At 30.3% G+C, this 230,686-nt stretch carries 257 protein-coding genes, 4 tRNA genes and 3 pseudogenes (1 of these 264 cut by a window edge); 114 read left to right on the forward strand and 150 right to left on the reverse strand.

Translation table 11 applies throughout. The annotated features are described in order from the left end of the window. The 4 genes and pseudogenes from HA140_RS06025 to HA140_RS06035 form a co-directional block, all read right to left on the reverse strand. Positions 1-433: pseudogene (locus HA140_RS06025) on the reverse strand (porin); the annotation flags it as partial. 200 nt (positions 434-633) lie between these two features. Continuing rightward, positions 634-768, reverse strand: a complete 135-nt coding sequence (locus HA140_RS09435; RefSeq protein WP_257469837.1) for a hypothetical protein — start codon at positions 766-768, stop codon at positions 634-636. A 358-nt stretch (positions 769-1,126) separates the two neighbouring features. Then, positions 1,127-1,837, reverse strand: a complete 711-nt coding sequence (locus HA140_RS06030) for a pectate lyase (RefSeq protein WP_245156235.1) — start codon at positions 1,835-1,837, stop codon at positions 1,127-1,129. Between the two features lie 90 nt (positions 1,838-1,927). Then, positions 1,928-2,440 carry an adenine phosphoribosyltransferase gene (locus tag HA140_RS06035; RefSeq protein ID WP_209040254.1) on the reverse strand — a complete coding sequence of 171 codons (513 nt, stop codon included), beginning with the start codon at positions 2,438-2,440 and terminating at the stop codon, positions 1,928-1,930. Between the two features lie 384 nt (positions 2,441-2,824). On the opposite strand from HA140_RS06035, the gene HA140_RS06040 reads away from it, so the two are divergent. Beyond that, on the forward strand, positions 2,825-3,640 hold the full coding sequence (locus HA140_RS06040; protein ID WP_209040255.1) for a putative sugar O-methyltransferase: 816 nt from the start codon (positions 2,825-2,827) through the stop codon (positions 3,638-3,640). 169 nt (positions 3,641-3,809) lie between these two features. After that, a tRNA-Pro gene (locus tag HA140_RS06045) sits at positions 3,810-3,883 on the forward strand. Positions 3,884-4,049: 166 nt separating this feature from the next. On the opposite strand, the gene HA140_RS06050 is transcribed toward HA140_RS06045, so the two are convergent. From HA140_RS06050 to HA140_RS06065, 4 genes are all read right to left on the reverse strand, one after another. Next, positions 4,050-4,754, reverse strand: a complete 705-nt coding sequence (locus HA140_RS06050; protein WP_209040256.1) for a HupE/UreJ family protein — start codon at positions 4,752-4,754, stop codon at positions 4,050-4,052. Continuing rightward, the gene (locus HA140_RS06055) at positions 4,696-4,833 is read right to left on the reverse strand and encodes a hypothetical protein (protein WP_209040257.1); all 138 of its coding nucleotides are present in this window, start codon (positions 4,831-4,833) and stop codon (positions 4,696-4,698) included. The genes HA140_RS06050 and HA140_RS06055 overlap by 59 nt, the downstream gene beginning before the upstream one ends. A 252-nt stretch (positions 4,834-5,085) precedes the next feature. Continuing rightward, on the reverse strand, positions 5,086-5,541 hold the full coding sequence (locus HA140_RS06060; protein ID WP_209040258.1) for a hypothetical protein: 456 nt from the start codon (positions 5,539-5,541) through the stop codon (positions 5,086-5,088). Between the two features lie 2 nt (positions 5,542-5,543). Beyond that, on the reverse strand, positions 5,544-6,026 hold the full coding sequence (locus tag HA140_RS06065) for a hypothetical protein (RefSeq protein ID WP_209040259.1): 483 nt from the start codon (positions 6,024-6,026) through the stop codon (positions 5,544-5,546). A 640-nt stretch (positions 6,027-6,666) separates the two neighbouring features. Between HA140_RS06065 and HA140_RS06070 the strand changes: the two genes are divergently transcribed. Next, positions 6,667-7,257: a tyrosine-type recombinase/integrase gene (locus HA140_RS06070; RefSeq protein ID WP_209040260.1), complete on the forward strand. Its 591-nt coding sequence runs from the start codon at positions 6,667-6,669 to the stop codon at positions 7,255-7,257. On the opposite strand, the gene HA140_RS06075 is transcribed toward HA140_RS06070, so the two are convergent. From HA140_RS06075 to HA140_RS09485, 13 genes and pseudogenes are all read right to left on the reverse strand, one after another. After that, positions 7,254-7,463, reverse strand: coding sequence for a hypothetical protein (locus tag HA140_RS06075; RefSeq protein ID WP_209040261.1), 210 nt, complete (start codon positions 7,461-7,463; stop codon positions 7,254-7,256). The genes HA140_RS06070 and HA140_RS06075 overlap by 4 nt on opposite strands. 306 nt (positions 7,464-7,769) lie before the next feature. Continuing rightward, positions 7,770-9,845, reverse strand: a complete 2,076-nt coding sequence (locus HA140_RS06080; RefSeq protein ID WP_209040262.1) for an AAA family ATPase — start codon at positions 9,843-9,845, stop codon at positions 7,770-7,772. Between the two features lie 72 nt (positions 9,846-9,917). Further along, positions 9,918-10,136 (reverse strand): hypothetical protein, encoded by a 219-nt coding sequence (locus HA140_RS06085; protein ID WP_209040263.1) that lies wholly within the window; start codon positions 10,134-10,136, stop codon positions 9,918-9,920. Positions 10,137-10,356: 220 nt separating this feature from the next. After that, positions 10,357-10,920, reverse strand: a complete 564-nt coding sequence (locus HA140_RS06090; RefSeq protein WP_209040264.1) for a DUF4326 domain-containing protein — start codon at positions 10,918-10,920, stop codon at positions 10,357-10,359. Then, the gene (locus HA140_RS06095) at positions 10,910-11,182 is read right to left on the reverse strand and encodes a helix-turn-helix transcriptional regulator (protein ID WP_079298865.1); all 273 of its coding nucleotides are present in this window, start codon (positions 11,180-11,182) and stop codon (positions 10,910-10,912) included. Before HA140_RS06095 ends, HA140_RS06090 begins: the two co-directional genes overlap by 11 nt. A gap of 228 nt (positions 11,183-11,410) precedes the next feature. Further along, the gene (locus tag HA140_RS06100; RefSeq protein WP_209040265.1) at positions 11,411-12,775 is read right to left on the reverse strand and encodes a hypothetical protein; all 1,365 of its coding nucleotides are present in this window, start codon (positions 12,773-12,775) and stop codon (positions 11,411-11,413) included. Positions 12,776-13,375: 600 nt separating this feature from the next. After that, positions 13,376-13,543 (reverse strand): hypothetical protein, encoded by a 168-nt coding sequence (locus HA140_RS06105; protein ID WP_209040266.1) that lies wholly within the window; start codon positions 13,541-13,543, stop codon positions 13,376-13,378. Between the two features lie 87 nt (positions 13,544-13,630). Continuing rightward, entirely contained in the window at positions 13,631-13,879 is a 249-nt protein-coding gene (locus HA140_RS06110) for a DUF1651 domain-containing protein (protein ID WP_075449672.1), read from the reverse strand. Positions 13,880-14,014: 135 nt separating this feature from the next. Continuing rightward, the gene (locus HA140_RS06115; protein ID WP_209040267.1) at positions 14,015-14,182 is read right to left on the reverse strand and encodes a hypothetical protein; all 168 of its coding nucleotides are present in this window, start codon (positions 14,180-14,182) and stop codon (positions 14,015-14,017) included. A 43-nt stretch (positions 14,183-14,225) separates the two neighbouring features. Further along, positions 14,226-14,570 (reverse strand): hypothetical protein, encoded by a 345-nt coding sequence (locus tag HA140_RS06120; RefSeq protein ID WP_209040268.1) that lies wholly within the window; start codon positions 14,568-14,570, stop codon positions 14,226-14,228. 202 nt (positions 14,571-14,772) lie between these two features. Further along, complete coding sequence (locus HA140_RS09440; RefSeq protein WP_257469730.1) at positions 14,773-14,901, reverse strand: hypothetical protein; 129 nt, start codon at positions 14,899-14,901, stop codon at positions 14,773-14,775. Positions 14,902-14,934: 33 nt separating this feature from the next. Further along, positions 14,935-15,702 carry a glutathione S-transferase family protein gene (locus tag HA140_RS06125; RefSeq protein ID WP_209040269.1) on the reverse strand — a complete coding sequence of 256 codons (768 nt, stop codon included), beginning with the start codon at positions 15,700-15,702 and terminating at the stop codon, positions 14,935-14,937. Between the two features lie 2 nt (positions 15,703-15,704). Next, positions 15,705-15,806, reverse strand: a pseudogene (locus HA140_RS09485) (PD-(D/E)XK nuclease family protein); the annotation flags it as partial. Positions 15,807-16,085: 279 nt separating this feature from the next. Between HA140_RS09485 and HA140_RS06130 the strand changes: the two are divergent. Both HA140_RS06130 and HA140_RS06135 read left to right on the forward strand, forming a co-directional pair. Beyond that, the gene (locus tag HA140_RS06130; protein ID WP_209040839.1) at positions 16,086-16,268 is read left to right on the forward strand and encodes a hypothetical protein; all 183 of its coding nucleotides are present in this window, start codon (positions 16,086-16,088) and stop codon (positions 16,266-16,268) included. 143 nt (positions 16,269-16,411) lie between these two features. Next, positions 16,412-16,570, forward strand: coding sequence for a hypothetical protein (locus HA140_RS06135; RefSeq protein WP_209040270.1), 159 nt, complete (start codon positions 16,412-16,414; stop codon positions 16,568-16,570). A gap of 11 nt (positions 16,571-16,581) precedes the next feature. Here the strand turns inward: HA140_RS06135 and HA140_RS06140 are convergent, their stop codons facing one another. Then, on the reverse strand, positions 16,582-17,151 hold the full coding sequence (locus tag HA140_RS06140; RefSeq protein WP_245156237.1) for a S41 family peptidase: 570 nt from the start codon (positions 17,149-17,151) through the stop codon (positions 16,582-16,584). A 288-nt stretch (positions 17,152-17,439) separates the two neighbouring features. On the opposite strand from HA140_RS06140, the gene HA140_RS06145 reads away from it, so the two are divergent. Further along, positions 17,440-17,646: a hypothetical protein gene (locus tag HA140_RS06145; protein WP_209040271.1), complete on the forward strand. Its 207-nt coding sequence runs from the start codon at positions 17,440-17,442 to the stop codon at positions 17,644-17,646. An 18-nt stretch (positions 17,647-17,664) separates the two neighbouring features. On the opposite strand, the gene HA140_RS06150 is transcribed toward HA140_RS06145, so the two are convergent. Next, positions 17,665-17,985 carry an ArsR/SmtB family transcription factor gene (locus tag HA140_RS06150; RefSeq protein WP_306822724.1) on the reverse strand — a complete coding sequence of 107 codons (321 nt, stop codon included), beginning with the start codon at positions 17,983-17,985 and terminating at the stop codon, positions 17,665-17,667. Positions 17,986-18,102: 117 nt separating this feature from the next. Here HA140_RS06150 and HA140_RS06155 point away from each other — a divergent pair, with 117 nt between their 5' ends. Genes HA140_RS06155 through chrA form a run of 3 tightly spaced genes read left to right on the forward strand, consistent with a single transcriptional unit; the run spans position 18,103 to position 21,653 of the window. Continuing rightward, positions 18,103-19,125 (forward strand): ArsJ-associated glyceraldehyde-3-phosphate dehydrogenase, encoded by a 1,023-nt coding sequence (locus tag HA140_RS06155; RefSeq protein WP_209040272.1) that lies wholly within the window; start codon positions 18,103-18,105, stop codon positions 19,123-19,125. An 11-nt stretch (positions 19,126-19,136) separates the two neighbouring features. Continuing rightward, positions 19,137-20,396: an organoarsenical effux MFS transporter ArsJ gene (gene arsJ, locus HA140_RS06160; RefSeq protein WP_209040273.1), complete on the forward strand. Its 1,260-nt coding sequence runs from the start codon at positions 19,137-19,139 to the stop codon at positions 20,394-20,396. Between the two features lie 30 nt (positions 20,397-20,426). Then, positions 20,427-21,653 (forward strand): chromate efflux transporter, encoded by a 1,227-nt coding sequence (gene chrA / locus HA140_RS06165; protein WP_209040274.1) that lies wholly within the window; start codon positions 20,427-20,429, stop codon positions 21,651-21,653. Positions 21,654-21,699: 46 nt separating this feature from the next. Here the strand turns inward: chrA and pstS are convergent, their stop codons facing one another. Next, positions 21,700-22,686, reverse strand: coding sequence for a phosphate ABC transporter substrate-binding protein PstS (pstS, locus tag HA140_RS06170; RefSeq protein WP_209040819.1), 987 nt, complete (start codon positions 22,684-22,686; stop codon positions 21,700-21,702). 351 nt (positions 22,687-23,037) lie between these two features. Between pstS and HA140_RS09380 the strand changes: the two genes are divergently transcribed. The 4 genes from HA140_RS09380 to HA140_RS06185 all read left to right on the forward strand — a co-directional run bounded on the left by HA140_RS09380 (position 23,038) and on the right by HA140_RS06185 (position 27,212). Then, positions 23,038-23,223, forward strand: coding sequence for a hypothetical protein (locus HA140_RS09380; RefSeq protein ID WP_245156238.1), 186 nt, complete (start codon positions 23,038-23,040; stop codon positions 23,221-23,223). Next, the gene (locus tag HA140_RS06175; RefSeq protein ID WP_245156239.1) at positions 23,205-24,365 is read left to right on the forward strand and encodes a carbohydrate porin; all 1,161 of its coding nucleotides are present in this window, start codon (positions 23,205-23,207) and stop codon (positions 24,363-24,365) included. Before HA140_RS09380 ends, HA140_RS06175 begins: the two co-directional genes overlap by 19 nt. A gap of 160 nt (positions 24,366-24,525) precedes the next feature. Further along, positions 24,526-26,808 (forward strand): esterase-like activity of phytase family protein, encoded by a 2,283-nt coding sequence (locus HA140_RS06180; RefSeq protein WP_209040275.1) that lies wholly within the window; start codon positions 24,526-24,528, stop codon positions 26,806-26,808. A gap of 77 nt (positions 26,809-26,885) precedes the next feature. Continuing rightward, entirely contained in the window at positions 26,886-27,212 is a 327-nt protein-coding gene (locus HA140_RS06185) for a hypothetical protein (protein ID WP_079331275.1), read from the forward strand. A gap of 7 nt (positions 27,213-27,219) precedes the next feature. On the opposite strand, the gene HA140_RS06190 is transcribed toward HA140_RS06185, so the two are convergent. From HA140_RS06190 to HA140_RS06210, 5 genes are all read right to left on the reverse strand, one after another. Continuing rightward, positions 27,220-28,371 carry a sensor histidine kinase gene (locus HA140_RS06190; protein WP_233125831.1) on the reverse strand — a complete coding sequence of 384 codons (1,152 nt, stop codon included), beginning with the start codon at positions 28,369-28,371 and terminating at the stop codon, positions 27,220-27,222. Between the two features lie 2 nt (positions 28,372-28,373). Next, the gene (locus HA140_RS06195; RefSeq protein ID WP_209040276.1) at positions 28,374-29,102 is read right to left on the reverse strand and encodes a response regulator transcription factor; all 729 of its coding nucleotides are present in this window, start codon (positions 29,100-29,102) and stop codon (positions 28,374-28,376) included. Positions 29,103-29,316: 214 nt separating this feature from the next. Next, a complete protein-coding gene (locus HA140_RS06200; protein WP_157806745.1) occupies positions 29,317-29,484 on the reverse strand; it encodes a hypothetical protein in 168 nt (55 codons plus the stop codon). 97 nt (positions 29,485-29,581) lie between these two features. Continuing rightward, entirely contained in the window at positions 29,582-30,007 is a 426-nt protein-coding gene (locus tag HA140_RS06205) for a hypothetical protein (protein ID WP_348534549.1), read from the reverse strand. Continuing rightward, on the reverse strand, positions 29,991-30,143 hold the full coding sequence (locus HA140_RS06210; RefSeq protein WP_158078493.1) for a hypothetical protein: 153 nt from the start codon (positions 30,141-30,143) through the stop codon (positions 29,991-29,993). The genes HA140_RS06205 and HA140_RS06210 overlap by 17 nt, the downstream gene beginning before the upstream one ends. Positions 30,144-30,363: 220 nt before the next feature. Here HA140_RS06210 and HA140_RS06215 point away from each other — a divergent pair, with 220 nt between their 5' ends. Further along, positions 30,364-30,618: a poly-A polymerase gene (locus tag HA140_RS06215; protein WP_209040277.1), complete on the forward strand. Its 255-nt coding sequence runs from the start codon at positions 30,364-30,366 to the stop codon at positions 30,616-30,618. Positions 30,619-30,716: 98 nt separating this feature from the next. Here the strand turns inward: HA140_RS06215 and HA140_RS06220 are convergent, their stop codons facing one another. Together HA140_RS06220 and HA140_RS06225 are read right to left on the reverse strand one after the other, a co-directional pair. Then, positions 30,717-31,001: a TatA/E family twin arginine-targeting protein translocase gene (locus HA140_RS06220; protein WP_209040278.1), complete on the reverse strand. Its 285-nt coding sequence runs from the start codon at positions 30,999-31,001 to the stop codon at positions 30,717-30,719. A gap of 31 nt (positions 31,002-31,032) precedes the next feature. Next, complete coding sequence (locus HA140_RS06225) at positions 31,033-32,841, reverse strand: PhoX family protein (protein ID WP_025956122.1); 1,809 nt, start codon at positions 32,839-32,841, stop codon at positions 31,033-31,035. 296 nt (positions 32,842-33,137) lie between these two features. On the opposite strand from HA140_RS06225, the gene HA140_RS06230 reads away from it, so the two are divergent. After that, positions 33,138-33,749, forward strand: a complete 612-nt coding sequence (locus HA140_RS06230) for an NAD(P)H-dependent oxidoreductase (RefSeq protein ID WP_209040279.1) — start codon at positions 33,138-33,140, stop codon at positions 33,747-33,749. A 510-nt stretch (positions 33,750-34,259) separates the two neighbouring features. Here HA140_RS06230 and HA140_RS09445 read toward each other — a convergent pair. Both HA140_RS09445 and HA140_RS06235 read right to left on the reverse strand, forming a co-directional pair. Next, on the reverse strand, positions 34,260-34,388 hold the full coding sequence (locus HA140_RS09445) for a hypothetical protein (protein ID WP_257469732.1): 129 nt from the start codon (positions 34,386-34,388) through the stop codon (positions 34,260-34,262). A 451-nt stretch (positions 34,389-34,839) separates the two neighbouring features. Continuing rightward, positions 34,840-35,229 (reverse strand): DUF3804 family protein, encoded by a 390-nt coding sequence (locus HA140_RS06235; RefSeq protein WP_209040280.1) that lies wholly within the window; start codon positions 35,227-35,229, stop codon positions 34,840-34,842. A 432-nt stretch (positions 35,230-35,661) separates the two neighbouring features. Here HA140_RS06235 and HA140_RS06240 point away from each other — a divergent pair, with 432 nt between their 5' ends. After that, positions 35,662-35,925: a hypothetical protein gene (locus tag HA140_RS06240; RefSeq protein ID WP_209040281.1), complete on the forward strand. Its 264-nt coding sequence runs from the start codon at positions 35,662-35,664 to the stop codon at positions 35,923-35,925. Between the two features lie 320 nt (positions 35,926-36,245). On the opposite strand, the gene HA140_RS06245 is transcribed toward HA140_RS06240, so the two are convergent. Next, the gene (locus HA140_RS06245) at positions 36,246-36,386 is read right to left on the reverse strand and encodes a hypothetical protein (protein WP_209040282.1); all 141 of its coding nucleotides are present in this window, start codon (positions 36,384-36,386) and stop codon (positions 36,246-36,248) included. 217 nt (positions 36,387-36,603) lie between these two features. Here HA140_RS06245 and HA140_RS06250 point away from each other — a divergent pair, with 217 nt between their 5' ends. From HA140_RS06250 to HA140_RS06275, 6 genes are all read left to right on the forward strand, one after another. Further along, positions 36,604-36,813, forward strand: a complete 210-nt coding sequence (locus tag HA140_RS06250) for a high light inducible protein (protein WP_209040283.1) — start codon at positions 36,604-36,606, stop codon at positions 36,811-36,813. Further along, positions 36,813-37,073, forward strand: a complete 261-nt coding sequence (locus tag HA140_RS06255) for a high light inducible protein (protein WP_209040284.1) — start codon at positions 36,813-36,815, stop codon at positions 37,071-37,073. Before HA140_RS06250 ends, HA140_RS06255 begins: the two co-directional genes overlap by 1 nt. After that, complete coding sequence (locus tag HA140_RS06260) at positions 37,074-37,304, forward strand: M protein (protein ID WP_209040285.1); 231 nt, start codon at positions 37,074-37,076, stop codon at positions 37,302-37,304. Positions 37,305-38,060: 756 nt separating this feature from the next. Beyond that, the gene (locus HA140_RS06265) at positions 38,061-38,735 is read left to right on the forward strand and encodes an outer membrane protein (RefSeq protein ID WP_209040286.1); all 675 of its coding nucleotides are present in this window, start codon (positions 38,061-38,063) and stop codon (positions 38,733-38,735) included. Between the two features lie 320 nt (positions 38,736-39,055). Beyond that, entirely contained in the window at positions 39,056-40,939 is a 1,884-nt protein-coding gene (locus HA140_RS06270) for an acyltransferase family protein (RefSeq protein ID WP_209040287.1), read from the forward strand. A 518-nt stretch (positions 40,940-41,457) separates the two neighbouring features. Further along, positions 41,458-42,174 carry a hypothetical protein gene (locus tag HA140_RS06275; protein ID WP_209040288.1) on the forward strand — a complete coding sequence of 239 codons (717 nt, stop codon included), beginning with the start codon at positions 41,458-41,460 and terminating at the stop codon, positions 42,172-42,174. A gap of 607 nt (positions 42,175-42,781) precedes the next feature. On the opposite strand, the gene HA140_RS06280 is transcribed toward HA140_RS06275, so the two are convergent. Both HA140_RS06280 and HA140_RS06285 read right to left on the reverse strand, forming a co-directional pair. Continuing rightward, positions 42,782-43,477, reverse strand: coding sequence for a hypothetical protein (locus tag HA140_RS06280; RefSeq protein ID WP_209040289.1), 696 nt, complete (start codon positions 43,475-43,477; stop codon positions 42,782-42,784). A 345-nt stretch (positions 43,478-43,822) separates the two neighbouring features. Then, positions 43,823-43,993 (reverse strand): hypothetical protein, encoded by a 171-nt coding sequence (locus tag HA140_RS06285; RefSeq protein ID WP_209040290.1) that lies wholly within the window; start codon positions 43,991-43,993, stop codon positions 43,823-43,825. A 299-nt stretch (positions 43,994-44,292) separates the two neighbouring features. On the opposite strand from HA140_RS06285, the gene HA140_RS06290 reads away from it, so the two are divergent. Then, positions 44,293-44,463 carry a hypothetical protein gene (locus HA140_RS06290; RefSeq protein ID WP_209040291.1) on the forward strand — a complete coding sequence of 57 codons (171 nt, stop codon included), beginning with the start codon at positions 44,293-44,295 and terminating at the stop codon, positions 44,461-44,463. Positions 44,464-44,495: 32 nt separating this feature from the next. Here HA140_RS06290 and HA140_RS06295 read toward each other — a convergent pair whose 3' ends face one another. From HA140_RS06295 to HA140_RS06305, 3 genes are all read right to left on the reverse strand, one after another. Then, positions 44,496-44,804 carry a hypothetical protein gene (locus HA140_RS06295; RefSeq protein WP_209040292.1) on the reverse strand — a complete coding sequence of 103 codons (309 nt, stop codon included), beginning with the start codon at positions 44,802-44,804 and terminating at the stop codon, positions 44,496-44,498. Positions 44,805-44,889: 85 nt separating this feature from the next. Further along, positions 44,890-45,195, reverse strand: coding sequence for a DUF3764 family protein (locus HA140_RS06300; RefSeq protein WP_209040293.1), 306 nt, complete (start codon positions 45,193-45,195; stop codon positions 44,890-44,892). 323 nt (positions 45,196-45,518) lie between these two features. Further along, positions 45,519-46,190, reverse strand: a complete 672-nt coding sequence (locus HA140_RS06305; RefSeq protein WP_209040294.1) for a hypothetical protein — start codon at positions 46,188-46,190, stop codon at positions 45,519-45,521. A gap of 461 nt (positions 46,191-46,651) precedes the next feature. On the opposite strand from HA140_RS06305, the gene HA140_RS06310 reads away from it, so the two are divergent. Continuing rightward, on the forward strand, positions 46,652-46,837 hold the full coding sequence (locus HA140_RS06310) for a hypothetical protein (protein WP_209040295.1): 186 nt from the start codon (positions 46,652-46,654) through the stop codon (positions 46,835-46,837). A 10-nt stretch (positions 46,838-46,847) separates the two neighbouring features. Then, on the forward strand, positions 46,848-47,012 hold the full coding sequence (locus HA140_RS06315) for a hypothetical protein (RefSeq protein ID WP_209040296.1): 165 nt from the start codon (positions 46,848-46,850) through the stop codon (positions 47,010-47,012). Positions 47,013-47,303: 291 nt separating this feature from the next. Here the strand turns inward: HA140_RS06315 and HA140_RS06320 are convergent, their stop codons facing one another. Next, positions 47,304-47,615, reverse strand: a complete 312-nt coding sequence (locus HA140_RS06320) for a DUF3303 domain-containing protein (protein WP_209040297.1) — start codon at positions 47,613-47,615, stop codon at positions 47,304-47,306. Between the two features lie 742 nt (positions 47,616-48,357). Between HA140_RS06320 and HA140_RS06325 the strand changes: the two genes are divergently transcribed. From HA140_RS06325 to HA140_RS06350, 6 genes are all read left to right on the forward strand, one after another. After that, positions 48,358-48,501 (forward strand): hypothetical protein, encoded by a 144-nt coding sequence (locus HA140_RS06325; RefSeq protein WP_209040298.1) that lies wholly within the window; start codon positions 48,358-48,360, stop codon positions 48,499-48,501. A 112-nt stretch (positions 48,502-48,613) separates the two neighbouring features. Then, positions 48,614-48,844, forward strand: a complete 231-nt coding sequence (locus HA140_RS06330) for a hypothetical protein (protein WP_209040299.1) — start codon at positions 48,614-48,616, stop codon at positions 48,842-48,844. Between the two features lie 2 nt (positions 48,845-48,846). Continuing rightward, entirely contained in the window at positions 48,847-49,299 is a 453-nt protein-coding gene (locus HA140_RS06335; RefSeq protein ID WP_209040300.1) for a MauE/DoxX family redox-associated membrane protein, read from the forward strand. A gap of 61 nt (positions 49,300-49,360) precedes the next feature. After that, positions 49,361-49,879, forward strand: coding sequence for a DUF411 domain-containing protein (locus HA140_RS06340; RefSeq protein ID WP_209040301.1), 519 nt, complete (start codon positions 49,361-49,363; stop codon positions 49,877-49,879). A gap of 106 nt (positions 49,880-49,985) precedes the next feature. After that, positions 49,986-50,123: a DUF3721 domain-containing protein gene (locus HA140_RS06345; RefSeq protein ID WP_025893438.1), complete on the forward strand. Its 138-nt coding sequence runs from the start codon at positions 49,986-49,988 to the stop codon at positions 50,121-50,123. After that, a complete protein-coding gene (locus HA140_RS06350) occupies positions 50,124-50,384 on the forward strand; it encodes a hypothetical protein (protein ID WP_209040302.1) in 261 nt (86 codons plus the stop codon). Between the two features lie 23 nt (positions 50,385-50,407). Here the strand turns inward: HA140_RS06350 and HA140_RS06355 are convergent, their stop codons facing one another. From HA140_RS06355 to HA140_RS06385, 8 genes are all read right to left on the reverse strand, one after another. Next, on the reverse strand, positions 50,408-50,608 hold the full coding sequence (locus HA140_RS06355; RefSeq protein ID WP_209040303.1) for a DUF2839 family protein: 201 nt from the start codon (positions 50,606-50,608) through the stop codon (positions 50,408-50,410). A 103-nt stretch (positions 50,609-50,711) separates the two neighbouring features. Next, positions 50,712-50,858, reverse strand: a complete 147-nt coding sequence (locus tag HA140_RS06360) for a hypothetical protein (protein ID WP_209040304.1) — start codon at positions 50,856-50,858, stop codon at positions 50,712-50,714. A gap of 154 nt (positions 50,859-51,012) precedes the next feature. Further along, the gene (locus HA140_RS06365; protein WP_209040305.1) at positions 51,013-51,303 is read right to left on the reverse strand and encodes a hypothetical protein; all 291 of its coding nucleotides are present in this window, start codon (positions 51,301-51,303) and stop codon (positions 51,013-51,015) included. 197 nt (positions 51,304-51,500) lie between these two features. Next, positions 51,501-51,671, reverse strand: a complete 171-nt coding sequence (locus HA140_RS06370; protein ID WP_209040306.1) for a hypothetical protein — start codon at positions 51,669-51,671, stop codon at positions 51,501-51,503. Between the two features lie 189 nt (positions 51,672-51,860). Beyond that, positions 51,861-52,136: a hypothetical protein gene (locus tag HA140_RS06375; RefSeq protein WP_209040307.1), complete on the reverse strand. Its 276-nt coding sequence runs from the start codon at positions 52,134-52,136 to the stop codon at positions 51,861-51,863. Positions 52,137-52,464: 328 nt separating this feature from the next. Next, positions 52,465-52,599 (reverse strand): hypothetical protein, encoded by a 135-nt coding sequence (locus tag HA140_RS09450; RefSeq protein ID WP_257469733.1) that lies wholly within the window; start codon positions 52,597-52,599, stop codon positions 52,465-52,467. Positions 52,600-52,801: 202 nt separating this feature from the next. Beyond that, positions 52,802-53,017 carry a DUF2839 family protein gene (locus tag HA140_RS06380; protein WP_209040308.1) on the reverse strand — a complete coding sequence of 72 codons (216 nt, stop codon included), beginning with the start codon at positions 53,015-53,017 and terminating at the stop codon, positions 52,802-52,804. A 2-nt stretch (positions 53,018-53,019) separates the two neighbouring features. Then, positions 53,020-53,250 (reverse strand): hypothetical protein, encoded by a 231-nt coding sequence (locus HA140_RS06385; protein ID WP_209040309.1) that lies wholly within the window; start codon positions 53,248-53,250, stop codon positions 53,020-53,022. 82 nt (positions 53,251-53,332) lie between these two features. Between HA140_RS06385 and HA140_RS06390 the strand changes: the two genes are divergently transcribed. Further along, on the forward strand, positions 53,333-53,530 hold the full coding sequence (locus HA140_RS06390; RefSeq protein WP_209040310.1) for a hypothetical protein: 198 nt from the start codon (positions 53,333-53,335) through the stop codon (positions 53,528-53,530). A gap of 286 nt (positions 53,531-53,816) precedes the next feature. Here HA140_RS06390 and HA140_RS06395 read toward each other — a convergent pair whose 3' ends face one another. Continuing rightward, entirely contained in the window at positions 53,817-54,116 is a 300-nt protein-coding gene (locus tag HA140_RS06395) for a hypothetical protein (RefSeq protein WP_209040311.1), read from the reverse strand. Positions 54,117-54,268: 152 nt separating this feature from the next. Between HA140_RS06395 and HA140_RS06400 the strand changes: the two genes are divergently transcribed. Next, complete coding sequence (locus tag HA140_RS06400) at positions 54,269-55,972, forward strand: protein adenylyltransferase SelO family protein (protein ID WP_209040312.1); 1,704 nt, start codon at positions 54,269-54,271, stop codon at positions 55,970-55,972. Positions 55,973-56,367: 395 nt separating this feature from the next. On the opposite strand, the gene HA140_RS06405 is transcribed toward HA140_RS06400, so the two are convergent. Both HA140_RS06405 and HA140_RS06410 read right to left on the reverse strand, forming a co-directional pair. Next, positions 56,368-56,529: a hypothetical protein gene (locus HA140_RS06405; RefSeq protein ID WP_209040313.1), complete on the reverse strand. Its 162-nt coding sequence runs from the start codon at positions 56,527-56,529 to the stop codon at positions 56,368-56,370. 73 nt (positions 56,530-56,602) lie between these two features. Further along, the gene (locus tag HA140_RS06410) at positions 56,603-56,785 is read right to left on the reverse strand and encodes a hypothetical protein (protein ID WP_209040314.1); all 183 of its coding nucleotides are present in this window, start codon (positions 56,783-56,785) and stop codon (positions 56,603-56,605) included. Between the two features lie 149 nt (positions 56,786-56,934). Between HA140_RS06410 and HA140_RS06415 the strand changes: the two genes are divergently transcribed. The 5 genes and pseudogenes from HA140_RS06415 to HA140_RS06435 all read left to right on the forward strand — a co-directional run bounded on the left by HA140_RS06415 (position 56,935) and on the right by HA140_RS06435 (position 58,178). Then, positions 56,935-57,204, forward strand: a complete 270-nt coding sequence (locus HA140_RS06415; RefSeq protein ID WP_209040315.1) for a DUF1651 domain-containing protein — start codon at positions 56,935-56,937, stop codon at positions 57,202-57,204. Positions 57,205-57,366: 162 nt separating this feature from the next. Next, on the forward strand, positions 57,367-57,573 hold the full coding sequence (locus HA140_RS06420) for a high light inducible protein (protein ID WP_025894747.1): 207 nt from the start codon (positions 57,367-57,369) through the stop codon (positions 57,571-57,573). Further along, positions 57,573-57,833 (forward strand): chlorophyll a/b-binding protein, encoded by a 261-nt coding sequence (locus tag HA140_RS06425; protein ID WP_209040316.1) that lies wholly within the window; start codon positions 57,573-57,575, stop codon positions 57,831-57,833. Before HA140_RS06420 ends, HA140_RS06425 begins: the two co-directional genes overlap by 1 nt. Positions 57,834-57,886: 53 nt before the next feature. Further along, a pseudogene (locus HA140_RS06430) lies at positions 57,887-57,997 on the forward strand (chlorophyll a/b-binding protein); the annotation flags it as partial. Position 57,998: 1 nt separating this feature from the next. Continuing rightward, a complete protein-coding gene (locus tag HA140_RS06435; protein ID WP_011818732.1) occupies positions 57,999-58,178 on the forward strand; it encodes a hypothetical protein in 180 nt (59 codons plus the stop codon). A gap of 788 nt (positions 58,179-58,966) precedes the next feature. Here HA140_RS06435 and HA140_RS06440 read toward each other — a convergent pair. Continuing rightward, positions 58,967-59,251 carry a cytochrome B gene (locus tag HA140_RS06440; RefSeq protein WP_209040317.1) on the reverse strand — a complete coding sequence of 95 codons (285 nt, stop codon included), beginning with the start codon at positions 59,249-59,251 and terminating at the stop codon, positions 58,967-58,969. 141 nt (positions 59,252-59,392) lie between these two features. Here HA140_RS06440 and HA140_RS06445 point away from each other — a divergent pair, with 141 nt between their 5' ends. Continuing rightward, complete coding sequence (locus HA140_RS06445) at positions 59,393-59,554, forward strand: hypothetical protein (protein WP_011818736.1); 162 nt, start codon at positions 59,393-59,395, stop codon at positions 59,552-59,554. A gap of 163 nt (positions 59,555-59,717) precedes the next feature. Here HA140_RS06445 and ychF read toward each other — a convergent pair whose 3' ends face one another. Beyond that, complete coding sequence (gene ychF, locus HA140_RS06450) at positions 59,718-60,809, reverse strand: redox-regulated ATPase YchF (RefSeq protein WP_209040318.1); 1,092 nt, start codon at positions 60,807-60,809, stop codon at positions 59,718-59,720. 144 nt (positions 60,810-60,953) lie between these two features. On the opposite strand from ychF, the gene HA140_RS06455 reads away from it, so the two are divergent. The 5 genes from HA140_RS06455 to HA140_RS06475 all read left to right on the forward strand — a co-directional run bounded on the left by HA140_RS06455 (position 60,954) and on the right by HA140_RS06475 (position 68,095). Further along, positions 60,954-62,015, forward strand: coding sequence for an efflux RND transporter periplasmic adaptor subunit (locus HA140_RS06455; RefSeq protein ID WP_209040319.1), 1,062 nt, complete (start codon positions 60,954-60,956; stop codon positions 62,013-62,015). Further along, positions 62,012-64,942, forward strand: a complete 2,931-nt coding sequence (gene polA, locus HA140_RS06460; RefSeq protein ID WP_209040320.1) for a DNA polymerase I — start codon at positions 62,012-62,014, stop codon at positions 64,940-64,942. The genes HA140_RS06455 and polA overlap by 4 nt, the downstream gene beginning before the upstream one ends. A 24-nt stretch (positions 64,943-64,966) precedes the next feature. Continuing rightward, a complete protein-coding gene (gene cysS / locus HA140_RS06465; RefSeq protein ID WP_209040321.1) occupies positions 64,967-66,436 on the forward strand; it encodes a cysteine--tRNA ligase in 1,470 nt (489 codons plus the stop codon). 82 nt (positions 66,437-66,518) lie between these two features. After that, on the forward strand, positions 66,519-67,748 hold the full coding sequence (locus tag HA140_RS06470; RefSeq protein ID WP_209040322.1) for a 1-deoxy-D-xylulose-5-phosphate reductoisomerase: 1,230 nt from the start codon (positions 66,519-66,521) through the stop codon (positions 67,746-67,748). Positions 67,749-67,750: 2 nt separating this feature from the next. Then, complete coding sequence (locus HA140_RS06475; RefSeq protein WP_209040323.1) at positions 67,751-68,095, forward strand: (2Fe-2S) ferredoxin domain-containing protein; 345 nt, start codon at positions 67,751-67,753, stop codon at positions 68,093-68,095. On the opposite strand, the gene HA140_RS06480 is transcribed toward HA140_RS06475, so the two are convergent. The 4 genes from HA140_RS06480 to HA140_RS06495 are packed head-to-tail and all read right to left on the reverse strand — an operon-like array spanning position 68,082 to position 72,035. Then, positions 68,082-69,170, reverse strand: a complete 1,089-nt coding sequence (locus tag HA140_RS06480; RefSeq protein ID WP_209040324.1) for an alpha/beta fold hydrolase — start codon at positions 69,168-69,170, stop codon at positions 68,082-68,084. The genes HA140_RS06475 and HA140_RS06480 overlap by 14 nt on opposite strands. Then, on the reverse strand, positions 69,151-70,590 hold the full coding sequence (locus HA140_RS06485) for an NAD(P)(+) transhydrogenase (Re/Si-specific) subunit beta (RefSeq protein ID WP_209040325.1): 1,440 nt from the start codon (positions 70,588-70,590) through the stop codon (positions 69,151-69,153). Before HA140_RS06485 ends, HA140_RS06480 begins: the two co-directional genes overlap by 20 nt. Before the next feature lie 8 nt (positions 70,591-70,598). Further along, positions 70,599-70,892, reverse strand: a complete 294-nt coding sequence (locus tag HA140_RS06490) for an NAD(P) transhydrogenase subunit alpha (protein ID WP_011863273.1) — start codon at positions 70,890-70,892, stop codon at positions 70,599-70,601. Positions 70,893-70,904: 12 nt separating this feature from the next. Further along, complete coding sequence (locus HA140_RS06495; protein WP_209040326.1) at positions 70,905-72,035, reverse strand: Re/Si-specific NAD(P)(+) transhydrogenase subunit alpha; 1,131 nt, start codon at positions 72,033-72,035, stop codon at positions 70,905-70,907. 128 nt (positions 72,036-72,163) lie between these two features. Here HA140_RS06495 and HA140_RS06500 point away from each other — a divergent pair, with 128 nt between their 5' ends. From HA140_RS06500 to trxB, 3 genes are all read left to right on the forward strand, one after another. Beyond that, entirely contained in the window at positions 72,164-72,742 is a 579-nt protein-coding gene (locus HA140_RS06500) for a hypothetical protein (protein WP_025933776.1), read from the forward strand. A 154-nt stretch (positions 72,743-72,896) separates the two neighbouring features. After that, on the forward strand, positions 72,897-73,121 hold the full coding sequence (locus tag HA140_RS06505) for a hypothetical protein (protein ID WP_209040327.1): 225 nt from the start codon (positions 72,897-72,899) through the stop codon (positions 73,119-73,121). Positions 73,122-73,200: 79 nt separating this feature from the next. Further along, positions 73,201-74,577: a thioredoxin-disulfide reductase gene (trxB, locus tag HA140_RS06510; protein ID WP_209040328.1), complete on the forward strand. Its 1,377-nt coding sequence runs from the start codon at positions 73,201-73,203 to the stop codon at positions 74,575-74,577. 9 nt (positions 74,578-74,586) lie between these two features. On the opposite strand, the gene infA is transcribed toward trxB, so the two are convergent. The 4 genes from infA to petM all read right to left on the reverse strand — a co-directional run bounded on the left by infA (position 74,587) and on the right by petM (position 76,332). After that, positions 74,587-74,853, reverse strand: coding sequence for a translation initiation factor IF-1 (gene infA, locus HA140_RS06515; RefSeq protein ID WP_025906690.1), 267 nt, complete (start codon positions 74,851-74,853; stop codon positions 74,587-74,589). 92 nt (positions 74,854-74,945) lie between these two features. Then, positions 74,946-75,158 (reverse strand): hypothetical protein, encoded by a 213-nt coding sequence (locus HA140_RS06520; protein WP_209040329.1) that lies wholly within the window; start codon positions 75,156-75,158, stop codon positions 74,946-74,948. A 55-nt stretch (positions 75,159-75,213) separates the two neighbouring features. Next, positions 75,214-76,176, reverse strand: a complete 963-nt coding sequence (locus HA140_RS06525; RefSeq protein ID WP_209040330.1) for an NAD(P)H-binding protein — start codon at positions 76,174-76,176, stop codon at positions 75,214-75,216. 57 nt (positions 76,177-76,233) lie between these two features. Beyond that, complete coding sequence (gene petM, locus HA140_RS06530; RefSeq protein WP_011132786.1) at positions 76,234-76,332, reverse strand: cytochrome b6-f complex subunit PetM; 99 nt, start codon at positions 76,330-76,332, stop codon at positions 76,234-76,236. 94 nt (positions 76,333-76,426) lie between these two features. Here petM and HA140_RS06535 point away from each other — a divergent pair, with 94 nt between their 5' ends. Continuing rightward, on the forward strand, positions 76,427-77,368 hold the full coding sequence (locus HA140_RS06535; protein WP_209040331.1) for an alpha/beta fold hydrolase: 942 nt from the start codon (positions 76,427-76,429) through the stop codon (positions 77,366-77,368). Positions 77,369-77,371: 3 nt separating this feature from the next. After that, positions 77,372-77,896 (forward strand): acetolactate synthase small subunit, encoded by a 525-nt coding sequence (gene ilvN, locus HA140_RS06540; protein ID WP_012008031.1) that lies wholly within the window; start codon positions 77,372-77,374, stop codon positions 77,894-77,896. On the opposite strand, the gene HA140_RS06545 is transcribed toward ilvN, so the two are convergent. Then, a complete protein-coding gene (locus HA140_RS06545; protein WP_306822725.1) occupies positions 77,893-78,504 on the reverse strand; it encodes a peptidylprolyl isomerase in 612 nt (203 codons plus the stop codon). The two genes, ilvN and HA140_RS06545, sit on opposite strands and share 4 nt — an antisense overlap. A gap of 41 nt (positions 78,505-78,545) precedes the next feature. Further along, positions 78,546-79,103, reverse strand: coding sequence for a photosystem I assembly protein Ycf4 (locus HA140_RS06550; protein WP_209040332.1), 558 nt, complete (start codon positions 79,101-79,103; stop codon positions 78,546-78,548). Positions 79,104-79,285: 182 nt separating this feature from the next. Here HA140_RS06550 and psbD point away from each other — a divergent pair, with 182 nt between their 5' ends. Both psbD and psbC read left to right on the forward strand, forming a co-directional pair. Beyond that, positions 79,286-80,362, forward strand: a complete 1,077-nt coding sequence (gene psbD, locus HA140_RS06555) for a photosystem II D2 protein (photosystem q(a) protein) (RefSeq protein ID WP_002807316.1) — start codon at positions 79,286-79,288, stop codon at positions 80,360-80,362. Then, complete coding sequence (gene psbC, locus HA140_RS06560) at positions 80,346-81,728, forward strand: photosystem II reaction center protein CP43 (RefSeq protein ID WP_209040333.1); 1,383 nt, start codon at positions 80,346-80,348, stop codon at positions 81,726-81,728. The genes psbD and psbC overlap by 17 nt, the downstream gene beginning before the upstream one ends. A 58-nt stretch (positions 81,729-81,786) precedes the next feature. On the opposite strand, the gene HA140_RS06565 is transcribed toward psbC, so the two are convergent. Further along, positions 81,787-82,398 (reverse strand): nucleoside triphosphate pyrophosphatase, encoded by a 612-nt coding sequence (locus HA140_RS06565; protein ID WP_209040334.1) that lies wholly within the window; start codon positions 82,396-82,398, stop codon positions 81,787-81,789. Between the two features lie 67 nt (positions 82,399-82,465). Here HA140_RS06565 and HA140_RS06570 point away from each other — a divergent pair, with 67 nt between their 5' ends. Both HA140_RS06570 and HA140_RS06575 read left to right on the forward strand, forming a co-directional pair. Then, a complete protein-coding gene (locus tag HA140_RS06570) occupies positions 82,466-83,992 on the forward strand; it encodes a cobyric acid synthase (protein WP_209040335.1) in 1,527 nt (508 codons plus the stop codon). Next, the gene (locus tag HA140_RS06575) at positions 83,989-84,240 is read left to right on the forward strand and encodes a 2Fe-2S iron-sulfur cluster-binding protein (RefSeq protein WP_209040336.1); all 252 of its coding nucleotides are present in this window, start codon (positions 83,989-83,991) and stop codon (positions 84,238-84,240) included. Before HA140_RS06570 ends, HA140_RS06575 begins: the two co-directional genes overlap by 4 nt. A 29-nt stretch (positions 84,241-84,269) precedes the next feature. Here the strand turns inward: HA140_RS06575 and HA140_RS06580 are convergent. Together HA140_RS06580 and HA140_RS06585 are read right to left on the reverse strand one after the other, a co-directional pair. After that, a tRNA-Ser gene (locus tag HA140_RS06580) sits at positions 84,270-84,354 on the reverse strand. Positions 84,355-84,417: 63 nt separating this feature from the next. Then, entirely contained in the window at positions 84,418-85,440 is a 1,023-nt protein-coding gene (locus HA140_RS06585) for an extracellular solute-binding protein (RefSeq protein WP_209040337.1), read from the reverse strand. 102 nt (positions 85,441-85,542) lie between these two features. Between HA140_RS06585 and HA140_RS06590 the strand changes: the two genes are divergently transcribed. Together HA140_RS06590 and HA140_RS06595 are read left to right on the forward strand one after the other, a co-directional pair. Next, a complete protein-coding gene (locus tag HA140_RS06590; RefSeq protein ID WP_209040338.1) occupies positions 85,543-86,208 on the forward strand; it encodes a Fe2+-dependent dioxygenase in 666 nt (221 codons plus the stop codon). 73 nt (positions 86,209-86,281) lie between these two features. Then, positions 86,282-86,509: a hypothetical protein gene (locus HA140_RS06595; protein WP_209040339.1), complete on the forward strand. Its 228-nt coding sequence runs from the start codon at positions 86,282-86,284 to the stop codon at positions 86,507-86,509. Positions 86,510-86,601: 92 nt separating this feature from the next. Here HA140_RS06595 and HA140_RS06600 read toward each other — a convergent pair whose 3' ends face one another. The 5 genes from HA140_RS06600 to HA140_RS06620 form a co-directional block, all read right to left on the reverse strand. Further along, the gene (locus tag HA140_RS06600; RefSeq protein WP_209040340.1) at positions 86,602-87,957 is read right to left on the reverse strand and encodes an iron uptake porin; all 1,356 of its coding nucleotides are present in this window, start codon (positions 87,955-87,957) and stop codon (positions 86,602-86,604) included. Between the two features lie 127 nt (positions 87,958-88,084). Continuing rightward, positions 88,085-88,960: a glycine--tRNA ligase subunit alpha gene (gene glyQ / locus HA140_RS06605; protein WP_209040341.1), complete on the reverse strand. Its 876-nt coding sequence runs from the start codon at positions 88,958-88,960 to the stop codon at positions 88,085-88,087. A 152-nt stretch (positions 88,961-89,112) separates the two neighbouring features. Further along, a complete protein-coding gene (locus tag HA140_RS06610; protein ID WP_209040342.1) occupies positions 89,113-89,502 on the reverse strand; it encodes a DUF1824 family protein in 390 nt (129 codons plus the stop codon). Positions 89,503-89,528: 26 nt separating this feature from the next. Further along, a complete protein-coding gene (locus HA140_RS06615) occupies positions 89,529-89,861 on the reverse strand; it encodes a phenylpyruvate tautomerase MIF-related protein (protein ID WP_209040343.1) in 333 nt (110 codons plus the stop codon). 2 nt (positions 89,862-89,863) lie between these two features. Beyond that, positions 89,864-90,034 (reverse strand): hypothetical protein, encoded by a 171-nt coding sequence (locus tag HA140_RS06620; protein ID WP_209040344.1) that lies wholly within the window; start codon positions 90,032-90,034, stop codon positions 89,864-89,866. A 153-nt stretch (positions 90,035-90,187) separates the two neighbouring features. Here HA140_RS06620 and HA140_RS06625 point away from each other — a divergent pair, with 153 nt between their 5' ends. After that, positions 90,188-90,826: a methyltransferase domain-containing protein gene (locus HA140_RS06625; RefSeq protein WP_209040345.1), complete on the forward strand. Its 639-nt coding sequence runs from the start codon at positions 90,188-90,190 to the stop codon at positions 90,824-90,826. 109 nt (positions 90,827-90,935) lie between these two features. Continuing rightward, positions 90,936-91,181: a hypothetical protein gene (locus HA140_RS06630; protein WP_002807817.1), complete on the forward strand. Its 246-nt coding sequence runs from the start codon at positions 90,936-90,938 to the stop codon at positions 91,179-91,181. A 4-nt stretch (positions 91,182-91,185) separates the two neighbouring features. Here HA140_RS06630 and HA140_RS06635 read toward each other — a convergent pair whose 3' ends face one another. The 3 genes from HA140_RS06635 to fldA all read right to left on the reverse strand — a co-directional run bounded on the left by HA140_RS06635 (position 91,186) and on the right by fldA (position 93,642). Further along, a complete protein-coding gene (locus HA140_RS06635) occupies positions 91,186-91,839 on the reverse strand; it encodes a DUF3386 domain-containing protein (RefSeq protein WP_209040346.1) in 654 nt (217 codons plus the stop codon). A 76-nt stretch (positions 91,840-91,915) separates the two neighbouring features. Further along, positions 91,916-92,974: a chlorophyll a/b binding light-harvesting protein gene (locus HA140_RS06640; RefSeq protein WP_209040347.1), complete on the reverse strand. Its 1,059-nt coding sequence runs from the start codon at positions 92,972-92,974 to the stop codon at positions 91,916-91,918. 143 nt (positions 92,975-93,117) lie between these two features. Beyond that, positions 93,118-93,642: a flavodoxin FldA gene (gene fldA / locus HA140_RS06645; RefSeq protein ID WP_209040348.1), complete on the reverse strand. Its 525-nt coding sequence runs from the start codon at positions 93,640-93,642 to the stop codon at positions 93,118-93,120. A gap of 142 nt (positions 93,643-93,784) precedes the next feature. Between fldA and HA140_RS06650 the strand changes: the two genes are divergently transcribed. The 5 genes from HA140_RS06650 to HA140_RS06670 all read left to right on the forward strand — a co-directional run bounded on the left by HA140_RS06650 (position 93,785) and on the right by HA140_RS06670 (position 96,421). After that, positions 93,785-94,519 (forward strand): AhpC/TSA family protein, encoded by a 735-nt coding sequence (locus tag HA140_RS06650; protein ID WP_209040349.1) that lies wholly within the window; start codon positions 93,785-93,787, stop codon positions 94,517-94,519. A gap of 16 nt (positions 94,520-94,535) precedes the next feature. Further along, entirely contained in the window at positions 94,536-94,793 is a 258-nt protein-coding gene (locus tag HA140_RS06655; protein ID WP_209040350.1) for a SemiSWEET family sugar transporter, read from the forward strand. Positions 94,794-94,877: 84 nt separating this feature from the next. Further along, positions 94,878-95,102: a hypothetical protein gene (locus HA140_RS06660; protein ID WP_209040351.1), complete on the forward strand. Its 225-nt coding sequence runs from the start codon at positions 94,878-94,880 to the stop codon at positions 95,100-95,102. A gap of 201 nt (positions 95,103-95,303) precedes the next feature. Continuing rightward, positions 95,304-96,089 carry an AEC family transporter gene (locus tag HA140_RS06665; RefSeq protein ID WP_209040352.1) on the forward strand — a complete coding sequence of 262 codons (786 nt, stop codon included), beginning with the start codon at positions 95,304-95,306 and terminating at the stop codon, positions 96,087-96,089. Positions 96,090-96,169: 80 nt separating this feature from the next. Next, a complete protein-coding gene (locus tag HA140_RS06670; RefSeq protein WP_209040353.1) occupies positions 96,170-96,421 on the forward strand; it encodes a CopG family transcriptional regulator in 252 nt (83 codons plus the stop codon). On the opposite strand, the gene HA140_RS06675 is transcribed toward HA140_RS06670, so the two are convergent. Genes HA140_RS06675 through HA140_RS06685 form a run of 3 tightly spaced genes read right to left on the reverse strand, consistent with a single transcriptional unit; the run spans position 96,418 to position 100,284 of the window. Further along, the gene (locus tag HA140_RS06675) at positions 96,418-98,223 is read right to left on the reverse strand and encodes an ArnT family glycosyltransferase (RefSeq protein WP_209040354.1); all 1,806 of its coding nucleotides are present in this window, start codon (positions 98,221-98,223) and stop codon (positions 96,418-96,420) included. The genes HA140_RS06670 and HA140_RS06675 overlap by 4 nt on opposite strands. Before the next feature lie 13 nt (positions 98,224-98,236). Then, positions 98,237-99,313 (reverse strand): glycosyltransferase family 4 protein, encoded by a 1,077-nt coding sequence (locus HA140_RS06680; RefSeq protein WP_209040355.1) that lies wholly within the window; start codon positions 99,311-99,313, stop codon positions 98,237-98,239. 29 nt (positions 99,314-99,342) lie between these two features. Beyond that, positions 99,343-100,284, reverse strand: coding sequence for a DMT family transporter (locus tag HA140_RS06685; protein WP_209040356.1), 942 nt, complete (start codon positions 100,282-100,284; stop codon positions 99,343-99,345). Positions 100,285-100,336: 52 nt separating this feature from the next. On the opposite strand from HA140_RS06685, the gene sppA reads away from it, so the two are divergent. The 12 genes from sppA (at position 100,337) to HA140_RS06745 (ending at position 111,054) form a co-directional block, all read left to right on the forward strand. After that, positions 100,337-101,146, forward strand: coding sequence for a signal peptide peptidase SppA (gene sppA, locus HA140_RS06690; RefSeq protein WP_209040357.1), 810 nt, complete (start codon positions 100,337-100,339; stop codon positions 101,144-101,146). A gap of 20 nt (positions 101,147-101,166) precedes the next feature. Further along, on the forward strand, positions 101,167-101,538 hold the full coding sequence (aroH, locus tag HA140_RS06695) for a chorismate mutase (RefSeq protein WP_209040358.1): 372 nt from the start codon (positions 101,167-101,169) through the stop codon (positions 101,536-101,538). Positions 101,539-101,609: 71 nt separating this feature from the next. Then, on the forward strand, positions 101,610-102,188 hold the full coding sequence (locus HA140_RS06700) for a DUF2808 domain-containing protein (RefSeq protein ID WP_209040359.1): 579 nt from the start codon (positions 101,610-101,612) through the stop codon (positions 102,186-102,188). Between the two features lie 30 nt (positions 102,189-102,218). Continuing rightward, positions 102,219-102,356 (forward strand): 50S ribosomal protein L34, encoded by a 138-nt coding sequence (rpmH, locus tag HA140_RS06705; protein WP_002808184.1) that lies wholly within the window; start codon positions 102,219-102,221, stop codon positions 102,354-102,356. An 11-nt stretch (positions 102,357-102,367) separates the two neighbouring features. Next, positions 102,368-102,754, forward strand: a complete 387-nt coding sequence (gene rnpA / locus HA140_RS06710) for a ribonuclease P protein component (RefSeq protein WP_209040360.1) — start codon at positions 102,368-102,370, stop codon at positions 102,752-102,754. After that, positions 102,751-103,164 carry a PH domain-containing protein gene (locus HA140_RS06715; RefSeq protein WP_209040361.1) on the forward strand — a complete coding sequence of 138 codons (414 nt, stop codon included), beginning with the start codon at positions 102,751-102,753 and terminating at the stop codon, positions 103,162-103,164. Before rnpA ends, HA140_RS06715 begins: the two co-directional genes overlap by 4 nt. 71 nt (positions 103,165-103,235) lie before the next feature. After that, positions 103,236-104,378, forward strand: coding sequence for a membrane protein insertase YidC (gene yidC / locus HA140_RS06720; RefSeq protein WP_209040362.1), 1,143 nt, complete (start codon positions 103,236-103,238; stop codon positions 104,376-104,378). Between the two features lie 15 nt (positions 104,379-104,393). Next, complete coding sequence (locus HA140_RS06725) at positions 104,394-105,860, forward strand: AAA family ATPase (protein ID WP_209040363.1); 1,467 nt, start codon at positions 104,394-104,396, stop codon at positions 105,858-105,860. Between the two features lie 122 nt (positions 105,861-105,982). Beyond that, positions 105,983-107,260: a serine--tRNA ligase gene (gene serS / locus HA140_RS06730; protein WP_209040364.1), complete on the forward strand. Its 1,278-nt coding sequence runs from the start codon at positions 105,983-105,985 to the stop codon at positions 107,258-107,260. A gap of 9 nt (positions 107,261-107,269) precedes the next feature. Next, complete coding sequence (rseP, locus tag HA140_RS06735) at positions 107,270-108,349, forward strand: RIP metalloprotease RseP (protein WP_209040365.1); 1,080 nt, start codon at positions 107,270-107,272, stop codon at positions 108,347-108,349. A gap of 61 nt (positions 108,350-108,410) precedes the next feature. Next, entirely contained in the window at positions 108,411-108,713 is a 303-nt protein-coding gene (gene rpsN / locus HA140_RS06740; protein WP_209040366.1) for a 30S ribosomal protein S14, read from the forward strand. A gap of 175 nt (positions 108,714-108,888) precedes the next feature. Beyond that, positions 108,889-111,054 carry a polyribonucleotide nucleotidyltransferase gene (locus tag HA140_RS06745; protein ID WP_209040367.1) on the forward strand — a complete coding sequence of 722 codons (2,166 nt, stop codon included), beginning with the start codon at positions 108,889-108,891 and terminating at the stop codon, positions 111,052-111,054. On the opposite strand, the gene HA140_RS06750 is transcribed toward HA140_RS06745, so the two are convergent. After that, complete coding sequence (locus HA140_RS06750) at positions 111,051-111,962, reverse strand: 3'(2'),5'-bisphosphate nucleotidase CysQ (protein WP_209040368.1); 912 nt, start codon at positions 111,960-111,962, stop codon at positions 111,051-111,053. The genes HA140_RS06745 and HA140_RS06750 overlap by 4 nt on opposite strands. Positions 111,963-111,965: 3 nt before the next feature. On the opposite strand from HA140_RS06750, the gene rsmI reads away from it, so the two are divergent. Then, positions 111,966-112,826 carry a 16S rRNA (cytidine(1402)-2'-O)-methyltransferase gene (gene rsmI, locus HA140_RS06755; protein ID WP_209040369.1) on the forward strand — a complete coding sequence of 287 codons (861 nt, stop codon included), beginning with the start codon at positions 111,966-111,968 and terminating at the stop codon, positions 112,824-112,826. Positions 112,827-113,068: 242 nt separating this feature from the next. Here the strand turns inward: rsmI and HA140_RS06760 are convergent, their stop codons facing one another. Next, positions 113,069-113,761 carry a helix-turn-helix domain-containing protein gene (locus HA140_RS06760; protein WP_209040370.1) on the reverse strand — a complete coding sequence of 231 codons (693 nt, stop codon included), beginning with the start codon at positions 113,759-113,761 and terminating at the stop codon, positions 113,069-113,071. Between the two features lie 123 nt (positions 113,762-113,884). On the opposite strand from HA140_RS06760, the gene HA140_RS06765 reads away from it, so the two are divergent. The 6 genes from HA140_RS06765 to HA140_RS06790 all read left to right on the forward strand — a co-directional run bounded on the left by HA140_RS06765 (position 113,885) and on the right by HA140_RS06790 (position 119,894). After that, positions 113,885-113,958 (forward strand) — tRNA-Arg (locus HA140_RS06765). Positions 113,959-113,974: 16 nt separating this feature from the next. Next, a complete protein-coding gene (locus HA140_RS06770; protein WP_209040371.1) occupies positions 113,975-114,820 on the forward strand; it encodes a glycosyltransferase in 846 nt (281 codons plus the stop codon). 110 nt (positions 114,821-114,930) lie between these two features. Continuing rightward, entirely contained in the window at positions 114,931-116,256 is a 1,326-nt protein-coding gene (locus HA140_RS06775; RefSeq protein WP_209040372.1) for an O-antigen ligase family protein, read from the forward strand. A gap of 111 nt (positions 116,257-116,367) precedes the next feature. Next, positions 116,368-117,495, forward strand: a complete 1,128-nt coding sequence (gene gmd, locus HA140_RS06780) for a GDP-mannose 4,6-dehydratase (protein ID WP_209040373.1) — start codon at positions 116,368-116,370, stop codon at positions 117,493-117,495. A gap of 443 nt (positions 117,496-117,938) precedes the next feature. After that, positions 117,939-118,892: a sugar transferase gene (locus HA140_RS06785; RefSeq protein ID WP_209040374.1), complete on the forward strand. Its 954-nt coding sequence runs from the start codon at positions 117,939-117,941 to the stop codon at positions 118,890-118,892. A 6-nt stretch (positions 118,893-118,898) separates the two neighbouring features. Then, positions 118,899-119,894 (forward strand): GDP-L-fucose synthase family protein, encoded by a 996-nt coding sequence (locus tag HA140_RS06790; protein WP_209040375.1) that lies wholly within the window; start codon positions 118,899-118,901, stop codon positions 119,892-119,894. Between the two features lie 5 nt (positions 119,895-119,899). Here the strand turns inward: HA140_RS06790 and HA140_RS06795 are convergent, their stop codons facing one another. Both HA140_RS06795 and HA140_RS06800 read right to left on the reverse strand, forming a co-directional pair. Beyond that, positions 119,900-120,829 carry a hypothetical protein gene (locus HA140_RS06795; RefSeq protein ID WP_209040376.1) on the reverse strand — a complete coding sequence of 310 codons (930 nt, stop codon included), beginning with the start codon at positions 120,827-120,829 and terminating at the stop codon, positions 119,900-119,902. 32 nt (positions 120,830-120,861) lie between these two features. Next, the gene (locus tag HA140_RS06800; RefSeq protein WP_209040377.1) at positions 120,862-121,836 is read right to left on the reverse strand and encodes a hypothetical protein; all 975 of its coding nucleotides are present in this window, start codon (positions 121,834-121,836) and stop codon (positions 120,862-120,864) included. Positions 121,837-121,893: 57 nt separating this feature from the next. Between HA140_RS06800 and HA140_RS06805 the strand changes: the two genes are divergently transcribed. After that, positions 121,894-122,718 carry a hypothetical protein gene (locus HA140_RS06805; RefSeq protein WP_209040378.1) on the forward strand — a complete coding sequence of 275 codons (825 nt, stop codon included), beginning with the start codon at positions 121,894-121,896 and terminating at the stop codon, positions 122,716-122,718. Between the two features lie 2 nt (positions 122,719-122,720). Here the strand turns inward: HA140_RS06805 and HA140_RS06810 are convergent, their stop codons facing one another. Genes HA140_RS06810 through HA140_RS06830 form a run of 5 tightly spaced genes read right to left on the reverse strand, consistent with a single transcriptional unit; the run spans position 122,721 to position 127,504 of the window. Further along, positions 122,721-123,662, reverse strand: coding sequence for an NAD-dependent epimerase/dehydratase family protein (locus tag HA140_RS06810; RefSeq protein ID WP_209040379.1), 942 nt, complete (start codon positions 123,660-123,662; stop codon positions 122,721-122,723). Continuing rightward, positions 123,659-124,642, reverse strand: coding sequence for a glycosyltransferase (locus HA140_RS06815; RefSeq protein WP_209040380.1), 984 nt, complete (start codon positions 124,640-124,642; stop codon positions 123,659-123,661). The genes HA140_RS06810 and HA140_RS06815 overlap by 4 nt, the downstream gene beginning before the upstream one ends. Next, entirely contained in the window at positions 124,639-125,883 is a 1,245-nt protein-coding gene (locus tag HA140_RS06820; protein WP_209040381.1) for an HAD-IIIA family hydrolase, read from the reverse strand. The genes HA140_RS06815 and HA140_RS06820 overlap by 4 nt, the downstream gene beginning before the upstream one ends. Further along, the gene (locus HA140_RS06825) at positions 125,880-126,872 is read right to left on the reverse strand and encodes a hypothetical protein (RefSeq protein WP_209040382.1); all 993 of its coding nucleotides are present in this window, start codon (positions 126,870-126,872) and stop codon (positions 125,880-125,882) included. Before HA140_RS06825 ends, HA140_RS06820 begins: the two co-directional genes overlap by 4 nt. Continuing rightward, entirely contained in the window at positions 126,869-127,504 is a 636-nt protein-coding gene (locus HA140_RS06830) for an SIS domain-containing protein (RefSeq protein WP_209040383.1), read from the reverse strand. Before HA140_RS06830 ends, HA140_RS06825 begins: the two co-directional genes overlap by 4 nt. 241 nt (positions 127,505-127,745) lie before the next feature. Between HA140_RS06830 and HA140_RS06835 the strand changes: the two genes are divergently transcribed. Both HA140_RS06835 and HA140_RS06840 read left to right on the forward strand, forming a co-directional pair. After that, positions 127,746-128,594 carry a glycosyltransferase family 32 protein gene (locus HA140_RS06835; protein WP_209040384.1) on the forward strand — a complete coding sequence of 283 codons (849 nt, stop codon included), beginning with the start codon at positions 127,746-127,748 and terminating at the stop codon, positions 128,592-128,594. After that, positions 128,591-130,381 carry an ABC transporter ATP-binding protein gene (locus HA140_RS06840; protein ID WP_209040385.1) on the forward strand — a complete coding sequence of 597 codons (1,791 nt, stop codon included), beginning with the start codon at positions 128,591-128,593 and terminating at the stop codon, positions 130,379-130,381. Before HA140_RS06835 ends, HA140_RS06840 begins: the two co-directional genes overlap by 4 nt. Before the next feature lie 13 nt (positions 130,382-130,394). On the opposite strand, the gene HA140_RS06845 is transcribed toward HA140_RS06840, so the two are convergent. Next, entirely contained in the window at positions 130,395-131,330 is a 936-nt protein-coding gene (locus HA140_RS06845; RefSeq protein ID WP_209040386.1) for a hypothetical protein, read from the reverse strand. A gap of 47 nt (positions 131,331-131,377) precedes the next feature. Continuing rightward, positions 131,378-132,220 carry a class I SAM-dependent methyltransferase gene (locus HA140_RS06850; RefSeq protein WP_209040387.1) on the reverse strand — a complete coding sequence of 281 codons (843 nt, stop codon included), beginning with the start codon at positions 132,218-132,220 and terminating at the stop codon, positions 131,378-131,380. A 136-nt stretch (positions 132,221-132,356) separates the two neighbouring features. On the opposite strand from HA140_RS06850, the gene HA140_RS06855 reads away from it, so the two are divergent. Both HA140_RS06855 and HA140_RS06860 read left to right on the forward strand, forming a co-directional pair. Continuing rightward, positions 132,357-133,217: a hypothetical protein gene (locus HA140_RS06855; RefSeq protein ID WP_209040388.1), complete on the forward strand. Its 861-nt coding sequence runs from the start codon at positions 132,357-132,359 to the stop codon at positions 133,215-133,217. A gap of 74 nt (positions 133,218-133,291) precedes the next feature. Then, positions 133,292-134,737, forward strand: a complete 1,446-nt coding sequence (locus HA140_RS06860; RefSeq protein ID WP_209040389.1) for a mannose-1-phosphate guanylyltransferase/mannose-6-phosphate isomerase — start codon at positions 133,292-133,294, stop codon at positions 134,735-134,737. Between the two features lie 51 nt (positions 134,738-134,788). Here the strand turns inward: HA140_RS06860 and galE (HA140_RS06865) are convergent, their stop codons facing one another. After that, a complete protein-coding gene (gene galE / locus HA140_RS06865) occupies positions 134,789-135,832 on the reverse strand; it encodes a UDP-glucose 4-epimerase GalE (RefSeq protein WP_209040390.1) in 1,044 nt (347 codons plus the stop codon). A 311-nt stretch (positions 135,833-136,143) separates the two neighbouring features. Here galE (HA140_RS06865) and rfbF point away from each other — a divergent pair, with 311 nt between their 5' ends. After that, a complete protein-coding gene (gene rfbF, locus HA140_RS06870; protein WP_209040391.1) occupies positions 136,144-136,917 on the forward strand; it encodes a glucose-1-phosphate cytidylyltransferase in 774 nt (257 codons plus the stop codon). Between the two features lie 57 nt (positions 136,918-136,974). On the opposite strand, the gene asnB is transcribed toward rfbF, so the two are convergent. From asnB to HA140_RS06905, 7 genes are all read right to left on the reverse strand, one after another. Further along, a complete protein-coding gene (gene asnB / locus HA140_RS06875) occupies positions 136,975-138,936 on the reverse strand; it encodes an asparagine synthase (glutamine-hydrolyzing) (protein WP_209040392.1) in 1,962 nt (653 codons plus the stop codon). A gap of 69 nt (positions 138,937-139,005) precedes the next feature. Continuing rightward, positions 139,006-140,133 carry a glycosyltransferase family 4 protein gene (locus HA140_RS06880; RefSeq protein WP_209040393.1) on the reverse strand — a complete coding sequence of 376 codons (1,128 nt, stop codon included), beginning with the start codon at positions 140,131-140,133 and terminating at the stop codon, positions 139,006-139,008. A 70-nt stretch (positions 140,134-140,203) separates the two neighbouring features. Then, positions 140,204-141,271: an EpsG family protein gene (locus tag HA140_RS06885; protein ID WP_209040394.1), complete on the reverse strand. Its 1,068-nt coding sequence runs from the start codon at positions 141,269-141,271 to the stop codon at positions 140,204-140,206. Positions 141,272-141,413: 142 nt separating this feature from the next. Beyond that, positions 141,414-143,171, reverse strand: a complete 1,758-nt coding sequence (locus HA140_RS06890) for a carbamoyltransferase C-terminal domain-containing protein (RefSeq protein ID WP_209040395.1) — start codon at positions 143,169-143,171, stop codon at positions 141,414-141,416. A 67-nt stretch (positions 143,172-143,238) separates the two neighbouring features. Continuing rightward, positions 143,239-145,026 carry an ATP-binding cassette domain-containing protein gene (locus HA140_RS06895; RefSeq protein WP_209040396.1) on the reverse strand — a complete coding sequence of 596 codons (1,788 nt, stop codon included), beginning with the start codon at positions 145,024-145,026 and terminating at the stop codon, positions 143,239-143,241. A gap of 14 nt (positions 145,027-145,040) precedes the next feature. Then, positions 145,041-146,384: a nucleotide sugar dehydrogenase gene (locus tag HA140_RS06900; protein ID WP_209040397.1), complete on the reverse strand. Its 1,344-nt coding sequence runs from the start codon at positions 146,382-146,384 to the stop codon at positions 145,041-145,043. 36 nt (positions 146,385-146,420) lie between these two features. After that, entirely contained in the window at positions 146,421-147,485 is a 1,065-nt protein-coding gene (locus tag HA140_RS06905) for an SDR family NAD(P)-dependent oxidoreductase (protein WP_306822726.1), read from the reverse strand. Positions 147,486-147,528: 43 nt separating this feature from the next. On the opposite strand from HA140_RS06905, the gene HA140_RS06910 reads away from it, so the two are divergent. Further along, complete coding sequence (locus HA140_RS06910; RefSeq protein WP_209040398.1) at positions 147,529-148,521, forward strand: glycosyltransferase family 4 protein; 993 nt, start codon at positions 147,529-147,531, stop codon at positions 148,519-148,521. Positions 148,522-148,547: 26 nt separating this feature from the next. Here the strand turns inward: HA140_RS06910 and HA140_RS06915 are convergent, their stop codons facing one another. Both HA140_RS06915 and HA140_RS06920 read right to left on the reverse strand, forming a co-directional pair. After that, complete coding sequence (locus HA140_RS06915; RefSeq protein WP_209040399.1) at positions 148,548-149,573, reverse strand: glycosyltransferase family A protein; 1,026 nt, start codon at positions 149,571-149,573, stop codon at positions 148,548-148,550. Between the two features lie 17 nt (positions 149,574-149,590). After that, positions 149,591-150,664: a polysaccharide biosynthesis/export family protein gene (locus HA140_RS06920; protein WP_209040400.1), complete on the reverse strand. Its 1,074-nt coding sequence runs from the start codon at positions 150,662-150,664 to the stop codon at positions 149,591-149,593. 121 nt (positions 150,665-150,785) lie between these two features. Here HA140_RS06920 and HA140_RS06925 point away from each other — a divergent pair, with 121 nt between their 5' ends. The 4 genes from HA140_RS06925 to HA140_RS06940 are packed head-to-tail and all read left to right on the forward strand — an operon-like array spanning position 150,786 to position 154,953. After that, a complete protein-coding gene (locus HA140_RS06925; protein WP_209040401.1) occupies positions 150,786-153,086 on the forward strand; it encodes a polysaccharide biosynthesis tyrosine autokinase in 2,301 nt (766 codons plus the stop codon). A 7-nt stretch (positions 153,087-153,093) separates the two neighbouring features. After that, positions 153,094-153,543 carry a dual specificity protein phosphatase family protein gene (locus tag HA140_RS06930; protein ID WP_209040402.1) on the forward strand — a complete coding sequence of 150 codons (450 nt, stop codon included), beginning with the start codon at positions 153,094-153,096 and terminating at the stop codon, positions 153,541-153,543. Positions 153,544-153,556: 13 nt separating this feature from the next. Then, positions 153,557-154,306 (forward strand): YdcF family protein, encoded by a 750-nt coding sequence (locus HA140_RS06935; protein WP_245156240.1) that lies wholly within the window; start codon positions 153,557-153,559, stop codon positions 154,304-154,306. A 29-nt stretch (positions 154,307-154,335) separates the two neighbouring features. After that, complete coding sequence (locus tag HA140_RS06940) at positions 154,336-154,953, forward strand: exonuclease domain-containing protein (RefSeq protein ID WP_209040403.1); 618 nt, start codon at positions 154,336-154,338, stop codon at positions 154,951-154,953. A gap of 2 nt (positions 154,954-154,955) precedes the next feature. Here HA140_RS06940 and HA140_RS06945 read toward each other — a convergent pair whose 3' ends face one another. Together HA140_RS06945 and HA140_RS06950 are read right to left on the reverse strand one after the other, a co-directional pair. Continuing rightward, positions 154,956-155,648, reverse strand: a complete 693-nt coding sequence (locus HA140_RS06945) for a holo-ACP synthase (protein ID WP_209040404.1) — start codon at positions 155,646-155,648, stop codon at positions 154,956-154,958. Continuing rightward, on the reverse strand, positions 155,630-158,065 hold the full coding sequence (locus HA140_RS06950) for an acyl-CoA synthetase (protein WP_209040405.1): 2,436 nt from the start codon (positions 158,063-158,065) through the stop codon (positions 155,630-155,632). Before HA140_RS06950 ends, HA140_RS06945 begins: the two co-directional genes overlap by 19 nt. A 58-nt stretch (positions 158,066-158,123) precedes the next feature. Here HA140_RS06950 and HA140_RS06955 point away from each other — a divergent pair, with 58 nt between their 5' ends. Further along, entirely contained in the window at positions 158,124-158,753 is a 630-nt protein-coding gene (locus HA140_RS06955; protein ID WP_209040406.1) for an acyltransferase, read from the forward strand. A 27-nt stretch (positions 158,754-158,780) separates the two neighbouring features. Here the strand turns inward: HA140_RS06955 and HA140_RS06960 are convergent, their stop codons facing one another. The 6 genes from HA140_RS06960 to rfbG form a co-directional block, all read right to left on the reverse strand. Further along, on the reverse strand, positions 158,781-160,052 hold the full coding sequence (locus HA140_RS06960; RefSeq protein WP_209040407.1) for a hypothetical protein: 1,272 nt from the start codon (positions 160,050-160,052) through the stop codon (positions 158,781-158,783). Then, entirely contained in the window at positions 160,049-160,741 is a 693-nt protein-coding gene (locus tag HA140_RS06965; protein WP_209040408.1) for a cytidylyltransferase domain-containing protein, read from the reverse strand. The genes HA140_RS06960 and HA140_RS06965 overlap by 4 nt, the downstream gene beginning before the upstream one ends. 7 nt (positions 160,742-160,748) lie before the next feature. After that, a complete protein-coding gene (gene neuC, locus HA140_RS06970) occupies positions 160,749-161,915 on the reverse strand; it encodes a UDP-N-acetylglucosamine 2-epimerase (protein ID WP_209040409.1) in 1,167 nt (388 codons plus the stop codon). After that, a complete protein-coding gene (locus tag HA140_RS06975) occupies positions 161,912-162,943 on the reverse strand; it encodes an N-acetylneuraminate synthase family protein (RefSeq protein ID WP_209040410.1) in 1,032 nt (343 codons plus the stop codon). Before HA140_RS06975 ends, neuC begins: the two co-directional genes overlap by 4 nt. 316 nt (positions 162,944-163,259) lie before the next feature. Beyond that, on the reverse strand, positions 163,260-163,847 hold the full coding sequence (locus tag HA140_RS06980) for a dTDP-4-dehydrorhamnose 3,5-epimerase family protein (protein WP_209040411.1): 588 nt from the start codon (positions 163,845-163,847) through the stop codon (positions 163,260-163,262). 10 nt (positions 163,848-163,857) lie between these two features. Continuing rightward, positions 163,858-164,976: a CDP-glucose 4,6-dehydratase gene (gene rfbG / locus HA140_RS06985; RefSeq protein ID WP_209040412.1), complete on the reverse strand. Its 1,119-nt coding sequence runs from the start codon at positions 164,974-164,976 to the stop codon at positions 163,858-163,860. Positions 164,977-165,404: 428 nt separating this feature from the next. Here rfbG and HA140_RS06990 point away from each other — a divergent pair, with 428 nt between their 5' ends. Continuing rightward, on the forward strand, positions 165,405-166,256 hold the full coding sequence (locus HA140_RS06990) for a hypothetical protein (RefSeq protein WP_209040413.1): 852 nt from the start codon (positions 165,405-165,407) through the stop codon (positions 166,254-166,256). A gap of 91 nt (positions 166,257-166,347) precedes the next feature. On the opposite strand, the gene HA140_RS06995 is transcribed toward HA140_RS06990, so the two are convergent. The 5 genes from HA140_RS06995 to HA140_RS07015 all read right to left on the reverse strand — a co-directional run bounded on the left by HA140_RS06995 (position 166,348) and on the right by HA140_RS07015 (position 171,170). After that, positions 166,348-167,217, reverse strand: a complete 870-nt coding sequence (locus HA140_RS06995) for a PIG-L family deacetylase (RefSeq protein WP_209040414.1) — start codon at positions 167,215-167,217, stop codon at positions 166,348-166,350. Between the two features lie 24 nt (positions 167,218-167,241). Then, complete coding sequence (locus HA140_RS07000; RefSeq protein ID WP_209040415.1) at positions 167,242-167,829, reverse strand: class I SAM-dependent methyltransferase; 588 nt, start codon at positions 167,827-167,829, stop codon at positions 167,242-167,244. Between the two features lie 298 nt (positions 167,830-168,127). Further along, complete coding sequence (locus HA140_RS07005; protein WP_209040416.1) at positions 168,128-169,060, reverse strand: glycosyltransferase family 2 protein; 933 nt, start codon at positions 169,058-169,060, stop codon at positions 168,128-168,130. An 11-nt stretch (positions 169,061-169,071) separates the two neighbouring features. Further along, positions 169,072-170,013: an NAD-dependent epimerase/dehydratase family protein gene (locus HA140_RS07010; RefSeq protein WP_209040417.1), complete on the reverse strand. Its 942-nt coding sequence runs from the start codon at positions 170,011-170,013 to the stop codon at positions 169,072-169,074. A 68-nt stretch (positions 170,014-170,081) separates the two neighbouring features. Further along, the gene (locus HA140_RS07015; protein WP_209040418.1) at positions 170,082-171,170 is read right to left on the reverse strand and encodes a glycosyltransferase; all 1,089 of its coding nucleotides are present in this window, start codon (positions 171,168-171,170) and stop codon (positions 170,082-170,084) included. A 156-nt stretch (positions 171,171-171,326) separates the two neighbouring features. On the opposite strand from HA140_RS07015, the gene HA140_RS07020 reads away from it, so the two are divergent. Both HA140_RS07020 and HA140_RS07025 read left to right on the forward strand, forming a co-directional pair. Next, on the forward strand, positions 171,327-172,214 hold the full coding sequence (locus tag HA140_RS07020) for a glycosyltransferase family A protein (RefSeq protein ID WP_209040419.1): 888 nt from the start codon (positions 171,327-171,329) through the stop codon (positions 172,212-172,214). Positions 172,215-172,335: 121 nt separating this feature from the next. Beyond that, positions 172,336-173,478 (forward strand): glycosyltransferase, encoded by a 1,143-nt coding sequence (locus HA140_RS07025; RefSeq protein WP_209040420.1) that lies wholly within the window; start codon positions 172,336-172,338, stop codon positions 173,476-173,478. A gap of 250 nt (positions 173,479-173,728) precedes the next feature. Here the strand turns inward: HA140_RS07025 and HA140_RS07030 are convergent, their stop codons facing one another. The 9 genes from HA140_RS07030 to HA140_RS07070 all read right to left on the reverse strand — a co-directional run bounded on the left by HA140_RS07030 (position 173,729) and on the right by HA140_RS07070 (position 182,857). Further along, the gene (locus tag HA140_RS07030) at positions 173,729-174,577 is read right to left on the reverse strand and encodes a hypothetical protein (protein ID WP_209040421.1); all 849 of its coding nucleotides are present in this window, start codon (positions 174,575-174,577) and stop codon (positions 173,729-173,731) included. 149 nt (positions 174,578-174,726) lie between these two features. Further along, complete coding sequence (locus tag HA140_RS07035) at positions 174,727-175,614, reverse strand: hypothetical protein (RefSeq protein WP_209040422.1); 888 nt, start codon at positions 175,612-175,614, stop codon at positions 174,727-174,729. 18 nt (positions 175,615-175,632) lie between these two features. After that, positions 175,633-177,243: an ATP-binding cassette domain-containing protein gene (locus HA140_RS07040; protein ID WP_209040423.1), complete on the reverse strand. Its 1,611-nt coding sequence runs from the start codon at positions 177,241-177,243 to the stop codon at positions 175,633-175,635. A 97-nt stretch (positions 177,244-177,340) separates the two neighbouring features. Then, positions 177,341-178,465 (reverse strand): non-hydrolyzing UDP-N-acetylglucosamine 2-epimerase, encoded by a 1,125-nt coding sequence (gene wecB / locus HA140_RS07045; protein ID WP_209040424.1) that lies wholly within the window; start codon positions 178,463-178,465, stop codon positions 177,341-177,343. Between the two features lie 25 nt (positions 178,466-178,490). Beyond that, positions 178,491-179,549, reverse strand: a complete 1,059-nt coding sequence (locus tag HA140_RS09480) for a glycosyltransferase (RefSeq protein WP_209040425.1) — start codon at positions 179,547-179,549, stop codon at positions 178,491-178,493. Then, positions 179,550-180,656, reverse strand: coding sequence for an NAD-dependent epimerase/dehydratase family protein (locus HA140_RS07055; protein ID WP_209040426.1), 1,107 nt, complete (start codon positions 180,654-180,656; stop codon positions 179,550-179,552). Between the two features lie 215 nt (positions 180,657-180,871). Next, positions 180,872-181,849: a polysaccharide deacetylase family protein gene (locus HA140_RS07060; protein WP_209040427.1), complete on the reverse strand. Its 978-nt coding sequence runs from the start codon at positions 181,847-181,849 to the stop codon at positions 180,872-180,874. Then, on the reverse strand, positions 181,850-182,671 hold the full coding sequence (locus tag HA140_RS07065) for a class I SAM-dependent methyltransferase (RefSeq protein WP_209040428.1): 822 nt from the start codon (positions 182,669-182,671) through the stop codon (positions 181,850-181,852). Between the two features lie 113 nt (positions 182,672-182,784). Continuing rightward, positions 182,785-182,857, reverse strand: a tRNA-Ala gene (locus HA140_RS07070). Positions 182,858-182,964: 107 nt separating this feature from the next. Between HA140_RS07070 and HA140_RS07075 the strand changes: the two genes are divergently transcribed. The 3 genes from HA140_RS07075 (at position 182,965) to HA140_RS07085 (ending at position 187,161) form a co-directional block, all read left to right on the forward strand. Next, positions 182,965-184,557 carry a Rieske 2Fe-2S domain-containing protein gene (locus HA140_RS07075; RefSeq protein WP_209040429.1) on the forward strand — a complete coding sequence of 531 codons (1,593 nt, stop codon included), beginning with the start codon at positions 182,965-182,967 and terminating at the stop codon, positions 184,555-184,557. A gap of 321 nt (positions 184,558-184,878) precedes the next feature. Further along, positions 184,879-185,961, forward strand: a complete 1,083-nt coding sequence (gene wecB, locus HA140_RS07080) for a non-hydrolyzing UDP-N-acetylglucosamine 2-epimerase (RefSeq protein ID WP_209040430.1) — start codon at positions 184,879-184,881, stop codon at positions 185,959-185,961. A 75-nt stretch (positions 185,962-186,036) separates the two neighbouring features. Beyond that, positions 186,037-187,161, forward strand: coding sequence for a hypothetical protein (locus HA140_RS07085; protein ID WP_209040431.1), 1,125 nt, complete (start codon positions 186,037-186,039; stop codon positions 187,159-187,161). A 136-nt stretch (positions 187,162-187,297) separates the two neighbouring features. Here HA140_RS07085 and HA140_RS07090 read toward each other — a convergent pair whose 3' ends face one another. From HA140_RS07090 to HA140_RS07110, 5 genes are all read right to left on the reverse strand, one after another. Then, a complete protein-coding gene (locus HA140_RS07090; RefSeq protein WP_209040432.1) occupies positions 187,298-187,969 on the reverse strand; it encodes a pectate lyase in 672 nt (223 codons plus the stop codon). A gap of 318 nt (positions 187,970-188,287) precedes the next feature. Continuing rightward, positions 188,288-189,850 carry a hypothetical protein gene (locus tag HA140_RS07095; RefSeq protein ID WP_209040433.1) on the reverse strand — a complete coding sequence of 521 codons (1,563 nt, stop codon included), beginning with the start codon at positions 189,848-189,850 and terminating at the stop codon, positions 188,288-188,290. Positions 189,851-190,070: 220 nt separating this feature from the next. After that, on the reverse strand, positions 190,071-191,075 hold the full coding sequence (gene galE, locus HA140_RS07100) for a UDP-glucose 4-epimerase GalE (protein WP_209040434.1): 1,005 nt from the start codon (positions 191,073-191,075) through the stop codon (positions 190,071-190,073). Further along, on the reverse strand, positions 191,076-192,509 hold the full coding sequence (locus tag HA140_RS07105; protein ID WP_209040435.1) for an FAD-dependent oxidoreductase: 1,434 nt from the start codon (positions 192,507-192,509) through the stop codon (positions 191,076-191,078). 614 nt (positions 192,510-193,123) lie between these two features. Next, positions 193,124-194,530 (reverse strand): nucleotide sugar dehydrogenase, encoded by a 1,407-nt coding sequence (locus tag HA140_RS07110; protein ID WP_209040436.1) that lies wholly within the window; start codon positions 194,528-194,530, stop codon positions 193,124-193,126. A gap of 143 nt (positions 194,531-194,673) precedes the next feature. On the opposite strand from HA140_RS07110, the gene HA140_RS07115 reads away from it, so the two are divergent. Next, positions 194,674-195,609, forward strand: coding sequence for a UDP-glucuronic acid decarboxylase family protein (locus HA140_RS07115; RefSeq protein WP_209040437.1), 936 nt, complete (start codon positions 194,674-194,676; stop codon positions 195,607-195,609). A gap of 18 nt (positions 195,610-195,627) precedes the next feature. On the opposite strand, the gene lexA is transcribed toward HA140_RS07115, so the two are convergent. The 6 genes from lexA to HA140_RS07145 all read right to left on the reverse strand — a co-directional run bounded on the left by lexA (position 195,628) and on the right by HA140_RS07145 (position 201,070). After that, positions 195,628-196,245 (reverse strand): transcriptional repressor LexA, encoded by a 618-nt coding sequence (gene lexA / locus HA140_RS07120; protein ID WP_209040438.1) that lies wholly within the window; start codon positions 196,243-196,245, stop codon positions 195,628-195,630. 57 nt (positions 196,246-196,302) lie between these two features. Beyond that, entirely contained in the window at positions 196,303-197,229 is a 927-nt protein-coding gene (gene argF, locus HA140_RS07125) for an ornithine carbamoyltransferase (RefSeq protein WP_209040439.1), read from the reverse strand. A 28-nt stretch (positions 197,230-197,257) separates the two neighbouring features. After that, the gene (ftsH, locus tag HA140_RS07130; protein WP_209040440.1) at positions 197,258-199,120 is read right to left on the reverse strand and encodes an ATP-dependent zinc metalloprotease FtsH; all 1,863 of its coding nucleotides are present in this window, start codon (positions 199,118-199,120) and stop codon (positions 197,258-197,260) included. A gap of 113 nt (positions 199,121-199,233) precedes the next feature. After that, complete coding sequence (gene ribD / locus HA140_RS07135) at positions 199,234-200,328, reverse strand: bifunctional diaminohydroxyphosphoribosylaminopyrimidine deaminase/5-amino-6-(5-phosphoribosylamino)uracil reductase RibD (RefSeq protein ID WP_209040441.1); 1,095 nt, start codon at positions 200,326-200,328, stop codon at positions 199,234-199,236. 15 nt (positions 200,329-200,343) lie between these two features. After that, entirely contained in the window at positions 200,344-200,844 is a 501-nt protein-coding gene (locus HA140_RS07140; RefSeq protein WP_209040442.1) for a DUF3122 domain-containing protein, read from the reverse strand. Next, positions 200,819-201,070, reverse strand: a complete 252-nt coding sequence (locus tag HA140_RS07145; RefSeq protein ID WP_209040443.1) for a hypothetical protein — start codon at positions 201,068-201,070, stop codon at positions 200,819-200,821. The genes HA140_RS07140 and HA140_RS07145 overlap by 26 nt, the downstream gene beginning before the upstream one ends. 83 nt (positions 201,071-201,153) lie before the next feature. On the opposite strand from HA140_RS07145, the gene cbiE reads away from it, so the two are divergent. Further along, the gene (gene cbiE, locus HA140_RS07150) at positions 201,154-202,428 is read left to right on the forward strand and encodes a precorrin-6y C5,15-methyltransferase (decarboxylating) subunit CbiE (protein WP_209040444.1); all 1,275 of its coding nucleotides are present in this window, start codon (positions 201,154-201,156) and stop codon (positions 202,426-202,428) included. Positions 202,429-202,441: 13 nt separating this feature from the next. Here cbiE and HA140_RS07155 read toward each other — a convergent pair whose 3' ends face one another. Further along, positions 202,442-203,350 (reverse strand): NAD(+) kinase, encoded by a 909-nt coding sequence (locus tag HA140_RS07155; RefSeq protein WP_209040445.1) that lies wholly within the window; start codon positions 203,348-203,350, stop codon positions 202,442-202,444. A gap of 70 nt (positions 203,351-203,420) precedes the next feature. Beyond that, positions 203,421-204,428 (reverse strand): phenylalanine--tRNA ligase subunit alpha, encoded by a 1,008-nt coding sequence (pheS, locus tag HA140_RS07160; RefSeq protein WP_209040446.1) that lies wholly within the window; start codon positions 204,426-204,428, stop codon positions 203,421-203,423. Positions 204,429-204,496: 68 nt separating this feature from the next. Here pheS and surE point away from each other — a divergent pair, with 68 nt between their 5' ends. After that, complete coding sequence (surE, locus tag HA140_RS07165; RefSeq protein ID WP_209040447.1) at positions 204,497-205,306, forward strand: 5'/3'-nucleotidase SurE; 810 nt, start codon at positions 204,497-204,499, stop codon at positions 205,304-205,306. Here surE and HA140_RS07170 read toward each other — a convergent pair. After that, positions 205,286-205,819: a DUF3611 family protein gene (locus HA140_RS07170; RefSeq protein WP_209040448.1), complete on the reverse strand. Its 534-nt coding sequence runs from the start codon at positions 205,817-205,819 to the stop codon at positions 205,286-205,288. The two genes, surE and HA140_RS07170, sit on opposite strands and share 21 nt — an antisense overlap. A gap of 68 nt (positions 205,820-205,887) precedes the next feature. Here HA140_RS07170 and HA140_RS07175 point away from each other — a divergent pair, with 68 nt between their 5' ends. From HA140_RS07175 to HA140_RS09455, 5 genes are all read left to right on the forward strand, one after another. After that, positions 205,888-206,811 (forward strand): bifunctional riboflavin kinase/FAD synthetase, encoded by a 924-nt coding sequence (locus HA140_RS07175; RefSeq protein WP_209040449.1) that lies wholly within the window; start codon positions 205,888-205,890, stop codon positions 206,809-206,811. 7 nt (positions 206,812-206,818) lie between these two features. Next, positions 206,819-207,874, forward strand: coding sequence for a thiamine phosphate synthase (locus tag HA140_RS07180; RefSeq protein ID WP_209040450.1), 1,056 nt, complete (start codon positions 206,819-206,821; stop codon positions 207,872-207,874). Further along, complete coding sequence (gene thiS / locus HA140_RS07185; protein WP_209040451.1) at positions 207,864-208,073, forward strand: sulfur carrier protein ThiS; 210 nt, start codon at positions 207,864-207,866, stop codon at positions 208,071-208,073. Before HA140_RS07180 ends, thiS begins: the two co-directional genes overlap by 11 nt. A gap of 112 nt (positions 208,074-208,185) precedes the next feature. After that, positions 208,186-208,353 carry a hypothetical protein gene (locus tag HA140_RS07190; RefSeq protein ID WP_209040452.1) on the forward strand — a complete coding sequence of 56 codons (168 nt, stop codon included), beginning with the start codon at positions 208,186-208,188 and terminating at the stop codon, positions 208,351-208,353. 67 nt (positions 208,354-208,420) lie between these two features. Then, the gene (locus HA140_RS09455; RefSeq protein ID WP_011376917.1) at positions 208,421-208,552 is read left to right on the forward strand and encodes a hypothetical protein; all 132 of its coding nucleotides are present in this window, start codon (positions 208,421-208,423) and stop codon (positions 208,550-208,552) included. Positions 208,553-208,557: 5 nt separating this feature from the next. Here the strand turns inward: HA140_RS09455 and larB are convergent, their stop codons facing one another. Genes larB through era form a run of 4 tightly spaced genes read right to left on the reverse strand, consistent with a single transcriptional unit; the run spans position 208,558 to position 211,786 of the window. Next, positions 208,558-209,214 carry a nickel pincer cofactor biosynthesis protein LarB gene (larB, locus tag HA140_RS07195; RefSeq protein ID WP_209040453.1) on the reverse strand — a complete coding sequence of 219 codons (657 nt, stop codon included), beginning with the start codon at positions 209,212-209,214 and terminating at the stop codon, positions 208,558-208,560. Further along, positions 209,211-209,657, reverse strand: a complete 447-nt coding sequence (locus HA140_RS07200; RefSeq protein WP_209040454.1) for a TIGR03792 family protein — start codon at positions 209,655-209,657, stop codon at positions 209,211-209,213. Before HA140_RS07200 ends, larB begins: the two co-directional genes overlap by 4 nt. Then, complete coding sequence (gene trmD / locus HA140_RS07205) at positions 209,654-210,874, reverse strand: tRNA (guanosine(37)-N1)-methyltransferase TrmD (RefSeq protein ID WP_209040455.1); 1,221 nt, start codon at positions 210,872-210,874, stop codon at positions 209,654-209,656. The genes HA140_RS07200 and trmD overlap by 4 nt, the downstream gene beginning before the upstream one ends. Then, a complete protein-coding gene (era, locus tag HA140_RS07210; protein WP_209040456.1) occupies positions 210,875-211,786 on the reverse strand; it encodes a GTPase Era in 912 nt (303 codons plus the stop codon). It abuts the gene before it with no gap. A 38-nt stretch (positions 211,787-211,824) separates the two neighbouring features. Here era and HA140_RS07215 point away from each other — a divergent pair, with 38 nt between their 5' ends. Then, positions 211,825-212,352: a hypothetical protein gene (locus tag HA140_RS07215; RefSeq protein ID WP_209040457.1), complete on the forward strand. Its 528-nt coding sequence runs from the start codon at positions 211,825-211,827 to the stop codon at positions 212,350-212,352. 49 nt (positions 212,353-212,401) lie between these two features. On the opposite strand, the gene HA140_RS07220 is transcribed toward HA140_RS07215, so the two are convergent. The 5 genes from HA140_RS07220 to HA140_RS07240 all read right to left on the reverse strand — a co-directional run bounded on the left by HA140_RS07220 (position 212,402) and on the right by HA140_RS07240 (position 218,241). Further along, entirely contained in the window at positions 212,402-213,139 is a 738-nt protein-coding gene (locus HA140_RS07220; protein ID WP_209040458.1) for a Bax inhibitor-1/YccA family protein, read from the reverse strand. A gap of 72 nt (positions 213,140-213,211) precedes the next feature. Beyond that, positions 213,212-214,168: a PhoH family protein gene (locus tag HA140_RS07225; protein WP_209040459.1), complete on the reverse strand. Its 957-nt coding sequence runs from the start codon at positions 214,166-214,168 to the stop codon at positions 213,212-213,214. Between the two features lie 36 nt (positions 214,169-214,204). After that, positions 214,205-214,570, reverse strand: a complete 366-nt coding sequence (rpsP, locus tag HA140_RS07230; protein WP_209040460.1) for a 30S ribosomal protein S16 — start codon at positions 214,568-214,570, stop codon at positions 214,205-214,207. Between the two features lie 54 nt (positions 214,571-214,624). Then, complete coding sequence (gene ffh, locus HA140_RS07235) at positions 214,625-216,085, reverse strand: signal recognition particle protein (RefSeq protein WP_209040461.1); 1,461 nt, start codon at positions 216,083-216,085, stop codon at positions 214,625-214,627. A gap of 47 nt (positions 216,086-216,132) precedes the next feature. Continuing rightward, positions 216,133-218,241: an IMS domain-containing protein gene (locus HA140_RS07240; protein WP_209040462.1), complete on the reverse strand. Its 2,109-nt coding sequence runs from the start codon at positions 218,239-218,241 to the stop codon at positions 216,133-216,135. 148 nt (positions 218,242-218,389) lie between these two features. On the opposite strand from HA140_RS07240, the gene pdhA reads away from it, so the two are divergent. Beyond that, on the forward strand, positions 218,390-219,427 hold the full coding sequence (gene pdhA, locus HA140_RS07245) for a pyruvate dehydrogenase (acetyl-transferring) E1 component subunit alpha (protein ID WP_209040463.1): 1,038 nt from the start codon (positions 218,390-218,392) through the stop codon (positions 219,425-219,427). Between the two features lies 1 nt (position 219,428). Here the strand turns inward: pdhA and HA140_RS07250 are convergent, their stop codons facing one another. Next, complete coding sequence (locus HA140_RS07250) at positions 219,429-220,370, reverse strand: RpoD/SigA family RNA polymerase sigma factor (RefSeq protein ID WP_209040464.1); 942 nt, start codon at positions 220,368-220,370, stop codon at positions 219,429-219,431. 141 nt (positions 220,371-220,511) lie between these two features. Further along, positions 220,512-222,077, reverse strand: coding sequence for an NAD(P)H-hydrate dehydratase (locus HA140_RS07255; RefSeq protein WP_209040465.1), 1,566 nt, complete (start codon positions 222,075-222,077; stop codon positions 220,512-220,514). Between the two features lie 46 nt (positions 222,078-222,123). Between HA140_RS07255 and mnmA the strand changes: the two genes are divergently transcribed. Further along, positions 222,124-223,281, forward strand: coding sequence for a tRNA 2-thiouridine(34) synthase MnmA (gene mnmA / locus HA140_RS07260; RefSeq protein ID WP_209040466.1), 1,158 nt, complete (start codon positions 222,124-222,126; stop codon positions 223,279-223,281). Here the strand turns inward: mnmA and HA140_RS07265 are convergent. Then, positions 223,274-224,761, reverse strand: coding sequence for an acyltransferase (locus tag HA140_RS07265; RefSeq protein ID WP_209040467.1), 1,488 nt, complete (start codon positions 224,759-224,761; stop codon positions 223,274-223,276). The two genes, mnmA and HA140_RS07265, sit on opposite strands and share 8 nt — an antisense overlap. 86 nt (positions 224,762-224,847) lie before the next feature. Between HA140_RS07265 and HA140_RS07270 the strand changes: the two genes are divergently transcribed. From HA140_RS07270 to sodX, 3 genes are all read left to right on the forward strand, one after another. Then, entirely contained in the window at positions 224,848-225,420 is a 573-nt protein-coding gene (locus HA140_RS07270) for an FKBP-type peptidyl-prolyl cis-trans isomerase (RefSeq protein ID WP_209040468.1), read from the forward strand. Between the two features lie 78 nt (positions 225,421-225,498). Then, the gene (gene sodN / locus HA140_RS07275) at positions 225,499-225,972 is read left to right on the forward strand and encodes a superoxide dismutase, Ni (protein WP_209040469.1); all 474 of its coding nucleotides are present in this window, start codon (positions 225,499-225,501) and stop codon (positions 225,970-225,972) included. A gap of 8 nt (positions 225,973-225,980) precedes the next feature. Then, entirely contained in the window at positions 225,981-226,373 is a 393-nt protein-coding gene (gene sodX / locus HA140_RS07280) for a nickel-type superoxide dismutase maturation protease (RefSeq protein WP_209040824.1), read from the forward strand. Here the strand turns inward: sodX and HA140_RS07285 are convergent. The 4 genes from HA140_RS07285 to HA140_RS07300 are packed head-to-tail and all read right to left on the reverse strand — an operon-like array spanning position 226,332 to position 230,282. Further along, a complete protein-coding gene (locus HA140_RS07285) occupies positions 226,332-227,003 on the reverse strand; it encodes a hydantoin utilization protein A (RefSeq protein ID WP_209040470.1) in 672 nt (223 codons plus the stop codon). The two genes, sodX and HA140_RS07285, sit on opposite strands and share 42 nt — an antisense overlap. Positions 227,004-227,058: 55 nt before the next feature. After that, positions 227,059-227,946: an indole-3-glycerol phosphate synthase TrpC gene (gene trpC, locus HA140_RS07290; RefSeq protein ID WP_209040471.1), complete on the reverse strand. Its 888-nt coding sequence runs from the start codon at positions 227,944-227,946 to the stop codon at positions 227,059-227,061. Between the two features lie 12 nt (positions 227,947-227,958). Continuing rightward, positions 227,959-229,398, reverse strand: a complete 1,440-nt coding sequence (gene lpdA / locus HA140_RS07295) for a dihydrolipoyl dehydrogenase (RefSeq protein WP_209040472.1) — start codon at positions 229,396-229,398, stop codon at positions 227,959-227,961. An 11-nt stretch (positions 229,399-229,409) separates the two neighbouring features. Then, positions 229,410-230,282, reverse strand: coding sequence for a TrmH family RNA methyltransferase (locus tag HA140_RS07300; RefSeq protein ID WP_374938788.1), 873 nt, complete (start codon positions 230,280-230,282; stop codon positions 229,410-229,412). A gap of 159 nt (positions 230,283-230,441) precedes the next feature. Here HA140_RS07300 and murA point away from each other — a divergent pair, with 159 nt between their 5' ends. Continuing rightward, positions 230,442-230,686, forward strand: the beginning of a protein-coding gene (gene murA, locus HA140_RS07305; RefSeq protein ID WP_209040473.1) for a UDP-N-acetylglucosamine 1-carboxyvinyltransferase. 1,126 nt of this gene lie beyond the right edge of the window; the window shows 245 of its 1,371 coding nt (coding positions 1-245); it begins with the start codon at positions 230,442-230,444; the stop codon falls past the right edge of the window.

Consider the following 230,686-nt stretch of genomic DNA (forward strand, 5'->3'; position numbering starts at 1 on the left):
CACCCCAGTCTAAAATTGTACCGGTAGAGTTGGTCGCACCAGGAGCATTACCTGTTTCGATTCCAATGTTTAAATTGTCTTCACCAGTGAAACTAGTGTCTAAGCTAAATCCAACTTGGTATTCTCCCATAAGAGCTTCTGCACTTCCGTTAGGAGCATCAGCTATACCTAGAAGAAACCCTGCTGAACCACTCATAGTTGTGGTTTCAGAGAAACTACCAGCTTCAACTACGTTAAGTCTTGCTTCTAATCCATCAACACGGCTGTTTGTAACAGCTAGATCTTCTGGATAGAATTCGCTAATGTTTTGGACTTCTTCAGAAGAAGAATAACCAGAAACCTCAGCTAAGTTAAGCTCATTAGCTGTTGCAGACATTGGTGCTAGAAGACCTAATGTTGCAGGAGCAATAAGCAAGCTTTTGAAAAGCTTCATAAATTTCCTCACACGAAATTTAAAGGACACTTCAATATAGAGTGTAATTAACCACAAAATCAAGTATCAACCGATACATTTTTAAAATATTTATGACAGTTTTTAAATTGCTACATTGAAATAATTTCTTGAAAAGTTTTGAAAATTAATAGAACGAAATTAAATGATTAGCTTAAAGGGTTTTTGAATTAAAAATTAATTTAAACTTTTTTTGAAATTTTGAATGAAACCTTTTGAGTTTTATATTTTTTTGTTTTTTTACTTCCTACTGAATCGACGTACCATCCAGAAGCTAATCTGGTATCAATTTCTTCATAACTTTCAACTCGATTCATTTTACTCAGAGATTTCTTCTTATAGTCCATCAGGTCTACATAAATAAAACTATTAAGATGAATATAGCATTAAAAAATACTTTAAACTTTATAAAGTCAGCAAAATATTTGAGCCCAATACAGATTCACGTAAAAAAATAAAATTTAAATTTTTGAATTCTATAGAAAAAAGAAAAATTTAATATATTTAACCTCAACGAAAAAATTTATTAGTTATATTTTTTAAAACTTTATAAACCTGAGGAGCACAAGGTTAAATGACTCAACTAAACCTTATTGTCAATTCTTTACCAAGAGATTTACTTGAATTTACATTTTTTTTAGCAGTTGGATTCACAGCTGGATCAATGGGATTAATTTAATTAAGAAAATTACTAAACTTATTTTTTAAACTAGAAAATTTTTTTCCACAATTATCTACACAATGAAAAAATATTCCTGTTGATAATAGAAATTCAAAAATTTCTTGATCGTTTCTAATTTGCTCTGTTGTTGAAGCCCATGAAATATCAAAATAAAAATAAAAAAGAGCGACAAATAAAAAGTATAGAGATAATTTTTTACTTGGAAAAGCATAAACATTTTTAAATTTTCTCCACCCAAACCAACCTAAAAAGATACAGCTTATTTCGAAAACTGGGTCCAATAAATAATTATGAAAAAAAGGTAAATTGTGAAAATTTGTTTCTCCTTGGACATTCAAGTTAGAAATGGTAGTGATTCCAATCCCAGTTATTCTTTCTCCCCAGCTTATTTCCTCTCCTGCTATTACAAAAGATAAAAGAGCTATGAGAAGCCAAATAAAAGAGTTAATTTCCTTTTTTTTCTTTTGTCTTAAATAAATAAAGGAAGCCAAAAGTCCCGATAAAACATATTCTAAAAACTGAAGCCATTCAAGAGGGCCGTCCTCACTTCTAAGCCAGTCAAACCAACTTACGCCTATCAAACTTTTTCCGTAAGGGAGAATATAAACAAAACCATATATAAAAAGTAAATAATAAATAGGAAATAAACTCACCTCCGGACTAATTATTCCAAAAGGAGTTTTAATATCTTTAGATATTTGCATATGTACAGGATGAATAGTATTTCACTTTTAATTTTAGATTAAGCCTATTATCTAACCAAGTCTATTTTAAAGATTAGACTTTGATTGAATTCAGAATGATATAGATGATTCCACTGGGAAATTAAATTTATTTCTTCCTTTTAGCGTTAATAATTCCACAACAGTCAATAATCCCGAAATTTTTTTTTCGTTTCTTTTAAGTAAATTTGCTACACACTCAACTGTTCCTCCAGTAGCAAGTAAATCATCAACGATTGCAAAGGAATTATATTTTTTTAAAGAACTCTTTTGTATAGAGAGAGAATTTTCTCCGTACTCTAAATTGTATTTTCCTGTTACTATTTCACCCGGTAGCTTTCCTGGCTTTCTGGCAACAATCATTGGTTTAGCGGATTCTAGGGCAATTGCAGAGCCAAAAATAAAACCTCTAGCATCTATTGAAATTATCACTTCAGATCTTTTTATAATCTGACTAGATGACATTTTATGAATCAGTTCACTGAAGACTTCAGGCTCCTGCATTATTTCAAGTACATCTTTGAAATTAATACCTTTTTTAGGAAAATCTTTATAGGTTGAAATCAGTTCTTTTAACTTTTTCATAAGAAATTTATTATATTTAGATAATTACCCTTTATAAACAAATTTAATAGATAAAACAGTATAAGTAAGTTAATTTACGATATCTAAAATATTTTCAGAAATTTATTTAAGTATCTTCGTATAAATGACTATTATTAACTAAGTTCTTTTGAAAGGGAATCGGAGCAGCTTAGTGCTTTGGAAGTATACCTTTTACTAAAAAGACCTATTGAAATAAGAGACTTTCTTACTTTTATAAAAATCTATAGAACTAGAGAAAGTGACAAAACTATATAATTACTCATAACTAATTAATGGTTTTAATAAATGTTTTTAAAGAAAATATTAGCTGGTACTTATACAAGAATTAAATTGCCTTTTTCAATTTTGAAGACCAAATTATTAATGTTCAAAACTAAATCAGTTAATTATAAAGAATGTAAATCAGTCTCTGATAATGGAGAATATCCTGAATTAGCCTTGAAAGCAGCCTTAGATCCTGTGACCTTTTCTGTTTTCAGAAGGCACCACAACTACACAAGGATTCTTGAACATGTTTCAAGGAAAGAAGGTGAACAATATCTCAATATCATTAGGAGAGAATACAAGATGAAAGATGATGAGATATTTCAAATTCTTAAACCTTTAATGAAAGTAGGTAATCCGAAACTTTTGAGGCTTAAAGGCTTATCTAATAAAATTTCAACGACTGGATTAAGGTATCTAAAAATTGCCTTAGATATAAAAAAGATAACAGGAAGAAATATTGGAAATGTTGTTGAGATTGGTTGTGGATATGGAGGGCAAGCTATTATTCTTGATCAACTTATAAAAATAGAAAGTTATACATTTTATGATTTATGGCAAGTCAACCTACTTATTAAAAGATTTATAGAAGATTCAAATTTCAGCACCACATATACTATCTCAACAATAAAAGAAGACTCATTCAAGTGTAGAAATTCATGGGACTTTTGCATTAGTAATTATGCCTTCAGCGAATTACCTAAGGCAATTCAAGAAATCTATATAAATAAAATTTTAAACAAGACAAAAAAAGGGTTCATGTTGATGAATAGCGGAGTAAGTGGAAAATTCGGAAAAATAAAAAATCACAGTCAAAAAGAGCTTTTGAATATTTTAAGAAATGCCTCAATATATAATGAGATTCCGTTAACTCACATAAATAATTATCTTTTAACTTGGGGGGGAGATAATTAGGTATTAAAAAAAAGATTAATATAGTTACTATAATTTGTTTAATACATATCAATATAAAATATAGATAAATTAGCATCAAAAATTATTTTCTAGCCAAAAAAGTGTTTTTATGTACTATTTAGCATTTTAGTCTTTTCTAGATGACTGTTATGAACTAAAATCTTATGAGCGGGGCGTGGCGCAGCTTGGTAGCGCGGGTGCTTTGGGAGCACTAGGTCGCAGGTTCGAATCCTGTCGCCCCGATCAGTCATACCAATAGATTAGAAATAATATAACTTGTCTCATATTGCGAAAAGGTAGCTAGAGGGGTAGCTAGGATACAGTTGTTGCGATCGTCACTTACTTATCTAGTGCCTATTATTGACAATTCCATCAATTAGGTTGATCCCCGAAAATTTTAGAACACTTATTAATCAATAAGTGCAACCCATGAAAAGGCTGCTCCAATACCAATTAAAATTCCCGAAACCAAATTTTTATTCTTTAAAATTTTTCCAATATGCTCTGATAAGTATAGGACTATTAAGAGCAAAGATCCTTGCCCTATAAATATTCCTAAAAAGTAACTTAATAGAGGACTTTGCTCAGCACCAACAATTGCACCTCCTATCAAGTAACCATGCAAAGAGATCATGGGTAAAAGTAATGAGCTAGGTAAATAGCCCAAAATTATCAAACTTTCTAAAACTAAGCTTAAAGATACTAATGCTTCTGCGTAGGGAATCATAAATTCTGGCAATGACAAAATTTGCGCAATAGCACTTCCAATTAAACCAAAACCTAATAAAGGTAATATCCATTTTTTTGGGAATCTCAATCCAATAAGACTTATTGCCAAAATAAAAAGGAGATGGTCTGGACCTAATAAGGGATGACCAATACCACTGATAAATCCCTGCCAGGAAGTTAATGTGGAACTCTCACCCATACCAAATGGATGATGAGCAAATACTGGATTATAGATACTCATAAAAAACAAATATATAGGGAAGATTATTAAAGAGACTTTTAAGTTCTTATGAAAAAAATTTTTAGAATTCATTTTTCTATTTAAATTAATGATCTTTGCATGATGAACATTCTTCACAATCTGTACATTCGCAAGGACAAACACAACCGCAACCTGGACAAACTTCTTTCTCGTTTAAAATCAAAGTATCTGTTAATAAATGTTTTGTAAAAGTAATAACCATAATTTAAAAATTTATTTCTAAATATAAACAATATATGACTAAATAGCAACGCTAGTAATAATTTATACATTTCATAAAATTAAAATAAAAAAACGATTATCATTTTTATTTAATTCAAAAATATATTATTTAACAAAATTTAAAAATGATAATCATGTTCATGAATATTATTTAGCAACACAATAACAAACCTTTTAAATAATATTTTGATAATTAAAATCATATTCATGATTATTATTTAAAAAGATAACTTCACTCAGCTTCTATTTCAATAATTCTTTTACCTTCCAAAGCATTAATTCTTTCTTCTTGGAACTCAATAGCTTCTTTAATATCAACTTCAGATACGCTACTTCTATTTTCCGAAAGAATAGTTCTTGCAGCTTCGATTCTTGTATAAGCTCTATTGCGTGGATCTCTCATAATATCCCGTAAAGTCTTTACAGCTTCGGGTGCACTATCAATCAATAAGTTATCTCTTTCCTCTAGTTTTGTATTTCTAATATCTTTTTGGTACGTCTTACAGTCTGGGTGCTGTTTTACATACTCCCGAAGTCTTTTGTAATTTGTGTTGGCTCGTTCTGCTGATTCTTTCCAGTTGAACCCCTGCCCCCTAAACTTCAACGCAAGAATAATATCTTCGGGAAGTGGTACTTCGGTTATATGTGGTCTACCTTTTTTATCTCTTTTCTTATCTTCTATTAGCAACTTTATGCACCTAACCCGATATCGTCAGATAACCCCCATTGTCTACGAGCTTTTTGTGCTTCAGGAGAATTAAAACTTATATTTTTTGTTGGGTGAAATCCTTGTGGCTTATTTCTAATAGCTTCTTCTCTAGCGTTATTTCTAGCAATCATTTCTTTTAATTTATTCTCTTCTATTTGTCTCCTACCCTCTTCCATTTGCTTTCTTAGATTTGCAGCAGTACCCGTAAATCCTTTTGCTTCTAGTGCTTCAACATCTGTAGTCCAATAGGCTTGTCTATTATGTCGATCCAAAACATCTGCTGGAAGTTCTGTTGGATCAGGTTGGACTAAGTTTTGGTATAGATAAGGATTAAATTCCTTCATTGCCATCTCATAAGCAAGTGGAATATCATCTCCCTTCTTTGGCATCTTATTTATTGGAAGTCCTGCCTTATTGCATACATCAATGTAAGCGGAAGTATTATCAATCATTGGTATATCCATAATTAGTAATAGAAAGGTTTAATTGGTCGTTGTTGATGCAGGGAATTAATATTCGGAGAACGATCCAACATCAACTTATCTGGTGATACTTTGTTGTCTCTACATTTCTCCCAACACCAATCAGTCCAAGTAATTTGATCGTTGGTGTTATACGGAAATAGCTTTTTGGCACATTGCTCGCATCTCCTGTAAAGGATTTGCTCAGGTCGCATAAAGCTATCTTTGTCGTATTCGTATTCCATATCTAAATCTTACACTAAATATTATTTAGTAGGTATACATTTACCCCTTATTTATTACTTTGCGGTCGTATTCGTTGGCAATATTAGTAAATAATGTTATATTATATTTATCAGTAAGTCCCGTGACTAACGAACTGGATTCTGACACTTTCGAATCCTCCCCCTGTGTTACAGATAGGTAATATTAATATCACTATTTATTATTTAATAACGATAATTTATCAGCAATAATAATATCTTTATTTGTTATCTTTTTTGCTTAATTAATAACTAATACTAAACACATATTGTTTGCGGTTGTCTGATATCGTCTGCGTATGTGACGTATAATTGTAGTAAGACGACAAGCGTTGCTACAGCTTGTGTCTGTATTCTCTTTAAAATTACTAACCTTACAAATGTCTAAAACTAATCGTAAGGGTAAGTCGAAGGTATTAGATACGAACCAACTAGATAATCTGATATCAAACTTACCTCAAAAACATCACAAACTAATTGCATCTATCTGTAGAAATACAGCTTGTAGAATCTCCGAAGCCTGTCAACTCAAATGGGAAGATTTAAGACCTGATAATTATTATCCTGCTATTTACTTTCCAAAAGAAATTACAAAAGGAAAGTTGAAGCCAAGAGAAATTCCCGTTTCACGAGACTTAATGAACGAATTAATGCAATATAAAGAAGATTGTTGGTATTTAAAGGCCGAAAGTACCGAGCCTAATTGTTATTTATTCAAGTCTAGAAATCCAAACGAGCATTTTAGTGTTCGAGGTTTTCAACACGCTTTAAAGGCCGCCATTGAACGAACTAACCTTCAGGGTGCTTCTAGTCATTCATTCAGGAGGACGAGCCTTACAAGTGCACATAACGCTGGCGTACCAACAAGACACTTAATGGCGGTAAGTGGTCATGCTTCTATGGATACTCTTGCAGGATATTTAGAAGTTAAGGACGAAGATATGGTCAATGCCACTAATAAATTTGCTTAGTTAACTTCTTCAAGTCCTTCGGGCATCTTCTCTGTTAATAAGTCGGGGTCTTTTTCCTCTACACGAACCACAAGCTCCCATTGATTGAACTCTGGTTGTGGATCATTAGCCCCGATTATCTTCATTGATAGGGTTGGAGGTCGTTGTACGAAAGTAATTGCATCTAGCCTATTTCTCATTCTTTCCATCTTTGTATCGAACTTCATTAAACAATTCCCCAATTATTTTTTTCTATACAATTTTAGCGTACTTTTAAATAACGAAAAATCCGAGAATCGTTCCAAAGACTACCTTTACGGGGGTATATATAAAGTTAATTAAGATTATCATTTCCCTTCTGCTGGAACGTATTACGGAAAAAGGATAGAAAATTAATTCGTTAAGTATACGCTGAGATTGATTGTGCTGGAACGTAATTCGGCAACAACTTCACGAGCATTAAGATGAAGATGATTTGCTAACAATAGTCGTACCAATGGAAGAGCTTATCTTAATTAATTTCCAGAATGAGCCTACTTAGAGTTAATTGACCTCGTGTAGTAAGGATTAATCCTATACATTCCCTTTTTGTTGGGTACTTTTTGAAGTTTTGGCATCTTTCCAGTACTCATTCGGCTTAAATTATTCGAAACAGTACCTTTAGCAGTCCATTTCTTAGTTTGTTTAACCGCTAAGAATATTTCATCAACGCTTACGTTATTTTTATTGTTGCTTTTGCACTCCTGCATAAATTTATAGATAAGTCCCGATACATCATTGATAATTTCTGTCCCATCACAACATTTCAATCGTCCATCTTCTCCAATCTCATAATTCAACCTCCTTTCATCTCCTTTCCTGCTTTTGTGGATAGTTATTATCCTTCTGTCGGATACTTGATTCCCTTCTTCATCTTTAGGCTTAACTATTCCGAGAATAAAACTTGGTATTTCCTCCCACGCTTTCGCACCTCCTGATCTTCCACTAGCTGATCCATCATGTGCACAAACAATAATCGTGCAATATGGTGCAATAACTTCTTTCAAAAAGAGTAGATATTGGGTTACGTCTTTATTGTTGGTGTAATCGAGATTATCTTCTCGGCCAAAGATAGCTTTTGCAGAATCCTGAATAATACAAGCACCCTTATTTTCTTTAGCCCATTCATATAGTTCAATCCTCGATCTAAGATCAACACCCCACGCTTCTTGTTGGCTTTCTGGATCGTGACACCAAAGCTCCCAATTTTCGTGCTCACTAAATTCGGTATGTAATCCAGCAGCTTCCAACTCTTCTTCGATTGGTGCTCTACCACTATCCGAAGCAATGTATAAAACTTTGGTTGGTTCAGGTTTAATATTTCGATCCAAAAAAGAATCTCCTGTCATTAACGAATAAGCAATCTCCAACGCTAATCGTGTCTTTCCTGATCCTCTTTCGCCCCAATGCACATTCACATCATTTGCTATTGCAAAGCCACACAAAGCCCAATCAATACCCGTTCCAGTTAATCGAACATTCCTTCTCTTTCTTGGTTTGGCTGTAATCGTATTACGTCCCAAACATTTACTTTGCAATAGGTCATAACAATGCTTTTCCTGTAAATCTGACTTTGCACCAAACTTCATAAAGCACTCTCTTTTCAACTCCATCTCTCGGTTTATATCGTTGTCGGCAATCGCTTTATATAACTTTTCTATGTATCTTTGATATTCAACTTTATCTACCAATTCTTTATCTGCTGACCAATAACACCTCTTAAGAAAATCAATTTCCTCGATTGATGTTAGAAAATCTTTTTCCTCTGGATTTTCGGGGTCTTTAACTGTTGATCTAATCAATCTTGCACAAATTCCAAATTCTGCGTGGAACTTATCTAGTAATAAACGAGCCTTAAATTCTTCTATTGGTTCTATTTCGTTCTCCCCTGATCTAATACGATTCAACAACTTTGGATTGTTGTACTCTTCCGCTTTATATTCAATCTCCTTATTCCATTCTTCGTTATATGGATCAGCGTGTGCGTCTAAAGCTGTAAGAAGTCCAATAGCTACTTTCCAATACTTATTCCACTTACTATCATTTTTAAAATCTTTCGGGATACGATCAAATTGCCCTTGTAGTGACCAATATTCCTTCATTGCTTCACTATGTTTGTATTTTGGGTCGTTATCCCTTTCCAATAACTCTTCATCTGTAAGAGAATCCAATTCCTCTGCGGTCATAACGCATCTAGTTGCACTTGCTTCCCTATAAGCTGATCTATCCCCGTAATGCTTCATCAATAAATTCTCTGCCCGATAGCACCAATCCTCCACATCTATATCGAAGAGTTCATCATTCCATTCTTTTATCTTGTCCTCGTAATTCCATCTCCTGAAGATGTGATAGGACTTGAAATGTAATTCCTCTAACTTGTCGAATAGTCCCCAATCATCTTCCGTCCAATCGTCCGTCTGTTGGTTCATCTCTAACGAAAGTAAACTCTCAAAGATATCTCCCATTGATTCAAAGAATGTCGAACCAAACTTTCTAAATTCTTCTTTGGTTAATTCGTCTAAAGTTCTTAAAACTTCAATCTCCTTAAATAAATTAGCAGGACGTGTCATAATGTAATTAATAGAAATAGTGAGCAGCTATTTTGATTTACCTGTAGTTGGAGCTACGGGTATTTTTTTGTCTTAAATAGGGTTATCTAAATCCCAACCCAGTTGCTTCGATCCAACTTCTGCAAGAAGTCTCATCATTTCGCTTGGATTAGAATTATGTATCATAGATTTCATTTGTAAGTTGGCTGCAAAAGGTTTAGAAACACGGATTGTAACTACAGTATTAATAGCTAAATGTCTTTCTTTTTCCCTGCGGTCTTGTAGTTCTTTCATAACGAAATGTGTATACATTAATTATACTTAGTAAATGTAATTAGTTCTTAATAAATATTATTTAATAACTGTTTTATACTTAGTTAAAAGTATATGTTTAACGTCTACAATTCCAGCCTTATAGTTATTAGTTTCCCTTTCTAAACACTCTTTGTAAAATCGTTCAGCGTCCCTAATACTACGTCTATAATTTGCAATCATTTCTATACATTGTTTCTTCGATAAATTTTTAAATTGCTTATTTGTCACTATCCTCGTCCCCTAATAGAAATAACTGTTCTAACTTTTCTACGTTCTCCTCTTTTAACCTCTTCTCCTTAGCTTCTTCTATAAACCTTTCCTCGATACTGCCAAAGAAAAGTGCACTATCTACTATTGCATCTTCGTCCGTGCGATCAATCAAAAACCCCTTAGCTTTTCGGTTAGCTAACTCAATGATTAAGTCCTTTAGTATGTCCCCGTGACACGCTTTGGGCTTGCACGAACATTGAAGCTCAATGTCTTTCCCTTCGAGGTATAAATCAACAACCTCCAAAAGCCAAGCCTTAACAGATGGATAGTTATTGCTTATATAGATAAGTTCTAAACCTATCCTCGAATGAGCTAACCAAAAGATATTAACGAAGGCTTCAAACGCTTCAATAACATCTTCTCTGGTTCGACCCTCCGTCATTTCGAAAGGATTACCAACTGGACTTTTCCTGTCGATCTTCTTTCGAATTACGTCTGGGTGCTTCTTCTTGTGCCAACGATTAACAACTCTAATCGTTCCTTTCTTGAACTTCTTTTTCTTATTTCGCACTTTCCTGCACCTGAGCTTGTTTAGCTATTTCTAAAACTTGCTTTGTAGGCTTTTTCCAGAAAGTAAATACTTCTAAAGTTCGGTCGTGATGCCAGCGAAATTGACTTCGTTTTAACGTACCAATCCTTATGTAGTGATACCCTTCAACGAAGTATCCATCTTTACGTCTACGCCATAGCGTATCTTCACTTACTCCAAAGATTTCACAAACCTCGTTTGTGCTCAGGAGCTTCAACCCTTTCGGGGAAGTTGCTGTCTGCATTGTTTTAATTAGTTATTGGACTTGTTCTCAGGTATGGGTGGCCTTGTTGAACGAATGTTTTGTCTTTCTGTGCGTCTTTTGTGCTTTTTACAGCCCCGTGTCTTTTTGTGCCTATTGGGTCGATTGTGACCTGTATTGTCTTGTGGCTCTAACGAGCATTTATTCAATACAGCAATCTGTATTAATAAAGGTATACATCATTTTGGAAAAGTCGACAACCGCAAGAGGTCAAATGCGGTCGCTTTTAATATTTATCGCTTGTTGTTCTGCACGTTCCATAGCATCATCTAATATTTCTTCGGTTATATAGCGAGAGTATTCTTTGATATGTACCTCGACAGAATGACCCATCATTGGAGCAACATCACGAAAGTGCATCTTATAAAATTCATGTGCTCTTAATCCGTAGGAATGTCTAAAACTTTTCGCAACCACTTTCGAGTTGGCTTTCTTCAATTCGTTCCAAACATCATTATTTTTCAAATAACTTCTAAATCCTTCCCCTGCTCCTGAATTACATTCGGGTAATTTATCTCCACGTTTTACCCTCTTAACTAACTCCCACTTCTCTGCCCATTCTCTATGTAGTGGATACAGCTTTCGTCCTTTTGTTGTTGTTACCCCTGCCCTCTTTCCGTAGTTGCAATAAAGACTATCTTTACCATTCTTACGAACTTCTAAATAGAAAATCTCTATTGGCCTTAATCCATAAACTACGCATAACTTTATTGCTAAGTCCCATTCTCTAGCTCTTTCTCTAACATCACTTCTCGTATCATCTATCGGTAGAGAATCAATTAACTTCAACAAATCCTTATCGGATATTCCTGCTGTTGGTTCTGCCGTTTTTGCTTCTAATTCTTCTGACTTTCTGCCCTTATATCTTGTAATTCCTCCTTTAATCGGAGGACTCCAATTCTCACTTTCCAATAAAAAATTAGACTCGGTATTGGTGCAATATTCTAAAAATTCTCTTATTTGAGTTAATCTATTTGCTCTCATTCTTGATCCAGCTTCTCCTGATATCTTGCCCATCTCTATAAACAAATCATTGGAATTACTTGGGGGCTTACATTCGATTACTCCACTTCTAGTTACAAACTTATCTCCAATAACAACAGCTTTTAATCTTGTATAAGTTTTGCCCATAACCCTATCTCTAACCCCTTCTAATATTTCTCCTCCATATTCGTTGTTCCAATTATTGATACTAGATACATCTCCCGTTACTAATCTTTTATATTCTTCAAATTTTGCCCAAGCATCTAAAAGAATCTTTGGATTAGTTTTCTTTCTTGGCTGTTTATCTTTTGGTGCGTTACGTTTGGTTCTCTCAAATGCTTCATCAATATCTATGTTCTTCTTTATGTGTAGATAGTGGATTGCTTCTATAAAATGTTTAATCTCGTTTGCATTACCACGTTGCCATTTGTACGGAAGATATTTGTAGGTTCTCGATCCATCATCAAATCTTATCCCCAACATTACCTTCTCTTTATTCTTCGTTATCTGCCAATTTTTATTCCCAAGAGTATCCCTAATAAATACCCTTAGAGATATAACCCAATCTTCATTTTGTCGTAGGACAGGCATTTGGCACTCGGTTGTTCGTGGGGTAGCTAGAGGGGTAGCTAAGTGACGACCTCATGCTATTGTAAGCGGTCGTAAGATGCAATAGTTAGTCTCAAATACGTTCCAACACAATAGAAAAGTCTAGTTATAATCTATATTCTTATATTTTTCTCAAAGTTACATACAAGTGCTTTGGGAGCACTAGGTCGCAGGTTCGAATCCTGTCGCCCCGATAGTCATAGCAGTCGATCTCAGATATACCAAAATAGAGTCTCAAAAGTATCCGTGGAATTTCCGTGGAATATGTTGGATTTGTAATAAAAAAGCCACGGAACTTCGAAACCATGTGTGCATCTTCAGGTTGAATTAGTTCAGATCTCGGCAATAATAAAGTTGTCAGATATTTGCGACCTTCAAACAGCCCACAGTAGTGACCTTCGACTTTATTTGATGCACCTTCGATAAGTGCGGGGATTATCAACAAACAACTCCATATATATTGAGAACACGCAACAGACCACCAAATCTTCCAGTTCTTTCAGAAAAGATCAAAGCAAATATTCAAGTAAGAAGAAATAATATTATTAGGCGTTCAAAGTAGTAAGCTTTTCATTTATTGGCTTATAAAAATTTCAGAGGATAATCAACATTTTTGGGTTCAAGATGTTTTGTGTAACAAGCTGTTGTGCAATCCACTCCTTCACTATTAATGCTGCAAGAAGTTATGCATTCAAAAAAACTTTCCAAAGCATCTGTATCTTTAATATTTGAATAAATGTCTTTTTTCATTGTTAAACCTCTACTTTGAAGCTTATTTAGCAAATATTTAAATATGAAGTCAAATTTTTGGTAAAGTACCTAGTCCTAATTATTTATTTAAAAATAGCTATTAAATATAGAAGTTTTCTTCCAACCCTCCTGTAGTAACTTCTTATATTCTTCTCTTGCAGCTTCAACAGTTTCTACCCTCGAACCTTTCATAACTGGTTTACTACTCCTTTTATAAACACAACCATAACTAACCATCATTGCATCAATACTCGGAGATGGTTTCGATACATCTTCAAATGGTTCAAAGACTTTTATTCTGTTTCTGTCCTTATTAATAAGAGTAAATTTCTCCACTTACTGATATGTATTGAGTAAGAAAATATAAATCCCCAACAATACTGCGGTTGCTACACCTACACCGATAAATATATTTGGTTGATTATTCCAAAGGTCAGTTAAATACTCCATTTACTGTTTTTGCTGTTGCTCTTACTGGGTTACTGTCTGTTGAAATTCTAGTTTTCTTGCAAGTCTATGTATGGCTGACCAAGTTGCGGTTTTCCGTTTAGATAATAGGACTACTTGCTGTTTGTTCTTAGGGGTTAACTTATATTTATTTAAGACTTTTCCAAGTGCTAAAGGATTTACAAGGGTCATTTATTTAGGATCTCTACTCATTAAAAATTACTCCAACTCAATATTAATCTATTCCCTCAAGATTTCTCATATATTTTATTTCTTTAGGGTCTAAATTTAATTTTTTGACTAATGGATGATTTTCATCAATCAATCTCCAAAAAGGAATCTCTTTCCCATGTTCTTCAATTGCTTTCCTGAGGAAGATTCCTGTTGAGACTGGACAAGAATTATCCGCGCCCATTACTTTTGCTAAATCTAATCTCATTTCTTTTGAAGTCTTATGTATGCCTTCTGGAATATTCTTAATGTATTCAGCTATCTTTTCTGGGGAAGAAATAAGCATTTTCTGCCCAGCTTTTAAGTCTGAAAAGTTTTTTTCAAGAATTTTTATTATATTTCTAGACATTTTTTTTACCTTATTCCTTACATATAGAGTACTTTTTAATTTGCTTCTACATCAATAATTCTTCTAACTTCCAAAGCATTAATTCTCTCTTCTTGAAATTCAATAGCTTCTTTAATATCAACTTCAGATACACTACTTCTATTTTCCGAAAGAATAGTTCTTGCAGATTCGATTCTTGTATAAGCTCTATTCCGTGGATTAATTAATAATGTGGAGGTTCTGATTCTTCTGGAGGAAAATAGGTATCCTCATCATTACCTTTTTTCTTCTTTCTGAAATATTCTTCGGATGGATCTAACCCATCATTATCGTAATTGGTTTCCTTTTCCATTTACTTATTTAAGTTGTCTAAGTATTAAGCGTTTCATTTATTTCCATTTAATACGGATTTGACATCACTTAGAAAGTTTTCTGCATTTTCAATCTCTTGAGATCGTATATCACCCTTCCCAAAAAATGCCCAACGAGGGTGTGGAATTTCAAGTGCTCGTTGCGTATTTTTTCTATTATCTATTCGATCAAACCATGCTTTTAAATTAGGTAGACCATCAATAGGGACATTTGCCCAATAATAAGTTCTTGCCCAAGGATAAGTAGCAATATCAGCAATTGTAAATTCGTTACTGACGATAAATTCATGTGATGCAAGTTGTTTATCAAGCACTTCAAATAAACGACGACTTTCATCTACATAACGCTTTATAGAAAACTGATTATTCTCGCCATTTAAAGCAGCAATCCTTTGAAAATACATCGCTTGACCCATCATTGGACCTATTCCACCAACTTGAAACATCAACCATTGCATTGTTATAGATTTTTCATTGGCATTCCTAGGTAAGAACTTATTATATTTTTCGGCGAGATACCATAAAATTGCTCCACTCTCGAAAACTCGGAAATCATTATTTGAACGATCAATAATAGAAGGGATTCTTCCATTGGGATTTATATTTTTGATGTAATCTTTATCCTTCTGTTCGTTCTTAGAAAAATCAACATACGTAAGATCATATTCAATGCCTGCTTCCTCAAGAAAGATTACTGGTTTCCATCCATTCATAGTTGGAGCAGTATAAAGATGTATATCTTTTTGAGAAGTTTCCTCTACTTTTTTTGCAGGTTCTTTCATTAAAAATCTTCTTTTTGATTAGGAGAATAAGAAGAAGATGCTCTTGTTCTTAATCCAGTTGCTTTAACAGGTTCTTTTTTACTATTTCTCTTTAGATCAATCATGACTTTATTAAATCCAGCAAGAGAGATTCATCATTCATAGATTATCTAGATTAGAAACTATTAACAAAATTTATTTATTAATGATTACTCAAATTAAAAATTAAATAAGAGGGCATTTGTTTGCCCTCTTCGAGTCGTATGCACTTCCTTGTCCACAAAGTCGATGAAGTGCTTTTGACTCCTGAATTATTTCTACTCCTACTGAACGAGAAAAGATAGTCGTGACAACCACAAAGCACTAATACTCGGGTAGAAATACCCTATGAATTTCAAGTAAAAATGGAGGACAATATAAGTGTAGATATAGGAGGTCTTATGAAACTCATCACTCCTTTCACAATTCTCAATCGAAAATTCAATGAAATGGATTTGATTAGAGATGCAATGAAGAAAAGAAAGTTAGCAACTGAAAGATTGCATGACGATTACAGAAAAATGTATAAAAGCCACCAATTTGCTTAACTTTATTGAAGCAGTTAAGGTGTAAAAATTTTTTAGATAATTTAATTAGTTTATTTAAAGATGTGTTTTAAACCGTTATTCTTTCAAAAATAATAATCAAAAAGAATGTATTATTTTTGAGTTTTCTAAAAAATAAATTAAATATGAAAGAAGAGAGAAAAAAGAAACTCCCTAATAAAAAAGCAATCAATTCTGTAAAGTTTGAAGCAAGGGAACAATTCACTAAATCTGCATTAGAAAATTTAAAAAATGAAAATAAAAAAATCATGGACTCACTCAAAGAATCTGGAGAAGTCGCATAAATTTTTAAAATTTAAATTGAGGTTCCTTTTTTTTGATTTGGGTAAAGTTCATTTTCTGGAAAAATTTCTTTTAAATCTTTTGGAAAGAAAAATTCTAATTGCCTTCTCATATCTTCTTCATATAAATATTCTTTGTTGGGGACTTTAAAAGTATCTCTTATTAATCGAACATTTATTTTTTCCTTTTTACCTGCCTCATTTACTCTTAATAAGACTAACTTAATTGGCTTATCTTTTGGTCCTTTTATGAGAGAAACTGCTTCTGTTATACCCATTCCTCTCGTAGATTTCCCATCTATTTTGATAATTACATCATTTGGTTGAATGTCAGCAGAAGCAGCAGGAGAATCATTTATTACAGATTGAATAGTTAATTCAGCAGTATCACTATTAAGAAAAAGCCTTATTCCAATCCCTGAAATTTCCTTATCTTTTTTGTGAGATAGTTTTTTATTAGTTTTCACACAACCTGCATAATCTCGTGCTTCTAAACATTTTTTATGCATTTCATCAGAAACTTCAGCATTAACAAAAGTAGTTAAAGCTAATGCAGCCAGTAGTGGCAGTAGAAACCTTCTCAAAATACAGAGTTAATTAACAAGCATGATAGAAATTATTTCTTGTTAGGACAATAATTTATTAAGGATGCTTTATTCCTTTGCGTCTTTTGTAGTTGGTCTAGTTTTAACTACTCCTCCCTCGATATAAAGCTCAGACTCAAAGCCAGCCCTAAGACCGCTATAGTTTCTTACTTATTGATATTATTATTTTCAATTCGTTCCATAGCCTCTCTTAATTTCTTCAAAAATTTTTTCTTTAACTTTACTTAACCATAGGTGAATATTATTTACTGAATAACAACTGAGGGAATGTTTAAATATAAGGATTTCATTGCTCAAATCAAATATAAAGAAGTAATATCTTCCCCTGTATATTTTATTCCTGTTTTGCTTCTATCCATAATGATTATTATTGAAGGTTTTCACATCTTTAACCACAAACAAAACTGCAAAACTAAAGCTGAGTGGATGGAACAATCAGGAATGACTTATGACAGGGAATCAGAAGTTAATTAATAAAATCTAAAATATAATTTATTCGCAACAACGTTTTCTATTTGAGGAATAATCTGTCAAAGAAGTTATCCATTCCTTTATCAAAAAGAGAGATTCTTTATTTAGGCTGTAATACACCCATCTACCTTCTTGCCTGTCTGCGATAAGACCAGCTTCCTTCAAAATTTTTATGTGATATGAAATTCTTGATTGAGATAAATTAGTTAATTTCATAATATCGCAAACACAAACTTCTCCATCCATCATTAGGTCAATTATTTCTAGCCTAAAAGGATCAGAAAATGAAACCATCAACTTAGATATATTTTCTTTTTTTACTTTGCTAATATCTTCTAACAATTTTAAATTAATTAAATTTTCCTAAATATAGCTTAAATAAAAAAGATTTCATTAATCAAAACATCTTGATGCATCAAATTATTTTGATGTATAATTTATGTAGAAAATTTCAAAGTTATGAAAATTGGAATTAATGGTTTTGGAAGAATTGGCAGATTAGTTTTCAGAGCATTATGGGATAGAGCTGATATAGAAATAACTCACATTAATGAGATAGCAGGAGATTCGAATGCCGCTGCGCATTTACTCGAATTCGATTCAGTCCATGGTAGATGGGTGAAAGATATAAAGGTCAAAGAAGAAGAAATAATAATCGATGGAAAGAAATTAGCCTACACATCTTTTAAAAATTACCTAGATGTTCCTTGGGAAAAATCTTCTGTAGATATTATTTTGGAATGTACAGGAAAGAATAAAAAGCCAGACAAACTAAATCCCTATTTTGATTCTCTAGGGATGAAAAGAGTAATAGTAGCTTGTCCAGTTAAAGGAATTGTTGCAGCAGCTGAATCACTTAATGTTGTTTATGGCATAAATCAAAGTCTTTATGACCCTTCCAAACATAAATTAGTAACTGCAGCATCCTGCACTACAAATTGTTTAGCTCCGATAGTAAAGGTAATTAATGAAAATTTTTCAATTAAACATGGCGCTATTACAACTATTCACGATGTAACGAACACTCAAGTCCCAGTAGATTTTTATAAAAGTGATTTGAGGAGAGCAAGAGGATGTATGCAAAGTTTAATACCTACTACCACTGGATCTGCCAAAGCTATCGCTGAGATCTTTCCAGAATTAAAAGGAAAATTAAATGGCCATGCTGTAAGAGTTCCTCTACTTAATGGTTCTTTAACAGATGCAGTTTTTGAATTAAATAATAAAGTGACAGTTGAACAAGTAAATTTGGCACTTAAAGAAGCTTCAGAAACTTATTTAAAAGGAATTCTTGGCTACGAAAAAAGACCTTTAGTTTCTGCAGATTATGTAAATGACTCTAGAAGTTCAATAGTTGATAGTTTATCGACGATGGTTGTTAATTCAAATTTATTAAAGATATACGCTTGGTATGACAACGAGTGGGGTTACAGCTGCAGACTTGCAGATCTTACTGAATACGTAATCAAAAAAGAAATTTAATTTATGTCTTTATGAAGTTATCTAATATTCAACAATATAGTGTTGTAACAGCTAACTATTGGGCGTTCACGCTTACTGACGGCGCATTAAGATTATTAGTTGTTGGGCACTTTCATGAGCTAGGTTACACAACTCTTCAAATTGCTTTACTTTTCCTTTTTTATGAGTTTTTTGGGATAATAACTAATCTTTATGGTGGTTGGATAGGAGCAAGATATGGATTAAGGCTTACTTTGTGGATTGGGACTATCCTGCAAATCATCGCTCTTTTTATGCTTATTCCAGTTAAGGAAGATTGGCCGTTAATTTTTAGTGTCGCATACGTTATGGTTGCTCAAGCAGTTAGTGGGATAGCAAAAGATTTAAACAAAATGAGTGCTAAAAGTGCTGTTAAGACAGTAGTTCCAGAGACAAATGATGGCAACGATACTGGCCAAAAACAACTTTTTAAATGGGTTGCTATTTTAACTGGATCAAAAAATGCTCTTAAGGGAGTTGGCTTTTTCTTAGGTGGACTTTTATATAAGTTATTTGGATTCAATAATGCTGTAGGAATTATGGGTTTTGGACTCTGCTTAGCCTTTTTATTGACATTAATTTTGCCTGGAGAAATTGGCAAGATGAAAACCAAACCAGCTTTTAATGATCTTTTTTCAAAATCAAATGCAATAAATATTCTTTCAGCAGCAAGATTTTTTCTTTTTGGAGCAAGAGATGTTTGGTTTGTTGTAGCTCTTCCAGTATTCCTAGATATGGCCTTTGGTTGGGACTACATGGAAATAGGATTATTTCTTGGGGCCTGGGTAATAGGTTATGGAATTGTTCAGGCTTCGGCTCCAGCAATTAGAAAGATATGGGGCCAGAAAGAAAGTCCAGATCGTAAAGCTATCCAATTTTGGAGTGCCGTATTAATGGTAATACCATCTTTGATAGGAGTTGCATTATGGAGAGAAAGTTCTCCATCGATAGCAATAATTTTAGGACTTACTATTTTTGGATTTGTTTTTGCAATGAATTCCTCTACACATTCTTATATGATTTTGGCCTACTCTGATAATGAAAAAGTCAGTTTAAATGTTGGCTTCTATTACATGGCAAATGCTGCTGGAAGACTAGTTGGAACATTACTATCTGGCTTACTATTTATGATTGGAAGAAATCCGAGTATTGGTCTTCAATATTGTCTTTATTTTTCATCACTTCTAATATTATTATCTTGGATTTCGAGTCTTAAATTACCATCAATCAAACAAAGCTTATCATCACCATAAAAACTAATTTTTTGAAATTAGAATATTTAAATGGCAAAAATATCCTTAATTGAACTTGCAAAAATTTTCCTAAAAATTGGTATTTTAAGTTTTGGAGGACCGTATGCTCATATTTCCTTATTCGAAGATGAAATTATCAATAATAAAAAATTGATTTCAACTCAATCTTTTGAAAAAGGAATTGGATTATGTCAAATACTTCCAGGTCCAATATCTACTCAATTAGCAATATATATAGGTCTTAAAATTAATGGATATCTTGGTGGATTGGTATCCGGTATAAGTTTCATTATCCCAGGATTCGTTTCGGTATTAGCTCTTAGTTTTTTTTGGCAAATTGGATCAGGATCAAAATTCTTAACAGATTTAATTTATTTCAATCCTCCTATTATTGCAGGAATTATTTTTTCATTCTCTTTAGTTCTATTAAAAAAAAGATTAAAGTTTGATCGAATATTATTCTCTAGCTCAATATTATTTCTACTTATATTTGCCAAATATAATAGTATTCAATTTCCACTCATAACAATTCTTACTATTGCAGGATTGATAAATATATTATTACGGAAATTCAAAGATAATTTTTACAGCTTGATCCCTTTATCTATATTTTCAACAACCTCATTTTTGAGTAGTACACTCTTTTTAGATATTTTTAAATTCTATAATTTTTTGAAGGATTCTTTAAACTCAAAGTTTTTAATAAATTATCTTAATCTGTTTTTTTTCTTCTTCAAATCGGGACTTTTTATTTTTGGAGGGGGACTAGTAATCATTCCTCTAATGAGTGATTATGTTGTCTCACAAGGATGGTTAACAAATAATGAATTTATAGATGGGATAATGATTGGCCAGATAACACCTGGTCCTGTCTTATTAACTACAAGTTTTATTGGATACAAAGCTGGGTTTACGATCGGAGGAATAAATGAAGCTTTAAAGTATTCATTTATATCAACTTTTGCAATTTTTTTACCAAGCTTTTTATTGATTTTTGTTTTTGGGAAAGGCTTCATAAAAAACAGAATTAAATCGATTAATTACTTTATCGAAGGAGTCATCAATACAATTCCTGGAGCAGTTATTTTCTCTGGCTTTAATTTAATTGAAGATAGTTTTTCATCAAAATTCTTTTTAATTAGCTCTATTTTTATAGTTTTAATCTCCACAGTATTATCGTTTTTAAAATTAGTTCCAACATACATACTTATTCTTTTTTCTTTAATATTAGGTTTATCAAAATATTTTTTTGCATAAAAAAAGGAGGAAATAAATTCCCCCTTTTAAATGTTTGTCTTACGATTTATTTACCGATTCTTTTTACTGCAGCTCTTGATTTCTCAAGAATTTCGCCTTTCAAAGGAACAAATCCAAGTGATGGAGCTTTATCTTGATACTCATCACTTAACAATGTATTAAAGGCTTGTTTGATAGCTTTAGTGTTTCTACCATTACCCTCTTCATAAGCAAGTATCCATGTCAATGAAGCTATAGGATATGCTCCTTTTGCTTTTGGATTGGGATTTTTACCAGCAAGATTTTCATCTAAAGTAATACCATTAAGAGCCTTAGCTCCTGCTTCTACAGATGGTTTTAGAAACTCACCTGAAAGATTCTGAAGTGCAGCAGCTTTGACATTACCTTTTATGTAAGACTGGTTAACATAACCAATTGCGCCAGGAGTATTTTGTATAACACCTGCCACACCTGAATTACCTTTTGCTCCAACGCCTGCTGGCCACTTAACTGATTTACCTGTTCCTAGTGTCCAGGTTTTTGAAAAAGCTTCCATAGAGTTAGTAAAAGCTTTGGTTGTGCCTGATCCGTCAGAACGATGTGCCCAAGTTAACTTACCTGATTTACAGCCTAATTCTTTCCAGTTTTTAACCATACCCATAGCAACTCTTACTGCTTGCTCTTGAGTAAGTTTCAAATCGCAATCATAGTTGTAACCGAAAGCAATAGTTCCACCAACCATTGGGATTTGAACTAAACCTCTCGTAACCTTTGCTATATCTTTATCTTTCATAGGATCATCTGATGCACCGAAGTTAACAGTTTGATCAATAAATGCTTTTCTTCCAGAGCCAGAGCCGACAGCTTGATAATTAACTCTTGGACCACCTGAAGAGGCTAAATCTTTGAACCAACGAGTGTAAATTTTGGCAGGGAATGATGCTCCAGCACCACTTAATCTTGTTCTAGCAGAAACACTTGTGCCAGGAACACTTGTACCAGCAGCAATGGCTACTGCAGAAGTGAAAACCAAAGCTTTCTTAGCTATGTTCATGGATGTCATAGTTAAATTAAACACTCCATATATATAGCATTGAATTTATACATAAATATTCTTTAATTGAAAGTTTAGCCTTCTATTAATTATTCCTTAAACTCTTCTTAAATTAATTAACAGCTGTGGCATTATTTCGTTAAGTTTTGAATATATTTAAAAATAAATATGTGTAAATTATTAACTCTGATTTAATAAATTTCTAAAGATTAACAAGATTTTTATATTTAATTTAAGACAAGTTTAAACTCTCTTTAAATTTTTCTTATTTACTTTATTTCTTACCCGTTTCTTAACTTTTATTCGTTCTCATAGATTTGGATATTTATCCATTTTTACGTGTTGAGGTTCATGAAACTTTTTCAAAAATTAATAGCTGCTCCTGCCATCATTTCTATGGCATCAGGTTTTGCAGTAAACGCCGCTGAGATCAATTCAACAGATCTTAGTGACTATTCAAACTCTAGCAATCTAGTATCTTTAGGTGATTTCAAATCCGATACTTTATTCCCAGGAGATTGGCTTACGATTCATTAAAGGATCTTACAAATAGCCCAAAATTTAATGGTAACTCAGTTACTCGTTTAGATGCTGCTGCTGAATTAAACAACTTAATTGCAGGTGGTGAAGGCTTAATGAACGGAGCTGCAATAGATAGGCTAAGTGATGAGCTTGGTTCTGAGTTGGCAATTATTAAAGGAAGAGTTGATGGACTTGAAGCTCGTGTTAATGGACTTGAAGCTAGTAGTTTCTCATCAACAACAACTATGGATGGTGGAGTTGATGTTCTCATAGGAGCAACTGATGGTGGGGCAAGTGAAGCTTTTCAATTCCAATACGTTTGGGATATTGATTTAGATACAAGTTTCACTGGCGAAGATAAACTTGAAGTTGGTATTGCAGCTGGTAATGCTTCAATTGAAACTGGGGGAGTTCTTGATTTTGGTGAACCTACTAGTGATGAACTTAAGGTTATTGATGTAAATTACACATTTCCTTTAGGTGACAACCTTACAATGAAAGTTGGTGATTCCCTAAAAATCAGCAAAAATTTTGATAACGCCTGTGCTTACGATGGACTAACAGATGAATTAGGACATTGCGGAGATCACAAAGCTCATCAAGTTGGAGGAGATGTTTCTTTTGGTGGTCAATATGACTTTGGTAACGGCTTTACATTTGGTGCAGGAATCGCTGGCGCTTCTGATGGACTTTTGACGAAGGAAGACTCTAGTGCGTATGGTTTAAACGCTGCATATTCCGGAGACAATTACGGGATTTCTGTTGCTTATGCAATGGTTGAAGCCGAAACTGCAACAAGCGGTACTAAAAATGATAGTACTTATTGGGGAGTAATTGGTTCGTACTCATTTGATGATGCTCCACTTTCTTCTGTTTCGATAGGATATGGAACTGGAGATACTGAAGGTAGTTCAACCAATAGTTCAAGTTGGTTTGCAGGATTAATGTTTGATGAAGTAGGTCCAGGTAAAGTGGGTCTTGCTGTAGGAACAGATGGTTTACACGCAAGTAATGCTACAGAGGATATGCTTTACGAAGCATATTATTCCTACGATATTAATGATGGCATGTCACAGACATTAGGAGTTTACTACCAAGAGAACAATAGCGGAACTGATGAAACTGGTGTTGTTGCTGTAACATCATTTAGCTTCTAAATCTGAAAGCTAATACTTTTATACACATTAAAAGGACCTCCAAATTAGAAGGTCCTTTTTTTGCTTACCTTTTTTTAAACCTTAAATTGTTCTTAATAAATTAATTTTTTTTTCTTAACTTTTTAAAGGGAATATAAAAGTGTGTCTTCTTACGCACTAAATGAAAAAACCCCTAGCTGCTGCAAGTTTTTCAGCATTACTTGCAATTGTCGCCTCCTCTACAAGTAGCGGATTTGCAAATTGGAATACAAAATATTGGGCAAATGAAAAAAACTTCAACAGAATTTCTTCTTTTAATGTAAGTGATAATTTACCAAAAGGATCAAAATCTACAACCAAAACTTCTTCAGAAGTTGTTACAGCATCAGAAGATGGTAAGACTTTGATGTATACAGATAGCGATCTAGGAGTAGTAGGTTTAGTTGATATCTCAGACCCTGCGAAACCTAAAGCATTGGGAGTTGTTGAACTGGAAGCAGAACCAACTGGAATTGCAGCACTTGGAAACAATGCTTATATAGGTTCGAATACATCTGAAAGTTATACAAATCCTTCAGGAGCATTAGTTCAATATAATTTAGAAACAAGAAAAGCAGTAAAAGAATGTGATTTAGGTGGGCAGCCTGATAGCGTTTTTGTTTCACCAGACGGAACATTTCTAGCTGTCGCTATAGAAAATGAGAGGGATGAAGAATATAAAAATGGATTTATCCCTCAATTAGATGAGGAAGGTAAACAAATTAATCCTCCAGGTTATGTTTCTCTTGTGAAGTTAAACAAAAGAGGAAAAATACAATGCAATTCAATAAAAAAAGTTGATTTATCAGGATTATCTGAAATAGCTCCTAGCGATCCCGAACCAGAATTCGTTGCTATTAATGATCTTGGTGAAACAGTTGTCTCTCTTCAAGAAAACAACCATCTTGCAGTAATTGATAAAGATGGAAATGTAATATCACATTTCTCGGCAGGAGTTGTAAAACAAATGGCAGGAATGGATACAAAGAAAGATGGAGCACATAAATTTAAAAGCAAACTAAAGAATGTAAGAAGAGAACCCGATGGTCTTACTTGGATTGATAATGACCATTTTGCAACAGCAAATGAAGGCGATTACAAGCATATTGATCCAAATCAGGCAAAAAGAGGTGGTTCAAGATCCTGGACTATTTTTAAAAAAGATGGAACAGTAGTTTATGAAGATGCAAATAGACTAGAAAGAGCAATTGCACAAATAGGTCATTTCCAAGATGGGAGAGCAGGTAAAAAGGGAGTAGAACCTGAGTCAGTTACATATTCAAAAATTAATGGAACGCCTTATTTATTTGTTGGTGCTGAACGAGCTGGGATAGTAGCTGTTTACGATATCACAGAACTAAATCAACCTTTGCTTACTCAATTACTTCCATCAGGCATTGGACCAGAGGGATTTGTCGCAATTCCAGAGAGGGGATTAATTGCCTCAGCAAATGAAAAAGACTACAACAAAAAAGAACCTGGTTTATCTTCTCATGTGACTATTTATCAACTACAAGATGCTCCTGCTTCATACCCACATTTAACAAATGAAAATGGCCTTGAATTTGTATCTTGGGGTGCGATAAGTGGAATGGTGGCTGGTGATGACGGTAAAATTTATGCTGTAAATGATGGGACTTTTAAAACTCAGCCAAGAATTTACGTTATTGATCCTTCATCTTCCCCAGCACTATTAGAAAGAGCTATAGATATAAAGCTAGATGGTAAGACCGCATTATTTATGGATCAAGAGGGTATTACTACTGATGGTAATGGTGGATTCTATATTTCTACTGAAGGAATTAAGAAAAAGCTAGATGAACATCCTCCTGCAATCTACCATGTAAGCTCAGATGGTGAAATTTTAGAGAAGATAACTCCACCACCTTCCTATCTTAATTATGCTAAAAACCCTGGTTTTGAAGGTATAACAAGAAATGGGGATATTCTTTATATTGCTCAACAGAAGCCTTGGGGTGATGATGCTTTCAATACTACTAAGATCCTCTCCTATAATTTAAAAACCAAACAATGGGGGGCCGTAAATTATCAATTAGATAGGATCAAAAAAGGCGGCGTTGGCATTTCAGAATTGACTTACCATGACGGGGCACTTTATGTAATCGAAAGAGATAGTTTCTATGGGAAGAAAGCAAAATTGAAAGCTATATATAAAGTAGATTTAGATGATGTTATTTTCGAAGGTCTTCAGACTAATATTCCCCCCATACTTTATCCTTTAGTTGAAAAAGAGTTAGTTACTGATCTAAAACCAGTAATGCAATCTACGGGTGGTTTTATCCTTGAAAAAGTTGAAGGCTTAGCAATAACAAGCGATGGGCAAGCATGGATTTCAACTGACAACGACGGGACTGGAAAGAAATCAACTGGTGAAACTCTTTTCCTAAATATTGGAAAAATTTAGTTAAAACTACTAATGAAAGTCACCTTTTACATAAGGTGGCTTTTTTTGCAGTTCTTATAATTAAAAAAAGTTAAATCATGAAATACCTAATATTTATTATTTTATTCATCGCCCCAGTTAAAGCTGAAACAAAATATTATTGGCAGAGTGTCAGGCATTATTTAAATCGACCCAAACTAATGATAGAAGCATGCAAAGATATGAAAGAAGAAAATGACATTGGAACATCAGCTTTCGAGAGTATGTACATGCCAACATTACCTGATAGGCTTTGGTTAGCTATTGGCAAAAGAGATTCTTATTGGGCAGATGACTCCAAAGAAGGAAGCATTCTTTTTACAAGAGAAGGGGTTTTGAATTTAAAAAAATTTATTGCAGAAAAATCATGTCCTAATATTTTTTAAATTTTCCCTATAAATCTTTATCGAGACATGGAAAGATAGTTTCAAAAATTGCTCCACCATCTTTATGATTAAATGCTTTTATAAAACCTTTATTGTTATTAATTATTTTTTTTGTAATTGAAAGACCTAAACCACTTCCACTTTTCTTGAATTTAGTCCTTGATGGATCACCTCTATAAAAACGAGAAAAAATATCATTAAATTCATTTTCTTCTAATCCAATACCTTTATCCCTAACTCTCATAACAACCGAGCTATCTCTTTTAAAAATTTCAATTTGAATTTCTTCATTAGCTGGGGAATAACGAATAGCATTATCCAAAATATTTATAAAAGCTCTTTTTAAATTTTCAATATCTGCAGATATAAAATATTTTGTTGGTATCAGTAGATTTATTTTTATATCTTTTTTTTCTGCAAGTGGTTTTAAGGTTTGCCAAGATTCCATCACTAAATCTGAAATAGATATTTTTTTATTTTTATTAAAAGCCTCGCTACTTTCTAGCTTAGAAAGTTCTAAAGTTTCTTCAACCATTTTTCTTAATCTTTTAGATTCTTTCTTAAGTCTTTTAACGAGATATCTATCTTTCTTTGATACTACTGATTCCAGTCTTTCGCCTATCAAAATAAGAGATGTAAGAGGTGTTTTCAGTTCATGAGACACATCGTTGATTAATTGATTCTGTCTTTTTTTTATGGATTCAATTGATAATTTACTCTCCAACAATATTAAATAATTTTTTTTCCTTGCTCTAACAATATTTACAGAAATGGGTTCCCCCGAAATAGTGCAATCTAGGCTGATTGGGAAATCTTTTTTTCTTGAATATAAAATCTTATTTCTTAGTACTTCAAGCTCATTAATATCATTAATTGCTTTTCCAATAACATCCTTATATTTAATAAACTTAATGAGAGATAAACCTTTCTGATTGATAAATTTTATTGTTAGATCAGATGACAAAATAATCCATCCTTGAGATGAATAATCTAACCAAGATAAAAGTTGCTGTGGTTTAACTTTATCAAATGGAAAATCAAAAATTTGTTGGTTCTTATTTTTAGTTAATTCAATATTTTTATTATTTTTTGAAAATCCTTTAACCTTGGTTTTCCATTTCTCATAAAAGAAAGTTAATACCTGTTGTAGTGTTTTCATTCTCATCCAAACTTATATCCAAAACCTCTTACAGTTTTCAGAAGTTTTGGCGCTGAGGGATCTTCTTCTAATTTCTCTCTAAGCCATCTAACATGGACATCTACTGTTTTAGTATCACCAATAAAGTCAATTTCCCATATTTTTTCCAGAATTAAATCCCTTGACCATACTCTTTTTGGACTTTGCATAAATAACTCTAATAATTTAAATTCTTTTGGAGATAAAGTTATTTCCCTATCAAAAGAAGTTACTCTGCATTCTTCTAAAAACATTTTTATATGATTAAACTCGATGATAGATTGCGTTTTTTCTATATATTTTTTATTACGTTTAGATCTTCTTATTAATGCTCTTGATCTGGCAATTAATTCATTTAAACCAAAAGGTTTTGTTAAATAATCATCAGCACCAACCTCTAATCCAAGAACCCGGTCTGATTCATTATCTTTGGCACTCAAAATTAATATGGGCGTATAATTTTCTTCATTTCTTATTTTTCTGCATAACTCTAATCCATTTAACCCTGGTAACATTAAATCGAGAATTATAAGGTCAACATCATTTTTAGTATTTTCGCCAATAAAATTTGAAGCACTTAAACCGTCTTTAAAAGTTAAAACTTCAAAACCTTCGCCTTTCAATGATTCACTAACTGTCAGCCTAATACTCTTATCATCCTCTACAAGAAGAATCTTTGAGCCCTGCAAACTTTTATGATCTTTAATAGTCATTTGAAAACCCAACAAATTAATTTTATATAATCAAATTTATTTGATGTAATTATTTCATAATTAATTTACATTGAATTATTATTTTTTTCATTAAATCTTATTCCCTTTTTAATTTTCCCTTAAACCCTTTTATCTAAATTTTTCGTCTCTTTAATCTTCCTCACACATAATTTTAATGAGACAAATTTATTGAATTTAATAATAGATATTAAAACTAATATCCCATCGAAGCATAATAATAATCGTCATCTTCATCTATATTTGTCACTACCCATTCTGGCGGAAAGTCACCAATTTTTACGTATTGATAAAGCTTATCAACATCTGGATCGTAATAAGTATCATTAATTTTTGGATCTTTGATTACTTTGCTTGGATGCATAATAAAAAATATTTCTACTCTTTTTTTATAGATTATTTAGTTTAAAGCAGCTTTAAATCTCATTTAAATATTTTCATTTGATCTAGTTGACCCAAGACTAATTTAACTTGTAATTAGTCATGATTGTTTTAATTACCGATTTTTTCGGATCTTTATTTGGATAACAATTAACAATTTTATATTTACCACCTTTTCTATCTGTCTCAACAAGAGTAAATTGAACAAATTTTTCTTTTTCAACATTTGAAAAATCCTTTACTTCTATTTTGATTATTTCTTCATTTTTACTTTCAATTATTCTGGATTTACCTCCACAAAGACGAACAGCCGTTTCTTTAGTTACATAAAATAATTTTTTTTCATCATTAATGGATGATTTACCTTTCGTAATCGAAATTTCATCTTTTGTAATGGATAATTCTTCTTGGGTAATGGATAATTCATCTTTTGTACTGCAAGAAGTAAGAATAAAAATAAATACAGCCAGTAGCTTTTTCATATTTTTTTTAAATGATAAATTCACTTGTAATTGCTTTTAATTGTTTTTTATTTAGTTGGGTAAGATAGCTATGAATTTCTTTTCTACATAATCTGTCTTCAACTCTTTTACTTTCAAGAATTGAAAATGTAATGAAGTTAATAAGTTGATTTTTGTTCATGTTTATCTTATAGGTCTCTATTGTTAACTTTGAATTAAATTCTTATTAAATAAACTTTGACTATTAGAAAAATATTTAGTTTAGAAATTTAGAAGTTTTTTAAACAAATTTATTTTCTGCTTAATAACTTCTTAATCAAATAATCTTAAATTTTAGAAAGTCTTCTATATTTTTACGCCTTGAATATTGAAGACATTAAATAAAAAAGAATAATAAGATAATGACTTCAAAAAATTCAACTTCACCCAAAAGCTCTAATCAAGAAAAAGAGATAGGGCATATCAAATATTCTTATGAAGAAAGTTTTAAAAGAGAAAATATATCTCTTTTGGATGATTCGGTATTAATCAAAAATTATAATGATTCTCTTAAATCACCTCAATCTAGGAGATTTTACAAAACATTAGATAATGAAGACTATCATGACACAATCATGGTCCAAAATATTTTACCTCTAGATAAAATTTCTATTTGAAATCCTTTCACTTAAGAACTACTTTTTAATATTTTTTACCTACACTCAATAAAAAACATTTTTCTGGGGGGACTAGATCTTAAAAAACTACTTGATTATTAATCATCCTCATCATCCTCATCATCCTCATCATCCTCATCAATACTAGAAGTTATTAAACTCTTTTTTGCAAGGTTTTCAGAACCATCATTTATTACTTCTTCGTCAGTTTCTTTAACTGCCTTCTCAATTTCCTTTTGAAACTCTCCAGAAGCTTGTTGCAAGCTTTTCAATGTTTTTCCAATTGAACGTCCTAGTTCTGGTAGTTTTTTAGGTCCAAATATTAAAAGAGCTAAAACAAAAATTACAGCAATTTCTGGAATTCCAACACCAAATATATTCATGTTTTCAGCCTAATTTTTTTGTTTTTATACATTATCCAATTGCTCTTCCATTATTTCTTGTGATGGCAATAACTGTAGACCTTGGAACGCTATTACCTCCATCAGGGAAATGACAACTATCTGGATTTTTTTCTCCAGGATGTTGTACACCTACAAACATTGTCTTCTTATCCGAACTCCAAGTTATGCCAGTAATTTCACATTCCTTAGGACCAACAAGAAATCTACTAATTTCTCCTGTCCTTGGATTTGCACAAAGCATTTGATTATTTCCCATTCCTGCAAATTTTCCAGAATTACTATATTTACCATCTGTCTGAATCCACAGATTGCCTTTAGAGTCAAAGGCAATCCCATCAGGCGAATTAAACATATTATCTTTGTTTATATTTTCTGAACCTTTGTATAATCCTTCTGCTGTTTCAGGATTTCCAGCCATTACAAAAAGATCCCATTTGAAATCTACTGATGCATGATCTGAATTGCTAGGTGTCCATCTAACTATCTGTCCGTAAGGATTATTTTCTCTTGGATTTACTGCGTTAATTGGTTGATTATCTTTAACTCCTCTATTTTTGTTATTGGTTAAGGCACAGTATGCTTCTACTTTTTTGGGATTAACAGCGACCCACTCAGGTCTATCCATAGTTGTAGCTCCAACTTTAGTAGCTGCGAGTCGTGTAAAAATTGCGATTTCAGGCTCACTCATTCCAGATTCTTTTAAATTTATCCATTTACCTGTTCCATCATCATTAAAAACAGCAACAAATAACTCCCCCTCAGTTAATAAATCGTAGTTAGAAGAAGCACCTTTTTTATATTTTCCTTTGGATACGAACTTATATAGATGCTCACCTCGTTCATCATCTCCCATATAAGCAACAACTTGTCCATTTTTAGAAATAGATACTTCACAATTCTCATGCTTAAACCTACCCATTGCAGTATGTTTCCTTGGCATTGATTGTGGCTTTGAAGGGTCAATTTCAGTTATGTATCCGTGCCTATTAACTTCGTTTGGATTCTTAACTAAATCAAATCTATCTTGATTCATAACCCAGTTGTAACCTTTGTCTTTTGTCTTTAGACCATATCTTGCTTGTTCTGGGGGAATAGAGGCGGATGGATTGGAAGGTGAAGAAAAGTAACCATGAAAATTTTCCTCGCAAGCTAGATAAGTTCCCCATGGAGTTCTGCCGTTCCCACAATTATTAAAAGTACCTTTTGCAACTTTTCCGGTTAGATCCTCATCAGTTTTCATTAAATAGAACCCAGCTGCTGGTCCATCTAAAGCTATTTTGGTATCACCTGTAATTTTTCTGTTGTAAAGTGAATCTTTTTTTATTTTCCATTTTCCTAATTTCTTTTCTATTTCAAAAATAGAAACTCCATGCGAAGCAATTCCTTTGCGTACGTCATCAGATGTTTCTGGTAATCCGCTAGCTCTATTTCCATAAATTATTTTCCTATTGCAATATTCATTATTGACTGCAAGAATTGATTTCCCCTCAATATCAAAGAGGCTCATGCCATCATTATTATCCCCAAAAGACCCTTCCTGAGATTCTCCTGTTCCTCGTGTTATTTGATCAAAATCATCCACTCCGCTCCATAATGGATCACCCCATGATGCAACTTTATGCCAACTAAATCCCTTTGGAAGAGTAATTGTATCTTTACCATTAGCTGGCACAGGATTAAAACTTATACCATTAAAACCACTTAAGAAACTAGTTGCTTTCGCAGGACCAATTGTCGCAGCAATAAATGCTCCAGAGCCTAAAGCAAATGAACCTTGCAAAAATTTTCTTCTTGAAACAACATCATTAAAATCAGCCACAAGATAAAAGTGATAACTAATTTAAAAATTGTTCTCTAGGTTTAAATTGAATATAAGTAAAGTTTAAATTTTGATTAGCATTAGTAAATAAAGATACGTAGCTAAAATTTTTTTTATAATTAATTAACATTCAGATTTTTTTAATTAATTTAATCAAAAATATTTTTAACTTCCACTTAATAAAATTGCCTTATAAGTTAATTAAAAAAAAAACTTTTGTTATTTTTAAATATTTCTTAATTCAATTCAATTAATCTTGTATTGTCTCCAATAATGAATCCTTACTAGGAAACCTCATGAAACTTTTTAATAAGAATGAAATGAGAAAAATTTTATTAATTGATGCACATCCTGATAGCGACAGACTTACCAGTTCTTTAGTAGATGCTTACAAGCGAGGTGCACTTCAAAGTGGATACGACGTAAGAACTATAATCATAAGAGATATGGAATTTAATCCTAATCTTAAGTTTGGTTATAAGAAGCGCATTAATCTAGAACCCGATCTGCTTATGGCTATTGATGAAATTAAAGCATGTGAGCACATGGTTTGGTTTCATCCTGTTTGGTGGGGCAGTTTACCAGCACTTCTAAAAGGATTTATTGATAGAACTTTTCTCCCTTCCATTGTTTTTGATTACAACGAATCGAAGCTTGGCGGGATGGGATGGGATGGATATCTTGAAGGAAAATCAGCGCGTATTATAGCCACTATGGATACCCCAACTTTCTTGTACCATTGGATTTATAATGCCCCTAGCGTGAATCAGTTGAAGAAAGCGACGCTTGGATTCTGTGGAGTAAAGCCTGTAAAGGTAACTGAATTTTCTCCGGTAAAAGGCTCCAAACCAAATACTCGAGATCGATGGATTAAGAAAGTTTTTCAACTAGGACTTAAAGGTAAGTGAGAATAATTAAAGTGAAAAGAGTAGAAAGTAAGTTACAAGATTCAGTAAAAGAATCTTCTATTAGATAAAAAAAGGAAGTGGAGGAGCTTTCTTATTAGTGAAGTAATCACAATTAGGACTAACTCTTTTTAAGTTGTTTTTAAAATATTTTTTAACTTCATAATAAAAGGAGCTTATTTCCCTTATTTTAGATCGACTGTCAATCAATTAATAATTAATTTTTTTATTTAATTTATTTATATTTAACCCAATGAAAAGCATCCAAATAATTGCAAAGACTATTGGTAAGAAAACGATAGCAAGTTTAATCATTTTAAAAATAGTTTTATTTGCTAAAAATAATAACCTTTAAATAAATAACTCAGGATAGGTACTTTATCTAATTAATTAGGTAGTTGATGGGTGGGCGGTGCATGAAACTTTCTTTTCTTTCTCTTTAATCTCTTATAAAAAACAAATACTCCTAAAACTAATAAAGGCATTAATAAACCTTCTATAAACATTGGAAAGTTAATCATATTCTTTATCCCTATCTACAAGCTCTCTCATAAATCTTTTATCTGTTATGTAGTTGTCTACAAGTTCTTGATTGTAACCGTTTTCTCTAATTTCTTTAATGATTTCGTCTAAATTTTCCATAATCGTCAACTCCCATGCGACAGTTTTTAGAGGGAAATAAGCCCAAACAAGCCAGTAATAGAAATATCTAGAGCAAATTAGAGCCTATATACGCATACTTACGAATAAATAAGAAAAAAGCAAGAATTCCCTCCAGAAATTCAAACCACCAGAGAGGTTATTAAATTGACCCGTACTATATAAGAAAGGTTTTATCCATCCAATTTTAGATCGACTGTCAATAAATAAAATTATAGATCGAGGGTATATAAACATCATGCAGACTAGCGACCTAAAGGCAAAATGCTAGAAAGAAAATAGTAATCAGTTAGCCATAAAGTATTTAAATATTTTTTTATTTATTTATCCTTTACTTGTTAATTATTTGGTCAAGGTATTTGGCAAATAATAAAAAACTAACAAACCCAATATTAATTGCTATGCCGTACATATTCTGACTATTAATTACCAGCTAATCCCATAAAGATAAATCTGAATCTCCAGTTGATCTTTGCATCCAATGGATTTTCCAAATCCCATTAATCTTTTTGAAGATAGAAGTCACAGTTGGCAAATCATCATTAGGAGTTCCTTTGTAAGAGAATTTTGCCCCAAGAGTAAAAACACACATTGCTACATCGTCAGAGAGAAATTCAAACTTATGAATTTTTGTAATTTCTGCTTTTTCCTGAACAACATCGCCAGAATTCATCATTTCCTCGAATCCCTTTGCATCTATTGGATTCCCACTAGGCCTGATTAGTAAAAAATCTGGAGTAGAATTTTTTACAAAAAATGAGCCCATATTCTGAGGTGTTGCTAACTCATACAACATCGATTCGATTGTTTCTCTATCTGTCATAAAAAAAAGGGTTTTATCCCTCTAAGTTTAGGTCCACTGTCAATCAATAAATTTATAAATTCAACAATCTAGTGCTCTTAGGGGCACTATGTTGCTTTTGAGAGAGATTTGAGAGAGATTTTGCTTATTCATGCCCAACCTTACTATATCTTTCTACTTTTTTAGACTCATAAATTTACTTTTATTGTCAGTTATTTATCGCCTCACTTATTTATTTAGCCTACTGTCGCAAATTGCCTAACGAGTTCATTGGGAGTACTAGTTCACAGGTTCGAATCCTGTCGCTGCGAATCTTAAAAACTAATTCATACTAGCGAGGAAACCAGCCTCGCTTTTTTAATGCAAAAAGAAGAACACTCTAATTGTGGTCAGACAGTGGGCAAATTTATTGACAGCCTATCTAAAATAAAGGGCAATTATCACCTTTTTTCTATGCCTAATACATTAGTTGTCTCTACCTTTGGTTGTCCTTTTTCTGAATTTGAAATGATGGTAAAAAAAGTCGATAAAGAACAAGGATACGTTTTTTGTTCTGAGCTAGAAATTATCAAAGTAACTGAACATAAAGCAATGATTCTTATGAACTGTTCTGATTTAGAAAAGTTTGGTGCAATGCTTGAACAACCAGAATTAAAGCAATGGGATATTGATAACAACTGTGTAGACACAGTTTATAATCTTGAACTTGTTGAGTAAATAAAAGGATTACTACTCCCACTACTAGCTACTATCGCTTTACCTACTGCTGTTAATACTGAGAGTTACAAATCTGGCTTGGCTAAATTGCAATATAAAAAAATTCCGTTGGGGGAAAATTCTTGAAGATTTATTTTGAGAGGCGATAAGGAGTTGGCATATAGATAGTAAGGTGGCTAATTAAAAATTTTACTTTTAGCCAATTTTTATAATGGAACTTATATAGGTCCACCATCTAATTTTTAAGATTGCTTCGAAGTTAGAGTAAATTCACTAAGACGTTCTGTAATCAAGCGAATATTCGGGCTAAAAAGTTATCTTCACTCCTTAGCAAACTCAAGCTTAAACAAATACTTTTCACCATCATCATTATCATCGTCATCATCATTGAAAGAGGCGATCAAAACATAAACGCCTCCCAGCCCAAGGATCATTGATAAGTAAAGAATAGGATCAGTCATTATTTAATTTTGATCAATCAAAAACAAATCCGGGGAAGCTTTTTCATATCTCCATGATCTTTTAATTATTAACTTCAACTTTAAAAATAAATTACTTACTGTTACGTATCTGTATCAGAATTGCCATAATAGTACTGAATTACACATATTTTTAACCTTTTTCTTTACATTAGTTAATAAGAATGTTACGTTTGTTAACAATTAAATTATTTAACTTATGACTAATTCTTCATACATAACTACAGAATCAGGCGGAAGGCAAAATATTTTCCCAACTGAGCCTCGTCCTTATGTTGATCAATCTGTTTCTTATGATGGATACCCTCAAAACGCAGAAAAAGTTAATGGTCGTTGGGCAATGATTGGTTTAATTGCACTTTTGGGAGCTTATGTAACTACAGGTCAAATAATTCCAGGTATTTTTTAATGTCTCCTCTTTCAGGCTTTTTGGTTGTAATCGTATCCTTAACAGCTACACTCGTTGCTTATCTAACCAAGCAATTTCAAAACGAAAATTTAAACTATCTACCTTCAAATCCAATGAAAAATTCAAACCCTAAAGTAAAAACAATCGAGAAAGAAAAAGTTGTTGCAGAAACTCTTAATGGCAGATTCGCAATGCTTGGATTAATTGCTGCTTTAGGAGCTTACTTAACAACAGGCCAGATAATTCCAGGTTTCGTTTAAATGCTTTTACTCTCTGTACCATTTTACGATTTTCCATCTTCGCCCATACTAATAATTGGCGCGATAGGGATTGTTGTAGCACTAGCTGTATTTTTTCTAGCTTACAAAAAGTACTTTAATTCTCCATTTAACAAAGAACTTCAATTAAAGAAAAAAGCTTTATTGAAGGAGAAAACAGAACTTAACAAAAAACTTGAGAAAATAGAGCAAGATTTAAAAAATTTATCGTGAAATCCATGAACATTGACATTTTCCTAATTTCTTTTTTTACTTATCTCTTAGTACCAGTAGTGATGATCGCTAAAGGGAAAAAAGCAACTAACTAAAAAAGATTTAGGCTCCCAAAAATAAGAATTTAAACTCTATTCAATACTTACAAAGTCGTTATAGAGTCTTCAGATAAGTTTAAGGAGGGTAATCTTATGACCAACCTCGCTATCGAGCTACTGTTCTTGACTTTAGTTTTAGTAAATTTTGGAGCAATCCTTACAGCTAATATCTACTCAAAATCAGTAAAGGAATTTAGACGTAATAGATTATTTTGCAGTAAGTCTTTCAGTAATCCTTATTGCATTATCTGATAAAAATTTGCTTCATTAAGCACTATGTCGTAAGCAGGCGACAAACCGTCAAGGATTTGGATACCTAAGGCTATTTTGTATATCTTAGGCAAATTTTTGAGACTAACAATTTCTTAGGTATTCCAACGAAATTGTCATATCCTTATTCGTTTACTTAGCAGACTTTCTCAAATTGGAGTGCGGGTGCTTTGGTAGAACTAGGTGGCAGGTTCGAATCATTCACCCCGATCAGTTATCGCGTTAAGTCTCAGCTAATAATAAATTACACCAAAAAATCTGTACCCAAAATGCAGCCAAAAGAATAAACTTTTAAAAAATGCGTTCTTAAAATATTAAGTCTGTTCGAATAAGCTCATTTATAAATTCTCACTTAAGAAAATGATGATAACATTAAGAAAAAATTTTAATGAAAAAACTACTGCTTACAACTCCTATATTATTAACTTCTTTATCAGCTCCATTACTAGCAGAAGAATTAAAAAATATTTATTTATCTGTTGGAGGAGGTATAGCCTCCCCAAGTGATGTAGAAGGTGATACTACTCTTGGCGGGACTAAATATGATGCAACCTTTCCTACCGATAATACTGGTTTCTATTCGGCAGCAATAGGAAAAAAATTCAATGATTTCAGGATTGAATTTAACTATTCTCGAGCAGATGTTGAGACTGATTCAATAACACTAACTACTGGAGGGAATGGAGTAACAGCTTCAATCTCGCCAAACTTAGAAGCAGAAGTAAAAAGTTACATGTTTTATGGGTACAAAGACCTCCCAAACGAATCAAAATTCACTCCATATATCGGATTAGGCTTAGGTTCTTCAACTTTTTCTGCAAAAGATCAAACAGCAACAGTTTCTGGAACCAGGTATAGTTTAAAAGGTACTGAAGAGTCTGTATTCTCATATGCTGTAAAAGGCGGTGCTGACTATGAAATATCAGATAATACTTCATTATATTCAGAAGTTACGTATCAAAAATTTGCCTCATACAACGTTACAGATCCTGGTTATGAAACAGTCAATTATGACTCGAATAACTTATTCGCTGTTTCTTTAGGTTTAAAATTTAATTTCTAAATTTTCACCTAAAATACACCTAAAAGTGATAATTTGATTCTGATTTAGTCGATTTTCTAATCAGCAATGCTTGTTATGAGTATAAGTCTCAGTTAAATCTTTGTTTTAGCTAGTGTTTAGGAGCACTAGGTTGCAGGTTCGAATCCTCTCGTCCTGATTCAGTTATAACAGTAAGTCTCAGCTAATAGATTCTCCCTCAAAAAAGCTTTCCTTCGTATTTACGAAAAAAAGTAATTAGTTGAAATAGTATTAAAAATTTTGTAATTATATGAATAATCTGGGTTTATCATATACATTTGAATTTTTAAACAATTTTGCAGATGATTAATAATTATTCCAAAGGAAAATATAAGTCAGAACTAGATGGTTTGAGAGCAATTGCATTGATAGCGGTTATCGCAAATCACTTTAATGAAAAATTTTTAGAAAGTGGTTTCTTGGGAGTGGATATGTTTTTTGTTATTTCTGGTTATGTTATTTCTTATTCAACAGAAACAAAGATAAACAATCTTATAAATATTCCTAGCTTTTTCATTGATTTTTATTGGCGAAGAATTATTCGTTTAATACCAGCCTTAATTTTATATGTATTTACTATTAGTATTTTATTATCGTTATTTAATCCTGCACCCGATAGATTCATCTTTTCTGGGATAACATCCCTTTTCGGAGTATCAAACTTATATTTTTTAAATCAATCCACTGATTATTTTGCAAGCAATGTTGAATTTAATCCATTTCTTCAAACATGGTCGCTAGGGGTTGAACAACAGTTTTATATTTTTTTCCCTTTTATAATTTTATTTTCAGGTTATTTAAAAAAAACAAAAAATGCTCGTAAAAATTTATTATCATTTAACTTAATCTTATTTTCAATCTCATTTTTTCTTTATCTTTACTTAAGTAATAATAATCAAAGTGCTTCGTACTTTTTGATGCCCGCTCGATTTTGGGAAATTTCAGCGGGATCAATACTCTTCATAAACTCGCAAAGAAATAAAAATTTTTTTAGAAATTTTGATAAAATTCCCTCTTTATTAATAATCTCTCTTATCGTTATTACCTTTAAATTTTCAACTAATTATATTGTCATATCAACAGTAATTATTGTATTTTTGACCACTACTCTCATTAATTGTTTAGAAGAAGGTGATATTGCTTATAAACTACTTTCTCTAAAAGTACTAAAATTTGTTGGAAAAACTTCCTATTCATTTTATCTTTGGCATTGGGGAGTACTGACTATAAGCAAATGGACTATAGGAATTTTTTGGTGGACTATACCTCTACAGATCATCTTAATTTTAATAATTGGAATTGCTTCTAATAAATTAATTGAGGATCCAATAAGAAAAAGTGATTTCTTTAAAAAAGGGTTTAAATCATTTTTAATTGTTTTTTCATCAGTAATAATAACTATTTTAATTTTAATTACCGGAATCTATACTTCATTTAAAAAAATATTGTACAGAGGAAGTGAAACTGATTTTGGCACCTTTAATTATCCCAAAGAAGGCTACTATAAGAATAAAAAAAATTCATCAGGCAATAAATTAATTGTAATTGGAGATAGTTTTGCAGGGCATTTATTAACTCTATTTAAGGAACTTTCAGATGAATATAATTATAGTTTGTACCTTCATACTAATAGGAATGGTTTTAAGAAAGATTTAAGTAAAGAGGGTAATTATAAATACCTTTATTATTCATTAAAAGATTATTCTTCAAGTTTAAAAAATAATGATATTTTGATTATTAATTTAGGGCAGATAGATGAATTAAAATTAAAATCAAAGCAACAGGATCTTCTTAATCTGACAAATCTTATTGATGATTTAAATATAAAAACAGTATTTATTGGTCCAACTCCAAGATTTAGAGAGGGCTTGTATACAATTTGTTCTGAGGAATGGTTTAGACCATATTTTTCTATAAGAAAAGAATGTTCACCCACACCTAGAGTAAAGATCAAAGATGATTTGCTTTTCTATAGCACTTTCTTGAAAAATCTATCTAGCAAAAGCACTAATATATATTTTTTTAAAGCTTTTTCTATACTTTGCCCAGATCAAGTTAAATACTGTCCCTTAAAAAATGAACTAGGACATATCTATTATGATGAACATCATTTAACGACTAATGGGTCTTTGTTATTAAAGGATGAATTAATAAACTTTTTAATTATGAATAAAATACTAAAATAATCTTATTCTGATAACTTCAAATAGAAGTTATTTTTTTATTTAATCTAGGTTTTTAATTAGAAGGCCGGTTCTTTGGAAGCACTAGGTCGCAGGTTCGAATCCTGGCGCCTCGAATCTAATAATTCATTACATAGGAAGGTTTCCTAACATATCTTTTTTATTGGGTAGAAAATGAAATCAAACCTTTGATATCATTTTGATGTCAAATTGACCTATTAAGGAAGTTGCGTTACCTATAGCATCTTTCAGAAACTCACTAAATAAATCATTAGAAGTTTAATTCAATTAATTATTATAAAATTTGTTTTTTCTAATATTAATAGAGCAAGTTTTTTCCTAAATTAATTTAATTCACAGTAGATCTTGTATTAAATTTTCTCTAATTCATCCTTATTAATCTATAAGTATCAAAAAATTCATAATAATAAAATTTTATACAAACATAAATTTTATTAGAATCACCTAATTTTTTTAAGGACACTTAGAATTATCTATTAACTTATTTGCAAAATCTTCAAATGATAAATAAATCCTATAAATTATTTACCTTACTTATTTTAAGTACGATTATCGTACACATCTCAGCATGGGTATTAAATTATAAATTAGGTTCATTTCTAGATATTTCACCAGATATAGATAAATTTTATAACATGCTATATCCAGCTAAAGATGGAGGATATTTTGAACATTTTCAGTACATATTGTTACTGTGGTGTTCATTATTATCTTTCATTTGGATCTTTACAAGAAAAAAGATTGAAGCATTATCAATTCCATTAGTTTACTTATATTTATTTTTTGATGATTCCCTCCGATTGCATGATCAATTAACTGGAAACTTCTTAGTAAAGTTTATAGTGGAGCATCAATTTTTCGAACAAGATATTGTTAGGAATAAAGATATTTCAGAATGGTTGTACTGGTTATTTATTTTAATAGTCTCATTAATAATTTCTATTCCTGGTTTTAAAAGCTCTTCATTTGAAGTAAGACAATTCTTGAAGCATAATTATATTTTATTTTTAGTTTTGTCATTCTTCGGTGCATTTATTGATTTATTGAATGCAAACCTAAATACATTGTTGCCACCCTTTTCGCAAAGTCCGATATTAATCGAGATTTTAATATTTATTGAGGAATTAGGAGAAATATTAACCATTGCCTTTATGTGCATTTGGTTATTCAAAATTGTTATGGATAATAAACCAAGTAAAAAGAAATTACTCTTCTAATACTCATAATTAAATTAATTTCTAGTAGTCTTATGAACAAATAATCTAAGAAAAAGGCTTCTTACGCAGTTCTGAGTATTTTGAAGTGAACCCAGGTGCAAACTCAAATTGGTTTACAAAATTTTCCAATTATGTATTTCTACATTTCATTAGGTAACCTCAGAATAATAAGGTATTTTTTTCTCAGGGAAAGTTTCTAATATTATTGTTCAGAGCGACTTAATAAAAAAAAAGGTTTATATAAGAACGATTCTTGCAGTTTAGAAGTAAATAAAAAAATTCTCTAGAGGATTTATTTCAAAATCAAGTTTTTTTCATTTACGTTGTATTAAATATAAGCCAATAAAATAAACAACAAATACTAATAAGTTCGTCATGCCAAACCCTACGATACCCCGCAACTATTTAGTCTGGATTGTAGTCATGTTGCTCTGCCAGACTAGTAAAGTGCTTCGTAAGCAATGATCCAAGTTTCAAATCCTCTCGCCCCGATTCAGTTATGGGAGGAAGTCTTAGTCAATAATAATTGGCCCTTATAAAACTTTCCCTAATATTTCCCCAAATATAAAGAATAAATATTTGAGATTTTGACCATACACCTTCAAATCTACTTATATTCAAATAAAAGCTCTCTATTAATGGAATCTTTTGTTTTATCCCAATTTTTATAAACAGTTTTCCATGCTTTCACTGTTTCTTTACCAATCTCATTAATTCTTAGACCTGTGGAACCATAACTAGAAATCATAATAAATGCCTTCCCATTTATAATTGGATAGTCTGCTAAAGAATTAGCCACAATTTTATTAACATCAAAAACACCATCACATCCATTTACAACAATATAGCTTCCATCATTTGTTAATAAACCTAAGGAGGTGACATCATTTGAGCCTGTTGTTGATCTTCCTCCTAATCTTCCCTGGAAAATAGATTGTTCAGAGATTCTTATTTCGCTACGCCCGAAAAAAGATGCGACTCTAAAAGTTTTATTATAGTTTCTATCAAATACTGCTAATGTCTCTCCTTTAATTGGATTTTCAATTATTAAAGGTTCTGACAATGGGAATTCATCACTATCTAGTCCTTGTGTTCTCCAGTCTTCATCAATAATAAATCTTTGTATATTTGGGAATTTTCCATCTAGTTTTGTCTTTTTTATTTTTATGTATTCTTCTCTTCTTGTAGGACTACATAAACCCATATCGTTTTCCTTCCCAAATATTTCCGGACCAGTTTCATAAGCAAACGATAAAGGAATTATTGATTGCAAAGCAATTAAAGCTAATAATTTAATTTTCATTGAGCAAAAATATTTAGAAAAATTATAAATAAACTACTGTGGTTAATTTTGTATAAATTAATATGATTCAATTATTGAAATTTAATTTTTCAAAATTTTAAATTCTGAGTTAAGAAAAATAATACCCTGATATTCCTCTCAAATTTCTAATATTTAATTCAAAATGGCGCAGATTAAATACCTTACATTACCTAATGAAACAGTAGGTCTTAATTATAGCTTCGTTTTAGCGAGTTATATAGACTCTCTTTTTTTATTACCAACTATAAGAAAGTTAAGGTTTAGCGATTATTTACCATTCCTTGCATAAAACCTCACTCCCACAATAGCTTTAATAAATACAATTTAGTAATGATAAAAAGGCACTTCCTCAACTTGTTTTAGAGAATAGTCACATATACCGAACTGCATACATTCCATTTGGGAGTCACTTAATTTCCTTTCAAATGAAATCGCATCAAAAAAATAATTAAAAGCATTTTGGAACTTATGTTTAATAGGATTTCCGCAAGTCATAATTAACCTCCTTCGATATGGAAGTTTTTAGTATCACTTATTCTTAAAATCAAGAGTTAAAATACCTAAAGTAAAATTATCAATTTAATCAGTTTTTAATATTTCACTATCTTTATAAAGAGTATTTTTGCTCTAGGAAATTTTAATCATTACATCTAACTTAGTTCTACTGATTGAGGTTTTACTTCATGAGCACTTACAAAACGAAATACTTCAAAAATACAAAAAATCTCGACAACACACTTTGGTTAGACAAATTAATTAATCAACTCGAGAAAAAAGCCAAAGGGGGTTAATTTATGAATACGTTCAGGAACAAACAATTCAAAAACGAATTAGATCCAAAGTATGCGTTTTATGATTGTCTCCGAAGTTGCGAACTTAAAAGTTCTTCTGAAAAAACTTTAGAAGAAGGCAAGGACAGTTGTGATTGGGAACCCTCGTCAGATGATATAGATTTCTGGAATTAAATAATGTTAATTCCTCTTTTTTAGATCAACTGTCAATCATGATAACCCACTTTAGAAACAATACTACCTGAAACAGGATCAGTTACTCCAAGTTCGGGAGACAACTCTTCCATAAATCCTCTAACCTCATTAAGATGAGCAATCATAGCTGGTCTTTGAGCTGCAATAGCTTCTTCACTTTTCCAGATACCAACAAAACAGTAATCATAATTACCAGTTTTAGCGATATATCTTTGAGTCATCCCCTCAAAACTTGTTTTATCTATTATTTCAAAATACTTATTTACACAATCTGACTTTAATTTAAATCGAACAACATTCATAAAATTTCGAGAAGTCATAAAATAAGAGGGATTTACTCCCTCTAATATAGATTGACTTTCAATAACTAACTTTTAGAGATGCGAATAGTTTGAGTTTTAGTTGTTAATCACAACAACTTTCTTTTGTTAATGAAGCAGTCCAAGAGGATTCTTCCATTGTTAACAAGTCAACTCTATGAGTTGCCATCCAGTCACCATTTGCCTCCACAAACTTTTGAACATTACCTTCTGGCGCTTGATGAATAACAATAATTTTTTGAGGATCTTTTTTGCTTACTCCTCTGAAAATAGGCTTAATATCAAATTCAGAATGCCTTTTATTAGCTTCTGCACTATCAAATATTGCAGCCCATTCATCGAAAGTGCTTTCAATTTTAAAAGTAAACACGGAGGTAACTAAGCAAGACATAAGAAAAGAGATAATTCACCCTTATTTTAGAAAGAAAATCTTTATGAACCACCTTAAATTAATATGACGTAGTGCTCTATATGCACTAGCACCAGGTTATGGTTTTCCGATTATTTGCATACATATGCAATGCATTGCTGCATGTTGGAGCAATAATATTGAGACTCAATTAAATCCTAATTGTCCCAACTTATAAGCTATAAACCATCTTATTTTTGAAGAGTCTGTCGCAAATTGCGTACTTGGTGCTTTGGGAGTACAAAGTCACAGGTTCAAATCCTGACGCCCCGATTAAGCTATAGCAGTAAGTCTCAGCTAATAACTCAAAAATGCCAAACCAGAATAACTTCCAAGGTTTTAGCATCCAGATTCCCTTCTTTAGAAATCACTTTTCCTATTCCAGTTTGAAGACTGAAGTCTTTATTGATATTGTATTCCAACCCGACACTTGGTTTGTACAATAAGCTATTACCGACATCAACACCTCCTCCCCCTCCGGTACCTATGAGCATTTCACTGAAGAGTTGCCAGTTCTTCCATTTTGGACCAAGAAAGCCTACACCCAAGTGCCCCTCAGAGTAGCCGCCAGCGTCCCCTCCATAAGCGATTAATCCCTGCCCTGTAAGGTACCACCAATCTCCTCTCATCCAATCAATCTTACCTCCGAAAAGTTGCATATTGCTTGAAGATCCTTCATTACGTTGCGCATCAAAATACCATTGATGAGCATTGCGAAAGCGCCAATTTAGAGGCTCAATCTTGGCTGAATTGTCCCCCACAAGTTTAAAACCTTCTTCTTTTTTATTTTTAAAAAAATTTTCTTCCCCTTTGTAAGATTTCCAAATAATCTTTTTAGGTGGTTCATCTTTATTTTTTTTAATTTTTTCCCATTTAATAGAATTAAATTCAGAAGAATCTTTTATAACTTTTTCTGCAAAAACGTTCAAAAAGTTTAAGATTTGAGCAATTATGAAAAAATAAAATGCAAACTTCATTTCATAAATCTTTTTATATTTGATTTATTATCTATCAATAATGATACTCCTATGGATAGATATCAAACAATTAATTAGAAAAGTCATTAAGTTGTGTAATTTGCCATTTAATTAGCTTTTGCTCTAAAGAAATTAAAATCATATAAATTTGCAGATCACATTCTATAAACAAATCCCGCTTTCCATTTATCATTGATAGTTTTTTTTCTATTTTATGGAATCATTAAAAAAGAAATCCAAATCATTCTCCAAATATATCTATATTTTTGTAATTAATTTTTGAGGTTGTTTTCAAAGGACTAGTTGTATTACTTTCTAGAATTTATTTATGGATTTTATCCATTAATTAATTTAATCGTTGGTCCTCTATCCGTATATTTTTGTGCCTCAAACCGAACATTTTAAAAGGTCGTTTGTTTTATAGACTGAGTTAGAACTTAGTAGTAGCAAAAATAAATTAAATGCCTTCAACACCGATCAAATCTTGTAACAAATATGTATTGAGTTACAAAGATTCTTCAAATAATACACATGAAGTCGGCTTCTATGCTCGCGATGCATACGATTGCCTAATGCTTGCGAGAGAATTCAACTCTTTCGTACATGACAATCCAGGATCTGTAATCAGAATACAACAAAAATTTTGAGAAAATTATTATGAATTTTAAAAAATCACCATTCGCAATTCAAGATAAAAATTTAAGAGATCTTGATAATGCAAAAGATTATCCAACAATTGCTGATTTAATGAGAGAACAGACAGTTCGACAAGATGACGGAAATACAGTTCACCATCGTAGAGATTTAGACTCTCTGGGTTAGTTAATGAGAATGGGTATTTACTGATTTTCAAAAATTTACTATCAAGATGAATGCGATTTTCGTTTCATTCATAAGATAATATTTTTTCTCAAGTTTTTTTAAGCTCTATAAGCGATAGGCAATACCCTTATTTATTTCGTTAATTGCATATCTATACTTTTAAGGTTCAGCCAGAAGCATTTTATTAAATTGTGTTGACTTTCAATTTCTTCAGAAGAAAATTTCCCCTTAAAAAAAGAGGTATCCTCCATTAATGAAAAATTTACCGTCAGCCACTTAAAAAATTAACTATTAATGGGAAGATGCTGCAATTTCTTTATGGACCGAGAGAAATTCTTGATCTGTTAAAACTGGAGTAACTTCAATTTCTACGCCAAAATTGTCGACCCAAATACTACTCCATTTCCAAATATTCTGATGGTTTGAAGATTCAACTATTGCCCAACCATTAGCTCCCTCAGGATTTACTACTCGATTAAGAACTTTAAACCCATCAAATTCATCACCTGCGCATCCGCCTTCCACAAAGCCCGCGAAAGCTTCTGCCCCTTGCATATGACTTTCTTGGTCTGGGAATTGCCAGTGTACGATGTAAGTTTGCATGAATAAAATTATTTTTTTAATTATTAATTATCAAATTTAAAAATTAAATAAAAAGTCTTTAAACACTAATTAAAACGAATAAACCTAAAAGGCAAAAATTACAAAAAAAAAGACTCTTACGAGCCTTGGTGATGGGGACTCCTATAATGACAAATTAAACAGAAACAAACAACCCCATCAATAGGTAATTTTTTATACTTACAAACACCATATGTAGTGCTAAAATCATAAAAAGGCTGGGTGATGGGGATTTTTCCTGGTTTTTTATTGGGGCGAAGCTAACGTCCCTTTTTTTTATAAAAAATTTACTTTAATAAATAAGTATAGATCCAGGATTAAGCATTTGAACCTTTTGAAGATAGTTCAAAGCTCTCCCTATGATGAATATTATTTTAATTGTTTTTTAATTTTTAGCTTTTATATTAGACATAAAAAACCACCAAAGGGAAATGCTGATCTAACCAAAAGTAATTAGTTTGCAATAAGAATAAATCACTTTTTCTTATTTCTCATTTGATACTGAAGAACAGCTTTTAGGTGTTTTACTTCTTTTTCTAAAGTATTAATTCTTTTTTCTAGTTCTTCATTAGTTACCATGTTTTTGGGAGATAAATACTTTAATATTTATACTATTAGAGAAATAATGTGTTATCCGTGGCAAATTACAAATAAGTATTTGAGCCTATTGATTGGCATAATTTATCTAGATAAATTATGCCAAGTATAAATTCAGGGGGAATTTATGAGTGGAGATTTTGAGACACTAGAAATCAATCAACCCAAAGTTACATATTTTAAGAAAAGATCCGAAAATAACACAGAATGGTTAGATGAATTAATCAACCAAATTGAATACATGAAAAACAATATATCCAAATCTGCTTAATGACAGAAAAAGAGTTGAAGGAATTAGAGAAATTTGCAAAAGAAAATGGATACAATGACGAGCTAAAAGATATATATATAAGAGAAGTTATTGACAGAAATAAAGAATACGAATGAGATCAAATTTTCGACCAAATATTCGACTAGCTACAAACATTCTTTTAGTTATTGGTACTTTTGCTATTGCTTTAAAGATTGCTCCAATAGCAGAGGTATATCAAGAAAAAAATTTATGTATTAAATATTTAAAACATCAAATAGATCGAGACAAACTTATCAAAAGACTAAAAATAGTTAAACAAGCAAATCCATCTAGTATTTGTGACTCTATCCTTAAAAGTTAAAAATGAAGATTAAGTCATTTACTCCCTTAATTGCAGTCTTTGGTACCTCATTTCTGATAACCATTTCATTGCTTAAAAGTTTCCAAATTTTTATGGGGATATCAATTTGTCTTTTAGCGATGCTCAAGCTTATGGATATTGAAGCTTTTGGAAAAAGTTTTGAGAAATATGATTTAATATCTTCTAAATTTGATGGCTGGATATATATTTATCCTTTTTGCGAATTATTAATTGGAGTAAGTTTTCTTAATTCTTCTCCACCCTCATTAATTATTTTTATTGCCCTAATTTTAGGAATTTCTGGAATGTTTTCAGTATTTAAAGCTGTTTATTTGGATAAATTAAAATTAAATTGTGCATGTATTGGTGGATATGCAAAAACTCCTTTGGGAATAATTAGTTTTATCGAAAATCTTTTAATGGCAATTATGAGTTTCTTAATTTTGATTAAATAGCGATTTAATAAATTTTCATTTATGGTTGATTTAGATATTAAATTTAATCGTCGTAATTAGTATGGCACTTAATAAAATATTTATCAAAAGAGGATTTTTAAATTATCTAATTTTTTCTGGAATTCTTTTTACAAATATAATCAATCCAAATAAGAGTATTGCTTTAGCTCAAGAAAATATAGATATCCCAAGAGTTGTTTCTTACAGATCAGCATCATGTGGTTGTTGCAAAAAATGGATCAATCATTTAAGAGATAATGGATTAGAAGTTGTTGATAATATAGTTGAGAATGTTTCAGTAATTAAAAACCAATATGAAATTCCCAATAATCTGAGATCATGTCACTCCGCTCAAATAGCTAACTATACGATTGAAGGACATGTCCCGATTGAATCAATCAACAAACTTTTTAGAGAAAAACCAAATGTCAATGGAATAGCCGTACGCGGCATGCCACTTGGCTCCCCAGGAATGGAAATGCATACTCACGACTCGCACTCTCATGATTATGATAACTACAAAGTAGTTTCATTTAGCGAAACTGGCAAAACAAAAATATTTGATAAAATCTCTCCTTAATACAAATACTTAATTTGAAATAATGCATTTTTTTCTTAGAAATTTTAAATTTTTTATTTTTTTATTTTCCTTATCTCTAAATTTTAATAGTTTTTCGCATGCACATATGAGGGGTACATTTCTTTCTGAAGAGGACGCCGAAAATAGATCTTTAGAACTTGGTTGCGAAGGGATACATAAGAATCAAGATAAATGGATGCCATGCAAAAACGAAAAAGAATTACATATCTATTTGAGGAAATAGATGAAAAAATTAAAACCAAATCAAAGAAAAATTCACAGAAAAATAACCGCAATTTCAGCAATCCCTTTATTAATTACTATTTTATCTGGGACTATTTATAGTATTCTTCAACCACTAGGAATAGATGCTTTTTGGTTAATAAAATGGCATACAGGTAATTTTGGCATTATTAATTTGCAACCTTTTTACTCGATATTTCTTGGTATAGCTTCAATAATATCAATAATATCTGGCGTTAAACTATTACAAAAAAAATCTTAGATATACTATAAGCCAAAATCTAACTAATTAATACTATTTGCGCCCCCACTTACTAAGAAAATTATCGCTCCTAGTGCCATTGTTGCTACACCCATATAAGGGTATTTCTTAATTCTTGATTTAGTAACTGGAAGCCATGAAAGGTATCTATCAGATTTATTTAATTCAACTTTTTTTTGTCTAGGTGGCAATCCTAATTCCTCTCTTCTTTTAGCTTCACCCATAATCTTAAATTTATTTGTATATCAATATTAAAAATTATGTTCTGCACCTGCGAGTTAATTTATTTAAAAATAGGTCTTTTAATAAGGATAAATTATTTAAAATTTATTTGGCCTTCTTTAAATATAGATTTTTTGTATTTGCCTGATCTGAAGTAAATAACAAAATTAATATAGTTCCAACTAGAAATGAAAAAATCATGGTTAAACCAATAACTTCAACCATCTGACTAGGTAGATAATTAAGAAACATAATTAATAGATCTCTTATTTTAAACTTAGCAATTGTATTTTTTATGTAAAGTAATTATTCATCCTCAAATTTCGTAAATAACTCAGTGAAACTGCATACTCTTTGACTATTTCAATTTTCAAGATAAATCTTGTCTTAGTCCATCACAATTTTCTTACTTAGCTATGCCTATTTTCTTTAGCAATTTTAGGTAAGGCAAGGCCCAATTACCAAAGGTAAAAGAGATTGTAGTATTTTTTTTAGTTGGAAATAATTTATTAGAACGAATAGAGGCTAATTTAGAGAATGTCTTAATAGTCTCTGCTTCTAAATTATCCATATACAATTTTTTCTGAACACCTCGATCTTTCTTCTGGGGCAAATAATTTTCTATAAACCATAATATTTTATCTAAACTTGATTTATTTGATGAGTTGTAAAATTGATTATATTTGTTTTTAAACATCTTTATTAATCTCTTAAAACCCTAAATTAAATTTGCCATTTATATGTTTGAACGCAAGAGTTAAGAAATTAATATTTGGTTATTTTAATAATTTAAATAAGATAAAAAATTATTAAAAATCTTTTTATTAGTATATTATTTACAAAAAAAAGAGGGTATGAAACCCTCTCTTTATGATCAGTTATAAAATTAAGAATTTAATTTTTAGATTCTTTAAGTCTCATTTCTTCTTGAGCTTGTCTCATTCTTTCTTCAAAAACTGATCTTCTATATGGAGTAACTTCTCCATTTTTAGTTGCTAAAAGTTGAGCATTATAAAGCCTATTGGCTTTTTTGATTTTTTCTCTTATTTGTAAGAGGTTATTCATAGTATTTTGCAGTTAATGAGAATCCCGTTCCCTATTCCCATGTCATGCGTCCAGAGATATAAGCTTGGATGAACGTTTTAGAATGATAACTCCTTTAAAAAAATTGCGCGAGAGTAATTCTTACTAATTTTTTTTTCAAGCAATAAATACAGAATAAATTTGAAAAAGAATAATTTAGTATTGAGAATATTAGGATAAGAAAATCGTCTGCGAAGCATCATTATTATCCTGAATCAATATTTTTTTATCTGGAAAAATATCTGATAATATTTTTTTTAAATTGGAATTATCAGGAGGGACTATATCACTCACATTATTTATATTAATTTTCCAATTTTCATCTACAAATAGTTCTTTACCCTCACTATTTTTAGTTTCAATTGAGGTCTTATTCAAAATCTTAAGTAATAATTCGGAATCATAAGCTCTAAATTCTTTAGTATTTTCTTTGAAATTTTCAGTCATTATTTAGAAATCTAATATTTCTAAATATTGCTTCAAAAATTTTAAGAAGACAAGGTATTAATTACCTAAAAATTTTTTTCTAAAAAATTTAACTTTTAAATTACCAAAGTCTTATATTTAAAAAAATCAATTAATCATTTACAACTATTATTGGCTTGTTAAGTTGCAAATAAGATATTTGAGGAAATGCCAAGAGTCATTAACAAAAAAATTAGATTTCTAAGATGGTTGAACTCAGGAATGATATTACCATTTGTTTTTATGGCTGCATCCTCAACTATTATCCTTTATGGGGTTCTATCTATTGTAATAAAATAGTTTTTCCAATTTAAGCAGCCAAGTTTTCCTCAGATTTTGACATAATCATTGAAGCTTTTTTTAATAAACTGACTACTTCTTTTCTGCCAACTGCATTATCAGCTTGGCGCATTAATTCAGCATATTTTTTATTTATTTTTTTCATAAAAAATTTTAACTTATTCCAAAATTACAACACCACAAGATAGTGTCAATCGCAAATAAGTCTCATGTATAATTTTTCATCTTTTATTGCATAATTATATTTGATAGTTTTTTATCATTAAAAAATTTTTTATGCATTATTAATAAATAACCATTTATACCAAAACCTAGAGAAATTATTATTAAATTTACAATCCTTACAATTATGCAATCTTAAAGGATTTAAAAACATAAAATATACCTCCAATTAGGATAACTATTGCAGCACCATAAAAAACAAAAGGGATAATTGGATATTTATATAATGTAGACCTAACTTTTTTTTGTATGGCTTTTTTATCCAGTTCAGGTAACTTTATATCTTCAGTTTTTTCTCTAGGAGGAATGCCTAAATTTTTTCTTCTCTTTGCTTCGCCCATATTTAAAACTGAATTATGCCAATACATTTAAAATAATTATTATCCGCAAAATCTAATAATTGCTCCAATTCTTCACGAGGTGTTTCTAAATGATTTTTGAAATCTTTTTCAAATTTGAGCAAACATCTTTTTTCTATATTTTCTGGTGAATTATAATTTCGTAAAAAAGTTAAGCTCAAATAAGATAATGATGAAAAAGCTATAATTAGCCTAGCAGCCTTAAAATAATTCATATCTAAGATAATTTTTCCTTATATACAATTATGGTTAGTTTAAGTTTTATAATTTGTTTAATCCATTATAAAGAATTATTCAATGATAAATTCTGTAAATTTTAATCATTTGCCTATTCAGGATTTAGTAGTTTCAGGTTTAATTATCTTTATCATGTCGACAATGATTGCCAACATTTATGACCCATTATTAGGTATAGTTTATGGATTAGGCAATATACTTACTCTTACCTTTTTGAGTTGGTTATACCAAGAAACTTGGAGTGATCCAAGTAAATAATATTAATTAAAAAAAAAATAAATAGAAAACAATCTACTTCTGTGTTTTAAACTTTGAAGAATATTTTATATTGACAATGTATGTTGCTACTAGAGATAGTATTAAAAAAAATAATAAGCTCTCCAAAGTAGATTGGGGCATAACCATAATTAGTACCAAAAATAATATATTCCTAGAGAAACGAATTCTGAACAAAAATCAACCCTTTAATAAATTTTTATTTTCAAATTAATAAATTTAATAAGCTTAAAAAATATCTTAGATAAAATTTTTCAATATTTAACAATTACCCAATAACAAGTCCTTTTTCAAGAAGTAAATCGAAAACTTCCACACTTTTCGTTTTCCCTGATGTAGTTGGCTTATGTGAATCTAATATTTCAGCAAGACACATAATCCAGGAAGTATTTTTTTTTAATTTAAGCCTTTCACAAATATGGGAGGGGGCTGATTTAAAACAACCAAATTCTGCTGAAATATTAATGTTCATGATTTGAGTTTCAAGTTCCAAACTTAATAGTTCAATTTCTTGCTCAGAAAGAGCTGTCCCAAATGAATATGATTCAATTAAAAGTTGATAATTCATAAAAAGTTTATTTTTAAGAAAAATTAAAGTTTTCTTCTATCTAATATCGAAAGTATTGGCAAAAAGCCATCCCTAATTAAATCTATATAAAATAGAAACGTATTTTAAATTTTAAAAAATTTCAAATTAATCAAGAATAGATAACAAAATTGATGACAAGCAAATCTGATTCATTAAAAGAGAATATTACGGAAAATTTTTCTGATTTCTCTCAACTATCCGACTATTCTTTTATGAATTCTCTTAATGCAGATCCTCTATCAACAAAAGATGGGAATGATCATAAGCCACGTTCAGTATATTCTGGCCATTACGTGCCAGTTGTTCCAACAGCGATTCCAGAACCAGAATATATTTCTCACAGTAATAAACTTTTTGAAGAACTGGGACTAAGCTCAGACCTTACAAAAGACCCAGATTTTTGCCGTTTTTTCTCAGGAGATATATCTGTAGCAGATTATCCCATGAGTTCAGTTGGTTGGGCAACAGGTTATGCATTATCAATTTACGGCACTGAATATACACAACAATGTCCCTTTGGTACTGGAAATGGTTATGGAGATGGCAGAGCAATTTCTATATTTGAGGGATTATTTAATGGCAAAAGAATGGAAATGCAACTCAAAGGAGGAGGTCCTACTCCCTACTGTCGAGGAGCAGATGGCAGAGCGGTATTACGTTCAAGTGTTAGAGAATTTCTTGCACAGGAATTTATGGATGCCTTGGGAATTCCTACCTCAAGATCTTTAACTCTTTATGTCTCTCGATCAGAAATAGTTAGGAGGCCATGGTATTCCAAAGGATCAAAGTATTTTGAACCTGACATCATGATTGATAATAAAGCCGCAATTACTACTAGAGTCGCTCCATCTTTTTTACGAGTCGGCCAGCTTGAACTTTTTTCGAGACGAGTTCGCAATAATGCTTATGATGAAGCCCTTAATGAACTAGAGATGATAGTTCAGCATCTTATAGATAGAAACTATAAAGAAGAAATTGAATATGATATTTCACTTGAAAGGAAGGCAATAAAACTGGCTTCTTTATACAGATCAAGACTCATATCACTTATAGCCAACTGGATGCGAGTTGGTTATTGCCAGGGTAACTTCAATAGTGATAATTGTGCTGCTGGAGGCTATACCTTGGATTATGGCCCCTTTGGATTCTGTGAATTGTTTGATCCAAGATTCCAACCATGGACAGGTGGAGGTAAACATTTCTCATTTTTTAATCAACCTTCTGCTGCAGAAATAAACTTTAAAACATTCTGTTCTTCTCTAAGCCCCTTACTTTCAAAAAGTAAACAAGCTCAAGAAAAGTTAGATCAAATCGAAAAGGATTTTTCAGAATTGATGAACAAAGAGTTGAAGAAAATGTGGGCGAGCAAACTTGGTTTAGAGCATTACAACGAAACTCTTATTAATGAATTCTTTAATCTTATGCTCATTTCAAAAGCAGACTACACAATTTTGTTCCGTAAACTCACTGACATACCTAAGAACTTAGATTCTTTAAAAGAGAGTTTTTATTTACCAATTAATGATGAGCTCAAGATTAGATGGGAAGTCTGGCTTGAAAACTGGCAATCAGTCTTAAAGAAAGAGGAAAATATCAAAGCAAAATCAGAATCCATGAAATCCCTCAACCCAGTCTATACATGGCGTGAATGGATGATCGTACCTGCATATGAAGAAGCTGAAAAAGGAAATTACAAAAAAATAAAAGAGTTGCAGGATGTTTTTAGAAACCCATATGTAGAACAACCCTCAGAAATAGATCAAAAATATAATCGACTAAAGCCAAGCAAGTATTTTAACTATGGAGGAGTATCTCACTACAGCTGCTCTTCATAAAAAATTCAATCCTCAAAATGCAGATTGAACAAATTACAAAAATATTATTTATTTATTGTCGTAGGCATTCCAACGACTGATAAAACACCAACTTTAAGCATAGCCATCTTCTTTCCAATACTTTTCACATATTGGGAGCCCCCATTATTACTTCACACAAATGCATCGCTTTACAGAAATTAATTTCTTACCTTTTAGCTTGCTCTAATCTCCCTTTTGTGAAATGAATCAACATTGGGTCAGGTTGCTTATGAATTAGGGTTTCTATCCCTGCTGGAAACTTTACTTTTAAAAGTCTTAATTCAGGCTTACCTTCTTGATAATTAAAGTTTTTGCCACTTAATCCTTTTGCAGTTTGAATAATAAATAGGTAGTTTGCAAAAATAAAAACTAATTTATTTTTTATATAACTTTTCTAATTGCTTAATTTCCTTTCTTAAATCATTACCTCTCTTATTTAATTTTTTATTCTTAATAACTATTGGGATAATCCACCAAGCTTGAAGACCTGAAAAGATAAATACTAGAATCAATAATTCAAAAGTTCCAGGCTGCATTTAATAAATTTACCTTCTTTGTAAATAGCAATATTCTAAAAGCTATTAAATATTCATGAGATTTGCAATATTTCTAGGCTGCTTTTAATTCAATGTTAAGTTCAATGCCCTTTAAAATGATTGCTTCTTTAAATTCAATAAGCTTGGAAATTATTCTTTGTTTCTCATGATCAGTTTTATAGATATCCTCTACAACTTCTTGCATTGCAAGTGTTATTTTTTGTAGTTTAATTTCTAAATCTTCCCTGTAATTCATGAGCTTAGAAAAATTATCTTTTCTATTAAAAAACAAAATAATTATAAGTAAATAAGTACTTAACCTTAAAAGGATTGACAGCGAAACAATAAGAATATAACCTATAGTACAAATGTATTGTTAATCAACCAGTCTTTCAAGGCAAAAGCATGGAGCCTAAGTACTCATTTGGATGTAGCACTAGCAAGCCAAACGGATGCCTACTAAATCCTGAAGGCAGCAGAATGATCTTTTTCGAAGAATGCAAAAAATCCCCTAAACCTAATCTAAAAATTCATACTCATCTTTTTTATGCAAACCACTTTGGAGAACCTGGAGGGTACAAATCCTCAGAAAAACTAAACATAGATACAGCCTGGGAAAAGTGGCAAGAACTTCAGCAAAAAGGTTGGACGGAGGTGTCTTACCATTACGGATGAAGATTCCCCGTTAAAAAATACTCAAAAATCTAGTATTTAATTATATATGCAACGATATTGCTACATTTATGTAGCATATATCTTGAAAATAACTTATTTTTGACCTATTGATTTACATTTATTAATATTAGTGTTACATTAATTAACAATTACACAACTACAATGGTTAATTCAAACGTTACTACTGAATCAGGTGGCAGACAGAATATGTTTCCAACTGAGACACGTCCTTACATAGATGAGTCTGTTTCTTACGACAGCTACCCACAAAATGCGGAAAAAGTTAATGGTCGTTGGGCAATGATTGGGCTTGTTGCGTTAGTAGGTGCTTACGTTTCAACCGGACAAATTATTCCTGGCATTTTTTAATGAGTCCACTTTCAGGTTTCTTAGCCGTAATTGTATTCTTTACAGCCATACTCGTTACTTATTTAACCAAGCAATTTCAAAACGAAAATTTAAACTATTCATCTTCTAATCAAATGAAAAACACAAACACAAAAGTCAAAACAATCGAAAAAGAAAAAGTTGTTGCTGAAACTCTTAACGGCAGATTCGCAATGCTTGGATTAATTGCTGCTGTTGGAGCATACCTAACAACAGGTCAAATAATTCCTGGTTTCGTTTAAAAACCTACTATTTAACATTTCTACAAATCTGAAAAATGGAAAATTCAAAAACAACTTATTGGCAAAACGCCGAGAGAACTAATGGAAGAATGGCAATGATGGGCTTATTTGCATTAGTTGTAAATTATGGCTTGTTCGGATGGATAATCCCAGGAATTTTTTAAAATGAATTTAGGCTTACTTTTTCTTAAAGTAAATACTTTGGGAGTTATAACTCTCTCTGAACTTGATTGGATAACTAACCATCAATCTGAATTTTCAAGGCTAGATATGGCTTTAGTTATTAAAATCGGCCGTCTTATGGATTCTGGAGTAGTGGAAATTGATAATAGATTGCCTGTTTAATTTTTAAAAAGTGATCGTTATGAGTGTTTGTCAATAGGGATACTGACAAACACTTTTTTATGAGAAAAAATATTTGTAAAAAAAAAGAGATTGTTTCTTAGCTAAAAACAATCTCTCAATTACCTAATTCTTACATGAAAATTTCAAGTAAGCTTTCAGATCTTAACTGATTTGATTTTATAGTAAATCCGTAAAAATGCTTTTGTAATTTATCTTTTTAAACCACCTCTTTTTATCCAGAGGAACCATGTCACCCAAATAGGAGGAAGGAATCTGATTAAAAAAGAAATTTTATATACATAGAATGGGGAATTTTCACTTTGAAATAAATTCATCAAAAAGGAAGATATAGTTACCCAAAGTAAAATTATTAATATATTTGCTCCCAACAAAGCGAACTTATTTTGTTTGAATATTTTTGGCATAAAATAAATTTTTTATATTCTTAATTTTAAATAATCTCGGGAAATAAATTATAGATTTTCAAAAAAACTTCAAATTTAAAATCCATATCCAAATAAAAAAAGTACTAAATTTCAATCCTTCTCCAAATAACAATCCAAAAGCGATAGGAGGAGAAAATATTAAAAAAAGGATAGAGAATAAACTAAATAACGCAAATGATCCTCTTAGAAAAAAATTCTTTCTTTTTGTTCTTCTTAGATTTTTTAAAGTATTCCACTCCCATTCGATAAACTTATAGAACTTTTCTGATAATAAAAAAAAATACTTCATTAATATTATTAATTTCTATCGGCTTTTCTTATTTATAAAATTAATTTCACCTGTTAGCAATAAACCTTATCCCCTTCTTCAGAAAGATAGTAAATTTTATTTTCTAAACTTACGAAGAAAGTTAATCCCTTATATTGTGATCTTTTAAATTTATCTAATCTAAGTTTGTGTAAATCCCAATTATCAGTACTTATGTCAGGATTAAATTCTTGTTCTTTTAAGAAAGGTACATAAGTTGGACTAATTGTTGTTTTTTGGGCTAACCCTCTATTTCGTTTTGAATAAAAAAGTAATAAAAATAAAAGTACAAAAAAAAGAATTAATAATATATTTGTCATAGTCAATTTTTCTAATTTAAAAACTTTATTTGGAGAATCAAGAACTTTTCACAATAAATTTATTAGTAAGTAAAAAATCCTATTTTTATATTCTTGTATTTTTGAATACTTATCAAGGGGTTACCTAAATCAGATCATAAAATGAGTCGCATTTTCAACATGACTCAAAATTCCATGAATACTCCTTATGCAAAAAGAGTAGCTGAAAAATTTAGAGAGGCTCAAAACTATTTAAAAACTAATGGTTTTAGTAGATCAACTAAACATTTACTGGAAGATATTGAAAATTCTGTTGAAAAATAATGCCAATACCCCCTTACTTACCACAACTACAATATGGCTAAGATAATGGCTTTACAACCATTGTTTTTGAATACATAGGAAGTTGCTTAGAATGTATCTTAATTTTATTAATTTTTTTTGAATTCAAATTCAAAAAGCAAAATAGTAAGCCTTAAGAGACTTACTAAACGTTAAATAAGAACTCCATTACATCACCTTCGTTAACAATATATTCCTTACCTTCACTTCTTAAAAGACCTTTAGTTTTTGCATTGGCAATTGAACCTGAATTAATTAAATTTTGATAAGAAATAGTCTGAGCTCTTATAAATCCTTTTTCAAAATCAGTATGAATTACTCCTGCTGCCTGTGGCGCAGTCATACCATCTTTTATTGTCCAAGCTTTTGTCTCCTTTTCTCCGGTAGTGAAATAAGTTTTTAATCCCAATAATTTATATGTTGATCTAATTAAAGAACTTAATCCCCCTTCTTCTACTCCTAATCCAATAAGGTAGTCTTTTTTATCTTCTGGTTCTAACTCTATTAATTCAGATTCGACTTGCGCTGATATTTTTATACATTCTGTATTTTCATTGCTTGCAAAACTCTGAACTGTTGATGAAAAATCATTACCTTCAGCTAAATCATTTTCATTCAAATTAGTTGCGTAAATAATTGGTTTGGCAGTAAGGAAGCCTAATTGCTTAATTATTAAATTTTCTTCTTCATTCAAAGGTATTGATCTAACTGAAAGGCCTTTCTCTAGCTCTTCTTCAATTTTTTCTAGTAAGGTATCTTCTTTAGCTGCCTCTTTACTTGTTCTAACCTGTTTTTTAATTCTTTCTCTTCTTTTTTGGAGTTGAGATAAATCAGCTAAATTCAATTCCAGATTAATTATCTCAATGTCATCCAGGGGATCTACCTTTCCAGAAACATGAATTACATCACTATCTTCAAAGCACCTTACAACATGGACTATTGCATCAACCTCCCTAATATTTGATAAAAATTTATTTCCCAAACCTTCTCCTTTACTAGCTCCTTTTACTAATCCTGCGATATCTACAAATTCAATTTTTGTTGGGATAATATTTTGGCTAGAACTTAAATTACCTAACTCTTGCAGCCTTTGATCTGGGACTGAAACTATGCCTTTATTAGGTTCTATAGTACAAAAGGGAAAATTAGCCGCTTGGGCCTTAGCATTTTCTACAAGTGCATTAAATAGAGTTGATTTTCCAACATTTGGTAATCCAATAATACCTGCTTTTAACATTTGAAAAAATTTATGGAAGAATTATCAAGAAAACATCTTCTAGTAATATAGTATTTACTTAACCAATCTTGGATAAGTTAATTATAATCGTTTTGATTATTTATTTAGTTCCTAAATATTCTCTACTTCTGCTTTTAAAAAGAAATGTTTGATTTAATAAAAAAAAATATAAATCTAAGAAGTGGAATAATATTGCTTTCTCTAACTATATTTTTCGTTTTTATAACTAATTCCTTCAAGAAAAATAAGTCAAAAGATATTTCTGATTTTGTAGTTCAAGTTGAAAAAGGAATCCTCTCAGATTCAATTAATACTAGTGGTGAAGTAAAAGCAATAAGGACAAGCAATATTGGGCCTCGCAAGCAAGGCGTAATAAAAGAAATCAAAGTAGATGAGGGCGATCTTGTAAAAAAAGATCAGGTTTTAGCTTCTCTTGATGATGAAGACTTTATCTATAAAATTGAAGAGCTTGAATTAAATGTAGAAAAACAAAAATCTGAATTTTTAAGAAGGGAATATTTATATCAAGAAGGCGTGGTAAGTAAAGAAGACTATGAAAGTTATAAAAACAACTACAACATTAGTAGCGCAAAACTTAATGATGCAAAAGCTGAAAAAAGTTTCTATCTAATTAAAGCCCCTTATGGAGGAAAGATAACTGCAAAATATGCTGAGATAGGATCTTATGTCACACCAAGTACAAACTTAAGTTCAGACACTAAAACCAAAAACTTTATTTTTGAACTATCAGAGGGCCTAGAAATTGTTGCTAAAGTTCCTGAGAGTGACATTGGCAGAATAAAAATAGGTCAAGAAGCCTCAGTAAGAATTGAGGCTTATCCCTCAAAAAAATATAGTGCCATAGTTAAAAAAATAGCTACAAGAGCTGTAAAAGATAACAATGTAACCTCATTCGAAGTAACTTTAAATTTTAAAGATATTTCTGAAGAAATTAAAATTGGAATGACTGCAGATCTTGAATTTAGAGTCGAAGGTAATGAAGAGAAAATCTTAGTGCCAACAGTTTCTATTGTCACTGAAAAAGGTGAAAAAGGAATTTTGAAAGTTGATAAAAACAATTCTCCCAAATTTGAAAAAATCGAAATTGGTATTAGTAGTGGAAATAAAACTTCAGTCATTGATGGATTAGAACCCGGAGAGCAAATCTTTATTGATATTCCACCTTGGGCTAAGAAGAGAAAATGAGTTTAAAATCTGAAAACTCTAAAAAACCAATTTTACTTTTAGTCGATGGCCACTCACTTGCTTTTAGAAGCTTCTATGCATTTAGCAAAGGGATTGATGGAGGTTTAACTACCAAAGAGGGATTTCCAACAAGTGTCACTTATGGATTCCTAAAAAGTCTTCTGGATAATTGCAAAAATATTAGTCCTGAGGGTGTTTGTATTACGTTTGATACCGAAAAACCAACTTTCAGACATGAATTAGATCCAAATTATAAGGCCAACAGAGATGTGGCACCAGATGTTTTTTTTCAGGATATTGAACAACTAGAAATTATCTTAGAAGAAAGCCTTAATTTACCAATTTTTAAATCTCCAGGATACGAAGCAGATGATCTCCTAGGCACAATTGCAAATGATGCTTCCTCTAAAGGATGGTGCGTGAATATTCTTTCTGGAGATAGGGACTTATTTCAATTAGTAGATGATCAAAAAGATATTTATGTACTTTATATGGGTGGTGGTCCATATGCGAAAAGTGGAAATCCAACTCTTATGAATGAAAATGGAGTAAAAGAAAAATTAGGTGTTGCGCCAGAAAGAGTAGTTGATCTTAAAGCCCTAACTGGTGATAGTTCTGATAATATTCCGGGTATTAAAGGGGTTGGTCCAAAAACTGCAATTAATCTACTAAAAGAGAACGACACGCTTGATGGAATCTATCAGGCTTTGGACAAGGTTCAGCAAAACAACGATAAGAAATATAAAGGATTCATCAAAGGTTCAGTTATAGAAAAGCTAAGAAACGATAAACATAATGCTTTTCTTTCTAGGGATTTAGCAAAAATAAATACTGAGGTTCCTTTAATTTTAAGTAACGGATATGAATTAAAAAATATAAATCAAGAACTACTTTCAGAGTCACTGAAAAAATTAGAACTATCAACACTACTTAGACAAATTGATATTTTCAATTCAACTTTCAGCAAAGGTGGTTTTGACAAAAATCATGTAGCTAAAGAGGAGGAGAAGGCTCCAAAAGTCGCAGCCAATAATGAATTAGAAAATAGTGAAAATAAAATCCCTAAAATCAACGTAACTGTTGTAAATGATTTCGAATTACTTGATAAATTAATTGAAAGATTAGACAAGACTAATCAAATAGTTTCTTTAGATACAGAGACCAATAGTTTGAATCCAATCGATGCGGAACTTGTTGGGATAGGGTTATGTCTTGGAGAAGAAGATGATGATTTATTTTATATACCTCTTGGTCATCAAACAAAAAAGGAGACCTCCAATCAATTATCAATAGAAGATGTTTTCTCAAAGCTTAGAAATTGGATAGAAGATCCAAAAAAAGAAAAGGCACTCCAAAATTCAAAATTTGATAGGCAAATATTTTTTAATCATGGACTTGATCTTAAAGGCGTAACCTTTGACACCTTGTTAGCAGACTACCTTCTTAATAATCAGGAGAAACATGGGTTAAGTGAAATTAGTTTTAGATTATTTGGATTTAAGCCTCCTTCATTTAAGGAGACAGTTGGAAAAAATAAAGACTTTTCATTTGTTGATATTGATGAAGCAAGTATTTACTGCGGTTATGATGTTTTTCTAACTTTTAAGATTGTCAAAATTTTTAAAGAAAGTTTTTCAAATGAAAAAGATGAATTAATCAAATTGTTCGAAGAAATCGAGCTGCCTTTAGAGCCGGTATTGTCCCAAATGGAAATGAATGGCATAACCATCGACATCCCTTATTTAGAAAAACTCTCAAAAGAATTAAAAAGTACCTTAGAAGATATTGAAAGTAAAGTTTATGAGTTAGCAGAGGAGAGTTTCAATCTATCTTCACCAAAACAACTTGGTGAGATCTTGTTTGAAAAATTAAATTTAGATAAGAAAAAATCACGTAAAACAAAAACAGGATGGAGTACAGATGCAGTAGTTTTGGAAAGATTAGTCGACGAACATGAAATAATCCAATATTTAATAAAACATAGAACCCTTAGCAAATTACTTAGCACCTATATTGATGCTCTTCCAAATCTTATAAACGAAAAAACAGGAAGGGTTCATACAAACTTTAATCAAGCTGCTACAGCGACTGGGAGACTAAGTAGTAGCAATCCTAATCTTCAAAATATCCCAGTTAGGACTGAATTTAGTAGGAGAATCAGAAAAGCATTCTTGCCTGAAAAAAATTGGAAACTTTTATCAGCTGATTATTCTCAGATCGAATTAAGAATTCTTGCTCACTTAGCGGATGAAGAAATACTAATTAATGCATTTCATAAAAGTGATGACATTCATTCTTTGACTGCAAGATTAATTTTCGAGAAAGAAGAAATTTCTTCTGATGAGAGGAGAGTTGGGAAAACAATAAATTTTGGAGTTATCTATGGTATGGGTATAAAAAAGTTTGCCCGTTCAACAGGAGTAAGTACTCCAGAGGCAAAAGAATTCCTAATAAAATACAAAGAAAGATATTCAAAAATTTTCAAATTTCTTGAATTCCAAGAAAGGCTTGCCTTATCAAAAGGTTATGTTAAAACAATTTTTGGTCGAAAAAGAGAATTTAAGTTTGATAAAAATGGACTTGGAAGATTAATAGGAAAAGATCCTTACGAAATTGATTTGCAATCTGCAAGAAGGGCTGGCATGGAAGCACAGTCATTAAGAGCCGCAGCTAATGCACCAATTCAGGGTTCAAGTGCAGACATTATAAAAATAGCAATGATTCAACTTAATAAGAAATTCAAAGAAATGAATGTTCCCGCAAAAATGCTTTTACAAGTACATGATGAATTATTATTTGAAGTTGAACCAGATTCTCTTGAAATTACTAAGAAATTAGTAAAGAAGACTATGGAAGATTGTGTAAAATTAAATGTGCCTCTTTTAGTTGATATTGGTATTGGAGACAATTGGATGGAGACAAAATAAACCTTATGAAATACTTAATTTAAGATGATCAAACTTTTTAACACTTTAAGCAAAAGAGTTGAGGTTTTTAAACCTATTGATGATGTAGTAAAAATTTATTGTTGTGGAGTAACTGTTTATGATTTATGTCATCTTGGTCATGCCAGAAGTTATATAGCTTGGGATGTATTGAGAAGATTTTTAATTTACAGTGATTTCAAAGTGAAATATGTTCAGAATTTTACAGATATTGATGACAAGATTTTAAAAAGAGCTAAAGAAGAAAGCAGTTCAATGAAGGAAGTATCTGAAAAAAATATTATTGAATTTCATAAAGATATGGATTCTTTAGGAATAATGCGACCTGACAGTATGCCAAGAGCAACTAATCATATATGCAATATCTGCTCCTTCATAACAATCCTTGAGGATAAAGGTTATGCATACTCTAGGGATGGAGATGTTTATTATTCTGTTTTTAAAAATAAAAATTATGGAAAGCTAAGTAATCAAAATATACAAGAACAAAATATCAATCAGCAAGGAAGAATGGCTAATGATGAAAATAGTAAAAAGCTTAATCCGCAAGATTTTGCATTATGGAAAAAAGCCAAAGATGATGAACCATTTTTTGATTCGCCATGGGGTAAGGGTAGGCCAGGATGGCATATTGAATGTTCCGCGATGGTTAAAGATGAATTAGGAGATACGATAGATATCCATTTAGGTGGCTCTGATTTGATTTTTCCACATCATGAGAATGAAATCGCCCAATCAGAAGCAGCCAATGGCAAAAAGCTAGCCAACTATTGGTTACACAATGGGATGGTGAATGTAAATGGACAAAAGATGAGTAAATCCCTTAAAAATTTTAAAACTATCAGAGAGCTAATTAAGTCAGGTATAAGTCCTATGACTTTGCGATATTTTGTTATGACTGTGAATTATAGAAAACCACTTGATTTTACTGAAGAAGCTTTAAGGAGTGCTTCAGAAGCTTGGAAAAACATTAATGTAGCCCTTTCTTTTATGGACCTTACAAAAGGTACTTTTAGATCTATTGATAAAGATGAATCTATCGAAGAAGAATATAAAAAGAAAATAAGTTTTGAACTATCTCAAAAAAAGCTTAAATTTTCTGATGCTTTGGGAAATGACCTTAATACAGCAGGTGCTATTGCAATTATTTACGATTTAGCGAAACCATTAAAAAACTTTTTAAACCAATTTCAAAGGGTTGAAGGTTTTAAAATAGACCCAAATGAAAAATTCTTTCTACTTGAGAATTTTAAAACTCTTGAAAAGTTGACTGAGGTACTTGGTCTTAAAAAAGAGGTTTTAGTAAAAGAAAGTAAAATAACAGAAGAAGAAATATCATCGCTTATTAATGAAAGATTGAAAGCAAAAAAGAAAAAGAATTATGCAAAGGCCGATGAAATCAGGAATTTGTTACAAGAAAAAGGTATTGAACTTATTGATCAATCAAAGGAAATAACCACATGGATAAAGATCTAAATTTTAAGAAAAAAACCAATTTGAAATTTTTGTTTTTTAAATACACCTTTAAATGGGAAGATATTAGAAATATCAGAGAAAATTGAAATACATTACTGTGCTCGGTTCTACCGGTTCAATAGGGACTCAAACCCTCGAAATAGCTTCTGAGCAACCTGATAAGTTTAAAGCCGTAGCTCTTTCGGCAGGACGAAATATTAATTTATTAACAGAACAAGTTAAAACACATAAACCAGAAGTAGTTGCAATTGAGGATGAAAATCTTATAGAAGATTTAAAAGCTAATATTAATAACTTAGATTTGGATAGTGCCCCCTTGGTTTTAGGTGGAAAGGAGGGGATTAACTCAGTTGCAGCCTGGGATAAGGCAGATACTGTGGTAACCGGGATAGTAGGCTGTGCAGGCTTAATTCCAACAATGTCAGCAATTAATGCGGGTAAAAATATTGCACTTGCTAACAAAGAAACTTTAATTGCGGCAGGGCCAATTGTTATTCCTGCATTAAAGAAAAATAATAGTAAGCTTTTACCTGCTGATTCAGAACACTCTGCTATCTTTCAATGTTTACAAGGATTACCTAATTATGAGAATGCAGATTTTTCAACAGGAGAGATACCTAAAGGTTTAAGAGCCATACATTTAACAGCTTCTGGTGGTGCTTTCAGAGATTGGGCAGTTGAGGATTTAAAGCATGTCACAGTGGAAGATGCGACTTCACATCCTAATTGGGATATGGGGAAAAAAATAACTGTAGATTCTGCAACCCTTATGAATAAAGGATTAGAAGTTATAGAAGCTCATTATTTATTTGGGACATCCTACGAAAATATCGAAATAGTTATCCACCCTCAAAGTATTATTCATTCAATGATTGAGATGGAAGATTCTTCAGTATTAGCTCAATTAGGTTGGCCAGATATGAAGCTACCTATTTTATATGCGATGAGTTGGCCTGAAAGATTTAAAACAAATTGGAAAAGATTAAACTTAAGTGAAATTGGGAAATTAACTTTTAAAGAGCCAGACGAGTTTAAATATCCATGTATGGGACTTGCCTATGCCGCAGGAAAATCTTCTGGGACTATGCCTGCAGTTTTAAATGCTGCTAATGAAATGGCGGTAGAACAATTCCTTAAAGAAAAAATTTCTTTTCAAGAAATTCCAACATTTATAAGTAAGGCTTGTGAATCACATATGGAGAATTTGAATTTAAGCCCAGAATTGGAAGATATTCTTGAAGTAGACAATTGGGCCAGACTTTTTGTTAAGCAAGAAATTAAAAAAGGGAAAAAATACGTAAGTATTGGGTAAAAGTGAATATTAAAAAGCATCTTCTACTATGCGCAACACCCACAAAACAGAAATGCTTTAAAGGAAATGAAGGTCAAAAAACATGGGAATGTCTGAAAAAGACTTTAAAAAAATTTGAAAATGATCCCTCTACAAAAAATGTTCTTATATTAAGATCAAAAGTTGACTGTTTAAGGATATGTAAGAACGGCCCAATTCTTCTTGTTTGGCCTGATGGTACTTGGTACGAGAAAGTTTCGCCAGAAAAAATTTCAGAAATTTTTACCTCACATATCATTAATGGTAAGCCAATAGAAAAATGGATTTTTAAAAAAACACCTTTTTTAGATAGTCCTAGATACTCATAAACCAATTCTTTACCACTTCGTCTGACCAGCAGCCATTAATCGAGTGAAACCCATTATGACCTCCTTTTTTAGTTATAAAAATAGTAAATTTATCAATAGATTCTTTTCTTAAATTAAAAGTATCCTTATATGGAACCCAAGGATCATCCATGGCATGAATAAAAAGCATTGGCGGTAATTTGTTTATTGAGTTATGGATTCTAAATATTGGAGAAGCTTTAATATAATAATCTTCTAGAGAATTAAATCCCCAACTAGGCGCTGTAAATTCCTGATCAAATTCCCTTATACTTTTTAACCTTTTAATTTTTTTTCTTAATTTATCATTATTAATAATTTTGCCTTCATCATTAAATCCGTCCCATAACTGATTTTTTAAGCGGTGAAGTAACCATTTTTGGTAGATATAATTTCTAGATTTTTCAATACAAAGACTACATGATAATAAATCTAAAGGGCTACTCACGCAGGCTAAACCATCTAAAAGTTTTTCTCCTTTGTCTTCATCGTAATCTAAGCAGGCATTTAAAAGAATTGTTCCGCCTAAGGATAATCCAACTCCATAAATTGGAAGATTATTATTCCTTTTCATAAGATCTTTGAACTCTAAATTAATCAATTTTTTAAAATAATTAATTGCTGGAATAACATCACTGGAGCATCTGGCACAATAATTTCCTTTAGCTAAATATCTCGCAGATCCAGATCCTCTTAGATTTAATTTAAGAACTCCAAAACCATTATTTGCTAATTTCCTAGAGATTCTTCTCAAACCAAACCGTTTAGTTGAGCCCCCTAAACCATGCGTAATGATTACAAAACCCCTTAGAGAGTTTAATTTTTCAGGTAATTCTAAAAATCCCAGAAGATAATCAAATTCAAATTTATCAGAAAGAATTTTATTAATCGGAAAGAATATTTTTTTATTTTTTTTTGATTTACCAAAGTCAATAACAAAAGTATCTCTCAAAGTTTGTAAGTCGCCACCTATCCAAGGTAAGACTTCTCGAAATGGCTTATTTTTTAAATAATCTGAAAAAATAAAAGATATACTATTATTTCTCACCAACTCCAAGATCCTTTAATTCCCCAATAAGATCATTTAATACCTTCTTTGCATCCCCAAAAACCATAGAAGTATTTGGCAGATCAAATAAATCATTTTTTATTCCGGAGTAACCTGCACTCATACCTCTTTTAATTACAAATACCGTTCTTGCTTCCTGCACATCAAGAACTGGCATGCCATATAGAGGAGAAGAACTATCATTTTTAGCCTGAGGATTAACCACATCATTTGCTCCTAAAACTAAAACAACATCTGTTGCTGGAAAATCAGGATTCACAACATCCATCTCTTTAAGTTGTTCATAAGGTACATCCGCCTCTGCTAAAAGTACATTCATATGTCCAGGCATCCTCCCTGCTACAGGATGAATTGCATAGACAACTTCAATACCATTTTGTTCTAGTTTTTTTGTCACTTCTCTTAAAGTATGTTGAGCCTGAGCTACCGCGAGACCATAACCAGGAACAATTATTACTTTGTTTGCAGCCTCTAAAGTCAATGCACATTCTTCAACACTACAAGAAGTTATATTTGTATATTCTCCTGATCCAGAAGAGGCCGTACTTTGCGCAGATAAAGATCCTCCAAAAAGAACTGAGACCAAAGATCTATTCATCCCCTTACACATTACTTGCGTAAGTATTAGACCTGCTGCTCCAACCATTGCGCCTGCTACTATCAAAAGCTGACTATCTACAACGAAACCTGCTGCTGCTGCTGCAATACCTGAATAGCTATTTAATAAAGATATAACAACTGGCATATCGGCCCCACCAATTGGCAAAGTAACTCCGATGCCTAATAAAGAGGAAACTATAACTAAAAGCCAAATTGAACTTGTATTGCCATTTATCAAATCAAAGAAGGCTATCAATGAAGCAACTGCAAAAACAATATTTACAAAATGTCTAACTTTGCTCTGAGTCCATCCTGGAGTTGACAACCAACCCTGTAACTTTGCCATTGCTACAATTGAACCCGTGAAAGTTATGGCGCCTACAAATATAGAAACAGATATTGAAACTTCGTTAATCAGTGACTTAAAAAAATCAAGATTTTCTAAACTATTAGATAAAGGGAAAATAGCTACTCCTAAGGCCACCAAAAGTGATGACATACCTCCACAACCATTGAACAACGCAACTGTCTCAGGCATGGAGGTCATAGGTACTTTTTTTGCAAGAATTGCTCCGAATAAACTACCTATTATTGATCCAATTATTATCCAAATCCAAGACTGAATAGCAATTCCAGAAGTGCCTAAATAATAAGAAAGTAATCCTACTACTGATAGTGACATTGCAAATGCAGCTAATCTATTTGCATCCCTTGCTGATTTTACTTTTGACAATCCTTTTATTCCCAAAGCCAGTAAAAGTACTGCTAGAAGGTCAATAACGAATTTAATGATTACAGGTAGATTCATTTTAAAAATTACTTCTTATTTGATGGTTTACGACTAAACATCGCGAGCATTCGATCAGTTACAAAGAAACCGCCTACAACGTTAAAAAGAGCAAATCCAAGAGAAACTGAACCAATAATTAAAAGTGGTACGTTACCTTCTGCTTTTACAATTAAAGTCAATGCTGCAAGCATCGTTATTCCCGAAATTGCATTTGCTCCACTCATTAGAGGTGTATGTAGAGTAGGAGGAACTTTTCCAATTAACTCTAGGCCTAATAAACTACCAAGTAAAAGAACCCAAAGAAGACTTATAAAAGACATAATTTTAAAACCTCAATTTTCAAAAACTTTATTTTGAAGAACAACTCCTTCATCGCTTAATAAACATCCAGAAATGAGTTCATCCTCTTTATCTAATTTAATTAGACCATCTTTTATAAATGGTGTAATCAAAGATGTTAAGTTCTTAGCATAAAGTGAACTTGCATCATAAGGAACTGAAGAGGGTAATTCTCCCGCTCCTATAAGTTTTACCCCATCTTTGATAATAGTTTCATTTGATTTTGTTCCTTCGCAGTTCCCTCCCTGAGAAACTGCTAAATCAATAACTACTGCTCCAGGCCTCATTTTTTTAATCATGGGTGAGTCTATTAAAACAGGGGCCTTTTTACCTAAAACTTGCGCAGTACATATAGCAACATCAGCTTCAGATAAATATTTAGTTAAAGTTGCCTTCTGTTTTGAGAGGAATTCGGGTGTTACAGCTTTTGCATAACCTCCTGCCTCTCCAGGCTTTTCCTCAACTTCAGGAAGTTCTATAAACCTTGCTCCGAGGGACTCTACTTGTTCTTTAACAGCAGGTCTAATATCAGATACAAATACTATTGCTCCAAGTCTTTTTGCTGTCGCAACTGCCTGCAATCCTGCAACGCCTCCACCAAGAACCACCACTTTGGCAGGTTGGACTGTTCCAGCTGCAGTCATAAGCATTGGAAAATATCTATCTAACTCACTTGCAGCCAAAAGAACTGCTTTATATCCAGCAATATTGGCCTGTGAAGAAAGAACATCAGAAGATTGAGCTCTACTAATCCTCGGAAGCAACTCTAGTGATAAAGCTGAAATCTTATTACTATTTATAATCCTTAGAAGCTCCTTATTACCATATGGGTTAAGAAGACCGAGAAGAACAGCACCTTTTTTTAACTTAGTTAAATTATCCTCTGATGGAGTTTGAACGCAAAATATTAAGTCCGCTTCACCCCAAATTTTTTGATCTAAGTTGTTTACTATTGTTCCGCCCGATTCTTCATATGATAAGTCACTAAATCCTGATAATTTCCCTGCTGAACTTTCAATATAAACATCACATCCAAGGCTTTTTAATTTCTTTACCGCTTCTGGTGTAGCTGAAACTCTCCTTTCACCAGAGCTTGTTTCGGAAGGAATAAGTATCTTTGTCAATTTATTTATTTTTTTAACATACTAAATATAAATTGAAGAAAGTCAAAAGTCTTGGATTTTTGTTAAAAATATATTTTCTTTTCTAAAAAAAATAGCTATCTAAGAATATATAAGTACTAAGTAATCCAATGAGTATAAAAGCAATCGAATGTCCTGATGGAGTGTGCCACAGTCATCATGGTGGTCATGCTGTTCCAAGGCAAGCTATGCAGAAAAATCTAGAAAAGCATGGTAAAGACTGGTGCGAGAAATTAGCAGAGAGAATTTATGAAATGTCAGTTGATACTTATTCACAGACAGTCATGCCCAGTCTCCACTCGGCAGGTTGGCAAAGAAGACATTTAGATTGGGAATTTAAGCTGGCAGAAAATGATTCTGAACCTGATGAAGCTCTTGTTGAAGGAATTATTAATGCCACAGAAAGCTTTCTAAGGAGTAGTGAGGTTCATCGATTATTTATTCAAGAATTAGTTCAGGGCACATTCGAAGAAGCAAATGATAAAAAAATAATTTCTAAAGCGATAAAATCTATCATTGAAGAAGAAATTGTTATTTCACTAAGAGAAAAGAAAGAAACTCTTTTAAAGAAAATATCCGCAAAATTAATATCAGAAGAAAAAGTTAGCGAGGAACTTGCAATAAATTCAGCTAAAGAGGGTTTTGAGGAGGTTGAAAGGCTACTTGCAAATCACAGCGAGGCAGTCTAACTCTATTTCTTTATATTTTCTTTATAATTCACCCGAAAATTGGCTCAAATATAAATTAAAGATTAAATTATTGTTTGGAAGTACAAAGTTGTAACTTATTAGACAATACATTAGTTCTCGGATGTGTTTATCTATATACAACTTTTAAGTTTCAATGAACAATTTCATTAGAAAAAGGATCGACATAGCGACCTGTTGGGCAACTAATAGAATTTCTGCAATGGACACTTTAGAAAGGTATGAAGATAGTTATGCAATTGCAGAAGAATTTAGAGAGTGGATATTACATATTGGAGAAAAGAACGAAAATTTAAAAGATTCTGTTTTAAACTTCCCAAAGGAATTAGAAAAGTTATTAGACCAAAAAGTCAACGATTAAGTAATAAATCTATCGAGTGAAATCCGCCCTACACTATTTGGGTTAGTTTATTATTATAAATAGTGAAATTAGCAAATGAATGGAAAATAAAGAGAAGATTCCAAACGTAGAAAATGTTGTAATTATAGGTTCTGGACCTGCAGGTTACACCGCTGCAATATATGCCGCACGAGCAAATCTTCAACCACTACTTGTAACAGGATTTAATTCTGGTGGAATTCCTGGTGGGCAATTAATGACTACAACTTTTGTTGAAAATTATCCAGGTTTCCCAGATGGAGTACTGGGTCCTGAATTGATGGATCTAATGAAGGCTCAAGCAGAAAGATGGGGTACTAATTTATACGAAAGTGATGTAGTCTCAATAAATACTGATTCACACCCATTTGAATTAAAAACTTTAGAAGGGACTATAAAAACTAACTCAATTATTATTGCAACTGGAGCAAGTGCTAATAGATTGGGAGTGATAAATGAAGATAAATTCTGGAGTAAAGGAATAAGTGCTTGTGCAATCTGTGATGGAGCAACTCCACAATTCAGAGATGAAGAACTAGCTGTTATAGGAGGAGGCGACTCTGCCTGTGAAGAAGCCGCATACCTCACGAAGTATGGCAGCAAGGTGCATTTAATTGTTAGATCAGAAAAATTAAGGGCTAGCGCTGCAATGGTAGATAGAGTAAAAGCTAATCCAAAAATAGAAATTCATTGGAACACAAAAGTTGATAAAGCAGATGGTTCTGAATGGCTTGAGAGAATAGAAACTATTAACTCTCAAGAAGGTAAAGGGGAAATCAATATAAAAGGTCTTTTTTACGCGATAGGTCACACACCAAATACGAAGTTTTTGGGCAACAAAATTGACTTAGATAATAAGGGATATATTGCTTGTAAATCAGGAAGACCAGAAACATCTATCGAAGGCATCTTCGCAGCAGGTGATGTTGTTGATTCTGAGTGGAGACAAGGAGTTACCGCTGCAGGAACTGGTTGCATGGCAGCATTAGCTACCGAGAGGTGGCTAGCCGAGAAAAACTTAGCAAAAACTATAGTTAGAGAAACACCCGAACCAGAAAAAAAACTTAATTCATCAGATTTTAATGAAGAAGAAGTTAATGCAGATACTTTTGATTCAAATTCTGAATGGCAAAAAGGCAGTTATGCATTAAGGAAACTTTATCACGAGAGTAAAAAACCCATCTTAGTAATTTTTAGTTCTCCAAGTTGCGGTCCATGTCATGTTTTGAAACCTCAGTTAAAAAGAGTAATCAAAGAACTTGATGGTGCTGTGCTGGGTGTTGAAATAGATATTGATAAAGATCAAGACATCGCAAAACAAGCTGGAATCAACGGGACACCAACAGTTCAACTTTTTAAAGAAAAATTATTAAAAAAACAATGGCAAGGTGTCAAACAAAGAAGTGAGTTTAAAGAAGCGATAAAAAATATTATCTAAAATAACTTTTTACTTATTATTCCTCTTGGGGTTATTTTTATTAGTTGTAGGTCTAGCACCCCCTGCGTTTCTCTCTCTATAAGTTATCCTTCCTCTAGAAAGATCATATGGGCTTATCTCCACTAAAACTTTGTCTCCAGCTAATAATTTAATTCTAAATTTAGTCAATTTACCTGCAGCTCTGCATAAACATTGATGTCCTTCAGGTTGTTCTAGGGTTACCAAATAAAAACCATTTCCCTGCTCTTTTTCAATTACACCTGAAGTTTCAATCATTAATTAATCTTTTACTAAATTAATATTATCAGAAAAAGATTGGCCAAAAAATATTTTAGAAAAATTATATACGTAAAAATTTGAAATTCAATTCAAATTGAAAATTTAATTTCATTAATTATTTGAAGTTGACCATAGTAAAAATTTGCTTTCGCAATTTTTTCAGAATCTTCTAATTGATCAAAAAAAACAAAGCCAAGGCTTTCCCATAATGAAGATCCGCAAACATTATTCAATTCACTTTTTGCTTCTTTTGCAAAATTATCTAGTTTTCGTTCAAGATTTTTAGACTTAGAAACAGACATAGGCAAATACCATTTATATAGTACAAAGATACTACATAAATCTAGAATTGCAATATTAAAAAGGTAATCTCTTTTTTTCTTCAATATTTAGATCTGCTTCCATTTCCTTTAATCTCTTAAGAATTTGTTGATAGTACTCCTTAATATAACTTTCTAGTGATGTCATATCTTCTTTTTTAAGTTCCAATATTTCGTAAGTTTTGCTCATGTCAGCATCCAATGATTCACCACTACTAGTTACTTCAGCAAAAGCCAATCTTTCAGCAACATTCAAAGAATCTTGGAAAAAGGAAACTACTTTTTGAGTAACACTTATTAGGAAGGGGGAAACTCTAAAAATTTTAGCCTTCTTTTCGCTAAATTTTTCACATAGGGATATAACTTCGTTTGAGTCCCACGCCTTAGGACCAACCAATGGCAATGATATTCTATGAGTTTTTGGATTATTAACTGCTGCAACAATAACTTTTGCCATATCTTGGGTGTTCATGTATGCGATTTTGGTTGGAGTTCCACTCATCCATACTGCTTGACTATCTAAAATTGGGATAGCAAATTGACCTATAACTCCTTGCATAAAAGCTGCACATTTGAAGATTGTATAATCTAAAGTAGATCCTTCAAGAAGTTTTTCAGTACAATATTTAATGTCCATTAATGGAACATTTCTAAATTTCTCTGTTAAGAGGATTGAAAGGAATATGACTCTTTTTACGTTTAAAGATTCACAAGCATTAAATAAGTTAAGTTTTCCATCCCAATCTATTTCATAAATACTTTTAGGATCCTCTGGTTTACTAGTAGCAGCATCAATAACAGCTTCGATGTCTTGCAATGCATATTCAATATCAGAAGAATTTAATAAATTACCTTTTGTTAATTCACAACCCCATTCTTGTAGAAAGGAGGCTTTTCTTGGGTTTCTTACAAAGCATCGTACTTCGTGACCATCTTCTATAGCTTGCTTTGCTATTTGTCTCCCAAGTGTCCCTGTTGCTCCTACTAAAAGAATCTTCATATTTAAGATTTACTTAACCTGTAGACAATAACTCAAATTGTAATGTATTCGTGAGAATCAATCTCCCTGAAACTTTAATAACAATGCACCACCAACCAACCCTATTGGTATCAGTATCCAAAAAACTGCTGCAATACTAAAAATTTCTTTAGCCATAGTAAAATTTTATGATTACTATAATTTACATTCAATATACATTTATTTGTTAAAAAAGTAGATAATGCAAATATCTTGAAAATTTTTGATTTATATGAATAATAATTTCAAAGAAAATATGAACTTTCCTAATTACTGGAATTGGAAAGGTTTTAAAATTTGCTGGAGTGTTAGAGGCGAAGAGAATGAAATTCCAATTATCTTTCTCCATGGATTTGGCGCTAGTCGAAAACATTGGAGAAACAATTTAGAATTTTTTGCGAAAAGGAATTGTGCCTCTTATTCTTTGGATTTAATAGGATTTGGGGAATCAGATCAACCTGGGATAAGACAAATAGGAAGATTAAATAATGAGATTTGGTGTAATCAAGTAAGAGACTTTATTGCACAGGTCATAAGACCAAAAAGTTCTGGGAAAGTCATTCTTATTGGCAATTCCCTTGGATCATTAGTTGCTTTAACTTGTGCTGTTTCATTAGAAGACCAAATTGCAACAGTTATTGCATCGGCTTTACCAGATCAAATTCAAGGGAATAAAAAAACCTTAACGAATAAAGATGTTTTTAAAAAATTCAAAGATAGATTCATAAAAATATTTTTTATATTTTTCCCTTTAGAGATTATTTTATTTTTAATAACCAAATTAGGAGTTATCAGACTGGGTCTAAATACTGCTTATTTCAAAAAAGATAATATCAATAGCGAACTTATAGATTTAGTAACAAAACCAGTTTTAAGGAAAACTTCAGCTAGATCATTAAGAGCAATGTGTATTGGAATGTCTTTAAGAGATGAAAAATTACAAACCTCTTATCTTTTAAGTAAACTAAGCTCCTCAAAAAAAGTTCCTTTTCTATTAATTTGGGGAGATAAGGATAATTTCATACCTTTGTTTGTTGGTAAAAAGATTGCAAATTTTCATAGATGGGTAAAATTAAAAATAGTTCCCAATTCAGGGCATTGTATTCATGATGAAGATCCCTCAGTTTTCAATAACATCTCTTATGAATGGATTAGAGATTTAAAAACCCTTTAAAATATGAAACATACACTATCAGTTCTAGTAGAAGACGAATCTGGAGCTTTGAGCAGAATCTCAGGTCTCTTTGCCAGAAGAGGATTCAATATAGACAGTCTCGCAGTAGGGCCAGCAGAATCCAAGGGAATTTCAAGATTAACTATGGTTGTAGAAGGTGACGATGAGACTCTTCAACAAATGACTAAACAACTTAATAAATTATTTAATGTTTTAGGAGTAGTAGATTTTACTAATCTCGCAGCCGTTGAAAGAGAATTGATGTTATTAAAAGTTTCATCGAAAGAAGATACAAGAAGTAATATCTTGGATATTGTTCAGATATTCCGTGCAAAAGTTGTTGACGTTTCAGATATAGCCTTAACACTCGAAGTAGTTGGAGATCCTGGAAAGTTAGTTGCTTTAGAGAAATTACTCGAACCCTACGGCATCCTTGAAATAGCGAGAACTGGCAAGGTAGCCCTTAAACGATCTTCAGGGGTCAATACAGAAATGTTAAAAATAAACAAATATTCTCTAGAAATTTAATTATAAATCTGGACTTCCTTGATATAGTCTTCTTTATCTATTTTTTTTAGTACATCTAATCCTTTAATAATCTTTCCAAAAATTGAATATCTTCCGTCAAGTTCTGGAATCTTATTAGTTACAAAAAAAAATTCAGTAGAAGAAGATTTGTTTTTGCCGCTCTTAACCATTGCGATTGAACCACTTTCAAAAGTATTAACTAATTTCTCAGTCTCAGAAATTTTTTTTATTTGATAACTGTATCTTGGTTTAATTTCTTTTTGAAATTTTATTTCTAAGGGGATTGAAGGACTTGTTTTATTTAGGTTTTGATTTCGATCATTATAAAATGTATTTTTCTGATTAACACCACTATGAACAAATTTTAGTTGAGGATAATTTATTATTTTATAAAATTTTTGATTTTCATAAATATTGTTGTCTACGTTTTCTATAAAATTCGAAACTGTTACTGGGCTGTCTTTACCAAATAATTTCACTTCAAAATCACCTTTTGAAGTCTTAAATAGAGCTACTTTATTATTTTTAATACAACTTAATTCAAGTTTTTGGCAGTAATAATTTGAATCAATATTATTTTTATATACACAAGCTTGAACCAAAAACAAAACCTGTAAAAAAGAAAATGTTTTTAAAAAATATTTTTTTTTTATTTTAAGCCCTCCAAATTAACATCCAAAAATTTAGCCAGACGAGCCCCTTCTTCTTCAACTTGAAGTAGTGGTTTAAGATCGCCTGCTCCGCTTAGAGGGAGAGGTTTTTTTCTACCTTTGAGTACTAATGCAATTCTCCTTCTAGGATTAAATCCCTCACTAATATCCAACTTAACTGATTTAATTTCATCAAAATTTAATTTAACTTCAATATCTTTAAATAATCCTTTTCTTTTTATTTCCACAGATTTTGATGATTTATCAAAATAATTACTCCCTGAACCAAAATTTATGTAAACCAAATACCACAAGTAAAAATTTAATAGATTGGCAATGACTCCGTATGCTCCCATTATGATTCCTTGAGGGATAAACAATAAAGTTGAAGGATTCCCTAAAGGTAATAAATCCCTTCCTGTATAACTAGATATAGAGGCCAAAAGAAAACCAATACCTCCTATAGTTAGCATGCCTCCAATAATATAATTTGAAATTTTTCTTGATCCACCAATTTTTTGTTCGATTTTATCGAAAGACGTGAGGTCTGAATTCATTTTTATCTTTTTTTAGAGCCTAATTCAGATAATTTAACAAACTAAGGGAGTATTCTTACCTAATTTTTAATAAAAAAGTCAGGAAAGCTTTACAAGGCATTTCAGATATACAAATATTTCCCCACATTACTCTCAATCTTTGTTACAGTCACTGCGTATCCCGAAGCTAAAAACGATTTCTCATGACGATCGCAGTTGGTAGCGCCCCACAAAGAGGATGGTTTGATGTCCTTGATGATTGGTTGAAGCGCGACCGCTTTGTATTTATTGGTTGGTCCGGACTACTTCTACTTCCTTGTGCATATCTTGCTATTGGTGGTTGGTTTGTCGGAACAACATTTGTTACCTCTTGGTACACACACGGAGTTGCAAGCTCATACCTTGAAGGTTGTAACTTTTTAACAGCAGCTGTAAGCACCCCTGGTGATGCCATGGGACACAGTCTTCTATTCTTATGGGGTCCTGAAGCCCAAGGTAGTTTTGTAAGATGGCTACAACTTGGTGGTCTTTGGAACTTCGTCGCATTACATGGAGTATTTGGCCTAATTGGTTTTATGCTTCGTCAGTTTGAAATTGCTGGCCTTGTTGGAATTAGACCATACAACGCGTTAGCTTTCTCAGCAGTAATCGCAGTATTCACAAGCATTTTCCTTATTTATCCTTTAGGACAGCATAGTTGGTTCTTCGCACCTTCATTTGGTGTTGCAGCAATCTTCCGTTATATCCTGTTCATTCAAGGTTTTCACAATATCACTTTAAATCCTTTCCACATGATGGGAGTTGCTGGAATTCTTGGTGGTGCTCTACTTTGCGCTATCCATGGAGCTACAGTACAAAATACTCTGTATGAAGATACAAGTATTTATACAGATGGTAAGGTTCAAAGTTCAACATTTAGAGCTTTTGACCCAACACAAGAAGAAGAAACCTATTCAATGATTACAGCGAATAGATTCTGGAGTCAAATCTTCGGTATTGCTTTCTCAAACAAGCGTTTCTTACATTTCTTGATGCTATTTGTACCTGTTATGGGTATGTGGACATCTTCAATTGGCATTGTAGGCTTAGCACTAAACTTAAGAGCTTATGATTTCGTAAGCCAAGAAATCCGTGCAGCAGAAGATCCAGAATTTGAAACTTTCTATACAAAAAATATACTTTTGAACGAAGGTATGCGAGCATGGATGTCTTCTGTGGATCAACCACACGAAAACTTTGTATTCCCTGAGGAGGTTCTTCCACGTGGAAACGCCCTTTAATAATCTATTAAGAGCTCCAAACCAAAGTATTGAGGAAACTGGTTATGCCTGGTATGTAGGCAACGCTAGATTAATCAATTTATCTGGACGTTTATTAGGAGCTCACATTGCTCACTCTGGACTAATAGTCTTTTGGGCGGGAGCAATGATGCTCTTTGAGGTTAATCATTTTACTTTTGATAAACCAATGTGGGAGCAAGGTTTAATCTGTATGCCACACGTTGCAATGTTTGGCTATGGAATAGGCCCCGGTGGTGAAGTTACTGATATCATGCCTTTCTTCCAAGCAGGTGTGGTTCACTTGATAGCTTCTGCTGTTCTTGGTTTTGGTGGTATTTACCATTCATTAGCAGGTCCAGAAAAACTTGAAGAAGATTTTCCATTTTTCTCCACAGATTGGAGAGATAAAAATCAAATGACAAATATCCTTGGATATCATTTGATTGTTCTAGGTATAGGTGCACTAGCATGGTCAGTAAACTGGTGTTTTATTGGCGGTGCATATGACACATGGGCACCTGGTGGTGGTGAAGTTAGACTTGTAAATCCAACTTTAGATCCAAGAGTTATTCTTGGTTATCTATTCAGATCTCCATGGGGAGGGGCTGGTTCTATAATCGGTGTTAACTCCATAGAAGATATTGTTGGTGGACATGTTTATGTGGGTATTACTGCAATTATTGGAGGAATATTCCATATCTTTACTAAACCCTTTGGATGGGCAAGAAGAGCATTCATCTGGAATGGTGAAGGACTATTAAGTTATGCTCTTGGTGGAATTTGTGTAGCAAGTTTTATCGCTTCAACATTCATCTGGTTTAACAACACTGCTTACCCCTCTGAATTTTATGGCCCTACAAATGCTGAAGCTTCACAGGCTCAAAGCTTTACTTTCCTAGTGAGAGATCAAAGAATTGGAGCTAATGTAGGTTCAACAATGGGACCAACAGGTTTAGGTAAGTATCTCATGAGATCTCCTACTGGTGAAATTATATTTGGTGGTGAAACAATGAGATTTTGGGATTTCAGAGGCCCATGGTTAGAGCCTTTAAGAGGACCTAATGGATTAAGCCTTGAGAAAATCCAGAATGATATTCAGCCTTGGCAAGTAAGAAGAGCTGCTGAATATATGACTCATGCTCCTAACGCTTCTATCAACTCTGTTGGTGGAATCATTACAGAGCCTAATGCTGTTAACTTCGTTAACTTAAGACAGTGGTTAGCTGCAGCTCAATTCTTCCTAGGATGGTTTACATTCATCGGTCACCTTTGGCATGCAGGACGTGCTAGAGCAGCCGCTGCTGGTTTCGAAAAAGGAATCGACAGAAAGAGTGAACCAGCTCTAGAAATGCCTGATTTAGATTAACTTCTATCTCAATTTAAAAACCCTATCAAAAGATAGGGTTTTTTTTTGCTCAATTTTACTATCTATATAAATTTTCTCTGAGCCATGGCAGGCTTAAACCCATTACATTACTGAAACAACCCTCTATCTTATCTATATATTTCCCGCCTATACCTTCCAAGGCAAATCCTCCGGCGCAATATAAAGGTTCATTTGTATCTACATAACTCTTGATCTCCCAATCTTCCAACTTAGAAAAATAAACTCTTGAACTTACTGTTTTTTTTATTATTTCAGCAATTTTAAAATTTTTGGAAGTTGAATCAAAATTCCCAATTATTAGAGTATGACCAGTATGTAAAAATCCAAATTCTCCAGACATTTTTTTCCATCTAATAAATGCCTCCTCTTTATTAGATGGTTTTCCATAAGCTTCTCCTTTAAATTCAAAAATTGAATCGCACCCAAGTATTTCCACTGGACCATAATTAAATTCTTCTGGCAATGATATTTTATGAATATTTTCAGATAAACTATTAGCCTTATGAAAAGATAATTCCAAAGCTAATTTGTATATGTTTTTTTCTTTTATTGAAGACTCATCAAAATTACTAGAAATTTGAAGGAACTTTATTTGACAATTTTCAAGTAATTTCTTTCTAGATTGGGAAGCAGAGGCTAGAATTAACACAAATTTTTTACCAAATTATAATTCAATTTACTTAATTAATAAATTTCAAAATTAATATAAATTACTTATGGAGTTAGAAGCAAAATTATATGAAATAAAGAAACCAATAATGGTGCTAGGCACTTCCAGTGGAGCAGGGAAATCTTTAACGGTTACTGCTATTTGCAGGATGCTTAAAAATTTAGGAGAAGAACCAATCCCTTTCAAAGGACAAAATATGAGTAACAACGCTTGGGTTGATTGGGAAGGTGGAGAGATGGCGTATTCACAAGCTCTTCAAGCTTTTGCTTGTGGTATTAATCCCTCTGCGGAGATGAATCCCATTTTATTAAAACCGCAAGGCAATTCTACAAGTGAGGTGATTCACCTTGGCACAAGTAAAGGAATAACTACTGCCAAAAATTACTACAAGGATTGGTTCGCTCCGGGTTGGGAAGTAATAAAAAAAAGTTTAAATTCTATTTATAAAAAAAATCCAAATTGCCGTTTAATTATCGAAGGGGCTGGAAGTCCAGTAGAGATGAATTTAATTCATAGAGATCTTACTAATTTAAAAGTTGCTAAGTATTTAAATGCAAATTGCATTTTGGTTACTGATATTGAAAGGGGGGGCGTATTTGCCCAAATCATTGGGACTCTTGAATTAATGAAACCTGAAGAAAAAAAACTTGTTAAAGGAATAATTATAAATAGATTCAGAGGAGACCTTTCATTATTTGAAGAAGGGAGAAAATGGATCCAGAGAAAAACTCAAATTCCTGTTTTAGGAATAATTCCTTGGCTAAACGATAAATTTCCTCCAGAAGATTCTTTAGATTTGCTTGAAAGAAAATCCCATTTAAATAATCCTGAAATAAAAGTTGGAATTATAAAATTGCCCTCTATTAGCAACTTTTCAGATTTTGATCCTTTAGAAAATGAAGATTCAATAGAAATAGAGTGGGTAATTAAATCTCAAGGTTTAAATCAATTTGACTTTGTGATTATTCCTGGAAGTAAACAAACCATTAAAGATCAACTATTTCTGGAAAAGTCAGGTCTAATTGATGACATCACAGAATATTCAAATAAAGGTAATATTTTCGGAATTTGTGGTGGACTACAAATGTTAGGAACTATAATTGAAGATCCTTTTTTAAAGGAAGGTTCAAAAAATAATTTAGAAAAAAAAATCAGAGGTATTGGATTACTTCCACTAAAAACAACCTTCTTCAAACAAAAAATAACTCGTCAAACTTACTCCAAATCAATATGGCCTTGCTTATCAGAAATAAACGGGTTTGAAATTCATAATGGCATAACAGAATTAGACAAAAGTCAAAAATCTTTAAAAATAATGCCTATTTTTAAAGATTCAGAGCTAGGTTGGTATAGAGAAAACGAAGGCGGAGGAACTATCGCTGGCACATACCTTCACGGTATCTTTGAAAATGATGAATGGAGAGCTCAATATATAAATTTAATAAGAAAGAGAAAAAAATTACCAACAATAGATAAAAAAACAAAATCTTATAAAATCAAGAGAGAATCAATCATTGATAATCTTGCGAATGAGTTTAACAAACATTTAAATATTTCATCATTATTAAATTGAAAAAATCATTCATTAAAATTTCTTGGCCTAATAATATCGAGACATATGCCTATGAAGGAGATGATTGGTTTTCAACTGCAGAAAAAGCAGGCTTAGAAATCCCTACAGGTTGTTTAACAGGAAGTTGCGGAGCTTGTGAAATTGATGTTAACGGAGAAACTGTAAGAGCTTGCATAACAACTATTAAAAGTAAAAAAGAAAAAATATTAAATGTTTCGCTTACAACAGACCCATTTTGGGAAACCTAAGTTGTTAAAAAATTTTTTATATTTAAAAGCGGAGAGGGTGGGATTCGAACCCACGAATAGTTACCTATTAAACGATTTCGAGTCGTTCGCTTTCGACCACTCAGCCACCTCTCCACCTGCTTATAAGTATGCACATAATAAAAAAGAAAATTATGAACTAAAAAAATATCTTAATTTTTAATTCCAACCTGCCTCTTTCATCATTTTTAATGCAAGAGAATTATTTTCTCCCAGTTCATCAACAGTCACTTTATCAGGTATAAATTCTCCGAAATTTTTGACTATTTCATTCTGATTAATTTCTTTCAGAGGATGTTCAAAAGTAGGCGCTGCTAAGCCTTTACTTCCTTCTGGTGAAGCCAAAAATTCAAGTAACTTAATTGCTTCAGATTTATTTGCTGCATATTTTGCAATTCCACCTGCACTAATATTTACATGTGCAGGATTAGGTGTAATAACAGATGTTTTTTTTGCGTATAAGGTATCTCTTCTTCCATTAATACCTCCTAGCATTCTTGCCACATAATAATGATTAACAATACCTACTCCACACTTTTTCTTAGCAACTGCTCTTACTATAGAAATATCGCCTGGGAAAAAAGGTCTAGAAACATTTGATATCATTCCACTTAACCAAGCTTTAGTTTCTAATTCTCCCTTATTAACGATTTGATTGGCTACAAGAGATTGATTATATGGACTCTTTCTATTTCTTAAGCATACTTTACCCTTTAAAGATGGATCAGCTAAATCTGTGTAGTCCTTAATTTTATTTACATCAACAACTTTTGGATTGGCTACCATAACTCTAACTCGTCGAGTTAATGCATACCATTCCTTCCCTGGATCTTTTAATCCTATCGGTACATCTTTTTCTAAAGTTGATGAATTAATACTCTGCAGTAAGCCTGCTTTTGCGGCATTAGTTATTCTTGCTGCATCAACAAGTAAGATTAAATCTGCTTGGGAACTCTTCCCCTCTCTCTTTAATCTCTCAATTAATGAGATCCCTGCAGCTTCAATAAGTCTAACTTTAATTCCTGTTTCTTCTGCAAATTTCTTATAAACCGCTCTATCAGTATTGTAATGTCTACCAGAATAAACTTTTACTTCTCTTTCTATTGAACTTGCAGGTATATTTAAATTAAATAAAAAAGTACAAGATAAAGCTGAATAAAGTAATTTTTTAAAGTTTTGCACTTTTATAAAATAGTATCTATGGTTACTTTATATGTATCTATAGCTTAAGGATTCTAAAAGATATTTTATATACATGAACATGTATCATTTTTTATACTCAATATGAATTATTTAACTCATCAACTTCTCATTCAAGAAGAAATTGAAGCATTTGTTCAAAATTTAAATAAAGCAAAGAATCTTTGGGAAGATGGGAAACTGACTGCTGGGAGCCATGCATCAAAAGTAAAAAATAATCTGCAATTAAATAAAGGATCAGAAATATCTAAGAAACTCTCTCATTTAATCAAAAAGAAACTTCTTTCTAACTCTCTAATAAAAAGTTTTGCCCTACCCAAAACGATACATGGGATTATGTTTACAAAATCACTAAATAATATGCATTATGGAAGGCATATAGATAATCCATTTATGTCATCTGGAAGATCTGATTTGTCTTTTACTATTTCATTAACTGATAAAAATAAATATAACGGAGGAGAGTTAATTATTGAAGAGATGAATTCAGAAAAAGAATTCAAACTAAATGCAGGTGAAATTGTTATTTATCCAAGCACCTATTTGCATTCTGTTAAAGAAATTAAAAATGGAGAAAGGTTAGTATGTGTGGGTTGGATTGAAAGTTATGTAAAATCAATAGAGGAAAGAGAATATTTATTTGATCTTGATGCAGGTGCCAAAGGCTTACTAGCAAAAAATGGACGGTCAGATGAATTGGATCTTATTTTCAAGTCTTATTCAAATCTTCTTAGATTACTTGGTAATTAGGGAATCATTTTATACACTAAAAAGAAAATTGTTTGAAAATTATTTAAAATAAATATATTAACTAAAACTATAAATGCAAAAAAAAAGTTCCATTGCTTTATTCTTAGCAGCAACTAGCGCAATCGCACTATCTACCCCGGTCAAAAGTGGTGAATATGATTTGGGCGGCCTAAAAGAGTGGAATACTGATATGGATATCGACGCAGATTTCGTGCTTGATGCAGAGGCTCAAAAATTAGCTGATGAAGCGGAGAAGTCAAGTATGTGCATTCCTATTGGAGAAGGAGAAAACTGCTGGTAAACCAATAAAAAACTCGATAAATTTTAAGTTATTTTTTAGAAGATTAATAAAAAACGCCCTATTAGGGCGTTTTTATATGAATTAAATTCAAATTAGAATTTAAATGAAGTTTCTAGAATAGCACCTTTGTGATTGTGCTCTTTTTCTCCTGTACTATCTATTCCACCAAAGACAGCAGGAGTAATAGTTACTGAATCATTTAGTTTGTATGAATAATACAATTCAAAAGCTAAAGGATCTCCACCTTGATCTTCCCTACCTCCACTTCCTGCTCTAACTGCATCATCTTCATTCGTTGTAGGTTTACCAAATGCAAAACCAATTTTATCATCTGGCTGGAACATATCTGCCCAGTTAAGCCCCACAAAATAAGCACTAGAATTATCAGTTGACGAAGTCGCATTTTCATACGAAGTTGTATCAAAACCTAGTGAGACTGAAGGTACAAAAGTTCCTACATCATCAGGTCTCCACCATCCTCTTAAACCTACTGAAGTAAAGTTCTCGCATACTTTACCTGACTTACAAGTTCCCCCATGGCCATTGGTGTGGTAATAAGTATCACTCCAACCGTTTGATTTGACATTAAGAAGCGCTGAAACAGAGTAATTTGGTTTTGTATAACCAACCTGAGTAGCCCAACTTGTCTTTGTCTCATCAGTCAAAATCCCAGTATTGTAGTAAGCTGCAGGACTTCCTGTTGTCTGAGAGGTGTTTGATTTAGTACCTACGTTTGTACTGATTGAGAATCCGTTATCTGCCTTATAAGCAACACCAGCTCCTGTATCTGTACTCGCACCGTATGCCTCACCATTACCTCCAAGGGTAAATTGCTTTGTAACCGGCTTATAGATGGAGGGTGTAGCTCCATGCATATAGTAGTTTTCAATTTTTGGACCAACCCAGGCAGTCAAGTTATCACCTACAGGGAATTCGTACCAAATCTTATCTACCTTTAGAGTATCTCCGTTGCTATTACCAGACTTGAGGTATGTACCATAAGTTTTAGTAACTGACCAATCTGAATGATTACCTGTTTTAATTCTTACGTAAAGATTATCATCACCAGTGAAACTTGTATTGAGATTCATCTGATAGGTATACATTCCTGAAATTGCTTCAGACGCAGTTGAGTCGACGTCAGAATAGTTGACTCCACCTAATGTAAAGATAGCCTTACCATCTAATGTTGTAGTATCTGAGAAGCTCCCTGCTTCAAAGTTATTTTGTTTAGCTTCTAATGCATCAACTCGAGCTTTAGTAATTGCTAAATCTTCATTAACTTCGTTAACGAATGTGTTACTGTCTAATCTGTTTAAAGATGATTTATTGCTACTACTGTAGCTATTCATCTCTTTTAAATTGATAATGTCGGAAGCTTGTGCTGCAATTGGAGCTACTAAGCCCACAGCAGTTGAAGCTACCATCATTTGTTGGAAGAGTTTCATTTTACCTCACACGAAAAACACCCATACGAATGGGTATACTTATTGTATCGACGGTAACTTTTTAAGGCAGGGATAAAAGATGCAGGAATGCGTATCAAAAGATACGCTATTCTAATTATTTTTATATCTATTTTCTGTTTGTTAGTAGAGGGAAGTTCATTGACTCTCTTTCTTGTATCCATGTAGATGCGACTTCTCTTGCTAATTTTCGAATCTTCTGAATATATTGAGCCCGATCAGTTACTGATATTACGCCTCTAGCATCAAGCAAATTAAAAGTATGACTACATTTTAAGACATAATCAAGCGCGGGATATGTTAATTTCTTTTCTATCAAAGAAATTGCCTCGGCTTGATAAATTTCAAATAATTTCCTGAGATTTTCAGGATTAGATTCAGTGAAATTATATGAGCATTGACCTTTTTCAAATTGAAGCCAAATATCACTATATTTCAGATTCTTGTTCCAGTTTAAATCCCAAATACTTTCCTTATCTTGTAAAAACATTGCAATTCTCTCTAAACCATATGTAATTTCAATTGGTATAGGTTGACAATCAATGCCACCGCATTGTTGAAAATAAGTAAACTGAGTAACTTCCATTCCGTCTAGCCATACTTCCCAACCTACTCCCCAAGCACCAAGAGTTGGTGACTCCCAATTATCCTCAACAAATCGTATATCATGATTTTTAGGTTCTATTCCAAGAGATTCCAGAGATTTTAAATATTTTTCTTGAATCCCATCTGGGGAAGGCTTAATAATTAATTGATATTGAAAATAATGTTGTGCACGATTAGGATTATCCCCAAATCTTCCGTCTGTGGGTCTTCTACATGGTTCAGCATATGCAACAGACCAAGGCTCCGGTCCAATGGCTCTCAAAAAAGTATGAGGATTCATTGTGCCAGCACCCTTTTCCGTATCGTAAGGCTGCATAATCAAACAACCTTCTTTGGACCAAAAATTATTTAGATTTTGAATTATATCCTGAAAAAACATTAACTTTTAGACATTGGAGAAATTTAGATCAATACCAGTAAATATAATAACAAAGCTTTAAACATAAAATATTTTCAAATCTAAGTTCTGAAAAGCATTATCTGAAAGGACGAGATTATAAAATAATTCTAGGATAAAACATAAATTAGAAATTAATTATGAAAAAAATCCAAAGGTAATGGACCAAAAGTATTAGATTCTTGAGCATTTTCATCATATTGACAAGTTATTAAAATTCCTTCTCCCAGACCATCTTCAGATCTAACAAAAACATTACCAGTTTTTTGATTACCTTTCAAAAAAACGCTTCCATCAGCATGGAGCGAATCTAAATTATCAAATTTTATTGAAGAATATTTTTTAGAAATTGATTTTAATGTTTCAATAGCCCTCGTATCAGAAGGTGCCATTATTCCTATTGTTATCCAATCGGCATTATAAATATAAGTTTCTAGTTCCTCTAATATTTTTTTTACTTGATTATCACTTAATAGAGGAGCACTTCTAAGACTGTTTAAATCAACTAATTTTTTTATTTCCACTAAATCAATACCAAATATAATAAGTATTAACCAAAGGTTCTTCCATTCCAAGCCCACATTGAAGCAGGCACATCCTCGAAAGAAATATAAATCCTATCTATTGGAATTCCCATTTTCTCGCACACAAAATTAGATATTGGCTTAGACATTTCTGAAGGATTTAAGGAGCCTATTGACTTAATCTCTAAAAAGCAACAAGGGCTTTCATCATCAAAATACATTTCGAAATTATCACTTAATTTAGCCATAACAAATCTTTTTGATTTATTTGTTAAAGACGAAACTAATAATGAGATTTCTTCAAGAAATTTATTCTTATTCTCTATTTTTACTGAAGTAGTAACGTTAATATAAGGCATATTTATGCAGCTAAGTTATCTTTTTGAAAACCATTTTTTAGATTAATAGTTTGATTTTTCAAAACTTTTTTTGATGAAAGATATGTCATATCGTATTGACTTATTCCATTTTTATAAGGATTGAAAAGGGCATTTTTTGATCTACTTTTTTTGCTCCTTTTGAATTCAATCATTTTTAACAAAATTATTATTTATTAATTTAACTTTTTTTAAATATATGTCTAGCTTTTTTAAAAATCTTTCATTAATAAAATCTAATATATATTTCTTAATCACAATATGAATATCTATTTACTAAATTTAAAATACATCACATTTTAATCGTTTTGGAAGTTTTAAATAATTATCAAAGAAAAAAACTTGACGAGAGTAATGATGAAGAATTTTATTCTGACCCAAAATTTGTTTACCATTTAGACTCAAACTTCAGGCAATATCTATCAAATCTTTATAAAAAAGAAATTTCAAATTATTCAACAGTTTTAGATTTAATGTCCAGTTGGGATAGTTATTTACCTGAAGAGAAAAAGTATAAAAAGGTTATTGGACATGGATTAAACAAACAAGAACTTGAGAAAAATAAAATTTTTGATACTTATTGGATACAAAATTTCAATTTAAATCAAGTAATCCCTTTAGGCGATGAAAGTGTTGATTATTGTTTAATGGTCGCAGCTTGGCAATATTTACAATATCCAGAAAATTTAACTAGAGAAATTGCAAGAATTTTGAGTCGTCATGGCAAGATAATTATTGCTTTTTCAAACAGAGCATTTTGGCATAAGGCTCCAATCATATGGACTACCTCTACTGAGGAAGAAAGAGTCAAATATGTAAGAAAAGTATTAATCTCAAATGGATTTCATGAGCCAGAAATTATTAAAAAGTTTAATGAACCAAGACTTAAAATCTTGAATTTTTTAAATAAAGATCCATTTTATTGTTTAATCGCAAATAAAGAGTAAATAATTTATTTTTTCAAGCTGGATACTAAATCTTTTAAAAAATAACCAACTATGATTCATAGCCATACTTTTATATTTTTACTAATATTGGGTAGTTAAAATTATTCATATGGGTTCTAAAAGAGAAAAATATCCTGAAAAATGTCCTTGGGATCTTGGACCTAATCAACATTTAGCCAAAGAAGAGAACTGGACTTTAAGATTAGGAGAAGCAAATGTATGTTTTAGCAAAAATAAATTAGATAATAATTATTTTCATGTAATTAGCAATGAAAATGAAGAACAAATTTTAGCTTTTAGAGCAAGACTTCTATATCAAAAACTACTAGATAAAGGTTTTAGGTTGGTTGAATAAGAACCTAGTTTAATAAACACAAATCCTCGAAAACAAACTTTTGCATTTCTTCTTCTTGATTTTGGTTTAGGTATTTTATTGTTCTGGAATTTAAGAGCCAATAATTCTTTTCCCCTATATTTATAAATTCATCCTCATATTCTAATTTTTGTGATTTCGCCTTAAGTGTATCTGGATCAATTGATTGACTACTATATTTTTTACTGAGGGCTCCAATCCCGGTATGTAAAAATTCTTCAACAAAAATCTCAATTATTGTTCCATGAATTTTTCTATACACCATATTAATACAGTCATTTTTAACTCTATATTTATCACCTTGATTCTTACCTGAAACACTCATTTCAATTCCACTTTCAGAATTTTTGACTAAATTAAAATTATTATCTGAGTGAATAGATTTAAATTCCCTCTTTACTCTATGTATAGATACCTCAAATAACTGAGAGGAAATACTTTTAACAATTTTCTCATCTTCAATTTTTTGAATATTTGGTTTAAAGTCTTTACCTAATAAAAATTCGCCTTCATAGATATTTTTATTAACAAAAAAAATACATTTACCTTCGTAACCTTTAAATTCGTTATTCCACGTGTATCTATTTTCATAAGCCTTTCGAAAAATCTCTTTACAATTAATTTCTCTTGGATTCACCATTAATTTATTTGATTCGTAAAATTATTCTACAAAAAAAAACCTCCCTAATAGAGGAGAGGTTTTTTATTAGATTGAACTAGTTTTGAGTAATTTTTGTATTTTCAATATTGTCAAATGCTTGACCAATTTTCTTGAAGTCAAATCCCATTGCTCTTAATGCATGCCAAAGATGACCTTGTAAGAAAAAGAATCCCAAATAAAAATGAGTATTAGCAAGCCAAGCTCTTGAACTGTATGCTCCTGAACCTAAATCAACCGTATCAGTAAAATAAGGAGCAAATTCAAATTGAAGCTTTAAAGGTTCTCCATATAGATCAACTGGATAAATGGTTGTATTTGAAGCACACCAAAAAGCAGCAACAAAAGCCATATAAGCTACACCAACTACTGAGTAGGACAAAATAGCTTCAGCGCCAAGTAATCCTTTTCCTTTAAATTCTGTATATTCTCCAAATTGTTTTGTACAAATATGGAAAACTCCTCCAATTATTTCAAGGAAAGCTAAGAAAGCGTGTCCTCCCATAACATCTTCAAGACTATCTATTTTTAAAAAATCAAATTGATGATTCCAAATAGCTGCAATATCTAAGTTGTAAACAACTTGTCTTGTAGATCCAATCGCAGGATCGTAAATTCCATGGATACGGGCCCATTCGACGAACATTATTGCTCCAAGGCCAAGAAATATCAAATGATGACCAAGAATAAAAGTTAATTTATCTGGATCATCCCACTCAAAATCAAATTTTTGTGGCTTACTATCCACTGGATAGTCCCCGAGATCGCCTGCAAATTTATTGGAATGTAATAATCCTCCAGCACCTAACACTGCTGAGAAAATTAGATGTAATGTACAAATTACAACAATTCCATATGGTTCAGTAATAACACCATTTTCAATACCGCCAATTCCAATACCCGCGAGGTGAGGCAAAACAATTGCTTTCTGTGCACCCATTGGAATACTGGCGTCATATCGAGCCAATTCAAATAATCCAAAAGCTCCTGCCCAGAACATCATTAATCCTGCGTGGGCAGCATGAGCTGCTATGAATTTACCTGAACGGCCTACAACACCAGAATTCCCTGCGTACCAGTCATAGGTGACATCAGATTTTCCGTAAGTTTGTAACACTTGATTTAAGTAAACAGCAAATTGAGCTTATTGCTAATCAGTATGTTTTTTTACATGTTCTTTACAGATTTAATTACTTATGTAAAAAAAACATATTTTGAGAGAACAAATGTTACAAATTAGAAAGTAATATCTTTGAAATCTTAAGCCAACGAGGGGATTTCAGCTTTTAATTGCATGGCCCAAGACTCAAGACGTTTATCGGTTAAATCAGATTCACTATCCTCATCAAGAGGTAATCCACAAAAGCTCTCTCCTATAACACTTTTAGACTCATCAAATGTATAAGAAGATTTATCTACGTAACCGACCATTTCGGCTCCTGCTTTAGTGAAGTAGCTATGAAGTTCTTCCATTGCATCACAATAGTTTTCTGTATAGGTAGAAGAATCTCCTAACCCAAAAATTGCAACTTTTTTCCCTGATAAACTTAGTTCACCAATATCCTCTAAGATTGAATCCCATGCAGTCCCAGATCTTTCTTCATCGGCACCAGTATTCCAAGTAGGAATCCCGCAGATAATTCCATCAAGACCTTCAAATTCTGAAAGATCATCAACATCAGATACATCTTTAGGTGCTTCTGCTGAAGAGATAAAGTTGTGAAGACGATCAGCTACATCTTCAGTTTTTCCAGTTGTTGTTGCGTAATAAATTCCTACAGTCATAACTTCAAAATGTTTACATTAAGATAATAAAATCTAAAAACGTTAAATTAATTTCTTTAAAAACTTTTTCAAGTAAAATTTTATACTAATCAACGTAAGAAAAATTTTTTTGAGAATAACTCTATAAAACATTTAAAACATCGTGACTGACAATTTGCAAAATAATATCAAAAATCTCGTTGAAGAATTTAATTTTAATGGGCAGAAAGATTTTAAATTAATTGTTTTATTTGGTTTATTAGGAGATTTTGATAGCTTTGAATATGCCATTAATTTGAAAAGTTTTACCGATAATCATCAAGATAAAAATTTAGATATTTTTGCGATTGCTATTGGAAACAAAAATGGAAAAGAAAAATTCTGTAATTTTACTGGCTTTAGTGCAGAAAATTTAATAGTCGTCTCTGATAATCAAATTCACAATAACCTTAAAGTCTCAAGAGGATTAGATATAGGCTTAGGAGGTTGGGTCAATATGCTTTTAATGTTATCTGGAATAAATTCTTTTAAAACAATCAAAGAAGTTATTAGAGGTTATGTAGGTGACCGTAAAGCAAATCAAATCTATTCAGAATTTGACAAAATTGAAGTTTTAAGATTTTTGAAAATCTCAGGTAATTCTTTTAGTAAGGTTTTCGGGTATGGTTATTTGAGACCATTTGAATTAGCAACATTTAGATTAAATAATATGAATGAAATAATCCAAAATTGGAGCGATTATATTCTTAATGAAGAATACCTTCCACAAAGGGGGGCTTCTTTTTTGCTGAACAATCAAAATCAAGTTATTTACAAATTCTTTTCAACTGATGTGCTTGGATATTCATCAAACATGAGAGATCCCTTAGGATTTTTATCTGATTTAATTAAAAAATAGTTCTTGAAATTTTTTTATGAATGAAGATATATTTGGATATTTTGCAGCGATTTTAACAACCGCGGCATTTCTACCTCAATTGATAAAAACTTTAAAAACAAAAAAGGCCGATGATGTATCTTTGACAACATTAATAATGTTTATTATCGGAGTTTTATCTTGGATAATTTACGGTTACGAAATTTCGTCTATACCAATATTAATTGCAAATGTAATTACCCTACTATTAAATCTATTGATATTAATCTCAAAAATATATTTTCAAAAAACTTAAATAAGTAAAATATTACTCTAAAAGTTATAAATTTAAGATTTTTTGCTTAAATATTGATTAAGATAAAACAAAAAATTACTGATCTTGAAAACTTCAAAATGCTGGGTCTGGTTTAAAGGTAGTTTGAACAATAGTGGGTTTTGGAAAGAGGGCTTTACTTGTACTTTTGATGAGAAGCCTGGTGTTTTAATAGAAAGTCCTGCTTACGTCACATGTAGAGTCCCAACTTGGAGAGTTTTGACTAAAGAACCAGAAGACTTATACAAATCCCCTTTAATTCCTGATAAAGCAATATGGAAAATTATTTAATTTATCCATTTATAAAAACTTTTTGACTGTGCTACGGCGAGTTAATATTGCTTTATTAAATATTTAATTAATACCATCTACTCTCTTTTTATAAACATTATACCTTTTTTAATTTTTGGTTTTCTTATTGGGAAAAAGAATCCAAAGATATCTAGCTATATTGCAAGACCTCTAATAAGATTTGGAATCCCTTTAAGTGTAATGGGTGTTTTATTAAAGGAGGGTATAGATATAAACCTTATTAAAAGTGCATTTTTAGCATTCTCATTAATTGGATTTTTAATAGTTTTAATAAATATATTCCCAATATTTAAAAATAGGCTTTCAAGTCATACTTTGCAGATGGCAGGCTTAATAGGTAATACTTCATTCCTAGGAATACCAATTGCAATAGCTCTTCTACCCTCTACCACTATTAATTTTACTATCGGATTTGACTTAGGAACAACACTATTTGCTTGGATATTTGGACCTTTTTTTCTTCAAAGCAAATCTAAAAACAAGAACATCCCAAAGATCGAAGGCTTACTAAACGCATTGATAAATAGTCCTGCATCAAGGGGGATCATTGGAGTACTTTTAGTATATCTTTTTAATCTAAATGAGGTATTAGGTAATTACCTTTGGATACCTGCAAGAATAGTCATAGCTTTAGCAATAATAATTGTCGGGACAAGGCTTGGAATAATAACAAATCAAAAGGGTAGATTTTTTGATCTTAATGAAGAAATTAAATTCTCAATTTTATTAAAATTATTTATTCTTCCTTTAATTGTTTTTTTTATAAGCAAATTTTTAAATTTTGATTTCTACCAATCATCAGCACTAATACTTCAGGCAGGAACTCCAACAGCGATTTCTACCATTTTAATGGCAGAGGCTTATGACGTGAAACAAAAAATCGCTTCAAAAATTCTTTTTACTACAACCCTAATTTCAATACTTACAATTCCTCTTTTAAAAATTCTTATGAATGTGTTTAAATAAATCTTCTACCAAAAAGCATGATTGATGAATATTGTAAAGATAATATCCTGATAACTACATAATGTCTTAAGATTTAGATTATGAAGTCAGCGAACCCTGAAAATGAATACATCCCTTTAGATCTCAGGATTTCCGTGAGAAGAGATACTCTAAGGCTAATCTCAGAGATGGCTCAAGATATGGGAATAAGCATTAATGAAGTTTTTAGTTTTTTAGCCGAAGATTCCGTAATCGATCTTGAATTACTTGAAGATTTGAATGAAATTGAAATCCCAAATGAGTGCAGTATTGATGATCTTAAAAAAGCTCTTCTTAAAAGGAAGCTTTGTTAAAATTTCTCAACTTTTCTATTTTTCCAGTTAGCTTTATAACCACTATTAATTAAAAATTCCGAATATTTGTTCAAATCACTTTTCTGAATTCGCCATAAATTATAAATCCCATATTCACCCAATTTTTGATGATTAATATTTGACCAGTGTTGTTCGTGAGCAGAGTATTCGTCTATCACTAACAATAAAGATTTGTATTCATAATCAGGTTGGTCCTCATAATTTTCTCTTCTATCATTATTTAGCCTATCTGAAAGATTAATTAATCCCTCTTTTGTATTTGGTTCATAAAAAACTATTTGCCCTGAATAATAATGTAAGGATGGTTTTCTTATCCCTATCATCGCTAAAGTTTCATTTCCCTCCCTAATATCTGAAATCAATCTTGAGATATTCCTCAAAGGTAATTGCCTAGAAGTATCTGCTAATTTTCTTATTGGTGGCATCAAGAGAGACTGGCCTATTAAAAGTGAAATTTGAAGATAAAGAAATATATTGTTGGATTTAAAAGAAAATAAAATTATTGCAAGTAGTGTAAATGAAGAGAAGAACAATTTTGCTTTAAAAATTATCCCAGAACTTATTAATTCAGATCCAAGATTAGGCATCTCAGGATCATTTATTGAACTTAACCAAATATTTGAGAAAAAGAATGCTGTTGAGAGACCAAACAAAATTAAAATATTAAAAATCCATAAATATGAATAACTTTTATTTGATTTTTTTAAGCTTATAAAGCTATTACTAATTAAGATTGATGCTGCTGGAATTGCTGGCAACCAATAGCTTGGAAGTTTCGTAGCAGAAATACTAAAGAAAATTAAAACTGATAAAAACCAACATAAGGAATATGTATGAAGAGTTTCAGAGACATCGCAAATATCTTTTGAACTTTTCAAGAAATCCTTAATGGTTTTAAATATCCCGTAATACAAAAAAGGGGTAAATGGTAATGAAGCAAATATCATTATGTATAGAAAAAACCAAAGTGGTTCTGCATGATTATTTACAACCGAAGTATATCTTTGAAAGTTATGATAACCAAAAAAATTGTCCCAAAAAGGCTTTCCCTCCTTTATGAGCTCTAAGACGTACCATGGAAGACTTAACAATATCGTTATCAAAAAACCTTTCTTAGGATTTATCTTATGGAGCAAAGTTTTCCAATCATTCTGAATAATTAAGAATGATGTAATAGTTAATGCTGCTAAAACGAATGCGACTGGTCCTTTAGATAAAATTGCAAATCCTAAAAAAACCCACGCTGAAATGCATTGATCCTTATTTTCACTTACCATTCTTCTCCAGAACAACAGCAGGCTAATCCCTAAGGTACCAGTTAAAAGAGCATCACTCACAGCAGCTCTACTCCAGATAATTATGAATGGAGACAAGGCAAATCCTAATGATGCAACTATGGGAGTAAAGAATTGCCTATCACCCCTCTGTGGCCAACAAAACAAAGTATCTCCAATCATCAACATTAACAATAATGAGCCCAAAGCTGAAGGAAGTCTTGCTGATATTGTCCCCAAATTATCCCAAATTTCGTTTTTCGGTAATGAGTAAAAAAAACCCATTAGCCAATAAATTAGTGGAGGCTTATCAAAACGTAGAATTCCATTGACTTTTGGAGTTAACCAATCACCAGATTTACTCATTGCACGCCCAGCAGCCGCAAATAAAGGAGGAGTCTCATCCACCAGTCCAGTAATGCCTAAATCTAAGATAAATATAATGATTCCACAAATCAAAACTATCAGTAAGGTTATAAGCCTTTTTTTTGATTTAAGAAGAATCATTTAATATTATTTTTTATTTATAATCCTGCATTACCTTATTAAGCCAGTTCACAACCTTATTAGCAAATATATCGGTGGAGGCATTCTTTTCTACCCATTCTCTACATTTCTTACGCTTTATTTTTTCAATAATTTCTACATAGGAAAGCATATTTTTTTTATCATCAGGCTCAGCAAGATACCCAGTTTTCCCATGCTGAATAATTTCACTAGGTCCTCCCCTTTTATAAGCTATGACTGGCACCCCGCATGCTAAAGCTTCAACAACTACGTTCCCATAAGCTTCATTCCATTTCGGGGTATTTAGCAACACCCTACATTTACCAAGTTCTTTTTGTAATTCATTGGTTGATAAAAAACCCATCCAATCTATAGTCCCTGAAGGAAAAGATTTTTCTATCTTTGAGGCATAGGTCTCATCTTCTTTAACTCCCCAAACTTTTAGTTGTTCACCAAGTTCATTTGCAACATAAACAGCATCCTCTAAACCTTTCTCCGGGGCTACTCTCCCAACCCACCCCAATGGTCCCTTAACTGATTCTTGAAAAGTATAGTTATTTAATTTAAAGCCATTTCCAATAATTATTGGTTTTTTTATAAATGGATAATCATCAGCTTGTATTTTTGAATGAAAAGCAAAATTGTTTGGATGTTTAGCATATACCTTTGAGATTAAATTTCTAATTACTGAACTCTCAGAACCCATACTAATAATGTGTGCGATAGGAATCTCTACATTTAAAGTCATCCAAATAGGCAGCCAATCATAAGACATATTCAACAATACATCTGATTGCTTAGCAATATCTATTGCCTTTTCAAGCATGCCTGCTAGAAGAGAATTGTCTGGGATAGTTACAGGAGAATTGTAATTTTGATGCTGCCAACTAATTTGATCTTTACCTTCTACAAAATGTACTTTTGCCTTTTCATTGCTTTTATGTAATTTTGAATTTCTTGGAGCTATCACATCTACCGAATGACCTAAAGAAAGCAATCCTGAAACTAAGGAGTTCAAAGTTAATTCAACTCCTCCACCTTTGCCACTTCCGAGGAAACCTAATGGAGTACTTATTAAAACTATGCGCATTATCTAGACTTTTTACACAAAGAAAATAATTAAATAGAATTATCAATAAATTTATTTTCCCATAAAGCTCTTCTCTGGCTAACAAAAAATACCGAAATAAGAACAAAAACTACCCCTATCCATTGAACAACAGTAAGTCTTTCATCCAACCAAATACCTCCACTAAGAAGTGCAAATACAGGAGTTAAAAATGCAAGAGTACTAAATCCAGTTATTTCCTTATTATTAGCAAAATAGAAAAACAAACCATAAGCTATTGCTCCTCCGAAAATACTTGCAAATGACATCAGTCCCCAATCAAATATTGACCAATCTGGAATTATTTGAAAATTTGATTGTAAGCAATGCTTAATAATAAGTGGTACACTCCCTATCACCATGTGCCATCCTGTAACTGCAACTGGATCACTTTTTGTACAGGTGAATCTAATTAAAATAGTTCCTAGTGCCATAGCTAGAGAAGCTGCAAGCATCCAGAGCTCTCCAAAGTTAAAAGCCACATCAGTTATTGCCTCATCAGACATCAACCACCAATTTCCAAGAAATTCTTGCGGGATACCTAAGAATATTATTCCTCCCAAACCAAAAAGTAAGCCTAACCATCCTATTGGATTAATTAAATTTCCAAAAATTGCCCTCGCTAATATAGCTACCAAAAGGGGCTGAGAATCAATCAATACAGACCCTAGACCTGCTCCAGTTTTTTCTATACCATAAGTTAAAAACAACTGAAAAAAAGTTGCGTCGACAATTGTAAAAACAAAAAACCACTTCAAATCGCACTTATAAATTTTTAGATCTCTTTTAAACAAATATGTTGTAATTAGAACAAGAATTCCTGCAGGAAGTAATCTTAAAGAAGCCACAAACTCTGGTCCAGCACTTGATACTAAGGGAGTCATAGCCGCCATTGAAGTTCCCCAAAGTGCAAAAGGGAGTATCATTAAAAACCAATTTAAGATTGAATTCATTAAGTCTGCTGATAATCTTTTTAAAGTAGTTTTATGAATTTACTTTAAAAGAATGATTTGGCCTTTTAGACGAAAGTCAAAAAAAAGAATGGCTCGTATTGTAATTGATGAGCCTATTACAAGTTCAACAAGGATTTCTGTCCTTAAAGCACTTAAACAAATTGAGGATAGAGAATTTCCTGCTTTAATCGTGAGAATTGATTCGCCAGGAGGTACTGTTGGTGATAGCCAAGAAATATACTCTGCTATTAAAAGACTAAAAGGAAAAGGATGTAAAGTCATTGCTAGTTTTGGAAATATATCAGCATCTGGAGGAGTTTACATTGGTGTTGCATCTGACAAAATAGTTGCGAATCCAGGTACAATCACAGGATCAATTGGTGTCATTATAAGGGGAAATAATTTATCTGAATTGTTAGACAAAGTCGGAATAAAATTCGAGACTGTCAAAAGTGGTGTATTCAAAGATATACTTTCTCCAGATAAAGCTTTAAGTGAGGAAGGTAGAAAACTCCTTCAAGGTTTAATAGATGAAAGCTACAAACAATTTACTGAAGCTGTTGCTGAAGGAAGAAATTTACCCATTGAAGAAGTAAAAAAGTTTGCCGATGGAAGAATTTTCACTGGGACCCAAGCAAAAGAATTAGGGCTTATTGATGAAGTTGGAGATGAATTTGTGGCGAGGGAACTTGCATCAAAAATGGTCAATATTGATCCTAAAATTCAGCCGTTAACATTTGGGAAGAAAAAAAAGAAAATACTTGGGCTAATTCCTGGAAGTAAAATTATTGAAAAAGTTTTTAATATTATCTCCTTTGAGATTGACTCATCTAATAAAATACTCTGGTTATATAAGCCCTAAATCAATCAACAGTTATAAAAATGAAAGGTGATTATAAGATTACATTTATTCGAGGAGCTACAACAGCATCTGGCAATTCCGTTGAGGAAATAGAGGATGCAGTAGTGGAGTTAATAGATGAATTAATTTCACGTAATTCTCTGATTAAGTCGAACTTATTATCCATTATATTTACTACTACAAAAGATTTGGATGCATGTTTCCCTGCTTCAATCGCGAGAAAATGTAATGGACTTAATTCAGTGGCTTTTTTAGACTGTCAACAAATGCACGTATCAAATGATATTAATTTTTGTATAAGAATAATGGCTCAAGTTTTTATGCCGCCAAATAATTCGGTAAAGCATCCTTATTTAAGAGGTGCTGCCAAATTAAGGACAGATAGATGTTAACCTTAGTTAAACTAACTTCCTTTTTTATAAGTTTGGATAGCCCGAATTAATCCTAAAAAAATTTTACTTAAATGTTAAAAAACACAAAGAAACTTGCTTTAAATTTTAAAATTTTAAGTTTTTTTCTTATACCCTCTATTTTAGTTTCGATTCCATTCTTTAGTAAGATCCAAGACGCTAAAGCAGGTTTGGAATTTCAATGGGACCAGAACTCCGGGATCAGACGATTAAGGTGGTTTCAAAAAGAAAACAAAAAAAGACTTAGAAATAAGATTTATTTTTTCTTAAGGCCAAGAGATAGAAACTCTGAACTATTAAGAATAAATTTAGCCATCCCCGAAACCTTTAAAGTCAAGTTAAATACAGAAAAAATAAGTTTTTGTAATGTAAGGATAGGAGGTTTTGAAAGTAGAACAAAATGTCTAGAGGATATTCCTGCTGATATCGAAATTAATACTGATGAAGCAGGGTTAAGATCAGTGGATATTTATCCTTATAAACCAATTCCCACTAATAAAAAGAGTTATGCAATTGTTTTAAAAGTTTTTAATCCAAGAAGATCAGGACTTTATCAATTTCATTTATATGGTCAGCCTAAAGGAAATACAGGTTTAAGTTATTTAGGATCCTCGACTATTGTGATCGATTAAATGATAAATTAATTATGGATAATTAAAAAAATGACTAAAAGAACTTTTGGCGGAACTTCAAGAAAAAGAAAACGTGTATCTGGTTTTAGAGTAAGAATGCGTTCTCATACTGGTAGAAGAGTTATTAAAAGCAGAAGGCAAAAGGGAAGAGAAAGAATAGCTGTTTAACTTTATCTATAATGGCCCTACCTAAAGAAATGCGTTTAAAAGGTCATAGGGCTTTTAATTATATCCATAAAAATTCCATAAAATATCATGGAAAATTAATGACTTTTAAAGTAGCAAAATCAAATCCCGAAATTCTCTTATCCCATAAATTGGCAAATACCCCAGACAATTTGAGGATAGCAATTGCCATAAGTAAAAAAGTTTCAAAAAAAGCTGTAAATAGAAATAAAATTAGAAGAATGCTTCAAGAGTGGTTGTTAACAAACATTCAAAAAATTAATAGCCACAAACCTTATTGGTTACTTGTTAACCTTAAATTTGGGAATTTCTGCAATGATAAAAATAGACTTTTGGAGGAATTTCAAAACTTAATGTCCAAATCTCATCTAATCAAATGATAAACATTAATGAAGTAACCTTTTACGAAGGTGGTCCCGCAAAAAGTGATTTAATAATAAACCTTTTAGCAGGATTTACTATTCTTGGTTTACCATTTACATTTGCTGCAATAGTTAGAGCATTGTGGTTAAGGTATAAAATCACAAATAAGAGAATCACAATTGATGGGGGATGGTTTGGTAAAAATAAATCACAGGTTTCATTAAGTAAAATTGAAGAGATCAGATCTATTCCAAGAGGATTTGGATCATACGGCGATATGGTTCTGATCCTTGATGACGGATCAAAAGTTGAAATGAAATCATTACCTCTATTCAGAGAAAAGCAAAAATTTATTGAAGAAAATATAATTAAAAAATCAGAAACTTCAAATCTCAACGAGGTAACTGGGTTTGCTACTAAATCCTAAATAAATTAATTACAAAAAACTTATTTTCCTGTAAGATAAATGACTAGTAAATTCAAAATCTTTTTAATATCGTGATAGGGTTCATTTCAGAAAAACTACTTATCCCTATTCTAGATTTTTTCTACGGTTTAGTCCCAAGTTATGGATTAGCAATTGTTGCATTAACGGTAGTAATAAGAATTGCGCTTTTCCCTTTAAGCGCAGGCTCAATACGAAGTGCAAGACGAATGAAGATTGCCCAGCCAGTAATGCAAAAGAGGCAAGCGGAAATAAAATCTAAGTTCTCAGGAGATCCAAAGAAACAACAAGAAGAATTAGGTAAATTAATGAATGAGTTCGGCAGTCCTCTTGCGGGTTGTCTTCCACTTATTGTTCAAATGCCTGTGCTTTTTGCATTATTTGCAACTTTAAGAGGTTCTCCATTCGCAGACGTTCCTTACAACATTAATCTAAAGGTCGTTCCACAAGATCAAATTGCGGCTATTGATCCAAAGCCCTACAAATCTCCAAGACACTCTATATTCATTACAGAAAAATCTCATTTTCCTGTGATAGCAACAATTCCTAATGGGACAAAATTAGGAACAGAAGAATCAATAAAAATTAATTTACAAACAACAAATGGCAACAGCTATTCGGATGTTTTATCTAAGTACGACAATGGCTCTAAGTTCCTACCCACTTGGACAGTTTCAAAGGGATCTGAAAATTTAAAAGTTTCTCAAGACGGAACAGTAACTGCCATTAAACCAGGTGACGCTACAATCGAAGCTAAAATTCCTGGTCTTGCTGCTAAAAGTGGTTTTCTCTTTATTAAAGCGCTTGGTCAAGTTGGATTTTATGTAGATGGTTCTATTAATTGGGATATTGCTGCGCTAGTTGGGGCTTTTGGATTAACCCTACTACTATCTCAAGTTTTATCCAGTCAGGGAATGCCTGCCAATCCTCAACAATCAACTGCCAACAAAATTACTCCAGTTATGATTACTGGAATGTTTCTTTTCTTCCCACTTCCAGCAGGAGTATTACTATATATGGTTGTTGCTAATATTTTTCAGGCATTTCAGACCTTCCTTCTCAACAAAGAGGCTCTTCCTGAGAATTTACAGAAAATTTTGGATCAACAACTATTAGGAAAAAATGAAGCAATAACAACAGCTGCTTCAACTATCTCAGAGAAAAGATTGCCTTTTGAACCTAATAGCAAGAAATAGACTTAATCCTAACTAATGAATTCTTGGTGTAAAAATTTAGAATTGCTCATAAAATCAAGAACTTCATTAATCTGGATAAGGAATAAAGAGGAGGAAAGATTAGAAAATATTCTCAATTATTCATGTGAAAAATTAAATATAAAAAGATTTGTTTCCTGGGATTGCGTTAGCGGTATTAAAGGATTGGTAAATGAAAAAGGTAAATTTCAAAATAACCCATTAGGAGTGCTTAATTGGCTTAAAGAACAAAGTTCTGAATTATCAACAATATTATTAGTTAAAGATTTTCATAAATTTTATGATGATCCATCTATAAATAGAACTATTAAAGGACTATCTTCCTCGCTTAAGGAAACAAATCATAATTTAGTATTCAGTTCACATATATTTCCATCATCAGAAGAACTTGATGAATTAATGACAATTATCAACTTACCTTTACCTGATCAGAAAGAGTTAAAAAATCTAATAAAAAAAATTGCTGCAAATACCAACTCAAAACTTAATGAACAAGACTTAAACGAACTCTCTTTGGCTTCAAGCGGATTAACAGAAATAAAAGTGAAACAAGTTACAGCGAAAGCACTTGCTCAAAGAGGGAAAATTAGTAAAGAGGATATCAAAGATATTCTTGAGGAGAAAAAACAAGTAATTGCAAGAAGTGAAATATTAGAATTTTTTGAATCCAAATCATGTCAAGATGATATAGGTGGTCTAAGTGTTTTAAAAGTTTGGCTTAATCAAAGATATAGGGCCTTTTCTAAAGAAGCTATGGACTATGGACTACCTATCCCAAAAGGGGTCTTACTCGTTGGTGCACAAGGTACTGGTAAATCACTTACGGCGAAATCAATTTCTAGGAGTTGGTCTATGCCCCTTCTAAGGTTAGATGTGGGGAGACTATTTTCTAGCCTTGTCGGTTCAAGTGAGGCAAGAACAAGAGAAACCATATCTAGAGCTGAAGCAATGTCCCCTTGTATCCTTTGGATTGATGAAATTGATAAGGGCTTTGGAGGTGATGCTAGGAGTGATGGAGGGACAAGTCAGAGAGTTTTGGCGAGTCTGTTAACTTGGATGGCTGAAAAAGAATCAGCCGTATTTGTAATTGCTACCGCTAACTCCATAGATAAGCTTCCTGCTGAATTATTAAGGAAAGGTAGGTTTGATGAGATATTTTTTCTTGATTTGCCAAATTCTGAAGAAAGATTGAGCATTCTTGATTTGCACTTAAAAAAAAGAAGGCCAGGTTATAGTTTCCCTCTTTCTACCATTATCGACAGAACAGATGGATACTCAGGTGCAGAACTTGAACAAGCAGTAATAGAGGGTATGCACATTTCATTCTCTGAGAATAGAGAGCTAATGGAGAAAGATTTAATAAAGGCAGTTTCTGAATTAGTTCCCTTATCCAGAACAGCAAAAGAACAAATTGATTTACTAAAAAAATGGTCATCAACGGGACGGGCTCGTTCTGCGTCGTAACTAAATCTAAATTTATTTAAATATCAAATAAGTTAGGAATCATTAATTTAGTTAATTTTTCATCAAAAATCCCTAATAATGAATTTAGATTAACTATCTTTATTAAGGTATAAAAAAAAAGAGTGTTAGATCAAAAATTAATAAGAGAAAATCCAACATCTGTTGAACAAAATTTATCCTCAAGAGGGAAAGCTTTTAATATTTCTCATATACATGAGTTAACTCTTAAGAAAAAAGAAATTGATATAGAAATATCAAGTCTCCAATCTGAGAGTAAAAAATTAAGTAAATTAATTGGTCAAACAATTAGCAAATCTCAGAACAACAATTATCCAGAACTGAATGATCTCAAGAAAAAGGGGAATGATTTTAGATTGAGAATCTCTAAATTTGAGGAGAAACAAAGAATATTGGATAAACAAATAAATGATGAGATTTGTAATTTGCCAAATTTCCCTAGCAAAGATGCACCTTTTGGGAAAGATGAAACTAATAATGTACAAATAAAAACTTGGGGAGAGCCTTTAATTACAGAAAATGTCAAATCTCACTGGGAGATAGGCGAAAGTCTCAATCTTTTTGACTCTGTAAAATCAGCAAAAATATCAAAAAGTCGTTTTATCACGCTCATTGGGGATGGCGCCAGATTAGAGAGAGCCTTAATAAACTTCATGCTCGATATGCATACTAAAAATGGGTACATAGAGTTAATGCCTCCAGCTTTAGTAAATTCAGAGAGTTTAAAGGGATCTGGACAATTACCTAAATTTTCTAATGAAAGTTTTAATTGTACCAATGACGATTTATGGCTTTCTCCAACGGCCGAAGTACCACTAACTGCATTTCACAGAAACGAGATTGTTGATCCCAAGCATTTACCTATTAAATATGTTGCATATAGCCCATGCTTTAGGCGAGAAGCCGGGAGTTATGGAAAAGATACTAAAGGGTTAATAAGACTTCATCAATTTAATAAGGTTGAGTTGTATTGGTTTTGTGATCCAAGTCAATCTTTAGAAGCACATAAAAAAATTACTTCTGATGCAGAAAGTATTTTAAAAAAGCTCAATCTACCCTATCGATTAGTAGATATTTGTACTGGAGACTTGGGATTCTCTGCTAGTAGAACCTTTGATATTGAAGTTTGGCTACCCAGTAGTAAATGTTATAGAGAAATTTCAAGTTGTAGCAATTGCTTAGATTTTCAAGCACGCAGATCATCAATAAGAACAAAAATTGATAAAAAAAATACATATTTACACACCTTAAATGGCAGTGGTCTTGCCATTGGAAGAACAATGGCTGCGATTCTAGAGAATGGCCAACAAACAGATGGGAGCGTTAAGATTCCAGATGCTTTAGTTCCATATTTTGGATCAAATTTTTTAAAAACTGCTTAATATAAGAAAATGAATGTTTTAACCTCAATAACAGTTTTGGGATTTCTCATTTTTTTTCATGAGATGGGACATTTTCTTGCTGCAATTTTACAAGGGATATATGTTGATGGATTTTCTATTGGTTTTGGGCCTTCAATAATTCAGAAAAAGTACAATAATATTACCTATTCATTAAGAGCATTTCCTTTGGGAGGCTTTGTTTCATTCCCAGATGAAGAACTAAACAATATTGATCCAAAAGATCCAAATCTCTTAAAGAATAGACCAATAATCCAAAGAGTTATTGTGATATCAGCTGGAGTTTTTGCTAATTTACTTCTTGCTTATACTATTTTAATTATAAACGTAACTACTATTGGCATTCCATATAATCCAGAACCAGGTGTCTTAGTTTTAGCTACTCAGCCTGATAAAGCTGCTTCTTATGCTGGATTAGAAGCAGGAGATAAAATTTTAGAAATTGAAAATATTACTTTAGGAGTTGGTGATCAAGCTGTTTCTACTTTTGTAAAAGAGATTCAAAATTCTTCAGATAATCACATTTCAATAAAAATAGAGAGGAATGGTGTTTTTAGAGATTTAACTTTGGTACCCAAAAATATTGATGGGAAAGGTACAATAGGCGCTCAATTACAACCTAACATAAGAAAGGAGACTAAAAAGACAAAAAACTTTTACGAACTTTTTAAATATACTAATAATGAGTTTTCATCACTTTTAGTAAAAACAATTCAAGGTTATAAAGGATTAATAACAAATTTCTCCTCAACAGCACAACAATTAAGTGGCCCAGTGAAAATTGTTGAAATTGGAGCTCAACTATCAGAACAGGGAGGGACTGGGATATTATTATTCGCAGCATTAATTTCAATCAATTTGGCAGTTCTCAATTCATTACCTCTACCACTATTAGATGGTGGGCAGCTCGTTTTCACTTTAATTGAGGGATTTAGGGGGAAGCCTGTCCCCATTAAAGTACAAATAGCAGTTACTCAATCCAGTTTTTTTCTATTAGTAGGTCTTAGTGTATTACTTATTATTAGAGATACTAGTCAACTTTTAATAGTACAGAGATTATTAAACCAATAAATAAATTTCGAGATTTGCTAGGGAGCTGTTACAATAACTGAAGTTTATAAAAATTTTTTCGATGGCGAAAAAGTCCATGATCGCAAGAGAAGTAAAGCGTAAAAAGCTTGTAAAAAAATATGCTGCGAAAAGAAAATCTTTACTAGATGAATTTAAGGCTGCTAAAGATCCTATGGAAAGACTAGAAATTCATAGAAAAATTCAGGGTCTTCCAAGAAACTCAGCTCCAAACCGAGTCAGGAATAGATGTTGGGCTACAGGGAAACCTAGGGGTGTTTATAGAGATTTCGGTTTATGCAGGAATCAATTAAGAAAAAGAGCTCACAATGGTGAACTACCTGGAGTTGTGAAATCTAGTTGGTAGTATAATTTTTTTTGCATCAATTATAAATTGCTCATAAAACAACTATTAATTTTTTAAATGACTCCTAATTTGCATTTCTTCATTTTTAAAAATTTACAGTTTATTTAAATATTTCACTCAATATGTCCCTATAAAATGTAAGAATAAATTATGTATTGATTTTATAATTTAAAAAGTGGAAGGACAAAATAAGTCGATCACGTTTGATGGACGAGAGATACGACTAACTACAGGACTATATGCTCCTCAAGCAAGTGGATCAGTAATGATTGAATGTGGAGACACATCTTTATTAGTTACAGCAACAAAAACGACAAAGAAAGAACCTGCTGACTTTCTACCTCTAATTTGTGATTACGAGGAAAAACTATATGCTGCAGGAAGAATTCCGGGAGGTTTCATGAGAAGGGAGGGGCGTCCTCCTGAGAGAGCCACTTTAATAGCCAGATTGATAGACAGGCCAATGAGACCTCTCTTCCCTTCTTGGATGAGAGACGAAATACAAATAGTTGCTTCTTGCCTATCTCTTGACGAAAGGGTACCTGCAGATGTTCTTGCGGTTACTGGCGCATCATTAGCAACTTTATTAGGTGAAATACCTTTCTATGGGCCGATGGCTGCAGTAAGAGTTGGATTGATAGGAGATGATTTCATCCTTAATCCAAGCTACAGAGAGATAGAAAAAGGCGATTTAGATATTGTTGTAGCAGGATCACCTGATGGTATTGTTATGATTGAAGCAGGTGCTAATCAACTCTCAGAACAAGATACTATAGAAGCTATTGATTTTGGATATGAAGCTGTTACCGAATTAATAAAATCTCAAGAAGCACTTCTTGAAGATTTAGGTATAAAACAAATTAAGCCTTCAAATCCAAAAGAAGACAAGACCTTATTAGATTATCTTGAGAAAAATTGTACAAAGCCTATTGATTTGATCTTAAAGAAATATGATCAATCAAAAGATCAAAGAGATGAAGCTCTAGATCAAATTAAATCAGAAATACAAGAAAAAATTGATGGATTGAAAGATGATAATGAATTAAAAGTTGTAACTTCAGAAAATGATAAATTGATTCATTCTGACTTTAAGAAACTAACCAAAAAATTAATGAGGGCTCAAATCATTAATGAAGGGAAAAGAGTTGATGGAAGAGATCTTGACGAGGTCAGAAAAATATCTGCCTCAGCTGGAATTCTCCCAAAAAGAGTTCATGGTTCCGCTTTATTTCAAAGAGGTCTAACTCAGGTCTTATCAACTACCACTCTTGGGACTCCGAGTGATGCTCAAGAGATGGACGACCTTAATCCAAGCACAGAAAAAACTTATTTGCACCACTACAATTTTCCACCATATTCCGTGGGAGAAACTAGACCGATGAGAACTCCTGGGAGAAGAGAGATAGGTCATGGAGCTCTTGCAGAGAGAGCTATTATACCCGTTCTTCCTGGTAAGGAAACTTTTCCTTATGTGCTAAGAGTTGTTAGTGAGGTCTTAAGTTCAAATGGTTCAACTTCGATGGGATCTGTTTGTGGAAGTACGCTTTCATTATTAGATGCAGGTGTACCTCTAAAAGCTCCAGTTAGCGGTACAGCTATGGGTTTAATTAAAGAAGGGAAAGAAATTCGCATACTAACAGATATTCAGGGAATTGAAGATTTTCTAGGAGATATGGATTTCAAGGTTGCAGGAACCGAAAAGGGTATAACAGCTTTACAAATGGATATGAAGATTACAGGTCTACCTGTCAACATTATTTCTGATGCCATCAAAAAAGCGAGACCAGCGAGGATACATATCCTGGATAAAATGAAAGAAGCAATTGAAAAGCCTCAAGAATCCTTATCACCTCATGCACCTAGACTATTAAGCTTCAGAATTGATCCTGAACTTATTGGTACTGTTATTGGTCCAGGAGGCAGAACTATAAAAGGTATTACTGAAAGGACTAATACTAAAATTGATATTGAGGATGGTGGGATTGTTACTATTGCTTCTCACGATGGAGCTGCTGCAGAAGAAGCTCAAAAAATCATAGAGGGACTTACTAGAAAAGTTCATGAAGGGGAAATATTCTCTGGAGTAGTAACTAGAATTATCCCAATTGGAGCTTTTGTAGAAATTCTTCCAGGTAAAGAAGGAATGGTCCACATCTCACAATTATCCGAGGCAAGGGTTGAAAGAGTTGAAGATGTCGTAAGGCAAGGTGACGAAGTAACTGTAAGAGTTAGAGAGATTGATAGCCGAGGTAGGATCAATCTTACTCTTAGAGGAGTTTCCCAGAATGGAGGGATGTCCTATCCAGAGCCAACCCCTACTCCAGTAGCGCCTTTAAACTAAAAATTTATAGAAAAATTGTTTTCTTTTTCAATTATTTCTTTTATTTGAAGGCATATTTCTTTATGCCTTTTATTATTTTTCGAGGCAATAATTAGGCCACCCTGTTCAAAGCCAGTTTGACCATAAATTAAAGATTCGTTATTGATTCTGGTAATTCTTCCTCCAGCAGTATTTAAGATTGCTTCTGGGGCCGCGAAATCCCAATCTTTTGGTGAACTTTTTCCTGGCAGACTCAAACATATATAAATATCGCTATCGCCTCTGATTATTGAAGCAATCTTACAACCTATGCTCCCCATTTCAATTGTTTTTTTGAACTTCAACCTATCGATTAAATTTTTTAAAGTTAGATTATTGTGGTTTTTGCTAGTTACTACCGTCATTTCTGAGATATCTTTTTCGAGAGATAAATCAAAGCTTTGTTTAGAATTATCTCTTCTCTCGCACCAAACATTCTTACCATTTGATATCCACAGTTCGTCTTTTTCAGGAATAAGGACTACTCCAATTACAGGTTTTTTTTCATGATTAAGCGCAAATTGCATCGCATAATCTCCTGTACCTTGAATGAAATCTTTCGTACCATCCAAAGGATCAAGTATCCATAGCCATTCAGAATCCATTTCTAAATTATTTATGAGATTTATTTTTGTATTTTCCTCACTTAGATATTTCCAGGTGATGTTATTGTATTTTTCTTTCATCCTTTTGAGGATTAAATCATTGACCTCTAAGTCGGCAATAGTAACAGGATCTTTTATATCTGTATTTTGAATTATTTTATTTTTTTGATCTAAACTTTTTAGTTTTTGGGAATAGTTTATCAATATATCAGCAGCTTCCCAGCTGAAAATTCTTAGATCATCGATAAGATTATTAATATCAACACCAACAGGTAATTTAACCATAATATGAAATCTAAATCATCATTATCTCATAGAAGCCAAGAACCAGAGAATGGCGTTTTATATATTGTTGGTACTCCAATTGGCAATTTAGAGGATATTTCTTTTAGAGCTTTAACAATTTTGAAAAACGTTACTTTAATTGCATGTGAAGATACCAGACAAACAAGAAAAATTATGAATAAATTTAAGTTTGAAAATGATCTTATAAGCTTTAATAAAGATAATGGATATAAGAAAATTCCAAAACTAATTAATTATCTTCAATCAGGCAAATCTCTAGCATTGGTAAGTGACGCAGGAATGCCCGGCATTTGCGATCCGGGAGAAGATCTTGTAAGAAATGCAAAAATTAATGGAATAGATGCAATTTGTATTCCGGGGCCTTGTGCGGCTATTAATGCACTTATTTCAAGCGGGATGCCAAGCTCAAGTTTCATCTTTGAAGGTTTTCTTCCAAAGAAGAAAAAAGATAGAGAGGAAATCCTTTTAGAAATTAGTAAACGTAAAAAAACAACCATTCTATTCGAGTCCCCACATCGCCTATTAAAGCTACTAAAGGAACTAAAAGATTGTTGTGGCGGTGAAAGGGAAATTCAAGTTTCCAGAGAAATAACAAAAAAGTACGAAGAGCATTTTAATTTTAGTGTTAATAAGGTAATTGAATATTTTGAAGGAAAGGAAGTAGTTGGGGAAATAACGCTAGTAATTAAAGGTATCGGCAAAAAAGATTCCAAATTCAATGAATTCCTATTAAGAAAAGAGCTTAATGAACTAATTAATGCAGGACTAAGTTTGTCATCTGCTTCTAGTTATTTAGCTAAGAAGAAAAACCTTACTAAAAACAAGATTTATAATTTGTATTAGAATTTGGATGTGGATTTAACTTTGATTAGAAAATTGAAAAAAATATTTTTCACTTTAACATTCAACCTTAGTTTAATTTTAATGTTACTAGTAGGTTTACAAAATAGTTCAAATAAAGGCAAAATTTATATGCTAAATCAAAGTTCGATAAGTTTACCAATTGGTTTTATTATTGGGATTAATTTTATATGCGGCTCATTAGCAGGTAGTATTTTTAATTTAAACAAAAAATAGATTGAATTTTAAAGAGCGATTAATTTATCATCGCTAATAATTCGAGATATTCCTCGGGAAATTAAAATTGGTGCTGCAATTTCGAATACTTTAGTATTTGGGACTTTGATAACCTTTTGCTCTTTATTGCATGACCTTTTTGCAGCTTTCAAATCAGTATAAATTTCAATAGTTTTTCTTTGTAATTCATTTTCAGATAAAAAATGCCACTCTGGATAATCCTCTAATTTTTTAATTTCTAATTCAATTTTTTTATCAACTACCATATAAACAACATTTGGAAAATTAACTTCAAATATAGATACAGAAGAAAAATCTTTTCGTGGCAAATTTTCTATTTCTTCAGTTAATGGAACGATCTCTGTAAAAGGAGAAAAATCAAGATCTTTTTTTACATCTAAATCTAAATTTAAATTTGAATCTACTTTTTCCCATTCCTTCTGCTGATTAACTTGTTGATTAGAATGATTTTTTTCTTGAGAATCAGACAATTTTTTTTGATTTATAAAAAAATTTTTTTTCTTATTTCTGTTATTAGTATTTAATGATTTAAACTCTTGGTTACTTATATATTTTTTTAAATTTCTGGAAATTGTTAAATTTGTGAAATTAAATTCCTTCGCCAATAAATCAATGGAATAACCCTCTCTAAATTTCCTTAGGATCTCTTCCCTTTGTTTTTCTGTAAGTCTCTTAGCCAAACTAGTTTTTATTTATATTCTATGAAACTTTTGAGCAATTTCCAACTTTAAATTTTAACTCAAAAATTATAAGAGCATTAAATTGATTGTTTAGTAAGTGTTGTTCAGATATAATGACTAGGTGCTTCCTTAGCTCAGCTGGATAGAGCAACTGCCTTCTAAGCAGTGGGTCAATGGTTCGAATCCATTAGGAAGCGGTTTTATTGCAAAAATATGTATTTCTTACAAAACTTTTTTATATTTTTAAGAAAATTAAGCATAAGAATATTATTAAGAGAGTATCCTAACAAGCTTTTAAAAGCATCTTCAATATCAAGCTTTAAAGCACAAAAAAATATAAATTTAATTTCTAGTACTGATAATTTTTGGGTTTCTGAAAGTATGTTTTGGAAATGGGATTACTATTCAAATTTCAAAAAAATTGCTTTAAATATTTATTCAAATAAGCAAGTGAACACCTTTATGAGAGATAATTTTAAAGATGACTTAATTTATGAAATTTATCAAAAATCAATTTTACCAGTTCAGAAAATAGATTTATTTAGAATTTGCTGTATTTATTTACATGGAGGTATTTGGCTAGATCTAAAATCAGAAATAAATATTGAAAAAGTTTTAATGATTTATAATAAAAACGAATCGAATGGAATCTTACTTTGGGAGCCTAGAAAAATTGAAGTAATCAGAACCGCAGGAAGGGAACAAAATAGATCAAGTAGAAATGTAATACATAATGGTTTTTTTGCGTTACCTAAAGGTTCAAAATTTCTGAAAGAGCTTCTCTTTAATATAAGAAAAGATTATCTTTACTTCCAGGATATTGTTTTTAGTTTTCCAAAACAGGGAATAATGAACTTAACAGGACCACATCAATTTACAAGAACCTATTTTAACCTTGAGAAAAATAAAAGGCCTCATCTTGTTTCTCAAAAAGAAATTGATTGGATATTTTATTCAAAATATGGAGAATTTATTTCACCCTTTAAAAGAGTAAAGCATTATTCAACTTTGAAAAAATTAAAAACTATTGATTCCTCAAAGAAATTATATTTAGAATAAATCGAATATCCTATTTAATTCTACTTCTTAAATGTGCAATTAATTAAGCGAAACAAGGTTGATTTCCAAAGCTATTTATTCAAATATAATTTATTTATCAACCTAAAAATATGTTTATATCTATTAAAAAAAATATTTTATTAAAAAATTATAATCAAGAAAATATAGGAGGCTTATTTTTTTATTCAGGGGTATTCTTTTTAGCCTCTGCTGTTGGAGTATCAATTCTTCTATTAATTATTTCTCAATTTATTAGTTTTCTAAAACCATCTCAGTTTTTAAAAGATAAATGGAATTATCCTTTGTTCATAAGTGCGATTCTTATGGGAGCGAGTAGTTTTATCCATTTCCTAAGATATGAAAAATATATTGATTTAAATTTAGATCCTAAACTTTCTTTATTAGGATTAATTAATTGGATTCCATTTTTTTTATGTTTTTGGGGATTCCAAAAATATTTGAATTCCCCAGAAAAAAGATTATTTACATCAAAATTACTAATTTGTGGATCTATACCTGTAATTTTTTCTGGAGTACTTCAGCTTTTAAATATTAATGGTCCTTTTGAATTATTTAATGGATTTGTTATTTGGTTTCAAAAACCATTATCAGATATCGGCTCTCTAGCAGGCCTTTTTAACAATCAAAATTATGCTGGCTTATGGATGGTACTAGTATGGCCTTTCTGCTTAGCTGAACTTACGAGGCCAAGAAAAAATTTAAATATAAAGTTAATAATGTTTTTTATATCTGTTTTATTTATAGCTTTTATAACTCTAACAGATTCTAGAAATGCTTTTTTAGGTCTTATTATTTCTTCTCCAATTGTATTAGGTTTATCAAGCCTTGTTTGGTACATTCCATTAGTTATTGTTGGGTTTTCATTATTGGCATTATCTGTATTACCAATTTTCCCAAATGAAATACAAGTTTTCATGAAAACAATAATTCCTTCAAGAATATATACCTTATTTCCTGAAATTGGATTTAGTAACTTAGGAAATTATCCAAGAATTAATAAATGGTTTGCAGCCTTAAATTACATAAACCAAAAGCCAATCTTTGGATGGGGAGCTGCAGCATTCCCAATCTTATATTTAGCTAAGAGTGGAGAATGGTTTGGTCATGCTCATAACCTACCTATTGAGTTAGCTGTAAGTTATGGTTTTTTACCATCATTAATCATTTTTTCTTTTTACTTGTTAATCTTGTATTTTTCTTTTAAAAAAATTTCACTACTCTCAGAAAAAGGGGGTGATAATTATGAAATTTTCTTAAATCAAAAAGCATGGTTTGCTTCTTCTTTAATTTTTTTATTCTCACACCTTGTTGACATACAATATTTTGATGTAAGGATAAGCACTATTTGTTGGATATTACTAGCAGGACTAAGATCAACAATGAAAGAAAATATTAAGGGTCAATTTCTAACATAAAATAATTAAAGTTGTATTTAAGTTATTAACAATCAAATAGATTGTATAATTGTTAATTGATAACGAATTGGAATATATATTATTTATTCCGTAGAAAAAAATTTTGAAGAAATGAAAAAAGAAAAAAAAATAACCTCCCCAAAAAAAGCCTTAATAACAGGAGTAACTGGTCAAGATGGCAGTTATCTTGTTGAATTTTTACTTAATAAAGATTACGAAGTACATGGAATCAAAAGAAGAAGTAGTAGTTTAAATACACAGAGAGTTGATCATTTATATCAAGATCCGCATGATAATAATCCAAGATTCTTCATGCACTACGGAGATTTAACTGATAGTACAAATATAATGAGGTTAATAAAAGATATTGAACCTGATGAAATTTATAATTTAGGAGCCCAAAGTCATGTGGCAGTTAGCTTCGAGACTCCAGAATATACCGCGAATTGTGATGCTTTGGGCACGCTTAGAATATTAGAAGCAATTAGAACTCTAGGTTTTATTAATAAAACAAAATTCTATCAAGCAAGTACTAGTGAACTTTATGGTTTAGTTCAAGAAACTCCTCAAAATGAAAAAACCCCTTTTTATCCAAGAAGCCCTTATGGAGCATCTAAACTTTATGCATATTGGATAACTGTAAATTACAGAGAAGCATACAATATGTTTGCGTGCAATGGCATTTTATTTAATCATGAGAGTCCAAGAAGAGGTGAGACTTTTATTACAAGAAAAATTACAAGAGGATTAGCAAGAATCGATGCTGGGCTAGAAAAATACCTTTTTCTTGGAAATTTAAATTCGATGAGAGATTGGGGTCATGCAAAAGATTATGTAGAGATGCAATGGTTAATGCTTCAACAAAATAAACCTGAAGATTATGTTATCTCAACAGGCAGAGCTGAAAGTGTGAGGAAGTTTGCAGAAATAAGTGCTCATTATTTGGGATGGGGGAAAAATAATCAAGGTATTATATGGGAAGGGGAAGGATTAAATGAGGTTGGCAAAAGAGCAGATACATTAGAGGTAGTAATAAAAGTTGACCCAAGATACTTTAGACCTACAGAAGTAGATTTTCTCTTAGGAGATTCTAAAAAAGCTAAAAATAATCTAGGCTGGTACCCTAAGACTTCACTTGAAGAACTTATCAAAGAAATGATTAATAATGATAAAGAAGAGGCAAAAAAAGAAGCTCTATTAAAAAAATCGGGATTTAATATAAGTTTTCCCCAAGAATAGAAAATGATAAATTTAGAAATTAAATGAAATTTAGATTCCATTGGTTTAATGCTAGAAAGAGTTTATTCTTTGCAATCTTTATAGATTTTTCTTTATACTTTATTTTTTTCTTAAATACATTTAATAATTCAATTTCAAATAAGTCATTATTAATTTTTTTATTATTGGTAAATGATCTTATTTGGATTATTTCTAGCTATATAACCGGTAAATATTCATACAAGAAAAGAGAAAGGCTTTATTTTTTTTTAAACCCTTTTTTTAAAACAATATTAAATATATTTATAAACATAGTTTTTTCTCAATTGTTATTCAGAATATTGTGGAATTGGAATGATATGAATTTCGAATCATTTTCAAATTTTCTGAACGATTTTTCAAATTTTTATTTAAAAATCTTTTTTACAACTTCTTTAGCGAACTATTTTATAAGTTTCCATTCAGTGAAGAAATCATCATCAAAATCAATTTGGCTTTTTATGGGAAAAATTGAAAGAAAAAAATATCTCGAAGAAATTATAGGTTCAAGTGCCGTATTTGATATTAAGTTATTTGATAAAGCATATTTACTAAAACCTATTTTTAACTATAAAGGGATAATAATTGATGAAGATGATGATGACTTAGTAAAAAAGAAAAATATGCAATTTTTATATGACTTAAATAATAAAGGAATTAAATTCATGAAAATATCTTATTGGTGTGAGAGATATTTAAATAGGTATCCTTCTGAATTAGTAAAACCCAGTGAAATAATTAATGGAGAGTTTTTATATAATGAAATAAGTTTACGAGCAAAAATAAAACGAATTGGAGAATCAATTTTAAGTTTGATAATCTTAATAATATCTTTTCCAATATTATTTTTATCGGCCTTTCTCATAAAATTGGAAGATGGCGGACCAGTATTTTATAGTCAAATACGTAATGGTTTTGAAGGTAAACAATTCAGAATTTACAAATTAAGAACTATGATAATTAATGCAGAAAAAGATGGAATACAATGGGCAAAAAAATCAGATCAAAGAATTACTAAAATCGGAAAAATATTAAGAAAACTCAGAATAGATGAACTTCCTCAACTTTTATTAGTTATTTCTGGGGAGATGAGTTTAATAGGGCCAAGACCTGAAAGACCTAAAATCGATAATTTACTGAGAAAGCATTTGAATAATTACGATTTAAGATATTCAATTAAACCTGGAATAAGTGGTTGGGCACAGGTAAATTATCCATATGGATCCTCAATTGAAGATTCTAAATATAAATTAAGTTATGACATATATTACATTAAAAACTTTTCAATTTTATTAGACTTTATAATATTTCTTAAGACCATTAGGCTAGTTTTAAATGGTAAAGGTTCTTCTCCAATTAGGGGAAAAGAAAGCGGTTGAAATTAAATGTTTTTAATTGATAAAAAAGATAAAATATTTATTGCAGGTGCCAATGGGATGGTTGGAAGCGCTATAAAAAGAAAACTTAAAAAATATCACTATGAAAATTTAGAATGTCCATCTCGAGAAGAACTTGACCTTTCAAATACTGAATTAGTTTCTAAATGGTTTAAAGAAAAAAAACCATCAGTAGTTATTCTCGCAGCTGCAAAAGTTGGAGGAATTTATGCAAATGATAAATATCCTGCTGATTTCCTGCTGGAAAATTTAAAAATACAAAATAATGTTATTGAAAATGCTTGGAAAAATGATTCTAAAAGATTATTATTTTTAGGAAGTAGTTGTATTTATCCTAAATTTTCGAGCCAACCAATAAAAGAGGAAGAGTTATTAAAAAGTTCACTTGAAAAAACTAATGAATGGTACGCATTAGCAAAGATAAGTGGAATAAAAATTTGTCAGGCCTTAAGAAAACAATATGGATTCGATGCTATTTCTCTTATGCCAACCAATCTTTATGGTAAGGGTGATAATTACCATAAATACAATAGCCATGTTTTACCAGCATTACTAAACAGATTTTATATTCATAAATTAGAAAATAAAGATTTATTAGAATGTTGGGGTTCTGGCAAACCTCGAAGAGAATTTATGCATGTTGATGACTTAGCTGAAGCCTGTATTTTTGCTCTTGAAAAATGGAATCCAAGTAATAAAGATGCGCCATTAGATGAGTCTGGCGAACCTCTAACATGGCTTAATGTTGGTACTGGTAATGATATATCAATTAAAGAATTAGCTACAATGATCGCAAATATAACTTCTTACAAAGGAAATATTATTTGGGATCAAAGCAAACCAGATGGAACTTATCAGAAACTTTTAGATGTTTCAAAATTGAAAAAGTTAGGATGGAATTCAAAAATCACCCTTGAAGAAGGCTTAAAGAAAACATTTGAAGAATATAAAAATGATTTTAAAAAAAATAATCTGAGAATATAATATTATTAATTCCAATTTAAGGAAATAGGGTGCAATTTATGAGCATTATTTAAAGATATTGTCCGTAAATAGTTACTTTTAGAAGGTAAATATATTTTCTCATGAAACATGAAAGATAAACTTAATGCCAATGTAGAAGCATTACAAATAACTGCTTTAGCAGTATATAAATAATTTACGAAGAGATCCAAAAAAGAAATGTCTTTTGTGATTTCATTATCCGCTAATAAGACTTTAATATTATGGCTCTCTAATTTAGAAATAAATGAAAGATTTATCTTAGAATCACTAAAAATTACCACTCGGTTTAAAGATTCATTTTGGCAAACCTTAATAATAGATTTTAACCAGACATCATCTAAAAAATTAAGTTCTTTAAAATTGGCTATTTTTAAAAAATCAGATCTTCTTATATGTACAAATAAGAAATCTTTATCGATTTTTAAATTAGAATCTAGTAAGGGTAAAAATGCTTTAGATAAATTATTAATAATTAAATCTTTATGCTTTATAACTAAATCCCAATCCCTTAAACCCCAACCAGATAAAACTATATTTTTTTCTTTTGATTCTTGGATTAATTTATATCTAGAAAAATCTTTATTTAATTTTTTTCCTAAAATAAATTTGTGACTTAATTTTAGTTTATATGAATTTCTTTTTGGGTGAAGATAATAATAAATATGTATTATCCTAATGAAAATTTTTAGAAATAATTTGTCAACTTTTTTTGGTTTTGAATAATCAGAAACAATTCTCCAATTTATTCTATTCTTGTCAAGTTTATAAAGAAATGATTTCTCTTCACAAATTATAAAAGAGTCTTTAACTTTAAAAATGTCAACATCATATTCAAATAAGAAAGCTTGCAAATGAATTAAATTAAGTAATTGATTACCAAGTCTCCCTCCTCCTGAAGAAAATATTAAAGCCAATATTTATTCTAAATTTATAATTTGAATATACATTATTCAACACAATAAAATTTTTTAAAAGCATTTCTTTTAACTATTCTTAAATAAAAGATAAATGAAAAAAACAAAGATTTTAGTAAATCAATTTTTAAAGAAAAGATATTTTTGTATTTTGAAGTTGAGAAACCACATTTACTTATAGTAGAAATTTCCTTATTTTTTTCAAGTTTTTGGATTTTAAATTCATCTACATTTCTTTCACAAAATAATTTAAAGTCAATATCTACATTTTTAATATTATCTGTATGAGTTGCAGAATTATCAAATCCATAAACATAATTATTTATTCCGCCAATAGTAAGAGATTTTTTATTATTTACTATATGTGAAAAATTAAATTCATAATCCCATGCATCCATAAGATTCAATTGACATGACTTGATAAGTTCTGCAGTTTCAATCAACCTATATTCTTTAGGTAATAAATTATATATTTGCCAGATATTTAGGTTTTTAATTCTGTTAGAGAACTTTAAATGCATTTGCCACTTTTCAGCCCAAGAGGCCCATCCCCAACTACGCCAAACTGGGACTTCATAAATAGATTCAATTTTTTTGTTTGTAAACTCATTAAAAGATGAAATAGAAATTATATTTTCATTAAAATAATATTCTTCAAGTAATATTGAGAACAAATCAATACATTTTCTAGAAATTATGACATCATCTTCGAGAATTACACCATATTTATTTTCTTTAAAAAACCATGTTATACCATTAATGGGACCTAATCTACAACCATAATTTTTATTTAAATTCTGTATTTTAATATCTAAATTTAAACTATTATTTAAGCAAAAATTTATTATTTTTTTTTGTACTTTTTTATCGAATTCATTTTTTGGACCATCAATAGAAACATATATATTTTTTAAACCTTGTTCCTCTAAAGTATTTATACATCTACTGAATTTATCAAATCTATTATATCCTAATATCAATATAGGTAAATCTTTAATATTAATCATGTTATTTATTTACCTTCATCATTTTAATATAGCCCTTCAAATAATTAGCGAAGCCAAATGTTAAAAATTAATATTCAAATCTCGATAATCACTCTCACTAAGGATGATAATTTAAAATTTCTCAAAACACTTAAAAGTATAAATAGTCAAAAAGTCTCATTTAATCTTGAATGGATAATCATTGATGGTTCAAATAAACAAAACCAAGTTAAAAATAAAAATAATATAAAAAAAAGATTATCTGAAGATAAGCAAATCCTTATAAAACATATTGATGCTAATAGAGTTAATATCTTTGGAATATACCCTTGCATGAATTATGGAAAAAAAATATCTAAAGGTAACTTTATTATTTTCCTAAATAGCGGCGATACTTTTTTTAATAAAAATTCCCTAAAAATACTTTTCGAGAAAACTCTTACTACAGATATTCATTCTAGCTTAATTTTTGGACAAGCAAATATTATCGCTAATAAAAAAATAAGTTGGAATTTCCCAGGTAAAAAATTAAAAAATATCAATACATGGCTTAAGTTTTTTGAACCTAATCACCAATCAATGCTTGTTTCAAGAACACTAGCTAATAAAATCGAATTTCCAGTTAAATATAATTTAATTGGCGATGGTTATTGGAAAAGAAATATTATAAAAAATGCTAATTATATAGTTTATATTAATAAACCTGTAATTAAATTTTTTTTAGATGGTGTTTCATCAACCAAACCGTCAAAAAAAGTATTTTTAGATCTAATTTATAATAAAGAAATCTCAAGAATTAGAAAATTTATTTTTGCAGTAAAATTTTTTTTTCCTAAGAAAATTTTCTATTTTTATTTTCTAATGCAGAAATTAAAGTCAAATTTATTTGATCTAATAATTTAGGTTTACCTAAATCTTTTTGAATCTGATGATAATAAATATCTTACCGTATTTCTTATACTGCTTTCTATAGTAGTTTTGGGTTCCCATCCATAGGAAGTTGCTTTTTTAGTATCTAAATGCACGAGCGGTGAATCTCCAAGCCAACCTCTCTCACCTCCGGCAAATTCATACTTTACTTTATTTAAGTCCATTTCATCGCAAACTATATCTGCTAAATCCTTTACATTCATAGTCTCGTAATGACCTAAATTAAAAACTGAAGAAACTTCATTATTATAATTTGAAATATTAATTACTCCATCAAGACCGTCTTTCACATCTAGATAAGATTTAACTTGTTTACCATCTCCAAGTATTTCTAATTTTGAAGAATTATTTAGTAATTTTTTTACAAAATCATAAATTACTCCATGCGAGTACCCATAGCCAGTCCATGAAACAAATCTAAAAATTGTAGACTTGAAATATCCATAATTAGAATAAGCTTGAATAAATGCTTCACAAGAAATCTTGCTAGCTCCATATAAAGATGTTTGATTAGATATATGGCTTTCAGGAGTAGGAAAAATATCTGGTTCACCATAGACTGTTGCGCTACTAGAGAAAACAAAGTTGCGAATATCATTTTTAATTGAATAATCACAAACATTTTTTGTAACAAGCAAGTTCTCATTTAGATCAATATAGTGGTCTTTAAATCCACCTCTTACATCTGCATTAGCTGCTAGATGATAAATATGAGAAGCTTTAATACTTGGCCAAGTGTCCCAAGGATTTTTCAAATCAATATTATAAAATTCAATCTTATCTAAGGGAAGATTTTTTATATCGCCTGTTGATAAATTATCAAATACGTGTATTTTAAATCCCTTAATTAAAAGAGCTTTTACTAGATTAGCTCCAATAAAACCTGCTCCCCCAGTAATAATTACTTCAGAATTCAAGATATAAAATTAGATTTTGAAATGGATGTTTTAAAAATAGTTAGTAAACGCCAAGAAAATCCTAAAATCCATGAAAATTGACATAAAGTGCCATAAATGGGTATGAGTAAATTCTTTACTTTTTCAGACAAAATTATCTCATTAAAGAGATTAAATATTAAAAGTATAACTGGTAAAAAAAATAAACCTTTTAATGCAAATTTCGAAAAAATTATTACAATCAAAATTAAGGAAATAAAAACATAAAAATGTCTTTTAGAAATAAATAATTTCTTTGAAACAAAAATTGTGTTAGCTCTACAAAATCCATATGTATTAAATAACTTTAAAACATTAAAAAAAGAAGATCTGCAAATATACCGAACTTTAATTCTTGATGAAATATAAGCTTTAAATCCTCTTTCCAAAAAATCATTAATTATCAATGAATCCTCAGAGAGGATATCTTCTTTCTCATTAAATCTAATATTTTTTAAAATTGAAGTTACAAAACATCCTAAATAAATAGAAGCTGAATAACCACTATAGTTTATATTTCTATGCTTAGGGAAAAAATAGAGATAGGGACGACCCATTATTTCTGCGCAAAGTTTGGGAATAAATTCACTCGAACTACTAATCACCTTAGGCACTCCACCGACAACTGCGGCATCCAAACTTTTATTTTGTAAAGCTAATAATGCATTCTCAGCATAATCCTTTGTGAATCTTGATCTAGTATCGAACCTAAATGAATATTTGGAAGATGATTTATCGACAGCTAAATTTAGTGCCTTAACTCTAGACACTTTCGTGGAAATATAAACTAATTTTATCTCCTTATTACCAATCTTATCTAATATCTTCTTCTCAATATTAATTTCTCCAGAGTTTACTAAAATTATTTCTTTAGGACTAATTGTCTGATCTAAAATAGTTTGTAAACAATCAAAGAACTCTTGATGATCGGAGTAACATGTCCCAAAAAAAGAATAATTCATAAATCATTAACGTTCAAAAAATTGCAGCCTGCATTCATCGCGGCCAAGTAGTCATTATCAGAATCGCCAATCATTAATGATTTTTTAAGATCAATATTTCTAAAAAAAGCCTGTTCTAAAAAAAGTCCGGGATTAGGTTTTCTGCAAAAACAATCTTTTTTTAGTATCGAGATTTCACCTTGGTAACCTTTATGAGGATGATGTGGACAAAATGTTACGACATCAATTTTCAAACCCTTTGAAAGGCAAAATTTAACCACAAAAGTATTAATTCTGTCTAAATCTTTTAAATTTAATCTGCCCATCGATATAGATGGTTGATTAGTTAATAAGCAAACAAAATCATAATTAAAAGATATTGGTAAAATTTTTTCAATATTATGAATATCAAAATCAATATCCTTTTCTTTAAGTATGTATTTACCAATATCACATTTTATAAGAGTGTTATCTCTATCTAAGAATAAAGTTTTTTGTGAATTAGTGTAATTTTTTTTGTTTACCTTATCTCTTAACAAATCATTTTCAACAACTTTTAATCTTTTAGGAGTCCCCATATCTTTTATGTACTCAGTAGTGTTATAGGAGTAAATATTTATATTCAAGTTAAAAGCATTTTTAACGATAAAATGAAAAATTGATTTTGAATCATTTTCTTTTGGAGCGCTTATTTTTTCTAATAAAACTTTATTCAAAATAAAAATACCTGAATTACCAAGATATGCATCTTTATCAATTTCTTTATTTTTTTCTTTTGAAAATATAGCCTCTACTAAAGAACCATTTGGAACCGAAACTAAGTCTGAATCCTCAGGATGATCACTGGTATGAGTAACTAAAGTTAAATTTGAAGATAATCGCTTATGGAAATATTTTAATTTCTTAAAATCAATTGAAAAAATAAGATCTCCATTAATAAAAATAAAATCATCACATAATTTCTCCTTCAAATTCCAAAGAGCTCCACATTCACCCATGGGCTTTTTTTCTAAAAATACTTCTATATAAATCTGATATTTTTTATTTAAATACTCTACAAATTCCAAAAAATTTTTACTCTTATATCCAATAGTAAGAATAACTCTTTTAAATTGATAATTTTCTAATTGTTCTATGCATCTTTCAAGGGTACTTTTCCCATTTACTAAAAATAGTGGTTTAGGGATATCTTTTGTTATTTCTTGTAGTCGTGTTCCTAAGCCTCCACAAGCCAAAACAACATCATATTTATCTGGCTTCATATCTGAAAATTAGAAAGACCTTCAGTTGCTGGCTTTGCCTTAAAAACACCCTTTAGACCTTCTTTAAAAGATAATTCGTAAATTTTATCTTGTCCAATTTTAGAAGAAACTAGAAAATAACCACCATTTCCCGCACCGATTAATCTTATCCAATTATTAGGTATAATTTTGTCAATTAAATCATATTGTTCTTTCAAAGTACTATTCATTGTATTACAAATTGATTTTTTTATTAACCAAGAATCTCTTACAGAATCATTAAAAAATTCTTCTATTTTGTAATCCCTTTGATCTTCAAATTCAATAAATTTAACTGCAATATCTCTAATTTGTAAAATTTTTTCTGCAGCCTCAATATCGTTTTTTATTTTTGCTAAAACCGAATCTGCACTCCTTTTCTTATTTGTTGGTATGAGGTAAAAATTATCTGATAATCTATTTAAGACATCAGTTTTCTGTTTTGAAAGAATGTTCCTTTTTACATTATTATCACTATAAAATGTGAATGAATTAAAACCTTCTGATGCGCAAAGATACTGATCTTGTTTACCTATAGGTTTGCCTAATTTGTGAATTTCTAAGTAACAAGCTTTTTCAATTATTTCATTTTTAGAAAGTTCAAATTTAAATGCTTTAGATAATGAGCTAATTAACGCAAGTATAAATGATGCAGAACCTCCTAAGCCAGATCCACCTGTGGCAAATCCAAAAGTTTTTAGCTCTATATAATTCGGAATATCAAAATATGATAAAACCTCTCTGACAATAGGATGAACTATCTCATTAGAATTTGTATATTCTTCTCTATTAGAATATTCTAATATACCTTTTTTTGAAATTGATGGGAGAACATTTAGTACAGAGTATGAATATTTATCTAAAGAATATCCCAGACAGACTCCAAATCCTTCATCTTTAACAAACCAATCAAGATCAGAGCTACCACCTAACAAAGATACTCTATAGGGTGATTTACCAATGTAAATCATGAAATAAGATCCTCAAGTGTTCTTTTTTGGTATTTTGGTAAATCAAAATTCGCAAAACAATCAGAATACTTTGATATCAATCTTTGTTTGATATAGTGAAAGATTGACAATTGTAAATCTTCGCAAATTTCCATATCATCAAATTTAATATGAATTGGATAATCAACAATCTTATTAAGAGCACCCCCATTAAAACCAGTTAAAGCTGCTTGTTTGATATTTCTTTGCTTAGCCTTTCTAGCACACTTGACTAAATTTATAGAATTGCCACTCCCAGACAAATAAATCAAAAAATCATCTCTATCTATGATGGTATCTATTAACATTGAATAAGCCTCATCATAAGAGAGGTCATTAGATGCAGCAGTTAAATGGCAAACATTATCCGCCAAACATGAGATTTTTAATTTAAGTCCTGCAATGGAAAATGTTTTCATGAAATCTCCAGATATATGATGAGCATTTGCTTGACTGCCACCATTTCCTAAAAGGTATATATTTGAGTTACTTCCAAAGTAAGAATCAAAAACCTGAAAAAAGGCATCAAGCTGATCTTGCTTTACTAAATCCAATGCACCTATTAAACCCTTAGCATAATCTTTAAAAACAAATTTATTTTCTTTATTTTCCACCACAATGTACAGATAACTTTATAATTTTAACTCACAAAGTAAATTGATAAATTTGTTGTAGACACTTTTTCTAGTTAAATAAAATATATTTGAATTTTAATTTTTTTATATTTAGTTTTTTTATTATTACAAACAAAATCTTAATATAAATTCAATAAATTTATTTTTAATCGATATATTTGTAAAGTAATAAGAGAAATTGGATTTTAAAAAGCTTAACTAAATCCATATTTATAAATTAATGGAAAATAATTTATTTAACACTGAATTTGCGAGAAATTCAAAATTCGATCCTAATTTCGTAGGAAATATATCTAAAAAAAATGATTGGAAGTTTCTTGCAGATCAATTTAAATATTTTTTAGATGATAAGAAGTCTACAAAGCCTTTAATACCAAAACTAATTCATCAAATATGGTTAGGTGATAAGAAATTACCAAAGAACTGTATTCCTTGGATGAAATCTTGGAAAAACTTTAATCCGGACTGGGAATATAAATTATGGAACGAAGATAATATCAAAACACTAAATATAAAAAATTTTGATGTTTATTCTAAAAAAATCAATCCTGGTTATAGAAGTGATATCTTGAGGTACATTATTTTGAAGAAATTTGGCGGTCTTTATGCTGATACAGACTTTGAATGCCTTAAACCTTTACCCTTGGATATTCTCAAATATAAATTCATCGCTGGGATAATGTTTGGTAATAATCCTATTATTGGAAATTCAATATTACTAAGCACGCCAAATTTTATACTTTTAGATAAAATTCTCACTCATATAAAATCAACAGAATATAAAAATGATATCGATCATATAATTAAAAATTCAGGGCCTGAAAACGTTACTAAAGAATTTTTTTCATTGGAAAAAAAAATTAAAAATCAAATTCTTATTCTTCCATCTAATTATTTCTATCCATATCCAAACTTTAGGATAAATAATCATATTAATAAGTATTTGGAAATTGAAGATATAAGCATTGGCATTCATCATTGGAATATGACTTGGATGAAAGGTAGTTTAATAAATAGAATAAAAAATAAATTGAAACTTTATTTTAAATTTAATAAAAATCAAAAATGAAAAGAAGCTATAAATTACTAAAATCCATTTTAAACTTATTTAGAGCACTAGATAGAAAAAGAAAATATCAATTTTTTGGAATAATATTCATCAATATACTTAATGGGCTTTTTGAGTTTATAACAATTGGCTCAGCTCTTTTATTTATAGAGTCTTTAACAAATCCAAATAAAATTTCTTCTTCTTTTTCATTGTTGATCATAACATTTAATATTGAAAATGATAAAGATTTAGTTACTTTATCTACCTTAATTTTTTTAATAATTATATTTTTAACTACTATAATTAGAATTGTTAATTTATGGTTAAATACAAAATTCAGAATTTCCTTTATAAATTTTATTTCGAATAATGTTTATCGTAAGATAATTAATCAAGATTATTATTATTTTATTAATAATAATAGTAGTGATCTATTAACAGATTTAACTTCTAATATAGATAAAACAAATTTCTTCTTTGAAAACTTATTAACATGTACTACCTCCATAATATTATCACTAAGTATTATTTTATCTCTTATCAAATTAAACTTTTATATAACATTTTCTTCAGTTATATTCTTCTTATCAATATATACTCTTTTAGGAATCTTTATAAATAAAAGAGTAGAAAAAATTAGCAAATATGAATTAAAATCCAATTATAATCTAATCAAAAATATACAAGACAGTTTAAATGCTATAAAAGAAATTATTATTTCAAATAATCATGAATTTTATGTAAAGAACTTTAAAATAAACAACCTTAATTTACGTACTTATCAAGGTGTGATCGCATTCATAACTACGTTTCCACGATATTTATTCGAAGGTATTGGTCTTTTGTTCTTAGGGATTTGTGGTTTCACAATTTTCTCAAAATTTGATAATTCAGCCAATATTATTGCTTTATTAGGAGCTTTTGCTCTTGGGGCACAGAAACTTCTACCTTCCATGCAAAGTTCTTATAAATCTTGGTCATTACTATATTTCTATAACAAGCCATTAGACAGGATACTAAATCTAATTAATTTAAATAGTAATGAGACTAATTCAGTAAAAGATAGGCTTTCATTTAAAAATGAGATAAAAATAACAAATCTAAACTTTTCTTATACAAGTAATAGTGGGGAAATATCCAAAGATATTAATCTAACAATCAAGAAAGGAGAAAATATAGGCATATTTGGGAAGACTGGGAGCGGTAAAACGACGCTTATAAACATTATGATGGGTCTCCTAACCCCCAAAAGTGGTTTTATAATCGTTGATAACACTGATCTTTTTAATAAAGATAAAACATTCATTTTAAAAAAATGGAAAAATAATATAGCTCTTGTCCCACAAGATGTATTTTTGTATGATGCCACGATATTAGAAAATATAGCTTTTTGCATTCCTAAAGAAAAAATAGATTATAAAAGAGTTCGTAATGCAGCAAAGATTGCTTGTGCGCACGAATTTATAAATAAAACGATAGATGGTTATAACACTTTTGTAGGCGATAACGGTATTAAATTAAGCGGTGGTCAAAAACAAAGAATTGGTCTTGCTAGAGCAATTTATACTAATTCAGATTTGCTTATTCTTGATGAATCAACAAGTGCTTTAGATTTTAAAACTGAAAAATCCGTAATTGAGTCAATATTCAATCCAACAACAAATAAAAAACTTACCACTATTACTATTGCTCATAGATTATCTACTTTAAGATTTTGCGACAAAATTATTGAATTAAATAATGGAATGATTAGAAACATTTATAACAATAAAGAGTTTGTAGAGAAATTTCAAAATTTATTTTAAAAATATTTTTTAATTACATTTTTTTTAAATAATTAAGTACTATAGATATTTTTCTTTTTAATCTAAGAAAAATATTATTTTTTTTATTTAAATATGATCTTATCTGATTCATACAATTAGTATCTTCAATTATATTTTCAGGAAAATGTATAATATTTTTCTCGTTAACTTCCGAATTTAAAATATCATTGTCATAACTGGAGTGAATGCCGCTCCCATCATGCCCTATATTTCTTGTTAAAGAAATTCTAGGAGTTAAGCATAAACCTTTATTAAGGAAAATAAAGCTATACCAAAAGATATCCCAAATATTATTTAATTTTCCATTTGCATTATTTAATACTTGAGACCAAAATAGGCTCTTTCTCAAGTTAAGATCAAAGTCCTTAATCATTCTTGAATTAAAAACATTACTTAAATAATATGGATCACAAGACAATGGATCGTCTATAAATTTATTCCATCTATCTTTCCATGTGGCCCATCCCCAACAAAACATAGTTCTAATAAAAAAGCACTCAAGTTTGGAATCTATTCTCGTAGGAAAATTATATCCATTAATATGCCAAACCTCCGTTTGATTTTTATAAATGACAAGAGCGTTATTCATGTAAGACAAAAAATATTTTGAAACAACAATATCATCTTCCAAAATTATTACAGTTTCATATTTTGATAAAACTCCTGAAATGCCTCTTTTAAGGTTAGGACTACATGAAAGATTAAATTTAGCCCTATTAATTGTTATTGTTTTAAATTTATTAGAAAATGATTTTATAATTTTCTCAACACTGTCAATTAAATGTATTTCAGAAATTTTTCTATGTCCATCAATGAATGCATATAGATCTGTATTTTTCGCCTCACTATTTTTACTTAATGAATTAAGAGTTTCATAAGTATGGTAAGGTCTGTTAAAAGCAAAAAAGGCAATTGGGCTATATTCCATATTTAAATCTTTTCATTTATTATATTTTAGTAAATCAAGGAAATATACTACCTTATATTTTTAATTAGTTTTTTACTATAACTAAAATCACTTTGTGTAAGAGATTTTTCTTTGAAAATTAAATTTAGCAGAATTTTTTGAAGTTTTTCAAATAGTAAATTAATTTTCCAAATTATTCTTGCAAGCCGGAAAGCTATAATCCATTTTCTTGTATTCGCAAGAACATGTAGAGATTTTCCAAAACTAAAGATTCTATCAGGATCGTAACCTTCTTTTTTGAAAGCAATCTTAAGACTTTTAATGCTGTGAAATGATATATGTTGTCCAACTTCAAAGTTATAATAATCCCAATTTAAATTTGGTATCTTGCCAACATCTCTAAGTTCTGTCGAAAATAAAAACAAATTGACATCTCCTACTTTTTCTCTTAAGAATGATGGTAGAGAGGGAATATGCTCAATAACTTCAAAAGAAGTCTTTATTTTAATTTTTGACATCATTTCGTCAGAAGCTATAAAAGGTTTTATTAATGACATCGATGAAAATTCATCAAATCCGTAAAATAAGTATCCTTTGTCTCTCATTAATCTTGGGAAAATACCAATTCCAGTTCCTAAATCCAAACATTTCTCAAAATCAGCCGTTCTATTAATTATTTGCCAAATTCTAAAATATAAGATCGTCTTCGATGCCAAAGAATTGTTTCGAATAACGTGACCCGTATCACATGAAAAGGATTCTTCATAAGCATTAATAAGCCAGGTAGGATTACAAAGAAAAAGGATATCACAATCGTTGCAGTGCATTAAGTCTGATTTAATATAATCTTTAGTAACCTCTACTCTCTTTTTACAAACCAAATTAGTTCCATTACAATTTGGACAATTCAAGAATCTAATTGATAACTCGTATTATTATATACTTAAGAAAAACAATTTTAATAAGATAAAATTTTTGAAATTGTAGATTATCTTTTTTTTAAAAATACTTTAAAACTATATTTTATAAGCTTTCCCCAGTCATCTGATGCAAGATAAGAAATTTTTAATTGTTGGCACAGTTAAAAACTGCTCCAAAACTTTATTAAATACAGTAAATTGCATTGATAAAGCATTTTCAAAAACATTAAAGTATCAATTTTTCTTGGTTGAATCTGATAGTACTGACAATACATTACAAATCTTGAGAAATTTAAAGAAAAAAAGAAAAGATTTTAATTTCGAATCTTGTGGTTTTTTAAAATATAAACTACCTAATAGGACTGAAAGAATTGCTTATTGCAGGAACAAATATTTAAATTATTTATTTAAAAATTCGATTTATAAATGGGTTGATTATTTGGTTGTTGCCGATTTTGATGGTGTATGCTCTAGTTTAAATGAAAAAAATCTCACATCGTGCTGGGAACATGATGGTTGGGATGTAATGACATCAAATAATAAAGGTTTATATTATGATATTTACGCATTAAGGCACGATATTTGGTCGCCAAATAATTGTTGGGAATATAAAAAAGCCCTAATTGAGATTGGATATAATGATTTTGATGCAGAGAGACAGGCTGTAAAGGGCAGAATGATAAAAATTAATCCAAACGCTAAATTAATAAAAGTCAATTCTGCATTTGGTGGATTAGCAATTTATAAAAAAATAGCCATATCTAGAGATGCTACATATAAAGGTAAGGATAACAATGGGCAACTTATTTGTGAACATGTAATTTTCAACAGTTTCATCACTTCAATTGGCGGTAATATATATATCAATCCTCAATTAGTTATTGGAGAATCACCTAAAGAACATGTGTTAGGAGGAAACAAGCTTTTTGTGTTTTTTAAAAAATTAATCCTAATTTTAAAAAGTGAATTAAAAAAATTATTCAGTTAAATCAAATGCAAATCTTCAAATTATTTTCGCCTCATAAAAAAATATTACGTTAATAAATTTTGTTTAAATAAATCATGAAAAAACCTAAAATTATTCCAATAATACTTTGTGGAGGCAAAGGTTCTAGATTATGGCCGTTATCAAGACAAAGCTACCCTAAACAATTTCTTTCTTTGTATGGTGAAGATAAAAAGTCATTACTACAAAAAACACAAACTAGAATTTCTGGGATAAGCAACATAACTAGTCCCATAATAATTTGCAGTGAAGAGCATAGATTTTTAGTGGCTGAACAGATGAGAATAATAGGAGTTAATCCAAAAGCAATTATTCTTGAACCTGAAGGTAGGAATACTGCTCCTGCTATTACAATTGGAGCCCTAGAAGCAGTTGAAGAGGATAGCGACTCAATATTATTAATATTATCTGCTGATCATAAAATAGATAACAATAAAGAGTTTACCAGAGTGATCCACAAAGGATATGAATACGCCAATCAGGGTAGATTAGTTACTTTTGGAGTGATTCCAACCTATCCAGAGACCGGATACGGATATATTGAAAGTGAATCAACCCTAAATATTGAAGATCTAAAAGGTTCTAAAATAAAAAAATTCATCGAAAAACCAAATCAAAATCTTGCTGAGAAATTCCTAAGAGATGGTAATTTCACGTGGAATAGCGGCATTTTTATGTTTAAAACCAAAGTTTTTTTAGAAGAATTAAAAACCTATTCACCCAAAACATACTATTGCTCTAGAGGAGCAATGGAATCAAAAATAAAAGATCTTGATTTCACAAGAATTAATGAAAATAAATTCAAAGATTCTCCCAATATTTCAGTTGATGTGGCAGTTATGGAAAATACCAATCTTGGAACAGTATTACCTTTAGATGCCGGATGGAGTGATGTTGGAAGTTGGAAATCCCTGTGGGAGAGTCAAGAAAAAGATAAATCAGGAAACTACATCTCAGGAAAGGTTATAGATAAAAACTCTAAAAATTGTTACATAAGAAGTGAAAGTAGATTAATTGTAACTCTTGGATTAAATAACTTAACAATTATCGAAACTTCAGATGCTATCTTAATCTCCGATAAAACTAAAACTGACTCTATCAAATCTATAGTTGATCAATTACAAAAATCTGGTTTGGAGGAGGGCTCTATTCACAAAAAAATTTTTAGACCTTGGGGTAATTATAATTCAATTGCACAAGGGGAAAACTGGCAAGTGAAAAAGCTTGAAGTAAAAGCCGGGGCAAGTTTATCCCTTCAATTGCACAAAAAAAGATCTGAGCATTGGATTGTAGTAAAAGGTACTGCTGATGTGCAAATTGGAGATAAGAATTTTTTATTAAATGAGAATCAAAGTACATTTATCCCACTTGGCACTAAGCATAGATTATCAAATCCAGGCAAGAAAAACTTGACTTTGATTGAGGTTCAGAGTGGGGATTATTTGGGAGAAGATGATATTATTAGATTTGAGGATCAATATGGGAGAAAACCTCATAGTTGAGAATTTAAAATAATTAATAAAGATCAAACAAAACCAATTTTTAAAAATTATTTATGGATTGTTTAGATTATTATTTTGCCATCTCCAACCATCTACGCACATATCTTCAAGACTTCTTTTAGGTGTCCATTTTAATAAACTTTTGGCTAAAGAATTATCAGCTATAACAATACCGTAATCTCCTTTTCTTCTATTAGTGAATTCATAATTAATTTTTACTTTATTAACATTCTCAAAAATCCTTATCAAACCTAACACACTTGTTCCCTTACCAGTACCGATATTGAGATTCAAAATTTGTGGTTCATTATTTTCTAAATATTCAAGAGCTTTGATGTGACCTTCAGCTAAATCCATCACATGTATAAAATCTCTTATACCAGTACCATCATAGGTAGGCCAATTTTTGCCATAGATTCTCAGCTTTTCTATTTCGCCAATTGCCACTCCATTAAGGATTGGGAAAATATTATTTTTAATGCCTTTTGGATTTTCACCAATTAAACCAGATTGGTGAGCTCCAATTGGATTAAAATATCTTAAATTTGCAATCCTCCAATTATTACCTTTGTCATAAAGATCTTTTAATAATCTTTCAATAGCAAGTTTAGTTTGACCATAAGGATTTATCGGATTTATTGGGCTACTTTCATTTATTAATTTATCTCCACTAATTTGATAAATTGTTGCACTACTACTAAAAATAACTGTTCTACATTTATATTTCTCCATTAATTTAAATAAAATTATTGAACCTCCTACATTGTTATGCCAATATTGCAAAGGACTTGAAAGAGATTCAGCAACTGATTTCAATCCTGCAAAATGCATTACACAAGAAATAGGTTCACATTTCTCTTTAGCAAGCTTAAAAATATGGTCCAGTAATTTTTCGTCATTTATATCTCCTTTTATAAAGGTCAAATTATTTCTTATGTTTTTATCATTTAATAAAAAATTTATCTTACTAATAACTTTTTCTGAACTATTTACTAAAGAGTCCAATATTATGACTTTATATCCTTTCTTTAAAAGTTCAAGACAAGTATGACTTCCTATATATCCAGTGCCACCTGTAGCAAGAATAGTTTTCATTTCTGATTTTATTATTCTGAGTTTTAATTACTTATAATTTAATAATTATACTTTTCCAAAGTAGAGTATTAATGAAATAGATAAAGGTTGAGATAAAGATAAAAATTTTAAACATTTTTATCTTTTTTACCAAATACCATTCTTTAATAAATCTTATAAAGGTTTAAATTAATAAATAACTAAATTCAAAAGTTTTATCTAAACCGTCTTATAATCTTCCTATGATCTGAATAAAACTAATAAAATTTTTTAATTTATATTGTTAATAAAACTGCTATTTCTTTATAATTACTCTAATTTAAAAAAAAAAAATGAAAGCGGTTATATTGGCAGGAGGTTTAGGCACTCGTTTATCTGAAGAAACTCACCTGAGGCCTAAGCCAATGGTAGAGATAGGTTCTAAACCTATTCTATGGCACATAATGAAAATCTTTAGCTCTTATGGAATTAAAGACTTTATAATATGTTGCGGATACAAAGGATACATAATCAAAGAATATTTTTTTAATTACTCTCTACATCTTTCAGATTTAGAAATAGATTTAGATTCTAATAAAATAAATATCCTTAACAAGAAAGGTGAAGATTGGAAAGTAACTGTTCTAGATACTGGTGAAACAACTCAAACTGGAGGGAGATTAAAAAGAGCGTATGAATTTCTCAAAAATGAAGAAAGTTTTTGTTTTACTTATGGCGATGGATTGGCAGATATAAATATAGCGGATCTAATTTCTTATCATAATAGTCATAAAAAGCTTGCTACCATTACTGCTGTCCTCCCTCCTGGCAGATATGGAGCACTTAATTGCGAAAATAATTTGGTAAAGAGCTTTCAAGAAAAACCTAGAGGAGATGGAGGTAGAATAAATGGAGGATTTTTTGTACTATCTCCTAAATGTATTCCTCTCATAAAAGATGATAATACTGCTTGGGAAGAGTATCCCCTCAAAAAACTAGCTGAAAGTAGAGAGTTAATGGCCTATACACATGATAAATTTTGGCAGCCAATGGATACTTTAAGAGAAAAAAATCTGTTGGAAAAGTTATGGCAGGAAAATAAAGCCCCATGGAAAACTTGGAGCTGATAAATAAATTCCCCAAAATTTAATTAGTTAATATTTGAATCAAAACAATACTCTTTTTTATAGTTCTATATCAGAAAGCCAAGATTGCCATATCAATAATGTCCATAATCTTGATGAATTATCTTTTTCACCACTTAAGTGAGAGGTCAAATTTTTAGATACTATTTCTGAATTTAAATAACCTTGCCTTTTAATAGTTGAGTCTGAAAGCAGATCACAAGCCCAATCTTTTAAAGGTCCTCTCAACCAATTATTAATTGGTATTGCAAAACCTTTTTTTTGATTGTTAATTAAAGAATTAGGCAAATAATTGCTTAAAATCTTCTTAAGTATCCATTTTGTTTTTCGATTTCTTATTTTCATAGAAAGCGGCAATTCCCAGGCTAATTCAGCTACTCTATGATCCAAGAAAGGAGCTCTAACTTCTAAACCAGTTGCCATCGAGGCTCGATCAGTTTTTACAAGGATATCTGAATGAAGATAATTTTGAACATCAGCAAGCATTATTCTTTCAGCAATGGAGGAAGCATATGGTAATATTTCTTTCTTCTGTTGACTACAATTAGTAAATTCTTCATTGAGTAAATATGATGTATCATTCGATCCACAAGTTAAAGAGTTATAAATAGACTCTAAGTTATCGGCATGTAAGATAGATTTTGATAACTTTTGAATTTTTTGTTGAGATAGACCTATATTTTTATTTGGTAAGTTTATTAATAAGCTACTAACTAAAGATCTAACTGAATAAGGTAAGTTTTTAAAAATTTTATGTATTTTAGGTATTAAATAATGACGATTGTATCCGCCAAATAGTTCATCAGCTCCATCCCCAGATAGAACGACTTTAAGACCATTTTTAGAAGCTTCTCTACAAACTAGATATGTAGGGATTTGAGACGAATCAGCGAATGGCTCAGTATAAATACTTGATAAAGAGGGAATTAATTTGATCAAATCTGAGGAGGAAAGGGCCACTTCATTATGATTTGTACCTAAATAAGAGGCTATCAATTTTGCAGCGGGTCCCTCGTCAAACCCCACTTCCCCTTGATTATTATCTGGGAAAGAGATAGTAAAGCTATTTATAGGTTCTTTAGAGGAATGCATTAATAAAGAACAAATCAGGGAGGAATCAATACCGCTAGATAGAAAAACCCCTATAGGGACATCAGAAATTTTCTTTTCCTCAACTGATCTTAATAGTGAATTGTTGACTTCTTTAATTGCAAAATCGTCATTATTAAGATTCAATTCAGACCTATTCTGAGAAATTTTTAAAGGATCCCACCACTTTATAGGATTTATACTTCTGAACTCTAATCTTTCAATATTTTCATAGTTAATTTCCAAATAGTGGCCTGGACTCAATTGATTAATATCATCTTCAATTGTCAAAGGTGCAGAAATAAAACCTTGATTTATAAAAGACTCAAACGCAGCCTGATTTATATTTATTTGATAGTTTTTTAGTGCCCTGAAAGCACTTAAATCTGAAGCAAATAAAAAACTTTTTCTGCTTCTATTATTAAATTTTTTCAAACCATAATAAAGAGGTTTTTCTCCAAATCTATCTCTTACCAAATAAATAGATCTTTTTTTTCGATCCCATAATGCAAAAGAAAACATTCCTGCAAATCTGTCTAATGCTGAATTCAATCCCCAAGTCTCTATACAGGCAAGAAGTGTTTCAGTATCTGAGTTTCCTTTCCAAAAGAAGTTTCCAGTGCTGTATTTGGAAAGATCTTTTCTTAATAATTTATGGTTATAAATTTCCCCATTAAAAACAATTACATATCTACCTGATTGACTTAAAAAAGGTTGGTTTCCATTCTTACTTAAATCTTGAATTGCCAATCTTCTATGAGATAATGCAATTCCAATCTTTTCATCAATCCAACATCCAGAACTATCAGGGCCTCTTGACTTTATATTTTTCGCCATATCATTGACTTCTTTAGCCAAAAGATCTCCCGAAGTACCATTATTAAAATCCCATATACCCGCTATTCCGCACATTTAAAAAACAAGAGCTTTATTTATACTAGTACAAACAAATGCTTGGGAGAAATAATCAAGGTTTCTAATTTAAAATTTTTCGTATAAACTCATTGTTTGAGAAATTACCATTTCAGAATTGAATTTTTTAATTGTACTTAGTCTTGCATTCTTCCCAAATTTCTCAGAAATTACAGGATTATTAATTAAAAATAATATAGCTAGCTTAATCGAAACTGGATCATGCGGAGGAACTATCAAGCCTGATTCTCCATGCTTCACAACATCATTACAGCCGGGAACATTTGTAGTAATTATTGAACATTCCATTGCTGAAGCCTCTAATAATGCCATCGATAAGCCCTCTCTCCAGGACGGCAAGATAACAATATCTGAATTTTCGTATATAGGCTTTAAGTCTGATAATTGACCAAGTAATTTAATCCAACTTTTATTTTTTAATTTGTCAATTTCTCTCTTAGAAAGAAAGCTTCTATTATGGAAAGATAAATCACTTGGCACATATAAACACAAATTAACATTGTCATCAATAAGACTTTCACATGCTTCTAAAAGTTCGATAATACCTTTTTCCTTGATAATCCTTGAAGGGAAAAATATTTTAATAGTTTTTTTAAGGTCAATTTTTTTAATTTCTTTTTCCCTCTTGTAATAATTCACATCTACTCCTGAACCTCTAATAAGAAAAGACTTATTTTTTGAAATTATTTTCAAACTCTGAAAAAAATTCCTATCTTCTGAATTTTGAAAAATTAGATTTGAAGATTTGTGATTAAAAACTTTTCGATATATGAATACCATAAATACTCTATATATAAATGCATTTGTATTTTTAGCTAGAAATACATGACCTAATCCTGTAATGGCATTGAAAATTTTCTTTAAACCAACTATTCTTCCAGCTATAGTTCCATATAAACAAGCTTTAATTGTGAAATGATGAGCCATATCAGGTTTGATTTTCAAAAAAATATTTATCAAATCAATTATGGAAAAAATTTCTAATAGAGGATTTATAGAATTCCTATTGAGTTTCCAATTTACTATTTCACATCCAGTCTCTTTAAGAGGTTTAGAATAACCATCAAAAGGGAAAACCAGAGTTACATTATATTTCTTTAATAATTCTTTAATTAACTTGAATCTAAAATTATATAAATACCATCCTGTATTGGATACAATAATTATTTTTTTCATAAATCTAAAAGATAATTAAAGATCTAAAAATATGGACTAACTTTTTCATAATTTTCATAAATATAGGAAATTACAATATTATTGTTGAAAAAATTATATTCTTATATGGGATCCAACAAAATGAGTGTTTAGCAAATAGCAACCAAATAGAAAGTACAATAAATACACTTACTACTATTAAAACCTTCCAAGCAAATTTATTAAATTTGAAAATACCAGTATCTGGCAAATGGGAAGCAACCAATAATTGAATAGGTAAAAAATTTAAAGCAACCCTATCAACAGCAGTAGATGAAGGTACTATTGGTAGAGCAATTAAGGCGGCGAATGACATCAATGATATGACAAAAAATATTTTCTTAGAAATGTTTGATATTTTAAATTTATTTACATTAAAAATAAATATAAATGAAGGGATAAAACATAAAATAATTCTAATTAATGCACCACTTGAGGCCATGTTTTGCCCCAAATAACCTAATACAAGATTGTCCCAACTAGAAATAATAAATTCGGATATAAAGTAATAACCTATTGGAATGATTAATAAAATTTTCAAAAGATTATTGGATCTTTCGCTTTTAAATGTATAAATAAGTGGAGCGAAAAAAAATAAACCACCTGAACGATGGAATAACATTCCTATAATTATAAGAAAAATACTTTTATAAAATTGACCTTTTTCTAAAATCAAAATCGCCAATAAAAATAGGGCAATAGACACTGATTGTCTTGTATAACCCATTGCTACAACTGTAATAAGATAAGGATAAGCAACACATAAACCTAACCAAGGTCTTGGAAGGCTATCGCAAAATTTAATTAAACAATATGAAAATATTACGGCACAAACTGCATTGACCAAAATAATACCAAAATCGAATCTTGAGAAGATTGAATTAAGAGTGAAATATGCAGGTTCCAGTGTTAACCAATTTTCTATTACTCCATCTCGAATATCCAAAAAAATTTCTAGATATTGATCCCAGTCGCAACCAACTTCATTCCTGAACCCAATAAATAAAGAAAAAAATAATATTAATAAATTTTGGGCCTCTTTTTTAAAAGTATTAAATGCTTGTGTTTCCTCAATTGCTTTAAAACCTAGGAAAAAATAAAGAAGATAATAAAAAATCATTATATTTTTTAGTCAATTAATTAAGTTCAAAAAAATTAAATTAAATACTAGTTCATTATTTGTTTTATTTATATTCAAGAAATAAGTTTCTAATATCATTACTAATTTTCCTTTTTAAAAATTTATTTGTTGCCATATTCTTTTAACTCTTAATTTTCTTTAATATAAAACTTTCTATAACCAAATAATTTAGTCCGCTATTCTTAAAAACAGAAATCGCATCTTCTAAAGAATAAACCAATGGATAACCATGCAGATTGAATGAAGTATTTAATATGCATGGAATACCAGACATTTTATAAAAATCATTAATTAATTCCCAATATTCTGGATTCATTAACTTATCAACGATCTGAACTCTCGCTGTTTTATCTCTTGGATGGATAGCAGCACATATTTCAGACTGAGCTAATTCTGTAGTATCAAATGCCAACATCATATAGGGAGAAAACAAATTTTTAGGATTAACAATATATTTAGAAGCTTTTTCTTTCAATAATGATGGGGCAAATGGCATCCAAAAATCTCTTTTTTTTATTTTGGAATTAATTTTTTCAACGTTTGACCAATCTTTAGGATTCGCTAAAATTGATCTATTTCCTAATGCTCTTGCACCCCATTCCATTTTCCCACTACATCTTGCAAGAATATGATTATTCATAATAATTTCTGCACAATCGCGAGAAATATTCTCAGATTTATTTATAGATATATCATCTTCTTCATTTATGTGTTTAGATATAATTTTTTCAATATTGCCTTCGTAACAAAGACCGCCTAAATATAAATTATTTAAAGAAAGTAAAGGTTTTAATTCTTTTTTTTGTTTTAATTCTTCTTTTTGTTTCAATAATTCTGAATATTCAATCCAAGATGCGCCAAGAGACAAAGATTCGTCCCCACAACTAGGGAAAATAAATAATTCTTCCAATCCATCTATCTCAGAAATTATTTTATTAGCTTTTACATTCATAAAAACACCTCCACCACAAACTACTCTTTTTATTCCAGTTTCTTTTATAATTCCCTCTACCCAAGTTTTTAGGATTTCCTCAGTAAATGTCTGAACTCCCCCTGCTATAGCATCAAATCTCTTGCATTCAAATTTTTCTCTCAAAAATTCATATATGTAACTGGATTCATGTTCGCTGCCTAATTCAAAATTAAAACCATCTTTAGATACTTTTAGAAGTTCATCCAAAATATTTTTGATCTCCAAAGCAAATTTATTTTCAGCATAAGGGGCTAATCCCATAACTTTATATTCATGCTCCCAAGGCTTTAAACCAAGCATATAAGTAACTCTTGAATAAATTTTACCAACAGATGCTTTTCTATTAGTTGAGGAAATTCTTTTAATTTCTAGTCCATTAGCTATTGAAACTGTTGCGGATAACCCATCTCCAGCGCCATCACAAGTTAAAATTAAAGTCTCCTCATTTAAATCAAAAGGAGAACCAAAATAAGCTGCAGATGCATGTGATAAATGATGATCTTGAAATCTTATCTTGTCTTTATTTATATTAATATGTTGAGAAAGTTGTTCTATTCTTTCTTTTCTTCTCTGATCAAAAACAGCTTTTAAATATGACGGTTCTCTTTTTGAATCTTTTATAAAATCAGCCTTGCCAGCTTTGTACCATTCTGATGCATTCTCCAAATAGGATGCAGAATGCATAAAATTACTTGCATAAACTGCTATATCAATATCTTTAGGATCAATATCTGCTAGTTTTAAAACCTCTTCAATTGAAAGCTTAGGATAACCAATTTCATTTTTTTTTCTTGTTAACCTTTCTTCACTAATAGAATATTTTATCTGGCCATCTTGAAGAATTGTAGCTCCACTGTTATGACCATCATGAATACCTAAAATCGTTATCAAGATTTTTTCCCTCAAGATATAACCATAATAATATATTGCCCTTTATTTTTAATTATTTAAAAGTTTTTAATCTTCTATTAGGTTACTTTAACTTAATAAGATTTCCATTCTTTACCCTGAATATTCTATTACAGAACTTAAGATTATTGTCTCTATGAGTAATCATGATCATTGTTAATTCATTATTAATAGAAGATAGATTATTTAATATCTCGAATTCAGTTTTATAGTCAAGTGCACTTGTAGCTTCATCTAATATTAAAAATTGTGGGTTTTTATAAATTCCACGTGCAATTCCAAGTCTTTGCTGCTGGCCACCACTGAGCGAAATTCCATTTTCACCAACTATCGTATCAATACCAAATCTTTTTTTTGAGATATATTCATCTAATAGAGTAGTTTTTAAAACTTTATTTATTTTGTCATTGTCAATTTTATTTTTTTCAACGCCAAAGGCAATATTTTCCTTAATAGAGGTTTCAGCCAAAAAGATTCTTTGAGAAACAAGGGATATTGATTCTCTCCAGTTTGCAATATCAGCTTCGCTACATTCGCCAATATTTATGCCATTAATATTTATTTGACCTAATGAAGGGGGAATTAACCCTATCAATAAGTCCACTAAAGTAGATTTACCTGAACCACTTTCTCCAATTATTGCGATTCGATCACCTTTATTAATTTTCAAGCATAAACCATTTAGCAAATACTTTGAATCATTAGGATATTTAAAATAGATATCATTAAGTTCTAAAGAGGAAAACGTATTTAAATATTTTTCTGAAAAGTTTTGTATATTTTCAGTGGTTTCTAAAAAATCTTTAATTTTATATTTATTTAAAAATTCTAAAACTAAAATTAGACTATCTCTATACAATCTAGTTTTTACTACCCCCTCGTAAATTTTTTGCATCAAGGGAATAATTCTTTGTGATCCTAATGCTAAAGTTACTAAAAGTGGCAAAGCATTATTAAAACCTTCATAAATAACAGTTATACAAGCAACTACAGATAAAATAACTATTCCAAAAGGCTCAATTAAAATCCTTGGATAGGCATTTATAAAAGCAGATTTGGCCATTATTAAATTTTTACTATAATTGGTTTTCTTAAAACTATTTAAAAAATAAGTATATTTTTGATTTAAAATTATTTCTCTTATGTATCCGAAACTTTCTTGGATTATTCTTACGAGTTTCATGTTAATTTTGGGCTGTAATTGACTATTTTTCCTTAATACATTTTTGGATAGACTTAAAGAATAATAATAAAAACAGAAAACTAAAATAGTTGAAATAAGGGTAGCTTTAAAATTAATTACTAATAATGTAATACATAAAAATATGCTTAAAATAAGAGAACTTAAAAGTAAAAGTTGTGGAATTATTATTCCATACACAACTGAAGTAATTTCGGTATTTACAATTGATATAGAATCACCACTATTTAAATGTTCTAAATAAGGTCTATTTATTATTCTGTTAAAAATTTCTGAACTTAAATCATGTCCAACAGAAGCAGCTAGTCTGAAAGAAAACCATAGATTCAACAACCTTATAATTCCGCATAAAATTACAATAAATCCGAAAACCAAAGTTATTGGTAATCTTATATTTTCTGCTGATGTTATGTAAAATTTTGAAGCAATTGAATTTACTATTGATAAATTAAAAATTCTTTCTGGTTCAGACAAAACAGATAGCAAAGGGATTACGCTAGCTAGACTTATAACCTCAGCCAAACTGCTTATCAATAGTAATATTAGATAAACAAAAAACTGAGATTTCCTTTTCTTATTTAGGCTCAACCACAATTTTAATGATAGATTAATTGTTGATAAATCTTTTAATTTCTTGCTATTTGATTCCATGAGATTTTTAAGCTTTAAATTCTCATAGGATTTAAAGTCCGAGGTATTATGCCTTTCAGATCAAATAATAATGAATCATTATGTATTAAACTTCTCCATTGCTGAATATTGAGTTTAACAAATTTTTCATGAGCAACTAAAAGTAAAACAGCTTCGTAACTTTCTTCAAAACTTAGCTCATTACTATACTCAATATCTAAATCGATATTTGTATCGTCGGTAATATACGGATCAACCACCTTTAGCTTGAATGGATATTTAGAGAATTTTTTCAAAATATCAAAAACCTTAGAATTTCTCATGTCAGGACAATCTTCCTTAAAGGTAATTCCTAAAATTAAGATTTTTAGTCCTTTTTTAAAAAGACATTTTTCAACTATCTTTAGAATTATTCTATCTACAAGTCGATCACTAACTTTATCGTTAATTTTTCTTCCAGAACTAACTATTAATGGCTCATAACCTAACTGATTAGATTTATACGTTAAATAATAAGGGTCTACACCAATACAATGTCCTCCAACTAATCCAGGTTTAAAAGGCAAAAAATTCCACTTTGTACTCGCTGCATTAATGACATCTAAAGTATCTATTTTTAGAAGATTACAAATAAATGATAATTCATTCATCAAAGCAATATTAATATCTCTTTGAGTATTTTCTATAATTTTTGCTGTTTCAGCAACCATAATGCTTTCTACTTTATATGTGCCTGCTTTAATAATTGATCCATACAAAAGATTAATCCATTCTGCAGCATCTTTATTTGAACCACTCGTAATTTTAACTATATTGGTTAAAGTATTTTTTTTATCACCAGGATTGATTCTTTCAGGACTATATCCGCAAAAATAATCTTCATTTAGTTTTAAATCTGAGGATTTTGATAAAAGAGGTATACAAACATCTTGTGTAGCACCTGGGAAAACTGTACTTTCATATATAACTATAGGTTTAAACTTATTTGTTTTTTTTGATAAAGCCTTACCTACCAAAGTACTTGCCTCTTTTAATGCCGTAAGGTCAGGTATGTTAAATTCATCTATTGGAGTAGGAACAGTAATAATAAATACATCTGCCTCTTTAAGAAGTTCTTCTTCAAGAGTAAATTCTATATTTTTTAAATCTTTTAATTCTTTTTCTGAAAATTGGTTTGTATAGTCATAAAAATTTCTAAGTCCATATATTCTTTTTTTACTAATATCAAATCCAATAACTTTTCTTTCTAATTTTTTTCCAGTAATCAAGCAATTACTAACTTTAGAAAACTCAATTGCCAATGGCAACCCAACATATCCAAGCCCTATTATTGCTATCTTACACTTCTCGTTAATGGGGAGAGATAATTCTTCTTTCAATATCTTAATATGATTTGATTATTTTAATGATAAGCTTTAATCATAACCAATTTTATAAAATTCTTTATACCACTTTACAAATTCTTTAATACCATTTTTTATTGGTGTATTAGGTCTGTAGTTAATATAATCTTCTAAAATAGTCGTATCTGATTCTGTAGCCCTTACATCACCACTTTGCATTGGGAGATAATTTATATTTGCCTTTACACATAGGATTTCTTCTAGTACTTTCAAAAAGTCAAGTAGTTTTATTGGTTTTGAATTGCCTACATTAAAGACTTTATGAGGAGCCCAACTATTTTCTGGTGACAAGCCTGATTTTTCTAAAGATGAATTTTCCTTCGGTGGTTTTTCTAATACTTTAATGATGCTATTTACAACATCATCAATATAAGTAAAATCTCTTACCATATTACCATTATTATAAACGTCTATTTTCTCACCTTTGATCATTGACTTTGTAAATAAAAATAAAGCCATATCAGGTCTTCCCCATGGACCATATACAGTAAAAAATCTTAACCCAGTAGAAGGTAAGTTATATAAATGACTATACGAATGAGCAATTAACTCATTTGCTCTTTTAGTTGCAGCATATAGGCTAACTGGATGATCCACAGGATCTTTTTCTGAGAGTGGTAATTTCGTATTACCGCCATAAACTGAACTACTGCTAGCGTAAACAAAGTGTTCTATTTTATATTTAATGCAATTTTTAAGAATATTACCAAACCCTATTAAGTTTGAATTGTAGTAAGAGTCGGGGTTTATTAATGAATACCTTACCCCTGCTTGGGCTGCCAAATTGATTACCTTTGAAGGTTTATAAATTTCAAAAATTTCTTCTAGAAAACTATTTTCAGTTATATCACCTTTGAAAAATGAAAAAAGATTTTTAAATTCCTTTGATTTTGATTTAAGGTTCTCTAAACGAGCTTCTTTAAGATTTAAATCGTAATAATCATTTAAAGAATCAATTCCAATTACCCTTACCCCATCCTCAATGAGCCTTTTACATGTATGAAAACCTATAAAACCTGCTGCCCCAGTAACTAAAACAACCATATTATATTGATCTCCAAAAGTATTTAAAGCCAATCAATATTATATACTAAAGTAATGTGGGAGAAATATTAAATAAATGTTTTTTGTATCGTTTATTTTATTTTTAATAAATTTTTTTATAACCTCTAGCCTATCGCCAATACTTCAAAAAATTGGCTCCAAACTAGATTTAATTGATAGGCCTGACAATAGAAAAATAAACAAAAGATCTTTAGTTCGGGTAGGAGGTATATCTTTTATCGCAAGTTTTATTATTAGCTATATTATTTTAGTTTTTTTTACTAAATATAATTTAATAATAAATAATGAATACAAAAACTTCTTCACAATTTCAATAATAATTAGTCTTTCATCTTTCTTATTAGGATTTGCGGATGATTTAAAAAGTTTATCTCCTATTTTTAGATTATTTATGCAAATCATAATTTCTGCATTTGTCTGGATTTGTGGTATTCAAATAAATAATATTGATATATCGTTTTTAAGATTAGATATTGAATTTATACAGGTAAGTAGTTTAATAAGTTTTTTTCTTACAATCATTTGGATAACAGGTATAACAAATGCAATCAATTGGATTGATGGTCTTGATGGCCTTGCTAGCTCTTTAGTTGGGGTGAGTTCTCTAAGTCTTGGAGTATTATTTATGAGAGAGGGAAACATTCAAGAAGGATTAGTTTTAATAGGCATATCAGGTTCATGCCTGGGATTTTTAATATTCAATCGATATCCAGCAAAACTAATAATGGGCGATGGAGGATCCTATTTCTTAGGATTTAATTTAGGATATCTAAGTATTTTAGGGGGTAGCTCCTATTTAGTTTATGACTCGATTAATGTTTATACTCAAAAACTTCATATTTTTATTTTAATATTTCTCATTCCTCTTTTTGATATGACCTATGTCATATTAGTAAGATTATCAAAGGGATTATCACCTTTTTATCCAGATAATAATCACATACACCATAGATTAATGAATATTGGCCTAACTCACGATAAGGTAGTTAAGTTTTTGACAGTAGCGAATATAGTAATTTGTATTTTTAGTTTAATTATTTTATTTTAGAAATCTCCTTATGCTCGATATATTAATTAAGAATTACCTTTTAGAAGGTTCTTAAAACTACTAACCATAAATGCAGCTAATTTAATTGAGTCAATTGTGATATTTATGAAAATAAAATTAGCCCAATTTATGATATTAAGATTTTTAAAGTTAAATCCTTTTAATAAAGGCAACCAAATTATTCTTACACCAATATAAATCGCCATTATAGTATTGATCATTATTTTTGTTATGTGCGGCAAATAAAAAATACTATCTTCTTCCCATTGCGAAAACATATAATTCCAATTAAAAGAAATAAAAATCAAACAAAGAGCTATAAAGAAAAAATAAAGATACTTCTGTCTTTGAAAAATTTGCACTTCGGCAGAAGAGGAACAATAATATTTGTACCATTTTTTGCAAAGATAGGAAAAGGTCTTATTACGCAACCCAAAATAGTTAATTGTTGGGCATTTTTGGTTTTTGATATTTTTATTAAATAGTAAACATCTTTTAATCCAATCAGAATCTTCTCCAGATCTTACGAAAGGTAAAAACCATCCAATTTTGGCAAATAAATCTTTTTTTATTAATGCTCCAGGAATTGTATATAAAGGTTTAAAGCCATATGTCGCAGCAATAAATAATTTCTCAAAATCATTTGAATATTTATAAATTGTTCTACCTAAAAATCCATCTGGATTATCAATAAGCAACTTTAAAGAATTCTCCAACCAGTTTGTTGCAGGAATAGTATTTACATCTAAAAATGCAATATAGTTTCCTGTAGAAAGATTAAGACCAATATTTCTTGCCTCCCCTGGACATAGTTTTTTATTTTTAAAGATATTGATCAACTTTCCATTAGTTATTAGTTTAAGTTGATCTATGTCAAAGTTTTTTTTTAAATAAGTGCAATCATTTATTACAGCAATAATCTCATGAGTATAGTCAATATTTTTTTTTAAATTTTCTATTAAAAAAATAAATTTTTCTATTTCTTTTACTGATACTGGAATAACTAAAGAAACTTTTATTGGAGAATTTAAACCTGATTGATTATTAAGCATATAAATAAATTTTATAATTAGTCATCATTAATTAATTCATAAAATGTTATTCCAGTTATGATGTCTCTTAATGGTGCGAATATAGTCTGTACACCTCTACTGAATTTTGTGTAGTTAACAGCATTAACATTAATAATATCTCCATCCTTTAATATTGGATTATTAATAATTGAATTATTTTTATTAATATTGTATTTATATCTTGATACGTTTATTGCTCCATATTCATCTTCCCTAATTAATTGAATATTCTGCCTATTTGCTTGCCAATCAACTGGACCCCCAGCAATCATAATAGCTTCAATTAATGAAACCCCAGAAACAACCATTTTTTCTCCTGGTGCTTTAACTTCGCCAACGACAGTAATACCTATTTTAGCTGGAGCCAAAGTGGCCTTAGCAAGTTTATACTGAGTTTTACTAAATTCATTTGTCGAATTAATTTTCAGAACATCCCCATGGCTTAGTTTAATATTATTAGACTGGTCTCCATCTTCAACTAATGATATCAGATTTAAAGATGTAATTTTTTTTATTAATTCTCCATCCTCTTTAAAAAGCCTTATCAATTTTACATCTTCTAAATTTGATTTACTTGTAATTCCACCAGCCAGTTGTAATCCATCAACTAATCTTGGTGGATTTTCTAAAATATCTTCAATTTGGTACAAACCAGGTTTCTGAACTTCACCAATTATTGAAATATCTAAAGGCCTTGAATGGCTTAAACTCAATTGAAGATCAGGAACAATCAATTCTTTAGAATATTTTGATATTAAATCATTTCTCGCTTCTTCTAAAGTTTTATTCTCGATAAAGTAATTTCCAATAACTGGGAGAAAAATCCATCCATCATTTAAAACTTGAAATTCGCCGTTATAAACTTCTAAATCAGTAAATTTTAATTCTAAAATGTCTCCTGATCCAATCAGGTAATTGTATGATGTACTGGATATAGAATTCTTAAAATTATTACTTCCTATATTAGTTGAATCATTTATATTTATATCCTCAGATGCCGCAGGTAAAATGGGAAAAAATATATTAAAGATTCCAATAAAGATAAACGTAAAGAAAATATTTTTCCTCATAAATCTAAAACTTACTTCCGATTAGTTTGTATTTATATTATCAGAAAACGATAAATTTATTATGATATAATAAATTAATTCCAAAAAAAAATATTTTAAATTAAAAAATTCTTGAAGCTAAATGGAGAAAAATATAAATCTAAAAGATAGTTCAAGTAACGATGAAGAAAACTTAACCTTATCTCAGATTTTTTCAATCCTTATAAGAAGGTCAAAATTATTTGGCATAGTTACTTTATTCTTTTTTTCTGGATCAGTTTTTTTTACTATATATCAGCGAACCACGAATCCAATTTTCAGAGGTACTTTTATTATTATGACCTCGGATCCGATAGGAAATGAACCTGCATCTGCTCCTACTGCGAAAGATTTGGCTTTACAGTCATTCACTGCTAGTTCCAAAGTTGATTTTCCAACTCTAAGAATATTTCTAAAAAGTTCATTAGCATTGAAGCCATTAGCAAATAAGATGAATTTGAGTATGGAGTATTTAGAGAGGGTAATCAAGATAAAAGATGAAAAACTGGCTAGAAGTCCAGGAAATATAATTAATGTCTCTATTAATGTAAAAGACTATAAATTAGGAAAAAAATTAATTTCTAATTTATCAGATACTTATATGCAATTAGCCAATGACTGGAGGAGAAAAAGATTAAATGATGGACTAGATTTTTTAAATTCTCAGGTACCTGAAATAAATCAAAGACGTAGCAAAATTAAATCAAAATTATCTGACTTCAGAAAAAAATATACTTTTATTGACCCAAGAATTGAAGGATTAGGAATAAAAGAAAATATAAAAAAACATAACGACTCTATCAAAGAAATAAATCGAAATATAATCAACCTAGAAGAACTTAAAAAAGATGTTGAATCTAGAAGATTAACATCATTAGGGTTTGAAGAAAGATTTGGAGATAAAGGTACTGGGCTTGGGGTTGAGATCGAGAATGCTAACTCCCCAATTATTAAAGAAGCATTGAAACTAGAGGAAAAACTTGAAATGAAAAAAGGTTTATATAAAGATAAATCTTTAGTTGTTCAAAATATACAAAACCATTTAGATTCGATAAGACCTACCGTAATTAAAGCGCAATTAGAAGCTATAGATGCAGCTTCAGAATTTTATAAAGATCAATTATCCTCTTATAAACTCGCAATAAACAATTACAAGAATGAATTTGTTTTACAACCAGACATAATAAAAGGCTTTGAGGATATTCAGCAAAGAATTGAATTAAATGATGAGAGCCTTGGATCTATTATAAGAGCAAGAGAAATGTTTAGACTTGAAATTGCTCAAAAGACAGCCCCATGGACTTTGATTTCTCCTCCAAAAATGTATTCAGACCCTACTGGGCCTAATGTACTAAAATATCTCGCTTGGGGATCCTTCATAAGTATTTTTTTAGGAGCATTAATTGCTTACATTAGAGACAGACTGGATAATGTCTACCATGATCCAGCTACAATTATCGACAATATAGGTTCTATTAGCCTAGGTCTCATTCCTTATATATCTTTTTTTGAGGGTATTAGAGAACAAAAGAAATTCATTTTAAAAAACTTAGACAAACAAATAGAAGACGATAACCTTAATAAGGACAAAGAATCTTTAACAGCCAATAAAGATGAAAAAATCAATAGTTATCAAAGATTCTTTTATCAAGAGGCTTTTAGAAATATCCTTACATCTATAAGATTTCTTGAAAGTGATAAAGAAATAAATGTAGTTACAATTACTAGCTCTGTCCCAGCCGAAGGTAAAACCTTAGTAAACATATTATTAGCAAAAACATATAGTGAACTAGATAAAAAAGTATTACTTATTGATGGTGACATGAGAAAACCACAATTACATTACAGATTGGGAATGAATAATATTTTAGGCCTCTCCAACATTCTTACAGATTCTTCATTAGATGTCAGTAAAGTTATAAAAAAAGTTGAAGGCTATGAGAACTGGGATGTTATTACATCGGGTTTTGTACCACCCGATCCTGCAAGGCTTTTAAGCTCTGATCGAATGAATGAATTTATATCCACCTTAAAAAATTTACAAAGATATGACATAGTAATATTTGATTGTCCTCCTGTTATTGGATTAGCAGATGCTTCTTTAATTGCTGAAAAAACGGATGGTATGATTCTTTTGGTTTCATTAGACAAAGTGCCTGTTGGTCTTCCTTTAGAAGCTAAAAAAATTATGAAAAATAGCGGAGCCGAATTTTTAGGAGTAATCATTAATTCAATGAAAGAAGTTAACAATAATTTACTTACCAACAAAAGTTATGGTTATGGTGATCTTTACGCACAATATGCAGAAGAAGAGAATCTTTCAGAAGAATTAACCTCAAAACAAATTTTAATAAATAAGATCAAAGAGTATTTTGACAAATTTCTAAAATGGTTGGATAACTAAGAAATAAATGGGCTTGAGTAAATTTAAAATCAATTGGGTTCTTAATGAAGAGCTTGCTGTAGGAACAGCTCCTCAAAAGCAGAAACACTTAGAAAAATTAGCCGATGAGGGTATTAAGGCAATATTAAGTCTTTGCGGTGAAAATGAAGTAAAAAATGACCTTAATTTGGATGAATTTTTTGATCATAAAAGATATGTTTTACCAGATCATAAGACAGGGAAGATTCTTACTTGTATTGAATTAAATGAATCATTAGAAATTTTAAGAAATTTACTTAAGTCTGGGCCCGTTTTTGTTCATTGTTATGCTGCAGTTGAAAGATCTCCTTTAGTTTGTATGGCATGGTTAATGAAGGAACATCACTTAACTCTTCAGCAATCCCTTGATTATTTAATGCAGTCAAATCCTGGGACAAATCCTTTACCTGGTCAACTGAGAGTGCTAAAAGAGATATAAAACATATGTGTAAATGTACTTTATAAGTAAATTAATTCCACTTTTAATACTTCCCTTCGGCTTGACATTAATATTTTTAATTATCTTTGCAAAAAAAAAATCCTTAATTTTATTAGTTCCAACAATATTTATTTCATTTTTTGGTAATGGTATTATCTCGGAAATGTTATGGAGATATATAGAGTCTCCATGGGAAAGATTGAGTGTAAAAGAAATGCCGAAAGCCGATGCGATTGTAGTTTTGAGTCAAAAAAGGCATTTACCACCCGGCAAAAGTAAAATAATCGAGTGGTGGCACGATCCTGATAGATTCATGTCTGGTTTGATGCTTTTAAAAGCAAAAAAAGCAGAAAAAATAATTTTTACAGGTGGGTCTAGTCCTTATCTTCCTGAGTTACCCCCTGAAGGAAATATTTATAAGCAAGAAGCGATAGCATTTGGAATCGAACCTAATAAAATTTTAACTACAAGACCTGTAAGTAATACCATAGAAGAATCCAAAGCAGTTAAATCTATACTTAGTAATAAAAAGGCAACAATATTATTAGTAACCAGTGCATTCCATATGAAAAGAGCAAAAAAATTATTTGAAAAAGAATCAATTATTGTTATACCTTACCCTGTAGACTTCAAATCAAGTAAATACTTTGGGAAAAAAAAATTATTAAATCCATATAATTTTTTTCCAAATGCGAGCAGTTTACATTCAAGTTCTAAAGCTATTAGAGAAATTATGGGGAGATTAAAATACAACACTTTTTAAAAGATAAAATGTTATTTGCTTAATTAAAAATGGAAAATTATTCAAATTTATTAATCATTGATGCAGAATGGACTGCATGGGAAGGTTCGATGGAGAGAAATTGGAGCTTAGAAAATGAATATAGAGAAATAGTACAAATTTCAGCCATTAAAATTTATAACTTAGAAACCCTTCATAATACGCAATTTTTCTCGATTTATATAAAGCCGAAAATCAATAGTTTATTAAGTGATTACTTTATAAATCTAACGGGTATCAAACAAAAAGATATAGAGACAAATGGTATGGATTTAGTATCAGGCTCAAAATTACTTTCTGAATTTATTAAAAATTGTCATTGTCTATCATGGGGAAATGATATAAAAAGAATAAATGATAATCTAGATTTAATTTCATCAAAATTTAAAATTAAGCCTTCAAAATCTTCAGATATTCGAGAACTATTTAGACTTTATGGAGTTAATACTAAAGATTATACTTCTGGGTTAATTGACAATTATAGTAATGAAAAAAGCATAATTAAACCAGGAAGTAACCATAACGCATTATCGGATTGTGTCTCCATGGTTTCTGCATTATCAAAATTCGAAAGGTCTCATGGGAAAGATGTTTTAATTAATTATTTAAGCAAACTAAAAAAAATATAAATTCATCTTTTAATACAATATCCAATTGCCACATCAATAGAATGTGATATGGATATTTCTAAAAATATTTTTGGATAACTTTTTAATATTACATAAGGCTTACCATTGGAATAATGTCTTATCTCAATAAAATTAAACTGAATTTTATTTTTATTATTTAACGCTTTTATAACTGCCTCCTTAGCAGCATATATGCCTAATAAAGTTATTTTAGGATCTGGCCTAGAAAGAGAATAAACCACTTCAAGTTCAGTAAACAATGAAGATCTAAGGTTTACATTATCTGATGAGAATATATCATCAGGGAAAGAAGACAAATGTTGTATATCTACTCCTATTCCAATTTCATTTGAATTATGATCTTGTTCATTATTAGAAGAATCAAAATAAATATTTAAATCTTTTTCTATAGAACTTTCTTTATTATTTTTTGGGAAAGTTTGATTTTTTTCAATACTATTAAGAATCTCTCTTATTGTAGTTTCAGCTGTTATTTCTTCAAATTCAATTTGGGGGAATACTTCTTCTAATCTCACTTTAACCCTTTCTGCCAATAAGGAGCTAAAAAGATTTATTACTTCCCATAATTTTGATTCTTCTGTTATCTTTACATTTTTATTTAAAGGAAATTGTTTAATTACTTCAACTAAATTTTTATAGATATTTTTTTCCAATGTTACCAGCCCCCCAAACATAAATCACAAATATATCTAGCATTATTCTCAGTAGATATTACCTTTAATAAAAAAGCGTCATTTCCTCTGTCTCTCTCTAATTCATTAATATTTGCTCTGCATTTAAAACAAAAATATTCTTTTTTAATAGAACTTGAATTTAAATTATTTTCTTTATCAGAAATATCAAAAAATTCTCCCTTTGAATTTATCTTACTCTTATTATTTGATAACTTATCAATGAGATTATAAATTTGACTCCTAATTATTTTTATAGAATCATTTTCATGATTATCAAAGATTATATTTATTTTGAAGGTATTATTTTTAATATCAAAACTTTTAAAAATTATAATAATTGTTTTATTATTATTTAAATCAATTCTTAAACATCCATTTATTATATCTTTAAAAAACAATGCATTTTTAAAAGAAGAATCAAAAAAGTTTTCATGAATATCTTTTATAGAATTATTATTCAACTTATATGATAATTCGATATATTCTGAATTATGCAATTCAAGATTTAAGAATAAATCCTTAGGGAAAAATTCTGTTCCTAGTCGAAATAGTTTTTCAATCACCATTAAAATAAAATATTTAATAGTTGATTCAAAATTAAATAACTTAGTGAACTCCTTTTCAAAAAGATTTAAAGAAAATATTTCTGAATTAGAAGTATATCTATCTATTTGCTCTTTGATGTATTTGAAATAAATTTTGAAAAATTTTTCTTTATTACTTAGAGTTGAATAATCTTTATTTTGATCAATAATTAACTTTGATATTATTTCTCTCATTATTCTTCTTTGAATTTTTCCACTTTTTGTTTTGGGTAGATAATCAAATAAAATTATTTCTTCTGGCAGATGATATACACTTAAATTTTGTCTAATCTTATCAAGAATATTTTTATGAATATTTTCAAATTCATACTCTCTATTTTTGTTTAATGAAATAAAAATTATAGGCTTTTCACCTAAAATATTATCATTTTTTGATACGACACAAGCTTCACTGACCCCTTTTATAGAGAGACATATACTTTCAATCTCTGCGCTAGATATTCTGTGACCTGCGGTATTTATAACATCATCACTTCTACCTCCTACATAAAGAAATCCCTTATTATCAAAATATCCAACATCATGTAATCTATAAAAACCCTCTGAAGTGAAATAATTTACTTCTCTATCAGATTGAATTTCTTTGTATATTCCTTCCCAATATTTTGAAATAATTATTTCATTTGGGTCTATATTTTCAGCATCTAGTTTTTCATTACTAAATTTTTCCTTTGCAATAAATAATCCTAAATCCTCTCTAGGTTTACCAACTGATGAATAGTCATCCGGAAGACCATCCTCATCTCTCGGAGCAACTAATATACCCCCAGTTTCAGTCTGAAAATAAGTATTAACTATTGCTTTTCTTGAAGGCTTAAAAAATTCTGCAGCCCATAAACCAACTTCATGTGCTAGAGGTTCACCACAAGATCCTATTCTTTCTAGGCTGGGAAAAAAAGAATTATTATTATTATAAATTTTATTCTCATCAAATCTACTTTTTAGTAATCTGAGAAAAGTAACTGATGAATAGAAGCAAGTAATTTTTAATTTATTAATTAAATCAAAAATATTTGTATTTTCTAAAAGATAATTTAAATTTTCACACAAAATAGTTTGTGAGCCATTTGAAAGTGGGCCATAAACTGCATAAGTGTGGCCATTAATCCAACCAGCATCAGTCGCACAGAAAATGATTGAATTTTCATTAGCCCCAAAAAAATAATTAGTAGAAAATTTTGCGTAATTTATATATGATCTAACTCCATGAACCACGCCTTTAGGTAAACCTGTTGAACCTGAAGTAAACAATGTAAAAAGTGCAGAATCTTTTGAATATAAATTAGGTAATGATGTATATTTAATATTTTCATTAAATTCTTCAAGTAAATTTTCAGCATTTATCTTATATTTTGCTTTTATATTCATTATTTCTATATTTTCTAATTTTTCAATTTTTGAAGATTGATTATTTGAGAAAATAACTATATCAGGTTTGAATAATTCTATCCTTGCTAGTATTGCTTTATGAGATAAATCTTCAAAGCAAATACTATGATGAGCTCCTAGATAAGCACAGGCCAGCATAAAAATCAAAGATTCCTCTGAACTACCAATAATTCCTAAAATTTTTATCTGTTTTTTTATAGAATTATTTAAAAGCCTAGTTATTTTTCCAACAAGAGATTTAACTTGTGAATCCAGATAATCCTTATTTATCTCTTTAATTGTCCCATCTGATTTTATTATTTTCGCTAACACATCATTTTTATTATATTTTTTTAGAATAAATTCATATAAATTGAAATTTTGGTTTTCAAACGAATTATCTCTCCAATTTTCCGGAGGAATATCAATTATTAAATTAGACATATTACTAACATATTCAAAAATATATTATCCTAAAATTATGGATAATGAAAATTAGTTTATGAAAGCATTAATAAAAGTTGTTGGGCTAAATTTTATTTTTAAAATCAATAGCGCCATATGGTTTTTAATACTTAAATTAAAAGGTATAAAAGTTGGAAGAAATTTTTATATTGAAGGTGTTATATTTCTAAAGCTTAAAGGTGATGATTATTCGAAAATTTCAATAGGGAATAACGTATCTATCAATGGTGATTTAGATTTAAGAACTAGAGAGTCTGGGAAAATAATTATAAAAAATGATATAAACTTCGATAGTGATATAAGAATAGTAGCAGCAAGGAATAGCGAAATAAATATAGAGAATGGAGTAAGGATTGGAAGAAATACTATGATAGTTGCAGGTGAAGATGTAAAAATTGGTGCAAACGTACTTATTGGCCCTAATTCTTTAATTCAAACTTCTAATCATGGATTTTCAAATCCAGGAGATATAAAGGGACAAAAATATTCACACAAGCGCATCGAGATTGAAAATGGAAGTTGGATTGCTACATGCGTAATATTATTACCTGGAGCTTTTATTGGCGAAGGATCAGTAATAGGAGCAGGTTCAGTTGTTTCAAAAAAAATCAGTCCAAAATCAATTGTTTCAACTCCGCCGGCAAAAATAATATCTAAAAGATCTTAAATATAATTTATAATGATTTTAAATTATTCAAAAAATAATTAACTTTATAGCATCAGTCAATTGATCTATTTTATCAAAATATTTATCAACATACTTATTAGTAGAACTAGTTATTAATTCCTTAGATTTTTCAAGAATATAAACTAGTGCGCCGTTTTCAGAAGCCTCAATAACGGTAGTTGATGTGGGATTACAAGGTATATATATTTTTGTTCTTTTAGCAAGTTCTACAAAATCTTCATTGCCTGCAAATATCTCAAAATTTTTATTTTCAGAATTTATTGTTGATAAAAAATCATTTTTTGTTTGTGCGGGATGTAATTTTATAGCAAAACTTATATTATTTATTTGTAGCTTTTCAATTAAAGTTTTTAGGTTTGAATACATCACTCTAGAAGTACCTATAAGCAGATCTATATCCTTTTTAAAATTTTTAGCTTTGTTTTTTATATTTTTATTTTGTTTGTAAACTTTTGATTTAACGGGATAATTAACTTCAAACTCATTTCTTGTTAAAATTATTTCGGAAGGAAGAGTAAGAATCTTTTCATATAATTTAGGATACATATACCCTATATGATTTGGTGCAATAATGGAATGTTGAAATTCCTGAGAAATAATATTTAGCTTATTAGTAAGATAGCAAACGCTTTTAAGAGAACCATCATTTATTAGTCCTACTGAATTAAGATTTTTAAATCTTTTTAATATGTTTTTCCAAATAAAATATGATGATTTAAATTTTTTATAGTTTTCTGTAAATATTTTTACAAAATCAATTTCAGTTTTGAAATTATTATTAATTTTTTCATCAATATATTTAAATTCTGAGATTAGAGATTTTGGTACAAATACAAATCTACTTAATAATTTAATAATAAAATCAACACTTTCTTTTTTAAGACCGTTTTGATTTATCAAGTTATTATTAGTAATCAAAAATGATTGAGATTTAAATTTATTAATTTCTTGATTAATACAAAATAAGTTTCTATTAAAGATAAATATTCTTTTATATTGATTTTTTTTCATAAAATAAAATTTGATAAAATAACCTATTAAATTTAAAAACTTCCTTGTCAATCTAAAGATCTTTAAAATTAAATCCTCGTATGTTTTTAAAGGATAACTGTAAATACCATTAAATTCACACAACGCGAATTGAACATCATACCTTACAATATCCCACCATTTAAATCCTTCTGAATCAATACAAATATAAAATAATTTATTTCTTTTCTCAAAAGAATTAAAATCCAAAATAAACTTTTCTAAGTTGTCAGAAATATTATCTTTCATTTCTCTTGATAATTATTTAAATATTTTCTTGCATTTTCTAAATCTTCAAAATTATCAATATCTATAGACCTCTCTTTTTCCATAATGACAAGTCCTAAATCCCCTCCCCATAATTTACCTGTTAAATCAAATAATTCTCTTTTTACAGAAAAAATGGCTCCATTTCTTCTATAAAAAATAGGTAACTTTTGCCTGCTTAAGAATTCATAATTCGGAAGGAGAGATTTAGCATTACCTTCTTCTAAAATATAAGTTTTTGCGGCGCTATTATCAGATTTATAAACACTTAAAACTGAATCATAATTTTCTTGATTAATCATATTTAATGCATTTAAAATATCTTTTTTCTGCCTTAAAGGTGAAGTTACTTGAAGTATAGTAATTGAATTAAATCTTTCACATTTGAAATCAACTTCTTTAAGTAAATGTTTTACAACAGATGCTGTAGTAGCATCATCAGTAGCCAGTTCCATTGGTCTATTTACTAAAAAAATACCATTATTCAATGTAATATTTTTAAGCTCGTGATCTTCTGTTGATACGAAAATATTATTTAATGGAAAAGCCGATTTTGCTTGATTAATAGTCCATTCTAGAAGAGAAATATTTTTATATATTTTCCTAGCATTTTTTCCAGGAATACCCTTACTTCCACCTCTTACTGGAATAATACATAAATTTTTATCCATAATAAAACTATTCTTTTATGTAATGTATTTTTTTCTGTATGGTAGTTTTACAAGTAGCTAAATAATTTGCAATCTTTTTACCAGATTTTCCGTCCCCTACAATAGTAGATTTTTTATATTTCCCATGTTTTATCTGATAATTTATAGCTTCATATATATTATTACTATCATGATTTACATCAATTACATTATCACTTTTTTCTCTTCCTTCTTGTCTTGAACCAATATTTACACAAGGTGTTCCTAAGAAAGCACACTCTCTAAGTCCTGATGAAGAATTTCCAACAATACATTTCGCATTTGCCAATAAACATATATAATCCTCAGGTGAAAAATTTCTATAAAATCTCATATTTATAGTATTATTTTTCTCTCTGAATGATCTTATCCCTTTAGAGACATCATCTGAACCCGCATCAACATTTGGCCAAAGCCAAATAATTTGCATTCCCTTCTGGGCATGCTTAAAAGCAGCACTTAAAGTGTGATTAATTTGAGCAAATCCCTCTCCGTATTCTGTAGTAATTGGATGTTGTAGTACTACTATAAAGTCCTTATCTGGGTCAATCTCTTCACCAACTCCCCCATATTTTTTAAAAATTTCAGGGTCTAATTTCAGATCAGATTCTGCGACCAAGTCAATTGCTGGACAACCGGTTAAGTAAACTGAACTAGGATCTTCACCTAATCGTAAAATAAAATCTTTTGCTCTTTCCGTTGCCGGGAAATGAATATGAGCTAATTTTGTTATTGCATGTCTAACTGATTCATCAATAGAACCGGTTACTTCACCACCCTGAGTATGAGCAAGAGGAATATTCATATAACTTGATGCGATTGCAGTGGCAAGAGTTTCAAATCTATCAGCAACTGTCAATACAATATCGGGTTTTAAATTTTCAAAATGCGTAGCTAATTCAATAATCGCCAAACCAGTAGATTTAGCCATTGTTGTTGGATTTTCGCCTTCTATTATTGATGATACAGTTGCTAATTCTTTAAAACCATCTGCACGTATATTATTAATTGCCGAACCGAATCTTGTTAGTAGAGCTGATGAACCAACTATTAACTGTAATTCTAAGAGAGGATGTTTATCAATTTCTCTCATTACTGTTTTTATTCGACCATAGTTAGCTCTACTATGAACAGCTATACAAACCTTTCTTTTCATTCAATCTCTTCTAATTTTAAAAGTCTGTTTATTTTAACATTGGTTTTTAATTTCTTCCCTATGAGTTTATGAAGATCTTGAATTGGGACCCCAGAACCAGGTTTTTTTAGAGAAAGATCTTTTTCATTAATTATGTGACCTTTTTCAAAATCACCATTGTATGTAAGACTTTTACCAAAAAGTTTTTTTTGTTTATTAAGATCCTTAGCTATAAGATCTTTATTGATTGGATTTAATCTCATAATTTCTAAGTCTTTTGAAAAACTAACAATTGATTCTATTTCTTCTAAAGTTAAAGAGGATGATACATCTGGACCAAACATTCTTTTATCGAATGTGGCATGGACTTCAATAATGTTAAAACCATTTGCTAATGCTGCTAGAGAAGGAGATATTGATCCAGAATGGTCAGATAATCCGACCCTACAATTATATTTTTTTTTAAAATCATGCAGAATGTTTAGACCAACTTCTGCCAAATTAGTTGGATACTTACTTGTGCACTGCATCAAACAAAAATTACTTTTCTCTTTTTTTAGTAATTTTATTAATTGATCTATTTCAGCCCAACTACTCATCCCAGTACTTATTATCATAGGCATTTCTAATTTTAATAATGATCTAAAAATACCATTGATAGAAATGTCACCAGAACCTATCTTCCAACCTTCTACCCCAATATCTTTTAGTAATTTTACTGCCGCTAAAGAAAAAGGTGTACTTAAAAATAATATTTTTTTTTCATCAGCATGTTTTTTTAATTCTAACCATTCTTTCTTAGTAAACTCCATTCTTTTCCAATATTCATATCTACTTTTATCTTGATATGAGAAATTTACTCTAAATTCATCATCAAATGATGACTCTTCTGCTGCTATATGAGTTTGAAACTTAATTGCGTTTACCCCTGCATCTGCACACGCATCAATATATGCATGAGCCATACCAAGAGATCCATCATGGTTTTGACCAATCTCTGCAATTATTAACGATTTAGATTCTATAGATAAGATTTCGTCTAATTTCATTGCAAAAATTCAATCACCCTCTAAATTAAAACATAATATCACCTAAGGTAATCTAGAAATTATAAAACTACTAAAAAATGTAGGTTAGTAATTACTGATTATGATATTTTTATAAAAGAATATTATTATGGTCAATCATTTATAACGCTCAAATTCATAAAATATAGATGGTAAAAATTAACGAAAATTAGAATATTTTTATTGATCTTGATTACTTCAAAATAGAAATAAGTTTTACCAATTCCCTACAAAGGATTAAGAAAAAACTGCTTAATTTCAGAACATTTTGAAAATCTTATATTAAGCAAGATTTTACTTATTCTTGAGTATTGAAATCAAATAACTCAATACCTTTAAAATTTCTATCTTTGATAAATTTTCTTTTTTTATCATTTTCGGATAGTAATGAACATGGTAAGGGCCAATTTATATTTATTGCAGGATCAAATGGATTAATTCCATTATCATGTTCAGGAGAAAATTTTTCAGTTACGAAATAAATTATTTCAGTATCATTTTCCAATGTTTGAAAACCATGAGCAAAACCTTCAGGTATGACAAGAAATTTTTTATTTTCTGGTGTAAGTATTTGCGAAAAATATTTTAAATAAGTTTCTGAACCTTTTCTTAAGTCTATTGCTACATCAAATAAAGAACCATTACAACAAGAAACAATTTTTGTCTCGGCGTATGGATAAAGCTGAAAATGACACCCCCTAACAGTACCTTTTAATTTTGATAAAGACCGATTAATTTGAGAAATATTTTTTTTTAAATTGAAATTTTCTTTAAATTCATCAATACAGAATACTCTTTCAAAATATCCTCTTTCATCTTTTTTTGATATTATTTCTCCTTGCAACAAATCGTTGATAGGAGTCTTATTTATTAAGAAATTTTTCACAGAGATTTAACTAAAAATTTTCATTATTATACTCCCTTATATTTTCTGAACATTTAATAAAAGGGCTAGCCCCTTTATTGACTTCAAAGTACCAATCAGATGTTTTTTTTATAGTTTTTTGAAAGTCCCACTTTGCACGCCAGCCTAAATATTTAATTGCTTTGTCACTTATCAGATTCAGTGTATTTGCTTCATGGTATTCAGAAATGCCAGTATCAATTTCGTAACTTCCATCCCAAAAAATTAAAAATTCCTTAACTAAATCTTCAACTGTTTTAGAGGAACTAATATTTGGTCCAAAATTAAAAGAACTTGCATAGAGTTGTTTGTCTTCTTTTTTATTAAATTGACATTCATGTAATTTTTTAGCTAAACATAAATATCCATATAATGGATCTAAAACATGTTGCCAAGGTCTTATTGATTTAGGATTTCTTATGAGAATATTTTTTTGTAATGATAATGATCTAACAATATCTGGTACCAGTCTATCTTTAGCCCAATCTCCTCCTCCAATAACGTTGCCTGCTCTTGCAGTTGCTATTAACAGGTTTGAATTTTGATAATTATGATTACCACAAAAACTTTCTCTATAACTAGAAATTGCAATTTCCATAGCTGCCTTACTTGCACTATATGGATCGAGACCGCCTAGTTCATCATTTTCTCTATAACCATAAAACCACTCTTTATTTTTATAAACCTTATCAGTAGTTATAAAAACAGCAGAACATTTATTATTAAGACTTTTCAAACACTCTAATAAATTTAAACTACCCATGACATTTGTATTCCAAGTTTTCAAAGGATCCTTATAACTATTTAGTACTAAGGGCTCTGCTGCCAAATGAAAAACAATTTCAGGATTTACATTTTCTACAAATTTTTTTAGAGAATTAAAATTATTTATATCTCCCTCATTATGATTTAAATTTCCTGACAAATTTTTTAAATTTTGATTATTCTCAAGAAAAAGATCTTTAAAAAATTTTTGTTCATTATTTAATTCTAATGAATATCCATTTACTTCTGCTCCAAGCATTAATAACCACAAAGTTAACCAGCTGCCCTTAAATCCTGTATGACCAGTAATCAAAACATTTTTTTTTTGCCAGAAATTGTTATTCATTAAATTTATTAATTTTAAGGTAGAAATTTTTATCAAATCATTACAAATAAGATTTTCAAAAAATTAAATACTTTAGATAAATATTAAATATATAGATATAAAGATAACACAAACTCAAGTAGATGAATTTTAATCTGAAATTTCTTAAAATGTAAATTTTTAAATCTAAATATTTATAAATTTATTTTTCTAATTTTTTAAATATTAGACATATAAATTTAAAGAAAGAAATTTTGTAGATTTACTCATATTTAATTGTGAAATTGATCTGAGTTTCTTTTTTTAAACTATTTAATTATAATTATAATGATTTAACATAAATCATAGATTCATATAATAAATGATATTTTTGGATAATTTCTTTATAATATGAAAATTGAAACCTGAAGATTATAATCTGTTTTAAAGAGTATCTTAAAATAAATTGTATGAACTCTAAATTGAAGAATAATTTAAATAAAGATTTATTAGTTGCATGTGTTTTTGGGGTTAAATTTTCCAAATTATATCCAGCACTAGATAACTATAGATGTGTTTTATTTTCTAACAATATAAAATTAAAAAAAGAGGCTCTGAAAAAAGGTTGGGAATTTGAATTTGTTGATAAATTTGAATTATCGAAAGACCATCTTTTATCGTCTCTTCAATCGAAATATATTAAATTTCTTCAATTTCTAGATGATTATCCAGCTTATAAAAAATACAGATCTATTACTTATATAGACCATACTATTAAAATTACAAAAGAAGAATCTAAAAGGTTAAAAGCTTTGTTTAATAAAAATAAAAGAATTTTTATGATTAGTTCGCGAAAGGGACATCTTGCAACTGAAACCCTAGATAAAGCATCTAAAAGTCATCAACGTTATAGAAACTCTTATAAACAAACTAAAGATTGGATCAATTATCAATTAAGTCACAAAAATATTCCTAGTCCACCTCAAGAATATGCTACAGGTTTCATAATGTATAAAGACTTTAAAAAGTTAATACCATTTCTAAAAAATGTTTATGAAACTTTATGGCATTTACGTCAGCCACATTGTCAAACAATTTGGTCTGTTTTAGTACAATGGCATTTAGACGATCTTCAATATATTTATTGGAATGATACAAGCATAAAAAAAAGAACTCCTTTACCATTAGATCAAGATATAAAAAGGTTTATAAGAGAAAATTTAAGATCAATATTAAAACCTTTCTTAGAATTTTTTGGAATAGATTATGAAAAATTCAGAAAAGAATATGTTCTGAAGTTATTTGGCGCAGGTATTCGTTAAAAGTAATAAATTATAATTTTTTTTAAACTAACAAAATTATTTTTGGATTGACTATAAAAATCACAAAAATTTCTTAATAATATTAATATAATTATTTTTTAATACAAAATAATTTTGATAAAAATATGACTAAGGAATTAAGACTATAAATCATTTTTATTTTTATTATGTGAAAGATGATTTTTTTAGAGTATATCCTTACTAATTTACTAGTAAAATAACCTTTTTTAAAAATCCCTAAATTTTCTGGGAAAATATAATTTGCATAGATATCTAAATTACAAAATTTTTTTTGATTTATTTCAAAAGGAGAAATTTCAAAAAATATATCGTAATTGTTTAAATTATAATTTTTATCCCACGTCCAACAATTATATTTAATATAAATTTTTTTTATTGTTTGATATATGGATTTATTTACTGGAAATTTCAGAGAAGATTTTACTGAGGTTAGTTTAGATTTCATATAATCATAATTTTTACCTGAAAAACTACCAAATATAAATATCTTATAATTGTAAATTTCGGCTAGATTTTTTATAACATTAAAAACTTGAATATGATCAACATTGCCATATTCCCCCCACGGAGAATGAGTGTATATAGTGTCTATATTTAAAATATGAGTAACCAGGGATTTTTTTATTTCAAGAAAACTTTTCTTATACTCGTCTTGATTTTTTTTACCTTTAATTCCATAGATAGTCTCATATTTTTTTTCATAATTTACTTTCTGATTATTTATTGAAGCCTCATCAATATTTAGAAAGTGGACATTTTTTAAAGGATATTCTAATTGTAATCTAGATCTAGATGATGAAAGTTTTTCATTCGAAGCAAGGTCATTAAAACAAATAATTATTTTTTCTGCATTTTCTAAAATTGAACTTGCCCACAATATTTCATCATCTGGATGAGCGACTACAACCGCATACTTCTTACCAATTAGAGAATTAGTCACAAATAAGTTACTTAAAGACTAAAATTAAATTTTTTTTAAAAAAATAAAAGTATGTTTATTTATATTATCAACCATCATTCTTGACTTATTTAGCATCTCATTATTAGGAATAAATTCAGAAAATTTATCATAAAAATTATTTTTTGGCATATCAAACAGTAGCAACTCGGAAGTATCATTAAAGCCTAATATTAATATACCATTTTCATTTAAAATTGAATAAATTTCATTTAAAACTTTTTTAAATTGACTTAACTTATCTACTCCAAAACCAATCAATCCATTAGCAATAACTACATCAAATTTGAATTTATATATTTTTGAAAGTCTTTCTGCAGAATCAGTAATATGTTTTCCCTTATTGCCATATCTCCTTTTATTTGGATTTATATCGATAGTATAAACATCAAATAATAATTGATCGTAATAATGTTTTGTGTAAATATCAACCCCAATAAAAAGTAATTTTCTAGAAGAATTTAGATAATCAAAAATAAATTTCTCAAGAAAAAATCTATCCTTGGTTTTCTTTGGGAACCTAAATCCAAATATAACTAAAAATTCTTGTATATATCTTTTAATTTTTCTGAATTTTTTTTGAAAATTAATCACAGAATTTTTTTTTTCATTTTTATATTACCTTAATTAAGGTTTAATTTATAGATAAATGTAATCTATGAATAATTAAAAAAAAAATTAAGTAAAGCAAAAACTTTATTTTCTAGAAATTCTATAGTAAAAATTTTTTCTTAATTTGCAATTATAAATAAATATTTATTTTTGGTCCTTATGATAAAAAAAGTAAAAAATATAAAATTTTTCAAATTAAGATTTTCAAAATATTACAGTAGACTTAAATAATAAATTAATTTTAGAAATTTTTTTATTAGATTATTTTTTTTGTTAGTAATCAATCTCTAGTTAAATTTTTTGCCTTAAAAATGTATATTATTAATTCTCTGAAAAAACCAATTAACGATGCAGAGATGATAAAAGGTAGCAATAAGAAATTGAAGCTTATTGCTTTAAAAATGTAAAGAAAATGAACATTAATCCTTCTAAGTAAAGTTCTTAATTTGTCTTTGATACCTCGAGATAGAGCATTCTTATAAAATTTTGATGTATAGTTGTGGCAAATCCAAGTCGCATTATTACTGAAACTTATTCTCCCTAAAAGAATAATATCAAAAAGTATTAAATAACAAAAGTTCGAAATTATTGATCGATTGGGAGGGAAATAACCTGTAAATCGACATTGTCTTAATTTATCAATACGATGTAATCCATAAAAAGCACTATCATCATCAGCAAAGATAACAAAATATAACAAACGAAGAATAATATTTTTCATATCTGGACGGACTTGTTTCCTAAAAAAACCCTCATTTGGATTGAGCATATCCTTCCACCTTCCCATAGCAGTAACGGTACTTAGATCAGAATCTAATAATTGAACTAGCTCTTGAAGATAATTTGGAGAAATCTCATCGTCATCAGAAAGCCACATAAAGTATTCTGTATTGGCAACCGATAAAACAAACTTGAAATTATTAAGAGATCCAATATTTTTCTCCTGAGAGATAAGAAAGACTTCAGGAAGATGATGCGAATAATCTTTTATAGCTTGATGAGTATTTTTATCAAATCCAGCGTTATCAGATACAACTAAGACAAAATTACGATAAGTCTGAGAAGCTACAGAAGCCAATGCACGTCTTATAAGATGAGGACGGGCAAAAGTTGGCATTCCAATAGTAACCCGGGGAGTTACATCTTCATTTTTTTTATAAAAAGATATTTGGTCTTTTGCTATAGGGAGTTGAGTGTTCCAATTTAAATCCATTCTTGAGAATTCTAATACTTATTTATAAGATTAAAAATTACTTTTTCCATATGATTAACAGATTTTATTTTTTGGAAAATAGGTTTAAAAGAATTTGAGCTTACAATGAATTCATTTGAATAATTTGGCATATTTGAGAGAATTTTTAACTCTATAGGTTTATCTTTATTATTATTCCAAATTTTGTAAACTAATCTAGCAATATCTAATATTGTTGGATGCCAAGCAGAAACAACATTTATTACATTAAATCCTTTTGGGAATTGATCTAATATCCTTTCTGTAAATTGAGAAACTTCATATAAAGAAACAAAGTTTCTACGTTGCAAACCTGATGAACGTATTGTTAGAGAACCTTTATTTAATGCCTCAGAAATAAAACACATGGGCACTAGCGTCGAACGAGAAACTGTAGATACGCATGGGACACCGTACACATTAGATGGTCGAAGAACCACAATATCTATTCCATGAAGCTTAGCGGCTAATCTACAGATTTCTTCACCAAGATAATGATTTAGTCCATAGGTGCTCTCACAGTTTATTGGAGATAACTCATTAACAACTCCTGTAAGTTCAGTACCGTAAACTTGAAGAGTTGAAAGAAAGATAATACGTTTTATACCATAACGAATAGCCTCTTCTATTAAACGAAATGTCCCGAAAACTGCAAGGGGCATCCCTCCATCAGCTTCACGAGACTGAATATCATTTGGAGTTGCGCAGTGAATAAGAGTTTTAACTCCATAAAACACTTCATTCTTTGATTCTATATCTTTTATTACATCAAAACGAGTAACAGGTAGGCCAAATTCATTAGTCAATTTATCTATAGACCGCCTCGAGGTTGGTCTAACCAACCTTCCTGACTCAACTAGACTTCTTACAATTGAGCTTCCAATAAAACCTGAAGATCCAGTTACGAGAATATGATCATTATTAATATTATTCATTTTAAGAAATTAATAAAGAAATAAGCAACATTCATATAAATAAAATCAATGATAATATTAAAAAATTTTCATAATACATTATCCCATAATTTAAATACTCTTAGATCTGAGTAATTACTTATAATTGTTTTTCTTGCTTCAGTTCCCACTTTTTCTAATATTATCCTTTCTTTATTCAAGTTAATAAGAACATCAATAATTTGTCGTGGATCTAATTTAGTAAGAAGTATTCCATTTTTATTATTTGTTATTATTTCGCCAGAAGTATAATAACTACTTACAACACATTTACCACAAGCCATACCTTCTAGAACAACATTAGACATTCCTTCATATCTAGAAGTATGCAAAATAATATCTGACTTAAGAATAGTTTGAATAGGTTCCGAACTCTTTTTTTTTAAAGATACCCAATTTCTTAGGGATAAATTATTTATTGAATCTTTCACATAATCATATAAATTACCACTACCTACTATTTCAACTAGAAATGGCAAATTTTTATATTCTTCAGATATTATTTTTAATACCTCTATCAAAATATCAAGTCCCTTTTGATATTCGAGCCTACCTATGAATAATAATTTTAATGGCTTACTATAATTAAAAAATAAAGGGTAATTAATAAGTTCTAAATCCACAGAATTTGGGATAATATTAATTTTATTTTTGGGTACGTATTTCTGAAATATCTTTGCAATTTCATTAGATTGAACTACTAATCTTGACAAATTTCTATAAAGCATAAAGCGAGCAAATCTCCAATGTATGGATAAATTTACTTTTTCTGGGTTTATCCTTTCGGAGGCGACATGTAGAATCCCTAAATTTAAGGAAGAAATAATAGTTAAAATTATAGGGACAGTAAGAAAGGAAATATATTTAGATTCCTTATTTGCATAAATATATTTCCTTAACTGTATAATTAACCAAAATGGATTTAATATTTTAGAGATAAAATTTTCAGAATTAAATCTATTAAGTTCTGTAATTCTTGTTTTTCTAGGAATATTGAACCTTTTAAAAACTTTTGCTTTACTAAGTAATACTATATTAGTTTTATAACCTTTTTTTTCATAATATCTTATTAATTTTATAATAACTTTTTCTGTACCACCACAACCTAGATTTTCGCCAACTATTGTTATTGATTTCATTTTTTTATTAATAATAAATCTTATAAAAAATTCAATTCTTATATTATAACGTTAAGTAAGATTACCTTTATATAAGATTTTTTTCTAGTTCTTATTAAATGTATACGATATAGTCAAAATTATAAATCTCAAACAGTAAATAACTTAAATAAAAAAATGCTCTTTAGTATAATAACTCCAACCTACAATAGATCACATCTTCTCAAAAGAGTATATCTTTCCCTTGTTCCACAAAAAAGTTATATCAAAGAGTGGATCATAATAGATGATGGATCGGAAGATAATACTAAATATTTAATTGATGAATTCAAAAAAGAAAAATTATTTCCAATAATATATCAGTATCATACTAATAAAGGCATGGTTCATTCGATAAACCTAGCTTTAAAATATATTACGTCAGATTACTTTTTTAAATTAGATTCAGATGATTTTTTATTAAAAGATTCTTTAAAGGAAATAGATGAATCAATATCAATTATCAGATCAATATATTCTATTAATGAGGTCTATGCCTTTTCATTACTTTCACAGTCAATAACCAATAAAAGCCTAAATAACTATCAAAAACTAATTAAAAAAGGAAAAAGGATCTCTAAAAATATCTATTTAGCAGATTATATTTCAGCAAGATTCTCGAACTGGATTTCAGGAGATCTTCTTGATATTTTTCCCGCCAAACCAATAATCGATCACTTCAGATATCCAATTTTTACTGATGAAAACTATGCCCCTTCAGCATTTATAAGTTATTTCCTCGCAGATTATTTTAAATCAAAAGTTGCGTTCATTATAAATCCAGTTTTAGTAAAAAATTATCAGTTAGATGGAATAACAAAAACTCGCCATAAAAATAAAAAACATACTTCTTATGGTTCACCCAAAACATATTTATTAGCTAATCTATGGCTTCTAAATTTTTCAAGAAATAATTTTTATAATCATTTACTTATTCTTAAAGAAGTTACTAAGTTATCAATTATTGTAATAATAAAAAGTATTTTAAAACTTTTATTTTTAGCAACAAGAAGAATTAAAAGATGAATAAAATTTTAATTAGAAGTTTTTTTATATATTTAAATGTTCATAAGTATTAGTTTTAGAATTAATTAATTTGATATATTCATAATTGATGATGCTAAAGTAAACTAAAATTATTATAAATATGAGACATAAGGTATGCATACTTTATATCAATTGGAAGAATCCAGGTGGAGTTGAAAAATACGCAAATACTTTAAAAAAAATTCTCAGTAATAAATATGATATTAATTTAATAAAAATTGAAATTCACAATATAAATAAGAGCAATTTATTTTTAATTAACTGGTTTTACAAAATAAAATATTTTATAAAACTCCAAGAAAAACTTAAAACTTATAATTTAGTAATAAGTTTCAGTCAGTTGCCTGCCTTAGTTTCAGTTTTTTCATCTAAAAAACATATATTTTTCATGAGTGGTTCTTCCTTTAATTATAGAGAATCTAATATAATTTCCAAATTTTATTGGGCATATTTTTTACAACCAATAATTTTCTTAAAAACCTCAGCAATTGTTCCTGCTGCTCCACACTTAATACCTAAGCAAATAAAGAGATCTTATTTAGCTAAAAAAATTTATTATATAAACGGCTTAATTGATTTAAAAGAATTAATAAATAAATTCTCAAGTGAATCGAATCTTAATCTGAAGCTAAAGAAAATTGGTAAATATATTTGTTTAAGTTCAGCTATTTTGAAACATAAAGGAATAATTGAATTTATTAATATATTTAATTCATATATAAAATTTTATAATCCAAAAATTAAATTAATTATTCTTGGGAATGGACCAATTTTGAATGATTGCAAATTGATCTGTAATAAACTTTCCATATCATGGTCAACTAATTTACAAGATAGGAAAAATAAAAACACTAGTATTTTTTTTCTTGGTTATAAAAAAAATCCTTTAGAGTACATAAAAAATTCTAAAGCATTTGTTTTCCCTTCATTTGATGAAGGATTATCCAATCAATTATTAGAAGCTATCCTCTGTAATGTGCCTATTATCGCAACAAATTGTCCTGGGAATAAGTTCATAGTTGACACTATTAAAAAAATTGACTCTAAAAATAAGCCACCTATAAAATTATTACCGCCTCTAAGTTCAGAAAGTAGCCATAAGAAGTGGTTGCAGGTAATTGATAATTTTATTAATGGAAATATTATTTTTAAAAACAAACCAAGATATAAGATTATTTATAAATTTTCGTTAGAGGAAAATAGTAAAAAATGGATAAATTTAACAGAAGGTCTTTTAAAATAGTAAATACCTTTTTGAAAGGTTAATTTTCCTAAAATAGTGACTTCTAGAGATCAATATTTAGATGTTAAATTGAATTTAAAATAAAACAATAATAATTATTTCTAAATTTTAACAAGCTAGAAAATTTTTTTATTTCCAAGAATTCTGATAAAAGATTTGAATATAATTTTTTAAATAATAAAAGAAGCTCATAAGAAATTAAATAGAACTTGATAATTATCTTTTCGAAAGATGAATTTTTAAATATTAATTAATTACTTTCTGAAAATATAACAGAGGATTTTTTTCCAATTGAATTATATTTATTCAATTTTTTATCTAACTCATTTTTATTTGAAGCAAAAGAAGTGAAATTTATTTGAAACATTAATCTATTTGAACCTGGGACTCCTTTATGCAACATATTACCAGCATCAAAAATAAATGTTGAACCTATTTCACCATATAATTTAACTGTTCCTTTTTCTTTCTCCTCATTTTTTGCATAAGACATAAATTTTTTTTGCATTCTTAATTTATAAAATTCAGCTTGGGGTCTAAAATTTTTATTTGTTTTAGGTATTAATTCAGTACAAGTGGAATTATAATTTGTTTTGTTTAGAAGCATAGTAAATCCTAATTGATGCATTCCAAAGTCGATGTGATAGTAATTAGAAGGATGTTTTTTATATTTAAGATCTTTAATATCAGACAATAGCATTGGTCCATTTCTTATCCAAAATCTAGAGTGTCCAAGATAACACTCTATTAACCATTCTAATTTTTCCCAATATTTTTTTTTCTGTAAAATCTTTGAATTAGAATTAATTCTCCTTTCTTCAATACCATATAAATTTGAATTTATTTTTATCTCATCACTAAAAGTCATATAAGGGAATTCCGATTTTGAAAGCATTTTAAACTTTTTAAGATCATTTATTTTTGTAAGTAATTTATATTCAGATTCAGAAAGTAAAGATGGTAATTTCACATATCCATTATCTCTCAGATTCAAATAAGCTTGAAGCCATTCTTCGCTAGGTGGATTTTTAATTAATTTCCTTTTTAAAATAGGTGCGAGTATAAATCTCAGATGAAAATAAATCTTTATGGCAAGCAAAAATAGATACCTTATTAAAAAAATCAATATGCGTATAAATTTAAACATCTTATTCTATAGATTCTTGTTTTTTTAAATCAATTTTAATTGAAATCAAAAAAAAATAAAAAAATTTAATGGTTAATTATTTAATTGTAAAAATAAATATGTTATTTGGAAAGCCATAATTTATGAGCATCTTTTACGGTTAAAAAATTAGCTCCATTATCTTTTAGTTTATACAAAAATTCAAATGCCTTTGACCTGCTATATATATCCCATCTTTCTAAAATATTGCCCACATTAATATCAAATAAATCGTAATTGAAATGGGTATAAGGAAAAAAATATGAATTATTTGAGGCTCTGGAAATTTGATTAGATAGCATAGAAGCTTTATGCCTTTTAAATCTATTTAATCCGTCTTTTATATAAAAAAAATCTTCTAAAAGATAATTTTCTTTATTTTGATCAAGATAGTCATGCTCAGCCCAAACAGCCTTAATATTTTCTCTTAATATATCAAGAATATAATAATCACTAGAAATATTCTTTCCTTCAAATGCTAATGTTTCTTTTTTACACATCCCATCAATATGATGATTTTTTAAGCCCCCATGTTCAACATAAGTGTATGGCATTTCACCTGTATATTCCCTAAATAATTTTAAACCTTTTTCGAATATTATTCTTTTATTAGATATTTGGGAAAAACCATGATAAGCAATTTCCAATCCATACTTATCTCGCATATTCAATAAGAATTCTCTAAATTCCTTATTATCTAATGCAGTAGTTTCATTTTTATAACAATGCTTGGCTAAGGGACTTTTATCATCCTCTAAACATAAAAAAGTAGCTACCGTTATCTTAATCCCATTAGAACAAAGAGGTTGGATAATTGATTTATGTCTTTTTAATGTTGCATGATCACAATCACTGGTTAAAACAATATTTAAATTATTAACATCTAAATTTTTAATAAAGGAATCTATATTTTTATTATTTCTTATATATTGAAAACATTTTTTTAAATGAAATTTTAATTTACTTATCATTATATTTTTTAAATTAAATTAATTATTTCCATGATAATCTATGGCATAATCAAATAAATTTTTTAAATCTTGGTTATGAGATACTAATAATAAAGTCATGTTACTTTGACCTATAAGATATTTAAGTATTTGAAGTTCTGTCTCTTGATCTAATGCAGATGTCGCTTCATCGAGTAATAATAATTGCGGTTTAAATAAAATTGCTCTTGCTATAGCTATTCTTTGTTTTTCTCCACCACTCAAGGTAGAACCTTGCTCTCCTAAATTGCAACTTACAGATAGTAATCTTTTAATAACTTTATCGTTGAAATTAAGTTCTTTTAATAATTTTAATATTTTATTATCTGATATTTCTTGATTTGGGTGCACTAAATTACCTTTAATGGATGAATTAAATATTCCACAATTCTGAGGTAAATAAAATTTACTTTGATCCATAGTTTTAGGGATTTCTACATTTAAATTGGTCTGCAAACCAAATATATTTTCTAAAAGATTTGTTTTACCAGCTCCCGAAGGTCCATAAATCAAAACCTTATCTCTTCTATTAATTATTATATTATTGAAATTTGAATTATTTTCATTTGAGATTATCAGACTTTTCTTTAAAGAAATTCTTCTTTTTAATTTAATTTGTGAATTAAATTTTAAATAATCTTGCTTTAACTTAAAGTATAATTTGACGATCTTATCGTAACTTTTTTGAACAGATGCCAATTGATTTACAGAAGCGAAGTATTGTTGTGAAGCAGGTAACAATCTTTGTCCTGCAAAAGCAAAAATTAAAATTTGTGCAAAAAATTTAGAATCTAATTTTGAAGTATCAATAAATAAAAAAGATATTATTATTATTGCTAATGCCTCCAAACCATACTTTGGAATATATTGGAAAACATATTGTAGAGATCTATTTTGTCTCAGTTTTATATCAACATTTCTATGCATATTAGTAAAATAATTCTCTCTTTTTGTAGTCTTTACTTCTCTTATGCGTTCTATACTTTCTTTGATTAATCCATAAAGATTTTCCTCAAGATTAGTATTAATTTCACCCTTATCTGACGTAATTCTAGATAGCGGATATCCAACAATTAAATAATAAAAAGATAATACTATTACTGCATAAATAGTAATCTGGAAATTTTCTATAATTAATGTTATCCCTATTCCAATAAAAGCTATCGAATTTGAAATAATATTAGTAAAACAATCTAAAGCGTCATTTAACTTATCTAACTGGAGTGTCATATAGTTTATGATTGAAGAGGTTTTATTTTTAGTGAGATCTGCAGGATTTTGTAAAAGTATAAATTTATATATATCCTTACTAATTTGAGTAGTTAACAAAGCAATAAATTTTTTCTGATAAAAAATTGAATATATTCTCAAAAAACTTATTAATAAAACAAGACTACTAAATAAAAGAAAGAAATTAGTTGAAAGTTTATTTGCTTCTCCTGAAAAATCTAATTTATCTATTAGATATGCAAAGAAATTAACAATAAAAATATCAGAAAAGCCTGCACATAAAGCTGCGATAATTGCTCCAATTATTAATTTAGGAGATGCTTGCCAAGCAAAATAAAATCTATAGGAAATTTTATTCAATAGTGATATGAAAGTACTCATGAATTTTTACTTTTTACAGCTTCCTATTACTATTCTGATATATAAATAACTTATGCTCAAGCATGAAGAATTATTAGGGACAGAATTTTTCAATTTCTTAACTAAAGAAATATTTTTTAATATGTTCAAAAATCCTTTGACTTGCTTTACCATCCCCAAATGGATTTATCCGATTAGAGATTGATTGATATTTTTCTTTATTATTTAATAATTGATCAGCTTCTTCAACTATTGAAGATTTATTAGTTCCTATCAATTTAGCAACTCCAGCATTTATAGCTTCTAGCCTTTCAGTTGTATCTCTTAAAATTAAAACAGGTTTCCCAAAAGTGGGGGCCTCTTCTTGAATTCCACCAGAATCAGACATTATAAAATAACAATTTTTCATAATATGAATTAAGTCAGTATATTTAAGGGGGTTAAGCAATAACACTTTTTTATTATTTGAAAACTTTTTAATTATTGGATCACTTACTTTTTTATTAGGATGCATAATAATAATAAAAAAGCAGCTGGGGTTCTTCTCTAATATCTCTTCGAAACCTTGAATTATATTATTAAGGTTAATTCCCCAGTTTTCCCTTCTATGTATAGTCGATAATACAACTTTTTTATTATTAAAATCAATTTTTTCTAGCACTTCCGATTGTAAGCCTTTAGAGAATTTTAGTAGAGAATCTATAACTGTATTACCGGTAACAAAGATATTTCCATCTACATTTTCTTTTATTAAATTATCTTTTGAGATTTTTGTTGGTGCGAAATGCAAATTTGATATTTGACTAATTAATCTTCTATTTACTTCTTCAGGAAATGGATTATAAATATCATTTGTTCTTAAACCAGCTTCAATATGTCCTATTTTAATTTTTTTATAAAAAGCACTTAAAGCGGCTGAGAAAGCAGAATTAGTATCTCCTTGGACTATTACAAGATTTGGTCTGAAATTATCAAATTCTTTGGAAAGAGAATTAATTATTAAACTTGTTATTTCCGATAAAGAATTACCTTTATTCATAACTTTCAAGTTCTTATCATACTTAATACTAAATAAATTTAAAACATCTTTAACCAAATCTATATGTTGCCCCGTCAAAATAACTCTTGTGTAGAAATATTTGCAATCAATAAATTTCTCTATAACAGGAGCTAGCTTTATTGCCTCTGGTCTAGTACCAATTATAAAAGTAATTTTCTTGACTGAATTCTTATTCTTTAACATAAATAAAGTTAGAGTAGTTTCTAATTCATGAAATTATTTCATTTTTATTATTATAAAAATTATTATTTAATAGATTTAGCTTTTCTTCTAGTGAAGAGACTCTATTTTCATAAGTATGATTCTCAATTATAGTCCTCTTATTCCTAATTAATATTTCTTGAATGATATCTTTATCACTCAGAGCTATTTCTAAAGCTTCATAAAAACTCCTAGTATTTTTACCAAATAAAATGCAAGACTTCATATCTTTAATTAAAGTCTTACCAAAATAATTTAAACTCTCATCATCAGGAACTAAAGGAATTGACCCTAAAAGCATTAATTCAAAGAATCTAGTTCCAATAATTCCCATAGCAGAAGTGGTAGCCAAAAAAGTTCTACATTGTGATAAAAATTTAAAATATTTAAAACCAGATGGCAATCTTGATTGTCTGGTCAATAAATTTTTGGAACCCCATTCTGCCCAATAGATTTTATATTTCTTATCTAAATAAGAAATATTACCCCTGAAAAATTTCTTATTTTTAGGAATTATAAGTTCTTTTAATTTTCTTCTTTGATCCAGATATGAAGAATGAAGAGCACCTGTAAATGCAAAATCATATTTATAAATATTTTTTTTACTTAATAAAGTCTCAACCCTATCAATACTAACGGCAAATGGAAGGTGTATAAATTCAGTAAAGTCAAACCTTTCTTTAACATTTTCTAGAACACTAATTACTAAATTTATTCTATTCTTTTTAATATAAGAGACTTTCGATTCAAGTTGCTTATACTCTTTATTCAGAAAAAAAATTTTTGGGATTTCAATCTCTCTAAGATCAATAGCAGGTTCTGGATTAAATGAATCATCTGAATTCACTTCTGACCAAGAACTCATAATAAAAACAAAATCAATAGAACCAATTGATTTTGTTGCCAAACTAATAACTTGGTTTATTTCCATTTTCTTATCATAATTCGAGTAACCTTTACCCCAGAGGTAACAAGAGTGTCTTTTTTTTAAAGCATTTACCCAATCCTGATGGTAATATCCAGATAGATATTTTTCATAATTCTGAAGTAATAAAAGTAATTTCACTTAAATTCTCTTTCTTACAGCTGAATTCATTCCTGGTTTGAAATCGGCTAACTCTTCGATAAATTCCCAATTTTCATGATACCAACTGAAAGTCTCTTCAAGGCCTTTATTAAATTCAATTATTGGTTCATAATTAATTAAATCCTTAGCCTTTTTAATTGATGCTAATAATCTTGGCTTTGTATCCCATTTTCTTCTTGGCCTTTTAACAATTTTATAATCCTTTCCAAACGCCTTTCCAACCTTATTAATTAAATCCATAATTTTAACTTCTTTACCAGAAGCCAAATTAAAATTTTGTCCTATTGCTCTGGTCTCAAAACCTGCCTTAATAAGACCCTGACACAAATCATAAACATATGTAAAATCTCTTGTTTCTGAACCATCTCCAGTTAGGGGTATTTCAATAGATTTTTTCATCCAATACATAAAATTTGGAATTACATTGCGATATTGCCCTGGAACTTCACCTGGACCATATGAATTAAAGAATCTGCAATTTACTATTGGCAAATTAAAGTGGTGAAGATAATAGTTGCAGTACATTTCTCCTGCCATTTTATTTATTTGATAAGGTGTAGTTAAATGCATACTTATAAAATCTTCTTTCAAAGGTAGCTCTGGATAAGAACCATAAATCGCACATCCACTTGAAGCATAAATAAATCTTTTAACATTGCAAATTGTTGAATAATCTAAAATATTTATTAGTCCTTTAATATCTACATCAGCTGAATTTCCTGGATAATCAATACTGTTTTGGTTAGCAAAAAAAGCAGCCAAATGAAATACAATTTCAATTCTTTCTCTAAAGCATCTCTGTAAATCTATATTATTTCTTATATCACCCTGAACAAAAAGTATATTAGATGCGGGGTAAATATTCCAATTTGACTTTGTTCTATTTGCTGAAAGATTATCCAAAACAACTATCTTTCCATTTTCTCCTACTAATTGGCTTAAAAATATAATTAAATTACTCCCGATACCACCAGCTCCTCCTGTAACTAAGACTGTCTTACCATCATAAAAATCCTTAAAAGAATTTAATCCAGAATTGTTAATATAATTTACTATATTTTTTACTCTAGTTTGAAAATTTTGCATAACTTTTTGATGCCTATTTTAATATATCTTGTATTATTGTTTTTTAAATGCTTTATTAAATTTATAGAATCTTACATTTTGGAAGAATACTTTTAGCAAGGATCATTTTTCAATAAAAAGCTTATTCATTCCCTTAAATAAAATAGCCTAATTAAGTTATCGAATTTATTAAGAGAGGAATTTAATTTAATCTATACAACAGCTTATTGGACAATTTATCTTTGTAATATTTTATCCCAATAATGAAAAGCTCCGTAAGCGGAACCAAAAACATAATCTTTATTATCAAAATTCAACATTGGTGCTCTTCCTAAAGATAAAAGATCTGAGTTCTTTTCTATTATTTTGGAACTTGTTGTGAATGCATATTTTATTCCCTCTTCTTGAAGAATTTTTTTTACTTTTAAATTATATGATTGATTATGCCCAAAAGGATAAGCAAATAGATCATATTTGCCTTGCAAATCTTTTATGTATTGTTTAGATTTTTTAATCTCCCACTTAAGCCAGTTATCAGGAAGTTCGGCTAGTGAATTATGACTCATAGAGTGAGAAGCAATTGTTACTAAGGGATTTTTTGAAATTTCTTCGATTTCCTTCAAGGAAAGTAATTCTCTTGAGGCAGTAATGTTATTTTCTTTTTTTGGAGATCCTAGTTTCAATTCGTATTCGTACAACTCTTGGAAACTAGAATTTATTATTCGATCAAAAAATTTTGATTTTTCGTTTAATGTTAATCTTTCACTGCTTGGAAATAATTCACGATATCGGCATAAAATTCTGCTTTTTATGCCATCCTCTTCATTTTTATCTATACATAAACCTACAGGAACAAATAGGGTTATTGGTATTTGATATTTGATAAAATATTTTAAAGCATATTTGATTGATTTATCAGCATCGTCAATAGATATTAAAATCCCAGGCTTACTATTATTTGATTTTTTTTTAACAAAGGTTCTTAAAGCAAAATCAGTTTCTAATGGTTCGAAAAATTCTGAAAAGATTTTGAGTTGTTTATCCAATGCAGAGTAAGATACCTCTAATCCCAATTTAGGATAAATTATTGGATTATCGGTAAAATAATGATAATCAAGAGCTACTACTTTATTTTTTAAACTTTTCTTTTTGGAAAAAAAAATTCTATATGCCAGACTACTAAAAACATTTCTTAGTTTGAGATTGTCGATCATTTATTTTTTTCTCATAGCTAAAAGATTACTAGCACCTATAAACTTTAGTGGGGTTTTTTTTAGGAAATCTAGTTTATTATTTAAATCTCCAGGGATTACATTAAATATAAGATCTAAAGGTGATGGTAGAACTGTAAAGCCTTGATATTCTGAAAATAATAATTCAAAGCCATTTATATTTGCTCTTCTAATAAATAGTGCTGGGAAATGTTTTCTTGGGTTAAAATTCAATTTATTGACTGTAACTTTTTCCTTGAAAAATTCTTTTTTTATAAAATTAGCGATACTAACTATCTTGTTAGATTTTTTTAAATAGTGGCCAATTCTATTTAGACAAGTTGACCATCCAAAAAGATTAGTAATATTTAATATTAATATTCCGTCATCTTTCAATAATCTTTTCACTTCTTTGAGAAGTTTTTCATCACTTGGCATATATTCAATTAACCCAGAGGCAATAACACAATCAAACTCACCTGAATTTAATTTTGTCTTTTCACAATCTCCAACAAAAAATTGCCACTTATCTGAAAAATTTTTTTCCAATGATCTGTTTTTTGCAAGGTTTATCATTGCGGGCGATGAATCTATACCTATTCCAAAAAATCCAAATGATGAAAGGTCTTCTTCTAGAAGACCTGGCCCACATCCTAAGTTTAGAATTTTGCAAGAAGATGATTTAAAAAATTTCTTAACTAATTTCTCTATTGTTTTTTGTCTTTGCCACTTAGGGTGTCTAATTTGACTTAGGTAGTAATCTTCTGTATATTTTTGAGCATTTTTGTCAAAGTATTTTTCTGACATAGATTTAATATTACTCATAAAAATTAATAAGAAAAAACATAAATATAATTCTACCAAAAATAATTAATTTAAAATTTTTCGTTATGCATTAGATATAGTTTCATTCATAAATTATTTGATAGTAATTAGAATGGAGCCAAGCGGACTCGAACCGCTGGCCCCCTGCATGCCATGCAGGTGCTCTACCAGCTGAGCTATGGCCCCAAATCGTAGATCAATAGTATAACATTAAGAAATAGAATTTTTTTTTGTAATGAAAAAATTATAAGGTTAAATAACAATAAAAAAAAATATATTTATTTACTAAGATAATGGAGTTAGATTTAAAAAGGGATAAATTCCAGAAATCTCAAAATGTATTTATGGAAAAATCATCAAAATTATTTAATAAAATTGAAACCCAAAATCTTAAATTCTGGGGACATAATTGCTTTTCGATAGAATCAAAATCTAATGTTTTAATTATTGACCCTTGGTTCTCAGAAAAAGGAGCCTTTTTTAGTTCTTGGTATCAATATCCTAAAAATAATTTTTTTAAAGATGATGTTTTAAGATTATTATCGAAAAAAAATAATAGTTATATATTTATTTCTCATGAGCATGAGGATCATTTGGACGAAAATTTCTTAAAATCTATACCTTCTAAAACTAATTTAATTATTCCTAATTATTTTGACAAAACATTAAAGAAAATTATTGGGAAATATACTAAAAATATCATCGAGTGTAAAGATAATGAAGAATTCTATTTGAATTCAGAAATTAAGATTGTTTTAAAAATTTCTGATGTCGGAGTAAATAATGACGCATCTATTTTAATAAATACTAAGGAATTTTCATTTTTTAATCAAAACGATTGCAAAATTTTTGATAGGTTATCAGAGATTAAACAAGATATCACATTTTATTCAACTCAATTTTCAGGAGCAAATGCCCATCCCTCTACATTCATGTTCTCAGACGAAAAAAAAATTGAATTATCAATTAAAAAAGTTAATGCAAAATTAAATAATGTTTTAAAAGGTATAAAGACATTAAAACCTTCTTATTTTTTACCTGCTGCAGGACCTGCTATTTTTCCTTTTTTAGATTCCGATCTATCTTTGGGTAAAAATAATATTTTTATACATCAAGATTATTTAAATAAATTCCTTTTGCGAAATGGTGTGAAGAATACTATTTATTTGAAGCCTGGAAATTTTTTCAAAAAAAAATATGTTGATCCCATTCCTCCTCCAACTTTAGAAGAAATTAGTTCTTATAAAAAGAAGATTTTTAATACTTGGGATCAGATACCTAATAATTTAGATAGAAATGCACTTGAAAAATCTATTTTTGACAGATTTGCAAAAATTGAAGATATCAAACTACAAAATTGTCCCATTTTAATATTTAATTATTCAGGATTGTTTAACGAAAACGATTCAACAAGGAATCATAAAGTTTTTATAGATTTAAATACGAAGACCTTATTAGAAAATTTTAATTATTCGTCTAGTTTTATGGAAATTATATCTTCTAAAAAGTACTTTAATTTAATGACCTCCAAAAGATGGCAAAATGTTTCTCTCTCTTTTAAGGCAAAAATAGTTGTTAAGCCTGATCAATTTAATAATGACTTAAATTTATTTCTTTTTTCTGATCTTTCAAATATTAGAAATAATTTTATAACTACAAAAAAAAGAGTAAAAGAAAGGATAATAGTAAAATCCAAAGAAGGTAGATGTTTTAAAGTAGATAAATATTGTCCCCATCAAAAAGCGAATTTATCTCGTGCTGAATTGTATGAAAATGAGTTAATCTGTCCAGCTCACGGTTGGAAGTTTGATCTAGAAGAAAATGGACTTGATAAACAAAGTAATTTAAGTATTAATGCTGAAGAAATCAATAATGAAACAAATTAAAAATATTTTCTATTAAAATTTAGAAAAAATATTTTAGTAAGTTTTAATTAAATTTTATAGAACTATTTTGAATACTTTTTTACAAAATTGGCTTTGGGTATAGCAAATTAATCTTTGATATTTATTTTTTCAGCAACACAAAAAATTGATAAATACCTGATAATTATTCTAGAAAAACGTTAGATATTCCTAATGGTAAAGAAAAAAGTTTTATTTAAAAAATAAAATAAAATGGGTTTTAAATTTTATAGTAAAATTGATTACTAATATAATTTTCTCGATTTATCCAAGTAATCTAAGTATGAATAACTACGGAATAAAATGAAAAAGATTTTCTCTATAGTAGGCGCTAGACCACACTTTATAAAAGCAGCTCCATTAATGGAAATTTTAAGTGAGTCAAAATTAGAATTGAAAACTATTCATACAGGTCAACATTATGATACTAATATGTCTGATATATTTTTTGATCAGCTTAAATTACCAACTCCTCAAATAAATTTAGGAGTTGGATCTGGTACTCATGCCACCCAAACCTCTCAAGTTATGACTGGAGTTGAGAAAATACTAATAGATGAAAAGCCAGATTTCGTTATTGTTTATGGGGATACCAATTCAACATTAGGTGCTACTTTAGCAGCAGCAAAATTATATATTCCAATTATCCATGTTGAAGGAGGTGTTCGATGTGAAAATAAGAAAATGCCAGAAGAAATAAATAGGGCAATTATTGATAAGTTAGCATTTTATAATGCTTGTCCTAGTCAGTTAGCAGTTGATAATCTTCATAAAGAAGGTATTTTTAATAGTGCAAATTTTGTTGGTGACTTTATGTTTGATACTTATTGTTTAGCGAGATCACAAATAAAAAATCCTAATAATCTTATAGAAAAATATAATATTCACCCTAAAAAATTTATCCTTTCAACTATTCACAGAGAGGAGTCAACAAAATCCTATTCAAGATTAGAGTCGATTCTTAATTTATTCTCAAACCTTGATTATCCAGTTATTTTGCCTTTACATCCAAGAACAAAAAACTTCCTAACTTCAAATGGCTATAATTTCGAATCAAATATGAATTTAAAAATCATTGAACCTTTAGGATACCTAGAAATGATTTATCTACTTATAAATGCTAAATTAGTAATAACTGATTCAGGTGGATTAACAAAAGAATCATTCTGGTCATCAGTTCCTTGTATTACTCTCATGGATGTGACTACTTGGCCAGAAACTGTTGATTTAGGCTGGAATATATTAGCAGGATTAAATACGAATAAGATTGAAGATTCTATTTCAAAATTTATTAAAAACCCACCAAATACTTCAACTGAATTACTAAATCCCTATGGAGATAAAGGTTCAGCACTTAGAATGGTAAAGGATTTAAATTGGATATAATTTTTATAACGATTATTAACTTCAAATTTACATGTTAATTCTAAATGAATTTTATTTTCAGAATTTATTTTTCTTATGAAGAGTAAATTGAAAATTGCATATCTAATAGTCGGCCGTTCTTTCCCTGGCCTTGCGAAGCAAATTGAATACGAAGATTTAATATTCTCTGAATTAAAAGAAATAGATTTCAATTTTTTTGCATTTCTCGTAAATGGACAAAGTCACAAGAAAATAATTGACTTACCTAGGCCATTTAAAAGTCTAATTGGCCAAAAATTATTCGCTTGGATTTGGCTATTAAGATTTTCAAGAAAATTTGATTACGTAATCATAAGACATATTGTCTTTGATCCTTTCGTAATGTTTTTTGGATGGTTTGTTCGAAATAGAATAATTATTCATCATGCTAAGGAGTTTTTTGAAATAAAATATTATAAATCTGGCTGGAGAGGAAAAATAGCAGCTTATATTGAATTATTTACTGGTTATCTTTCAACAAGAACTTCTGCAGGAATACTTGGAGTGACAAATGAAATATGTAATTTTCAAAAAGAATTTAAACATCTTCCTAAAAATTTTCCTATTTGTTTTTACCCAAATGCAATAGCTCCAGAATTAGTTAAAGTTATTGATGATAATCGAAAAATAGATGAAATCAATATCGCTTTTATGGCAGGTAATTTTAAAGTTTGGCATGGATTAGATTTAATATTAAAAGCTATATTAAAATACAAAGAATTAAATTCAAAAAAAATTTTTAAACTACACTTAATAGGCGAAGTATCAGAAGAATATTTTGAAAAGATTGAGGAAATTAATTCCAAAAGTAAAGATAAAATAATTATTAATTATGGAGTATTAGATATCGAAAATTATCAAAAAATACTATCTTTTTGTGATGTTGGTTTAGGATCTTTAGCTATGCATAGAGCTAAAGTTAGAGAAGGATCAACATTAAAAGTTCGTGAAATGCTTGGGATGGGATTACCTGTATATTCCGCTCATATAGATACGGCTATACCAAAAGATTTTCCCTTTTATTTTAATGGGCCAATTAGTATAGAAAAAATATTAGAGTTTGCGAAATATGTATCTTCTTTTTCTAGGGATGAAATTAGGAATAGATCATTAATTTATATTGATAAAAAAATATATGTAAAGAAATTAAGTAAATTTCTAATTAATTTGTCTAAAAACTAATGACAAGAAATTTATACTAAAAATCAAATAAACACTAATCTTATGAAAAAGGGTTAATGTCCCTAATAAAATAGCCATAATAATTATGCTTATCAAAAAAAAACTCAACGATTTTTCTTTAAATTTTATTTTTTTATTAATTTCTAAATAAATTTTTAAAAAATTCCCAGCAATGTAAAAATAATCCTGAAGGAAGCAAAAGTTCAAAAATTTCTTGATCATTTCTGATGTGCTGGACTGTTGAAAACCAAGAGACCTCATAATAAAAGAAATATAAAGATATTATTAGGAAAAATAAGCTGAATTTTTTGCTAGGTAAAGAAGTTAAATTTGGCCATTTTCTCCATCCCACCCATCCTAAAAAAAGACATATTATTTGTAATACTGGATCTAGAAGATAATTATGAAAAAAAGGGAGATTATGCAAATTAGTTTCACCCTGTATGCTCAATTCTGCTAATGATTCAATACTATAACCAAAAATTCGCTCTCCCCAACTTATTTCTTCTCCAGCGATAAAAAAACAGGATGAGCCAATAATCAACCAAATAATGGAATTTATTGATCTTTTGTTTTTTATTTTAAAGTAAATTAAAAAAGATATTAATGATGATAATGCATATTCAAAAAACTGAAGCCATTCAAGTGGACCATCCTCACTTCTTAGCCAGTCAAACCAACTTACTCCTATCAAAATTTTTCCATAAGGGAGAATATAAACAAAACCATATATAAATATTAGATAATATATGGGCAATAAACTAACCTCTGTTGATATTGATCCCCAAGGAGTTTTTATTTTATTCATTTATGGCATCTTTAAGTAGTTCCTAGATTGTAGATTAATTAACAACAAAGGTAAATATCACTTTAATTTTTATCTATTAAATTTATAGCTATTAAAAAAATATTTCGCATATCATAAGCTAATAAGAAAAGTTTTTAAAGTCTGTAGCTAACTATTACTAGCTAATAACCTTAATTTTCAGGTGAGAGATGCAAACCCTATAAATCAAGAGATTAAGGCTTTTGGTTTTTGATATTTTGCAGCTAACCTACTAAATAAGCCATACCCCATTTGGCACATTATCAAAAATATAAATTATATTTCTAAAAGTAAAAAAATCTACTTTAATTTGCAGAAATCTACTGAAAGTTTTTCTTCTAAAAAAATATTTCTAGAGGCTCTTATTAAATTATTACTTTCACACGTAAAAAATGGATTGCTTTTTAATTTATCTTTTTTTGTAATTATAGTTTTTATAGCTTCTTTTTCCATGCAATATTTATACTTTTCATCTTCGGGCATATTTTTTTCGTAAAAAAAACATCTATGAAATTTTTGAATTGCAATAAAAGGTTTATTAGTATACAAATGTGTCATGTCAGTTATCTCACTAACTACAGGTGTCTCGGCAAATTTTTCTATTTTTCTTGAATTATAAAAATTATATGCTGTTTTATCCATTGCAGCATCATAATCATAAAGTACATAGAAAACTAATCCTATTGAATAAAAACATGCAATTATAAACATATTAAGCTGAATAAATATTACTAGAGAAAATATTTGTTTTTTTAAAAGACTAAATCTAAATCTGAATAAATTTAAGTCAAAATTATTTAAATAACTTTTAGGAAAACCAGAGCAAATAAGAATTAAAGGTGTCATATAGTAATCAGCTCTCCCTTGAGAAAAAAATATTAATAAAATAAACTGGCAAAGACCAACAGTTAATCTTGGGTTATTAGAATTCAAATTTCTTAGATAATAAATTATTGAGGCAATTATTAATAAAAGATTTGATGGACCTAATACAAATGAAATTTTTCCAATACTTTTTGGAATAAAAATCCAAAATAAGAATAAACCATCTCTATCCCAACCTCTTAAGGTTTGCTCCCAATCTAAAAGTTGTTGATCACCCGGATTAAAATATTTTGACAAGAAAGGATAAAAAGGATTTTCAACTAGAAAATATCTATATAACAAAATAGAACATACAAAAAAAATAGAAAAGATTAGAGGTATAGAAAAAATTTTTAAAACTCTATCAAAGGAAATATTTTTTATTTCTTTTCTATAAAAATAAAATAAATAAAATAATATCGGCAAAGAAACCAGTAAAGCTGATACCTTGAATGATATAGCTAAAGCAACTAAGACTAATATGTTAGAAATGTATTTTTTTTCTTTGTTAAGATCCCATGCCAGGAAACCTATGGCCAAGCAAGATTCACTTAAGAAATTATTTTTTCCGATAGTTAACCATTGTATAAAAACTGGAGATGTTAAAAAAATGAATAAACATAAATTACTAATATTTCTGCGCAACATAATAATAAATATAAAAGGCACTGTAATAAATTGTGCTGTCCTTATTAACCAAGTTGTTTTATCTTGAAAATAAAAAATATTAGCGAAATCTCCAAGGCCCATTAACCCTTGATTAAGATTGCCATCAATAAAATGAGAATTATTTTTCCAAAATTGATAAGGATAGCCCACATAAGTATTTGCAGTATCAGAGTGATTTATAGGGCCAAAAGAAACTATCAATAGAAGTAAAATGATAAGACAAAAAATACCAAATGTTTTTTTATATTTTTCTAAATTTCTTAAATATATTATTTCTTCTTTAAACTGATTAAAAAGATAAAATAATTTATCTCTATATAATTTTTTCAATAATAAAGTTAAGAATACAAAAAGAAAAATTATAAAAAGTGGTATGTAAGTTAATTGCAAAAATGTAATGCATATACCCAAGAGACCCAAGCTGGCATATGCGAAACTTAAAGAAGTAGCAAAAGTAATATATTTTGAGGCAGTTAAATTATCCCTAAATGTAAAAAAAGGACAAAAAATTAGAAAAGTTAAAATTAAAGATATCATTATTTTTTAAATATCATGATCTTGAATTAAATAATTTATCAAGTTCCTCTTTTATTTCTGGACTTTCTAAAAAGGATTTAATAGAAGAATCAATACTGTGTTTTGGTTGCCAGCCGAAATTCCTAAAAAACTTTTCATTATTTGCCCAAACCTTACTAGGATCAGCCGGATTCCTACCTACATCTTCATACATTATTTTTATTGCTAATAATCTAGAAAAAGAATTAATAATTTCTAAAACAGAAACTGGTTTACCTGAACCTACGTTAAAAAATTTATTTAAGTTTTTTTTACTTTCCATTAAGTGTTTAGCAGCAAGAAAATGAATATAGCTCAAATCTCTTACATCAATATAATCTCTTATTGCAGTACCATCAGAAGTTTCAAAATCAGTCCCAAATACCTTTGGTAATTTCTTATTTATAATTGCTTTATAAATTTTGGGGACTAGGCATTCTTCACTATTATCAAAAGCCATTGGGAAATTATCATTTCCTATGACGTTAAAGTAACGTAGACTAATAAAAGAAAAATTAAGTTGATCAGCACAATTTTGAATTATTTGTTCAGAAACAAATTTTGTCCACCCATATGGACTTATAGGGTCAAGCTTACTATCTTCTTGGACTTCTCCTCCTTGACCATAAACAGAACAAGAGCTACTGAATATCAAGTATCTAACATTAGTATTTTTGATGGCTTTTACTATTCCTAAAGTAGACCTTACATTATTATCCCAGTATTTTAGAGGATCTATGCATGATTCTCTTGCTTGTTTAAATGCAGCAAGATGAACTATTCCATCAATTTTATTCTCTAAGATATATTTTTTTAATTTACTATGATTTTCGCAGTTAAGATTGAAGAGTTTTACATTTTCAGGAATTCTTTGTTTAATACCAGTAACTAAATTATCAACTATTACCACATCTAAATCATTATCTATAAAACATCTAGATACATGTGATCCAATATAGCCAGCGCCTCCAACTATCATCCACTTACATTTATTTCTCATTTAGGTATTTGAAATATCTGAAGAATCTCCTGCCTCCTGATACTTTGAATCAGTATTTATTTCCCAAAGATTTGGAGATTTATTGATAGCTACTGACTCAGCTGCCATAATGCCCATAAGTATAGAATGATCCTGATTATTATATTTGAAAGATCCATATCTTCCAATAGGAATCAAACCATCAATTTTGTTTAAGAATTCAATAACAATATTAAGATTTTCTTTATAGCCTCTTTCATACATTGGATAACATTTTGGAATCTTAACTAATTTACCTTCCAAAATTTTTTCTTTCTTAATCAGCCCTATTTTCGAAACTTCTTTAGAAGCCAAATTTATTAAATCCTCCTCTTGCATCCTCCAAATATCATCATCTTCGAAACACCAGAATTCCATACAAATTACAGTAGTGCCATTTTCATTAACAATATCTGGGGACCAATTTCTAAAATTAGTTATCCTACCATGTAGAACAGTTGGATCATGAATATATAACCATTGATCAGGAAAAATATCTTTGCCCTCAATTAAAAGATATACAAGCAGAGTGTTTCTAAATCTCAATTTTTTAATTGCCGAAATAACTTCTTGGGGAACATCCTTCATACCCGAAATCAAAGAAGTTATTGGCATAGAGGAAATTAGCCAATTACAGTTATATTTATTCCCATTAGATAACTCAATTCCAATTACTTTATTTTTATCAATTAAGATTTTTGATACTTTGGAATTAAACATTATTTCTTGTTTATTAAAATCCTCTACAAAATTCTTTAATTCGTCATAAAAGTATTGATTACCAATATTCGGGTATGCAAATTCATCAACCAAAGTTTTATGATTATTTTTTTTATTGAAATTTAATTTTAAAGCGTTTTTTAAAGCCCCACCTAGAGTTAATTTTTGAATTCGTTGTGCTGCCCAGTCAGCATCAAGTTCCAAGCATGATTTACCCCATAATTTCTCAGTATAAGTTTTGAAAAATGTTTTAAATAATTTATAACCAAACCTATTAGAAAGCCATATTTCCATTGACCCATCTTCCTCAAGGGGTAGAATTTTAGATTTGAAATAACTAATCAAAGAAAAGAAGGAATTTCTTATGCCTAAGTTTTTAAGAGCATTAAAGGGTTTTAAAGGATAATTAAAAAACTTATTTCTGAAATATATCCTTGTTTGTCTTTTTACCATAACAAAATTATCTTTTACATAACGATGCCAAAAATTTACAACAACCTTATCTGAAGAGAAAAATCTATGAGGTCCAAAGTCTACTATATGTCCCCAAATTTTCATGCTCCCAGACATGCCTCCAACTTTTTCAGAAAATTCAAAAACTTTTGTTTTCTTATTTAACTCTGCCAGCCTTACTGCAGCAGCGAGTCCTGCTGGACCTGCCCCAATAACAATAATTTCATTATTTTCTTCTTTCATCAAAAATTTTTTTTTTATATTAATTGATTTACATACATTAATTTTTAAAATCTTAAAAATTGTATATTTTTTGTTTATTTCGAAAAAACTTTTAAATTCTCAGTTAACTATATCTCTAAGATTTTTATTTTTTTATCATTAAAGAATTTTATCTTAGATAAATTCTAATTTTTTTTAAAAACAAATTTATTTTGACAATAATAAGAAAATAAAGCTAAAAAAGGTATTAATAGTAAGGCTGAAATGTTCTTATTTACTCCGAAATAGAAAAATGATTGAATAAGTCCAAAATTTAACATCCATAATGTTAGTGCAAGTAATAAATATTTCTTAAAGAAAAATTTATCTAATTTATTAACCTTAAAAACTTTTTTTCCATAAAGATAATACCCAATTATAAAATTAAAAATCTGACTAATGACAGTCGCTAGAAAAGTGGATACTAGAAATAATAAAATTTGGAGAATAATATTAGTAAGAAACATATTAAATATTCCAATTACTAAAAATAATCTTTTCTTACCATTATTTCCAAATTTAATAAAAATCTTATTTAATAATTTTCTATAACTAAGCATATTTTAAAAATAATTCTTAAAAATAAATTTCTCGTTTTAAGTTCCTAATGACCAAACCTTAAAACCAATATTTTTTAAATATTGTTTATCGAGAAAAACTCTAGTGTCAAATACCCAAGCAGGTTTTCTCATTATCTTGAAAATATCTTCCCAATCTAGATGATTAAATTCTTCCCATTCGGTCAAAACAATAATTGCATCTGCACCTTCAGCAGCTTTTAATGCTGTATTATTTACTAAAACATTTTTTTCATTTATATTATTTTCGAACTCTGACAAAATTTGCTTTTCACTAACTTTAGGGTCGTAAAAACTCAACTTTGCTCCTTCTTGAAGTAAGTTTATTGAAACATTTATACTTGGTGATTCTCTTGTATCATTCGTATTTGCCTTAAAAGAGAATCCATATACTGCTAGTTTCTTATTTGATAAAGTTCCAAATAAATTTCTTATTACCAAGGATGATATTCTATTTTGTTGCCATTGATTAATATCAACTACTTGCTCCCAGTAATCTGCTACTTCATTTAATCCATAAAATTTGCACAAATAAACAAGATTCAAAATATCTTTTTTAAAACAACTTCCTCCAAAGCCCGGTCCAGGTTGTAAAAATTTACTACCTATTCGCGTATCAGTTCCAATAGCTTTTGCTACTTCATTAATATTTGCCCCAGTTGCTTCACAAATTGCAGAAATAGAATTTATAGATGAAATTCTTTGAGCCAAAAAAGCATTAGAAACTAATTTTGATAATTCTGAACTCCATAAATTTGTAGTTATTATTTTTTCTTTATCTACCCAATTTTGATATATATCTGAAATTAAATCAATTGAATAATGATCCTCGCCCCCAATCAAAACTCTATCAGGCTTTTGGAGATCATTAATAGCAGTTCCTTCAGCCAAAAATTCTGGATTGGATACTATTGAAAAAGATTTTTGATTATTCTGGATATTCATCTTATTAATCCCTTCATTTTGTTCTGATGAATTCAATATAGATTTTATTGTTTCAGCAGTTTTGACGGGCAAAGTACTTTTTTCTACAACAACTGTATGATTTCTTGCAAATTTTGCTATTTGTCGTGCAGAAGATTCAACCCATTTCAAATCACTTGCGAAACCTGCACCAATTCCTTTTTTCTTTGTTGGAGTATTTACTGAGATAAATATAATATCTGCCTTAGATATACTTTCTTCCACATTATTTGAGAAAAAAAGATTTACACCTCTACATTTTTTTATAATATCTTCTAATCCAGGCTCAAAAATAGGGAGTTTGGAAAAATCTTCGCTATTCCATGCCTCTATTCTTTCCTTATTAATATCTACTACATCAACTCTTAATTCAGGACAATTAAAGGCAATTACTGACATAGTTGGGCCACCTACATATCCTGCACCTATACAGCAAATATTTTTAATAAATTTATTTTTCATGTTGAGTTCAAACTATTAATTCTTAGTCAATATATTCTTAATTTAGAAAAACTTAATTTTCCAATAATTGTAAGTATTAGAATAATACTACTAACAAAGACTTAATATAATGAGTAACAAAAAAAAAATTCACAATTTTCTCAATGGATAAAAATATTAGAAATTTAATTACAGGAGGTTCTGGATTTCTTGGTTCACATCTTGCTAAAAAATTACTAGATAGAGGGGAAGAAGTTATATGTTTAGATAATTTCTTTACAGGAACAAAAAAAAACATTAAAGAGTTATTCAAATATCAAAATTTTGAGTTTATTAGACATGATGTCACCGAACCAATAAAACTTGAAGTGGACAATATATGGCATTTAGCATGTCCTGCTTCACCTATTCATTACCAATATAATCCAATTAAAACCACCAAAACTAGTTTTATTGGCACTTATAATATGCTCGGTTTAGCAAAAAGAGTAGGGGCCAAAATATTATTAGCAAGCACAAGTGAAGTTTATGGAGACCCAAAAGAACATCCACAAAAAGAATCTTACACAGGATCAGTAAACACAACTGGGATAAGAAGCTGTTACGACGAAGGGAAAAGAGTTGCTGAAACTTTATGTGCAGATTATCAAAGAGTTCACGGAGTGGAAGTAAGAATAATGAGAATTTTTAATACTTATGGGCCAAATATGAGGTTTGACGACGGAAGAGTAATAAGCAATTTTATAGTTCAGGCATTAAAAGATCAAAAAATAACTCTTTATGGAGATGGAACTCAGACTAGATCCTTTTGTTATGTGGACGATTTAATAAATGGGATGATTCTCCTTATGAATAGTAATTATAATCATCCAATTAATATTGGGAATCCTAATGAATTTTCAATAAAAGAATTAGCCAATTTGGTAAGAACTTTGATAAATCCAAATTTAGAATTTGAATATAAAAAGCTACCACATGATGATCCAAAACAAAGACAGCCCTCCATTCAATTAGCCAAAGAATTATTAAATTGGGAACCTGAAATTGAATTAAAAGATGGATTATTAAAAACCATAGATTGGTTCAAAAATAATCTGTAGAAATTTTTTTAAAAATTTTTAAACTTTTCTCCATACGGCTAATAGTTTTCCCTGGAAGACTACTTCATCTAAATTTAATTCAATTGGTTCATATGATGTATTTGCAGCTTCTAAAAATATTTTATTCCCTCTCTTAACAAAGTATTTCAAAGTTGTACCTAAACCTGGTACGAGAGCACTTACAATCATTCCATTTCTAAGGGAATAAGAATCTTTAATTGGTTCCATCAACACCATATCTCCATCTGCAATACAAGCATCAATCATTGAATCTCCATTCACTGTAAGAGCAAAAACATTTTTATTTTTCAAGACATCAGAAATGTCTAAATTTTCTTGAACATCAGAATAAGTTTCAATTAAACCTCCAGCTGCGACTGATCCCATAATTGGCACTCCTTCTATAATTTCATCAACTATTTGCATTGTTCTTGCTTTACCTTCTTGCCATGAAATATATCCTTTTTCTTGTAAATGTTTTAAGCGACTTTGAATTGGGGCAGGAGATTTTAATCCCATAGCTTGCATCATCTGCCTGATAGATGGGCTATGTTGAAATTCTTTCATATAATCTTTTATCCATCCATAAAGCTCATTTTGAGCCGGGGTAAGACTATCCTCCGAAAAAGTTTCCATGAAACAAATGTACTCTAATACATTTGTACCTTTTTATTAAATAGTTCGCAAGTATTTTTATATCAGTAGGCAAGATAAAAGTGCTTGTTGAGCATGCAATCTATTTTCTGCTTGATCAAAAATTCTATTTCTTTTACTTTCAAAAACCTCATCAGTTATTTCTTTAGATCTATACGCAGGAAGGCAATGAAGAATGATTGCCTCTTTTTCAGCTTTAGATACTAAATCATTATCAATAGAAAATCCGCTGAAAATTTTGTCTTTCTCTTCTTTTTTATCTTCTTGCCCCATAGATGACCAAACATCTGTATAAAGAACGTTCGCACCACAAACAGCCGTATTAGGATCATTAGTAATTTTCAATAAGTCCTTATTTTTATATATTTCATATGCTTTTTTGACCACCAGAGAGTTAGGTTCATAACCTCTAGGGCATGCAATTCTAACTTCTACTCCTAATAATGCCCCACATAAAATAAGAGAATTTGCGACATTATTCCCATCACCTATAAATGTCAAAACTACATCTTTAAAATCGAGAAATTCCTCATGAATCGTTAAAAAGTCAGCTAAGGCCTGGCATGGATGCTCTAAATCTGTAAGTGCATTAATAACTGGCTTAGTAGACCACTTTGCATATTCCTCTAAATTTGAATGATCAAAAGTTCTAATCGCGATAGCATCACAATATCTACTCAGAACTCTTGCAGTATCCTTAATTGGCTCGCCCCTTCCAATTTGCGATGTTGTTGGATCGAGGTCAATAGTAGTTCCACCAAGCCTTGACATGGCAACTTGAAAACTAACTCTTGTGCGTGTTGATGACTTTTCAAATATCAATCCTAAAACTTTATTTTTAAGATCAACACTTATTTTTTTATTCTTAAAATTATTTGCAAGATCTAAAATATGAAAAACCTCATCAGTTGATAAATCCAAGCTTGATAGGAAATTATTATTAGCAAGCTTATTTGGTTTAAGCATGAAAATTTCTAGTAAGATCTAGATTCTACTATGCAGGCATTTTACTCTCTGCTAAGAGAGTTTTAAGATCCTCCCCTTCTATCACTTCCTCTTGAAGAATTTTTTGAGAAATAGACTCAAGAAGAGGCAAATTGTTCCTCAAAATGTTAAGGGCAGTTTCATGAGCATCATCAACTAAATCTCTAACCTCTTTATCAATTGCTTGAGCAGTGGCATCACTAACAGATCTTCTTGGATTATTTCCATTTCCTAAAAACTGACCTCCTCCTTGTTTATCGTAAGCAAGGGGGCCAAGAATATCACTCATTCCAAATGTACCAACCATTTGTTCCGCTATATCAGTTGCTCTTTGTAAATCGTTTGAAGCTCCAGTCGTAATTTTTCCAAAGACAACTTCTTCAGCAGATCTCCCTCCAAGAAGTGTAGCTATTTGACCTTTAAGTTCTTCTTTGGAATTCAAAAATCTCTCTTCAGTTGGTAATTGAAGAGTATAACCAAGCGCACTCATTCCTCTCGGTACAATCGAAATCTTTGCAACTTTTGAGCCTCCAGGCATAAGATGACCAACAATTGCATGGCCAACTTCATGATACGCAACGACTTTCTTCTCATCATCTTGTAAAACCCTACTTTTCTTTTCTAAACCAGCAACTACTCTTTCAATAGCTTCACTTAAATCTTGTTGTTCAACACTCTTTCTTTTAGCTCTTGCGGCCAATAAAGCAGCTTCGTTTACCATATTGGCTAAGTCAGCTCCTGCGAAACCACTAGTAGCTTGTGCAATTGATTCTAAATCTATAGATTCAGCAAGTTTGACTTTTTTTGTATAAATTTCAAGAATTGTCTTTCTTCCAGAGAGATCTGGTCTATCGACTAAAACTTGCCTATCAAATCTCCCTGGTCTCAATAAAGCAGCATCAAGGACTTCTGGCTGGTTTGTCGCCGCTAAAACAATTACTGGCTTATCGGTTGAAGAAAAACCATCCATTTCAGTAAGTAACTGATTTAGGGTTTGTTCCCTTTCGTCATTACCACCAACTACCCCCATTGACCCAGAACGGCTTTTACCGATTGCATCTAATTCGTCAATAAAAATTATACATGGAGCTTTTTTCTTTGCTTGCTCAAATAAATCTCTTACTCTTGCCGCACCTGCACCTACAAAAAGTTCAACAAATTCAGAACCAGAAATAATAAAGAAAGGAACTTCAGCTTCTCCAGCTACAGCTTTAGAAAGAAGAGTCTTTCCTGTACCTGGAGGTCCAACAAGAAGTACACCCTTGGGTATGCGAGCTCCTATTTCTGTATATCTTTCTGGTCTCTTTAAAAAATCGACAATTTCGGTTAGTTCGTCTTTTGCTTCATCTACACCAGCAACATCAGCAAAAGTAACCTTGGATTCATCGTCTGGGACATAAACCTTAGCTTTACTTTTGGTAAAACTTAAAGCGCCTTGCGCTCCTCCTCCACCCATACTTCTTCTAGCGAAGAATTGCAAAACAAGTATAAAAATCAAAGGTGGTACAACCCAGCTTAGGATAGTTGAGAAGAAATTAGGCTTCTTGGGAGGGGCTGCTGCGAATTCCACTCCTTTACTTTCTAATCTTTGAGGAAGGTCCATATCAAAGATTGGAGTTGTTGCCAAGACAGAGGGAGCTCCCTCTTCTGCCCCATTCAACTCATACCTAATTTGTTCTTGAGTAATATACGCACGCTTAACTTCGCCATCATTTACCTGATCAATAAATAAAGAGTAAGGAACTCTAGGGATTTGCATATTTTGATTAGGGAAAAGGCTGCTGAATAATAGTAAGGCACCTACTCCTATCAAAATGATATTTACAATTCCAAACTTTCTATTAGGTTGATTATCATCTTGTCTTATTGGCATGGTTGTGGGCAATTTTGAACTTATTATAAACTAAACGAAGAGATTCCGTATCTGTATTATTTTTTTTGGGTAAGAACCGAACGGTACTTTAACCAATTAAAATTAATAAAAAATTAATTTTCAAATGAACTCTTAACGCATATATCATTTCCAACCAAACTAAACTTAGAATCACTTAAATTAATAATTTCATGCATTTCTTTAAATTCAAAATCTCCAAAGGGATTCATACTATTTTCTCCGCCTAAAATTTTTGGTGCAATAAAGGTGATAATTTCCTGAATACAATTGGATTTGATAGCGGCGGTAGCCAAACTAGGGCCACATTCCCACAGCACTTTATTACATCCTCTTTTTGCAAGTATTTTTGAAATTAACTCTGGATTATCTGATGACACCTTTTCAACTTCCACACATTTTGGAATCCTTGGGAGGTAGCTTTCATTTGCTGTGGAAGAATCATAAATAACTAAAGTTTTTGCCTTACTACAATCCCAAAGATTAGATTCTGAAGGGAGATCTAAACTTTTTGTGAAAACAACTCGCAAAGGCTCAGGTTCTTTGGAACCTCTAGTGGTCAATAATGGGTTATCTCTTCTTAATGTGTTTCCCCCAATTATTATTGCATCAAATTCTGCTCTAAAAGCATGAACTAATGACCTTGATTCATCATTAGAAATCCATTTACTTTTCCCATTTTTTAAAGCTATTCTTCCATCTATACTCATTGCCCATTTAAGAACACCAAATGCCTTGTTTGTAGTATTCCTATGAATGAAAGCCTTATTAAGATTTAAGGATTCTTTTTTACATAATCCTAAGTAAACTTGTATTCCAGCTTCTTTTAAAAGCTTAATACCTTTACCAGAGACTCTTTTATCAGGGTCTTTAATAGATATGTATACCTTTTTCAACCCAGAGGATATCACCTTATCTACACATGGAGGTGTTTTACCTTGATGGCAACAAGGTTCAAGATTCACATACATTGTTCCACCTTTAGCATCTTTTTTTAAATTATCAAAAGCCATTGCCTCTGCATGGGGCATTCCAGTCTTGTAATGAAATCCTTCTGAAATTAGGTTTCCATTCTTATCGAGTATCACAGCTCCCACTCTAGGATTAGGACTAGTTGTATTTTTGCCCAAAGAAGCTAAAAAGATTGCTCTTTTCATCCATTTTGTATGGCTTAAATTTTTTTCAGACATCTCCAAATATCAATTTCAGTTTATTGATCTCCATTCTTTAACTACAAAAGGAGGAACAGGTAACTCAGAAAAAACTCCTGACAAAGATAATCTTAATGGTCTATTTTTATCTAAATTTTTAATCAATTCATCAAGATCAAATTCTGCAGCAGCTTGTCTTCCATCATTTGCTAATTCAAAATTAAGTAATGTTTTATCATCTAAAAGCCACTCTTTTATCCCAGATTCAACCCTCAAGTTAGTGGGATGATCAATCCTGAGATTTCCTGGGTATCCTATCACTCTCAAAATCAATTTATCTTCAAAAAGAGGGGATTTATAAGCTACTAATTGCCAAGTTTCAAAATCCAAGTCCCTTAAAAATTCAGTGCTGGCATTCATTAATTCCCCATTTATTTCTGTTTCTACAACTTCTGCAGATACTTTTAATGGGTTAAAAATAAAGGATAGTAGTAAAAGTAAAGGTAATATTCCTTTTAAAAAAATATTTTTATTTGATCTTGTAATTTTCTTCATTTTCAGAATCCATCAGGGCATCTAAAGTTACAGCTGTTCTTACAATAGATTGGTATCTTTTGATTATTTTACGATTTTTTTCTATAACTCGAGATAAATTCAAAGTGTCTTTTTTAGAATAGCTAGATGTTAAATCGCTAGAATCTTCTTCAATAAACTCAAATTCACTATCTTTATTAATTAGAGTTAACAATAAATCATGTAATCTCTTTCTCCTTTCAGACAATTAATTTACTATAGTAACTCGAATAATAATAAGATAATTTAATAAAACATTCAAACAATTAAGTTCCATTTCATTAAATATTGATGACTGAAGTTAATAGAAAAATTCATGTAATTGGGATTAATTCTTATAAATTTGAGGATCTATCTTTCAAATTACAAAATTTATTTTTAGAAACAGAAAATATTGCAGTTCCAAATACATATTTTGAACAAATTAAATCATGGAGCGAAAATGGTTTATTAAAAAAGAAATCATTTTTTTCAAGCAAAAGTAATAACGAACTTCTTAACTGGCTTAGATCTCAAAAAACTGATGTTATTTTAATTTCCAGAGGAGATCCGCTTTGGTTTGGAATTGGGAGAATATTATTAGAAAATTTTTCAAAAGATGAATTAAGTTTTTACCCTTCAAATACTTGCATTCAATTAGCATTTAGTAAGTTAAAGATTCCGTGGCAAGATACTGTTAATTTAAGTATGCATGGCAGAGACTCTACCAAGTTAGTTGAAGCTCTTAAAGCAAGGACTCCAAGCATATCTATTATTACAGATTCAAATAATAATACTTTAGAAATAATCAAAAAAAACTTATCAGAATTAAATCTGATTGACTTCTATGATTTTTGGCTCTTCGAAGAAATAGGTTTCGACAAAGAAAAGATTAGACAATTAAATCTTAAAGAATCATTTCCCGCTGATATATCAAGTTTGAATATTGTTGTTCTTACAAAAACGAAGAAAAATTACTCAAATGATAATCTCCCTCTTTTCGGAATCAGTGACCACATTTTAAAGACTTTTGATGATAGACCAAATTTATTTACTAAAAGGGAGGTTCGCGTTCAAATCTTGGCTGATTTAGAGCTCCCTAAAAATGGTGTAATCTGGGATGTAGGAGCAGGTTGTGGGTCAATTGGTTTAGAGGCATTAAAATTAAGGCCTGATTTAGATTTATTTTGTTTTGATAAAAGGATTGGTTCAAAGTCATTAGTACTAGAAAACTCAAAAAGGCTTTGTGTTAAACCAAAATTTATTTTTGAAGAAGACATAAATAATATATTGAATACGAGAAATTTAAGTGCTTTTGAAAAACCTAATAGATTAATAATTGGAGGATGTGATAAAGAGACTAAACTTCAAATTATTAAAAAACTGGCTACAGGTATGTGTATTGGAGATATTATCGTTATCCCAATAATTGACGTTCAAACTATTAAAGAATTAAAAGAGGAATTAGAAGATAAAAATTTTAAAACAAATTTAAATTTAATTCAGACCTATAAAAGCTTAAGTATCTCTGAGGGAATAAGATTAGAACCAAATAATCCTGTTTTTCTATTAAAAGGGAAAAAATAAATTTAAACAAATGTTATTTGTTAGGTTTAGCCACATGGGGTAAACCCCAGCCTAGTTTATTTCTTAAAACTTGGAAAAATTCATGATCTTCAAGTCTAATAAACTTCACTGAGTGTTTACTTTTTCTTATTAAAACCCTATCTTCAGGCCAAACATAACAACCAGCATTTCCATCCACAACCATTACAAGTCTTTCAGGTGTTGCGGGAAAAACAGTTACTGGCTCTGAATCATTAAAAACTAATGCTCTTGATGCCAATGAATGAGGAGCTATTGGAGTTAATTGCACCACTGGGCAATCAGGTGTAATAACTGGTCCTCCAGCACTTAGAGAATATGCTGTAGATCCAGTTGGAGTAGATAAAATAACTCCATCAGCTGAAATATCGACAGGAGCATGTCGGCCTATAGAAATCTCAAAATGGCACATACTTGTTAGAGGCTCTCGATGAAGAGCCATTTCATTAAGACAGAGAGACTCCCATCTCCTCTGATCATTCCTCATTACACTAATAATAAAGCAAGTTCTTTCTTCAATATCCCAATTTCCAGAAATGATTTTATCTATTGCTTCATCAATATTTGATAAATAAGCTTCTGCAAGAAAACCTAAATGACCAGTATTTATTGTAAGGATTGGTATTTTAGCGGGAGCTGTTTGCCTTGCCGCAGAAAGCACGGTTCCATCTCCGCCAAGAACAATTGCAAATTCCATTGACGAGTCGAACCCCTCGGGAACACAGTTCTTATATCCCAAAGGACGAACATGTTGATCAGGATTAGCAAATCCAACCATTCCACCGGAACTACTAACTCTTACGACTTCATAATTTGATTCTTCCAATTTTTTCTCAACAGAACATGCAGTTTGAACGGCAAGTTCTTTCCCATCATTAATTATTAGTCCTGCTTTACGTGACAATCAAAACACTAAAACTATATCTATCTTAGACTAATTAGCTTGACAATCCTAATTTAAAATTTCAATTCTATTAGAACTGTTCTAAGAATCTAAGATCATTTGTATAAAATTTTCTGATGTCGTCAATTTGGTGTCTTACCATGCAAAATCTTTCAACTCCTAATCCAGCAGCGAAACCGGTCCATTTCTCGGAATCTATTCCTAATCTTTCTAAGACCTTTGGATCTACCATTCCGCATCCCATTACTTCTAACCATTTACCTTTCCATTGAACATCTACTTCTGCCGAAGGTTCAGTAAATGGGAAATAACTAGCTCTAAATCTGACAGGAATATCTCCAAAAAAGGTCTTCAAAAATGTAAGAACAGTTCCTCTTAGATGACTAAAATTAATATCTTGATCTATGCATAAAACCTCAACCTGATTAAATACAGGAGAATGAGTAGCATCTACAGCATCTCTTCTATACACTCTTCCAGGGGCAATAATTCTGACTGGAGGAGGATTTTTCTCTAAGAACCTAATCTGAACAGGAGAAGTATGGGTCCTTAAAAGTCTATTTTCATCTAAATAAAAAGTATCCTGCATATCTCTTGCAGGATGATTTTTGGGTATATTGAGAGATTCAAAATTGTAAAAATCAGTTTCTATTTCAGGACCACTTTCAACTGAGTATCCTAAACCACAAAAAATATCTATTATTTCATCTTGAGTTGAAATTAAAGGATGTTTATTTCCAGGAGGGGTTCCAATTGAAGGGATAGTTACATCAATTTTTTCAGATTTAATCTTTTTGTCTAGGGCTTCAATATTTAGTTGATTTTTTCTATCAGTTATTAATTCTTGCAAATTTATCTTTATTTTATTTGCCTTCTGGCCAATAATTGGTCTATCAGTAGCAGATAATTGACCCATTTTTTTCAAGAGAATCGATAATTCGCCTTTTTTTCCTAACAATGAAACTCTTAATTGATCAAGTTCTTCATGAGTATTAGCATTATTTATATTATTTTTTGCTGTTAGAGAAAGATTATTTAGTTTTTCCTCAATTTGACTTAATGATTCAATCTGACTCACTGATATAGTAAAAATAGGTATCACTTTATCTTACTTAAATATCGTCCATAAATAAAATTTATTGATTAATGAAACCGTTAAATATATTAATTAGCAACGATGATGGTGTTTTTGCAGCGGGAATAAGAGCCTTAGCAAAATCAGCACAAAAAAGAGGGCATTCGGTAAAAGTAGTATGTCCTGACCAAGAAAGATCAGCTACTGGTCACGGACTTACATTACAATCTCCATTAAGAGTGGAGAGAGCGGACGAATTATTTGGGGAAGGCATTAAAGCTTGGGGATGTTCGGGCACACCTGCAGATTGCGTCAAATTAGCACTATCTGAACTCTTGGATAATAAACCTGATTTGGTTCTATCTGGAATAAATCACGGTCCAAATTTAGGAACAGATATTTTTTGTTCAGGCACAGTAGCTGCGGCCATGGAAGGTACTTTAGAAAATGTTCCCTCCATGGCAATAAGTGTGGCTAGTTTTAAATGGAAGAATTTTGAATTTGCTGGAGAAATTGCAATGAATATTGCTGAACAAGCAATTAACGATAGTTGGCCAGCATCACTTCTATTAAATTTGAATATACCCCCTTGCGAGAAAAGCAAAATAAAAGAATTATCTTGGACAAGATTATCGGTAAGAAAATATAAAAATCAATTTTCAAAGAGAGAAGACCCAAGGGGTGATGATTACTATTGGTTAGCAGGTGAGGTAGTTTTAGATCTCAAATCAAAAGGTTATGGTCCTAAGAATTGGCCTAGTGATGTATCTCAAATACAAGATAATAAAATATCTCTTACACCTGTAGAACCAGATTTATTTTGGAGGGGTAATTTAGAAGACTTACCTAAAATTAATAATTCATTTGTAAATCCTTCTTAAAAGCCATAAAGAAAAGCAAAGTCCAAAAAAATGAGCAGCAATAACTTGTGTGTTACTGAGAACTGATAATATTTCAAGTCCAGTAATTGGGATATCAGATGTCGCTGTTATTAATTGTCCAGTCGTCTGAGATGATGCTTGTATAAATAATGCGCCCATAAGAGCTTGATATCCAATTAATCCAAACAAAATCCCTATTAAATCAACTATTAGACCTCTTTTTATTAATTTACTGGTTTGTCCTCTTGAGGGTCTTGCGTTGCTTGCGATTGCTCTTCCTGTTCTAACTATTAGCCAACCTTGCCAAAGACTAATAAGTAGTAAGATCAAAGATATTGTTGTAAGTGATAGCCCAGGCGCCAAGCCAAGCTGTCCTTCGCTATTATTTACTACATTTGAAAAAAGCAAAACAGCTGCAACAACAACACCTAAAATGGATTGAACCCAAAAGCGTATCCATCCAATGCGCCGCATTCCAAATGAAAGGGACTGAAAATCAATTTTGTCAGACATTCATTTGATTCAATAAACTATAATCTATTCAAATTTGCCATCAAAATCATAAAATTGCACGTAATCTTTTGATCTCTTTAATATCGCCATCTGAAATTAAGAACTCTACTTCAATAGCTATCGGAAGTTTTGATGGTTTACATGCTGGTCACAGAAAATTAATAAAAAGTGTAGTTGAAGAAACTCAACATACCCCTACAATCGCAAGCTTCTGGCCACATCCCAGAGAAGTTCTATACAAAGAAATGCGTCTTAGACTTGATCTCCCTTATGAAAAACTTCCTATTCTTGAAGATCTTGGGATTGAACAATTAGTTCTAATACCTTTTGATAAGGAACTATCAAAATTAAGTGCAGAAAGATTTGTAAGAGATATTTTAATAAATCAATTACAAGCAAAAAATATTTCTGTAGGTGCGAATTTTAAATTTGGTTTTAGAAGAAGTGGAGACATTAATACTATTAAAAATACGATTAAAGATACGGACATTAAGCTAAAAATTACTCCAATTTTAGAAGACGAAGAAGGTAGAATTAGCAGCAGCAGAATAAGAGATTTACTAGAGAAAAGTGATCTGAAAAATGCTTTCAAAATGCTTAATAGGCCCTATAGTTTTAATGGAAAGGTTGTTAAAGGTAAAGCAATTGGCAAAAGTATAGGATGGCCTACCGCAAATCTTGAAATAGATGGCAGAAAATTTTTACCTGGAGAAGGAGTCTACGCAGCTTGGGCAACTATAGAAAATTCCAACCAAAAAATTGAATCTATTATGAATCTTGGTTCTCAACCAACAATAAATCCTTTATTGCCATCTGCAGTTGAAGTTCATTTAATTAATAAAGATATCGATTTATACGGTTTAAATCTATCTGTAGAACCAGTTGAAAAGCTTAGATCTCAAATCCAGTTCAAGAGTATAGATCAACTTTCTAATCAAATAAAAAAAGATAGAGATAATGCCCTAAGAATTTTTAAAAAAAACAAAAAATAATTTACCAATGCTGAATTCCAATAAGACAAACTCTGAAGATTTAAGAATTTATCAGATTATTGACGCTAATTTAGATAGGGCTAGAGAAGGATTAAGAGTACTAGAGGATTGGGCCAGATTTGGTTTAGGCAAAGAAAAATACGTTAAAAGGATTAAAAATTTCAGACAAATTTTAGGAAAAAATCATTTAGAAATTTATAAACAATCTAGAAATCATATTGAGGACAAATGCAAAGGATTGACTCATCGAGAGCAAATCAACAGAAAAAGCTCTGATCAAATTATAAGTTCTAATTCAGGCAGAATTCAAGAAGCATTAAGAGTAATAGAAGAATTCTCAAGGCCACATAATCATCAGCTTTCCACAGTCGCTTCGGAAATTAGATATGAAATTTATAATATAGAAATTGACTTATTAAGTTTAAGCAAGTGTAAGAATTCTGAGGAAATATTGATAGAAAATGACTTATATGTAATCACAGATCAAAAGGAAAATTTATTAGAAATCATAGAAGAGCTTTTAATTGCAGGAGTAAGAATTATTCAACATAGATTTAAAACAGGAACTGATAAAGATAATCTTCAAGAAGCAATTAAGATTAAAAATCTATGTAAAAAATATAATTCTTTGTTCATCATTAACGACAGAATTGATATTGCACTTGCTTCTAATGCAGACGGAATTCATCTTGGACAAGATGATTTAGAATTAAAAATCGCAAGAAAATTATTAGGATATTCAAAAATTATTGGTATAACCGCAAATAATCAAATTGATATTTCTAATGCTCTTAAAGATGGTTGTGATTACATAGGAATAGGGCCAGTATTTGAAACAGCAACAAAAAAGGACAAAAAACCTATAGGTATTGAAAAGATCAAAACATTAACAAAAGATTTAGATATTCCTTGGTTTGCTATCGGAGGAATTAATTCGAAAAATATTTCATACTTAAAAAGAAATGGGTTGAAAAAAGTTGCTTTAGTTTCCCAATTAATGAATTCTGAAGATCCTAAAGAAGACGCTATTATTATTCTAAAAGAATTGTCTCATGAAAATTAGGGTAAACGGAGAAGAAAAAAAAATAGAACTTGATCAAGAAGATGCTCTACTATCTAGAGCTCTAAATTTAATGGGATATAAACCAAACACAATTGTCGTGGAGCTAAATAATTTAATTATTAATTCCATAAAATGGGAAAAAGTAAAACTTAAAGATGGGGATAATTTAGAAATAGTTTCAATAGTTGGTGGTGGTTAAACGATAAAATTTTCGAATATTTAAAATCTTCATAATTTTTTAAGTTTAACCCTGAAACATTAACCAAATTTTTCCTAGTTTCGTTTTATATTCATATTACTTCAAGAGAATAATGAAAGAAAAAATTGATAGTAATTCAAGGTCCCTAAAATGGGAGCAAAATGGGGAGTTGGCACATAAAGATCTTTCTGAATTAATTGAAAGACTAAAAAATGTAGAAAATGAACATACATCTTCTGAGCTTTCTAGATTAGGTACTAAATCAAACATAAAAGATTAAATTTGTTACTTAGATCTTGTCTTTATAAAAAAATGTACCAAATTAAAGTTACTGAATATATAAATAAATGCCGAAAAGATTTCCAGAATGGGTAAATACAGAGGTGGTGATAAAAGCAATTAAAATGAGAGAAGAAGGAATGCTTTCAAAACAACTTAATTTATGGATAGAAAATCTGTTAGAAATAGAAAAAAAGTAAATCAATTAGGAAATACTTTTAATAATTCTTAGAGCCGCCATTGCTGCTCCGTAACCATTATCTATATTCATAACTGCAATACCTGGAGAACAACTTGACAACATACTATTTAAAGCAGCAGTTCCATTCTTACTAACGCCGTAGCCGACTGAGACGGGTACTGCAATTATGGGTTGTGGCAACAACCCTCCCACAACTGTTGGCAAGGCTCCTTCCATTCCAGCACAAACTATTAATACATCATATTTATAAATTTCTTCTAACTGACTCATTAATCGATGAAGTCCTGCTACTCCAACATCTATAAAAGATTGAAAATTAACTCCATGAATTTCGAGCGCTAATTGCGCTTCAAGTGTTACTGCCAAATCACTTGAGCCTCCAGAAATTATGGCAACTTTTTTATTTGTATTTATTTTATTCAGATTTTTCCCAATTATTAGACAATTTGCTTCTTCATAGAATCGTGCATCATCATACAAATCTAAAAGATAAATAGCCTTTTCACTATTAATCCTAGTAATGAAAACAACCTCATTTTTACTTAAGACACTTTCAGATAATCTCTTTAATTGGTCGATACTCTTGTCTTCCCCCCAAATAGCCTCAATGATTCCAAGCCTCTCTCTTCTTTGGAAATCAAACTTGATATCAAAATTCATCCTTGCTTATCTAACTCTCCCTCATAAATTAATTTAAAAGGATTTTCTCCTACATTTATAGCCGCCATAACATTATCTTCAAATCTTTGTTGGACTACATTTACTTCTGACATTGGTATACTTTTCCATAATTTTTTACTTTTCCAATTTACCAATATCAAAGCTTCTTCTTTTTCTTTATCCCAAAATAATTGTCTCCCCAAAAAACCATCTTGAGAAGATAACCATGGCTCCCATATTTCTTTTTCAGCATTCAACCATGCTGCTTTTAAATCAGCAGGGACTTTAAGTCTTAATTCCTCAATAACCATTTCACCTTGATAATTATCCATATTAAGAGCTTTCAAATTGGACATATCAGATTGAAAAAATAAAACTACTAAGCATATTAAAACTAAACAAAATCTTTGAAAATTTTTTTCCAAATTTAAATTTAAATTCATTTTTTCACAAGTAATACTACTGAATGGCAACTTATACCCTCTTCTCTACCTTCTGGACCCAGTCCTTCATTCGTAGTTGCTTTAATACCAATTAAATTTTCATCAATATTTAAGATCTCAGAAATGTTTTTTTTCATTAGTTTTATATGTGGCATCATTTTTGGCCTTTCAGCGACAAGAACACTATCAATATTACTTATTTCCCAACCATCATGTCTTACCAAGTCAATTACTTTTGATAACAAAAACAAACTATTAGCATTTTTCCATTTTTCATCAGATGGGGGGAAATACTTTCCTATGTCACCCAATGAAAGTGCACCCAATAATGCATCCATTAATGAGTGACTTAAAACATCTGCATCACTATGACCATCCAAGCCTAAATTTTCAGGATGATGCAATTTCACACCTCCAATAATTAAATCTCTATCCTCTACTAGTCTGTGAATATCATATCCATTACCTATTCTAAATTTCATGAATTGATTATAATCTTTTATTATTCTCTTACTTTGTGGGGATTTTTTGTAGTTTTCATTTGAAATTAAGTCACTTCTTCTCTCCAATGTTCTTTCAATACTTTTTCGTCTTCTCCACGATTTAATCTCTTCATGATTACCGCTTACTAAAACATCTGGCACTTTCATATCTTTAAAAGTCAATGGCCTAGTGTATTGAGGGTATTCTAATAAAGAAGAATTATGACTCTCATCCACTAAGGAGTCTGGATCACCAAGAGTTCCTGGTAACAATCTAGTCAAACCGTTAATTATTGAGATAGCGGGTATTTCTCCCCCAGAAAGTACGTAATCGCCTATCGATATCTCTTCATCAGCTAAACATCTAATCCTCTCATCAAAACCTTCGTATTGACCACAAATAATTATTATTTGATTCAAAGTGGACCATCTCGCAAGATCTTTTTGTTTTAAGACTTTACCCTGTGGGGTCATCAACAAAGTTTTACTTTTAGTTGATTTTGTAATTGATTCATATGCCTTATAAATAGGTTCAGGTTTTAGTACCATACCTGCTCCTCCTCCATAAGGCTTATCATCTACTTGTCTGTAAGAACCTTCACCATGTTCTCTTAAATCATGTAAATTTACATCTATCAAATTCTTATCAAGAGCTCTTGTTATTACCCCTGAATTATTTATTAATTCAAAAGCTTTAGGGAACAATGTAATCACATCAAAATTAAAACTACTCATCTAGAAATCTTCCTCATAACCAAACTCAATTAACCTTGATTCATTTTTTCTCCAATTTGGAATAACTTTCACAAACAACTCCAGATGAACTGGACCATCAATCAATTTTGACATATTTGATCTAGCTGACTGACCAATAATTTTTAACATTGAACCTTTCTTTCCAATAAGAATCCCTTTTTGAGTTGATCTTTCAACAATAATGTTAGCCAAAATAGCTGTAAAACTTTTGCCATTTTTTCTTTTCATTTCCTCTATCTTTTCTATCTTTACTGCAACACTATGAGGCACTTCTTCTCTTGTATTTATTAATACCTGCTCTCTTACTAAATCAGATAATAAATTATCTAATGGTTGGTCGCATATCGTCTCTTCGCCATAAAGTTTTGGTCCTTCTGGAAGTAAATTAAGTACCATATCGACCAGTTCAGAACATCCTTCTCCTTGAGAAGCACTTACAATTTGAAAGTTTCTATTAATTCCAAAAAATCTTCTATATTGATCTAATCGTAAATTCTTAAATTCTTTATTAACCAAATCCCACTTATTTAATGCAACAATAAACTCAGTTTTATTTGCGACTAAAAAGTTTAATATATATTCATCACCTCTACCAGGTTCTTCACTTGAATCAATTACAAAAATAACCATATCAACTCCATTAATTGCAGATTTTGCGTTTTTTACTAATATTTCTCCAAGTCTATGATGAGGTTTATGAACACCTGGTGTATCGACAAAAATTATTTGCCCATTTTCTGTAGTAAGTATCCCTTTTAATTTATTTCTAGTAGTTTGCGCTATTGGAGAAGTAATTGTTATTTTTTCTCCAATCAATTTATTTATTAAAGTAGATTTACCGACATTTGGTCTTCCTAGTAAAGTTACAAACCCAGATCTATAATTAGTCAAAGACTTTTAATGCATCAATAATAAAATTCTGATCAAAAATGAAAAAAAAAACCATAAATTTAAAGGAAGCTTCTTTTACACAAGCAATAAATATATCCGCAAAATGGTGTAAAGAGTGGGGTGAAGACTTAGTCAGCGAAGAGGTTTTAGCAGATAGAATTGCAGAGCTAATTAAAACAAGAAATGGACTCAGAGGTTTTTTTGCGTATGCTTTATCAGATAAAGATTGTTTTTTGTTAGATAAACTTCCTTTTTCATTAATTTACAAACTGAACGAAGGTGGGGATGCTGTAGTAGACATAGTATTAAAAAATTTAATAATGAGTTCCGCTCAAATTATTATTCATCGAAGAGATAATAATAATGAATATGAGATTACCTCAGAAATTATCTCTGATAGATGTAAAACTATTTTGAGAATACTTGAAACCAAATCTGTTACAAAGTCTGTTAATCAAGTCCTAAGAAACTTAGATAATATGGGGAATAGTTTTGATAATTCGGTAAAATATGATTCAGAGCAGAAGGAATTTATAAAAAAACAAATTTATGATATTGCCCAATAAAAAAGCGTAGAAATAAATCTACGCTTTTACTTAGAAAATTACTTAATTCTTAGTCTCTTCTTCCACCACCTTGGAGAGCAATCATTAATCTCAATATAAAAACAAAAAGATTAATATAAGTTAGATACATACCTAAAGCTCCTGCTAGGTATTGATCATCATTATATCTTCTTGGCATTGTGTAGAAATCAACAAAAGACATTGCAACAAATAATACAGTTCCAAAACCTGCAATTATCAATTCAAGTCCTGAACCTCCAAAAACTCCTGGAGCAAAGAAACCTCCAATTAATTGAACAAACATTGCTATAAGCAATCCGATCAGCCCAAGACCAACCACTCCACTTAGTGCTTGACCAACACTATCACTCATTCTTTGGCCAGTGTAAGAGGCAATAACAAAGGTAATACCTGTAGCCAAAGCAGCTGTCCCAACCGAACCAATACCAATGGTTCCTATTGCTAAAGCAACTATTCCACTTAAAGTGAATCCAGTTAACAAACTAAAGCCTGTTAGTAAAGGCAAAGCTTTTGCATTATTTGCATTATTTGCAGCACTTGTGGCGATAAAAAACAAAATCAATTCTGCAATTAGAGCAACTATTGATAGAGGCTGGAAAAGCCTAGGATTTGTTGCTATGAGTGAGACACCTGCTAAAACCCCTAGAGAAGTTAACACCATACCTCCACCAACGTAGGGTAGTGCTTTTTGAACAACATTAGGTCCAACAATTGAACTAGTTTGTGCTTCACGAATAGCTTGATTGAAATTACTACTTGCTGGCATTTTTTTAATAAATATGTCTTTATTCTACTTGATTTTTAAAATTTCAGGGTACGGATCACCAGAGTTATAAATTTATTGATAACCCTCAATAATTTTCTGAACTAAAGGATGACGAACTACATCTTGAATAGTTAAATAACAAAATTTTATACCTTGAGTCTCAGAGAAAATTCTTGATGCTTCGATTAGACCGCTTTCCTGATCTTTTTTTAAATCAATTTGTGTAATATCTCCGTTTACAACCATTTTTGATCTCTCTCCTAATCTGGTCAAAAACATTCTCATTTGAGAGCAAGTAGTATTTTGTGCTTCATCTAGGATAACCATCGAATTGTCTAAGGTTCTGCCTCTCATAAATGCTAAAGGGGCAACTTCAATAATTCCTTTATCAATAAGAGAATTTGTCCTATCAAATCCGAAAATACTATGTAAAGAATCAAATAGGGGTCTTAAATATGGATCTACTTTTTGTTGCAAATCACCAGGTAAAAATCCCAAACTTTCTCCAGCCTCAACAGCTGGTCTGGTTAGGATGATTTTTTCAATTTTTTTCTCGTTCAATAATCTTGCCGCGCAAACAGTTGCCAAAAATGTCTTGCCAGTACCAGCTGGACCAATTGCGAAAGTAAGATCAAAATTTTCAATTGATTCGACATATTCTTTTTGCCTTATAGTCCTTGGTCTTAAATATCTTCCTTCTTTAGAACGCGCAAGGACTTTTTTACCAAGTTCAGCATGTGAAGATGACTCTCCCATATTTAAAGAACTTAAAGCTGCTTTAAGGTCCACTTCTGGAACTTCTAATCCTTGTTCCCAAATAGGTCTTGTCAGCTCAACTAAGGCAGAAGCTCTCTCAAGCTTAGATATGACACCATTCATCTCAAGTTGTAAACCTCTTATAGTCAAAGAAACCCCTGTAAGAGACTCAAACTTTTTTAAAAAAGAATTCCCAGGACCAGACAAAGCTGTAGCAGCATCAGAGTTTGGCAAATCAATAGTGAAGTGACCAGTTTTGGAAACTTCTTTCATTTAGATAATGTATTTGAATAAAAATTAGACAAGCAACTAACTTTCGGCTTCCTCAATAACGCTATCAGCTTTACCACTATCACTCTCTTCGTCATTAGTTTTAGCTTTTGCTAATTTCTCCTTCTCTAACTTAGCCTTACCAATGGCAATTGATGGTCTTTCTATTTTTTCTAATAACCCTCCTTTCTCTAACAATGTTCTAACTGCGTTAGTTGGCTGAGCACCCTGTGTAAGTCTTGATCTTAAAGCTTCTGTGTCGAGCCTAGTTTCTTTAGTTCTTGGGTTATAAAAACCTAATTCTTGTAGAGGTCTACCATCTCTTCTGGAAGTACTATTGCATGCAACAATCCTGAAACTTGCCTCTTTTTTCTTTCCAAAGCGCTTAAGGCGCAATTTAATCATTTTAAATTAATACGTTTTTATTAATAATATCATTCAAAGGTAAAGATTTAGATACTACAAATCAGCAAACCCTTTTTTCTTTTTATTATTTTTTTGTTTTTTCATCGGTTTGTTACCACTCATTCCTCCCATTCCTGGCATTCCTCCCATTCCTGGCATTCCTCCCATTCCTGGCATTCCTCCCATTCCTGGCATTCCTCCCATTCCTGGCATTCCTCCATTCGACATTTGTTTCATAAAACCTCTCATTCTCTGAAAATCAGCTAGTACTTTGTCTACATCTTTTGCTTCATAACCACTACCCTTAGCGATCCTTTGTCTTCTTGAAGGCTGGGCAGCCAGAACCTCAGGTTTTTGTTTCTCCTCAAGAGTCATTGAGGAGATCATGGATTCTATTTTTTTAAGTTGATCTTCTCCATCTTTTATCATCCCTTCATCAATTTTATTCATTCCAGGTATTAGTTTTATTAATCCACCAAGTGATCCCATCCTTTTGATTAATCTCATTTGCTTAACAAAATCATTAAAATCAAAAGTTGCTTCTTGAAGCTTCTTTTGCATAGCTTCTGCATCAGCAAGCTCAACTTCCTTTTGAGCTTTTTCAACAAGTGTTAATACATCTCCCATTCCTAAAATTCTGCTAGCCATTCTCTCAGGATGGAATGGTTGTAGTGCCTCTATTTTTTCGCCTACACCTATAAATTTGATAGGTTTACCACTTATTTTTCTTATTGATAAAGCAGCACCTCCTCTTGAGTCACCATCCAACTTGGTTAGTATTGCCCCAGAGATTCCTACTTTTTCATGAAATGACTTTGTCAAATCAGCAGCTTCTTGTCCAATCATAGAATCAACAACAAGTAAAACTTCATCAGGATCAGAAACTTCTTTTATCCTTACCATTTCACTCATCATTGAATCATCAATTTGCAATCTTCCTGCAGTGTCAATAATGATTGAGTTAAAATTATTATCGCTCGCATAATTCAATGCGTCCTTAGTTATTTCCTCAGGTTTGCTATTTTTTTCTTTAGCCGAAAAAACCTCTAAGTCGTATTGACTACCTAAAGTTTTAAGCTGTTCTACAGCTGCTGGTCTATAAATATCTGCAGCTACCAAAAGAACTTTTTTTTCTTTTTCTTTCAAATAAAGACCTAATTTTCCTGTTGCAGTTGTTTTACCAGCCCCCTGAAGTCCAGCCATTAAAATAACTGTGGGACTATTTTTATTTTCATTTAATGGAGAATTCTCATTCCCCATGATGTTAATCAATTCTTTATTTACAACTTCTATAAATTTCTGTCCTGGGTTTACCCCCCTAACGACTTCTTCCCCAATAGCTTTATTTTTGACATCTGATATGAACTCTTTTACTACAGATAAACTTACATCGGCATCAAGAAGTGCTCTTTTTACCTGATTTAAGGCATCATTGATATTATTTTCACTAATTTTAGCTTCGCCTCTTAAACCTTTTACTGCGTCTTCAAAGCGTGATGAGAGTTCATCAAACATTATAAAAAAGAATTTTTAATTATTATAGATGATCTAGAAGTTTATACTTACACTCCACTTACAAAATCAACCAATTTCCATGATTTATTAGAAAAACCCAAAATATATTTAACTTTAAGCGGATTCAATGATGTTTCATTAATTAATTCTCCAGAATTCTTTATTATTCGCTCCAAATAATTTAATTCAACTAAAACAACAATCCTAGAGGAAGTTTGTGATTTCAAATCTATGTTCTGTATTTGGGAATTAATTTCTTTATAAATTCCTTTATTTATATCATTTTGTCTTTCTTCGATAGTCCTATTAATCAAACCATTTGTAACAACCTTAGAGAGATTAATTTCACTCTTTCCAGCTAAGTAATTGCTTTTATTTGAAAGCCATATATTAATTAAATTTCTAATCTCTCCTAAAGAGGGCGAGGCTGTAATAAGTTCTTTAATTTCAGAAGTATTAATAGAATTAGATTTATTTAGAGTAGAGTTCAATTTGTTTGAAGGATTTTTTTTTATTTCTTGAATAATATTTTTCTCACTAACCTTTTTTTGATTTTTATCAGCAGCAAGAAAAGATTTATTTATAAAAGCATCATCCTGGATTGAATTTTTAAAATTATTCCTTAAAAATCCAATTCCAATACCAAATGAGAATAAGATCAAAAACGCGTATAGATAAATCAAATAAGGTGACTTACCAATAATTTCTTGATCCTTCAAAAATTCTCCAAAACTAAATTTTAATTCTGCAATTTTTTCAATTAAAAACCTATAAAACTCTATTGGTTTATTCTTAATCATTTCATGATTAAGTTTATTTTCTTGAATATCAAACTTCTCATATACTTGTTTAATACCGCCAGGCCAAGGTAATCCCCTTTCATCAACATTCGCATATGAACTATCAATATCTTCAGTACTGTTTATCGAGGATGATTCTTTTATCTGTTGATTTTGAAGATTTGATTTTATTGTAGTCTTGGTGGATTTCTTTTCTAATTTTTCAATAAATTCTTGAATTTCCCTATCTTCAAACCAAGAATCCAAATCCACCTCTTTTGATTCAATATCTCTATAACCAACTAAAACATCGTTCTCTAACCAATTTTTACAGTAAACACATATTGCTTCTAACTTGTTTCCTTGATAATTGTTAAGCCAATCTCGTAAATTTTCATCAGAACTGCTAGAAAATCTTGCAGAAGCTTGATCAATATTTGCCAAAAGCAGATCTAAACAACCCATAAGAGGCATTGAATCTAAACCTGATAAATTTAGTTTCTTTAAAATTCTCCTTGCTTCAAATAATTTTTCGGGCTTTCTTCTCGAGAAGCCAATAGCTGTTAATGATAGAAAGGCTAAAAATCCTGCTTCTAATGATCCTCTTTTTTGTAATTCAAGAAACAAATCTACCTGTTCTTGCACTGTCAAAAAAGGCTTTATTTGTTGAAAAAAAGATTCAAATTCTTGCTGATTTAGATAATCTCCAAATTCAGATTTATTATTACCCTCCAAACCACCTCTTTTAATTATTAAATTTTCCAACATATCTAAGCCTTTTTTATGAGAATCCTGATCATTTAGGTCCCTACTAAGTAGATCTAAGATTCTGTAAGGAAGAAGAGCCGCCAAGTCTTCTTCGAGTTCTTTCCTTCTTTCTCCAAGCTTCCCCATTCTCTGAAGAAGTTGTATCCCCTCAGATAAAAAGTCTGCTGCGTTTGAATAAGATCTAAGTTGTTGTTCTTGAATTGCTGAATCTCTAGCTGTTAAAGAAGCTAATAAAGTTAAATCAGCTTCTCTACTACTTCCTAAAGCTGGAGTTTGTGGGGGTTGCAAAGCTTTTCTTGTGATCTTAAAAGCTTCTTTTGGGGAACCTGATTCCCACAGAAGTATTAATCCTGCTACTTCTCTATTTGAGGGAAACTCTAGTCCTGATGATCCATTTAATAACAAATTTTCGTAATTTCTTCTACTTTCTGGATCTGTAAGTAAATCAGCAGTCAGGCGAAGCAACTCAGATCTTTGGGTTAAAACTTCATAAGTAAAACCTTCATCAGGCGTTTTATCCAACCGTAATTGAAATGCTCTTAGTATTTCCTCAGATGTTGCAGAGGGGCTCACGCCAATTAAACGGAAATGGTCTAAAGGAAGTTCCAAACAAATATCCTATTGAAAATTCTTAGACAAATTTTATCAAGTTAAAAATTTTTTTCATAAGGTCTTACAGAGTTATTAAAAAAAAACATGAAAATCGCCCTTCACAGCTTAGAATGTTAACAAATCAAAACTTCATTAAGGTATTTTCTTGGAAACACACGTAGAGAGAATCTCAAATCTTCAAGACATTAAAAAAGCCACGTTAGATCGTGAAACAGGTTTATTTCTTTATGAAGACATGACGCTTGGTCGGAGATTCGAAGATAAGTGTGCAGAGATGTATTACAGAGGAAAAATGTTCGGTTTCGTTCATTTATATAACGGCCAAGAGGCTATAAGCACGGGAGTAATTGGCGCCATGAAAAAAAAACATGATTGGTTTTGTAGTACTTACCGCGATCATGTTCATGCACTAAGTGCAGGAGTTCCATCCTTTGAAGTAATGAGTGAACTTTTTGGTAAAGCTACAGGTTGCAGCAAAGGCAGAGGGGGTTCGATGCACTTATTTTCAAAAGAGCATCACTTACTAGGAGGGTATGCATTTATTGGAGAAGGGATTCCCGTCGCTTTAGGAGCAGCCTTTTCAAGTAAATATAAAAAGGATGTTGCTAATAATAATAGTAGTGATTCAGTAACTGCAGCATTTTTTGGAGATGGGACTTGCAATAATGGGCAGTTTTTTGAATGTTTAAATATGGCTCAATTATGGAAATTACCCATAATTTTTGTTGTTGAGAATAATAAATGGGCTATTGGTATGGCTCACGACAGAGCAACTAGCAATCCTGAAATTTGGAGAAAAGCTTCCGCTTTTGGTATGCATGGCGAGGAAGTTGATGGGATGGATGTACTAGCAGTAAGAGGAGCAGCACAAAGAGCAATTGAACGCGCTAGGGCAGGAGAAGGGCCAACACTTTTGGAGTGCTTGACTTATAGATACAGGGGGCATTCTCTCGCAGATCCAGATGAATTAAGGTCTGAGAAAGAAAAGGAGTTTTGGGGAAAAAGAGATCCTATTAAAAAATTAGCGCGAGAAATTATCGATGGTAAATTCGCAACGGAAGAAGAGTTAAAAAGTATTGAAAAAAAAATAGACACAGAAATCTCTGAGTCAGTCAAAAATGCTTTAGAAGCACCTGAACCTCCTTCACAAGAATTAACTAAATATATTTGGGCTGAAGATTAGATTAAATACCACTGGGCAATTTTCTGGTTAAATTTCTTAGTTTTCTTAATGCCTTGAGTTCAACCTGTCTAACTCTTTCTCTAGAAACTTCTAATAATCTTCCTATTTCAGCAAGTGTATGTCTTTCATTACCATCTAATCCAAACCTCAATTTAAGAACATGTTGTTCTTGCTCGCTTAGATGGCTTAACCACTTCCCAAGTTGCTCTTGATGCATTTTCTGTTCAACTTGGTCTAAGGGCTCTTCATTATTACTATCTGCAATTAAATCCCCTAAAAAGCTTCTACCATCGTCACCACTAACTGGAGCATCTAAACTACTAGTTGATAAAGCTTGTCTTAAAACAGAATCTAATTCTTCAACATCAATTTCCATTGCTTCTGCAATTTCAATTCTGCTTGGCATAGCACCTAGTTTATGTGCCAAGTCCCTACTAACTTTTCTTATAGAAGCTAATCTCTCACTTAGATGGACTGGTAAACGAATCGTTCGTGATTGACAAGCAATTGCTCTTGTCATACTTTGTCGGATCCACCAAAAAGCATAAGTAGAAAACTTATATCCTCTCGTAGGGTCAAATTTTTCAACAGCCCTTTCCAAACCTAGAGAACCCTCTTGGACTAAATCAAGAAGTTCAAGTCCCTTACCTTGATATTTTTTTGCCACACTAACAACTAACCTTAAATTAGCTTTCATCATTCTCTCTTTTGCTCTTCTCCCAATTTTTATTGTTCTTTTTTGCTGCGTTGTAAATTCTTTATTTTTTTCATTCAACTGACCATCTTCTGTGAGTATCATCATTTTTTGCACTTGGTTACCCAACTCAATTTCTTCAGCGGGTGTAAGCAAAGGTACTCTACCGATATTTTGCAAATACCAACTTATTGGATCATTACCTTTTCTTTTTTGCGGTTCAGCTTGAGCTGGTATTGATGAAACCATTTTTTTTGACCTAATAAGGTATTAAAACTCTCCTACAGTTTTTTGAAAATACCCCAATATTTAATGCGCGCTTCAGATTTCAAGTAATATTTGTACACTTATGTGTTTAAAACTATAAATAACTCTATTAAATTGTTTCTTTCAAGATATTTGTCTCGTTTTTATATTTCTCATTAATTTTGTCAGTCCATCACCTATAGCAGAAGCATTTGAACCACTTTTGCTCTTCGATGCGGCAAATGAATGTAAAAGTACGTATTTAGCAAAAAAATCTGTTGATATATTTCTACACAAGGTTAAATCCATCGCAGAACTACCACCTATAAAACCAGATAAAAGATCGCCCAATCCAGCTCGAGCTGTCTGAGAATCGGTTCCAAAAAGTTGCCATACTTTTTTATTATCAGCAACTATACTGTTAGCTCCTTTTAACAAAATACTGATATTGAATTTTTTTGCCGCATAACTAGCAAGCCCAACATTGTTCTGAGCTTTGATATTAGGAAATAACCTTCCAAATTCTTTGCTGTGCGGTGTAATCCATGTCTTAAATTTTCTCTCTAAAAAGAAATTTGACCCCAATTTAGAATCCGAAATCCTATTAAGTGCATCTGCATCCAAGATCAATAGTCCTTCAAAAGCAATAAGATAGTCCTTTGATTTTTGCCAATCATCCTTATCAATTCCTATTCCTGGACCGACAACTAATGAATCAAACCCGCTTAAATCAATATTCTTTAATGCGCTATATAAAGATGCATTGCCATTTTGGTTAGATTGCATAGTTTCTTTTAAAACTATTTCTGGGGCAACTTGCCAAATAGATTCAGCAACCATCCCCGGAAGGACTGCAGAGATAAAGCCTGCTCCACTTGATATGGCCCCTTTTAATGCTAAGTATGCAGCCCCAGGATATTTTTCACTTCCAGCTATTATTAATGTTCTACCTCTTTGATATTTGTTGGAATTTTTTGGTAAAGAAGGTAAATCAATATTTTTTATATCTTTGTAAGTAACCTTAAAAATTTTTTCATCAACTTTGGACAGTTTACTAGCAGGCATCCCAATATCTATATGGTGCAATTCTCCAATAAAAGGCAAAGCAGAATCTTGAATTAACCCAAGCTTATAAAGACCAATAGCTAAGGTATAGTCTGCCTTTACTGCGTTATCTAAAAAAGGCTCACCCTTATCAGGACATAATCCTGTTGGAATATCAATACTTATTACCTTTCCAGATTTTTTATAAAATTTTTGATTAAACAGTTTAATTAATTTATCATCAACTTTTCTTGTTTGATTATTACCAAAAACTGCATCAATCCAAAGCTCTTTTCTATTTGCATCAGGAGGTTCTACTAATTTTGTGACACCAATAGATGTAAGATAATTAAGGTGTTTATTTGTTAATGTTTTTTTTATCGGAAATGGGCACCATACCTGAACATAAAAACCTTTCAAAAAAAGCTCTCTAGCTATTACTGCACCATCCCCACCATTATGGCCAGGACCTATAAAAACAGTTATTCCATGCTTGAGAAGAGGTTTCTTTTTTAAGAGCCATCTACTAATTTGGATACCAGCTTTTTCCATCAATGCTTCTTGTGGCATTCCATCAGAAAACATTTCTTTCTCTAATTTCAACATTTGCTTTGAATCAACAATTAAATGTTCAGAGTCAATTGTTGGCCATACAATTTCATTCATAATGAGTACAAAGCAATTGAAGTACTTTTCAAAAATTTAAACTTCCATGTTAAAGACACAAAAGGATAAAAAATTAGAGAACTTTTTTTCTTCTAATAATAAAACTAAAAAGAAGAAAAATATTATTGTAGGTCTTTCTGGTGGCGTAGATAGTTCCCTCTCAGCTGCTCTTCTTGTAGAAAAAGGCTGGAATGTTGAGGGACTAACTCTTTGGTTAATGAAAGGACAAGGCTCCTGTTGTTCTGAAGGATTAGTAGATGCTGCTGGCCTTTGTGAAGATTTGGGAATTAACCATAAAATAATAGACTCAAGAGAAATTTTCGAAAGAGAGGTAATTAAAAAAACAACTGAAAGCTATGAGAAAGGATTCACTCCACTTCCATGTTCGATGTGCAACAAAAATGTGAAGTTTGAAGAGATGCTCAATTACGCAATAAGCAAAAAAGACTTTACTCATATTGCGACGGGACATTACGCAAGGATAAAAAAATCATCTTATGCTAGAGCACTTGATTGCAAGAGCCTTGTATTTAAGGAATACCTTCTTCTTAGAGGTGCTGACGAAAACAAAGACCAAAGTTATTTTCTTTATTCTCTTTCTCAAGAAGTACTAAGCAGATTAGAATTTCCTCTTGGTGAAATGAAAAAAGAAGAAACAAGAAGGGAAGCCATCAGATTAGGCCTTAGAACTGCTCAAAAACCAGAAAGTCAAGATTTATGTTTAGTTGAGCATTATGGATCAATGCAAAAATTTATCGACAAACACATAGAACCCAAAGAAGGAAAAATTGTGCATGTAAATGGGAAAGTCCTTGGGACGCACAATGGAATTCAGCACTTTACGGTAGGTCAGAGAAAAGGGTTGGGCATCGCTTGGCCTGAACCACTATATGTAAAAAGTTTAGACAGGGTAAAAAACACAGTTTATGTAGCAGACAAAAGTGATCTATTTAATAAAGAAGCAATTATTAGTAAGATTAACTGGGTTTCAATCCAAGATCCTGAGCAAGAGATAGAAGTAGAAGCACAAATCAGATATAGAAGTAATCCAGTAAAAGGTACATTAATACCTTTGAAAAATTTAGATAATACAACTACAACATTTAAATTAATTTTTGAAGAAAGTCAAAGTTCGGTAACGCCTGGACAAGCTGCAGTTTTTTATAAAGGAGAAATTTTATTAGGTGGTGGATTAATTAGTTAATTTTCCAAAAGATATTTAATCCCATAAATAATATAAACAAAAACAAAATAGGTTTATCTCCAAATTTTGTATAGAAAGTCTTTTCGGATGAAAAATTAGGGAACAATATTTCATTTTTCTCAACATCATAGTCTAAAAGTTTAATTATTTTTCCATCATCTTGAATTAAGCCCGAAGGTCCTGTATTTGATACTATTAAATTATTTTTCTTATTTTCAATACTTCTTAATCTAGCCAAAGATAGGAATTGATTATAAAGCTTAGCTGGATATGGATTTAAATTTGCTGCAGTTATTATCAGTTTTGCACCGCTATTAATAGCCTTTCTTATTTCTAGTCCATCACTAATTTCGTAACATATAGCTACTGCTAGTGGGGGTGTAAATTTAGGATCAAAAAATCTTGAATCAGAGCCTGGTTGAATTCCTCCTACTGCAGATAATCCTCTTGAAAAACTATCTAGAAATCTAGGTATTTTTTCACCTATTGGAACAAGTCTATTTTTATCTATAAATGAGGTAAAAGATTTATCTCCAATTTGAAATCCGAGTAAAGAACTTCTTAATTCATTATTTGAATTTCTGAAACCTCCTGATAAGGTATTAACCTTAATGCCTTTAGAAAAATAAAAATTATTAGATAGAGTTCCTTCAGGAGCAACAAGAAGTTTCGCCTTGTTTGATAAAGCATATTTTTGAGCGATAGATAGCTTTTCTTCAATAAATTCATCATTTATTTTTAATTTTTCTCTTGTTGGCATATTAGTTTGCCAAATAGCCACTGGATATTCATAATTTCTTTTTATTGGAGTTGTTAAACCTCCAAATAAATGTAAAAAAATAAAAATCAAAAGTCCTAAAAGAAATATTTTTTTAAAGTAAAGTTTTCTTTCCCATCTACCTTGCATATAAAAAATCCAAAATCCAATCAATATTTGTAATACGCATAAGCCACTCGCACCAATCCATCTTGCTAAACCAGCAAGATAAATATCACCTGGGATAAGACTCTCTCCTAAACCTATCCAAAAAAAAGGTGTTTGAGAAAGTATCAATTCACCAATACCCCAAGTCAAAGATAAAAAAAATACTTTTACTGTTAAAGATAATATTTTAATTTTGAAAACATCCTCCTTCCAGAGAATAATTTCAACCAACAATCCCCATAAATAAACTAATATCCCACCCAAAAAAGCGCAAAATAATAATATTAAAATGGCAATAATTAAACTTGTAAGCCATGAAAACCCAAGCCATGTCAATGGATGAAGATCATAAAGCCAAGAATGACTTATCAAGACAAAGAAAAAACCCCAACAAAAGTTTGCTATTCTCCTTTCACTTCCCTTCCATAAAATAAATAATGATATCGGCATAAAAATTAGCCAAAAATTAGTTGAAACTGAAATTCCTCCTAAAATCCCTCCTAAACAAGGATAAAAATATTGTCTTAGACTTTTAATTTGAATTGGGATTAACAATCTAAAATTACGAAATTAAATTTATAATCACCCGTTTATTGTACCTTCATTCTGTAGACTAAGTTCTAGTAACTTTCAAAATTTAAGTGAAAGAAGTCTTTATTAGTTTTGCAATTTTTGTTTTTTGTGTTTCATTAACTCTTTTCAGTCAATTTAATTCACCACAAGTTGTTAATGCTGCTGAATCAGAAACTCAGTCAGTTCAAAGAACAAATGCTGCAAAATCATCAAATGTCTCAAATAATAATTTATTTGAACTAGACCCATCAGATCCAAATCCTATACTTTTCGCTATGGCAGAAGAAACACCATCAGACAACAATTCAAGGACTACAGAAAGTGGTCTAATTATCGCAGATATCGTAAACGGGGAAGGTGATGAGGCTAGTGCTGGGCAAACAGTTACTGTAAATTACACAGGAACTCTAGAAGATGGGACACAATTTGATACCAGTATCGGCAGAGCTCCATTCAGCTTTCCATTGGGTGCTGGACGAGTAATAAAAGGTTGGGACGAAGGTGTAGCAGGCATGAAAGTTGGAGGCAAAAGAAAATTAACAATACCTCCGGAACTTGGATACGGATCAAGAGGAGCTGGAAATGTAATACCTGCTAATGCGACTTTAATATTTGAAGTTGAATTATTAAAAGTCAATTAAATTAAGTAAGAAAAATATCTAAGACTTTTCAATTTAGTTAATCTCCAAGTAATATATATACAACACCAAATATTTGAAATGTTAAGTAAATTCATCAATTCTTTTCTAAATAAAAAATCTCCAATGAAAGTCCATGCTCACTGCGATGGCCCTTGTGGTGTTTACGACCCAGCGTCTACTAGAGTTGCAGCTGAAGCAGTTTTATCAATGACAAAAAAACTTATTGCATTAGAAGCTCCTTCCAGCACTGATTCAGCAGAGTGGGCTGCATACAGTAATACATTTTCTAGATATGTTGCAGTTAAAGAAGAGCAAGCAAAAGAAACAAAGAAAGAGATTCTAATTTTGTGGACAGATTACTTTAAACCAGTTCACTTAGAAACTTATCCAGACTTACATGAAACCATTTGGAAGGCGGCCAAATTATGCAGTGCATGCAAAGTTAATGTTGACTTAGCCCAAGCTGAAGAACTTATGAGTTATGTAGAAAAAATTCATAATATTTTCTGGGCCTCAAAAGGAAGATCAGACGCTTTTGTAAAAGCTAGTTAATCAAAATTATTTTCAAAAGTTTTTTTGATTTTATTTTATTTTTTTTAGGTTTAAGAAAAACCGCAATTATTCGTGGTGATTCGATGTTTCCTTACCTAAAAGAAGGAGATATTGTATTTTTTAAAAAATATAAAAAGAATAAATCAATACTTAAAAATCGACAAATAGTTATTTTTAATCATCCAATTAAAAATAAAAACCTAATAAAAAGGATAAATTCAGTAAATCAAAATAACATTGAGGTTTTTGGTGACAATATTGAATTTAGCGAAGATAGTAATAAATTTGGATTAATCAATAACGAAAAAATAATTGGGATTGTCACTTCTAAATTAATTATTCCTAAATTAAAAAATTTTTTAATTCAAAAAAACAGAAGCACTTCTTTGAATCCAAAATAATCCCAAAGAAAAGGAAAGCCCTCCTGCTACAGCTATTAATCTTTTAATAAATTTTTGACTTGCTTTGAAGGTAGTAAAAGATATTAAACAAGTGAAAAGATTCATACTTAGGAGTGAACCAATCAAATATGAAATCAAATATAAGCAAGCGCTTGTTAAAGGTAGTGCTAAAGCAGGAAGAACTGCAAGAAAATGTGAACCTCCAGCTATACCGTGTAGCAAGCCTAAACCAGTCAAAGCATGTGAGTGCTTATTATTATTTTTTTGTTCCTTAACATGAACGTGAAAATGACGATGGGCAATTCCATTCTCATGCATATGGGAATGCGAGTGGATACTTAATTGAAAAGAATTTTTTATAGCAAATACTCCAACAATTAAAAGTGAAATTCCAACTAGGAATTCGGCAATACTAGAAAATTTATTTAATGGAGTAATATCCTTAATAAAAATCGCTAGAAAAGCCAACAAGAGGACTCCTGAAGAATGTCCCAAACCCCATGAGAAACTATTTTTAAGAGCTTTTTGGGGATTATTAATCGCTGCTGGTACCATTGCAATTAGATGATCAGCGCCACTAACAACATGCACAAATCCTGCAACTATACCTGTTAAAACTACAGCCTGCATTTATATTCAGTACAACTCTGTTTATTCAATTTTATAGCACGATTTGAAGTCAATATTAAATTGAGTTAAATAATTTCTTGAACGATTGTTCAATATCAGTTTCTCTCATAAAAGTTTCACCAATTAATACTCCCATGATTCCAATAGATCTAAGCGATTCTAAATCTTCGGCACAATTAATTCCAGATTCACTAATGGGAATAATATTTTGTTTTAAAAATATATCTGCATATGTATGCATCAATTCTTTTGATGTTTTTAAATCCGTTTTAAAAGTCTTTAAGTCCCTATTATTTATCCCAATCAAATTAAAAGATTTTAACTTTAGAATCCTTTCTAATTCATTAGAGTTATGGACTTCAACAAGAACACTCATCTTTAAATTATCAGCTATTTTCTTTAAATAAGTTAAATCATCATCACTTAAAATCGCAGCGATTAATAATATTGCATCAGCACCCGATACCCTTGCTTTATAAATCTGATAAGCAGAAATAATAAAATCTTTGCAGAGTAGAGGGAGATTAGTTGATTTCCTTACAGTTTCGAGTATTTCATAACTACCTTGAAAAAACCTTTTATCGGTAAGTACCGAGATACATGATGCACCTAATCCTTCATAACAAATTGCTATGTTTTCAGGGTTAAAATCTTTTCTAATAACTCCTTTACTTGGACTAGCTTTTTTTATTTCAGCAATAACTCCTGGTTTTATTTTTGACTCCAAGATATTTTTGTAAAAATCTTTAGGAGTAGGAAGTTTTTCAATCTTTTTGATGAGATCTTCTAAAGAGACTATTTTTTTAAAATTCTTAATTTCAATATCCTTGTGCCATACAATTTCTTCCAGAATGTTTTTTGCTTGTGCTTCTCTATGAGGTACAGCATATTCTAAATTTTCTACCCTTACTGTTGGATTTGGTGGCCTGCGTCTTATCTCCATTAATTTTAGATATTATTTTATTTGAGAAGCAGCCTGTTTATATGCGACCTCAACTACTTCACTAAGAGTAGGATGAGTATGAACTTCTTTAGATAATTCAATTACATCTTGGTTCCTTGAAATAGCGTTTGAAATTTCTTGAATTAAATCAGCTGCATGTAACCCAAAAATATGAGCACCTAATACTTTCCCATTATCTTTGTTGAAAATCAACTTTAGCAATCCATCACTCTCTAATTCAGCCAATGCTTTTGAATTAGCCTTAAAGAAACTTTTGACAACTCCCAAAGTAAAATTTTCTTTTGTAGATATCTCTTTAGCTTCAACTTCAGAGAGACCAACTGAACTTATCTCTGGGTGAGTAAAGGTTGCTGCAGGGATACTTTTATAGTTAATTTCGACATTACCACCGCAAATATTATCAACAGCAATAGTACCCTGCGCTGCAGCTGTATGGGCAAGCATTAGTTTACCCGTTACATCTCCAACAGCCCAAATGTTAGGTATTATTTCATCACCATTCTTAACTCTCATTTGATCATCTATAGGAATGAAACCTTTTACTGTTTCGATACCAACCGACTCCAGATTTAAGTTATTACTATTAGGACTTCTGCCTGTTGCGACTAGTACAGCGTCAACTTCTAAAGTTTCTACAACTTCCTTAGATTTTGCATCAGTAAGTTCTATTTTTACAGGACATCCAGGTGTTATTTTTGTAGCAAAGACATTTGATTTTGTGTCTATATCTCTTGCTTGAATAAGGTTCTTCTTAGCAATTTTAGTGATGTCTGGATCAAATGTTGGCATAATATTCTCCAGAGCCTCGATCATGGTAACTTCACAACCAAGCGCGGTGTATACATCAGCAAATTCTAGACCTATATATCCGCTTCCAATAATTGCTATCCATCTTGGAAGCCACTCAAGTTTAACCGCATCATCGCTAGTAAATACAGTCCTATTATCCAAAGTTATTCCACCGGGCACAAAAGGAGAGGAGCCTGTTGCTATAACAATATTCTTACATGTGAAGATTTTATCAATTCCGTTTTTATCTCTTACACCTACTTTTTGATTTCCTTCAATTCTTCCAATGCCCAAAATAATTTCAACTCCACTCCTTTTAAGAGTTTTTGTTAAATTTTCTCTAACATTTAAAACTAAATTATTTGCATGATCTGCAATTTTTGATCTCTCGAACCTTACTGGTGAAGCATGTATACCAAATTTAGCTAAATGTTCATAATTAGCTATTTCTCTAACTTTTCCACTTGCAGCCAAAAGAGCTTTAGAGGGAACACAACCCTTGTTAACACAAGTGCCTCCCATATCAGAAGATTCTACTATTGCAACTTTCAGTCCCTTACCAGCAGCATGTTTAGCGGCATCAAAACCTCCATATCCTGCTCCTATTACGATTAAATCAAAATCAAAACTTGAATCAGTCACTTTTTATTTATTTATTTAGAGGTGTATGCGACTCTTTTTCGTTCTAGTAATAACGGAACTGCAACACAAGCCACATTTAATGATTCTACAATCTCACTATGCGGAATTGTAATTGTTTCATGAAAAGCTTCTTGAATTTTTTTATGAATACCTTGACCTTCATTACCCAAAATTAATGCGGTACGTCTAGACCAATCAACTTCCCAATATGGTTTTGAAGGTTTTTTTGAACTCTCATTATGGCTACTAGTAGAGAAAATCTTAAATCCTACATTTGATAATTCAGATAAAGACTTAAGTAAAGAATTTAATCTTTCTTCTTCATTTCCATCAAATCTTAAAAATGGCAGATGAAAAACAGCACCTGAAGATGCTCTTAATACCTTTTGGCCTAATGGATGCGCACCTCCAGCTAAAAAAATTGCATTAACACCCGCAGCTAAAGCGGTTCTAAATAGATTACCCATATTCCCAGGATCTTGAATTCTGTCGAGAACAAGAACAAAATCATCTTTTCTATTAAATTGATAATTAGGTATTGCTGAAATATCTACTAAAGCTGCTATCCCATCTGGATTAATTGTTGAAATCGCAGATGCCAAGACTTCCTCTGAGACAATATTTATTAATGACTCATCAAATTTTTTACTTAGATTATGATTCTTTCTTAGCCATTTTTCGGTAACTAAAATCTTAGAGGGATTTTTTCCAGACTTCAGCAATTCTTCAATGAGATGTGTACCCTCTATGCAAAAAAAGTCTTGATCTTTTGGAGATGATCCTCTTTTAAATGATCTAAATCTTTTAACTAGATTATTGTTCTTACTAGTTATTTTTAAAAAAGTATTTTCTATGAGTATTTTGAAAAATTTGTTATCAACTATATTTTAATTACATAAACATTTTGATCAATTATTTATTAAATTTTTATTTCTCAAGAAATCAAAAAATACATTTTCACTTTTAATTAACATTCATGACGTTACATAGGGTGGACTTAATATTATTAGTTTGTCATGATGAATCTAATAAATTAAGTCTTAATGATTTGCGGGAGCAAAACGAAGTCATATCTTAAATCGCAAAATTTAAAGATTCTTGGCCAAGGCAAATTAAATGGAATAGTTGAAATAAGTGGTGCGAAGAATTCCGCATTAGTTTTATTAGCCTCATCATTGCTAACTAATGAAAAAATAATTCTTGAAAATGTACCTTTCCTCACTGATATTGAAAAAATGGGGAATATCTTAAAGAATTTAGGAGTGAATTTAGTTCGTAAAAACAACCA

Origin of the sequence: Prochlorococcus marinus CUG1417 (genome assembly GCF_017695975.1) — a bacterium.
In the GTDB taxonomy this organism is placed as follows: domain Bacteria; phylum Cyanobacteriota; class Cyanobacteriia; order PCC-6307; family Cyanobiaceae; genus Prochlorococcus_A; species Prochlorococcus_A marinus_AG.

What these genes read in the sequence shown, in the direction of transcription:
- HA140_RS09450 (WP_257469733.1), bottom strand. Translation starts at nt 52,599, where the DNA reads ATGAAAAAAATAAATAAAAAATATGCTGAATTAATGCGCCAAGCTGAT.
- HA140_RS07060 (WP_209040427.1), bottom strand. Translation starts at nt 181,849, where the DNA reads ATGATCGACAATCTCAAACTAAGAAATGTTTTTAGTAGTCTGGCATAT.
- HA140_RS06445 (WP_011818736.1), top strand. Translation starts at nt 59,393, where the DNA reads ATGAGTCGCATTTTCAACATGACTCAAAATTCCATGAATACTCCTTAT.
- argF (WP_209040439.1), bottom strand. Translation starts at nt 197,229, where the DNA reads ATGCTTAAACCAAATAAGCTTGCTAATAATAATTTCCTATCAAGCTTG.
- HA140_RS06220 (WP_209040278.1), bottom strand. Translation starts at nt 31,001, where the DNA reads ATGAATATATTTGGTGTTGGAATTCCAGAAATTGCTGTAATTTTTGTT.
- HA140_RS09445 (WP_257469732.1), bottom strand. Translation starts at nt 34,388, where the DNA reads ATGGAAAATTTAGACGAAATCATTAAAGAAATTAGAGAAAACGGTTAC.
- HA140_RS06330 (WP_209040299.1), top strand. Translation starts at nt 48,614, where the DNA reads ATGAGATCAAATTTTCGACCAAATATTCGACTAGCTACAAACATTCTT.
- HA140_RS06345 (WP_025893438.1), top strand. Translation starts at nt 49,986, where the DNA reads ATGAGGGGTACATTTCTTTCTGAAGAGGACGCCGAAAATAGATCTTTA.
- chrA (WP_209040274.1), top strand. Translation starts at nt 20,427, where the DNA reads ATGGCAAAAATATCCTTAATTGAACTTGCAAAAATTTTCCTAAAAATT.
- HA140_RS06960 (WP_209040407.1), bottom strand. Translation starts at nt 160,052, where the DNA reads ATGAAAGATAATATTTCTGACAACTTAGAAAAGTTTATTTTGGATTTT.
- HA140_RS06590 (WP_209040338.1), top strand. Translation starts at nt 85,543, where the DNA reads ATGAATTATTTAACTCATCAACTTCTCATTCAAGAAGAAATTGAAGCA.
- HA140_RS07085 (WP_209040431.1), top strand. Translation starts at nt 186,037, where the DNA reads ATGAAGAGTAAATTGAAAATTGCATATCTAATAGTCGGCCGTTCTTTC.
- HA140_RS06620 (WP_209040344.1), bottom strand. Translation starts at nt 90,034, where the DNA reads ATGATTGAATTCAAAAGGAGCAAAAAAAGTAGATCAAAAAATGCCCTT.
- polA (WP_209040320.1), top strand. Translation starts at nt 62,012, where the DNA reads ATGAGTTTAAAATCTGAAAACTCTAAAAAACCAATTTTACTTTTAGTC.
- HA140_RS06840 (WP_209040385.1), top strand. Translation starts at nt 128,591, where the DNA reads ATGAAAAGAAGCTATAAATTACTAAAATCCATTTTAAACTTATTTAGA.
- HA140_RS06335 (WP_209040300.1), top strand. Translation starts at nt 48,847, where the DNA reads ATGAAGATTAAGTCATTTACTCCCTTAATTGCAGTCTTTGGTACCTCA.
- HA140_RS06310 (WP_209040295.1), top strand. Translation starts at nt 46,652, where the DNA reads ATGCCTTCAACACCGATCAAATCTTGTAACAAATATGTATTGAGTTAC.
- HA140_RS06485 (WP_209040325.1), bottom strand. Translation starts at nt 70,590, where the DNA reads ATGAATCTACCTGTAATCATTAAATTCGTTATTGACCTTCTAGCAGTA.
- HA140_RS06885 (WP_209040394.1), bottom strand. Translation starts at nt 141,271, where the DNA reads ATGATTTTTTATTATCTTCTTTATTTTTTCCTAGGTTTTAAAGCAATT.
- HA140_RS07190 (WP_209040452.1), top strand. Translation starts at nt 208,186, where the DNA reads ATGAAAGAAAAAATTGATAGTAATTCAAGGTCCCTAAAATGGGAGCAA.
- HA140_RS06385 (WP_209040309.1), bottom strand. Translation starts at nt 53,250, where the DNA reads ATGAATTATTTTAAGGCTGCTAGGCTAATTATAGCTTTTTCATCATTA.
- HA140_RS06040 (WP_209040255.1), top strand. Translation starts at nt 2,825, where the DNA reads ATGTTCAAAACTAAATCAGTTAATTATAAAGAATGTAAATCAGTCTCT.
- HA140_RS07285 (WP_209040470.1), bottom strand. Translation starts at nt 227,003, where the DNA reads ATGCAGGCTGTAGTTTTAACAGGTATAGTTGCAGGATTTGTGCATGTT.
- HA140_RS06135 (WP_209040270.1), top strand. Translation starts at nt 16,412, where the DNA reads ATGAAAGAAGAGAGAAAAAAGAAACTCCCTAATAAAAAAGCAATCAAT.
- HA140_RS06855 (WP_209040388.1), top strand. Translation starts at nt 132,357, where the DNA reads ATGCAAGATAAGAAATTTTTAATTGTTGGCACAGTTAAAAACTGCTCC.
- HA140_RS07055 (WP_209040426.1), bottom strand. Translation starts at nt 180,656, where the DNA reads ATGCAAAATTTTCAAACTAGAGTAAAAAATATAGTAAATTATATTAAC.
- trmD (WP_209040455.1), bottom strand. Translation starts at nt 210,874, where the DNA reads ATGAGTAGTTTTAATTTTGATGTGATTACATTGTTCCCTAAAGCTTTT.
- HA140_RS06250 (WP_209040283.1), top strand. Translation starts at nt 36,604, where the DNA reads ATGACTAATTCTTCATACATAACTACAGAATCAGGCGGAAGGCAAAAT.
- sppA (WP_209040357.1), top strand. Translation starts at nt 100,337, where the DNA reads ATGATTTGGCCTTTTAGACGAAAGTCAAAAAAAAGAATGGCTCGTATT.
- HA140_RS09380 (WP_245156238.1), top strand. Translation starts at nt 23,038, where the DNA reads ATGAAACTTTTTCAAAAATTAATAGCTGCTCCTGCCATCATTTCTATG.
- rpsP (WP_209040460.1), bottom strand. Translation starts at nt 214,570, where the DNA reads ATGATTAAATTGCGCCTTAAGCGCTTTGGAAAGAAAAAAGAGGCAAGT.
- HA140_RS06255 (WP_209040284.1), top strand. Translation starts at nt 36,813, where the DNA reads ATGTCTCCTCTTTCAGGCTTTTTGGTTGTAATCGTATCCTTAACAGCT.
- HA140_RS06685 (WP_209040356.1), bottom strand. Translation starts at nt 100,284, where the DNA reads ATGAATTCAATCTTAAATTGGTTTTTAATGATACTCCCTTTTGCACTT.
- HA140_RS06835 (WP_209040384.1), top strand. Translation starts at nt 127,746, where the DNA reads ATGGAAAATAATTTATTTAACACTGAATTTGCGAGAAATTCAAAATTC.
- HA140_RS07180 (WP_209040450.1), top strand. Translation starts at nt 206,819, where the DNA reads ATGCTGAATTCCAATAAGACAAACTCTGAAGATTTAAGAATTTATCAG.
- wecB (WP_209040430.1), top strand. Translation starts at nt 184,879, where the DNA reads ATGAAAAAGATTTTCTCTATAGTAGGCGCTAGACCACACTTTATAAAA.
- HA140_RS07040 (WP_209040423.1), bottom strand. Translation starts at nt 177,243, where the DNA reads ATGAGTACTTTCATATCACTATTGAATAAAATTTCCTATAGATTTTAT.
- ilvN (WP_012008031.1), top strand. Translation starts at nt 77,372, where the DNA reads ATGAAACATACACTATCAGTTCTAGTAGAAGACGAATCTGGAGCTTTG.
- HA140_RS06895 (WP_209040396.1), bottom strand. Translation starts at nt 145,026, where the DNA reads ATGGAATCAAATAGCAAGAAATTAAAAGATTTATCAACAATTAATCTA.
- HA140_RS06915 (WP_209040399.1), bottom strand. Translation starts at nt 149,573, where the DNA reads ATGCTTAATAATCAATCAGGTTTAAATTCTCCAATAAAAGTTTCTTTA.
- HA140_RS06675 (WP_209040354.1), bottom strand. Translation starts at nt 98,223, where the DNA reads ATGATTCTTCTTAAATCAAAAAAAAGGCTTATAACCTTACTGATAGTT.
- HA140_RS06275 (WP_209040288.1), top strand. Translation starts at nt 41,458, where the DNA reads ATGATAAATAAATCCTATAAATTATTTACCTTACTTATTTTAAGTACG.
- HA140_RS06920 (WP_209040400.1), bottom strand. Translation starts at nt 150,664, where the DNA reads ATGAGGAAAAATATTTTCTTTACGTTTATCTTTATTGGAATCTTTAAT.
- HA140_RS06975 (WP_209040410.1), bottom strand. Translation starts at nt 162,943, where the DNA reads ATGAAATTAGACGAAATCTTATCTATAGAATCTAAATCGTTAATAATT.
- HA140_RS07025 (WP_209040420.1), top strand. Translation starts at nt 172,336, where the DNA reads ATGAGACATAAGGTATGCATACTTTATATCAATTGGAAGAATCCAGGT.
- HA140_RS06315 (WP_209040296.1), top strand. Translation starts at nt 46,848, where the DNA reads ATGAATTTTAAAAAATCACCATTCGCAATTCAAGATAAAAATTTAAGA.
- HA140_RS06265 (WP_209040286.1), top strand. Translation starts at nt 38,061, where the DNA reads ATGAAAAAACTACTGCTTACAACTCCTATATTATTAACTTCTTTATCA.
- HA140_RS07255 (WP_209040465.1), bottom strand. Translation starts at nt 222,077, where the DNA reads ATGAATGAAATTGTATGGCCAACAATTGACTCTGAACATTTAATTGTT.
- HA140_RS06280 (WP_209040289.1), bottom strand. Translation starts at nt 43,477, where the DNA reads ATGAAAATTAAATTATTAGCTTTAATTGCTTTGCAATCAATAATTCCT.
- HA140_RS06245 (WP_209040282.1), bottom strand. Translation starts at nt 36,386, where the DNA reads ATGACTGATCCTATTCTTTACTTATCAATGATCCTTGGGCTGGGAGGC.
- thiS (WP_209040451.1), top strand. Translation starts at nt 207,864, where the DNA reads ATGAAAATTAGGGTAAACGGAGAAGAAAAAAAAATAGAACTTGATCAA.
- HA140_RS06415 (WP_209040315.1), top strand. Translation starts at nt 56,935, where the DNA reads ATGGAGCCTAAGTACTCATTTGGATGTAGCACTAGCAAGCCAAACGGA.
- HA140_RS06750 (WP_209040368.1), bottom strand. Translation starts at nt 111,962, where the DNA reads ATGGTTAAATTACCTGTTGGTGTTGATATTAATAATCTTATCGATGAT.
- HA140_RS07140 (WP_209040442.1), bottom strand. Translation starts at nt 200,844, where the DNA reads ATGAAGAAAATTACAAGATCAAATAAAAATATTTTTTTAAAAGGAATA.
- HA140_RS06125 (WP_209040269.1), bottom strand. Translation starts at nt 15,702, where the DNA reads ATGAAAGAACCTGCAAAAAAAGTAGAGGAAACTTCTCAAAAAGATATA.
- HA140_RS06420 (WP_025894747.1), top strand. Translation starts at nt 57,367, where the DNA reads ATGGTTAATTCAAACGTTACTACTGAATCAGGTGGCAGACAGAATATG.
- pstS (WP_209040819.1), bottom strand. Translation starts at nt 22,686, where the DNA reads ATGAACATAGCTAAGAAAGCTTTGGTTTTCACTTCTGCAGTAGCCATT.
- HA140_RS06405 (WP_209040313.1), bottom strand. Translation starts at nt 56,529, where the DNA reads ATGCAGCCTGGAACTTTTGAATTATTGATTCTAGTATTTATCTTTTCA.
- HA140_RS06365 (WP_209040305.1), bottom strand. Translation starts at nt 51,303, where the DNA reads ATGTTTAAAAACAAATATAATCAATTTTACAACTCATCAAATAAATCA.
- arsJ (WP_209040273.1), top strand. Translation starts at nt 19,137, where the DNA reads ATGAAGTTATCTAATATTCAACAATATAGTGTTGTAACAGCTAACTAT.
- HA140_RS07170 (WP_209040448.1), bottom strand. Translation starts at nt 205,819, where the DNA reads ATGTCTGACAAAATTGATTTTCAGTCCCTTTCATTTGGAATGCGGCGC.
- HA140_RS06990 (WP_209040413.1), top strand. Translation starts at nt 165,405, where the DNA reads ATGAACTCTAAATTGAAGAATAATTTAAATAAAGATTTATTAGTTGCA.
- HA140_RS06925 (WP_209040401.1), top strand. Translation starts at nt 150,786, where the DNA reads ATGGAGAAAAATATAAATCTAAAAGATAGTTCAAGTAACGATGAAGAA.
- HA140_RS06940 (WP_209040403.1), top strand. Translation starts at nt 154,336, where the DNA reads ATGGAAAATTATTCAAATTTATTAATCATTGATGCAGAATGGACTGCA.
- HA140_RS06860 (WP_209040389.1), top strand. Translation starts at nt 133,292, where the DNA reads ATGAAAAAACCTAAAATTATTCCAATAATACTTTGTGGAGGCAAAGGT.
- HA140_RS06955 (WP_209040406.1), top strand. Translation starts at nt 158,124, where the DNA reads ATGAAAGCATTAATAAAAGTTGTTGGGCTAAATTTTATTTTTAAAATC.
- HA140_RS07110 (WP_209040436.1), bottom strand. Translation starts at nt 194,530, where the DNA reads ATGAAAAATAAATTTATTAAAAATATTTGCTGTATAGGTGCAGGATAT.
- HA140_RS06320 (WP_209040297.1), bottom strand. Translation starts at nt 47,615, where the DNA reads ATGCAAACTTACATCGTACACTGGCAATTCCCAGACCAAGAAAGTCAT.
- HA140_RS06455 (WP_209040319.1), top strand. Translation starts at nt 60,954, where the DNA reads ATGTTTGATTTAATAAAAAAAAATATAAATCTAAGAAGTGGAATAATA.
- HA140_RS07115 (WP_209040437.1), top strand. Translation starts at nt 194,674, where the DNA reads ATGGATAAAAATATTAGAAATTTAATTACAGGAGGTTCTGGATTTCTT.
- HA140_RS06295 (WP_209040292.1), bottom strand. Translation starts at nt 44,804, where the DNA reads ATGACTTCTCGAAATTTTATGAATGTTGTTCGATTTAAATTAAAGTCA.
- cbiE (WP_209040444.1), top strand. Translation starts at nt 201,154, where the DNA reads ATGACTGAAGTTAATAGAAAAATTCATGTAATTGGGATTAATTCTTAT.
- HA140_RS09455 (WP_011376917.1), top strand. Translation starts at nt 208,421, where the DNA reads ATGCCGAAAAGATTTCCAGAATGGGTAAATACAGAGGTGGTGATAAAA.
- HA140_RS06055 (WP_209040257.1), bottom strand. Translation starts at nt 4,833, where the DNA reads ATGGTTATTACTTTTACAAAACATTTATTAACAGATACTTTGATTTTA.
- wecB (WP_209040424.1), bottom strand. Translation starts at nt 178,465, where the DNA reads ATGTTAAAGAATAAGAATTCAGTCAAGAAAATTACTTTTATAATTGGT.
- HA140_RS06155 (WP_209040272.1), top strand. Translation starts at nt 18,103, where the DNA reads ATGAAAATTGGAATTAATGGTTTTGGAAGAATTGGCAGATTAGTTTTC.
- HA140_RS06950 (WP_209040405.1), bottom strand. Translation starts at nt 158,065, where the DNA reads ATGTCTAATTTAATAATTGATATTCCTCCGGAAAATTGGAGAGATAAT.
- petM (WP_011132786.1), bottom strand. Translation starts at nt 76,332, where the DNA reads ATGGCTAAAGAAATTTTTAGTATTGCAGCAGTTTTTTGGATACTGATA.
- infA (WP_025906690.1), bottom strand. Translation starts at nt 74,853, where the DNA reads ATGATTGAAACTTCAGGTGTAATTGAAAAAGAGCAGGGAAATGGTTTT.
- rfbF (WP_209040391.1), top strand. Translation starts at nt 136,144, where the DNA reads ATGAAAGCGGTTATATTGGCAGGAGGTTTAGGCACTCGTTTATCTGAA.
- HA140_RS07225 (WP_209040459.1), bottom strand. Translation starts at nt 214,168, where the DNA reads ATGAAAGAAGTTTCCAAAACTGGTCACTTCACTATTGATTTGCCAAAC.
- HA140_RS06635 (WP_209040346.1), bottom strand. Translation starts at nt 91,839, where the DNA reads ATGGTGAATCCAAGAGAAATTAATTGTAAAGAGATTTTTCGAAAGGCT.
- HA140_RS06570 (WP_209040335.1), top strand. Translation starts at nt 82,466, where the DNA reads ATGGAGTTAGAAGCAAAATTATATGAAATAAAGAAACCAATAATGGTG.
- HA140_RS09435 (WP_257469837.1), bottom strand. Translation starts at nt 768, where the DNA reads ATGAATCGAGTTGAAAGTTATGAAGAAATTGATACCAGATTAGCTTCT.
- HA140_RS06665 (WP_209040352.1), top strand. Translation starts at nt 95,304, where the DNA reads ATGGGTGTTTTATTAAAGGAGGGTATAGATATAAACCTTATTAAAAGT.
- HA140_RS07035 (WP_209040422.1), bottom strand. Translation starts at nt 175,614, where the DNA reads ATGATAAGTAAATTAAAATTTCATTTAAAAAAATGTTTTCAATATATA.
- HA140_RS06525 (WP_209040330.1), bottom strand. Translation starts at nt 76,176, where the DNA reads ATGAAGATTCTTTTAGTAGGAGCAACAGGGACACTTGGGAGACAAATA.
- mnmA (WP_209040466.1), top strand. Translation starts at nt 222,124, where the DNA reads ATGTTAAAGACACAAAAGGATAAAAAATTAGAGAACTTTTTTTCTTCT.
- HA140_RS06805 (WP_209040378.1), top strand. Translation starts at nt 121,894, where the DNA reads ATGTTAAAAATTAATATTCAAATCTCGATAATCACTCTCACTAAGGAT.
- HA140_RS06355 (WP_209040303.1), bottom strand. Translation starts at nt 50,608, where the DNA reads ATGGGTGAAGCTAAAAGAAGAGAGGAATTAGGATTGCCACCTAGACAA.
- HA140_RS06325 (WP_209040298.1), top strand. Translation starts at nt 48,358, where the DNA reads ATGAGTGGAGATTTTGAGACACTAGAAATCAATCAACCCAAAGTTACA.
- HA140_RS06500 (WP_025933776.1), top strand. Translation starts at nt 72,164, where the DNA reads ATGAGTATAAAAGCAATCGAATGTCCTGATGGAGTGTGCCACAGTCAT.
- HA140_RS06410 (WP_209040314.1), bottom strand. Translation starts at nt 56,785, where the DNA reads ATGAATTACAGGGAAGATTTAGAAATTAAACTACAAAAAATAACACTT.
- HA140_RS07020 (WP_209040419.1), top strand. Translation starts at nt 171,327, where the DNA reads ATGCTCTTTAGTATAATAACTCCAACCTACAATAGATCACATCTTCTC.
- HA140_RS06595 (WP_209040339.1), top strand. Translation starts at nt 86,282, where the DNA reads ATGCAAAAAAAAAGTTCCATTGCTTTATTCTTAGCAGCAACTAGCGCA.
- HA140_RS06230 (WP_209040279.1), top strand. Translation starts at nt 33,138, where the DNA reads ATGAAACTTTTTAATAAGAATGAAATGAGAAAAATTTTATTAATTGAT.
- glyQ (WP_209040341.1), bottom strand. Translation starts at nt 88,960, where the DNA reads ATGTTTTTTCAGGATATAATTCAAAATCTAAATAATTTTTGGTCCAAA.
- HA140_RS06700 (WP_209040359.1), top strand. Translation starts at nt 101,610, where the DNA reads ATGTTAAAAAACACAAAGAAACTTGCTTTAAATTTTAAAATTTTAAGT.
- HA140_RS06210 (WP_158078493.1), bottom strand. Translation starts at nt 30,143, where the DNA reads ATGAACAAAAATCAACTTATTAACTTCATTACATTTTCAATTCTTGAA.
- HA140_RS06270 (WP_209040287.1), top strand. Translation starts at nt 39,056, where the DNA reads ATGATTAATAATTATTCCAAAGGAAAATATAAGTCAGAACTAGATGGT.
- HA140_RS06290 (WP_209040291.1), top strand. Translation starts at nt 44,293, where the DNA reads ATGAATACGTTCAGGAACAAACAATTCAAAAACGAATTAGATCCAAAG.
- HA140_RS06370 (WP_209040306.1), bottom strand. Translation starts at nt 51,671, where the DNA reads ATGAATAACCTCTTACAAATAAGAGAAAAAATCAAAAAAGCCAATAGG.
- HA140_RS07005 (WP_209040416.1), bottom strand. Translation starts at nt 169,060, where the DNA reads ATGGATTTAAATTGGAACACTCAACTCCCTATAGCAAAAGACCAAATA.
- HA140_RS06380 (WP_209040308.1), bottom strand. Translation starts at nt 53,017, where the DNA reads ATGGGCGAAGCAAAGAGAAGAAAAAATTTAGGCATTCCTCCTAGAGAA.
- larB (WP_209040453.1), bottom strand. Translation starts at nt 209,214, where the DNA reads ATGAATTTTGATATCAAGTTTGATTTCCAAAGAAGAGAGAGGCTTGGA.
- HA140_RS07015 (WP_209040418.1), bottom strand. Translation starts at nt 171,170, where the DNA reads ATGAAATCAATAACAATAGTTGGCGAAAATCTAGGTTGTGGTGGTACA.
- HA140_RS06820 (WP_209040381.1), bottom strand. Translation starts at nt 125,883, where the DNA reads ATGAAGCCAGATAAATATGATGTTGTTTTGGCTTGTGGAGGCTTAGGA.
- HA140_RS06070 (WP_209040260.1), top strand. Translation starts at nt 6,667, where the DNA reads ATGTCTAAAACTAATCGTAAGGGTAAGTCGAAGGTATTAGATACGAAC.
- HA140_RS06120 (WP_209040268.1), bottom strand. Translation starts at nt 14,570, where the DNA reads ATGTCTAGAAATATAATAAAAATTCTTGAAAAAAACTTTTCAGACTTA.
- HA140_RS06715 (WP_209040361.1), top strand. Translation starts at nt 102,751, where the DNA reads ATGATAAACATTAATGAAGTAACCTTTTACGAAGGTGGTCCCGCAAAA.
- HA140_RS06300 (WP_209040293.1), bottom strand. Translation starts at nt 45,195, where the DNA reads ATGTCTTGCTTAGTTACCTCCGTGTTTACTTTTAAAATTGAAAGCACT.
- rnpA (WP_209040360.1), top strand. Translation starts at nt 102,368, where the DNA reads ATGGCCCTACCTAAAGAAATGCGTTTAAAAGGTCATAGGGCTTTTAAT.
- ribD (WP_209040441.1), bottom strand. Translation starts at nt 200,328, where the DNA reads ATGTCTGAAAAAAATTTAAGCCATACAAAATGGATGAAAAGAGCAATC.
- HA140_RS06505 (WP_209040327.1), top strand. Translation starts at nt 72,897, where the DNA reads ATGAACAATTTCATTAGAAAAAGGATCGACATAGCGACCTGTTGGGCA.
- HA140_RS06080 (WP_209040262.1), bottom strand. Translation starts at nt 9,845, where the DNA reads ATGACACGTCCTGCTAATTTATTTAAGGAGATTGAAGTTTTAAGAACT.
- HA140_RS06680 (WP_209040355.1), bottom strand. Translation starts at nt 99,313, where the DNA reads ATGCGCATAGTTTTAATAAGTACTCCATTAGGTTTCCTCGGAAGTGGC.
- HA140_RS09440 (WP_257469730.1), bottom strand. Translation starts at nt 14,901, where the DNA reads ATGGAAAAGGAAACCAATTACGATAATGATGGGTTAGATCCATCCGAA.
- HA140_RS07105 (WP_209040435.1), bottom strand. Translation starts at nt 192,509, where the DNA reads ATGAAAGAAGAAAATAATGAAATTATTGTTATTGGGGCAGGTCCAGCA.
- HA140_RS07010 (WP_209040417.1), bottom strand. Translation starts at nt 170,013, where the DNA reads ATGAATAATATTAATAATGATCATATTCTCGTAACTGGATCTTCAGGT.
- trpC (WP_209040471.1), bottom strand. Translation starts at nt 227,946, where the DNA reads ATGGAGATAAGACGCAGGCCACCAAATCCAACAGTAAGGGTAGAAAAT.
- HA140_RS06965 (WP_209040408.1), bottom strand. Translation starts at nt 160,741, where the DNA reads ATGGATAAAAATTTATGTATTATTCCAGTAAGAGGTGGAAGTAAGGGT.
- HA140_RS06100 (WP_209040265.1), bottom strand. Translation starts at nt 12,775, where the DNA reads ATGCCTGTCCTACGACAAAATGAAGATTGGGTTATATCTCTAAGGGTA.
- HA140_RS06825 (WP_209040382.1), bottom strand. Translation starts at nt 126,872, where the DNA reads ATGATTTACATTGGTAAATCACCCTATAGAGTATCTTTGTTAGGTGGT.
- HA140_RS06935 (WP_245156240.1), top strand. Translation starts at nt 153,557, where the DNA reads ATGTACTTTATAAGTAAATTAATTCCACTTTTAATACTTCCCTTCGGC.
- HA140_RS06400 (WP_209040312.1), top strand. Translation starts at nt 54,269, where the DNA reads ATGACAAGCAAATCTGATTCATTAAAAGAGAATATTACGGAAAATTTT.
- HA140_RS06435 (WP_011818732.1), top strand. Translation starts at nt 57,999, where the DNA reads ATGAATTTAGGCTTACTTTTTCTTAAAGTAAATACTTTGGGAGTTATA.
- HA140_RS07200 (WP_209040454.1), bottom strand. Translation starts at nt 209,657, where the DNA reads ATGAATTTAAATTTAAATTTGGAAAAAAATTTTCAAAGATTTTGTTTA.
- HA140_RS06725 (WP_209040363.1), top strand. Translation starts at nt 104,394, where the DNA reads ATGAATTCTTGGTGTAAAAATTTAGAATTGCTCATAAAATCAAGAACT.
- asnB (WP_209040392.1), bottom strand. Translation starts at nt 138,936, where the DNA reads ATGTGCGGAATAGCGGGTATATGGGATTTTAATAATGGTACTTCGGGA.
- HA140_RS06035 (WP_209040254.1), bottom strand. Translation starts at nt 2,440, where the DNA reads ATGAAAAAGTTAAAAGAACTGATTTCAACCTATAAAGATTTTCCTAAA.
- HA140_RS06910 (WP_209040398.1), top strand. Translation starts at nt 147,529, where the DNA reads ATGTTTTTTGTATCGTTTATTTTATTTTTAATAAATTTTTTTATAACC.
- HA140_RS06285 (WP_209040290.1), bottom strand. Translation starts at nt 43,993, where the DNA reads ATGACTTGCGGAAATCCTATTAAACATAAGTTCCAAAATGCTTTTAAT.
- HA140_RS06535 (WP_209040331.1), top strand. Translation starts at nt 76,427, where the DNA reads ATGAATAATAATTTCAAAGAAAATATGAACTTTCCTAATTACTGGAAT.
- HA140_RS06180 (WP_209040275.1), top strand. Translation starts at nt 24,526, where the DNA reads ATGAAAAAACCCCTAGCTGCTGCAAGTTTTTCAGCATTACTTGCAATT.
- HA140_RS06360 (WP_209040304.1), bottom strand. Translation starts at nt 50,858, where the DNA reads ATGTTTCTTAATTATCTACCTAGTCAGATGGTTGAAGTTATTGGTTTA.
- rsmI (WP_209040369.1), top strand. Translation starts at nt 111,966, where the DNA reads ATGAAATCTAAATCATCATTATCTCATAGAAGCCAAGAACCAGAGAAT.
- HA140_RS06105 (WP_209040266.1), bottom strand. Translation starts at nt 13,543, where the DNA reads ATGAAAAAAGACATTTATTCAAATATTAAAGATACAGATGCTTTGGAA.
- HA140_RS06130 (WP_209040839.1), top strand. Translation starts at nt 16,086, where the DNA reads ATGGAGGACAATATAAGTGTAGATATAGGAGGTCTTATGAAACTCATC.
- HA140_RS06815 (WP_209040380.1), bottom strand. Translation starts at nt 124,642, where the DNA reads ATGAATTATTCTTTTTTTGGGACATGTTACTCCGATCATCAAGAGTTC.
- HA140_RS06945 (WP_209040404.1), bottom strand. Translation starts at nt 155,648, where the DNA reads ATGTTTGGGGGGCTGGTAACATTGGAAAAAAATATCTATAAAAATTTA.
- HA140_RS06305 (WP_209040294.1), bottom strand. Translation starts at nt 46,190, where the DNA reads ATGAAGTTTGCATTTTATTTTTTCATAATTGCTCAAATCTTAAACTTT.
- HA140_RS06880 (WP_209040393.1), bottom strand. Translation starts at nt 140,133, where the DNA reads ATGAAAAAAATAATTATTGTATCCAATACAGGATGGTATTTATATAAT.
- ychF (WP_209040318.1), bottom strand. Translation starts at nt 60,809, where the DNA reads ATGTTAAAAGCAGGTATTATTGGATTACCAAATGTTGGAAAATCAACT.
- HA140_RS06350 (WP_209040302.1), top strand. Translation starts at nt 50,124, where the DNA reads ATGAAAAAATTAAAACCAAATCAAAGAAAAATTCACAGAAAAATAACC.
- gmd (WP_209040373.1), top strand. Translation starts at nt 116,368, where the DNA reads ATGAAAAAAGAAAAAAAAATAACCTCCCCAAAAAAAGCCTTAATAACA.
- HA140_RS06075 (WP_209040261.1), bottom strand. Translation starts at nt 7,463, where the DNA reads ATGAAGTTCGATACAAAGATGGAAAGAATGAGAAATAGGCTAGATGCA.
- HA140_RS06065 (WP_209040259.1), bottom strand. Translation starts at nt 6,026, where the DNA reads ATGGATATACCAATGATTGATAATACTTCCGCTTACATTGATGTATGC.
- HA140_RS06185 (WP_079331275.1), top strand. Translation starts at nt 26,886, where the DNA reads ATGAAATACCTAATATTTATTATTTTATTCATCGCCCCAGTTAAAGCT.
- HA140_RS07215 (WP_209040457.1), top strand. Translation starts at nt 211,825, where the DNA reads ATGAAAAAAAAAACCATAAATTTAAAGGAAGCTTCTTTTACACAAGCA.
- HA140_RS07250 (WP_209040464.1), bottom strand. Translation starts at nt 220,370, where the DNA reads ATGGTTTCATCAATACCAGCTCAAGCTGAACCGCAAAAAAGAAAAGGT.
- HA140_RS06395 (WP_209040311.1), bottom strand. Translation starts at nt 54,116, where the DNA reads ATGAATTATCAACTTTTAATTGAATCATATTCATTTGGGACAGCTCTT.
- HA140_RS06340 (WP_209040301.1), top strand. Translation starts at nt 49,361, where the DNA reads ATGGCACTTAATAAAATATTTATCAAAAGAGGATTTTTAAATTATCTA.
- HA140_RS06490 (WP_011863273.1), bottom strand. Translation starts at nt 70,892, where the DNA reads ATGTCTTTTATAAGTCTTCTTTGGGTTCTTTTACTTGGTAGTTTATTA.
- HA140_RS06770 (WP_209040371.1), top strand. Translation starts at nt 113,975, where the DNA reads ATGTATTTCTTACAAAACTTTTTTATATTTTTAAGAAAATTAAGCATA.
- galE (WP_209040390.1), bottom strand. Translation starts at nt 135,832, where the DNA reads ATGAAAACTATTCTTGCTACAGGTGGCACTGGATATATAGGAAGTCAT.
- trxB (WP_209040328.1), top strand. Translation starts at nt 73,201, where the DNA reads ATGGAAAATAAAGAGAAGATTCCAAACGTAGAAAATGTTGTAATTATA.
- surE (WP_209040447.1), top strand. Translation starts at nt 204,497, where the DNA reads ATGAAACCGTTAAATATATTAATTAGCAACGATGATGGTGTTTTTGCA.
- HA140_RS07090 (WP_209040432.1), bottom strand. Translation starts at nt 187,969, where the DNA reads ATGAATAAAATAAAAACTCCTTGGGGATCAATATCAACAGAGGTTAGT.
- HA140_RS06630 (WP_002807817.1), top strand. Translation starts at nt 90,936, where the DNA reads ATGGGTTCTAAAAGAGAAAAATATCCTGAAAAATGTCCTTGGGATCTT.
- ftsH (WP_209040440.1), bottom strand. Translation starts at nt 199,120, where the DNA reads ATGCCAATAAGACAAGATGATAATCAACCTAATAGAAAGTTTGGAATT.
- HA140_RS06375 (WP_209040307.1), bottom strand. Translation starts at nt 52,136, where the DNA reads ATGACTGAAAATTTCAAAGAAAATACTAAAGAATTTAGAGCTTATGAT.
- HA140_RS06085 (WP_209040263.1), bottom strand. Translation starts at nt 10,136, where the DNA reads ATGTATACACATTTCGTTATGAAAGAACTACAAGACCGCAGGGAAAAA.
- HA140_RS06095 (WP_079298865.1), bottom strand. Translation starts at nt 11,182, where the DNA reads ATGCAGACAGCAACTTCCCCGAAAGGGTTGAAGCTCCTGAGCACAAAC.
- HA140_RS06200 (WP_157806745.1), bottom strand. Translation starts at nt 29,484, where the DNA reads ATGCATCCAAGCAAAGTAATCAAAGATCCAAAAATTAATGATACTTAT.
- HA140_RS06845 (WP_209040386.1), bottom strand. Translation starts at nt 131,330, where the DNA reads ATGGAATATAGCCCAATTGCCTTTTTTGCTTTTAACAGACCTTACCAT.
- HA140_RS06030 (WP_245156235.1), bottom strand. Translation starts at nt 1,837, where the DNA reads ATGCAAATATCTAAAGATATTAAAACTCCTTTTGGAATAATTAGTCCG.
- HA140_RS06235 (WP_209040280.1), bottom strand. Translation starts at nt 35,229, where the DNA reads ATGACAGATAGAGAAACAATCGAATCGATGTTGTATGAGTTAGCAACA.
- HA140_RS06550 (WP_209040332.1), bottom strand. Translation starts at nt 79,103, where the DNA reads ATGAATTCAGACCTCACGTCTTTCGATAAAATCGAACAAAAAATTGGT.
- galE (WP_209040434.1), bottom strand. Translation starts at nt 191,075, where the DNA reads ATGAGAAATAAATGTAAGTGGATGATAGTTGGAGGCGCTGGCTATATT.
- cysS (WP_209040321.1), top strand. Translation starts at nt 64,967, where the DNA reads ATGATCAAACTTTTTAACACTTTAAGCAAAAGAGTTGAGGTTTTTAAA.
- HA140_RS06195 (WP_209040276.1), bottom strand. Translation starts at nt 29,102, where the DNA reads ATGACTATTAAAGATCATAAAAGTTTGCAGGGCTCAAAGATTCTTCTT.
- HA140_RS06440 (WP_209040317.1), bottom strand. Translation starts at nt 59,251, where the DNA reads ATGACAAATATATTATTAATTCTTTTTTTTGTACTTTTATTTTTATTA.
- HA140_RS06615 (WP_209040343.1), bottom strand. Translation starts at nt 89,861, where the DNA reads ATGCCTTATATTAACGTTACTACTTCAGTAAAAATAGAGAATAAGAAT.
- HA140_RS06190 (WP_233125831.1), bottom strand. Translation starts at nt 28,371, where the DNA reads ATGAAAACACTACAACAGGTATTAACTTTCTTTTATGAGAAATGGAAA.
- rseP (WP_209040365.1), top strand. Translation starts at nt 107,270, where the DNA reads ATGAATGTTTTAACCTCAATAACAGTTTTGGGATTTCTCATTTTTTTT.
- rfbG (WP_209040412.1), bottom strand. Translation starts at nt 164,976, where the DNA reads ATGAATAACAATTTCTGGCAAAAAAAAAATGTTTTGATTACTGGTCAT.
- HA140_RS06425 (WP_209040316.1), top strand. Translation starts at nt 57,573, where the DNA reads ATGAGTCCACTTTCAGGTTTCTTAGCCGTAATTGTATTCTTTACAGCC.
- ffh (WP_209040461.1), bottom strand. Translation starts at nt 216,085, where the DNA reads ATGTTTGATGAACTCTCATCACGCTTTGAAGACGCAGTAAAAGGTTTA.
- HA140_RS07075 (WP_209040429.1), top strand. Translation starts at nt 182,965, where the DNA reads ATGGAGTTAGATTTAAAAAGGGATAAATTCCAGAAATCTCAAAATGTA.
- neuC (WP_209040409.1), bottom strand. Translation starts at nt 161,915, where the DNA reads ATGAAAAGAAAGGTTTGTATAGCTGTTCATAGTAGAGCTAACTATGGT.
- fldA (WP_209040348.1), bottom strand. Translation starts at nt 93,642, where the DNA reads ATGACTGTAGGAATTTATTACGCAACAACAACTGGAAAAACTGAAGAT.
- HA140_RS06930 (WP_209040402.1), top strand. Translation starts at nt 153,094, where the DNA reads ATGGGCTTGAGTAAATTTAAAATCAATTGGGTTCTTAATGAAGAGCTT.
- HA140_RS06260 (WP_209040285.1), top strand. Translation starts at nt 37,074, where the DNA reads ATGCTTTTACTCTCTGTACCATTTTACGATTTTCCATCTTCGCCCATA.
- sodN (WP_209040469.1), top strand. Translation starts at nt 225,499, where the DNA reads ATGTTAAGTAAATTCATCAATTCTTTTCTAAATAAAAAATCTCCAATG.
- HA140_RS06240 (WP_209040281.1), top strand. Translation starts at nt 35,662, where the DNA reads ATGCCTAATACATTAGTTGTCTCTACCTTTGGTTGTCCTTTTTCTGAA.
- HA140_RS06600 (WP_209040340.1), bottom strand. Translation starts at nt 87,957, where the DNA reads ATGAAACTCTTCCAACAAATGATGGTAGCTTCAACTGCTGTGGGCTTA.
- HA140_RS06670 (WP_209040353.1), top strand. Translation starts at nt 96,170, where the DNA reads ATGAAGTCAGCGAACCCTGAAAATGAATACATCCCTTTAGATCTCAGG.
- HA140_RS06800 (WP_209040377.1), bottom strand. Translation starts at nt 121,836, where the DNA reads ATGATTAATATTAAAGATTTACCTATATTGATATTAGGATATAATAGA.
- rpsN (WP_209040366.1), top strand. Translation starts at nt 108,411, where the DNA reads ATGGCGAAAAAGTCCATGATCGCAAGAGAAGTAAAGCGTAAAAAGCTT.
- psbD (WP_002807316.1), top strand. Translation starts at nt 79,286, where the DNA reads ATGACGATCGCAGTTGGTAGCGCCCCACAAAGAGGATGGTTTGATGTC.
- HA140_RS06115 (WP_209040267.1), bottom strand. Translation starts at nt 14,182, where the DNA reads ATGACCCTTGTAAATCCTTTAGCACTTGGAAAAGTCTTAAATAAATAT.
- HA140_RS06790 (WP_209040375.1), top strand. Translation starts at nt 118,899, where the DNA reads ATGTTTTTAATTGATAAAAAAGATAAAATATTTATTGCAGGTGCCAAT.
- HA140_RS06215 (WP_209040277.1), top strand. Translation starts at nt 30,364, where the DNA reads ATGACTTCAAAAAATTCAACTTCACCCAAAAGCTCTAATCAAGAAAAA.
- HA140_RS07220 (WP_209040458.1), bottom strand. Translation starts at nt 213,139, where the DNA reads ATGCCAGCAAGTAGTAATTTCAATCAAGCTATTCGTGAAGCACAAACT.
- HA140_RS07065 (WP_209040428.1), bottom strand. Translation starts at nt 182,671, where the DNA reads ATGAGTAATATTAAATCTATGTCAGAAAAATACTTTGACAAAAATGCT.
- lexA (WP_209040438.1), bottom strand. Translation starts at nt 196,245, where the DNA reads ATGGAAACTTTTTCGGAGGATAGTCTTACCCCGGCTCAAAATGAGCTT.
- HA140_RS06145 (WP_209040271.1), top strand. Translation starts at nt 17,440, where the DNA reads ATGTTTAAATATAAGGATTTCATTGCTCAAATCAAATATAAAGAAGTA.
- HA140_RS06520 (WP_209040329.1), bottom strand. Translation starts at nt 75,158, where the DNA reads ATGTCTGTTTCTAAGTCTAAAAATCTTGAACGAAAACTAGATAATTTT.
- aroH (WP_209040358.1), top strand. Translation starts at nt 101,167, where the DNA reads ATGAAAGGTGATTATAAGATTACATTTATTCGAGGAGCTACAACAGCA.
- HA140_RS06655 (WP_209040350.1), top strand. Translation starts at nt 94,536, where the DNA reads ATGAATGAAGATATATTTGGATATTTTGCAGCGATTTTAACAACCGCG.
- rpmH (WP_002808184.1), top strand. Translation starts at nt 102,219, where the DNA reads ATGACTAAAAGAACTTTTGGCGGAACTTCAAGAAAAAGAAAACGTGTA.
- HA140_RS06775 (WP_209040372.1), top strand. Translation starts at nt 114,931, where the DNA reads ATGTTTATATCTATTAAAAAAAATATTTTATTAAAAAATTATAATCAA.
- HA140_RS06390 (WP_209040310.1), top strand. Translation starts at nt 53,333, where the DNA reads ATGATAAATTCTGTAAATTTTAATCATTTGCCTATTCAGGATTTAGTA.